We start from the raw sequence: 230,686 nt of genomic DNA on the forward strand, positions 1-230,686 counted from the left end.
CTGGCGGCCGATGTCAGCGGCGGTCGCCGGTGCCATCGACACATGCGCCGCAGCAAGCGCCGGCGCATCGTTTATGCCATCGCCCACCATCAGCACACGCTTTCCCTCGCCCGCAAGCATCACGCAGCGCGCCGCCTTGTCCCTGGGCGAAAGCTCCGCGCCCCACCTGTCGATGCCAAGCCGCTCTGCCAGCAGCCCCACCGCCGCCTTGCGGTCGCCGGACACGACTTCGCTGCTGATGTGCCATGCGCCGAGCCGGTTCAGCACATCAGCCCCACCGGGTCGCAGACTGTCCTCGAATGCGAAAGCGGCCAGCAATTTTCCATCCTGCGACAGCACCACCTCGGAGAGCGTGCCCGCATCGCCGCCCCCGATGTCGGAGGGGCATGCGAAACGGCGATTGCCGAGCCTGTAGATGCCGGATGCGGTGACAGCCTCCACCCCCGAACCCGGAATTTCGCTGACCGTATCATATGAGGAAATGGAGCCCTGACGTGCATCGTAAAGCGCCCTGGACAACGGATGGTTCGAATGGGCGGCAAGCCCCGCAGCAATCGCCATGGTCGTGTCAGGTATATCGGCGGAACCCACGAGACGTGGCCTTCCTGATGTCAACGTTCCGGTCTTGTCGAACAGCACCGTGTCGATGTCCGCCAGCCGTTCCATCGCAGACCCGTCCTTGACCATCACGCCGCGCCGGAAGAGCCGTCCTGCGGCCACCACCTGCACCACGGGTACGGCAAGGCCAAGCGCACATGGGCAGGTGATGATGAGCACGGCAATGGCAATCAGCATGGCCTGTTTCCAGTCACCACCGAAAATGCCCCAGCCAAGGAATGTCAGCAGGGCGAGCAGATGCACGACGGGCGAATAATAGCTGGCGGCGCGGTCGGCGATGCGGCGATAACGCGCCCTGCCTCCTTCGGCCGCTTCCATCAGTGCAATCACTTCCGAAAGGAACGATTCCCTCGCTGTGGCCGTGACGCACGCCGTAAGCGAACCGGTGAGGTTCAGCGTACCGGCCTGCAGATGGTCGCCGCTCTCCACGCGGCGCGGCGCGCTTTCGCCATTGACGATGGACATGTCGAGATCGCTGCTGCCGCTTGTAACCGTCGCATCGACAGGCACCCGCTCTCCCGCCACGATCGCAATCGTGTCGCCCGGTTTGATCTCATCGAGTGGCCGGTAATCGCGCGAGCCGCTGGCATTGACCAGCATTGCCCCACGCGGCAAAAGCCTTGCCAGACCGGCAATGGCCGAACGCGCCCTGTCGCGCATGATGTGATCCAGCGTGCGGCCGATCAGCAGGAAGAACAACAGTGACACGGTGGCATCAAACCAGGCATGTGCGCCGTGATGGATCGTTTCCCACAGCGAGACGGCATAGGAGAGCGTGATAGCAAGCGCAATCGGCACGTCCATGTTGGTCCGGCCGTGTTTCAGCGCATTCCAGGCCGAGATGTAGAAGAAGCGACCGCCATAGATCAGCGCCGGTGCGGCAATCATCGCCGAGATCCAGTGGAACATGTCGCGGGTCGCCGCATCCGCACCCGACCAGACCGATACGGACAAAAGCATGATGTTGGCAGAGGCAAAACCGCAGAGTGCCACAGCGCGGATGAGCTGCTTGCGCAGTTCATCCGAGGCATCCTGACTGGCCGAAAAAAGATGCGCCTGATAACCGGTTGACTGGATAGCGCCGACAAGCTCGGCCGGATCGGTCTTGATCCCCGCAACCGCGTCTCTCCAGACGATGGCCACGCGCCGCGAGGAGAGATTGACGCGTGCCCGCTCGACGGCTGGATGCCCCCGCAACGCGCCTTCAATGGTGGAGATGCAGGTGCCGCAATAAACACCCGGCACGCTCAGATCCGTCTGGCGAAGGCCCTGACCCAGATCGCGGCTTGCCAGCAACAGCTCTTCGGCAGATGGCGGATTGCCGCCATTTAACGCAAGCGAGCCCTCCGTTCCCGGTGCACAGCAGCTCATGGACGTCCCCTGATAATGGCGATGCGTGTGCCCTCATGCACGATCACCCGGCCATCCTTGACGGCGATCACCTCGACGATCCATTGGCCCGGCAGCACGTCATGAGAACCGGTAAACACGCCTGTCGAAACCGGAGTAAGTTCCATATCGAAGTTCTGATGCTCCCCCACCGGACGGCGGAAATGCGCCGTGACCGTGTCGGTCGCGACCGGTCCGGTCTGAGGATGAAATATCTCGTAGCGCATGCCGTTCCTGTCTACGGAAAGCCTGCCTTCGATACCGCTCGCCGCTCGCGCCTTGGCGGCTTCCGCCTTGCCGTTGAACTGCTGGCTGGCGACATAGGTGTTCTGAACCACCAGCCCGCTCCAGCTTGAGACAGCATTCCAGGCCATGATCATGTTGACGGTGATGATCGTACCGAAGAACAGCACCATCACACCCAGCATGTGCCAGCCGGTAAAGGTAAAACCCGGCGCTTGAGATTTCTGGACAGTCATTTTTTTACTCCCGGGCCATTGAAGACGGCGTCGTAACGCGCCGTTTCATGGCCCTGCACATCGCTGACAATGAATTCGAAATTTTCCGACGCAGAGGAGACGTCCTCTCCCGGCAAGGTGACGAACACCTTCAATGTCGTTGCCTCATCCGGCTCCACCAGCACATCGAAGCTGCGCGACGGATCGGCCTGCACGCCGTTGATCTTCATCACCGCATTCGCAATGCCGTCGATGGTCAGGCTGACGGTACGCGGCTCCGGCACCATGTTGAGAATACGCACCGTATAGCCGTTGCGGATCGAGCCATTCGATTCCAGCACATATTGCGGATTTCGGTCATGCAGCACGTTGACCGCCAGACGGTCGCGGGTTGCAAGCGCCACCAGCAGCCCGACACCGATTGCCGCCCATGCAACGGTGTAGATGATCGTCCGTGGACGGAAAATGATGAGCCAGTCGAACTGGCGGACGGCGGCTGCGAAATTGCCATCCGCATTGCGGACATTGCCGGGGCGTATCTCATGACGTCCGCCACCGGTCGCGAGCGCCATGTTCGACTGGTATTCGGCAAGCGTGGCATAGGCGATCAGCCCCTGCGGCTTTCCGGTCTTGGCCATCACGCCGTCGCAGGCATCAATGCACAGCGCGCAGGTGATGCATTCGAGCTGCTGCCCGTCGCGAATATCGATCCCCATGGGACAGACCGCGACGCAGGCGTTGCAATCGACGCAATCCCCCACCGGTTCACCGGCAGCAACCGCCCTTTTTGCATGGCGCGAACGCGGCTCGCCACGCCAGTCATTATAGGTCACGACCAGCGAGTTCTCATCCAGCATCGCCGCCTGGATGCGCGGCCAGGGACACATGTAGGTGCAGACCTGCTCGCGCATCAGCCCGCCGAACACATAGGTCGTCGCCGTCAGGATCGCGACGGTCATATAGGCGACCATCGCCGCCTGCCCCGTCATGAACTGCCAGGCGAGTGTCGGCGCATCGGCGAAATAGAAGATCCAGGCACCACCCGTCGCAACACCGATCAGCAGCCATATGCCGTGCTTGAGAACCCGCTTGCGCACCTTGTCGAAGGTCCAAGGCCCGGCATCGAGTTTCATCCGGGCGTTTCTGTCACCCTCGATGGCGCGCTCGACGACCAGAAACAGATCGACCCACACCGTCTGCGGACAGGCATAACCGCACCACGCGCGCCCGACCGCAGAGGTGATGAGGAAAAGTCCAAGCCCTGCCATCACCAGAAGCCCGGCAATGAAGAAGAATTCCTGCGGCCAGATCTCGATGAACAGGAAGTAGAATCGGCGATTGGCAATATCGATCAGCACCGCCTGATCCGGCGCAAAGGGCCCACGATCCCATCTGAGCCACGGTGTCAGATAATAGATGCCGAGCGTGACCAGCATGACCAGCCATTTGAAGCGACGGAAACGACCCTCGGCGCGTTTGGGAAAGATTTTCCGGCGTGCCTCATAGAGCGGCTTGCGCAATTTGGCGGAGTTCACCGCCTCCGCCTCAAGCCGTTCAGGGGATGGTCCGGCGCTTTGCTGATCGGCGCGGTAAATATTCATGATGCAAGGTCCGTTGCTACTGCTTGCGTTTTCCCATCTGGCCGGGGAAATATCCTTGACTTGCATCAAGTGAGGACAAAGTGGCGCAGGCAGACCACGCGCACCAAATGGGAGGTCCACATGCCCGTCATGCCATCGAAGATCGTCCACCTGTCGATCGACAGACCCTGGAAAGAGGTTTGTGACTTTGCATCCAAACCGGAAAACATGCCGCTCTGGGCGGCCGGACTTGCCAGCGGCCTGACCCGCAACGGTGATGAATGGATTGCCGATGGCGGCGCGGTCGGATCGGTGCATGTGCGCTTTGCCGCAACGAACGATCTCGGCGTCATCGACCATGTCGTGACCATGCCCGACGGCCTGAAGGTCTATAACGCCTTGCGGGTTACGCCGAATGGCGATGGTGCAGAAATTGCCTTTACCCTGCTGCAACTTCCCGGCATGACAGACGATGATTTTGCACGCGATGCGGGTCTGGTGAAAGCCGATCTCGAGACGCTGAAATCAATCGTCGAACGGAGCTGAAGGAGGAGCACATGAGTGAAACTGAAAACGACAGAAGGATCGACTATGTCGAATTCAATGTGTCAGACATTGAAGCGAGCAAAGCCTTTTATGGCGGCGCCTTCGGCTGGACCTTCAAGGACTACGGTCCGCAATATTGCGAATTCTCCGATGGACGGTTGACCGGCGGTTTTACGACGACAGCACCAGTCACCGCCAAGGGCGGAGCGCTGGTCATTCTCTACGCATCGGACATCGAGGCGGCACAAAACCGCGTCGAATCGGCCGGAGGAAAGATCAGCCTGCCGATTTTCGAGTTTCCCGGCGGTCGCCGTTTTCACTTCACCGATCCTGATGGCTATGAACTGGCCGTATGGTCGAAAGCCTGATCGGGAGATGCATTGAACATGACTGCGACAACACCGCCCTTTTCGCTCGTCGGCCTCGACCATGTCGTCTTCATCGTTGACGACATGGCGCGCGCCCTCGATTTTTACCGGAACGTTCTTGGATGCACGAACGGCTACACTTATCCGGCACTTGGCATGGAACAGGTCTGGTGCGGAAACTCCCTGATCGTTCTCTGGGATGTGACCCATCCCGGCGGCACGAAGGCGGCACCGCCCGTCGCCGGTGGCCGCAATGTCGATCACATCTGCATTGCGACCGGACCGCTGAACCATGAGACGCTTCGCGCTCATCTGGCGAAATTCGACGTAACCATAGAACAGGAAGCCTTCCACGGTGGCGCACGGGGAATGGGGCATTCCTTCTATTTCCGCGATCCCTTCGGCAACAAGATCGAACTGAAAGGTCCGGCCGAATATCCCGATGGCCGCGCCGCCTGACCGTATCGACCAGACGAAAAAGGGGCGCTTCGAGCGCCCCTTCTTTATTTGATGATCTGGATTCGACGATCTGGCGTCCCTTATTCGCCGCCCCCCAGCGAATGCACGAAGATGGCAAGCTGCTTGACCGTGGCGTCACCAAGACGTCCACCCCAGGCGGGCATGACGCCGTGCTTGGGCGAACGGATCTGTGAGACGATGCCCTGCTCGCCATGCGCTTTCAGCCAGATGGCATCGGCAAGATCGGGCGCGCCGAACTCGCGGTTGCCCTTGGCATCCTCTCCATGGCACGAGGCGCAATTGTCGGCGAAGACCTGCTTGCCGGGCTCCACCAGCGCCGGATCGGAAGGCGTTCCGGTCAGGCTGACGACGTAGGCCGCCACCTCGCGGATTTCCGATGTCTCGAGAATATCGCCGAACGCCGGCATTTCCGAAATACGGGTATCCGCGTCCTCGGCAAAGCGAATGCCGTGGTTGATGGTGGTATAGATATCCTCGACGCTACCGCCCCAAAGCCATTCGTCATCATTGAGGTTGGGGTAACCCTGGCTCCCCTCGGCACCGGAGCCATGACATTGAATGCAATTGACCTTGAAGGCGGCGGCACCGCCCGATAGCGCGAACTGCATCAATGTGCTGTCGGCCTGGATATCTTCGAGCGAGGCGCTGGCGATCCTGTCGAGTGAGACGCTCTGCGCATCCTTGGCGGTGGCGATTTCGGCGGTGATGTCAGCGCGGCTGCTCCAACCGAGCACGCCTTGTGTCGCGCCGTTGATCAGCGGCCATGCCGGAAAGGCAATGGTGTAACCGATGGCCCAGAGAATGGTGGCGTAGAAGGTCCACACCCACCATCTCGGCATCGGGTTGTTCAGTTCACGAATGCCGTCCCATTCATGGCCGGTTGTTTCGACGCCGCTCAGCTTGTCTATATGTTTGTCGGCCATATCCTAGTCCTCCTTCAGAGGGATGCTGGCGGCATCGTTGGCCGCCTTCTTGCCGCCGGGACGCAGGGTGAACACCACGACGCCGACGAAAAACAGCGCCATGGCAAGCAGGCCCCAGCTATCGGCGAAGTGACGCATGGCTGTGTAGGTTTCCATGGTCTCTCCTCACCGGTATCCGGCCGCATCGTCATAGGTCGAGAAATCGACCAGCGTGCCGAGCATCTGCAGATAAGCGACCAGCGCATCCATCTCGGTCAGCCTGGCCGGATCGCCGTCGAAATCGCCGATCTTGGCCTTGGGGTAGCGCTGCAATACACCGCTGGTATCGGCATTCGGGTCGGCCTGCGCCGCAAGGTCGGCGGCCGCACTGTCGATCATCTCGTCGCTATAGGGCACGCCAACAGCGCGATTTGCCTTCAGCTCCATCGAAACGTCGGTCACCTTGAGAGGTGTCGTCTTGAGGAAGGCGTAGGACGGCATGATCGATTCCGGCACCACCGAACGCGGGTCGGCCAGATGCTGTACGTGCCATTCGTTCGAATAACGGTCGCCGACACGGGCAAGATCGGGCCCGGTTCGCTTCGAACCCCACTGGAACGGGTGGTCGTACATGGATTCGGCCGCCAGGCTGTAATGGCCATAACGTTCCACCTCATCGCGGAACGGGCGGATCATCTGGCTGTGGCAGACGTAGCAGCCCTCGCGGATGTAGATGTTGCGCCCGGCCAGTTCGAGCGGTGAATAAGGCCGCATGCCCTCCACCTTCTCGATGGTGTTTTCAAGGTAGAACAGCGGCGCGATTTCCACGATACCGCCAATCGAAACGACGAGAAGCGAACCGACGAGAAGCAGGGTGGCGTTGCGTTCTATGAGCTGGTGTTTGTCAAGAAGCGACATGGTTGCTCCTCCTTATTCGGCCGGCTGGGCAACGACGGGATAGCTTCCGGCAATCGGAGCCTCCTCCCGCTCGTAACCGCGCGCGGTCATGTAGACGTTGTAGGCCATGACGAGACCGCCGCAGAGGTAGAGCCCCCCGCCGACCGCACGCAGGACGTAATACGGGAACAGCGCCGCGACCGATTCCGCGAAGGAATAGACGAGGAAGCCCTGCTGGTCGTATTCGCGCCACATCAGCGCCTGCTGGATACCGGCAACCCACAGCACGGCGGCGTAGATGACGATGCCGAGCGTTGCGAGCCAGAAGTGCCAGTTGACCATGCGCAGGCTGTAAAGCCGGTCGCGGTTCCACAGCTTCGGTGTCAGGTAATAGATGGCGCCGAAGGTAATCATGCCGACCCAGCCGAGCGCGCCCGAATGCACGTGGCCGATCGTCCAGTCCGTATAATGGCTGAGCGAATTGACGGCCTTGATCGACATCATCGGTCCCTCGAAGGTCGACATGCCGTAGAAGGCGATGGCAATCACCATCATGCGGATGATCGGATCGGTGCGGATCTTGTCCCATGCGCCCGAAAGCGTCATCAGGCCGTTGATCATGCCACCCCACGACGGCATCCACAGCATGATCGAAAACACCATGCCGAGCGTCTGCGCCCAGTCGGGCAGCGCCGTATAATGCAGGTGGTGCGGACCTGCCCAGATATACATGAAGATCAGCGCCCAGAAGTGGATGATTGACAGGCGATAGGAATAAACCGGGCGACCGGCCTGCTTCGGCACGAAGTAATACATCATGCCCAGGAAGCCTGCGGTCAGGAAGAAACCGACGGCGTTATGGCCGTACCACCATTGCGTCAGCGCATCCTGCACGCCCGCGAAGGCCGAATAGCTTTTGACACCGAGGAAGGAAACCGGGATCGCCAGATTGTTGACGATGTGCAGCATGGCAATCGTCACGATGAAGGCGAGATAGAACCAGTTCGCCACATAGATATGCGGCTCCTTGCGCATCAGGATCGTACCGAGAAACGCGATGAGATAGGCAACCCAGACAATCGTCAGCCAGATGTCGACATACCATTCCGGTTCGGCATATTCGCGTCCCTGGGTAATCCCGAGCAGATAGCCGGTGGCCGCCATGACGATGAAGAGATTGTAACCCCAGAACACGAACCAGCCGAGGTTGCCGCCAAAAAGGCGGGCGCGACAGGTTCTCTGAACCACGTAGAAGGACGTGGCAATCAGCGCATTTCCCCCGAAAGCGAAGATCACCGCCGACGTGTGCAGAGGCCGCGTGCGGCCGAAATTGAACCAGGGCGCGACATTGAGATCGGGATAGGCAAGCTGCAGCGCCACGACCACGCCGACCAGAAAGCCGACGACACCCCAGAACACGGTCGCGACCACGCCGTATTTTACCACCTCGTCAAAATACTCGGACTGGCGCTGCGTCTTCGCAGCCTGACCAACCGGCGCAAAGGACACACGGCGCAGCAACAGAACGGTGCCGACAAGCAGCGTGAAGAACAGAACCCACATATGGGCTTCAAAAAGACTGTCGTGAGCGAAGGCCGCTCCGAGCAGCGCGAAAAAGGCCCCGAGGGCCACCATCGCAATTTCCAAGGTATAGTTCATTGTTGGTTTCCCCCAACGTCAAGCGGATCGACGCCAGGCGCGAGCAGCTTTCGAAAGCGGAAACCGGCCTTTGCGTCAGGGGGAGCATTGCCACCGACCGCGGGAAACAGCCTTGATTCAGATCAACGGAAAAAGAGCTGCTGGAAGCGGCCTAGCCCTTCATTTTCAGAGGCAGGCCGGCGGCGATGAAATAGACCTCGCCTGCGATGGCGGCAACGCGCTGGTGCAGGCGGCCCGCATGATCGCGAAACTCCCGTGCCATGCGGTTTTCCGGCACGATGCCGAGGCCAACCTCGTTGGACACGAAGATCAACCTCGCCCTTGCCTTGCCGATATGCTGTTCAAGCAATGAGAAGGCAGCCTCGATATCGGCCTCTTCCATCATCAGGTTGGTGAGCCACAACGTCAGGCAGTCGATCAGGACGACATTATCGGGCGCGTCGATCTCACGCAGCACGGACACGATATCGACAGGCGCCTCATGGGTGATCCACTCTTCACCGCGTCGGTCCCGATGGTGGGTAATGCGTTCGCGCATCTCGTCATCCCACGCCCGGCCGGTGGCGATGTAATGCGCCTGGCCGCCTGCCGCCTTGACAAGATCTTCGGCGAAACGGGATTTTCCGGAGCGAGCGCCGCCGAGAACGAGAACAGAGCGTGAAGTATCAGTCATGCGAACCAGAAGAGAAATCTGAAGGAGAGCCGGTGTCATTGCGGCGATACCACAAGCCGCAAGCCGCCGCGTCATGAAAAGAGAACGATTCGTAGATCAAGAGGCGTTCTCCCGGTCGATCATGCCGGACTGCTGCGATACCGTTTCAAAGGGCCGAACCCGTCCGCACCATGCGGACATCAAAGCGCAGCTTTCGATAAAACGGAAACACCGGACTCTCTGGAAAAAGGCTAGGTCCGAACGCGCTTTCTGTCAATCGAGCGTGACGCGCGAAAACATCGGATCTGGGTCGGCAACCGGGACGCAAAACCTTTTCCGGTGCCGACAGGCAGCGTTCGTTGCCTGTGCGTCATTGATAGCCGCAACATGGTTACCGGAACGTTAGCGCCGGACGCGATCTCATGCCATCGATGCAAGACAGGGCCATTTTAAGCTGTTTACTCGCCCTGCCATTGCATCAAAAGCGATTCCGGTTCGCGCGCCTATGCGCTAACCTTCGCGCGACATCCGGTTCGCAAGATTCGCAAACAGCAAAGGTTCTCGCCCACGATGACCACCATGGACTATGTGGCATTCGCTCTCTTCATCCTGCTGTGGATGAGCTATACGCACCTCACCACGAAGTCGACCTGGTTTTCGAGAACGAGCCTGAACCGGGCGATGGCCGAACGTCGCCGTGAATGGATTTACAATTCCCTGAAACGCGACCTGAAAATGATCGATACGCAGATCATGGCGGGCCTGCAGAACGGCACGGCGTTTTTCGCCTCCACCTCGATCTTCGCCATCGGTGGCTGTTTTGCGCTGCTGGGTGCCACAGACCAGGTCGAATCGGTGTTTCGCGACATGCCCTTCGTACATTACGGCGGCCGGACCGCCTTCGAATTGAAGGTTATCGGCCTCACCTGTCTTTTCGGTTATTCCTTCTTCAAGTTCGGCTGGTCCTACCGCCTGTTCAACTATTGCACCATTCTGTTCGGCGCCATTCCGATGGTGCACGACGCCAATGCCGATCAGGCCGCCGCCGAACGCGCCGCCGAAAACGTCATTCGCATGAACATCATCGCCGCGAAGAATTTCAACGACGGCCTGAGAACCATCTTCCTGTCGATCGGTTATCTGGGATGGTTCATCAGCTCCTATGTTTTCATCGCCACCACCACCATCATCATCGTTGCCCTGCTGCGCCGCCAGTTCTTTTCGGAGGCACGACTGGCGATCATGGATGAATCGAAGCCTTGAAATCGCCTTACTTCGAAGGCCAAGCCCGAAGCAACGAAACCTCAGCGTGAAGCAGCTCCCGACATGGAAACAGATAGTGTGGCGCAACCGCCTCGTCCCAAAGGCCGCATAGGCGGGCTCGATACCCTGCGCGGCATTGCGCTGCTGGCCATGGCCTCCTACCATTTCACCTGGGATCTGGAGCTGTTCGGCTATCTGGAGCCCGGCACGGCAACCGAGGGCCTGTGGAAGCTTTATGCCCGTGGCATCGCCACGTCCTTCCTGTTTCTGGCGGGTTTCAGCCTGTATCTGGCGCATGGCAAGGGCATAAACTGGGCCTCGTTCAACAAGCGCTTTGCCATGGTCGCAGGTTCGGCCCTGCTGATCACCGTTGCGACCATCTTCGCCTTCCCCGACAGCTTCATCTTCTTCGGCATCCTGCACACCATTGCCGCGACAAGCGTGATCGGTCTCCTCTTCCTGCGTGTGCCGGCGTTGCTGACGCTCGTGGCTGCCGTCGTCGCGTTTGCCCTGCCGCATTATATTCAGTCGGACCTGTTCAACAGTCGCTGGCTGGCCTGGATCGGCTTTGCGACGCTGCCGCCACGCTCCAACGACTATGTGCCGCTTCTGCCCTGGCTTGCCCCTGTGCTGGTAGGTATCGCGGCCTCGAAATTCGTGGTGCCGCGCGGATGGCTGGACCGTTTCCGCACGCCAAGCGCGCCGCGCAACATCATTGCGCTCGCCGGTCGCCACAGCCTGATGTTTTATCTGGTGCATCAGCCGCTGCTGCTCGGCATCGTCTACGTTGCCTCGCAGATCGCCCCGCCGCCGCCGGTCGATCAGGTCGAACTCTACAAGTCGAGCTGTGAGAAAAGCTGCATGCAGCAGGAAAACAGCGTGGACCTATGCCAGCGCTTCTGCGGCTGCACGCTGGAGAAGCTGCATGCGGAAAATCTGTTCGATCAGATGATGGAAGGCAGCCTGTCGGTAGAACAGCAGTCAAAGATCACCGACGTTGCATCGCAGTGCACGGTGGAAGCGCAATAGCGCTTCCCGCCAACAGGTAAATCGTCAGAAAATCAGGTGCCGACGCCGATTTCGGCCAGGCGCGTAAGGCAGGCTTCCTCGACATTGTCGAGCTCCGCCAAGGTTTCCTCGATGTCCTTGCGCTTCTGGCGAAGGTCGGCACGCTTTTCGTCGACCTTCTTCATCAGAAGCTCAAGCTGACCCGATTCGCCCGGCGGCTCCTTGTAGACATGAATGATCTCACGGATTTCGGCGATCGTGAAACCGATACGGCGACCACGCAGGATTTCCTGAATGAGATGGCGATCTGCCGACCGGAACAGCCGGGTCCGACCACGGCGCTCAGGATGAATGAGCCCCTCGTCCTCGTAAAATCTCAAGGTGCGAGTGGAAACGCCGAATTCGCGTGTCAGTTCGGTTATGCTATAATACTTGTTCACGGGCCTATCCGATTCATAACCCGAGAATTATTATTTGACCTTAACGTAAAAGTCAATTTTTTGCTTGCCCGGCACCCTACCCCGAAATGCCATACCACCATGTCGCGATGCCAAGGAAGGCAAAGAAGCCGACGATATCGGTAATCGCCGTCACGAACACGGCAGATGATACCGCGGGATCGGCCCCGAACTTGTCGAGAACAAGCGGAATGAGAATGCCCGCCAGCGCCGCCGCCAGCATGTTGAGACACATGGCCGTGGCAATGATGCCGCCGATGTGGATATCCTGAAACCATATTCCCGCCACCACGCCAATCGCAGTACCGAACAACATGCCGTTCAGGATGCCGACGCCCGCCTCACGGCGGATGATGCGCGCCGCATTGTGGATGTCGAGGCTCTTGGTCGCCAGCGCCCGCACCGAAACCGTCATGGTCTGCGACCCGGCATTGCCGCCCATGCCGGCGACCGCAGGCATCAGGATGGCCAGCGCCACGATCTGCTGGATTGTCGCATCGAACAGGCTGATCACCGATGCCGACAGGAAAGCGGTCACCAGATTGACGGCAAGCCACGGCACGCGTGACCGCGATGTGCTGGCAACGGAGTCGGAAAGTTCTTCGTCACCCACGCCGCCGAGGCGCAAAAGATCCTCCTCCGCCTCTTCCTGAATAACGTCGACCACGTCATCGATGGTCAGGACACCGACCAGCCTGCCGTTGTTATCCACGACAGCGGCTGAGAGAAGGTCGTACTGCTCGAAAAGCTGCGCGGCCTCTTCCTGGTCCATCTCGGCCGGAATCGAATGGTTCGTCTCGTGCATGATCGTTTCGACCTTCACCTGACGCTTGGCGCGCAGCACCCGGTCGAGGTCGAGAGCGCCAACCAGCTTGAAGGTCGGATCGATGACGAAAATCTGCGAAAAGGAATCCGGCAATTCCTCCTCTTCCCGCAAATAATCGATGGTCTGGCCGACGGTCCAGAACGGTGGCACAGCCACGAATTCCGTCTGCATACGGCGACCGGCCGAGCTTTCCGGATAATCGAGCGCCCGCATGAGGCGAACACGCTCGGTAAAGGGAAGCTGCGAAAGAATATCCTCGCGGTCCTCGTCGTCGAGGTCCTCGAGAATGTAGACGGCGTCGTCCGAATCCAGTTCGCCGATACCGGCGGCAATCTGCTCGTTCGACATCTGGTCGACGATATCGAGACGGATGCCCTCATCCACCTCCGTCAGCGCCGTCATGTCGAAGTCGGAACCAAGCAGGCGTACGAGCGCGTGGCGCTGTTCCGGCTGAATGGATTCGATCAGGTCACCGAGTTCGGATTCATGCAGCTTGGCGACGTTGCGACGCAGGAAAAGCAGGTCGCGGTCGGCAATCGCCGCCCCCACCATGGCCAGAAAATCGGAACGGATAGACCCGTCTTCGGCATAGATATCGGAAGGCACGTCCACGGACTTGTCGTCTTCGGGCGCGAGAAGATCGTCGTCACGGTCTGTCATCTTGCGTCCCCTTGTTTCTGAAATGCCGCAGTGCACGAATTGGCTGGAGAATGGCGTTTAAAAACTTATTGTCAACAACCGGATAGCTGCAAACCGGCAAGCACCGCCGCCACGACGAGAATGTTGCAAATTGCCCTCATGCGTGAGGGGTTTTCACATCAGACCGAACGCCGAACCGTCGCTTGCCGTTCCATGCGAACCGGAAAGATAAGCGTTGACATATACGTTCCCAGGGCGATTCTGGAACACTTGATCTCAGGCATATCGCCAGGAATCGACGTGCCCGGCACAGCCGCACGCAATCACAAGCAGACGTCAGGAAAGACGGACAGAAATGAGCAAGACGGACTTTATCGGCAAGGCATCTTCGGCGGCAGGCGGCTGGGGCGCGCTCAAAAGCGTGGGCAAACGCCTGATGGAGTCAGGAGCCCCGATATCCGGTGCGCGAACGCTTCTTAAAGCCAACCAGCCCGATGGTTTCGACTGTCCCGGCTGCGCATGGGGCGACCCTGAACACGGTTCATCCTTCGAGTTTTGCGAAAACGGCGTCAAGGCCGTCGCCTGGGAAGCGACCGAAGCACGGGTACCGCCGGACTTCTTTGTGCAGCACACCGTCTCAACCCTTGCACAATGGTCGGATTATGAGCTGGAAAAACAGGGCAGGCTCACCCATCCGATGCGTTACGACCGCAAGGCCGACAAATATCTTCCCGTATCCTGGGACGATGCCTTTGCCGAAATCGGCCGTATTCTCAACAGCCTCGACAGCCCCGACCGCGCCGAGTTCTATACCTCCGGCCGCGCCTCGAACGAGGCAGCCTTCCTCTATCAGCTCATGGTTCGCCTTTATGGCACGAACAATTTCCCTGACTGCTCCAACATGTGCCACGAAGCAAGCGGTGTGGGCCTGAAAGCCTCCATCGGCGTTGGCAAGGGCACCGTGCTGCTGGAGGATTTCGAGCAGGCCGACGCCATCTTCGTGATCGGCCAGAACCCCGGCACCAACCATCCACGCATGCTGGGTGACCTGCGCCGCGCCGCACTCAGAGGCGCAAAGATCGTCGTGCTCAACCCGATCAGAGAAAAGGGACTGGAGCGTTTCGCCGATCCGCAGGACAAGGTCGAGATGATGACCGGCGGCAACACGAAAATTGCCACCAATTATTACCAGCCGAAGCAAGGTGGCGACATGGCCGCCATTCGCGGCATGAGCAAAGCGGTCTTTGCCGCCAACGATGCCGCAAAAGCGGCCGGTGAACCCGCCATCATCGACCATGACTTCCTCGCCGATCACGCGGTCGAATTCGAAGCCTACCGCGCTGCCGTCGATGCGACGAGCTGGGACGACATTCTCGACCAGTCCGGGCTGACGCGCACCGAGATCGACGAAGCCGCCAGCATCTATATGCAGGCCAATGCGGTGATCGCCACATGGGCCATGGGCATCACGCAGCACAAGCATTCGGTGATCACCGTTCGGGAAATCGCCAATTTCATGCTGTTGTGTGGCAATGTCGGTCGTCCCGGCGCCGGTCTATGCCCCGTGCGCGGCCATTCCAACGTCCAGGGCGACCGCACCGTCGGCATTGACGAGAAGGCGCCGCCTGCCCTCCTCGACGCGCTGGAAAAGGAACTGGGCGTGCCTATGCCGCGCAAGCGCGGCCACAACACCGTGGAAGCCATTGCCGCCATGCTGGACGGAACGGCCGAAACCTTCATCGCGCTCGGCGGCAACTTCCTGCGGGCCACCCCGGACAGCCCGTTGATCATCGATGCCTTCAGAAAACAGAAGCTGACGGTCAACATCGCCACCAAGCTCAACCACTCGCACCTGGTGCCGGGTGAAACATCCTACATTCTGCCCTGCCTTGGACGCACGGAAATCGACCGCAACTCGAAAGGCCGCGCACAGATCGTTACAGTCGAGGATTCCATGAGCATGGTGCACGGTTCGGGCGGCATCAATCCAGCCGCATCGGAAGACCTGCGTTCGGAAGTGGCAATCGTTGCCGGCATCGCCGCAGCCACGCTCGGTAATGCCCGCGTCGACTGGCAGGCGATGGCGGATGATTACGACCTCATTCGCGACATGATCGAGCGTGTCATTCCGGGCTTTGACAATTTCAACGAACGCGTTCGCGTGCCGCGTGGCTTCCATCTGCGCAATGCCGCCGCCGAGCGGGAATGGAACACTCCGGCCGGAAAAGCGACCTTCTATACGGGCGAACTTCCCGCAAAGACCGAGCACCAGCAGGCGCTAGGCGATGACAATCTGTTCGTGCTGCAGACATTCCGCAGCCACGACCAGTACAACACGACGATCTACGGCATGGATGACCGCTATCGCGGCGTCTATGGCGAGCGCCACGTCATTTTCATGAACCCGAAGGACATGGAGGCGCTGGGCGCCCATTCGCGCCAGCGCGTCGATGTCATCGGCCAGTATACCGATGGCCGTGAGCGCATCGCCGAAAACTTCCGTCTCGTGCCCTATAACATTCCACGCGGCAGCATCGGCGGTTATTACCCCGAACTCAACGTGCTCGTACCCCTGAGCAGCTATGGCGACGGCAGCTTCACCCCGACGTCTAAATCCGTCCTGGTGACCATCAAGCTGCGCGCCGGTTCCGAGGCGGCATGAGCGATGACGATCACGCCGCAGCCGCATTCCTGGCTGCGGTCGACAGGCTCGTGCATCTGGCCTCGCCTGATATCAGTGCCACAGCCGCCGCCACGCTGCTCGCCATCCATCTTGGCCTTGCCACGGACAGCCGCAGCATTTCCAAACGGCTGGGGCTTGCCCATGCGCTTGTTCTGAGAGAGATAGCAGCCGCGTCTCCCCGCTACATCAGAACGGTAAAACGCGACAGTCGAACGCAAAGAACCTGGTTGGAATTGACCGACGACGGCAGAGACCTTGCCCAATCGTCGGTTTCGACCTGACAACGAACGGAGACACGTCTTGGCGATCCGGCCGATTCTTTCCTACCCGCATCCGGGATTGTCCGAAATCTGCGCGCCCGTTGCGGTTTTCGACGACACCGTGACAACACTGGTCGATGACCTGACCGATACCATGCGGGCCGCCCCCGGCGTCGGCATCACCGCCGCCCATATCGGCGTCAGACAGCGAGTTTTCGTGCTGGAACTGACGCCGGGAACGGTGCTGACCTATATCAACCCTGAAATCACCGGGCTTTCGTCCGAGATCATGCGCCACGTCGAAGGCAGCGTGTCGATGCCTGGATTCACGGACGAGGTGGAGCGCCCCGCCACGGTGACGCTGCGCTATCAGGATGTGACGGGAAAGATGCATGAGGAAACCGCCACAGGTTTCCACGCGATCTGCATCCAGCACGAAATCGACCAGCTTGACGGCATGTTCTGGCTGAAGCGCCTGTCGAAGCTGAAGCGCGACCGCCTCATCAAGAAATGGGACAAGTCCCGCAAGTAATCCTAGCGGTCATTCGCGAGTACAATATCCACCTCACCCTTCAGCGTGTTGCTGACGGTGCAGATTTCCTCGGCCTTGTGAGCGATCGCATGACGCGTCTCGGCATCGTAATCACCCGCGATATCGATCGAGACGTCGAAGCGGATGATGCGGTACGGCTCCGTCTCAGATTTTTCGCCGGAGACGCTGACCGAGACGTTTTCGAACCGGTCGAGCACGCCCATCTGGCTTGCAGCAATTCTGGCGCTCAGCGCCAGGCAGGCGGCCAGCGATGCGTACATCAGATCCAGAGGATTGTAGCCGGGCTCCGAGGCGCCCGTAACCACGGTGAGGCCACCGCCTGTTGCCGATTCGAGAATTGGGTGGCCAAGGCGATTGAGATTCGCTGTAGCGCCCGTTGGCCTTTTCTTCACTTTGAACTGATTCACGCGACTACCTCGTTTTCAATAAATGCCGTGGAACCAAATTAATTGTGCGCAGTTATTCACGCAACGGTGAACGACCGTTTAAGTGGTTGAAAAAGGGAGCTGAACCATATGGTTACGTCAACGCTCATCAGTATTCTGATTACCTTTCTGGTAATCGTTCTTGTCCTGTGGCTGATCGCTCGCCTGCCCGTCGGCGGCGGCGCAAAGCAGATCGCACAGATTATCGTGATTATTATCGGCATCATTTCGCTTCTGAAATATCTCGCCGTCTTCTAATACGCCTATCGATTGCCCCAAAAGAACTAAGGCGGCCATGTGCCGCCTTTTTTCGGGTTCGGATCAGGCCAAAGCCCGTGGTCGCTTGACCGTAATGTCTCTCACGGCGCCAAGCCCGAGAAACGGCGCATTATCGGCATCGAAGATCGCCCTGCCCTTGGCCGTAATTAACCGGAACGATCCGTCAGGCAGCCAGACCTTGTAGCGTTGATTGAAAAATACACCGGTCGTGATGCTGTCCATGATTGCCTGCGCAACCCGATCCCGCATCTCGATATCGATCCGTTCGAGGATTTCCTCGATCGTTACCCCCTGCGCGCCCGTATCTGCGGAGAAGCCGTGACACTCCGCCGTGACCGCGTCCATGATGAGCCTGTTATCGGCAATACTCCACATGTAGTAGCCGAGCTCATCGTCCGAATTCGCGTTGTCCCCCAACAAGATCGCCCCCAGACGTATTTTTGACAAAAGCTAACATTCAACCCATTACATTCCACCCCTTGCTTTATGGGGGTTACTGCGAAGTAACTCGTCCTAAAACGAGTAATCCACCGAAATCTGTTGGGGTGACCTGCCGATAAGTGAATGTGCCAGCAAAGTTTTTGTTGCACGAACGTCGAAAATCTCTTCTACGGCTACTACATCTCCTGCGGGAAACCATCAAGGAGACGACAATGCTGAAAACCGCTCTTGTTATCGGACTGATGTCCGCGAGCGCGCTGCTGGCCGGATGCCAGACCTGGGAAAGCCCTTACCGCGGAACACAATGGCGCATGGACCAGGTGATGGACGGCGATCCTTACCGCGTTGGTGACGGAAACCACCAGCAAAACGGCACGGCTTCGAACGCCATCATTCGCCGCTGAGAAACGACAGATCGCGCGCCCTCTCGACCGGATATGAGGGCGCGATGATGCCCCCGAAAACAACGGGAAAAAACGGCAGCAATCTGGAGAATTGGTCGCGCACGACATGACGGCCAGCACCAAAATACGCCGTCAAACGTATTGAAGCAAAATCTGAGAGCACGCGGGGAACTGTCTGATAGAAAAAGAAAAACCCGCCGAAGCGGGTTTTCTTTTGGTGCGGTCGAGAAGACTCGAACTTCCACGGGTTGCCCCACAGCGACCTCAACGCTGCGCGTCTACCAATTCCGCCACGACCGCATCGTGGTAGGTGTCAACTTGCGCCGACGGGGGGTCATGTAGCAAAAGGATTTTGGGTGCACAAGAGCGTCGTGACAGTTTTTTGAAATTAAAAATCAACAACACCCTTCCTATATCCAAGAAGCCCGCAAATGCAGGGGTTGCCGCCTGATCGTCATTTTGCGAGAAGGCTGTGGAAAGGACATTTTTCATGCTCACACGTACCGATCTTCAAACAAATATGTTTCCAGCCCCCGGTTCGCGCCCTGTTCGATGTCGAATCTCGGACCGACTCGTGCCCTACGAGGAGGCCATGGAGACGATGGATCGTGAAGTTGCGGCAATTGCTGCAGGCGAAGCAGACGAACTCATCTGGTTTCTGGAGCATCCGCCACTTTATACGGCTGGAACCAGCGCCGACGCGGCAGACCTGATCGAGCCGGACCGTTTCCCGGTCTTCGCCACGGGCCGAGGCGGCGAATACACCTATCATGGCCCCGGACAGCGCGTCGTTTATGTCATGCTGGACCTGAAGCGCCGCCGTCAGGATGTCCGCGCTTATGTAGCAGCACTCGAAGAGGTCATCATCCGCACCCTGGACAAGATGAATGTGCGCGGTGAAAGACGCGAAGACCGCGTTGGCGTCTGGGTACAGCGTCCGGAAAAGCCGCTTCTGCTCAATGGCGGTGTGCGTGAAGACAAGATTGCCGCAATCGGTATCCGCCTGCGCAAGTGGGTGAGTTTCCATGGCCTGTCGATCAACGTCGATCCGGATCTCGGCCATTTCTCGGGAATCGTGCCCTGCGGCATCAGCGAATATGGCGTGACAAGCCTTGTCGATCTGGGATTGCCGGTTATGATCACCGACGTCGACGTTCTGCTGCGGGAAGCCTTCGAGGAGGTTTTTGGTCCCGCAGTTGCCGAAACCGGCGCCGGAGACTGATTCTCTTCGCACAATTGCCACCCACCGGTCTTTCAGCATCAATATATCAAGAGGAGGAACTTCCATGTTCACAACGTCCGCTTACGCCTGTGACGACGGCTCGTCGCCCATGAAGCTCGCGACGATCAAGCGTCGCGATCCCGGCCCGCGCGATGTCGAAATCGAAATCGAGTTCTGCGGCGTCTGCCACTCCGATATTCATACCGCCCGCGCCGAATGGGCCGGTTCGCTTTATCCTTGCGTTCCCGGCCATGAGATCGTTGGCCGCGTTGGCCGCATCGGCTCCGAAGTCACCAGGTTCAAGAAAGGCGACCGTGTCGGCGTCGGCTGCATCGTCGATAGCTGCCGCGAATGCGCAAGCTGCGCCGACGGGCTGGAACAATATTGCGAAAACGGCATGACCGGCACCTATAACTCGCCTGACAAGGCCATGGGCGGCGGCGCGCACACCCTTGGCGGTTATTCCGCCCATGTGGTCGTCGATGACCGCTACGTGCTGAATATTCCCGAAGGGCTCGATCCGGCCGCAGCAGCACCCCTGCTCTGCGCTGGTATCACCACCTACTCGCCGCTTCGCCACTGGAATGCCGGTCCCGGCAAGCGCGTCGGCGTCGTCGGTCTCGGCGGCCTCGGCCACATGGCCGTCAAGCTTGCCAATGCCATGGGCGCAACCGTGGTGATGATTACCACCTCGCCCGGCAAGGCAGAGGATGCCAAGAAGCTCGGCGCACATGAGGTCATCGTGTCCCGCGACCCGGACCAGATGAAGAAGGCCGCTTCAAGCCTCGATCTGATCATCGACGCCGTTGCCGCCGATCACGACATCAACGCCTATCTCGCCCTTCTGAAGCGTGACGGCGCACTGGTGCAGGTCGGCGCACCGGAAAAGCCCCTCTCCGTTCATGCCTTCAGCCTCATCCCCGGCCGCAAGACCTTCGCGGGTTCGATGATCGGCGGCATTCCCGAAACCCAGGAAATGCTGGATTTCTGCGCCGACAAGGGCATCACCGCCGAAATTGAAATGATCGACATCGATCAGATCAACGACGCTTATGAACGTATGATAAAAAGCGATGTGCGTTACCGCTTCGTCATTGATATGAAGAGCTTACCGCGCCAAAACGCTGCCTGAGCAAGACGCTTGTTCAAGGAGAAATGAGGCGCCGGTTGGCGCCTCTTTTTTTTGAACATATCGGCTGAAAGCCCAGGACAACAGATGACGATGAATTCCGGCTTCAGCGATACGGTCAGAGGCATGATGATTATGGCGGGCTGCATGATCGTGCTGCCGGTCATGGATGCGATCGCCAAATATATGGCCGTCAGCGGCGGCATGTCGCCGGCGCAGGTCACCTTCTACCGCTTCTTCTTCCAGCTGCTCTGCACCCTGCCCCTCATCCTCGTGGTGTCGCCGAGGGCGCTGTTCACGGCCAAACGTCCCTGGATGAATTTCCTGCGCGGCATCCTGCATGCCGCCGCCAGCCTGACCTTCTTTGCCGCCGTCAAATACATGCCATTGGCGGATGTGTTCGCGATCTATTTCGTCGAGCCTTTCATGCTGACCATGATGTCGGCCATTTTCCTCGGCGAAAAGGTCGGCTGGAAACGCTGGACGGCAATTGCCGTCGGCTTTGGCGGCGCGCTGATCGTCATTCAGCCGAGTTTTGCCATCTTCGGCTGGACATCGCTGCTGCCCGTCGTCTGCGCCTTCCTCTACACGCTCTATCTTTTCATGAACCGCGCCATTGGCGATGCCGACAGCCCGCTGACCATGCAGACCATGGCCGGTATTGCCGGCACCGTGTTCATGGGCGCGGCACTGCTGATCGGCGACAGCCTTGGCGACAAGGACTTTGCAATCTCGCTGCCGCAGAATGGATCGCATCTCATTCTGCTGATCCTGCTTGGATCGATATCGGGCTACATGCACCTGCTGATCGTGCGGGCATTCCGGCTGGCGCCGCTGTCTCTGCTGGCGCCGTTCCAGTATTTCGAAATCATCTCCGCGACCGTGCTCGGCTACGTATTCTTTGCCGATTTCCCGACCCCGTCGAAATGGCTCGGCATTCTCATCATCGTGGCTTCAGGGCTGTTCATCATCTGGCGGGAACGCAAACACGCCGGCGCAACCCAGCCGCTCGACACGCAGTAAACACGTTGAAGGCGTGGCCTCAGGCGTGCGAGGGTGGCAAGTCGTGCGCGTGGTGGTCCTGCGCTTCAACAAGGCTGCCAAGCAGCCACAGAGAAACCTCGGCGGCCTCTCCCGCCGATTTGAAGCGGTATGCACCGCTATATTTCGGCATGTCCTCAAAGCTCACGACAAAACCGTCGCCGCTCTCCAGACTTTCCACACGGATGCGCTCGGGATCGATCAGGATGCAGGCATAGTGTGAGCCCATGTTGCGCATGAAGCCCGCCTTGTTGTCGTGCAGGCGCACGAAGGCGGTCTTTCCATCCACCGTCATGTGCAGGCTGCGGATCGCCTCGTTCGGGAACGCCCGTGCAAAATCCATGATTGCCTGACCGACATCATGACTGTTGTCGTCGTCGGTCGCCCGCGACATGCGCAGGGCATAAAAAGCGAAGACTGCAAGCAACACGAAGACGATGATCCAGATCGCCAAATTCATCCGCGACGCTCCCTCGGGCAAGTGGCTGGTGTGATTCGCGACTCTGAACGCGCGAACCCGATCCCCGGTTCATACCAGCCGAGGCTTGCGTGGAGTTTGGGTGTGAAAATTCTTCCCTCAGAATCGCTTGAGGAAGGATGCCTTTGCCAGAAGCCATTGGCGGCGCAGCTGCGAAAGCTGCACACCACCGTCCAGAAGACCGGCGCCGGCCTTCCTGGCAGCAGAGATCACCGGGCCTGCCATGGCGACAGGCAGAAAGGCCGGAAAGACTTGCGGTGAAATTTTGTGTGCCCTTGCCTTGGCAAGGTGATCGAGCCCATGAACAGCAAACAGTTCAATGGCGATACCGATGCGCTGCCTGTCGTCGCCCTCAAGGAAGCTCTCGCGGTTGAGACCGGCAGCCGCCAGCATGTCGGCGGGAATATAGACCTGGCCGCGACGGCGATGCAGCGGCATGAGCAGCAGCAGCCCCGCCATGGCCTGCGCCACACCGGCATGGCCGGCAGCTTCCGCGCTGGCAGCAGCATCCTCGGGCGACAGGACGAGGCTGGAAAGCTGGATAAGCGCCGAGGCGGTTTCACCCGCATAACCCTCGAGCGCGTTTCTGTCTTCGAACACGTCGTCATAGAGATCGAAGATACGCGCTTCGATCATGTTCAGGAGAACCTGACGCGGCAGACGGTGTTTCTCGATGGTGTCGAGGAGTGCTGCCGCAACCGGATGCGACTGGCTGTCGCCATGCGGATTGCCTTCCAGCAGATCGCTCCACCACTGCATCCGCACCTCACCGGGCAAGGCGTCCCGCACCAGATCGCGAATGCGGGCGATTTCGGCGTTAAAGGCATAGAGCGCTGCCAGAGAGGACCGTTTGTCCTCAGGCGAAAGCAGGCAGGAAAGATAGCGGTCGCGATCGGTGTCGCGCAACGTCGCAAGGCAGATGTCGAGATTTTCTTGGCGCGCCATCGTTCCCCGCGAGGTCCGTCTTTTTAACCTTCGACCGCGATCAGTGCCGCAGCGACGGCACGCGATTCCGAAAGCAGAATATTGTAGGTCCGCACCGCAGCCCCCGTGCTCATCGGATCAACCGATATGCCCGCCTCTTTGAAGACAGCGCGCAGTTCCTTTGGAACCACCCGCATGCCGTCACCCATGCCGAGCAACAGCACTTCAATGTCCTGCGCTTCGGCAAGCACCTTTTCGAAATGCTCAAGCGCCAGATCGCTGTACGTCACCGGCGCCCAGCCATGGATGCCGGAAGGCAGGCACAGCAGCGAACCGCGATGCGACATGTCCGCAAAGCGAAATCCGCCGTTGCCATAAGCGTCGATGGGCGCCCGGCCGGGAAAATGGGCCGGGCGTATTTCGATACCGCCAGCCATCAGACGGCAGGCTTGCCGCCGATGGTGCCGTTCTTGGCAGCATCTTCCTTCTCGTCTTCCGCATCGGCGCTATCAGGGCGCAGCTTGAAGGCAATCAGCACCGGAGCCGCGATGTAGAGCGAGGAGAAGATACCGATACCGACGCCGAACAGCATGGCAAAGGTGAAGGAACGAATGACTTCGCCGCCGAACAGGTAGAGTGCCAACAGAGCCAGCAGAACCGTCAGACCCGTCAGGATCGTGCGCGACAGCGTCTGGTTGAGCGACACGTCGATAATCATCGACAGAGGCATCTTCTTGTAGCGTCTGAGGTTTTCGCGGATTCGGTCGTAGATGACGACCGTATCGTTCAGCGAGTAACCGATGATGGTCAGGATCGCCGCGATACTCGTCAGGTTGAATTCTATTCCAAGGAACACGAACAACCCGAGCGTGAACACCACGTCATGCACCATCGAGATAACCGCACCGAGGGCGAACTGCCATTCGAAACGGAACCAGATGTAGACCATGATCGCGCCCATCGCGAGCAGGATACCAATCGTGGACGTGAAGGTCAGGTCACCGGAAACGGCAGGGCCAACCACTTCAACGCGGCGGAAGTCGTAATTGTCTTCCAGTTCGCCACGCACCATGGTGATCGCAGACTGCTCGGCATTTTCGCCGCCTTCCTGCGCCTGAATACGGATCAGAACGTCCTGCGGCGTGCCGAAATTCTGCGCCTGGATTTCGCCGAGGTTGAGCTGGCTCAGGCGTTCGCGGATATCGGCCAGATCGGCTTCACCCTGCTTGGCACGGACTTCGATGACCGAACCGCCCTGGAAGTCGATACCGAGGTTCAGACCCTTGCTGACGAAACCGCCAACGCAGACCAGCATGATCGCACCGGTCAACATGAAGACCAGACGGCGATACCGCATGAACGGAATGTCGCGGCCATCGAACATGGCGGTGCGAACACCCTTGGGAAGATGCTTCGGGCGGCTGCGGCGAACCCAGAAGCCGAACATCCACGCCGTCAGCGTGTAGGCCGTGAAGACCGTGGTGATGATACCGACAGCCAGCGTCACGGCGAAGCCCTTGACCGGACCGGTACCCATGTAGAACAGCACGCTGGCAACGATCAGTGTCGTCAGGTTGGCGTCAATGATCGTCGCGAAGGCTCGGGTAAAGCCGTTTTCAAGCGATGATATCAGCGGTTTTCCGCTCTTCACTTCTTCGCGGATGCGCTCGTAGATCAGAACGTTGGAGTCAACCGCCATACCGATCGTCAGGACGATACCGGCAATACCCGGTAGTGTCAGTGTCGACCCGATAATACTGAGCACCGCCAGCAGCATGACGATGTTGACGATGAGCGCGATGTTCGCGAGCAGGCCGAAGAAGCCATAGAAAACGAACATGAAGATCAGAACGCCGACCGCACCGATGGCGCTGGCCGTCAGACCTGCGGTGATGGAGTCGTTACCGAGGCTTGGACCGACGGTGCGTTCTTCAACCACCGTCAGCGTTGCCGGAAGTGCGCCGGCGCGCAATAGCACGGCGAGATCGTTTGCACCCTGAACGGAGAAGTTGCCGGAAATCTGGCCCGAACCGCCGATGATCGGCTCACGGATAACCGGTGCGGAAATCACCTGATTGTCGAGCACGATGGCGAAGGGCTTGCCGACGTTCTGCTGCGTTGCCTGCGCAAAGCGCTGCGCACCGCGGCTGTCGAAGCGGAAGGTCACGACCGGTTCGTTGTTCTGCTGGTTGAAGCTTGCCTGCGCGTCGACGAGGTTGTCACCCGAAACGAGAGCGCGGCGTTCGACCAGGTAAGGAACCGGCGGATCGTCCTGCGAATAGAGAACTTCAGAGGTGGCCGGCGGACGGCCATTCATGGCTTCCTGTACCGGCATGGTGGTGTCGACCATGCGGAACGACAGCTTTGCCGTCTGGTTCAGAAGCGACTTCAGGCGCTGCGGGTCCTGAAGGCCCGGCACCTGCACGATGATGCGGTCGCCACCCTGACGCTGGATCAGCGGCTCGGTGGTGCCGACTTCGTCGACGCGGCGGCGAACGACTTCGATCGACTGCGACACAGCCGACGACAGACGGTAATCGATACCCTCGTCAGTCAGGTTGAGACGCAGAGAATTGTTGTCGCCATCGCTCATCGTCACTTCCGTGACGGTGCCGCCAACCAGCGTTCCGTGGGAGACAGGCAGGGTCAGATCGCGAAGCGCGGTTTTCGCGGCCTCGAGCTGAGCCGGATCGCTGATGCGAACCTGGACCTGCTGTCCGTTACCGGCAAGGCCGGAATAGCGGATATTGGCATCGCGGAGCTGCGTGCGCACGTCTCCGACGATGGTTTCGAGGCGTTCCTTGACGATGTCGGAACGCTCGATCTTGAGCATGATATGCGAACCGCCCTGAAGGTCGAGACCGAGCGTTACCTTGTTGTCCTTGTACCAGGCGGGCATGCTGGCCAACTGTTTGTCTGAGAACAGGTTGGCGGAGGCGATGACGACGCTTGCCAGAACAAGCAGCCATATAAAGACTGTTTTCCAACGGGAAAAATGAAGCATTTCGATCTCGGTCAGGGTTGGGGGTCGCGGAATCCGCAACCCGTCAAAGGTTCGTTATTCCGGCAGGATCAGGAAGCGGCTTCCGTCTTGACCACTTCGCCCTTGACGCGCACTTCAGCAATGTAAGCGCGTGCGGCACGGATCTTCACGCCTTCGGCGATTTCAACTTCGAGTTCATTGTCGTCGATAACTTTCGTCACCTTGCCGACGATGCCGCCACCCAGAACGACCTGATCACCACGGCGAACAGAAGACAGGGTTTCCTGACGCTTTTTCATCTGCGCGCGCTGCGGGCGGATCAGGAAAAAGTACCAGACCACCATAAGCGGTGCAAACAGGAAAAGCATCTCAAGGCCGGAGCCGAGTGCAGACGTACCGCCTGCTGCATCCTGCGCAAAAGCTTGACTAATGAACATATAAAACTCCTCAGATTACAGCACCATCCAAAGATGCCGCCCCAGCTTTCAAGTCGCCGGAATATAGTGGGGAACGCCGTGAATGCAACAGATGCAAGGGACACGCCGTACCGATTCCGGACCTCTTAACCTTTATGTGCCCGAAACGCCATGCTAGGCGGGGCCGAAAACATCGTTTTGAACATGCCAAAAGCGGGAGAAACATCATGATTCAGGAAGAAACCGCGTCCCTTCTTCTTGCAGAACTGCGCAGACTGGCCACCGCCGTAGAACGCCTTGCCGGCCCCGCCCCGGCCGTAAATGACTGGAATGCTGCCGACTGCTTCGTCTGGGTGCCTGCCAATTCCTGGCTGCAGCCGGTTGCACGCCCCAACCGCATCGCGCTGAAACTCATCCGCGGTGTAGACCATGTGCGCGACATCCTGCATGAAAACACGCTGCGTTTTGCCGAGGGTTTTGCCGCCAACAACGTGCTGCTCTGGGGCGCACGCGGCATGGGCAAGTCCTCGCTGGTCAAAGCCGTTCACGAAGATGTGCGTGCCGCAAGCGGCGTATCGCTGAAGCTGGTGGAAGTTCACCGCGAGGATATCCATACCCTGCCCGCCCTCCTCGACATCCTCAAATCGTCCTCGCAGCGCGTCATCGTCTTCTGTGACGACCTGTCCTTCGACCACGACGATACCGCCTACAAGTCGCTGAAGGCAGCGCTCGACGGCGGCATCGAGGGTCGGCCGGACAATGTACTGTTCTACGCAACCTCCAACCGCCGCCACCTCTTGCCGCGCCACATGATGGAAAACGAGCAGTCGACCGCTATCAACCCATCCGAGGCCGTCGAGGAAAAGGTGTCGCTGTCGGACCGTTTCGGCCTCTGGCTCGGCTTCCACAAATGCGGCCAGGACGATTACCTGACAATGATCGACAGCTACGCTGCGCATTTCGATCTGGGTCTCGACAAGCAGACGCTGCATCACGAAGCGCTGGAATGGGCAACGACGCGTGGCGGACGCTCCGGTCGCGTCGCCTGGCAATATATTCAGGATGCCGCCGGCCGCCTGCGCAAGCCGCTCGACAGATAATGTCACCGCGCGGCGATGCATCATCACAAACAAACAGAAACGCCCGCAACGAAGACCGTTGCGGGCGTTCTTTTTTAAGTCACATGACCTGACATCACCTTGCGGCGACGATCAGAGATCCACGTCGAGGATCGCCATGGAGAAGTTGTAGGAACGGTCGCCGTCTTCGTCGTCGATGTAGACAACGCCCAGGAACTCGTCGCCGAGATAGACTTCAGCGGAATCGTCCTTGCGCGGACGGGCCTTGACCACCATTTCGGGGTTGAAGGTGCGCTTGAAATAGGCGTCGAGCTTTTTGATTTCGTCGGCTTTCACCACTGTTCTCCTGTGCGGTTCCCACGGCGCCGCGCACCCATCCAGGGCGCGCCACAAGGACGCCGTGCTTCTGAAAATTCCACGCCACACCAAGACCGCTCCGATCCCGAATGTTCGCGTCAAGTGCGCCGCTTTTGGCATGGCTTAACGGCGAAAGTAAAGTGAAAGCGGGAAACTGTCCGCATGTTCCACACGGACGTTTGATCACATGTCAGATATCGGCACCGATGACCTGATCCATCAGGCGTGAGGGCTCCGAACACCCAGCCTCTCCTACCACGCGCGCTGGAACACCCGCCACGGTGGTCTTGGGCGGCACATGCTTCAGAACGACGGAGCCTGCGGCAATGCGCGAGCAGCTGCCGATCTCGATATTGCCGAGAATCTTGGCGCCTGCGCCGATCATCACGCCATTGCCGATCTTCGGATGGCGGTCGGCGCCTTCCTTGCCCGTACCGCCCAGCGTCACACCATGCAGAATGGAGACGTTGTCGCCGATGACGGCGGTTTCCCCTACGACAAGCCCGGTCGCATGATCGAGGAAGATCCCCTTGCCGATCCGCGCAGCCGGGTTGATGTCCGTCTGGAAAATCGAGGACGAACGACTTTGCAGATAGAACGCAAAGTCCCTGCGGCCCTTCTGCAGCAGCCAGTGCGCGAGGCGGTGCGTCTGGATGGCGTGGAAACCCTTGAAATACAGAAGCGGCTCCATGAACCGCGTGCAGGCCGGGTCACGGTCGTAGACGGCCTGGATATCGACGCGCAGCACACTGCCCCATTCCGGCCAGTCTTCCAGCATGTCCTGGAACGTCTGGCGCAGAAGAACGGCCTGCATGTCGGGATGGTCTAGGAGTTCGCAGATCCGGTAGATCACGCACTCTTCCAGCGAACGATGATTGAGGATGGTCGAATACAGGAATGCCGACAGCAGCGGATCTTGCGCAGCAGCGGTGCGCGCCTCGTGCAGCAGACTTCCCCAGATCGGGTCGACGATCGCCAGTTGATCCTGCTGACGGGCCTCGGTACGTGCGACCATGAATGGCCTCCTCATGAACGTGGTCGTTCTTTATACAAAAAAAGACGTCCGTTAGAAATGGGATTCGAACGACGACTTTAAAGGCGGGATAGCCTCAGTTTTTCTTCATCATTGATGAAAAAGCGTTTCTTGCCGGGCGCGGCTTTTAGAGACTGGCGTAAAACTCCAGAACCGCAGCCTTGAACACCCTGTCGCCGACGGCAAGCATATGATCGCGGCCGGGAATGTCGATGGCACGTGCATGCGGCATAAGGGCGGCAAGTTCTTCACCCGAACCGGCAATATCGTCCTTGGTGCCGACGCCGATCAAGGTCGGAACGTCGATTTTGCCCATGTCTTCGCGGCTGACGAGAACACGCGAGGTCTCGATACACGCAGCCAGCGCCAGCCGGTCGCTTTTCGTCTGATCGGCAAACGCCCGGAACATGCGGCCACGCTCATGCGTCACCACATCGAGCGACGGCGCAAGCAGCGCCTCGGCAATAGGGTCCCAGTCGCCGACGCCATCGACCATGCCGATGCCGAGCCCGCCGAATACCAGAGACCGCACCCGTTCCGGATGCGCGAGTGTCAGAAAGGCGGAGATACGGGCGCCCATGGAATATCCCATGATATGCGCTTCCGGAATTCCCAGATGATTGAGCAGCGCCACGGCATCGCCAGCCATGACGGATGGATAATAAGCCTCCGTGTCATGCGGTTTGTCGCTTGCGCCATGGCCGCGATTGTCGATGGCGATCACCCGGTATCCCGCCTCTCCCAGCGTCTTCAGCCATCCGGGATGAACCCAGTTGACGTTGGCGCTGGAGGCAAAGCCATGAATGAGCAAAACCGGCTCGCCAGCAGGATCACCCTCATCGAAATAGGCCAGACGCAGGCCATCGTGAGAAAAATCGGAAAACTGCGGCGTGTTGAGATTCATCAAAGACATCCTTTTTGCCGGACCATATGGCAGGAAATCGCATGGTTGAACATGTTTTCCTGACGATTTTTATGGAGATGCAACGCGTTTGAGGCTACATATCCGCAACAATGAGCCTGGCCGCGTTGACGGCGTGAGGCTCACCCACAATTTCGCATTTGGAGACAAGCATGGCCGGGCATTCCATTCCCCACTTCCAGAACGACGGCGGACACCGCATGATCGAGATCGGCGTCAAGGAATTCATGTGCACCGGCGCTTCGGTTCCTTACGATCACCCCCATATTTTCATCGACATGGGCGACGACAACGAAAAAGTCTGTTCGTACTGCTCCACGCTTTACCGCTACAACCCGTCGCTGAAGGCCGAGCAGACCAATCCTCCGGGCTGCGTCTTTCACGTGAAGGCGGCCTGATCCCTTCTTTTTCCTGATTGGGGCTTCCAATGCCCGTTAAATCCGTTGCTATTGTCGGTGCCGGCATCGCCGGTCTTACCGCTGCGCTTTCTTTTGCCCGCAAGGGCGTGAGCTGCGACATTCTCGAACAGGCGCCCGAACTTGCAGAAGTCGGCGCCGGTCTTCAGGTCTCGCCGAACGCCGCACGCATTCTGGCGGAACTCGAGGTGCTGCCGCAGCTCGAAGCGCGCTGGACCGAGCCGGTCAGCATCGACCTAGCATCCGGCAAGTCGCTTGCCACGCTTCTTTCCCTGCCGGTCGGCGCGGTTGCGCGCTCCCGCTGGGGCCAGCCTTACGGCGTTCTTCACCGCGCCACCCTGCAAAGGGCGCTCCATGAGGCGGTGATGCGCAATCCGCTCTGCCATCTGCATCTTGGCAAGCGTATTGAGAATGCAAAAGCCGAGACCATCGCCGCACTCACCTTTCGCGAACACGACCTGATTGTCGGTGCCGATGGCGTCTGGTCTGCCGCGCGTTTTTCCGTGCCGTCAGCACCCTTGTCGACCTTTTCGGGAAATGTCGCCTGGCGTTTCACCGTCAACGACCGCGACGTGCCGTCTTCCGTCAACAAGCGCGCCGTCACGGCCTATCTCGGCCCGCGCGGCCACATCGTTGCCTATCCTCTGAAAGAGGTCGGTGGCCTCAACATCGTGGCGATTGCGCTTGGCCCGGACCCCGGCGCCACATGGCGGGCAGAATCGAGCGGCCAGCACAAGACGATGCTGATGCAGCAGTTTCGCGACTGGAACCCGGAAATCGTCAAATTGCTTGCCTCTGCAGAGCAGCCGACCTTCTGGCCGCTGTACCAGGCCGGTGCCGGACACTGGCACAATGGCCGCGACACCGTGCTGATCGGCGACGCCGCCCACGCGATGATGCCTTTTGCCGCGCAGGGAGCCGCCATGGCCATCGAGGACGCCTTCGAACTGGCGGGCAAGGTCACGGGTGCCCTGTCCCTGCCGCAGGCGCTGGCCTCCTTCGAGGCCCTGCGTCTGCCTCGCATTGAAAAGGCCCGCAAGCGGGCCTCCGTCAATCGTTTCGCCTATCACGCCCGCGGTCCCTTCCGCCTGGGAAGGGACTTTGTTTTCGCCACGCGCCCGACGCAGGCCTTTCTCAAGGACTTCGACTGGCTCTACGGCTACCGCGCCGAAGGCTGATCGCTCTGCTCAGACCGCCGCAGCGGCTGCAAAACCGATCTCGAGATCCTTCTTGAGATCGGCAACATCTTCAAGGCCGATCTGCAGACGGATGACCGGACCTTCGCTCGGGCCCTTGGCAACTGTTCGGTCGGCCAGCGACACCATGACGGCCAGCGATTCGTAACCGCCCCAGGAATAACCGAGACCAAAGAACGTCAGCGCATCGAGGAAGGCCTGCGCCGCCTCCTTGAACTTTCCGTCTTCCGCCTTGAGCACGAAGGAGAACACGCCGCTTGCGCCCTTGAAATCGCGCTTCCAGAGATCGTGCCCCGGAAAACTCGGCAAGGCCGGATGCAGAACCCGCAGCACATCGTCGCGGCCTTCCAGCCAGGTGGCGATGTCGAGCGCGCTTTTCTGGTGGTGCTCCAGCCGCACGCCCATGGTGCGCAGGCCGCGCAGGATCTGGTAGGCGTCATCGGACGTCACGCAGATGCCGAGATTGGCATTGGCCTGGTAAAGCGCCTTCCAGTGCTTCTCGTTGGAGGAAACGAAGCCCATCAACACATCGGAATGACCGGAGGGATATTTCGTCGCCGCATGGATCGACACGTCGACACCAAAATCCAGCGGCTTGAAATAAAGCGGCGTCGCCCAGGTGTTATCCATGGTGACGACACAGTCATATTTATGCGCGACGGCAGTGATCGCCGCGATATCCTGAATTTCGAAGGTGTTCGAACCCGGCGCTTCGGTGTGGATGAGCCTGGTGTTCGGGCGAATGAGCTTTTCGATGCCTGCACCGATCGAAGGATCGTAATAGTCGATCTCCACACCGAGCTTGCGCAGCATCACATTGCAGAAACGCCGTGTCGGGAAATAGACCGAATCCACGATCAGGGCGTGATCGCCGGCCGAGAGGTAGGCAAGAAACGGAACCGTGACCGCAGCCAGACCCGATGGCACGAGAATCGTGCCGGCAGAACCCTCCAGCTCGTTGACCAGATTGCAGAGCGCATCCGTCGTGGGCGTGCCATGCGTGCCGTAGGTGTATTTCTGGTCTTCCGTCGCAAGCGTCTTCGCATCGGGAAAAAGGACCGTGGAACCACGAACGATGGGGGGATTGACGAAACCGAAGCAGTCATACGGGTCGTTGCCGCCATGGGCCAGGCGGGTATTCACACCTGCGCCTGCGCGCAGGTCATTTTTCTTGGTCATTGCGGATCAGCTTTCGAAGATGTTTGACGCGAGCGACAATGCTGAGCGCGCAACCCAAGGTCAAGCCCTCAACGATGACACCGAACCGTACCGTTTTGCCTCAAAAACAGCACGCAAAAAGTATACAAAAAATATGCACGCGTAAATTTTTGCCAAAACATGCTTATTTTTTCATCCTATGCACTGTTTAAAGTCAAATTTTGGAAAATTCCGTTTTGTAGGCACAATTATTGCTCGCAAGTCTTGACCCAAGCCGGAATGTCGACTGTGATGTACAAGGCGGATCAAAAAGATACGCCGAAGGGGGAACTGGGGGAACACAATCACGCAGACCCTCTTCCAATTAGATGAGAACAAACAAAGGTTGGGAAAAATGAAAAAGGCAATTCTGTCAGCCGCTGTTGGCGCTGCGGTTTTGGGGGGAGCGTCATTCGCTTCGGCTGCGACACTGGACGACGTTAAGGCAAAGGGTTTCGTTCAGTGCGGCGTCAACACAGGTCTTGCAGGTTTCGCATCGCCGGATTCGGCTGGTGAATGGACTGGCTTCGACGTCGATTACTGCCGCGCAGTCGCGTCTGCTATCTTCAACGATCCCAAAAAGGTAAAATTCACGCCCACGACCGCACAGAGCCGCTTCACCGCTCTGCAGTCTGGCGAAATCGATCTCCTGGCACGTAACACCACCTGGACGATCAGCCGCGACACCGCGCTCGGCTTCAACTTCCGTTACGTCAACTATTACGACGGCCAGGGCTTCATGGTCCCGAAGAGCCTCAACGTAAAGTCCGCTCTTGAACTGTCCGGCGCAGCCGTCTGCGTTCAGTCCGGTACGACCACCGAACTCAACCTCGCCGACTACTTCAAGGCCAACAACCTGCAGTACAACCCAGTCGTCTTCGAAAAGCTCGAAGAAGTGAACGCCGCCTACCAGGCTGGCCGTTGCGACGTTTACACCACCGACCAGTCGGGCCTGTATTCGATCCGCCTGTCGCTGAGCAACCCGGATGACCATATCGTTCTGCCGGAAATCATCTCCAAGGAGCCGCTTGGCCCGGCCGTCCGCCAGGGCGACGACAAGTGGTTCGACATCGTTTCCTGGGCTGGTTACGCGCTGGTACAGGCTGAAGAGTTCGGCATCACCAAGGCCAACGTCGACGAGATGAAGAACTCGACCAACCCGGACATCCGCCGCTTCCTCGGCGCTGAAGCCGACACCAAGATCGGTACCGACCTCGGCCTGACCAACGACTGGGCCTACAACATCATCAAGGGCGTCGGCAACTACGGCGAAGTCTTTGAGCGCAACATCGGTACGGGCACCCCGCTCAAGATCGAGCGCGGCCTGAACGCTCTGTGGTCGAAGGGCGGTCTGCAATACGCACCGCCGATCCGCTAAGCGGTCGCATAAAACACTGAACAAGGCGGCCGCTGGCCGCCTTGTCTGCCTATAAAAACAAAACAATGGGCCAAACAGGCCATATCTTTCGGGGACCGGGCAAGCATGACTGATCAGGCTACAATTGCGCCTTCCGGCGGGCGAACGACCCGCTCATTGATCTACGATCCCAAAATTCGTTCTATCGCCTTCCAGATTCTGACCATCGTTGTTCTGGTGATCTCCGTCTGGTGGATCGGGCACAACGTGGCGACGAACCTCGCACGTTCCAACACCGCGTCCGGTTACGGCTTCCTCGCAGGCCGTTCCGGTTTCGATATCGGCGATACGCTGATCGAATACAGCAGCAACTCCACCTATGGACGAGCACTCGTTGTCGGCTTCCTCAACACCTTGATGGTTGCGGCAATCGGCATCGTCACGGCAACGATCATCGGCTTCATCGTCGGTATCGGCCGCCTTTCCGGCAACTGGCTGATTGCCAAGCTGTGCACCGTCTATGTTGAAGTCTTCCGCAACATCCCACCGTTGCTGGTCATCTTCTTCTGGTATTCGGGCGTCCTCAGAGCGCTGCCGAACGTGCGCGAATCTCTCGCGCTGCCATTCAACGTTTTCCTCAACAACCGCGGCCTGGTGTTTCCCAAGCCCATCTGGGGCGAAAACGCCTGGATGATCGCGGTCGCGATCCTTGTCGGGATCATCGCGACGGTTGGGGTCTACAAATGGGCAACAAAGCGCCAGATGGCGACCGGCCAGCGGTTCCCGATCCTCTGGACCGCCATCGCGCTGATTATCGGACTGCCGCTCATCACCTTCCTGGCGCTCGGCGCACCCATCACGTTCGACATTCCTGTAGCCGGACGTTTCAACCTGACGGGTGGCGGCACGATCCTGCCGGAATTCTTCGCGCTTTACCTGGCACTGTCGTTCTATACGGCGGCCTTCATCGCGGAAATCATCCGTGCCGGTATTCGCGGCGTTTCCAAGGGCCAGACGGAAGCCTCGACGGCTCTCGGCGTCCAGCCGGGCCTGACCACGCGCCTCGTCGTGGTGCCGCAGGCAATGCGCATCATCATTCCGCCGCTGACAAGCCAGTATCTCAACCTCACGAAGAACTCGTCGCTTGGCGTCGCCATCGGTTATCCGGAACTCGTTTCCACCGGCGGCACGACCATGAACCAGACCGGTCAGGCTGTTGAAATAGTCTCGATCTGGATCGTCGTTTATCTCAGCATCAGTCTCGCAACGTCGCTGTTCATGAACTGGTTCAACGCCAAGATGGCTCTGGTGGAGAGATAAGCCATGGACACCAGAAACATTCACTTCGTTCGTTCCAGCATGCTTGCGCCGGAGCCTCCGCCGCACAGCGAAAAGAACATTGCCGGCTGGGTGCGCAGCAACCTCCTGGCAACGCCCAAGGACGTGATCCTGACGATCATCGGTCTGTTGATCGTGTTCGCCATTCTTCCGGGCGCAATCAACTGGCTTTTCCTGCAGGCAAGCTGGTTCGGTGCAGACCGCACCGCCTGCCTCAGCGTTGCACAGGGCGGCGTCCAGCCGGATGGCTGGAGCGGTGCCTGCTGGGCATTCGTACAGGATCGCTTTTCGCAGTTCATCTTCGGTCGTTATCCGCTCGATGAGCGCTGGCGTCCCATGCTGGTCGGCATCCTGTTCATCGCCCTCCTCGTCCCTCTGCTCATCCCCAAGCTGCCGCACAAGGGCCTGAACGCCCTTCTGCTGTTCGTCATCTTCCCGGTCGTTGCCTTCTTCATCCTGCATGGCGGCTTCGGACTGGAACGTGTCGAAACCCCGCTCTGGGGTGGCCTGATGGTGACGTTGATCCTGTCCTTCGTCGGTATCGCGGTATCGCTGCCGCTCGGTATTCTTCTGGCGCTCGGCCGTCGGTCGAACATGCCCGTCGTGAAGATGCTGTGTGTCACCTTTATCGAGGTGGTGCGCGGTGTGCCTCTGATCACGGTTCTGTTCATGGCCAACGTGATGTTGCCGCTCTTCCTGCCGACAGGCTGGACGATCGACAACTTCCTGCGTGCGCTGGTCGGTGTCGCCCTCTTCGCCTCTGCCTATATGGCCGAAGTGATCCGTGGCGGCCTGCAGGCGATCCCCAAGGGGCAGTCCGAAGGCGCCGATTCTCTCGGTCTCGGTTATTGGCAGAAGATGCGTCTGATCATTCTGCCGCAGGCGATCAAGCTGGTCATCCCAGGCATCGTCAACACCTTCATCGGCCTGTTCAAGGATACGTCCCTCGTCTCGATCATCGGTATGTTCGACCTGCTCGGCATCGTCCGCCTGAACTTTACCGACACGACATGGATCACGCCTGTCACGCCCATTACCGGCCTCATCTTCGCCGGTTTCATTTTCTGGATATTCTGCTTCGGCATGTCGCGTTATTCTGCCTTCATGGAACGGCACCTCGACACCGGGCACAAACGATAAGGGACGCTCAAATGGCAGAAACCCAAGCAAAAAAACTGGCCGTTTCGGCAACCGACGTTGCAATCGAAATCGTCGGCATGAACAAGTGGTACGGCGATTTCCACGTGCTGCGCGACATCAACCTCAAGGTCATGCGCGGCGAGCGCATCGTCATTGCCGGCCCTTCCGGTTCCGGCAAGTCGACCATGATCCGCTGCATCAACCGTCTGGAAGAACACCAGTCGGGCAACATCTTCGTTGACGGTATCGAACTCACCAACGACCTGAAGAAGATCGATGAAGTGCGTCGCGAAGTCGGCATGGTGTTCCAGCACTTCAACCTCTTCCCGCATCTGACGATCCTGGAAAACTGCACGCTGGCACCGATCTGGGTTCGCAAGATGCCGAAGAAGGAGGCCGAGGAAGTGGCGATGCACTACCTCAAGCGCGTCAAGATCCCCGAGCAGGCCAACAAATATCCCGGTCAGCTTTCCGGTGGTCAGCAGCAGCGTGTGGCAATCGCCCGCTCGCTGTGCATGAAGCCGAAGATCATGCTGTTCGACGAACCGACCTCGGCACTTGACCCGGAAATGGTCAAGGAAGTGCTGGATACGATGGTGAGCCTTGCCGAAGACGGCATGACCATGCTGTGCGTGACCCACGAAATGGGTTTTGCTCGTCAGGTGGCAAACCGGGTGATCTTCATGGATCAGGGCCAGATCGTCGAACAGAACTCCCCGCAGGAGTTCTTCGACAATCCGCAGCACGAGCGCACCAAGCTCTTCCTCAGCCAGATTCTGCACTAGGCCAGATTCTTCACCAGGATCGAAGAAACATCGAACCTTCATCAGACGGGGCCTCAATGGCCCCGTTTTTTATTGGCCGATCGCAGTTTTCGGCGATTTTTTTGGGCCGCAGCGATTCCGGAAATTCGAATCTCTTGTGACATTTCCGGCAATCAAAGGCTTCGAACAGGGTTGAATAGCACCTCAACGACACGAATTAACTATCTGTTACGAAACGAAAATCCTTGTTTTGCAGGGCTTCTGGAGTGCCTTGTCATTTTTTTGTCAAATCATGCAATTTTCCGCTTGCGGACATTCAAGAGCCTGACTATAAGGGCGCCACACCACAAGCGCACGCGCCCTTCGTCTATCGGTTAGGACGTCAGATTTTCATTCTGAAAAGAGGGGTTCGACTCCCCTAGGGCGTGCCACTTGTGGGGTTAATCTCCCCAAGACAATCTGATCTGGCTTCAAACATTGCTTTGATCTGTCGATCTGCGTCTCCAGTTTCACTGCCATTATCCATCGCCCAGAATAACGCTTCGAGGACACCTCCCCGGTCGTCACGCGTCCGCTGCGCATCATTTTGTCGGATCATAACCGCACCCGATGATGTCAGCGAAAATATAGGTGCCTTCGGCGCACCTCACCGTTTAGGCCCTTTAGAATATCCTCATATTTTCAATCGCTTGCCGATTTTGAAGCCAGTTTTCCACAGGCTTCGGCAGCCAATTAAAAAAAATGTCGTTCAGACGAAAAAAATGCATTTTGCCGCTTGCGGAGAATCCGGAGCCTGACTATAAGGGCGCCACACCACAAGCGCACGCGCCCTTCGTCTATCGGTTAGGACGTCAGATTTTCATTCTGAAAAGAGGGGTTCGACTCCCCTAGGGCGTGCCACTTGCTTCTCTCATAAAATCATAGAGTTACAGCAACGTCTTGAACGTCGCGACATACGTTTGCGATCAAACGTGACGTGAACCGTATCGCGATATTTCGGTCCTCCTCCCCTCGGCTTGAATACTTCTTCAGACGCAGACCAGCGCCGCAAAACCGCGCAACGGTTTGGCGTATCAGGCTCTCTGCAGGAAGAATGTAACCTGCTGGCCTTTCGGCCCGTCAGGACGCCGCCGGAGCGCTATCAGACAGACTTGTCAGGGAGACAGGGCAGCATCGAGAAGACGAAGCTGCACGCGCTTCTGTCCCTGCCACAGATCCGCACCAAGCGTGCCTGCGACGTGGAGAAGCTTACCGCGAGAATTGAGCAGCAATTGCCCCAGAGGCGCCTCTGCGGCGCGAAATGCGATACCATCGAGCCGTGAGCCATCCATCGCCTCCAGCGTCACCTTGACGTGCGAGGTGCCAACCAGGCGCACATCGCGCAGGCGGTGGGCTGGAATGGCAAAGACTGGCTGCGAATGACCGGAGCCATATGGCCCGGCCTGCTCCAGCTGGTCGATCAATTGCAGGGTCGCACCGGATGCACCGATGGCACCGTCAATCTTCAGCACGCTGTTTTCAACCAGCGTACTGACCGTCTTGGCAGCGCTCTCCTCGAAAAAGGCTCTGAGCTTGCCGAGATTGGCACGCTCGACGGTGAGACCGGCTGCCATGGCGTGACCACCACCCTTGACCAGCAGACCCATGTCCACGGCGGTACGCACCATCTTGCCAAGGTCGAAACCATTGATCGAGCGGCCCGAGCCCGTGCCCTTCCCCGAGGGATCGAAAGCAATGGCAAAGGCCGGACGGCGAAAGCGATCCTTGAGGCGCGAGGCCAGCAGGCCGACAATACCCGGATGCCAGTTCTCGCGCGCCGTGACGATCACGCCGGCACCCGTGCCGTCGCCATATTCGAACAGCGCCTCGGCCTCGGCTTCAGCCAGCATGGCGGCTTCCATCGCCTGACGCTCGCGATTGAGCTCATCCAGCTTTTCGGCAATGACTTCCGCCTCGACCGTATCATCAAGCGTCAGCAGCCGGCTGCCGAGTGCCGCGTCACCGATACGACCGCCGGCGTTGATACGTGGGCCGATCAGAAAGCCGAAATGATAAGGCGTCACAGGCCCGCCAAGGCCCGCCTTGCGAAACAGCGCAGCAAGCCCGGCATTATTCATGTGGCGGGCCGCAATCAGCCCCTTGACCACATAAGCGCGGTTCAGCCCCTTGAGCGGCACGACATCGCAAACCGTGGCGAGCGCGACGATATCCAGATAGGACAGGAGATCGAGCGTGAAGGCCTGCCGGTGCTTGCGGTCTTTCAGCAGACGCAGCGTTGCGACCAGAACAAGAAACACCACACCTGCCGCGCAGAGATGCCCCTGCCCCGACAGATCGTCCTCACGGTTCGGATTGACCAGCGCCACCGCATACGGCAGCTCCGTGCCGACCTGGTGGTGGTCGATGACGACGACATCGGTACCGGCCTCGCGCGCCGCCGCAAGCGATTCATGGCTGGTCGAACCGCAGTCGACGGTGACGATCAGTGTGGCGCCATTGGCGGCCAGTTGCTGCATGGCGGCCGGGTTTGGCCCGTAGCCCTCGAAAATGCGGTCTGGAATGTAGATTTCCGGCGTCAGGCCGAAATGATGCAGGAAACGATACATCAGCGCGGAAGACGAAGCGCCGTCCACATCATAGTCACCGAAGATCGCAACCTTTTCGCCGCGCTCTATGGCCTGCGCCAGACGTTCGGCCGCTTTTGCGCAATCGGTCAGCACATGCGGATCGGGCATCAGTGAGCGGATGGTCGGATCGAGAAACGCCATGGCATCATCCACGGCCACGCCACGTCCCGCCAGCACGCGTGCAATCAGTTCTGGAATGCCATGAACCTGTGACATGGCGAGCGCGCGGTTCTGGCCAGCCTGATCGAGCCGCGACACCCAACGCTGCTCAGTCGCCGACCGCTCCACGCCGAGAAAGGCGCGGGCCACGGCATCGACCGGCTCATTCATTGCGATTCTGTCCATTGTCCTGCCTTGCGCCTTTCCATCAAGGCGCATGTTGTCTCAACAATGGGCTAGAGGGCAGATCGGCGTTTTTCAAGCAAAAACGCCTGAAGGTGGGGTCATAAAGCCAGAATCGAGAAAAACGGGCTGGCGATGGAAAGCGTGCCGACCAGCAGCAACGACGAAAAAACCGCCAGGGAACACCAGTTGCGCTCCTGCATGACGACGTCGAATTCCATGCTGCGGATATTGTCATTGGCGCTATGACGCGCCCTGCAACGGGCAACAGCAACCTGCGACGGACTGGAATCCTTGAAGAGAATGATGGATGTCACGGCCGCGCCTCCCTCGCTTCGGTGAACTTCATTAACCGTATTCTGAAATACGAGTATTTTCCAGTGTCTTTGTCCCGTCACAACTCAAGAATTTGCTGGCAATTCAGCAGTCTGAAGTCACCACGACTGACAAACCGCAATAAAAAACGGCGACATCTTTGAAATGTCGCCGTTTCCTGAAGATCATCTGCCTGCGAGAGAAACTTACGTCCGCTCGATTCGGATCACCTGCGGTTCGCTGACGAGATACTTCTCGTTCTTGATCGCCTTTACCGCCTTGCGAATCGCATCTTCCATCGTCGCGTGCGTAACGAGAATGATGGTCTTCGCGCCGCCTTCAACGGGAACGCGCGAGTGCTGGACGATCGATTCCAGCGAGATGTTGTTGTCGGCCATGCGGGTGGCGATCGACGCAAACACGCCGGCCTTGTCCTTCACCGTCAGACGAATGAAGTATCCGCCCTCGTGGCTCTTCATCTTGGCACGACGATATTCGGTCAGCGCCTTGGCCGGACGGCCAAGCACCGGCACCTGCTGTGCGCCCGGACGGCTCTTGGCGATGTCGGCGATGTCGCCGAGCACGGCCGAGGCCGTGGCGTTGCCGCCGGCACCAGGACCGACCATCAACAGTTCACCGAGAATATCGGACTCGACGGCAACAGCGTTGGTCACGCCGTCCACCTGCGCAATGACGGAATCGAGCGGTACCATCGTCGGATGAACGCGCTGTTCGATGCCGGTTTCGGTCACCTGCGCCACGCCGAGCAGCTTGATGCGGTAACCGAGATCGGCAGCCGCCTGAATATCCTCGATGGAGATATTCGTGATGCCTTCGAGGTAGATATCGTCCGCCGAGATCTTGTTGCCGAAAGCAAGCGTTGTCAGGATCGCCAGCTTGTGCGCCGTATCGTTGCCTTCGATGTCGAAAGCCGGATCGGCTTCTGCGTAACCGAGACGCTGGGCTTCCTTGAGGCAGGCCTCGAACGACAGCCCTTCCTTCTCCATCTTCGTAAGAATGTAATTGCAGGTGCCGTTCATGATGCCGTAGATGCGCGACACATGGTTGCCGGTCAGCGACTCGCGCAGCGCCTTGATGATCGGGATGCCACCGGCCACAGCCGCTTCGAAGTTCAGGAGCGCGCCCTTCTCTTCCGCCAGCACAGCCAGCTCGACGCCATGCTTGGCAAGCAGAGCCTTGTTGGCTGTCACCACATGGAGACCACGTGCGAGCGCCGAACGGACGGCATTTTCCGCCTGTCCGGACGCACCGCCGACCAGTTCAACGAAAACATCGATATCGGCTTCGCTGGCAAGCTGCTCCGGCGTGTCAAACCAGGTAATACCGGTGAGATCAATGCCGCGGTCGCGCGAACGGTCGCGCGCGCTGACGGCAATAATCTCAATTGCGCGTCCGCAGGTAATCGCAAGTTCGTTGCTTCTCTGCTGGAGGATGCGCACGAGCGAAGCGCCGACAGTGCCGAGCCCCGCTATGCCGATTCTCAATGAATCTGCCATGGGTATGTTCCTGATTTGCTGGTGATGGTGGCGGCCGGGACCGGCCGCCTTCGGGTGCCCTTATCTGTGGGCGTTCAGAGAAACGACGTTGTGCATCGTTTCGTCTGCAGTCGACAGGAAGCGCTTCAGATTGCGCGCGGCCTGGCGAATTCGATGCTCGTTCTCAACGAGCGCGAGACGAACGTAATCATCGCCCATCTCGCCAAAGCCGATGCCGGGAGCAACGGCGATATCGGCCTTCTCGACCAGGAGCTTGGAGAACTCCAGAGAGCCGAGATGGCGGAACTTTTCCGGGATTTTCGCCCATGCGAACATCGTCGCAGCCGGCGGCGGAACTTCAAAACCGGCCTTGCCGAACGTGTCGACCATGACGTCGCGACGGCGGCGATAGACATTGCGCACTTCCGCGATGTCGGAACCGTCGCCATTGAGCGCGTGCGTCGCGGCAACCTGGATCGGCGTGAACGCGCCGTAATCCAGATAGGACTTCACGCGTGTCAGAGCTGCGATCAGGCGTTCGTTGCCCACCGCAAAGCCCATGCGCCAGCCGGGCATGGAGAAGGTCTTCGACATGGAGGTGAATTCCACCGTCACGTCGATAGCACCCGGCACTTCCAGAACGGACGGCGGCGGGTTGTTGTCGTCGAAATAGATTTCCGAATAGGCAAGGTCCGACAGCACGATCAGCTCATGCTTCTTCGCAAACGCGATGACGTCCTTGTAGAAATCCAGCGATGCAACATGCGCCGTCGGGTTGGACGGGTAGTTGATGATCAGCGCCAGAGGCTTCGGAATGGAGTGGCGCACAGCGCGCTCCAGCGGGCCGAAGAAATTTTCATCCGGCTCGACATTCATCGAACGGATAACACCGCCAGCCATCAGGAAGCCGAAAGCGTGGATCGGATATGTCGGGTTCGGACACAGGATGACATCGCCCGGTGCCGTGATGGCCTGCGCCATGTTGGCGAAGCCTTCCTTGGAACCGAGGGTCGCAACGACCTGCGTGTCCGGGTTCAGCTTTACGCCGAAGCGGCGGGCGTAATAGGCGGCCTGCGCGCGGCGAAGGCCGGGAATACCCTTGGACGAGGAATAGCGATGGGTGCGTGGGTCCTGAACCACTTCGCAGAGCTTGTCGACGATCGCCTTCGGCGTCGGCAGATCCGGGTTACCCATGCCAAGGTCGATGATATCCGCGCCACCCGCTCGCGCGCTCGCTTTCAAACGGTTGACCTGTTCGAAGACGTATTGCGGCAGACGCTTGACCTTGTGAAACTCTTCCATCTCTTTCCTCATGGAAATGGACCGGACTGCCGGCCCATAACGAAGGTTCGTTTTTGTTGGTGAACGCTGCCGATACGAACCCATCCGGCAAGCGTTGTTCATTGTAACGCAAAGCGCCGAAAAACATAAAAGGGTTTTCGTCCGCAAAGCGGTTGTGCGATCGCCTGCCCTGCCATCACCGGCACAAGCTTCAGCGGCTCATGCGAACCGCATGGATTTCAGCAGGAAATCGAAGACCTTGCATAACGCCAGATTCTGGGAAAATGCAAGGCAAGCTATGCTCAAGGTGGTCGTGACGATTCAACTTTTATTCCACGACACGCGAAATCGTCACGACGGACCTCAAACCGCCATTTACGGCATCAGCCGCGTTCACCGCGAACGATGACCGCCCTGATCAGATCCAGCACCCGCTCCGGCTCGATATCCGTGCAGATAAGCTGGCTTGGATGACCATCCCAATGGCCCGGCGGAAAACCACGGCCATCCGGCTTCTGAATCGTCTGACCATCGGCAATACCGCCGCAGACCACGCGGATCGGGCCGCTACGGGTCTGGAACAGCTCGGGCGCCACCAGATAGACGCAGGCGCAGCTATCATGCACCACCATGCCGTCGCCGGTGCGGGTCTTGTAGAAATCGATGTAGAACTGCGACAGATCCGACAGAAGCTGGACGGGCTTGCCGCCCTCCTTCGCCATCTCGTCGAGAAATGCGCTCGTCATGACCGTCTTGGTGGTCACGTCGAGACCAACGACGGTGACGCGCCAGGGCGCGGTGAAGACCAGATCGGCCGCTTCCGGGTCGCCGTGGATATTGGCTTCTGCGGCGGGCGAAACGTTGCCGTTCATGTCGAAGGCGCCGCCCATGATGATGACGTCTTTCACCAGTGCGGCGAAATCCGGCTCCTGACGCAGCGCAAGCGCAAGGTTCGTCATGCGGCCAACGGCAATCAGCGTCACTTCGCCCGGATTGGCCTTGACCGTGTCGATGATGAAATCATGCGCCGAACGCGGATCGAGCGGCAGGTCGATGGTCTCGGGAATATCGATGTCGCCAAGACCGTTCTCGCCGTGAATGAGGGTCGGCCAGTGACGCTCAGGACGGGCTGGATCGAAGGTGACGCCAGCACCCTTGGCGACAGGCGCTGTCATCTGCCATTCCTGCTTGAGGAACAGCGCATTGCGGGTGGTGATATCGATCGGAGCGTTGCCGAACACCGTCGTCACGCCGATAAGGTCGATATCGGGATGGCGGTGCAAAAACAGCAGCGCCATGGCATCGTCCACACCGGGGTCCGTATCGAAAATCACTTTATACATTGTCGTCCTGCTCCAAAATTCCGGCACTGCCGGAACTGACCGGCGGCACGCCACGCACCATAGCCATAAGCGCCGCCGCCGCAAGCCGGGGACGATCCGAATATCGAAGCGGATGACTTATAAAATCATTGCACCGGCATCGTTTAGGTGAAAGAAGAAGCCCACCTCCCCGCGTCCGTTTTCTCCCGGATTTTTTCAGTGCAAGACATCGCCCTCCACGTATTCCTGGTTCTCATTCTGGTTGCCGTTTTTGCCGGATTTATCGATTCCATCGCGGGTGGAGGCGGCCTCATCACCATTCCGGCCATGCTCATCATGGGCATTCCGCCGCTTGATGCACTGGGCACCAACAAGCTGCAATCGCAGTTCGGCTCGGCCTCTGCGACCATCGCTTACGCGCGCCGCGGCCACGTCAATCTGCGCAAGCAGTTGCCCATGGCATTCATGGCGATGCTGGGCGGCATGCTGGGGGCGCTGGCAGCGGCCTTCGTGCCCTCCGATATCCTGCGCGCCATCATGCCGTTTCTGCTGATCGCCATTGCCACCTATTTCGCCTTCAAGCCGCAACTGAGCGACATCGACAGCCACCAGCGCATGACGCCGTTCATCTTCGGCGCCGTTGTGGCCCCGCTGATCGGCTTTTATGACGGTGTTTTCGGGCCGGGCGCAGGCTCCTTCTACATGCTGGCCTTCGTGGCGCTCGCAGGCTTCGGCATGCTCAAGGCGACGGCGCACACCAAGCTTCTCAATCTCGGCTCTAATTTCGGCGGCTTCGTCGTGTTTGCGCTGGGTGGTGCAGTGCTGTGGAAACTCGGCCTCGCCATGGGCTTTGGTCAGTTCGTCGGCGCGCAGATCGGCTCACGTTTTGCCATGAAGAACGGCGCAAAGATCATCCGCCCGCTTCTGGTGATTTCGTGCGTCGCCATGGCGGCGAGGCTGATGATGGACAGCTCCAGCCCCTATTCGATCGGCGCTCTTCTGAACGCTCTGATTTCGGGATAAACGGCGTTTCCTTACGCCGTTACCATCACGCCATCGCGCGGCGTCTGCGATCGGCGATTTCGCGGATGACCACCATGGCGCCCACCAGCTTGTAGGCCGAGGAATAGCACGGCGACATCTCGAGCGACTTCACAACGGTATGGCCGTTGCTGTCTTCCGCGTAAGTGTATTTCGAAGCGTCGCCCTTGAAGCAGTTGTCGAGCTTCTCACGCAGATCGTTCTGGAAACGGTGAACCCCGACCAGCTCGGCAATATGGCAGCCGACCAGCCCCTCGGGCGCATTGCGCTGGAAGGTATCCAGACCATTGGCATAGGACACGCGATAACCGGGAGAGACGACGACAACGGGCTCTCCGAGATCGGACAGCATGTCCTCATCGAAAACGAGATGGCGGTGCTGCCATTCGAAACTGCCGATATCGGCGTCTTCGTCACCAACGGCCTTCGACTTGCGCGACAGGCCGACATAACGATCGACAAGCGTTCTCAGGATTTCGGAGTTGCGCTGGACGCAACCCAGGTCCTCGGCTTCATGGTTCAGAAGGTCGATGGCGAAACGGAACTGCTCGCGAATTTCTTCGGCGTTCTCCGTCTTGCTGCCGGCGATCTTGTCCAGAAGCTGTTCGAGCTCACGCTCCAGCACTGCGATCTTGTCGGCTTCGTTCTTGCCGACAGCAGATTGCAGTTCCGTGTAACGCAACCAGAACAGTTCAATCAAATCTTTCAACCCGACTCTCCCGGAACGAACAAATAGCCCGTTCTCAACCCGAACGCATATACCCTGTTCTCCCCGTTATATCGGCTGGTCGCTTAAAAATGCCGTAACGAGAAACGAGAACGCCATTCAGAATAGCAGCCAAAATATCACAGCCGCGAACGTTTTTTCAATTTCGATAATCTACGAGCAAAAAGTTAGGGCTGGAAGTCCGGTTGGCCGGACCAGAAATGCCTTTTGTCAAAAAAAACCGGCGCCTCGAAAGGCACCGGTCTTTTGTCTTATTCAGCTGGAATCTGGTGTTTGACGTTCCAGCGATCGTGGTACCAGAGCCATTGGCCGGGATGCTCCCGTACCCAGCTTTCAACCTTGTCGTTGAGCATCTGGGCCGTTGCCTGCACGTCGACATTGCCTTTGTCATCGCGCGGAATGTCGACCTTCGGTTCGATTTCCAGACGATAGCGGTTGTCGGGCAAGCGCACGCAGCGCGCCGGATAAACATCGCAGTTGAACTGGCGCACCAGCTTGGCAAGCAGCGGGTTGGTCCGCACCTCAAGATCGAAGAACCTGGTGGGCAGCCCCTTGCTGAACTTCTGGTCGACGAGAACGCCAACCCCGCCGCCTCTCTCGAGCTGGCGGGCCAGCGCAAAGGACGATCCGGCATGCGAAGGCACGAGATTGCCCATGCGTTCCTTGCGGAAGTTGAACACCTTGTCGGCCACGTAAGGATTGTTCGGCGGACGAAACAGCACCGTCACCTCAAGCCCGAATGCCGAACCGGCAACCGGCAGCAATTCGAAATTGCCGGTATGGGCGGTGAAAACGATGAACGGACGCGGATTGTCGCGCAGCTCGAGGAACGAGGGAATGCCGACGACCTCGATACGGCCGGGCTTGTCGTTCTGGGGATCGAAGTCGAAGAGACGGTCGAGGAACACATATTCGGCCGCAAGACGGCCCATATTGCCCCAGCTATCCATGGCAATTGCCAGGCGCTCTTCCTCGGTCTTCTCGGGGAAGGCCCGCGCCAGATTGTACAGTACAAGCCTGTGACGGCCGGTCTTCGGCCCCATCCAGCGGGCAAATCTGTCAGCGAAGCGAATTCCCGCATCGGCGGGAAAAAGCTTCAACATGTTCAAGAAACCAAACGCAAAGGTCGCGATCAACCATTGCCGGAAGTTATCCAGCTTCAGGACGATGCGCGTGAGAAACATTTTCACGGGCTTCAATCCATCCGCAGAACGATTTTCCCGAAGACCTGACGGGTTTCCATGCGCTCCAGCGCCCGATCGATATCATCGAAGGTCACTTCGGTGTCGATAACGGGGTGAACGATGCCGCGTGCCATCTTCTGCATGGCATTCGCCATGTTTTCCATGCGGCAACCGAAGGAGCCGAGCAGCTTCAACTGCTGCTGGAACAGCATCATCAGGTTGATATCGGTCGAAACACCCGAGGTCGAACCGCAAGTGACGAGACGTCCGCCGCGCTTCAGCGAGAACATGGAACCAGCCCAGGTGTCCTTGCCGACATGTTCGAAGACGACGTCGACGCCCTTCTTCTTCGTCAGCTTGCGCACGACGCCTTCAAAACGGTCCGTACGATAGTTTATGACGTGGTCGGCACCCAATGCCTTGGCGCGCTCGATCTTGTCGTCGGAACCAACGGTGGTGATAACGGTGCAGCCCATCTTCTTGGCAAGCTGGATGGCGGCCGTGCCGATGCCGGAACCGCCGGCGTGAACCAGGATCGTTTCACCCGGCTCGAGCTTGGCGTTGTCGAACAGCATGTGCTCGACCGTGCCGAAAGTCACAGGCGCCAGCGCAGCACCGATGGCGTCGACGCCGTGCGGTGCCGGAACGAGCTGGCGAGCCGGGATATTGATCTTTTCCTGCGCAAAGCCGTCCAGATGGAAGCCATGGACACCCTGAACGTGTTCGCACAGGTTGTCGCGGCCTTCGCGACAGGGCTTGCAGAGACCGCAGGTGCGCGCGCCGTAGATCGACACGAGCTGGCCGGGCAGAACATTCGACACGCCGGGGCCGATTGCCTCGACCACACCGGACGCCTCGGCGCCGATGGTGAGTGGCATCTTGCGCTTGGCGAACGCCATGCCGCGCCAGCCCCAGACGTCGATATGGTTCAGCGCGACAGCCTTGACGCGCAACGTCACTTCACCCGCAGCCGGTGCTTCCGGCTCGGGCAGTTCCACTTTTTCAAGCCTACGGTCATCGACGAGTTGCAGAGCGCGCATAATTTAAAGTCCTTCGCCTCGAGGCGTTATTTTTGTTTTTGATCCAGAGCGCCGCGCGTCCGGCAGGACGCGCAAGGGGCGCTCAATCTCTTTGAATGTCTGCATCGTCCTGGCCGAAAATCGTTTCCGATTTATGGCAACGATGCCTCGGGGAACCGATTAAGCCGGTTCCCGCGTCATGACAAGGCTCGCATTCTGCCCGCCAAACCCGAAGGAGTTGGACAGAACAGCACTAACCTCGGCGCCACGTTTTACGTTGGGCACCACATCCAGCACGATAGCCGGATCGGGATTGGTGTAGTTGATCGTCGGCGGCAAGGTGCCGGTCAACATGGTTTGCAGCGAAAACACCGCTTCAACCGCACCAGCCGCCGTCAGGGTGTGACCGATCATCGACTTGTTGGACGAGAGCGGAATATCCTTCAGTCCTTCGCCGAACACGGCAAGCATCGAACCATATTCCATCTTGTCGTTTTCAGGCGTCGATGTGCCATGGGCGTTGATGTAGCCGATATCGCTTTCGGCAACACCAGCGTCCGCAAGTGCGGCGCGGATTGTTGCGATAGCCGGGCCGCCATCCGGCGAGGACCGGGTGCGGTGGAAGCTGTCGGCCTTCTCGCCGGCGCCCTTGATGATGCCGAGAACCTTTGCGCCACGCGCAACGGCCGCTTCGAGCGACTCCAGCACCAGCGTTGCAGCGCCTTCGGCAATCACGAAACCATCGCGATCCTTGCTGAACGGCTTGGACGCCTTTTCCGGCGGATCGTTCTGCGTCGACAGCGCCGACAGCAGCGAAAAGCGGATCAGCGCTTCGGCACTGACCGAACCGTCGGTGGCAACCGTCAATGCACGGTCGGTGCGACCCTGACGGATCGCCTCGACGCCGAGCTGGATTGCCGTGGCGCCGGAAGCGCACGCAGTCGACAGCGTTACCGGGAGGCCACGCGTGCCGAAACGATCGGAAAGACGCTCGGAAATCGCGCCGAACAGCGCCGCTTCCTGAAATGCCGGGTCGGGACGCTGACGCAGCGCCGCCATGAAGCGATCATAGGCGTCGCCCGGCTTAGCAGCGGGTGGAGAACGGTCGCCCAGCTCAAAACGTGCGCTCCATTCCGGCTCGATCGGCGGTGCAGCAAGGAACAGCGGTCCCTCGAAGTCACCGGAGATACCGGCCTGCGCCAGCGCTTCGATGGTCGTTTCACGCGCGAACGCATAGGAGCGCTCGACGGAGTTGGGCACGGGAATGTCGATGAAATCGACGGTACCGCTGATGCGGGTCGAAAGCTTGTCGGTCGGGAAACGGGTAATCGCATGGATGCCCGATTTGCCCGAGGTCAAAGCCGCCCAGTTGTCCTGAAGGCCCTGCCCCAGCGACGTGATGATGCCCATGCCGGTAACGGCGACGAGCGGGCGACCGAGATGATCCTTGAAACTGGAAGTCATATCCTTCACTCCCTCAAACGTCGCGCGACAGCACGGCAACACCTTCGCCGCGCACATGACCAACCGTGGTGACAACCGCTTCATCAGCGGCCTGTGCCATCGGCTTTTCGGCATTGGCATCGAATGGCGGAACCTTGGCACCGCTTTCAAGCGTCAGCGCTGCGAGCGCCAGACCAAGCGGGAACTGTGCTTCGAGGCCATGACCGGTGACACCGCCAAAGCCGCGAATGGCAGCCTGCGGCAGAACTTTTTCCAGAACGTCCTTTTCCCGTAGGGTCACGGCGTCATAACCGCTGGCACCGGAGAACACGACCGTTGAGGCGCTGTCACTGGCAGGTGCCAGCATGCGCTCCAGACGTTTTTCCATACGCCCCTCGTCACGGCTGCCGCGATCGCCTTCAATCGCGTCGATGCGTGCATAGATGCGTGCGCCGCGCGCTTCGGCGCGCTTGCGTGATTCCAGCACCAGGAACGCGCCGAGCGAACCGATGACGATGCCGCCGCCTGCAGCCTCAGAACGAGACCAGAGCGGCTGCCAGTCGCCCTGCGCATGCGCGCCGATGGCTTCGAACAGCAGGATCATGTCAGGGCGTTCGGCCGAAAATGCGCCACCCACCAGGGCGTGCGTGGATTCGCCGGAGCGGATGCGATGGAACGCGGTCTCGACGGCGGAGATGCCGGCAGCCTCTTCACCCATGAAGGTACGCGACGAACCGGTGACCTTGTGAACGATGGAGATGTTACCGGCCATCAGGTTGGAAAGCTGCGCCAGGAACAGCGTCGGACGCAGTTCCGTCGTCAGCTTCTCGTTGAGCATGACTTCGCGGTCGTTGCGCTTCAGGCCTTCATCGACGATCTGCGTGTCGACATTGATGTCGCGCTCGCCGCCACCGGCCGCCACGATCATGTCCATCGTGCCGCAGGCTTCGGCGTCTTCCTTCAGGCCAGCATCATCAAGTGCCACGCCTGCGGCGTAAACGCCGAGACGCTGCCAGTTTTCCATCTGGCGCTGATCCTTGCGGCCGATCTGGGTAGACCAGTCGATTTCCGGCAGCGGATGGATCGGGTATGGCGAAAATTTTTCGGTTTCGACAATCGCTCCCGGCGCGGAACCGGCGGAGAGCAGTGCAATATGGGCGTCAACACCGACACCATGACAGGTCACGATACCGACCCCGGTAATCACCACATCATTGTCAGACTTCATAATCCGTCATCCTTTGTCGCTTTTCCGGAACATTGTGTCTCCGGGCCAGCCATAAAAAACGGCAGGAACGCCGCACTTGCCATGCGGAATAATGCCCACGATGCGGCTTTGCAATGGCGAAGGCTGCAAGACCTGCTCCAATGCATGACTTTTCATCGTTTAACGGCGGGCTTTTCGCAAAGATCAGGCAGAAGTATCGGCGGCAATCGCCGCCATCAGGCCAACTTCCTCGGCCCGCTTCTTGACGATCGGGCCAAGCGGAATTTCGCTGAACGGCATGGTGCGCAGCTTGAGTTGCGCATCGCAGACCTTCTTGCCGCCGGACGTGATCTTCGCCTTGGTCACGGCAAAGCCAGAACCGTCATGCTCCAGAACCGCCTCGATATCCAGCACGGCGCCCGGCTCCACGAAGGTGCGCATCTTGGCGCCATCGACCGTCATCAGGAACGGCATGGCGGCGAAATCGCTGAACGCCAGAACCAGCATGCCCGAAGCCTGCGCCATGGTCTCGATCAGAAGCACACCCGGCACCAATGGCATGCCTGGAAAGTGTCCTTCGAAAACTGGGCTTTGATCCGGGACAATGGACTGCGCCTTCAACGTGCGCGTCGCCATATCAACGGCTTCGACCTTGTCGATCATCTGGAAATATTCGAGCAGCATGTTTCGTCCATGAAGTTGGGTAGCAGCGGAAGGAAGGCTACACCGATGTATGCACGACGTCCCGACTTGCGTCATCCCGGAGTTGATCCGGGAGCCAGCCGCCGCGCGTCTGCGCGGCAGAAGAGCTCTTCGCGATCAAGGACCTGATCGCACTGGATTCCGGCTCAAGGCCGGAATGACGAATATTGAAAGCACGCCCGGCCCTAATTGCCGGGCACCCTCAAAATCAGCCCTTGGCTGCGCGCAGTTCGTCGATCTTGGCGCAGAGGTTCTTCAGCACGAAATACTCTTCCGTGGAAACCTTGCCCTCGTTGACTTCCTGCGTCCACTGCTCGAGCGGAATCTTGATGCCGAATTCCTTGTCGATCGCGAAAACGATGTCGAGGAAGTCGAGGCTGTCGATGCCCAGATCGTCGATCGTGTGGCTCTCCGGCGTAATGGTTTCGCGGTCGATTTCGCTGGTTTCAGCGATAATGTCGGCAACCTTGTCGAATGTAGCTGTCACGCCCATAATCCTTATTGTCGTTGTATAAAATAATCTTGTCTGACGCTCCACATAGGCAAGTCGCGTCAAAAAGCCAATGGTTTCGTGACCTGACATTCAAATTTGGCGGGAAACTGTTGCTTAAACAGCAACCGAATGGCGCCCGCGGCCATTGGAAAGATAGCTGTCGAAGGTTGCGGCAACTGTCCGGGCAAACGGCTTTCCGGCGTCGCTCAGGGCAAAAACGTCACCGTCGAGTGCCACAAGCCCATCCCTGTCGCCTGCGGCAAAAAGCTGCGCCTCGGCCATCACGGCATGGGCGGTCTTGCCGAAGGCACGCTTGAGCGCAGCCAGATCAAGACTGAAATCGCACATCAGGCGCTCGATGGCAAAAGCGCGCACGCGGTCGTCATCCGACAGCGCAATGCCCCTGATGGCACAAAGCCCACCCTCGCCCGCCATACGCTGATATTCCCCCGTTGCCACCATGTTCTGCACATAACCCTGCGGCAGCTTGCCGATCGATGACGCACCAAGCCCGATCAGCGCATCGGCCGTATCCGTCGTGTATCCCTGGAAATTCCGCCGTAACCCGCCATCGATCATGGCCTTCGCCAGTGTGTCGTCCGGCTTGGCAAAATGATCGATGCCGATTGCCTGATATCCCGCCGCGCCCAACATCCCGGCCGCAAGCGACATCTGCCGATAACGCTCCTCAATACCGGGCAGCGCATCCTCCGGGATCAGCGACTGGTGTTTCTTCATCCACGGCACATGCGCGTAACCGAAAAGCGCAATGCGATCAGGGTCGAGCGAGACGATCTGCTCGACCGTGCGTTTCAGCGTGTCGAGCGTCTGATAAGGCAGCCCATAAAGAATGTCGCAATTGACTGAATTGACACCGCGTGCCCGCACCGCCTGCACCACCGACCGCGTCTGATCGAAACTCTGGATGCGATTGATGGTCTTTTGCACCTTCTCATCAAAATCCTGCACACCCAGGCTGGCGCGTGTCATGCCGATCGCGGCCAGCGCGTCATACCGTGCATCGTCCAGATCATTGGGGTCCATCTCCACACTGATCTCCGGCTCGATACCGAAGGTAAAGTGCTCCTTCAGACACGCCATCAGACCTTTCATGTCTTGCGGCCTCAGCATGGTCGGCGAACCACCTCCAAAATGCACCGCGCTGACCACGGCATCGGGCGACACACGATCGCCGACAGCAGCAATCTCCCGTTTCAGTGCTTCGACATAGGCGGCAATCGGCTCGTATTTCAGCGTGTGCTTGGTGTGACAGGCGCAAAACCAGCACAGGCGATCGCAATAAGGAATGTGCAGATAGAGCGAAATCCGGTTCGTTCGATCCAGCGCGCCAAGCCACCCGGCGTAAACATCTGAATTGATTCCCTCATGGAAATGCGGGGCAGTCGGATAGCTCGTATAGCGCGGCACCGCGCCCGAATATTTCTTGAGGAGTTCGCCAGCCATGTCCAGTTTTGCCTTTTGTCAAGAAAATGTCGATTTCATTCCCCTGAGTAGCGGCTGCGACAGTTTGCAACTTTGACTTCAATCAAATAGCGACTTAAATTCCACGTGAATTCGTTGAGGGGCGGTGACGAGGATAAGCGGCCTGAAACGACGCGGTTTTGCCGGCATAGCTTGACGTTTGCGAAGCCCCCACTGGAATCATCGGCTCATGGATACGCTGCAGAAAACCATCCACAATTCGGACGTGCCCGTTGTCTGTCGGTCGTGTGAATCGCGCCACGGCGGCCTTTGCAGTGCGCTGACCCCGCAGCAGCTTTGCGAACTGAACCGACATTCCAGCCGCAAGAAACTGGACGCCGGAAACGAACTGCTTGGCCAGGGAGAACTGGTCACCTCTTACGGCAACATCCTGAACGGCGTCGTGAAGCTCTCGAAAATGCTGTCGGATGGGCGCCAGCAGATCGTCGGACTGCAATTCGCACCCGATTTCCTCGGCCGTCCCTTCATGGCGGAAAGCCGCATGACGGCGGAGGCCGCGACCGATGTGGAAATCTGCATGTTCCCGCGCCGCGTGCTGGACCGCATGGCAACGGAAGTGCCTGGCATGGAGCGCAAGCTGCACGATCAGGCGCTGAAAGAGCTGGATGAAGCGCGCGACTGGATGCTGACACTCGGCCGCAAGTCGGCCCAGGAAAAGGTTGCCAGCTTCCTTTACCTGATTGCCACGCACATAGACCCCGAAAACGACGACAAATCCTGTTTCGACCTGCCGTTGTCACGCGCCGATATTGCTGATTTCCTTGGGCTTACCATCGAAACCGTCAGCCGCCAGATGACCAAGCTGCGCAAGGATGGCATCATCCGCATCGAAAACAACCGCCACATTACGGTTCCCGATCTGCGCGCGCTGAACGAAGCCGCAGGCAACGACTGACGATACGGTTCAGGCAGCCCGGTCGACTGTCCTCACCGGCCATGCAGCGCATGCGTGCCGCCATAGATCAGCGGCGCACGTGCCTGTGCGGGATTGAGCGCAAAACCGGCAAGAACCAGCAGAGCGGCGATGCATTTCATGATACTTCACCCTGATTACCGCTTTTTCGGCGGCCTGTTTGTTATGGCCGCACCATAACCACCAAACCGCATCCATTCGCTTAAGAACTTGGGTAAGCGGATCGTTGAGCGACAGGGTAAAGAAGGTCTTGCGACGGCATAGCAATACGCCTGTCGACGTAGGACTTCAGCCACCGGACATCATACGTAACTCAGGCTGTCTCGAATAACAGGAGCGTCGATTTTACTGCGAGGCTGGTGTCGGAACCGGTTTTTGATTTTCGGCAATCGCACGCAGTTCGGCAACGCGGCGATTGTATTCGGCTTCCGAAATCTGGCCGTTGCGACGCGCCAGGCCGAGACGCGTCATGCTCGTCTCCATCTTGGCGGCTTCGTCATCGGTCATCTGGCTGCCTGCCGCCGTCATGGGCTGGCCAAAGGTCGGATAGGTGCCGGTATCGCGCTTCTGACTGACGGCATCGCTGTTGACAGGCTGCGGACCGACAATTTCAGCCGTCGGGCGGCGCATATGGGCGGGCGCAACAATCGGCTCAGGCGCCTTGCAGGCGGCAAGCATCACGCCGGAAAGGGACAGAAGCATGATTCTCCCCGTATATTTCCCGTACTTGCCCATCTGCTTGCCCATCCGTATGTTCCGCCTCTAGGGATATCTGCCGATACCGTATCCGACTGTGAGGGCGCTTGACCGCCTCACCCTTGCTGGTGGAACTTGTATTCGTTTTCATGCAGAATGTGCAAACACAAAGATAACAAAAATGTGCAGGAGGACGGGTGCATGGCAGGCGTTGATGGCATGGGCGGAGACAAGGACGAAAAAGCGTCCGGCTTCGATGCCAGATCCGCCGAAGCATATGTGATCCGCGACCCCCAGGAATTTGCGATGAATATCGCCCGGGCGCTGGAAAACCTGGGCAAGGCGGCGTCCGAATGGCTGGCTCCGCGCGAACGGGGTGACATTCCGCAAAACAGCGCAAGCCCGATGACCGATCTGGTCAAAACCCTCTCCGACGTTGCCGAATACTGGATGGCGGAGCCGAAGCGCTCTCTGGAAGCCCAGACCCACCTGCTCTCAAGCTATTACGATCTCTGGACGAAATCGGTCGCGCAGTTTTCCGGCGAGACACCGCCTGAGCCCGAAAAGGCCGAACCCGGCAAGACCGGCCGCCGCAACCGGCGCTTTGCCGACGAAGACTGGCACGCCAATCCGTTTTTCGATTTCCTGTTGAAGACCTATCAGACCACCGTCGCCTTTGCCGACAAGATGGTCAATGAAGCCGAAGGGCTTGACGATCACACCCGCGAAAAAGCCCTGTTTTACATGCGGCAGATGACCGATGCGATTTCACCCGCCAACTTCGTGTTCACCAACCCGCAGGTATTTCGCGAGACTGTGGCAACGAGCGGCGCCAATCTGGTCAAGGGCATGGCGCAACTGGCCGAAGATGTCGCCGCCGGCAATGGCCACCTGAAACTGCGCCAGACCGACTACAGCAAGTTCGTCATCGGCCAGAACATTGCCATAACCCCCGGCAAGGTCATTGCCCGCAGCGCTCTTTGCGAAATCATCCAGTACGTCCCCTCCACCGACAAAGCTCTCAAACGGCCACTCCTCATCATCCCGCCGTGGATCAACAAGTTCTATATCCTCGATCTCAACCCGCAGAAATCCTTCGTCAAATGGTGCCTTGAGCAAGGCCACAGCGTCTTCATGGTGTCGTGGATCAATCCGGATGCGCAACTCGCCGACAAGAGCTGGGAAGATTATATCCGCGAAGGAATAGGCTTTGCGCTGGATGCCGTCGAAACTGCGACCGGCGAAAGCGAGGTCAACACCGTCGGTTATTGTGTCGGCGGCACCCTGCTCTCCTCCGCACTGGCGCTCTACGCGCAGGAGGGTGACACCCGCATCCGTACCGCAACGCTTCTGGCGGCGCAGACGGATTTTACCCATGCCGGCGACCTCAAGGTGTTCATCGACGAAAACCAGCTTGCCGCACTCGACCAGCACATGAAGGCGGTCGGTTACCTCGACGGTTCGATCATGGCGACAGTCTTCAACATGCTGCGCGCCTCCGACCTGATCTGGCCCTATATGGTCGACAACTATCTGCGGGGCGCAGAGCCGCTGCCCTTCGACCTTCTGTACTGGAACTCCGATTCAACCCGGGTGACGGCAGCGAGCCATTCCTTCTACCTGCACAATTGCTATCTGAAGAACAATCTGGCCCGCGGCCTGATGAGCGTGGCTGGCAAGCGGATCAATCTCGGTGACGTGAAAATCCCGGTCTACGATCTGGCAACCCGCGAGGACCATATCGCGCCCGCCAAGTCGGTTTTCACCGGTGCATCCCTGTTCGGCGGCCCTGTGGATTTCGTGCTCGGTGCCTCCGGCCACATCGCCGGTGTCGTGAACCCGCCGGAGCTTGAGAAATATCAATACTGGACAGGGCCATCACCATCCGGAGACTTTGACGCCTGGCAGGCTGCGGCCACCGCGCACAAGGGCTCGTGGTGGGTGCACTGGCAAAGCTGGATCGAAGACCACGACAACACAAGGGTCAAGGCAAGACCGCCCGGCGCCGATGACAGGCCGGTGCTCGCCGATGCGCCCGGCACCTATGTTCTGGCATGAACAGGCAGCATGCCGGAGCGCTTGCCATCCCTCACGTCGCGGTCCAATAAGTCGTCATGCAATTTTCCCCGCCCCTTACACCCGCCACCCTCGTTGCCCGGTACAAACGGTTTCTCTTCGATGCCATTCTCGAAGACGGAACCGCGATTACCGGCTCCTGCCCCAATACCGGTTCGATGCGCGGCCTGACGACACCAGGATCGCGGATCTGGCTTTCCGAACACGACAGCCCGACCCGCAAGTACCGCCACATGCTGGAAATGGTGGAAGCCGACGGTACCGTGGTCGGCATCAACACCGGCATGCCGAACAAGCTGGCGGAAGAAGCAATCCTCAACGGTCGCATCGAACCGCTCACCGGTTATGCGACACTCAGACGCGAGCAGAAATACGGGCGCAATTCCCGCATCGATTTCCTGCTCTCGGGCCCCGGACGGCCCGACGCCTATGTCGAGGTCAAGAACGTGCACTTCATGCGCGAGCCGGGTCTGGCGGAATTTCCGGATACTGCGACCAAGCGCGGCGCAAAACATCTGGAAGAGCTGGGTGACGCGAAAGAAGCCGGTCACCGCGCGGTGATGCTCTATCTCATCCAGCGCGGCGATTGCGACCGGATGCGCATCTGCGAGGATCTGGACCCGGTCTATGCTCTGGCCTTCCGCCGCGCCATGCAGCGTGGTGTCGAGGCATATGCGGTCAAATGTGACGTTTCTCCGGCACAAATTGCAGTCAGCGCGGCGGTTAAGATGGACGAAGGCCACCTCGCTGTTTTATGAACGGAGATAAGAAAGAACAGAAAGCACTATCATGGTCACCTATATCGATGCAGCCTCTGCTCCCCTGAAGAATACCGGCGTCATCCGCCTCTATAACGCGGAAGACTTTGCCGGCATGCGCAAGGCGTGCCAGTTGACGGCGCGCTGCCTCGACGAGCTTGCGGCAATCGTCAAGCCCGGCGTGACGACCGATACCATAGACCGTTTCGTTTTCGAGTTCGGTGCCGATCACGGCGCCTTGCCGGCAACGCTGAACTATCGCGGTTATACCAAATCGGTCTGCACCTCGATCAACCATGTGGTCTGCCACGGCATACCGGATAACAAGCCGCTGCGTGAGGGCGATATCGTCAACATCGACGTGACCTATGTGGTGGATGGCTGGCACGGCGATTCGAGCCGCATGTATCCGGTCGGCCAGATCAAGCGCGCTGCAGAGCGCCTGCTGGAAGTGACCTATGAGTGCCTGATGCTCGGCATCGCCGCTGTGAAGCCCGGCGTCCGCACCGGCGCCATCGGCGCTGCCATTCAGGCCTATGCGGAAGCGGAACGTTGCTCCGTGGTCACGGATTTCTGCGGCCACGGCGTTGGCCGCCTGTTCCACGATACGCCGAACATTCTCCACTACGGCAAGGAAAGCGAAGGCCCGGAAATCCGCGAGGGCATGATCTTCACCATCGAGCCGATGATCAACCTCGGCAAACCGCATGTGAAGGTGCTGTCGGACGGCTGGACGGCGGTAACGCGCGACCGTTCGCTGTCGGCGCAGTACGAACATGCCGTTGGCGTCACCGCAACCGGCTGCGAAATCTTCACGCTGTCGCCCGGCGGCTTCGACCGTCCCGGCCTGCCGCCCCTTCCCAAAGCTTGAGGCAACGACCGCTCGATGGCCAAACGCCCCGCCCCGCCTTCTGCCGATCTATTGACGACATCAGGCTCCGGGGCGGGCCAAAGCGGCCTTTTCGGGCAGGATGACGAACGTCATTTTTTCGCCGATCCACAACTGGCAGCCAGGAAGACGGCATCAACTGCGCCGAAACGGGAACCGGATGCGGCCCATTATCACGGCCATCGCGACCGATTGCGCACCCGCTACCGCGACGGCGGCGACGCCGCCCTGGCCGATTACGAACTGCTGGAACTGCTGCTGTTCCGGTTGATCCCCCGCAAGGACACCAAACCCATTGCCAAGGCGTTGATTGCCCGGTTTGGAACGCTGGGCGGCGTTTTCGGCGCACCGCCAACCTTGTTGCAGGAGGTCGATGGTGTCGGCGAAGCCGTCGCACTCGATCTCAAGCTCATCGGCTCCGTTTCGCAGCGCATGCTGAAAAGCGAAATCCGCAACAAGCAGGTTCTGGGCTCCTGGTCGTCCGTCATCGACTATTGCCATGCGGCGATGGCCTATGAATCGCGCGAACAGTTCCGCATTCTGTTTCTGGACAAAAGAAACGTCCTGATTGCCGATGAGATTCAGGGCCACGGCACGGTGGATCACACGCCGGTTTATCCGCGCGAGGTGGTGCGACGGGCGCTTGAACTGTCATCTACAGCCTTGATTTTAGTGCATAATCACCCGAGTGGAGACCCCACCCCTTCCCGCGCCGACATCGAGATGACGAAGACCATCATTGACACGGCCAAGCCTCTCGGCATCGCCGTTCACGACCACATCATCATCGGCCGGGATGGCCATGTCAGTTTCAAAGGCCTGCGCCTGATCTGACGATCTTTACTTGCACCCAGCGGGAATTTTACTTGCGCTGCAACCTTTAAGCGTCGGCGCAAGGGAAAATTAACGTCTGCAAATTAGCATTTCCGAAAATAATAATATCCGGCATTCAAGAATAGCGCCAATAAAGCGGGAGTGTGCTATGCGTAAGGGGGTACGTTTATTCCGTGATCGGTCCGGCTCGTCGGCTGTCGAGTTCGCGATTGTCGCACCGATTTTCTTTCTCGTTCTGCTGACCATGATTGCCTACGGCATCTATCTGATGGCTGCCTATTCGGTTCAGCAGGTTGCAGCTGATGCCGCACGTACGGCCGTTGCCGGGCTGAACACCGCCGAGCGACAGAAGCTCGCCCGTGATTTCGTTGCCCAGAGCAACCTCAACTACGCCTTCATGAACAAGAACCATTTCACCATCAGCGTCGATGGCGACCCCAGCAATGCCAACCAGTTCACGGTGAAGGTCGAGTACGACGCCCGCGACCTGCCCATCTGGAGCCTCTACAGCTACACGCTGCCGGAACCGGTGATCCGGCGTTTCTCCACGATCCGGATCGGGGGAGTCTGACATGCAACATGCATCTTCGCTCCTCACCCGTCTGTTTCGGGACCGTTCCGGCAACATCGCCATCACTGCCGGCCTGACGGCGCCGCTGTTCATCGGCATTCTCGCGCTTGGCGTCGATTACGGTTACCTCACCCTGCAGAAACGGCAATTGCAGCAGACGGCTGACCTGGCCGCCATCTCCGCCGCCGGAACCACCAATCCCGAACAGGCCGTCCAGCAATACTTCCAGCTCAATGGCATGGACCTTGGCGTCAAGACCGCTCAGGGCCTGCTGACGGAAAATGGCGTCGTCCCCTTCGACCCGCTGAAAGCCTTTGCCACCCGCAACGGTTACGCCGAAGTGGTGAAGGGTCACTATGAACCGGATGCAAGCCTCGCCGTCGGCAAGCGCTTCGTCGAAAATGCCCTGCCGACCAACGCGGTGAAGGTCAATATCGTCGAAAAAGGCCAGATATTCTTCGCATCCGCCTTCACCACGCCACCGACAGTTTCGGCGGTTGGAACGGCATCGTCGCAAAGAATTGCCGCCTTTTCCGTTGGCTCGCGCCTGGCAAGCCTGAATGACGGTCTGTTGAACAGCCTGCTTGGCGGCCTGCTCGGCACCACCGTCTCGCTGAAACTGATGGACTACAAGGCGCTGGTCGATGCCGACGTCAACGCGCTTCACGTCATCGACGCACTGGCGCTCGACCTTGGCCTGACGGCAGGAACCTACAAGAATGTGCTGAAGACCGAAATCACCTACGGCAAGTTCCTGAACGTGCTGACCAAGACTACCGGCATTCAGCCAACTGTCGCCACCGTTTTGAAAACGCTCGAAAAAGCGGCGAACAAGACCAACGTCAAATTGCGCCTGGAGGAAATCCTCAATCTCGGGCCATTGAGCGAACAGCTCATCGGAACCGGCGAGAACCTGAAGGTAACGGCAGGCGTCTTCGATCTGATCAACGCCGCAGCCGTCGCCGGCAATGGCGGCAACCAGATTGCGCTCGATGCCGGTGCGGTCGTTCCGGGCCTGGCCTCGGTCAAGATCACGCTGGCGATCGGCGAACCGCCGGTTGAAACACCGCCCATGGCGGTTGGCGGTGTCGGCACGGTTGTTCGCACGGCCCAGACCCGCCTGTCGGTCAATGTCACCGTGGATGGACTTCAGGCAATTGCCGGCCTGAAGATCAATCTGCCGCTTTACGTGGAAGTCGCCAATGCCGAGGCGCGGCTGGCGGATCTGCGCTGCACCGGCGGCGGTCAGGGCACGGTCGATGTCGAGGTCGTTCCCGGTGTCGCCGAAATCGCTGTGGGCAACGTCGATACCAGCGCCTTCAACAACTTTGGCAAGGACCCACGCGTAACCAAGGCAGCCCTGATCGATTCCGCCCTGCTCAGCGTCAATGGCATGGCCCATATCAATGCCGGCAACATGACCAAGACCAAGCTGACCTTCCAGCAGACGGATATCACCCAGGCGAAGATCAAGAGCGTCTCTACCAAAAACACCGTGACCTCTCTGGTCAGTTCACTGCTGACGAACCTCGATCTCGACATCAAGATCCTGTTCCTCAGCCTTGGTACCCCGACGCTGATCCAGCAGGCGCTTGCCAACACGCTGTCGCTGGTAACAGCCCCGGTGGATGCCCTGCTCTACAACACGCTGCTGGTGCTGGGGGTCAAGATTGGCGAAGCCGATGTCCGTGTCACCGATGTTCGCTGCATGCAGCCCGCGCTGGTGCAATAACCCCTCCTCCGCCGCCGAACAAAAAAGCCGCCGGATCATCTCCGGCGGCTTTTTTTATTCGATCTTGTCGGCGATCAGAAGTTGGCGATAGCCAGACGCTTCTCGTCGCGGCCGCTCTTCATGCGCTCCGACAGCAGGAACGCCAGTTCCAGAGCCTGATCGGCGTTGAGGCGCGGGTCGCAATGGGTGTGGTAACGATCCGACAGCGAGTCGGCCGTAACCGCGCGTGCACCGCCGGTGCATTCGGTCACGTCCTTGCCGGTCATCTCGATGTGGATGCCGCCCGGATGGGTGCCTTCCGCACGATGGATCTGGAAGAAGCTCTCGACCTCCGACAGGATGCGCTCGAAAGGACGCGTCTTGTAGTGATTGAGCGTGATCGTGTTGCCGTGCATCGGGTCGCAGGACCAGACAACCTTCTTGCCTTCCTTCTCGACAGCGCGAATGAGCTTCGGCAGGTTTTCGGCAACCTTGTCGTGGCCGAAACGGCAGATCAACGTCAGGCGACCGGCTTCGTTCGTAGGGTTCAGCGCATCGATCAGCTCAATCAGGTTGTCGGGCTGCAGGGACGGGCCGCACTTCAGACCGATCGGGTTCTTGATGCCGCGGAAATATTCGACATGCGCGTGATCGAGCTGGCGCGTACGGTCGCCGATCCACAGCATGTGGCCTGACGTGGCGTACCAGTCGCCGGAGGTGGAATCGATACGCGTCAGCGCCTCTTCGTAACCGAGAAGCAGCGCTTCATGGCTAGTGAAGAAATCCGTCTCGCGCAGGCTCGGATTGTTTTCAGCCGAGATACCGATGGCCTTCATGAAGTCCATGGTTTCGGAGATACGGTCCGCCAGCTTGCGGTAACGGTCTGCCTGCGGGCTGTCCTTGATGAAACCGAGCATCCACTGATGCACGTTTTCGAGGTTGGCGTAGCCACCCATCGCGAAAGCGCGCAACAGGTTCAGCGTCGCTGCCGACTGGCGGTACGCGTCGAGCTGGCGCTCAGGGTTCGGAATGCGCGAACCTTCATTGAATTCGATGCCGTTGATGATGTCACCACGGTAGGACGGCAACTCGACGCCGTTCTGCGATTCAATGTTGGAAGAACGCGGCTTGGCGAACTGACCGGCAATACGGCCAACCTTGACGACAGGAAGCTGCGCGCCATAGGTCAGAACAACGGCCATCTGCAGGAACGCACGGAAGAAGTCGCGGATGTTGTCAGCGCCATGTTCCAGGAAGCTTTCAGCGCAGTCACCGCCCTGCAACAGGAACGCATTGCCTTCTGCAACGTTGGCGAGCTGCTTTTTCAGGCGACGTGCTTCACCGGCAAAAACCAGCGGAGGATAGCTTGCAAGCTGGGCTTCCGTAGCAGCCAGAGCTGCTGCGTCAGGATATTCAGGAACCTGCTGGATCGGCTTGTGTCTCCAGCTACCGGGGGTCCAATTCTGTGCCATTGTTCTTCACCTGGTTTTCACGTCCGCTCCATCCCGGGCGGCGATCTCGAAAGTTGCGCGGCTTATATCTCCAAGGATCGGCTTTGCATAGCCGATCCTTCCGTGCCCCCTGGGTTTCGGGGCGTTTTGGGCCTTCAAAGAGCAGAAAAACAAATCTAAACGATTTAAATTTCTGACCGGACTAGAAGGCGCGGGGCGCAAGGCCTGAACGCAGATGATATCACGCTTGCGCGCTGACTACACGCGCTCGCCGTTGAAGACGCGATAGCTCGGCGAATACATCGTGACAAGCTCTTCCGCAGCCGTCGGATGAACGGCCATCGTGCGGTCGAAATCGTCCTTCGTGCAGCCGGCCTTCAATGTAATGCCGAGAAGCTGCGCCATCTCGCCAGCCTCATGGCCAAGGATATGCGCGCCGACAACCTTACGGTCCGCCGCATTGACGATCAGCTTCATGATCGTCTTTTCCGTGCGGCCGGAAAGCGTCGCCTTCATCGGCCTGAACTGGGCGCGGTAGACTTCAAGTTCAGGATATTTCGCACCGGCCTCTTCTTCGGACAGACCAACCGTGCCGATTTCCGGCTGCGAGAACACCGCCGTCGCGATCAGTTCATGATCGGGCTTGGTCGGGTTGTTCTTGTATTCGGTCTCGATGAAGCACATGGCCTCGTGGATCGCCACCGGCGTCAGTTGCACCCGGTCGGTGACATCGCCCAGCGCGAAGATGCTCGGCACATTGGTACGCGAATAATCGTCGACGATGATCGCACCGCGCGCATCGAGCTTCACACCGGCATTCTCAAGGCCAAGGCCCTTGGTGTTCGGATCGCGGCCAAGCGCCAGCATGACCGTGTCGACCGCGAGCGTGCCGTTGTTCTTGGTGCGGGCGTTAAGACCGCCCTCGCCCTTCGTCACCTCTTCGATGACGTCGGTGAGCAGGATCTTGATGCCTTTGGCTTCCATGGCTTCGTGCAGACCACGGCGCATGTCGTGGTCGAAACGCGACAGGATTTCCTTGCCGCGATAGATCAGCGTCGTCTCGACACCGAGACCATGGAAAATATTCGCGAATTCGACGGCAATGTAGCCACCGCCGGCAATCAGGATCGATTTCGGCAGCTCTTCCAGATGGAACGCCTCATTGGACGAGATCGTCAGTTCATGACCCGGCAGCGCCTTGTGCTCGTTCGGCGTGCCGCCGACGGCAATGACGATACGCTCGGCCGTGAAGGTCTGACCGGTCTTCACCAGCTTGACGGTATTCGCGTCGACCAGTTCGGCACGGCTGTCAAAAATATCCGCCTTGGCGTTGTCCAGTCCCTTGCGGTACAGGCCCTCAAGGCGGGTGATTTCCTTGTCCTTCGCCTCGATCAGCTTCTTCCAGTCGAAGCTGCTCTTGCCGACAGTCCAGCCAAAGCCTTCCGCATCCTCGAAATGTTCCGGGAACTGCGAGGCATAGACAAACAGCTTCTTCGGCACGCAGCCGCGAATGACGCAGGTTCCGCCGTACCGGTATTCCTCGGCGATTGCGACGCGCTTGCCGAGAGAGGCAGCCACGCGGGCGCTGCGCACACCGCCGGAACCGCCACCGATGACGAAAAGGTCATAGTCATAAGCTGTCATAGTCAAAACCCCTGCTCAAAATCACTGGCCGACCACCTGAAGATGGCAGCGGCGCATTCGTGGCACATATAGGTGCTGCGACGCACAAATGAAAAGCCCGGTCTTGCGACCGGGCTTTGAAAATTTCTGAACGAAACGTCAGCCGATTATGGCTTCGGTGCAGCCGGTGCGCCGCCCGTTGCGTTCTGGTCTGCCGGAAGCGGAGCCAGATCGGCGCCGGCAACCTTCTGCAGTTCAGCCATGCTGGACGTGTTGAGGTCGCGGTTGATGCCTGCAGCCCAGATGTCGGCAGCCTTCATCAGTTCGCGTGTAGCGATCGGGCCATCCTTCAGGAGCTTCTTGCCGGCTTCGCTGCCGTAGAATGCAGAAATGGCCTTCAGTTCGTCGATGGTGAAGGCGCGCGCATAGGTCAGCGCAGCTTCACGCTCGAGGTCTGCACGGCGCGGTGCAAGCTCGAGAGCCTTCGCATCGACGGTCGCGCTGATGGCATCCTGCACGTTCGGCGAAGCCTGGATGAGCTCGCCCTTCAGGCGCTCTGCCAGGCCCGGAAGGATGGCGTCGAAACGATCGGTAACGCCGAGAGAGGCGATTGCCTGCCGTGCGGCAGCGACATGCTCTTCCGAAATTTCCTGAGCCCGTACGGCCGTGCCGAATACGATGCCGGAAATGAGGATCGAAGCAGCGGCAGCTTTGCCCAGTCCCGCTAGTTTGACCATGAAAATCTCGCTCCTGTTATACTGCCTGCATCACGCGGGCGCCGTCCGGGCCTGCAATGATGGCAAGCGATGCCAAATTTATGAAAAGTCCGTGCTCGACGACACCGGGAATCGTGTTCAGCTCGCGTGCAAGCGCTTCTGCATCAGGAATACGGCCAAAAGATGCGTCGAAAATAAGGTGTCCGCCGTCCGTGGTGAAAGCGCTGTCTCCCATGGTGCGGGTGGTCAATTCACCGGTCAGACCGAGACGCGATGCCAGTTTTTCAATGGCGATGCGTGTCGAAACCTGCCCGAAGGGATTGACCTCGATGGGCAGCGGAAAAGCGCCCAGCGTCTCCACGACCTTGGTCTGGTCGGCAATGACGATCACGCGCTCGGAAGCCGCAGCCACGATCTTTTCGCGCAAAAGTGCGCCGCCGCCGCCCTTGACCAGCCGCAGGGCATGGTCAACTTCGTCTGCGCCATCAATGGTCAGATCGAGTTCCGGCAACTCGTCGAGAGATTTGAGCGGCACGCCGAGTTCGACGCAGAGCCGCGCAGTTCTTTCAGAGGTCGGTACGCCCTGCACTTTCAGGCCGCCCGCAACCTTTTCAGCCAGAAGTCGCACGAATTCCTCAGCCGTCGAACCCGTACCGATACCGAGGCGCATGCCGTCTTCCACATAGGACAACGCGGCCTCGGCGGCCTTGATCTTCATCTGGCGGGCATCCATGTGCCTGAAACTCCGGTCTCTTGATCGTCGCCGTGCTGTTTACACGGGTCGCAGGCCAAACGAAAGCCTTTTTGCGCAGAAGAAACAGAACACTTGCCCGCGATTGCAAAGACGACGGGGATTGCCTACGGTTTGCAGCAACACCACACCAGCACGACACCGAAAGAGGCGATCTCTTGACTTCCCCGCTTGCCATCTTCGATCTCGACGGCACATTGGTTGACACTGCAACCGACCTCGTCTCGAGCCTGAACTACACCATTGCCGCCGCAGGCCTTGCCCCTGTGACCTATAACGACCTCACCCATCTTGTCGGCCAGGGTGCGCGCGTCATGATCAAGCGCGCCTTTGCGCTGCGTGAAACGCCGCTGTCGGAAGACGAGGTCGAGCCGCTCTACGAGCGTTTCATCGCCCATTACAAACATGAAATGCCTGGCGAAAGCCGCCCCTATCCCGGCATCGTCGAAACGCTGGAAAGCCTTGCCGCAGCGGGCATCACACTTGCCGTCTGCACCAACAAGACCGAAGTTCTGGCGCTTCCGCTGCTCGAAAAGCTCGACCTGACGAAATATTTCGCGGCGATTACCTGCGGCGATACCTTCGAATACCGCAAACCAGATCCACGCCATATTCTCGGAACCATCGCGAAGGCCGGCGGCGATCCGCTGCGCTCCGTCATGGTGGGTGACAGCATCAACGATATTCTGGCGGCCAGAAACGCCGAAGTGCCGTCGATTGGCGTCACCTTCGGATACACGGATGTGCCGATGTCGGAACTCGACCCGACCGTCATCATCGATGACTACAAGACGCTGACACCGGCCCTGTTTAACAAGCTTATTGCCGGCCGCGTCGCCGCAGCCTGACCATCGGCTGCACCACAAACGAAAAAAGCGCCGTCTCCGGCGCTTTTTTTATGTCTTGTCAGATCGATATCAGACCGAAGAGCCACGAGCCTTCGTGGTGATGGCAAACGCCTTCTGCACGTAGCTGTCGCGATCGTAGACGTCGTTGAAATATTCGATCTTGCCGTCCTTGTTCGGCCATGCCGTGAAATAGGACACGTAGACCGGGATCTTCTGCGGCACCTGAACGGCGCGGTTCTTGCCGGAAGCGATCTGCTCGCCGACCTTATCGACACTGGTGCCGAGAACGGCCGCAGCCATGCGGCGCGGATCGACCAGACGAATACAGCCGTGGCTGAGAGCGCGCATGTCACGGTTGAAGAAGCTCTTGGCCGGCGTGTCGTGCATGTAGATCGCATGCGCGTTCGGGAAGAGGATTTTCAGATCGCCCAGCGCGTTGTCACTGCTCGGTGGCTGACGCACGGAAATGGCGTTCGTGGAGCCGTACCAGTTGACACTGCTGGAAGACACGGCCCGGCCACCGACCTGGACCTCGTAACCCAGACGGTCGAGATAGGACGGGTCGCGGCGCAGTTTCGGCAGCATTTCATTGACGATGATCGACTGCGGAACGCCCCAGTAGGGGTTGAATTCCACCGTCTGGATTTCATCCTGGAAGAAATAGGTCTGGTTGGCCTTGGAGCCGACGACCACCTTCATGCCGAACTCTTCCTGGCCACCGTTATGGTAGTAGGCCATGAAGGCAGGCTGGTTGATGAAGACGTAACGCTGGCCGAGGTCAGCCGGAAGCCAGCGAACCTGCTCCATTGCCACTTCAACCTTGGCAATGCGCGCATCGTTGGTTTCGCCAACCATGGCACGAACCGTCGCCGGACCGATGACGCCATCGGCCTTGAGACCCTGCGCGCTCTGGAATGCCTTCACCAGATCGACCAGTTCCGGCGAATAGTCCGTCGTCTGCTGGTAACCGGAGATAACGGCCGCATGCTCGGTCTTGAACGACGCCGAAGCCCGGTGTTCAATGGCCTTGACCACATTCGCCAGTTCAGCGCTGCTGTTGCCTGGCTTGAGGACCAGATCGGCAGGAACGGAAACGACATGCGCCGGATCGGTCTCGGCGCGCAGCGTCGCAAGTTCGGCCTTCAGCGCCTGATATTCGGCACTCGACGGCTCGCGGCTGCGCAGATAGGCGCCAACATCGGGGCTGAGCGAAGCAAGCTTCAGCACCGGTGCAAGGTTGACAGTCTTGCGCTTGAAATCGTGATAGCCCGACAGCCGGTTCGGATCGACGCGGCCACGATTGGTATCCTGCACGTAAGCAAGAACCTTCGCGGACAATGTCAGCTCAAACTGCATCAGGGCGCGCTGATAGGCGTCCGACGCCGATGTGGAAGCGTCAGCCTGCTGTGCGGCGGCAGTGTCGCTAATGCTGGCAGTGACGTCCTTTGCCGGTGCGGAGACGGAATAGTCGGCCGGATCAAGGCCGCTGGCACCGACGGTCTCAAGGAATGCCATTGCCGCATTGGCGCGATCAGTCAACGCACCTTCTGAGACCCAGAGCTGCTTGCCGCCGGCGCCATAATAGGCTTCCAGCGCCTTGGCGATCTCGGGCGTGGCGCTGAACTTGACGCCTGCCAGACCATCCGCAAACTTGCTGGTATCGACAGCACGCGTCGCATCGGCCTTGTAGGTGTAATAACGCGGACCGGAAACGCGCGGCAGAGGCTCAGGATCGGAAGCATCGGCGCTGAGAGATCCGGACGAAGGAGACGTGACGATGCCCGCAGGTGGCATCTCGCCGCGATCACGCGCAACCTTGCCCGGACCACCGCGCAGCAGATCCATCAACGTGATTGCGTCCGCAGTGCCAGGCAGGGCCGTGGAGAAGGAAAGACCGAGAGCCAGCATTACTGCTGCTGATGTTTTTCCAGATGTGACTTGCAATTTGATCCTCGTAGCACCCGGCATGTCTATCCGAAGACATGCGTCAGTTTCATGCTTTGTCTAGCCGATCGGCGGCCTGTTGAAAAGAAAACGCGCGAAGCACAAACCTGCCGCGGAATGAACTTCATGTTACAGCCGAAACCATAAAAGCGTAATTTCCAGAATTGGTCAGAACGGTTAAATTTTCATTTATTTCATTAACTTTACGACAAGACTTTGAAGATGGGCAAAGCCTGTCGCGATGGCTTTTTTACGTCTGACGGCCGCGTAGTAAAAATGCCACGTTCCCTGCTTTTTCGCAAAGTCGGGAAATATCTGCCGCAGCTCCACGCCAACGCTTTCATTGGCGGCACGATGATTCTATATATCGGCGCGCGCGAAGCGGGCCGAGGCGCCGTTTTGGCGGAGGAAAACGAATATAAAGGCAAGATTGATGACAGCCACACGCACGGAAACCGATACATTTGGCCCTATTGAGGTTCAGGCCGACCGCTACTGGGGCGCGCAGGCGCAGCGCTCGCTCGGCAACTTCAAGATCGGCTGGGAAAAACAGCCTGCTTCCGTCGTGCGTGCACTCGGCATCGTCAAGCAGGCCGCCGCCCGCGCCAACATGGCGCTCGCCGGCCTCGACCCGAAAGTCGGCGATGCCATCATTCAGGCTGCACAGGAAGTCATCGACGGCAAGCTGACCGAGCACTTCCCGCTGGTCGTCTGGCAGACGGGTTCGGGCACACAGTCCAACATGAACGCCAACGAGGTTATCTCCAACCGTGCGATTGAAATCCTCGGCGGCGAAATGGGCACCAAGAAGCCCGTTCACCCGAACGACCACGTCAACATGAGCCAGTCGTCGAACGATACCTACCCGACCGCGATGCACATCGCCTGCGTCGAGCAGATCGTTCACCACCTGCTGCCGGGCCTCAAGCACCTGCACGCGGCGCTCGAAGCCAAGGTCAAGCAGTTCGAACACATCATCAAGATTGGCCGCACCCACACGCAGGATGCAACGCCGCTGACACTCGGCCAGGAATTCTCCGGCTACGCAGCCCAGGTTGCTTCTGCGATCGCCAACATCGAAACCACCCTGCCCGCGCTTTCCAAGCTGGCACAGGGCGGCACGGCTGTCGGCACGGGCCTCAACGCACCGATCGGCTTTGCCGAAAAGGTTGCCGACGAGATTTCCAAGATCACCGGCCTGCCGTTCGTGACCGCGCCGAACAAGTTCGAAGCACTTGCTTCGCACGATTCCATGGTCTTCTCGCACGGCGCCATCAATGCTGCCGCAGCCGCTCTCTTCAAGATCGCCAACGACATCCGCTTCCTCGGCTCCGGTCCGCGCGCCGGTCTTGGTGAACTGTCGCTGCCTGAGAACGAGCCTGGCTCGTCGATCATGCCTGGCAAGGTCAACCCGACCCAGTCCGAAGCGCTGACACAGGTTTGCGCCCACATCTTCGGCAACAACGCAGCTCTTTCCTTCGCTGGCTCGCAGGGCCACTTCGAGCTGAACGTCTACAACCCGATGATGGCGTACAACTTCCTCCAGTCGGTCCAGCTTCTCGGCGACGCCGCCGTCTCCTTCACCGACAATTGCGTTGTCGGCATCGAGGCCCGCGAAGACAACATCAAGAAGGGCGTTGAAAACTCCCTGATGCTCGTCACGGCGCTGAACAGCAAGCTCGGCTACGACATCTGCGCCAAGATCGCCAAGACCGCACACAAGAACGGCACAACGCTGCGCGACGAAGCCGTCGGCGGCGGTTACCTCACCAACGAGGAATTCGACCAGTACGTTCGCCCGGAAAACATGATCGGCCCGAAATAAGCCGATCGCGATTTTCACTGACAGTCAGGAACGGGCCTTCGGGCCCGTTTTTTTGTTGGGTGGATAGAAAGAGTTTGCTCCCCTCCCCAATGACCGATTTGATTCTGAGCCGGGTGCGATCAGGGGCTCGTCTCAAGGCGCAGGCGCGTCGTGGCCTGACTACGTCCGTAGCACCGCAAGGGTGATTTCATGGAGCGCGGTATGATGGCAGACCTCGGGCCATTTCGTTCAGCCCATCAAACCGGAGAAGCACCCTCAAACAAAAAGGGCCGCTTTCGCGGCCCTTTCGAATTCTTAAACCAGACGGCTCTGCTCGAGCGCCGCTTCAACGAAGCTGGCGAACAGAGGGTGTGGATCGAGCGGACGGCTCTTCAGTTCCGGGTGGTACTGAACGCCGATGAACCACGGATGGTCAGGGTATTCCACCGTCTCAGGCAGAACGCCGTCCGGTGACATGCCCGAGAACACCAGGCCGCAGTTTTCCAGGCGATCCTTGTAGTCCACGTTCACTTCGTAACGGTGGCGGTGACGCTCGGAAATATCGGTCGAACCGTAGATTTCGGCAATCTTGGTGTCTTTCTTGAGCGATGCCTTGTACGCGCCAAGACGCATCGTTCCGCCGAGATCACCCTTCGCGTTGCGCTTCTCCAGCTCATTGCCCTTCACCCATTCGGTCATCAGACCGACAACAGGCTCCTGCGTCGGACCGAATTCGGTCGACGAGGCTTTTTCGATACCGGCGAGATGACGGGCTGCTTCGACGACAGCCATCTGCATGCCGAAGCAGATGCCGAAGTAAGGCACCTTGCGCTCACGGGCGAACTGCGCCGCCATGATCTTGCCTTCGGAACCGCGCTCGCCGAAACCACCGGGAACGAGGATCGCATTGACCTTTTCCAGATAAGGCGCCGGATCTTCCTTTTCGAAGACTTCCGATTCGATCCACTCAAGCTTGACCTTGACGCGGTTGGCGATGCCACCGTGATGCAGCGCTTCGATCAGCGACTTATAGGCATCCTTAAGACCGGTATATTTGCCGACGATGGCAATGGTCACTTCGCCTTCCGGCGTATGGATGCGGTCGCAAACCTCTTCCCACTGCTCGAGACGCGGCTTCGGTGCAGGCTCGATGCCGAACGCTGCGAGAACCTCGTTGTCGAGACCTTCCTTGTGGTAGGCCATCGGCACGTCGTAGATGTTGGCAACGTCGAGCGCCTGGATAACGGCCGATTCGCGCACGTTGCAGAACAACGAAAGCTTGCGGCGTTCCGCTTCCGGGATTTCCCGGTCTGCGCGCACCAGAAGAATGTCAGGGTGAATACCCAGTGCCTGCAGTTCCTTGACGGAGTGCTGGGTCGGCTTGGTCTTCAGCTCGCCTGCAGCCGGAATGTACGGCATCAGGGTCAGGTGAAGATAGATCGCCGTGCCGCGTGGCAGGTCGTTACCGAGCTGACGGATCGCCTCCATGAACGGCATCGCTTCGATGTCACCCACGGTACCGCCGATTTCGCAGATGACGAAGTCGTAGTCGTCATTGCCCTCGATCACGAAATCCTTGATTTCGTTGGTCACGTGCGGGATCACCTGAACGGTCGCGCCGAGATAGTCGCCGCGGCGTTCCTTGTCGATGATGTTCTTGTAGATGCGGCCAGTGGTGATGTTGTCGGTCTTGGTCGCCGAACGCCCTGTAAAGCGTTCATAATGGCCAAGATCGAGGTCCGTCTCGGCACCGTCATCCGTCACAAACACTTCACCGTGCTGTGTCGGGCTCATTGTGCCGGGATCGACGTTCAAATAGGGGTCGAGTTTACGAAGTCGCACCCGATAACCACGGGACTGCAACAACGCTCCGAGTGCTGCGGCCGCAATGCCCTTTCCAAGAGAGGAGACCACGCCGCCTGTGATGAATACATATCGCGCCATGGGATTCACCGGATACCTTTTTACCTTTGATTCCGCCAGCCCAAAATTCATGCTTTTGCAAATTCGCTGTTGACGAACGTGCAGTTCCACTGGCCGGAATGCGAACAAAAGAAAACCGGCAGGCTTTTGGCCTGCCGGAGCGTTAAACTTGAACCGGGCTTACTGTCCGGTCGGAACTGCGTTCGGGTCCGCCTGCTGAGCGGGAGCCGCCGGGGCTGGTGCCGGAGCGGCTGCGCCACCAGCGGCCGGAGCCTGGCTGGTAGAAGGAACGCCGTTGTCGGCCGGAGCCGGTGTTGCTGGCGTCGTGGCCGCCGGGCCGAGCGTATCGAGAATGCCGTTACCCTGACCCTGCGTGGCCGGAATACGGTTCAGGATATCGGTCGGGCGTGCTTCGTAGCGGGTCAGAAGACCAAGACCGAGCGAGGTGATGAAGAACAGCGCGGCAAGAATGCCGGTCGTCCGCGTCAGCGCATTGGCCGTTCCCCGTGCGGACATGAAGCCCGAACCGCCGCCGATACCAAGGCCGCCGCCTTCAGAACGCTGGATCAGAACGACGCCAACCAGCGCCAACACGATCATGAGGTGAATAACAATCAAAACGGTCTGCATGACAATCCATTCCATGCCCCGAAAGGAGCACCATAAAGAAGGTTTTGCGGCTCTTTACATGAGGTAGCGGCTTATTCCAAGCCCCCGTGACAGGAAACCGTGTTTCAAGCCGTCAGTTGCTCGTATGCCGCATAGATGGAAAGGAAGTCCGACGCTTTCAAGCTCGCCCCACCGATCAATGCACCATCGACGTTTTCGACGCCCATCAATTCGAGCGCATTGGACGGCTTTACCGAGCCGCCATAAAGGATTCGCATCTTGGCGCCTTCGCCACCGAAGCGCTTGACGAGTTCGTCGCGCATGAAGGCGTGTGCCTCGCGCACATCCTGAACGGTCGGCGTCAGGCCGGTGCCGATGGCCCAGACCGGCTCATAGGCGATGACAGTATTTTGCGCCGTCGCGCCATCCGGAAGCGAACCGGCAAGCTGGCGCTTCAGGATATCGAGCGTCTGGCCCGCCTTGCGCTCATCTGCCGTCTCGCCGATGCAGACGATGGCAACCAGTTCGGCCGCATGTGCAGCCTCTGCCTTGACGCGCACCAGATGGTCGGTCTCCGCATGGTCGGTGCGACGCTCGGAATGGCCGACGATGACATGGGTACCAAAGCAATCGGCAATCATCTCGGCGGAAATATCACCGGTATGGGCACCCGAAGCATTCTGATGGCAATCCTGCGCGCCGATCAGCAGCGGGCTATCGTCGCAAAGCGCGGTCGCTACGTAAAGCAGCGTCGAAGGCGGGCAGATCAGTGCGTCCACTTTTCCGGACAGAGCCCCCTTGACGCCTTCGGCCATGGCCTTGATCTGATCGAGGGATGAACGGGTGCCGTTCATCTTCCAGTTTCCGGCAACGAGCGGTCGAACATTCGGCGTCATGCGTATCTATTCCTCTGCTGAAACGGGGTCAACGCCACCCTGGCAGCGTTACCCCTCTCCCCTTGCCCCGATCGCGGTTCGCCCTGCGACGGACAGCCTTAAAAACTCCGACACTCCCTTTAGCCGCAGCCAGTGGCAATTGGTATAAAAAAGCGCCGGTTTGGTTCAGAACCGTGGTTAATTTTGCCGAAATCACGCAAGTTTCATCGATAACGGCAATAAAACCCCCGTCAACGGCTCAAAATCCAATTCAGCACCGTCCGCCAGTCGGTCATGCGGACCGGCGTTCCATGCCCCCCGGTCTGGAAAACCGAAAACCGCGCCGGTTGCCCGGCCTTGAGCATGGTGCGGAAAATCGTTGCCTGCTGATCGGCTGAATAGACCTTGTCGACGCTGCCATGGGTAAACCACACCGGCTTCTTTGCCCTGGCAAAAGCGCTCTTCGGGAATTCGGGATCGACCGCACCGCCAAGAATGGCCATGCCCTTGAGATCGGCAACGGCAGTGGCGTCGCGGCTGATGCCGTAGCAGATGAAGCTGCCCATCGAGGCACAGGTGAGAATGACCGGCTTGCCCCCGGAACTGCGCTTTGCATCGGCAATCAGCGCGGCAACATCTGCGACACCCTGCGCATCGAAAGAGCGGACGCTCGGCACATAATAGGTGCCGCCATTGGCAGCGGCTAGGTTCTTCAGCCGGTTGAAATTGCCGCCGAAGGTATAATCGTTCATGCCAAGTCGCCGGTCGCCACCGCGCCCGTGGATGAAGATGACAGTGAAGGCCTGCCCGGAGGCCGGCCCGACACGTCCTACCTCGACTGCCCTGCCCCCGGCCGTGACGGTTTCGAGCGCCTGCACCCTCTTGATACCCATATCGACATATTGCCGTTTCACGCGTCGCTCGGGCACCTCGTCGCGGCCGTTGATATCGCGCATTTCGTCGTAGTCGAGAACTTCCGAAGCTCCGCCGTCGGCGGTGGAAAGCACCGTCTGCCCCGAGAACAGATCGTCCTTGAAAGGCTTGAGCGGCCCGCCCGATGTCTGCGCGGCGACCGGCATCACCGCAACAGTCAGGCAAAAAAGAGTACAAAACGTGAAATGAGCTGTGGACATGCCTTGCTGAACCGTTCCATTAGTTGGCCTGAGACTTGCCATCGCGACGGCGGCGGCGCAATCCTCCTGTTGCGAAACCCTGACATATTCAGTCGTGCAGGAGGCCTCGCCTTTGGCCGACCGGGCGGATTGTCGCGTTTCGCGCTATACTCGCGCCGATTCGCATGGCGAAATTCTGACGACACGATAAGACTTGAACCTTGGGCACGATGGACGACAGCAACGATCTTTTCTCCGGTCTACCGGCAGCACGGCGCGATGAAACGGAAACGCAGGGCGAACCGGCGCAGCCTGCAAACGCCAATACGCAGCCGAAGCCCGCAGCCGTGACACCTGTTGCCGCGCCGGCCGCGACATCCGTTGCGCCGCCCGTCTCATCATCCGGTGACGACTACGGCGCATCCTCGATCCGCGTGCTCGAAGGCCTGGAGCCGGTGCGTATGCGCCCCGGCATGTATATTGGCGGCACCGATGAAAAGGCGCTGCACCATCTGTTTGCTGAAGTCATCGACAACTCGATGGACGAAGCCGTTGCCGGTCACGCCAATTTCATCGAGGTTCATCTCGATGCCGAGGGTTTCCTGACGGTCAGCGACAACGGTCGCGGTATTCCGGTGGAAAACCACCCACAGGTTCCCGGCAAGTCGACGCTTGAAGTCATCATGACCAAGCTGCACGCCGGCGGCAAATTCGACGGCAAGGCCTATGAAACCTCCGGCGGTCTGCACGGCGTCGGCGTCTCCGTCGTCAACGCGCTGTCCGACCTGCTGGAAGTGGAAGTCGCCCGTAACCGCAAGCTCTATCGTCAGCGCTTTTCACGCGGCCTGCCGCTTGGACCGCTGGAAGAGCTCGGTGACGTGCACAACCGTCGTGGCACGCGCGTTCGCTTCCATCCCGATCCGGAAATTTTCGGACCGCACGCCAAGTTCGAAGCTGCCCGCATTTTCCGCATGGCGCGCTCGAAGGCCTATCTGTTTGGCGGTGTTGAAATCCGCTGGAGCTGCGATCCAGGCCTCGTCCAGCAGGGCGGTGAAATTCCGGAAAAGGCGGTTTTCCATTTCCCTGGCGGTCTGAAGGATTATCTGTCCGCCACGCTTGGCAAGGAATTCACCGTCACCCGCGAAATCTTTTCGGGCCGCACCGAAAAGACCGGCGGCCATGGCGCACTTGAATGGGCGGTCACCTGGTATGGCGGCGACACGCAGCTACATTCCTATTGTAACACCATCCCGACGCCCGAAGGCGGCACCCACGAAGCCGGCCTGCGCATTGCGCTGACCAAGGGCCTCAAGAACTATGCGGAGATGACGCAGAACAAGCGCGCCAAGGAGATCACCACCGATGACGTGATGATTTCCGCCGTCGGCATGCTGTCCGTCTTCATTCGCGAACCGGAATTCGTCGGGCAGACCAAGGACAAGCTTGCGACCGTCGAGGCGCAGCGTATCGTCGAAAACGCCCTGCGCGACCCCTTCGACCATTACCTCACCGGCAACCCGGCGGAAGCCGACAAGCTGCTGGAATGGGTGATCGAGCGCGCCGAAGAGCGTCTTCGCCGCCGCAAGGAAAAGGAAGTCAACCGCAAGACGGCCGTGCGCAAGCTGCGCCTGCCCGGCAAGCTGGCGGACTGCGCCCAGAACACCGCCGAAGGTGCTGAACTGTTCATCGTCGAGGGCGACTCGGCTGGCGGTTCGGCCAAGCAGGCGCGTAACCGCGCCAATCAGGCCATTCTGCCGCTGCGCGGCAAGATCCTCAACGTCGGTAGCGCCAGCCGTGAGAAGCTCTCTGCCAACCAGCAGATTGCCGATCTCATTCAGGCGCTCGGTTGCGGCACGCGCACAAAATATCGCGAAGAAGATCTGCGTTACGAACGCATCATCATCATGACCGATGCCGACGTCGATGGCGCACATATCGCATCGCTGCTGATCACCTTCTTCTATCAGGAAATGCCGGAACTGATCCGCGGCAACCATCTCTATCTCGCGGTACCGCCGCTCTACGTTATCCGTCAGGGCGCGAAGACAGCCTATGCCCGCGACGACGCCCACCGCGCCGAACTGATGGAAACGACCTTCAAGGGCCGCAAGGTCGAAATCGGTCGCTTCAAAGGCCTTGGCGAGATGATGGCCGCACAGTTGAAGGAAACCACCATGGACCCGGCAAAGCGCACGCTACTGCGCGTCGAGATCGATGATGTGGATTTCGAAGGCACCCGCGAAGCGGTTGATAACCTGATGGGAACCAAGGCCGACGCCCGTTTCCGCTTCATCCAGGAACGCGCCGCCTTCGCCGAAAACCTGGATATCTGACGCTTGAGCGCAGAGCCATTCGAGCGGCCCGTTCTGCGGGCCGCAATTTTACTTCCCCTTACGTGAACGCTTTATCCTCTCGCGCGTTTTCGCCCGGCCTGATACTGTCGGGGCGGGAGCAAAAAAAGACGTGACTGCAATCTGGGTCGTCATAGCCATTCTGTCGCTGGTCCTCGGGTCCAGCCTTTTTGTCGTTGTCAGCAAACAGCTCGAAAAAACCAGTCCGAAGCGCCCTTCCCGCGCCTTGCCGGTGCATGAAAACCGCACACCGCTCGACCGTCACTGGCAGGTGATACGCAACGGACGCAATGAGCGAAATGCGCTCTGCCTCCTGCAATCCAACCTCGATGCCTTTGCAGTGCGCGTTGCCACGGCACGCGCCGCCGGACGCAGCCTCGACCTGATGTATTATATGTGGAACGCCGATCTGGCCGGTCGGCTGATGATGCGGGAAATCGTCGCCGCCGCCGACCGTGGCGTTCGCGTGCGCCTTCTTCTCGACGATCTCGGGGTATCGATCTCCGACCGCGTTTTCCATGCCATCGACCGGCATCCGAATATCGATCTCAGGCTGTTCAATCCGACGAGGGCACGCGAAAACGCCCTGCATCGTGGCATCGAACTTCTGCTGCGCTTCGGCAGCGTCAATCGTCGCATGCACAACAAGGCATGGATTGCCGATGGACGCGTCGCAATCGTCGGTGGCCGCAACATTGGTGACGCCTATTTCGACGCGGCAGAGCAGGCCAATTTCCGCGATTTCGACATTCTGGGTTTCGGCAAGGTTGTCGAGGATGCCTCGCTGATCTTCGACGACTACTGGAACAGCGCCGCAGCCGTGCCGGTTCGTTCTCTTCTGGCGCGTCGGCCGAACAAGCTCGCCAGATTGCGCCGCGACCTTGCCGCCCTTCCGAAGAGCGATGCGGCCAAGCCCTATCTGGCCCGTGTCGAAAAACAATATGACAACGGCAACTTCCTGATGTCCGACCGGCTGCATTGGGTCGATGCCGCCGACGTGCTGGCAGATCCGCCTGAGAAGGCTACGGGAAAACGGCGCCAGGGTCACAATTTCCTGATGGAGACGCTTCTGCCACTGCTGGAAGCCGCACAGCAGAAGCTGCACATCACCTCCCCCTATTTCATTCCCGGCAAGCAGGGCGTCGCGACCTTCTCCGGACTGGCAAAGGACGGGGTCTGCGTCAACATCCTGACCAATTCGCTGGGAGCAACGGATGTCGCCGCCGTTCACGGCGGTTATGCCCGTTATCGCAAGCCGCTTCTGGCCGGTGGTGTCATCCTTCACGAGTTGCGCCCACGCGCCGACCACCAGCCGCTGTCGCTGCGTGGTTCGGGTCAGGCGAGCCTCCACACCAAGGCCTTCACCCGGGATGGAGAAACCGGTTTCGTCGGCTCGCTGAACTTCGATCCACGGTCCATGTCACTGAATACGGAAATGGGCGTGCTTTTCTCCTCGCCTGCCCTTGTCGAGATGATGGATGCCGTCTTCTGCGAGGAAACCAACAGCTCCATGAGCTTTCAGCTCGAAATGACCAGGGGCAACCGCATCGTCTGGTCATGCACGGAAAAAGGCGAACCGAGGCGTTACAGCAGCGAGCCGAACGCCCCGCCGGCACGCCGGCTGATTGCCTGGGTCATGGGCCTGCTGCCGCTGGAATCGCAGCTCTGACGATGAAAGGTGACGTCAGGCGGCTGCGGCCTTCGCACCCGCCTTGGCAAGCTGGATCTGCACCAGCGTGTCGAGGTTCTGGTTGACGCGGCAATAGAACTCCTCATCGATGAACGGCCGCAGCATGAAGTCGTTGCCGCCAGCCTTGAGGAAACGCGCCGATAGCAGCCGGTTGGTCGAAGACGACACACCGATGATGCGCAGCTCGTGCGATCCGCGCATGGTGCGTATGCGGCGCGTCAGCTCGAAACCGTCGATATCGGGCATGTTGTAGTCGGTGACAACAAGGCCGATATCCGGATTGGCCTTGAGGATTTCGAGTGCCTTTGCACCGCTGTCGGCAAGGCTGACGCGGAAATTGTAGCGCTTGAGGCGGCTGGACAACAAGGCACGCGCCGTCGGGCTGTCATCGACGATCAGCACGTGGTGACGATGATTGGTCAGGAACCGGCAGACGGATTCCGTCAGCATGTCGACGGCGAAAATATTGTCCTTGAGAATGTAGTCGACCACGTTCTTGGCGATCAGCGTTTCGCGGGTCGCCTCGTGGAAGGTGCTGGTAAAAACGATGGTCGGGATCGACAGGTCGATCAGATATTCGAGCGCCTCGCCGTTTTCCGCACCCGGCAGATTGATGTTGGAAATCGCCAGAGTCACCGGATCGGAGGAGCGCTCGTAGCACTCCTGCAACTCCTCGAACGAGCGGCAGATTTCGACGGTGACACCCAGCAGCTCTCTCAGCCGCATGCTCACCATCTGGGTAAAGACATTGGTGTCTTCCGCCAGCAGAATACGATTGTTCGTAAAAGGTACGCCGGAATATTGCATTCCGGTAATTCCGAGAAAGTTCATGTGCCCCAAGCCCCCGTCTTTTCACGGGAAAAATAGCCGGGACCATTTGCCGAATGATTAATCGCATTTTTGCCGCGCAACGAGTTTGCGGACATGCTTACTCAAAAGAAAATACGGCCCCGAAGGGCCGTATCCATCGTGTTCGAATGAGGTGCCGGTCAGCCACGCAAAGCCACGTTGTCGGTATCGAACGGGCTCTCCTGCACGACCTCGGCATCGTAGAGAACGCCGAGAATACGCACCTTGAGTTTGGTGCCGATGGCAGCATGTGCAGGTGCCAGCATGGCAAGCGCCACCGACTTGTTGATACGCCAGCCGAAACCGCCGCTTGTGACGCGTCCCACCAGTTCGCCGCTTTCGTCGTAGATCGCTTCCGACCCACGCGCATCGACATCGCTATTGCCTGAAACGATCAACGTCGAGAAGATCCATTTGACGCCTGCCTCCTTGTAGGCCACCAGCGCATCGCGGCCGATAAAGGATTTTTCGGGGCGCAGGAAACGGTCGAGACCGGACTCATAGGCGTTGTATTCCACCGAAAGCTCACGCCCCATGTTGCGGTAGGACTTTTCGACAGCCATCGACACCATCGCCCGGATGCCGAATGGCTTGATGCCGAATTCAGCCCCCGCCTCCATCAACCGGTCGAAGATGTAATTCTGCATTTCGATCGGGTGGTGCAGTTCCCAGCCGAGTTCACCGACAAAATTGACGCGCAAGGCATGAGCGGTGGCGACACCGACGGAAATCTGCTTTGCCGTCAGCCACGGGAAATCCTTGTTTTCAAGACTGGTACGCGTCAGCTTCTTCAGAAGATCACGCGACTTCGGCCCTGCCAGCACCAGCACCCCGTATTTCTGGGTAATGGGCTGCAGCACGACCGATCCGTCACCCGGCAGCAGCCGGAACAGCGTATCGTGGTCATGGGACTCCAGACCGCCCGCCGAAACCAGGTAGAAACGGCCCGGTGCCCATTCGTAGACGGTGAACTCCGCCTTTACGCCACCATTCGGCGTCAGAAGATGCGTCAGCGCGATACGGCCGCGCTTCTTCGGCACCGTATTGGCGAGAATGCTGTCCAGCCAGGCGCGAGCGCCCGGACCCGAAACTTCCATTTTGGCGAAAGCCGACATGTCGAGCACGCCGACATTCTGGTGAACGTTCTTCACCTCGTTGCCGACATGCTCGAAATAGTTTGAGCGGCGGAACGACCACTTTTCAACGAAACGGCCATCATCCAGCGCTGGCGCGTAGTTGTGGCTGGTGATGACATCGACGCCAACACCCTTTTCGCTCTCCGGCAACTCGTAGCCTTCGGGCGCATACCAGTTGGCGCGTTCCCAGCCATAGACGGAACCGAACACACCACCAAGTTTCTTCAGGCGGTCGTAAACCGGTGTCGTCTTCAGCGGCCGGGCCGCCGAACGCTCCTCATCCGGGTAGTGCATGGTGAAGACGTTGGCATAGGCCTCCTCATTTTTGGCAATGAGATAGCCTTCCGTTGCGTAAGGTCCGAAGCGTCGTGGATCGACACCCATCAGATCGAGCGTCGGCTCCCCATCGACAATCCATTCGGCAAGCTGCCAGCCGGCACCACCGGCAGCAGTGATGCCGAAGGAGTGGCCCTCGTTCAGCCAGAAGTTCTTGAGCCCCGGCGCCGGACCGACAATCGGGTTGCCATCCGGCGTATAGGCGATCGCGCCATTATAGACCTTCTTGATGCCAACCTCGCCAAAGGCCGGAACGCGCACCATCGCCGCCTCGATATGCGGCATCAGGCGGTCGAGTTCTTCCTGGAACAGTTCGTATTCGCTGTCGTCGGAGGGGCCGTCGACATAACAGACCGGCGCACCAACTTCGTATGGGCCAAGGATCAGGCCACCGGCCTCCTCGCGCATGTACCAGGCGGAATCGGATTCGCGCAGCACGCCCATTTCCGGCAGGCCCTGCTTGCGACGTTCCAGAATGGCCGGATGCGGTTCCGTGACGATATACTGATGCTCCACCGGAATGACGGGGATATTGATGCCGACCATCTCGCCTGTCTTGCGGGCAAAGGAGCCGGTACAGGAGATGATATGCTCGGCGATGATCTCGCCCTTATCCGTTGTCACCTTCCAGTGACCGTCTTCAAGCTGTTCGATGCCGGTGACTGAGGTGTTGCGGTAAATGGTGGCGCCGCGATCACGCGCCCCCTTGGCCAGCGCCTGCGTCAGATCGGCAGGCTGGATGTAACCGTCGTCGGGATGCTGGATGGCGCCGAGAAGCCCTTCCGTCTCGCAGAGCGGCCAGACTTCCTTGATCTGCTCGGGGGTGAGGATATTGACCTTGATGCCGATGGTTTCGGCAATGCCGGCATAATACATATATTCGTCCCAGCGATCTTTGGTCCGGGCGAGACGAATGTTGGAGACTTTCGCAAAACCGACATTCATGCCGGTTTCTTCCTGAAGCTCCTCATAGAACTTCACCGAGTATTTGTGGATCTGGCCGACCGAGTAGCTCATGTTGAACAGCGGCAAGAGGCCCGCCGCATGCCATGTCGAGCCGGATGTCAGTTCCTTGCGCTCGATCAGAACGCTGTCGCTCCAGCCCTTTCTGGCAAGATGATAGAGCGTCGACACGCCAACAACGCCGCCGCCGATCACCACTGCCCGTGCATGTGTCTTCATTTACAGAACCCCTCATGAGCGCCGGCCTCGTGCAAGTGTGCCGACAAATCGATGAGGAGAATATGAAGCGACTGATTTGCGTTCAGCCGCCTGATTGCGACATGGCCAATGGGTGCTGCGACAGGGCAGAAAATGCCGTCATCCGTCTGTCGGTGGGTCGCCGTCTCCAGACGCAGACACGACGCCCCACCGCAGAAGATATTACCGACGCGCCTCGGACACAGACTTGCTGGGCTGTTCGGCGCCCTTGTCATCCCTGTTGTCTTCCTTCGGCGTCTGCGCGACCTTCGCCGATGCGGCAGCGGTACGCGACACAACCGTCTTGTCGCCTTCCTCTTCGAGAATTGCTGCCAGCATTTGCGGATTGTTTTCACCATCCACGTGGATGTTCAGATTGCGCTGCGGGAACGGAATTTCGATGCCTTCCTCGCGGAAACGCTTGAGGATGGCGATACGCAATGCGTTCTTGACGGTCAGACCGCTGGAGAGGTCAGCGAGATGGAAACGCAGTTCGAAATCCAGGGCGAAATCGCCAAACCGCATGAATTCCACATGCGGTTCCGGATTGCGCAGCACCGGCGGCTGCGCCCGTACCAGCTCGAGGAGAATATCCATCACCTGCTGCGGATCGGCATTGTAGGACACCGAAACGGGAATTTCCGCACGCATGATGCGGTTGCGGTGGGTCCAGTTTCCGACAGAGGCGTTTATGAATTCCGAGTTCGGCACGATGATTGACTGCCCACGGAAGGTTTCGATTTCGGTCGCACGCACCGACAGGCGCTTGACGGTGCCCTCGGTCGTGCCTGTCACCACCCAGTCACCAACCTTGAATGGGCGCTCGACCAGCAGGATGAGGCCGGACACAAAGTTCGACACGATGTTCTGCAGGCCAAAACCGATACCGACCGACAGTGCCGAGGCGACCAGCGCCAGACTGGAGAGATTAAGCCCCGCCGACGAAACGCCGAAGATCGCCGCAACGGCAATACCGAGATAACCGATACCCGTCTTGACGGAGTTGCGCACGCCGGCATCCACCTGGCCGCGCGCCATAACGTTGTTATCAAGCCACTTCTGGAACCAGCGGGTGATGGTGTAGCCGATGGCGAAGACCATAACGCCACCGAACAGCCCAAGCAGCGAAATCGAGGCGTTGCCGACGGTAATGCCTGTCAGAAGACGGTACGCCCAGCTTTCGATGTCGCCCGGCTGGAAGCCCCAGGAGAACAGGATGAGCGGCACACCGAAGAACAGCGCGACGACATAGATGCCGAGACCGGCGGCAAGACCAGCCTGATCGAGCGGCACCGGGCCGAGATTATAGCGCCGCTGCAGGAAGCGGCCGGCCAGGGATTCGGCAAAAGCGCCCTGTCGTGAAATCGCCTTGCCCGAGAGGATGCCGATGTACATCGTTGCCAGCACCGCGCCGGTCGCGACGATCTGCGTGGCCAGGAACCGCGCAAGGCCGACATAACCGGTGAGGCACGCGCCGATGAGAATGAGGCCACCAACCCGCAGCAGAATGACGAGCCAGCGCGGCAGGCGCTGGTTGCCGGTATCGTGGTCCTGACCCTCGCCGATGACCGGTCGCAGGAACGACACGGCGAGAAGAATGACGCCGATAGTCACAGACGCAATGAAGCTCTTGGCCACGGTGACGATCAGAGGCGAATAGAGCGTCTCGCTGATGGTTCCGAACAGATAGTCGAGACCATTGACCAGCGCCATCAGAACGACGGCTGTCGAGAGCGTATGCGCGCCCTTGTTCGAGACCTGCAGCAAACGCCATTCTGGCTGCGTTGGCGCAAAGATCGCGTAGCTCAGCCGCGATACGAAATAGACGAAGCCGATGATCGCCATGGCGCCGAACAGGATCGGCGCGATATCGGACCGCAGGACGTTGAAATTGTCTAGGAAGAAGGCCGAGGTGATGAGGAACAGGAACAGCGAGAGCGACTGAACCATCGTCGACCAGAAGGCGAGCGACAGGCGTCGCAGATAAGACGGTTCACCCGAAAACGCCCGCCGGTCCATGCGGCTGCCGAAAAAGCGATAGCCGCCGACCAGGAACAGCATCGCCGCCATGACGGAAAGCGCCACCGCGCCGAACATCGGAAGGCGCTTGTAGTTCCAGACGAACGTTACCCAGCTGCTGACGGCGTTGTTGAGATTGGAGAGTTCGTCAACAAAAGCAGACGTGGCCTCTGTAAATGTGGCTGCGGACAGGTCCGTCCGCTTGAACAGTGTCGCAGCAAACAGTGCACGGCGGACAGCCGTGATATTGTTGGAAATCTGCGCCGCATTGGTGGCGATGCTGTCCACCTCGCCGGCAATGGCATTCACTTCGGCCCGTTCGGACGTCAGACGGGTGCGCTCTTCGGTAACGACGCTGGCTTCGGGCGCCTGCCCTTCGGCTGGCGGTTCGCCAAGCGCATCAAGCCGGGCCTTGATCTGGTCGAGGCGCGCACGCAGCTTGCTGTTGGTCGCACCCGCATCACCGGCGATCTGGTCGACCTGCCCCTTCATATCCACCAGTTTGGCATCGTCGTTGCCACCCGCCTCGATCTGGCTGGTCACTCTGGCGACATCGGCCTTCCAGCGTTCGAGATCGGTTTTGGCCTGCTCGGAAACCGATTGCTGGATTCCGACAGCGGTTGGCGGCGTTTCCTCCTGGGCGGAAGCCTGCATTGCGGAAAAGAACATTCCGCCAATGAGGGCCAGCACAATCGCCCCGATGAATTTATGCCGCTTATCAAACATCAACCGCACTCCGTTCCTTTCCGTCGTCTCGATCATCGCACCCGGCCCGTCAATGCCCGACACCTTGAAAACTACCCGCAAAAGGGGTGTTTCCCCAAGGATTGCCTTGCCTTCCAACGCGAGAATCACCACCTTTGATATTGCAGCAATCATGGGAGGAAATCATGGAATCTGCTGGCATTGGCTGGATTGCAGCCATCATCATCGGTGGCATCGCCGGGTGGCTCGCCGAACAATTCATGAAAAGCAATATGGGTGTTTTCATGAACATCCTACTTGGAATCGTCGGTGCGGTCGTCGCCAACGCCATTCTTGCCGTTTTCGGAATCGTTTTGACGGGTTGGCTCGGTTATCTCATCGCCGGATTCGTCGGCGCATGTATTTTGATCGCGATCGGGCGAATGTTCAGACGCGGATAGCGAAAAAAAAGAAAAGCCGGAAAACCCCGGTTTTCCGGCACTTTTCGCGATTGCCGAAATTTTTCTGTCATAAAAATCGAAGAAAATTCATTTCGACGCTAGACAACCAGAATGATCCTCTTTATACGGCCTCTCACACCGCCAGACGGCGGGCGGCGGGTGATTAGCTCAGTTGGTAGAGCAGCTGACTCTTAATCAGCGGGTCGTAGGTTCGAGCCCTACATCACCCACCAAATTCTCTCAAAAAGACAATACGTTGCTGATTTTCGTTAAAGCGCTTTCGAGGCGCTTGGCGTAGCGGTTTCAGCCTGAACGTCGTCAATCTTCTCGACACTTTGAATTCTCTGCCCGGCGCCAAGGGAATGATGGCGGCGACGTCCCATATTGACGTCTCTCTGCCGATTGCCGCATCGCAGCAATGCCCTCACCACACATAAACGGCATCAGACCAATAAATTTCATGTAGAACGCGAGTACCATGCGATTCTATAGTCAGGAATTGTATCGGTTAATCACCGAACCCCGCTGAAATCATGAAATTTAACCACGCCAAGTGATACAAATTGCAACGGCTATTCTTCCCTGTATTTCTCTCCCGGCACAACATGGGTTGGAGGGGAACAATGAAATTGAATTTGGTCGCAGTCGCGGTCTTTGGCGCGGCAATGACGGTTGCCAGTGCTTCCCACGCGGAAGATCTCGTCTTCACGCTGAAGAACGGCACCAATTCCGTCCTGAACGCATTTTACACCTCACCGGTCGGCGTCGACGATTGGGAAAATGACGTTTTCGGCAAACAGGCGCTCGGTCCGGGCGAAGCGATCGAGATCACCATCGCCGATGGCCGCACCGTATGCAAATACGACATGCGCTTCGAATTTCAGGGCGACGAGCTGGAAGATCTCGAAGACACGCAGGACCTCTGTGAACTCGGCGAATACACAATCACGGAATAGGTGACGGCGAGACGGCCTGCCCGACAGACGCTTCGCTGATGATTCAGCGAAGCCGCTAGGGCGGAATCTGCCTTTGATTTGCCCCACCCGTTAAAATTTCCGGATCGACCGCGTTTTTCCCCAAAGCTGTCTTAATCGTACTTATGATTGAGACCATGAGACTGATCACCAATATAGTGCTGTTCGTTCTCGGCATCGTCGGAAGCGGAACGCTTGCATTTTTATTGTCGTCGGCGCTTGCCGCAAATGGCCTTCTCGGCTCCTGTTTCGAGGGAAGCTGCGGTTACGCTGCCCTCTTCATGGTTGCCCCGCTCGCCTGGTTCGTCATGTTCGCCCTTTATGTCATGGCCCTGCTGATCTGGCGAAAAAAGCCATTTAGAAGTGAAAAATTATGAGATCACGAAGCTGACGACACGTAACCCGACGTCTCGGTTGCAAACACCACCAACCGTTCGTTGACAGTCGTTGCGACTTCCCGCTAACGTCCGGCTGCTGTGGGGAATCGCTGTCTGCGATGCGTGTGAGATATCAGGTCTTGCCGCATCACGGGCCTCTGAAGAGACATGTCGCCACTATGTATGGCGTGCGACATGCGGGAAAACAGGGAGACTAAACGATGCGGGCCGCCATTAACCCACCATCGCTTTCCATCGGCACGCTCGACTATCAATCGGAATGCCAGTTCGCACTTGAACCATCGATCCAGGGGTTGCTCGAGAAGGCAATCGATGCCGGATGGAACCGCCAGCAGGCCGCCATGGCCATCATTGCACTGGCAAGCGAACATGTCGGCGACTTTACCTCCGAGATCGTTCTGTCAGAACAGCGCCCGCTCTGCTGAGAGCGCGCCACACGACGGGAGGCGGGTATCTGCCCGCCATTCACCCCGAACAGTGAAAAGCCGCTCCTGAGCCGCCCTCCTCCCTTTTTAGCCCCATTTCCAGACAGGACTTGCCCACGCTGCCACAGTGTTGACATCAACCGCCATTAATGAGAACATAAAGTGAACATTATGGAGGTCAGCATGAACAGGCCAGACATCACCATAGAAAATGCACTGTCCGTTGTTGCCCGCTCGCAGGGCATGCGGGAGCGCGCACTGGAAAGACGGCGTGAATTGCAGCGGCGCACCGAGGTCATCACCACCCGCCCGCTCTATGTTCTGAAAAAGCGCCCCGTAGAGCGGCAGCTTTCGCTGAAGCTGGATAGCTGATTGCAGCGATAAAAATGAAAATCCCGCGCGAACCAGATGCCCACGCGGGATGATCTTATGAAGATGTCGCCAGGCTTATTGCATGCGTTGCAGTGCAGCTTCCGGCTCTCCCACCGTCGTCGATGACGGAAGGCGGTCTGTCTTCTTGAGAACAAGGATCGGTTTTTCCACCGGATCAGACGGCGGAACGATGCTGGCGGTCTTGAATTCGCGATCTACGGCTGGAACGGATGCGTTGATCTGTTGATGACCTGCGCATTCCGCAAACGCTGCGCTGGCGGAAAAACCAAGTACAGCGGCGATTATGAGAACTGATTTCATGTCATTCTCCCTTCGCTATTATGGCGATCCCCAGTCTATGTGGAGATCTTGCTGATTGAAAATCACACTTTAGTGGGCACTAAAAAACGGCAATACAGTCTGCGTGCCAATCTTCTCTTGCCTGAAACAAGAAAAACCGGATCAAACACCGCTACCCTTTTTGCACATCATGTGTTTTTGGGCCTCGGGAACGGCGGAATATCATCGCGGCGAAACTTCCCTTGAGGGGAATGATGATCGGATGATACGTCGATACCGTTTCCGTGTTTGCGGCCTTAATCGTTCTTCCGGCTGTGGAATTCTGCTGCATGGCACGCCTCCTTCCGAGGCGTTAACGACAGACATGCCGTCTTGTTCCCTCAGCTATCCCTGCAAATGCTTGAAAGCGGCACTGCAAAGGCTTATATCGCTCTCGCGAGGACGACCTCGGCCATCATGGCAATCGCATCGGGACGGCCCGGACATCAACCGGAGAACACCATGCGTTCCCTTGCAGATCGTATCCGCCACGCGCTCAGCTTTGAAATCATCGGTCTTTTGCTGGTCGTTCCGCTCGGTGCGCTGGTTTTCGGCATGCCGATGGAAGACATCGGTATCGTCGGTGTGGTCAGCGCCACGCTGGCAACCACCTGGAACTATCTCTACAACCTGATCTTCGATCACGCCATGCAGCGCCTGAAGGGCACCACGCTCAAGACGCCAGCAATCCGTGTCGCCCATGCCGTGCTGTTCGAGATCGGCCTGCTGATCGCGTTGATGCCATTCATCGCCTGGTATCTCGGTATCAGCCTCATGCATGCGCTGGTGATGGATATCTCGTTCGCGCTGTTCTACGTGGTCTATGCCTTCATATTCAATCTGGGCTACGACAAGCTTTTCCCGCTGCCTGAGTGGCAGACAGAAGCGGCGGCCGAATAGGCCGCCCTACCCCCTCTGAGCGCAGTCTCAGCGCAACGACGCCTTGAAGAAGGCCACCACGCCTTCGTTGAGCGTGCGGTGAAACGCCACCCGGTCAAACCCCTTTTCATCGCCGCAAACCTGCGGCGCCATCTCTGCCATTTCGGCCGGACACGGGGCGACAAATGAAAAATGCCCTGCCCCATCCACCGTATGAAACTCGGGCTTTGCCGGCAGGTTGTCGCGCAGTGCCGCAATATCCTCCGACGTAACACCGTCGCCACCGCGCTCCGACTGCCAGAGCTGGACGGGGATCGTAATCGCTCGCAGATCGTCGGCATCGGGAAAAGCATTCAGCGGATCGGCAACGGACACGGCCTTCACTCTGGCATCATGAAGCGCACCCCGCATTCCCACGCCTTCTTCCTTCATCCCGGCGCAGACTGTCGCCTGCCCCTCAGGACACGGCAGCGTGGCATTCTTCCAATCGGCAACAGCACCGGCAAGCAGAAGCGCCGTATAGCCGCCACGCGAAAAGCCGAAGACACCAATCTTATCGGCATCGATGAAACGACGGTCCTCCCAGTCGCCAAGCAGATGATCGAGCAGGCGGATCATATCGGACGGGCGCTCGGTCAGCGCCGAGACCTCGCCGGCCCGCGTCATGTCGAGAGCACTGTCGCCGGGATGATTGATCGCCACCACCAGAAAGCCGGCATCCGCCAGCGCCGTAGCCGTATCGCGGTGGCTGAGATAGGTGCCTTCAAAGCCATGCGAAATGACCACGAGCGGATATTTCCCCTCGGCGATGTCGCAATCGCGCACGGCGGGCAGCACAAAAGGTCCAATACGGGTGTCAATCGGCGCTGCCGCACAGGGCGACCAGAATGCCGCCCTTATCGACGGTTTTCCTTGAGACGAAGGCACTTCAACCAGCCGCAGGCCCGCCGCCCAGGCGACACCGGTCTGCGGAACAATGGAAAGAGCAGCAACGAAGAGCATCGTTGAAATTCGCATGAGGACCTCGCATGTCGACAACATCAGGTGCGGCCGGTCAAAACCGGCCACGACCGAGCGCACAGCGTTTCCATGTCAGGAATGACGACAGCCGGTTAAAGCGACTTCAGCGTCCAGCTTACGATATCGCGCGTTGCGGCCGCAAAGGCCTGATCGAGTGCCTTGACGAGATTGGCATTACCCGAGCCGCTGACGCGGGCACCGGCGCGGAATACCTCCTGCGCCTTGACCGTGCCGTTGCGATCGTTGAGCAGCTTCACCGAGATTTCGATGTTGGCGACATTGCGCGCCGTATCGATCTCGAAGGCGCGGATATCGGTCACGACCTGATAGTCGATGGCAAGGCCCTGCCCCGGCCGTCCGACGCCACCGAGTTTGCCGGTATCTTCAAACGCTTCAACCAGCTTCGACTGCACCATGCGCGGCAGGCGATCGCTCCACTGCGAATTGGCGAGATACTGCACTTCCGATCCCGAAAGCCGCACAACGATGTTCTCGCTGTCGAGCGCCTTCAGAGCGGTCGGATCGGCAATCAGCAACTGCCGGCTTTTCAACGATGGTCCCTGCGTCTCGCCAGCCGACGAAACCGACAGATCGAACGTGTCGTTCTTCGGGCTTCCGGCACATCCGGCCAGCAGCGCGGATACCAGCGGAACCAGCAAAAGGGTGCGGCGTATATTGCCGCTGATCAGTCGTCTTTTCACCCCAAAACCCCTCTTAACGCCTGGTCCTGCCATCGTATTGTTTCACGGTTTCGCCCCCGAAAATCAACCGTTGCGGATCGCGGTCGATATTGGTGATCGCATTGTTCAGATTGTCGACGGTCTGTCGCGTGCTGCCGATCAGCGCCTGGAAGTCCTTCAGACCGGAGCCGGAGAACCGGGTCAGATTGTCGGCAATCGGACCGATGCGCGCATTGAGATTGTCGGCCACCGCCTTGAAGGACACCAGCGTCTCGCGCGCCTTGGCAAACAGCGAGTTGGCATCCTCGGTTCCAAGCATGGTATCGATCTTGGCAAGAATGCCATCGACACGGCTGGATGCGAGGTTCAGCTTGCGTCCCATTTCGGTGAAGTCGGACACGGCCTGATCGATATCGGCGCGGCGTGCGCCCACATCATCGGCAATCTGCTTGAAGTTGGCGACCGCATCGCGTGCATCGGCGGTGGCGGTGGACACATCGTCCACGACATTGCCGACCTTGGCCGGATCGACGGAAGCCAGAAGCGCGTCGGCGCGCTTGACGACAGTCTGCACCTCGGTGCTGGCAGCCTCGAAGTTACGCGCAGTGCTCTGCACCGTTTCCATGATGCCCTGAATATCGCTCGATGCGGTGGCGACATCCTTTGTCACCTTGTCGACATTGGTCAGAATGGAATCGATCTTGCCGGCATCGACGGCCTTCACCAGATCCTCAACAGCCGTCAACGTGCTGTCGAGACGCACCGAAACGGACTGCACGGTGGTGGAGAGCGAGCTCAGGCTGGCGATGAAGGTCTTGATGCCATCGGAGTTGGCAGCCAGCGCATCCGAAAACTTCTCGGCGTTGCGCACCGTCTGCGTCAACGGGCCACGCGCATCCTGCACAAAGCCCTGCAGCTCGCCGATGGCGCCATCGGCGCGCTTCAAAATCTTGTCGGCAGTGGCAAGCAGGTTGGTCACGCTCGAAAGATCGGCTGTCAGTTCGGCAGGAACACCGGTATCGACGGCTTTCTGGAGAATGCGCTCGCCATCCTTGTTGCCGCCGGACAGTTCGATATAGGCGGCACCGGTCAGGCCCTGAATTTCAAGCACGGCGCGGGTCGACGGAAACACCGGCGCATCGGCCTGCACTTCGGTGAAGGCAATGGAATAGGCCGGATCATCGCGGTCGATGGCAAGCCCGCGCACCGTACCAACCGGAATACCGTTGAAGCGTACCGGCGAACCGACCGAAAGGCCGTTTGCCGAGCCGGGAATACGCACGGTGAGCTGCGCTGTCGGCCCACCACGGCCGAACTCAGCCATCCAGTAGACAAAGCCGAAAGCAGCGGCGATCACGATCAGCGTGAAAATTCCGACAATGGTGTAGTTCGCCTTGGTTTCCATACTGTTCGTTACTCCACCGGATTTTCGTGCTTGCCGTCCGGAAGAACGACAGAACGCGCCCGCTTGCCGCGAAAATAGGACTGCACCCAAGGGTCGTCGCAGGCAAACATGTCCTGCAGCGTTCCCTCGACAAGAACCTTCTTCTGCCCCAGCACCGCAATACGGTCGCAGACGGAAAACAGGCTGTCGAGATCGTGCGTCACCATATACACGGTCAGACCGAGCGAATCGCGCAAGCGCGCAATGAGCATATCAAATTCTGCGGCGCCGATGGGATCGAGGCCGGAAGTCGGTTCATCCAGGAACACCAGATCGGGATCGAGCGACAGCGCGCGGGCAAGGGCGGCACGTTTGATCATTCCACCGGAAAGCTCCGACGGATACTTGTCACCCGCATCGGGCTTCAGACCGACCATCTCGATCTTGAGATAGGCCAGTTCGTCCATCAGCTTCTGCGGCAGGTCGAGATATTCACGCATCGGAAGCTGGATGTTTTCCTTGACCGTCAGGCCGGAAAACAGCGCACCCTGCTGAAAAAGAACGCCAAGCCGCGTGTCGAGCTTCACGCGCTCGTCTTCGGTCGCCTTATCGTAATCCGTGCCGAGAATGCGGATCGTGCCCGCCTGACGGGGAAGAAGACGCAGCACCGCGCGCATCAGCACCGACTTGCCGGCACCGGACGGACCGATAAAGCCGAGGATTTCGCCGCGATAAACGTTGAGATTGAGGTTCTCCAGCACGTTCTTGCCGCTGAAACCAACCGTAACGCCTTCGACCGAAAGCACCACTTCGCGGTCTTTCTCGGGCTTCTGGGCCGGTTGTAACTGTGTGGTCGGCTGGTTCAACGCGCCCTCCTCAAAAATCGATGGCTGCGTAGAAGATGGCAAACAGGCCATCGACCAGAATGACGACGAAGATCGATTTCACCACGGAGGACGTCACATGCTGGCCGAGCGATTCTGCCGAACCGCCAACCTTCATGCCTTCCACCGCAGCAACGATACCGATGATGAGCGCCATGAACGGCGCCTTGATCATGCCGGCGGCAATGGTGGATTGCTCGACCGCGCCATGCAGGCGCGACAGGAACACCTCGAATGTGATGCCGGAATAAAGCAGCGCCACGACGGCAGCGCCAAAAAGCGCGGCGAAGTTGGCCAGAATGGTCAGAAGCGGCAACGCGATCGTCAACGCAACAAGCCGCGGAAACACCAGAACACCGACAGGATTGAGGCCGATGACCTTCAACGCGTCGATTTCCTCGCGCATCTTCATCGAGCCGATTTCGGCGGTAATGGCGCTGCCAGAACGACCGGCAATCATGATCGCGGTCAGGAGAACGCCGATTTCACGCAATTGAAGAATGCCGACGAGATCGACAACGAAGACTTCCGCGCCAAAATAGCGAAGCTGGAACGCGCCCTGCTGCGCAATGATCGCACCGATCAGGAACGACATCAGCACGATGATCGGCACGGCACGCACGCCCATGTGGTCGATCTGGTTGACGATGGCCGCAGGCGATACGCCGCGTCCGCGCCCGAGTTTCATCTGCGCACCACGCACCGCCGAGCCGAGAATATACATGCCGGCCAGAAAATCCGCACCGCTCTGGATCACCGCTTCGCCAACGGGTGCGAAGATGCGTTCTGCCCAGCCACGCTTTTCAACCGGTTCGCTCGGCTGTGGCGATTGATCGGGCAACTGGCCGATGAGGTCCTCGACACGGCTGTTGCCGTCGAGCTTGACGGTGGCGCCGCGCGCCTCAAGCTCCTGCCGCAAGCGGTGAATGATCCAGGCACCCGTCGTGTCGATGGCGTCGACGCCGGAGAGGTCGATATCGATTGCACCGCCCGGCGCACTCTTGCCGATCTTCTCCACAGCCTCGAAGACATGCGCCAGATCGCTGTTTCGCCAGGAGCCGGTCAGCGCGTAGCGAACACCCTCGCCGTGGACATTGTTGTCCTCGGAGATTGCGGCCGGGTTCGCCTGTTGCCGTCTGTCCTGTTCTTGCATAATGCTCCGAGCGAATGCAGCCTTCATGAGAATCTTAAAGGTTTCATAACGTTTTGACCTTTGACAGGCCACAGTGACGGCTGACAATTCGTAATAAATTTGGCGTCATCCCCTTCTTGTCGCTTATTCGGAAGTGAAAAATCATGCCCCGTTACCTCCAAGCCACAACCGAACGCTTTCCCGTTGCGGGAAGCTTCACCATCTCGCGCGGCAGCCGGACTCACGCCGACGTCGTAACGTGTACGATCCGCGACGGTTCCGTTGCCGGTCGCGGCGAATGTGTTCCCTACCCGCGTTACGGCGAGAGCATTGAAGGCGTGATCGCCGATATCGAAGCAATGGCCGACGCCGTTTCCAATGGCCTGACACGTGCCGAACTGCAAAAGGCGATGAAGCCGGGCGCCGCCCGCAATGCGGTGGATTGTGCCATGTGGGACCTCGAAGCCAAGACATCCGGAAAAAGCGTTGCCGATCTTGTGCTTGGCGCCGCCGCAAAACCGCTGGTCACCGCCTACACGATTTCCCTTGGCGAACCTGAGACGATGGCGGCCAAGGCGGCGGAAAATGCCGCCCGCCCATTGTTGAAGATCAAGACCGGCACGGAGAGCGATGAAGCGCGCCTGCGTGCCGTACGCGCCGCAGCCCCCGATGCCCGCATCATCATCGACGCCAATGAAGGCTGGAATGACGGCAATATCGAATATTACCTGCGGCTGGCGGCGGAGTTGAAGATTTCGCTGATCGAACAGCCGCTTCCCGCCGACAAGGATGATATTCTCGCACGCATCGAACACCCCGTCCTGATCTGCGCCGACGAAAGCGTGCATTCCACCAGGGATCTGGAAGGTCTGCGCAATCGCTACGACGCAATCAACATCAAGCTCGACAAGACGGGCGGTCTGACGGAAGCGCTGGCGATGAAGGCGGAGGCGGATCGGCTGGGCTATACCGTCATGGTCGGCTGCATGCTCGGCACCTCGCTTGGCATGGCGCCTGCGATCTTCGCCGCACAGGGCACGGCCTTTGCCGATGTCGACGGCCCCCTGCTTCTGGCCGAGGATCGCCAACCCGGCCTCATCTACGAGGGATCGCTGGTTTATCCGCCCAAACCCGACCTGTGGGGCTGACCATTCCCCCATAACAAAAGGGCGCGGATTTTACACCGCGCCCCTTTTTATATGAAGTGCCGTGAACTCAGGCGGCCCGTCTGCCGATCAGGCCCGGCAGGTTGACCGGTTCCATCTCGTCGGAGGCGCCCTCGGAGGCAACGTCGCTTGCCTGCATCCAGGTGATCAGTTCGAAGCTGCCATCCATGTTTTCGGCAATCGCCGTGCAGCTTTCCACCCAGTCACCGGTGTTGATGTAGCGGATGCCATCCATGTCTTCCATCACCGCATGGTGAATATGGCCGCAGATCACGCCATCCACATTGTTGCGGCGCGCTTCATCGGCGACAACGCGTTGAAACTCGCCGATGAAGTTGACGGCGTGTTTGACCTGCAGCTTTGCCCAGGCCGAGAACGACCAGTAAGGCAGGCCGATACGCCGACGCACGGCTGCAATGCCGATGTTGAGTGCGATGGCCGCGTCATAGGCCCAGTCGCCGAGATAGGCGAGAAGCCTTGCGTTACGCACCACCACATCGAATTCATCGCCGTGGATAACGAGGTATTTCTTGCCATCCGCCGCTTCGTGGATCATCCGCTCGGCCACTTCGATGCCGCCGAAATGCGTGCCGGGAAACTCCCGCAGGAATTCGTCATGGTTGCCTGGGATGTAAACGATGCGCGTACCCTTGCGCGCCTTGCGCAACAATTTCTGCACGACGTCGTTGCAGCCCTGCGGCCAGTACCAGCTGCGCCGCAAGCGCCAGCCGTCGATGATGTCACCGACGAGTATCAGCGTCTCGGCCTCGTGATGTTTCAGGAAGTCGAGCAGGAAATCCGTCTTGGCGGCTTTTGAGCCAAGATGGACGTCCGAAATGAAAAGCGTTCTGAACTGTCTGGGTTCACTGTGACCGGCCACGGAATTCATCCCCCTGTTCGGCTGCGTCTTCTGCGACTTTCATGCCTCTCAGAACCAGACTCGTGTTTCAGCAAAATGACAGACAGGCTTTTTTGTGACAATTCCGGCCGCGCACCTCACGAAAATGCGAATAACCCGTGCCCCGAATTTGCATGACGGAGCGGCAAATAACGGCTGTACGCACTGGCTGTTTGTTGTATGCAGGTGCCTACCAAGACAAAACAGATACGACGGTGAAAAGCATGACGTCTCAAGATAAGAACAAAACGCCCGCCACCACGGCAAAGGCCGACATTGAAGAACAGGCGCTCTTTTTTCACCGCTATCCGCGTCCAGGCAAGCTGGAAATCCAGGCGACCAAGCCGCTCGGCAACCAGCGCGATCTTGCGCTCGCTTATTCGCCGGGCGTTGCCGCACCCTGCCTCGCCATTCACGAGAACCCGGAAACCGCTGCCGATTACACGGCCCGCGCCAATCTGGTTGCGGTGATCTCGAACGGCACCGCCGTTCTCGGTCTCGGCAACATCGGCCCGCTGGCGTCGAAGCCGGTCATGGAAGGCAAGGCCGTTCTGTTCAAGAAATTCGCCGGAATCGACGTGTTCGACATCGAAATCGACGCGCCCGGCATCAACGACATGGTCTCGACCATTTCAGCACTGGAGCCGACCTTCGGCGGCATCAACCTTGAAGACATCAAGGCGCCGGAATGTTTCGAGGTCGAGCGTCAGCTTCGTGAAAAGATGAACATCCCGGTGTTCCACGACGACCAGCACGGTACGGCCATCATCGTTGCGGCAGCCGTCACCAACGCTCTGGAACTGACCGGAAAGTCGCTGTCGAGCGTCAAGATTGTCGCCTCCGGCGCCGGTGCGGCAGCCCTCGCCTGCCTTAACCTTCTCGTTTCCATGGGTGCAAAGAAGGAAAACATCTGGGTCCACGACATTGAGGGCCTTGTCTATGACGGCCGCAACACGTTGATGGACGAGTGGAAGGAAGTTTACGCCCAGAAGAGCGACAAGCGCGTGCTTGCCGAAACCATTGATGGCGCAGACGTGTTCCTCGGCCTTTCGGCTGCAGGCGTGCTGAAGCCGGAACTGCTGGAGCGCATGGCGGAAAACCCGCTGATCCTGGCGCTTGCCAACCCGAACCCGGAAATCATGCCCGAGGCTGCGCGCGCTGCCCGTCCGGACGCGATGATCTGCACTGGCCGTTCTGACTTCCCGAACCAGGTCAACAACGTTCTCTGCTTCCCGTACATCTTCCGCGGCGCGCTGGATTGCGGCGCCACGACCATCAACGAAGAGATGAAGATGGCCGCCGTCGAGGCCATCGCAGCGCTGGCGCGTGAGGAAGTCTCCGAAGTTGCCGCCAAGGCCTATAGCGGCGATACGCCGGTCTTTGGCCCGAACTACCTCATCCCGTCGCCATTCGATCCGCGCCTGATCCTGCGCATCGCGCCCGCTGTTGCCCGTGCTGCGGCCGCAAGCGGTGTCGCCGCGCGTCCGATCACCGATTTCGAAGCCTATCTCGACCAGTTGAACCGCTTCGTCTGGCGTTCGGGCTTCATCATGAAGCCGATCTTCAACACGGCCAAGGTCGCGGAAAAGAAGCGCATCATCTTCGCGGAAGGCGAAGACGAACGCGTCCTGCGTGCCGCACAGGTTCTTCTCGAAGAAGGCACCGGCGTTCCGATCCTGATCGGCCGTCCGCAGATCATCGAAACGCGCCTGAAGCGTTTTGGCCTGCGTATCCGTCCGCACACCGACTTTGCCGTCGTGAACCCGGAAGACGATCCGCGTTACCGCGAATATGTCGACGACTATTTTGCCCTCGTTGGCCGTGTCGGCATAAACCCGGAAGCGGCGCGTACCATCGTTCGTACCAACAGCACCGTCATCGGTGCGCTCTCGGTGAAGCGTGGTGAAGCAGACGCCCTGATCTGCGGCCTTGAAGGCCGTTACGACCGCCATCTGCGGGACGTCAACCAGATCATCGGCAAGCAGGAAGGCGTCCGCTCCTTCGCCGGTCTCAGCCTGCTCATCACCCAGCAGGGCGCACTGTTCCTGACGGATACCTTCGTCAATTACGAGCCGACCTCGGAAGAAGTGGCCGAAATGGCGGTACTTGCCGCCAAGGAAATCCGTCGTTTCGGCATTACGCCGAAGATCGCGCTCGCCAGCCATTCGAACTTCGGTTCGCGTGATTCAGAAAGCGCCCGCAAGATGCGTCGTGCGCTGCAGATCATCCAGAACGTGGCACCGGAACTGGAAGTGGACGGCGAAATGCAGGGTGGTTCCGCGCTTTCGGAAGCACTGCGCAAGCGCGCCATGCCGAACAGCGCACTGACGGGCGAAGCCAACCTTCTGGTCTTCCCGAACCTCGATGCCGCCAACATCACGCTCGGTGTGACCCGCACGCTGACAGAAGGTCTCCATGTCGGTCCGATCCTGCTCGGCACGGCTCTGCCGGCCCATATCCTGTCGCCGTCGGTCACCTCGCGCGGCGTCGTCAACATGGCGGCTCTGGCTGTCGTTCAGGCCTCGCACCCTTCGGTGTGATGGCCTCCTGACGGGATATTAACGCAATTTTGAACGCGCTGTTGCCGCCTTGCGGCAACGGCATATGCTAAAGTCCGAAAAGACACTTTGGACTGGCAATGCCGACAGCACGGCTGACAGCATTGCCCGCAAGACCTGACGGAACGGACAAATTGACCTGCCGCAGCCGCATGACCGGCTTCTTTTTTGTGATGTTCCTTGCCGCACCCGCTGCAGCATTTGCGAACGAGGTGTGCGACACGCTGTATGCCCAGTTGCGTGAGCCACCTCGCGTCATTGGCAACACGGCGGAAGTCCGCTTCTATGCCAACGCCCTTGCCCGCCAGAACATTGCCATCCGCAGGATCAGGAACGATCTGCGCGGCTACGGCTGTTCTTCCGGCAGCATCATCACCTACGGCAGTCCGAATGCCGGTGTCTGCGCGGAAATAGGCGATGCGCTTCTCGACGCCGAACACGAGCGCGATGCCATCATCCATGATCGCGATCAGGCGCTGGCAACCCAGCGCGGTGATGATCCCGGCATTCGCCGTCAGCGCATTCTGGCGGCTTTGGACGCAAATGGCTGCAGCCCGGTGGAGGCCGAACGGCCTGCCGTGACGGAACGTAACGTTACAGTATACGGGAACGCCCCGCGGTACGACCAGACGGGAATCCCGCCGCAACCCGGCCTATCCGGCGAAACTGGCCTCAGAACTCTTTGCGTGAAGACCTGCGACGGTTCATTCTTTCCGATTGCTTCCAACGCCTCGCCACTTGATTTTCGTGGACAGGCGGAACAGTGCCGCAACATGTGCCCTGGCACGGAAACGGAACTTTATTACCACTCCATGACGGATCAGGAGACATCCGACATGGTATCGGCCGAAACCGGCAAACCCTACAAGGAACTGCCGACGGCTTTCGCCTATCGCAATGCGTCCACCCGCGCACCGGGCTGTAGCTGCAACATGGCGGCCTATCAGGACGAGATGAAAAAGCAGGAAGCGGCTGCGACGCCTGAGGCCGAAAAGCCCTACTCCAGCATCACCGACATCACGTCACCACCGGGAGACAAAGTGGCGAAGCCTGTCGAACCCGAGGCTGCCAAGGCGCCGGAACTACAAGTTCCGGAGCGCGAGTATGATCCGCACAACAACAAGGTGCGCGTCGTCGGCCCAAAATTCCTGCCGGACGAAACAAGCCGCATAGACCTGAAGAACCCTGCCCTCAAGGGTATCCAGCCGCAACAGTAACAACGCTCAACGGTTGCCCCAGCCGTTCCTGAACACCAGCTCTTCCAGTGGCAGGCGCTGGCGCCAGCCTTTGACGGCAAGTTCCGGCTCGCTATAGAGCGTGTCGACGCGGCCGAGGCAGAGCCAGGCGACGATTTCGATATGCTCGGGAATATCGAGAATGACGCGAATATCGCTGTCATGAAAGATGCTGAGCCAGCCAACGCCGATCCCTTCAGCCCGCGCAGCAAGCCAGAGATTCTGGATGGCGCAGACGGTGGAATAGACGTCCGTGCGCAGATTATGGGTACGTCCCAGCACCACATCGCCGCCACGGGTCGGGTCGCAGGTCACACAAATGCTGAGCGGCGCCTTGCGAAGTCCCTCCAACTTCAGACTGCGGTAAAGCGCCTGCCGCTCGCCGGAAAACATCTCCGCCGCCTCTTCATTGGCGCGGCGAAACGCCACCCAGGCCGCCTGCTTGATGGCGCCATCGGTGACAAGAGTGAAATTCCACGGCTGCATGAAACCGACGGATGGCGCGGCATGTGCGGCGGCCAGCAGGCGCGTCACCAGATCATCCGGCAGCGGATCGGGCAGGAATTCGTCGCGCACATCCCGGCGCGTTTCAATGGCGCGGTAAAGCGCCGCCTTGTCTTGTTCGCAAAATTCACTGGCCGGACGCATGGCCTTGCGGAAGTCTTCAGGTTGCATCGTTAATCCCCAACAATGCCGGGGCAAGACACGAGAGCGCCTCACCCATCAACAACCTTCCGCCGTCCGCGCGGGTTGGTCTATCGTATCAGGCCGGTCTTCTGACTTGGCTTCATCCACCCGCTTCGCCTTCCCGAATGACTTCAGTGGCAATCAAAGCTGGTGTCCGCCTTACAGCGCTGGGCACGTTCCGGTCTCACACCGGATTCCCGATTCTCCTGCCCCATGGGCAGGCACCTGATGCCTGAGGTTATGGCCACGGCAGCGCGGGAATGCAAGCATCATGAATGCCGAACGCCGACATGGCTGTGGCAAATGCCCAGCCTGCCCGTCTTTTTGGGCCTTGAGCCGAAATCCGGCCAGCCCAAATCCTTGGGCTGGAAATATCTCTTTCATGCAGGCGTTGTGACGGAGACAAACACGCCCGCTAGCTTATCCGACAGGGAAATACCTGACATAGGCAAACTCATCCCCATCCGGAGACCAGTTAGGGGAGTTCATCGTGCCCTGCCCGCCGAAGAGATCAAACAGCGTTTCGACATTGCCGCCATCGGGGTCCATCAGCCGCACGCGCACATCGAGGTCGCGTGGATGGTCGAAGACATCGCCATCATAGGAGATGAAAACCACCTTGTCCCCCTTCGGTGACGGGTGCGGAAACCAGTCGCCATAGGCGCTGTCCGTCACGCGCTCGACCGCCGAACCATCGGTGCGCACGCGCCAGATCTGCATCTGGCCGGTGCGGCTGGAGTTGAAATAGATCCACTGCCCGTCGGCAGAATAATCCGGGCCATCATTGCGCCCCTCGCCATGCGTCAGGCGGGTCTCGATACCGGTCTCGATCTCCATGGAATAAATGTCGAACACCTGATCGCGAATGCCACAATAGGCGAACTGCTTTCCATCCGGCGACCAGCCATGCCAGTAGGACGGCAGGTTTTTCGTCATCAGCCTCAGCGCGCCACCGGAGGATGGCAAAAGATATATGGTGCTCTTACCGAACTCCACCTTGTCCGAGAGCGCATACATCGACCCATCGGGTGAAATGCCGTGATCGTTGTTGCAGATCGTCGCAAACCCCGTGTCGACCTTCTGAGGCGAAGGATCGCCGGAAAGCGGCAGGCGATAAAGAAATCCCTCGGAATTAAGCAGCAGATACGTGCCATCAGGCGACCAGTTCGGCGCCTCGAACAGTTCCGGTGTCTGCCAGACCACCCGCATCTGGCGTGTGCGGATATTATAGATTTCGATCGAACTGCGCATACTGCCTCCCGCTTCGTCATCGACCCGCACTATGGCCGAAACATTTGGCGCTTGCATACCCCGAAGCTGCCTTTATGGTCACAACGTCGCAGGCACCGTCCTGCATACGAAAATTTGGAGCATGGCAACGAACCGGCACCGTCCGCGTCTGTCGCCCTCTCTCCTTCGAGGTTTCTCGATGAATACCAATGCCGATCAAGCGATCCGGTTCGGCCGTATCGCCGCAATGCTTCCCGTCAAGAATATCCAGACGGCCCATGATTTCTATGTGGGTGTGCTGGGCTTCACCAAAACCTTCGAAAACGGCAATCCCGTTGGCTTCATGATCCTGAAGCAGGGCAATGCCGAACTGCACCTGACCCTGCAGCCATCGCACAAGGCAGCCCCCTTCAACGTGGCGCATATGATGGTGAGCGATGTCGACGCGCTGCACGCCCTTTGCAGGGCGCACGGCCTGCGCATCATCAAGGGCCTTCAGGACAAGGACTATGGTTTGCGGGCCTTCGTTTTCGAAGACCCGGATGGCAACCGCATCGATGTCGGGCAAGCCATATAAAGGCCAGATCCGGCGGCGCGGTTCACTCCGTGCCGTTTGCCGGCGGTGAAAATGACGCGCAGCTAAAGCTGCGCGTCATAAAAAACTACCGGTCACGGAAGCGATTGGTGATCGGGTAACGCCGGTCGCGGCCGAAGTTCTTTTTGGTGATCTTCACGCCCGGCGCCGACTGGCGGCGTTTGTATTCGGCGAGATAGAGCAGATGCTCGATGCGGTGCACGGTGGCAACGTCATGACCACGCGCCACGATATCCTCAACCGACATTTCCTGCTCGACCAGGCATTCCAGAATATCGTCGAGGACCGGATATGGCGGCAGCGAATCCTGGTCCGTCTGGTTGGGACGAAGCTCGGCGGATGGCGCCTTGGAGATGATGTTCTGCGGAATGACCTCGCCCGAAGGGCCGAGGGCGCCAGGCGGCACATGGTCGTTCCGCCATTTCGAAATTGCGTAGACCTGCATCTTGTACAGATCCTTGATCGGGTTGAAGCCGCCGTTCATGTCGCCATAGAGCGTGGCATAACCGACCGACATTTCCGACTTGTTACCCGTCGTCACCACCATCGAGCCGAACTTGTTGGAAACGGCCATCAGGATCGTTCCACGGGCACGACTCTGCAGGTTTTCTTCGGTAATGCCCTCTTCCGTGCCTTCGAACAGGTCCGACAGCGCCGACATGAAACCGTCCACCGGCTCGGCAATCGGCACGATATCGTAACGGCAGCCAAGTGCCCTGGCGCAGTCCGCAGCATCCTTCAGCGAATCTTCGGAAGTGTAGCGGTATGGCAGCATGATGCAGCGAACCCGCTCCTCGCCCAGCGCATCCACGGCGATTGCCGCGCAGATGGCCGAATCGATGCCACCGGAAAGGCCGAGCACCACGCTCTTGAAGCCGTTCTTGTTGACGTAGTCGCGGAAGCCAAGCAGGCAGGCCCGGTAGTCAGCCTCTTCGCCTTCAGGAATTTTCGAGAACGGCCCGTTTTCGCAGCGCCAGCCATCGCCGTTGCGCTTCCAGTCGGTAACGGCAAGTGTCGCCTCGAACTGGCTCATCTGGAAGGCCAGCGTCTTGTCGGCATTGAAGGCAAAGCTTGCGCCGTCGAACACCAGTTCGTCCTGGCCACCAAGCTGGTTGGCGAAAATCAGCGGCAAGCCGCTTTCGATCACCTGTTTCAGCGCGACCTGATGGCGAACATCGAGTTTTCCGCGATAATAGGGCGATCCGTTCGGCACCAGCAATAGCTCGGCGCCGCTTTCCGCCAGCGTCTCGCAGACACCCATGTCGTTCCAGATTTCCTCGCAGATCGGAATGCCGATCCGCACGCCCCGGAAATTATAGGGGCCGGAAATCGAACCTTCCGAAAAGACGCGTTTTTCGTCGAACTCGCCGTAGTTCGGCAGGTCGATCTTGTCGCGCAGCGCAATGATCTTGCCACCGTCGATAAGCGCCACAGAATTGTGCCGGCCGGTCTCGCCCTGGCGCGGGAACCCGATAATCACGCCCGGCCCGCCATCGGCCGTATCCGCTGCCAGTTCTTCCACGGCCTTGAGGCAAGCTTTCAGAAAAGCCGGTTTCAAAACCAGATCTTCAGGCGGATAGCCGGAAATGAACAGCTCCGTCAGAAGCAGGAGATCGGCCCCCTGCGTTGCTGCATCGGCTCTCGCCTCACGCGCCTTGGCGAGATTGCCCGCCACGTCGCCGACTGTGGGATTGAACTGCCCGACGGCAATCCGGAGATGGTTCGCAGTGGTCTGTCTGTCGCTCATGGCTCTTCATTACCGCGCTCGCGCCCGCTCCGCAACGCGGCAAATGCAGTGTGCGCATCATCACTTGCGTTCACGCAGAGGTTATCGCGCCATCTGTGTGTGAACACAAAGTTCATGTCGCATTCATCCCGCTTATGTGACAGTTACATGACACTTTCGCGACATACGATTCACTCCCGCTTCGTCACGTCGCACCGCATACCGGAGTTTAAGAGTTTGAGAAATTCGGCGCCTGAAACAGCGGCTTCCGAAAAGGCGAAGTCTGTCTTTTCGTTTGGCCTGGCTCGCGGCCTTTCCAACCGTGCCCTTTCCAAAGGTGCGGCCATTGCCTACACGACCGCCAATCTTGTGGTGATCTCCATTCTGCTGATTGTTGCACTGGAATGGATCGTGCGCGGCACGCTGACAGATGTTGGCCCGTTTCTCACCTCGTCCGTTCGCCCCGGCATGACCACCATCGCCTCGCTGGCATTGCTGATTATCGCGCTCGATGCCGTTTTCGGCCGGCGTTATCTGTCGCTGATCGTCATTGCTCCGACACTGCTGCTGGTGGCGCTGATTTCGGCACAGAAACAGACCTATCTTTCCGATCCGCTCTACCCCTCAGACCTCCTGTTCGGCCGTCAGATCGTTGAACTCCTGCCGACCATGCTGAAAGCGCAGCCGCTGGTGGCGGCACTCGTCGTCCTCGGCCTCTGCGCCGTTGTCGGAGTGCTTGTCTTTGCCTGGATCTCCGTTCGCAAACATGCGCCATCGCTGCGCTGGCGCGAGCGTGTCCTGAGCCTGGCGTTGGCCCTGCCCCTGCTGGCCGGTCTCGGTTCGCTGATGGAGTATTCACATTATTCCTGGATGCGTGACCGCCTCAACATCATCCCCATGATGTGGGACCAGAAGGAAAATTACCGTCACAACGGCTTCCTGATGGCCTTTGCCTTCAATATTCCGATGGCCAATGTCTCTGCACCCGACGGCTACAGCGAAAACACCATCGCCGAACTGATGCCTGATTCCTCCGCTTTTGCCGCCAACAAGAGCGATTACCCTGATGTCATCATGCTGATGAGTGAATCGCTGTGGGACCCGACACGACTGAAAAACGTCGAGCTTTCAGCCGATCCGATGCCGGCAATCCGTGCCAAGCAATCCGGCAACGTGTTTTCGCCGGAGTTCGGCGGCATGACGGCCAATGTGGAATTCGAGGCGCTGACCGGCTTCTCCAACGCCTTCCTGCCCTATGGCAGCATTCCCTATCAGCAGTATATCCGTCGCCCAGTCCCCTCGCTCGCCAGCTTCTTCCGTGGCGAAGGTTATTCGGCCATTGCCATGCACCCGTTCCAGGAATGGTTCTGGAACCGCAAGGAAGTCTACAAGAACTTCGGCTTCGAGGAATTCCGCTCGGAAGAAACCCTGCCTCCGATGGAAAAGCGCGGCAACTTTGCCTCTGACGACGCGCTGATGGAAGAGATCATGACGACCGCGGACCAGACCGCGAACCCGCTGTTCCTCTTTGCCGTCACCCTGCAGGGACATGGCCCTTACGAGGCCGATCGTTACGCTGCCAATACCATTGGCGTCAGCGGCGATCTCTCCGCACCGGCATCGCAGGCGCTCACCACCTACACGCAGGGCGTGGTCGAAGCCGATGAATCGCTCGTCAAGCTGATGAAGTGGGCCAAGAAGCGCGACCGCGAAACCATCATCGTTCTTTTCGGCGACCATCTGCCGCCGCTTGGCCGTACCTTCATGGAAAGCGGCTATATGCCGGGCATGGTGGCAAGCCGCCGCGCGCCGCTCGACGTCATGAAAAAGGAACACGAAACGCCACTCGTCGTCTGGTCATCGAAAAAGGGCGTGCAGAAGAACATCGGCACGATCAGCCCGTCCCTGTTGCCCTACCACATTCTCAAGACGGCAGGCTTCTCCGACCCGTTCTATACGGATACACTCGGTGAACTTCAGGACAAGTTCTCCGTCATCGACAGGCACATGCTGGTGACGAAGGAAGGCGACGCCCTGCCCGACTGGTCGATTTCACCGAAGGACGTTCCCCAGTCGGTGAGCAATTATCGCATGCTGCAATTCGATATGATGTTTGGCAAGCAATACGGCCGCGAGCGCTTCTTCCCAGGCTTCAACTGGCTGAACACGGAGCAGCAGCCGTCAGTCTGACCCCATCGGCGAGGGACGCCGGCCCGCATGGCACGGAAATCATTTGAATTCCGTCGCCATGCGGGCTTATGTCTCAGCACGTACAAAAGCCAAGCGGGGTTCCGCCGTGTCAGATATCTCCGACTATATCGTTTCGCATTTCAAACGCTCGTCCCGCGAGATTGGCGAGGTGGAGCGGCGCATTCTGGAACTGTCGCACCAGAAGAAGCTGATCTCGACGGACACGAATGCGGAGTTTTCCGCCGGCGCCAGCCTTGGTGACAAGCTGGCCGATGGCATTGCCAGGGTCGGTGGCTCCTGGGGCTTCATCATCGGCTTCTGCTGTTTCCTGATCTTCTGGGCGGTGATCAACACCATCATCCTTACCACCGGTGCCTTTGACCCCTACCCGTTCATCTTCCTCAACCTGCTGCTTTCCATGCTCGCAGCCATCCAGGCGCCGATCATCATGATGTCGCAGAACCGGCAGGCGGCGCGTGACCGCTTCGAGGCCGCCAAGGACTATGAAGTCAATCTCAAGGCCGAGCTTGAGGTTCTGTCCCTGCACGAAAAGATCGACGTGAAGGTTCTGGCCGAACTCGCCCTGCTGCGGCAGGAACTGGCGCAGCTTCATAGCAAGGTGACAGACCGGAAGCTTTGAACCGGCGGCAATTTGCCCGGCGATACCGGCAGGCATTCATTTTCCACGTCGCAAAACGGAGATTGGCTGTTCCGGTTACGAATCCGTCAGAATCTTCCGCTACAGATTGACGCAGGCGTTTGTTGCATTGCACTCTTGCGGGCAAGGCAAGGGAATCAGTTCCCTCCGTCGAAAGGGCATCATGCCCGTTTCGCAGCGACGCCAGGCCGGACACCAGTTCCGGTCATCGCAAATGCATTAATGTTCCGGGGTTTTTCATGCACCAGTACGATCTCATTGTTGTCGGTAGCGGTCCGGCGGGAAGACGCGCCGCCATCCAGGCTGCCAAGCTGGAAAAAAGAGTTCTGGTCGTGGAAAAAGGCACCCGCGTTGGCGGTGTCTCGGTTCACACCGGCACCATCCCCTCCAAGACGCTGCGCGAAACCGCGCTGAACCTGACGGGCTGGCGCGAGCGCGGCTTCTACGGCCGCTCCTACCGCGTCAAACAGGAAATCGATGCCGAAGACCTGCGCCGCCGCCTGCTGATAACGCTCGACCACGAAGTCGAGGTTCTCGAACACCAGTTCGCCCGCAACCGCGTACAGCACATTCGCGGCACGGCAAGCTTCATCGACGCCAACACGCTGAAGGTCGTGAAGAACGACGGCGAAATCCTGAGCGTCACCGGCACCTCCATCCTGCTGACGATCGGTACCCGGCCCTACCGGCCGCCGCACATTCCCTTCGATGGCGAGGCCGTGATCGATTCCGACGAAATTCTCGAAATCAAGGAACTGCCGCGCTCGATGATCGTGGTTGGCGCAGGCGTCATCGGCATCGAATATGCAACCATCTTCAGCGCACTCGACACCCAGGTAACGGTGATCGAACCGCGCGAAACCATGCTGGAATTCATCGACAAGGAGATCGTCGAGGACTTCACCTACCAGCTTCGTGATCGCAACATGAAGTTGATCTTCGGCCAGAAGGCGGAAAAGGTCGAGCGTGACGAGAGCGGCAAGTGCCTGGTATCGCTTGGCAATGGCCGCGTTCTCAAAGCCGAGACCGTGCTGTTTGCCGCCGGCCGCGTCGGCGCGACCGATACGCTGAACCTTGCCGCCTGCGGACTGGAAGCCGATAGCCGTGGCCGTCTGAAGGTTGATCCCGTGACGTTCCAGACCTCCGTTCCGAACATCTATGCCGCCGGCGATATCATCGGCTTCCCAAGCCTCGCATCGACCTCTATGGAACAGGGCCGTATCGCTGCCCGCCACGCGGTTGGTGCGCCCGCTGGCGAACCGCCGCAGTTCTTCCCCTATGGTATCTACGCCGTACCGGAAATTTCCACCTGCGGCCTGACGGAAGAAGAAGTTCTCGAGCGCGGCATTCCCTATGAATGCGGCATCGCGCATTTCCGCGAAACGTCACGCGGTCACATTATGGGTCTCGACAGCGGCTTGCTGAAGATGATCTTTTCGTTGAAGACCCGCCGCCTGCTCGGTGTCCACATCGTTGGCGAAGGCGCGACCGAACTGGTGCATATCGGCCAGGCCGTGCTGAACCTCAAAGGCACGGTGGAATATTTCGTCGAAAACACCTTCAACTATCCAACCCTTGCCGAAGCCTACAAGATTGCCGGCCTGGATGCCTGGAACCGCATGGGTGAAAAGAAGGAATAGGCCGCGCTATCGCCGGTCCTTATTTGCAGCCGTTACCCCGGACGTGATCCGGGGTGACAGACCCATCACGTCGTCCAAGCACTCACCACTTGATGCTGTAACGGGCGTTCACGCCGGGACGGAAACTGTCCTCGAAGCCCTGATTGAGCGTGCCGCTGACGGTCAGATGATCGCCAAGCTTCTGTTCGACGGCAACGCCGGTCGAGAACTCATCGAAACTGTTGCGGCTGGCACCTGTCAGCACGAAGGCCGTGCCGGTCTCCGAACGCGTCAGTCGCAGGGATTGTGAGACATCGAGACCGCTCCACTGCTGCGCGGAGCCATCATAGCGAACGGTGAAATTGCGATTGGCTTCGATATCCAGCTCTGGCGTGACGATACGCTTTTGCGACGATGTCATCGTCAGCGCACTGGAGCCGGTCAGGGCATTGAACATGACCGCCACGTCGCGGGCAAGTGACACCCCCGGCAGGTTTGTCGAAGCAATCGACATATTGCCCCAGAACCGCACAGGCGTATCCGTCACCTGCCCTTTCCTGGAGGCATTCATACCCATTTCAAGCCCGGCGCGAATGGGCGTATCGGTCGGCAGCTTTGCCCCAAGCCGCGCCGAATAGGACCGGCTGGAATTCTTGACCGGCTTCCAGATCAGGCCGGCATCGTCAGCGTAAACTGTGCTTGCGGCAAAAAGGCTTGCAGCGAAAGGCAGGCAAAAAACGAAAATTGGCGTCCGTGACGGCATATCTTGTTCCCAGGCCATTTAAGGGCGCACCGGTACGATCCGGTTTGCACGGTAAAAGTCGAGTCCAACGAGATTGTCGGCGATGAGGGCCACCCCCTTGGGATAGCCTTGCATTTCCCTTGATGGCAGCGCGAAGCAACCGGGAAATCATGCTTCGCATTCTGCCAGATGAACGGGAGATGAACAAGCGCACATGCAGCAAAAATTATATGCAGTGCAATCTTCATCACACTAGGTGAAGTCCTTAGCGCTCGCCTACCCAGCTAATAATAAGAATCCGATTGCTGATCTGAATTTTAAAAAACTTCGTGGGCATAAGTAGAAAACTCTTTTTTTACGAAAGTTTTCCAAACAACCAGTTTCAAAATCGAAATAATAGTGAAACCAATAAGAGCGTTTTAATATCGAGCACACAGACATGAACATTGATATATTTTTGAATAAGCTAAGTACAGCTCACCGAGCCTTCAATCAGGCACGTTCAATCTACGCACCTGAGGTTAGCCCAAATTTTCACTTACTGGGGCTTTTTCGACCAAATGAAATGACACTATCGCGCATCCTTGCGTGGATGATCACTCCATCAGAATCTCACAGCCAAGGCAGCATATTTCTATTCAAATTTCTCGATGAACTGAAAATCCCCCACAATAAAGGTAGTTCCGTACATGTTCGAGTAGAAGAGGCCGTGGCCGTCGGTCGGCTAGACATTTCATTACTACTAGAAGACGGTCGCAAGATCGTTATCGAGAACAAACCTTTTGCAAGTGACCAGCCCCGACAACTGGAGCGGTACCTCGCCCACACAGGAAAGCGGGGGCATGTCGTTTACCTGCCAGGAAACCGACGTGAGGCTTCACAAGGCAGTATCAAGGAAACTCATCGATTAGAGCGTCTGACTGATAGACGACTTATCGAAAGCAGTTGGATCGACCTGATCCCCTTTTTCAAGGCATGTCGCGACGCCTGCCACTCTCCTCGAGTAAGAGCCTTTATCGACGAGATACCCCGTTACATCCGCGCTGAATTTGAAGGAATCTCTGATTTGACCGAGACAGACAATATTATTGACCAAATGATGGCCTCAGCCGAAAGTATTGAAAGCTCGTTCCTTGTAGGCAATGCTCTAAGCACCATGAAGCGAAGGCTGATTACGAAACTTAATACTGAAATCCGCAGTAAACTTCCATCTGACTGGTCATCCGAAGGGGAGCTAAGCACAACATCCGGAAGTGCAATTTTTATTAACTATCCCAATCTACGGCTTCGGTTTTACTTGGGATTCGAGCGCCAAAACTGTGGTTCATTTAGCTATGGCCTTCAATGGTCACCCAATACAAAAAAACCAAGCGAATCTAGCGTAGCGAAAATCATGGAAAATATCAGTTTGGAAGTCAGAAACGAGGCTGACCCCTCACAAGATTACCCGCTTTGGAGTTGGGGAACCGAGGCTGACATGATTGGATTGCCAATGGATTGGAGTAGCACAGCTCAGCCGTGGCAGAAGATCGCAAACGGAACCGCAAGCGACAAAATTGTCAAGACCGCGAAGGCGTACTCAGATGTCGCCATTAGTTTTGATCATCTCGTTAAATAATGGAGCAAGGACTCTGAAATACGCCCAATAAAGAAATCAGACGTTTCTGATATCGGCAAACCCGCACGATCCCTCAACTACATTACCCAAAAACAAAAAGGCCGCAGCTTTCGCCACGGCCTTTCGTTTGTTCAGCGTGTGCTGAAGAAGATTATTCGGCGTCGCCTTCAGCGGCCTTCTTCTTGGCCGGAGCCTTCTTCTTCGGAGCGGCTTCTTCGCCTTCAGCAGCGTCGTCAGCCTTGGCAGCAGCCTTTTTCTTGGCCGGAGCCTTCTTCTTGGTTTCGGTCGCTTCTTCAGCGTCGTCAGCCAGCAGCTCTTCCTTGGAAACGGTCTTGTCCGTTACCGAGATTTCGCCGAGCAGCTTGTCGATGACCTTTTCTTCGAAGATCGGAGCGCGCAGCGAAGCGGAAGCGCCAGGCGTGTTGCGGAAGAAATCGAGGATTTCCTTCTGCTGGCCAGGGAACTGCTGAAGCTGCTGGAACAGGGCGCGCTGCATTTCTTCTTCGGTCACTTCGACGCCGGCCTTTTCGCCGATTTCGGAGAGAACGAGGCCGAGGCGAACGCGGCGTTCAGCCAGCTTGCGGTATTCTTCGCGAGCTTCTTCTTCGGTGGTGTCTTCGTCAGCAAAAGTCTTGCCGGACTGTGCGAGATCGGTGTTGATCTGGCGCCAGATGTTGTCGAACTCGGCGTCTACGAGACCAGCCGGCGTGTCGAACTTGTACATTTCGTCGAGCTGGTCGAGGATCTGACGCTTGACCTTCTGGCGGGTGACGTTGCCGTACTGGCTTTCGATCTGACCCTTTACGATTTCCTTGAGCTTTTCAGCAGACTCGAGGCCAAGCTTGGAAGCAAGTTCGTCGTTGATTTCAACGGCGCCAGCAGCAGCAACTTCCTTGACGGTGATGTCGAAGGCAGCTTCCTTGCCAGCAAGGTTTGCAGCCGGGTAATCAGCCGGGAACGTTACGGTGATGGTCTTTTCGTCGCCAGCCTTGACGCCAACGAGCTGGTCTTCGAAGCCAGGAATGAAACGGCCCGAACCGAGAACCAGTTCTGCGTCTTCAGCAGCGCCACCGTCAAAAGCAACGCCGTCGACCTTGCCGAGGTAGTTCATGGTGACGCGGTCGCCTTCAGCGGCCTTGCCCTTCTTGGTTTCGTAGGTACGTGCGCTTTCAGCGATCTTGAGGATCTGCTCGTTGATTTCTTCTTCGGAGACTTCAACAACTTCGCGGGTAACCTTGATGCCGTCGTTGGCCTTCAGTTCAATCGCAGGAATGATTTCGTAAGCCAGCGTGAATTCGAAATCGGCTTCGCCTGCAATGATCTTGTCGGCTTCTTTTTCGTCTTCGGTCATGGCGATTGCCGGCTGCGTTGCAGACTTTTCACCACGGCTGGAGAGAATTTCAGTCGGCTTCTCGCGAACCAGTTCGTTGACGAGCTCGACCATGATCGACTTGCCGTACATCTTCTTCAGGTGGCCAACCGGTACCTTGCCCGGACGGAAACCGTTGATGCGAACCTTGTCCTTGGCGTCAACCAGGCGCTCATCCAGACGAGCCTTCATGTCGGCAGCCGGGATAACGACCTTGAGTTCGCGCTTCAGCCCTTCAGAGAGCGTTTCGATAACCTGCATTTTCTCAAACCTTCACAATCATGGCGGCGGTGCTCAGACAGCCGTTGGTTTACTTTCGAGCACTGCGCCGGAAACATGGATACCGGCCGTGACTTCAATTCTCATTGCACAAACAGCGCCGGACACCTGATATGTGCTTGGGTTCGGGAAATAATGAGCGGCATCTCGCGAACCGTCAGACCTCCCGCGCAGCAAAATGCGCCGGACCGGACCTGACGCCCCGCCCTGCTCGACCGAAACCGGATGTCCTGAAAGACATCACGCCGTTCCAGCCTGCATCTCGCCGACCCATGCCTATACCGGCATACTCTGGCGCAAGCGTGGCACCGCCAAGCTTTGCTTGTGGTGCGGGTAGAGAGACTCGAACTCCCACGCCGAAGCGTTGGTACCTAAAACCAATGCGTCTACCAATTCCGCCATACCCGCACGTTGGGCGGCGGTATGTCACAATGTTCAGGAAGGGTCAAGCGCGGGTTTCCGGCCTCATCCGTTTCCAACGAATTTTCCCGCCCGGACGAGCCGACTTAACGTCCAAAAGCCCGCAAATGATGGCTATCACCCCAAAAGGCCAACTACGCGAAGTTCGCAACACTATATATAAGGAGCGCGCTTAAACCAGGGAAATGGTGCATGACGCTCGCAACACGTCAGTGGCATCGCGGGAATCATGTCGCCTCGGACCCGCCCCCTTCCGAAAAACATACCGATTTTTAACCCTCTCCCGCGACGGGACCGTCAGGTGATTGGCTAGCAGCCGGCCCAAACCACCACGATCGGCTGAAAGCCTCAATTTTGGTCACAAATTGAGCACGGAAATGCCTGAAACGGCCGAATACGCCCACTGCCTTGCAAATGGTGCATAGGTGGCATCTTGCTTTGTCTGTTTTTGTTTCGATTAAAACGATTATATCTACGGCCATACAAGAGATCGAAGTTCAGCGCAGGCCACATCCTCCCAAGACGGGCCGCGGACTGGACACCACGAAAAGGAAGATGACCATGAACATTGCACGCTCGCTCACCAACTGGCGCAAGTACCGTCAGACCGTAACCGAACTCGGCCGCATGACCGACCGCGAACTGAACGACCTCGGCATTGGCCGCCAGGACATCCGTCGCGTCGCTCGCACCGCAGTCGGCATGTAATATAAAGTGTCGCCATAACTGGCGACGCGCAGAATTGACCTCCCAAAAAGGCCAGAGGCTTCCCGCCTCCGGCCTTTTCTGTTTTTTGGCGCATCACCTGCACGCGCATGATGCAAACGGCACCCACACCTTGCGCAATCGGCAGAGCTCAAGCCGCCCTAAGTCTTCATCCAGACAGCTTCCGCACCTGGGATTCCCGTCGCTTTTCGCTCTGAAACGCAGCAAAAGCGGGTTCAAGAACCCTACCCCGTGCCTGACCGCCTATGAAGCGGGCATTTTCGCTCAAAAAACGCGCATATGGCCCCTGCAGCCGCAAAATTAGCCGACACATTGCACAAATGCATGGCAGTCGCTTAAAATCTGCACTCCAAAACATGGCTGATTGCCTCTATATAAGCCTCAACAGCCGAGAGCGCAGAACAACTCCTGAGCCGGCCGCGAAATTCAGACAACACACCAACACAACTTAGATTGAGGAAAAGAACGATGAACCCGATTCGCATTGCAAAAAACTGGATCAGCTACCGCCGCACGATGAACGAACTCGGCAGCCTCTCCAACCAGGCTCTGAACGACATTGGCCTGACCCGTTACGACATCCGTAACGTTGCTTCCCGTTCGTTCCGCTAATCAGCGTCAAGGGTCATCCCGCTGCCCGACCTCCAGGGCGCGATGACTGAGCGACAGGTAAAAGAAACGGCGCCTCTGGCGCCGTTTTTGATTCTGGGGACAGACGCGGTTCCGGGTCATTTCTTCCGTTATGCGCTTCTTCGATACCGAGGCGTATCCCGCAATCAAAGACTTGATCGCACCAGTGTCAGGCGCAACGCCCGAATGAAGATCGCGCATGGAGTCACGCGCACCCTCACCGTTTTTTCTTCCGCCTCTTCCTCCTATAAGCGCCAGCCGAGACGCGCCGCGAAAACATTTGGCGGCAACGCGCTTGCATGCTACTGCATCGGCACGAAGACGCATCCCTGAGGATTGCGCGAAACACTCACTTTAAAAAACTGCCGCGTCATGGAGGCTCATGCTTCCCGGCGGCATATGGGTTGACGATGCAAGACAAGACTTATTCCCCCATTCACGTCGTTGGTGGCGGACTGGCCGGCTCGGAAGCCGCATGGCAGATCGCACAGAGCGGCGTCCCCGTCATTCTGCACGAGATGCGCGGTGTGCGCGGCACGGACGCGCACAAGGGCGATACGCTGGCTGAACTCGTCTGCTCGAACTCTTTCCGCTCCGACGACGCGACTGCAAATGCCGTTGGCGTCATTCACGCCGAAATGCGTCTTGCCGGCTCGCTGATCATGGCCTGCGCCGACAAACACCAGGTTCCGGCCGGTGGCGCGCTGGCCGTCGATCGCGACGGTTTTTCGCAGGCCGTGACGGACATGTTGGAAAGTCACCCTCTGGTGACGATCGTGCGCGAAGAGGTCAACGGCCTGCCGCCGCAGGAATGGGGCAACACCATCATTGCGACCGGCCCGCTGACATCGCCCGATCTCGCCGCCGCCATTCAGTCGCAAACCGGTGAAGATGCGCTTGCATTTTTCGATGCCATTGCGCCGATCGTTCACCGCGACAGCATCAACATGGACATCTGCTGGTACCAATCGCGCTACGACAAGGTCGGCCCAGGCGGCACCGGCAAGGACTACATCAACTGCCCGATGAATGAAGAGCAATACAATGCCTTCATCGACGCGCTGGTCGAAGGCGATACGGTCGGCTTCAAGGAATGGGAAGGCACACCCTACTTCGATGGCTGCCTGCCAATCGAGATCATGGCCGAGCGCGGCCGCGAAACCCTGCGTCACGGCCCGATGAAGCCGATGGGGCTGACGAACTCCCACAACCCCACCGTCAAGGCTTACGCTGTCGTACAGCTTCGTCAGGACAATGCGCTTGGCACGCTCTACAATATGGTCGGCTTCCAGACGAAGCTGAAATACGGTGCGCAGGCGGATATTTTCCGCATGATCCCCGGCCTTGAAAACGCGGAATTTGCGCGTCTCGGTGGCCTGCACCGCAACACCTATATCGACTCCCCGATTTTGCTCGATCCGTATCTCAGACTGAAATCGCGTCCGGACATCCGTTTTGCCGGCCAGATTACCGGTTGCGAGGGTTATGTCGAAAGCGCCTCGGTCGGCCTCCTGGCCGGTCGTTTCGCCGCTGCCGAGCAAAAGGGCGAGGAACTGAGCCCGCCGCCTGCGACCAGCGCGCTTGGCGCGCTTCTCAACCACATCACCGGCGGACACCTGTCCTCCACCGATGAGCCGGGCAAGCGCTCCTTCCAGCCGATGAACATCAATTTTGGCCTGTTTCCGGAACTCGCACCGGGCTCCATCGTCAAACCGGAAGGCGTCAAGCGCTTCCGTGGCAAGGACAAGACCATCATGAAGCGCCAGCTTATTGCCGCACGCGCCCTCAAGGATTGCGCCGGATGGCTGGGCGTTGAAACTGCCGCCGACGAACAGGAAAACGTCGCAGCGTCGTAAGTTTCACGACGGCACAATCCTTTAAAAACAGGCGGGGTGCGTTTCCCACGCACCCCGTTTTGATTCCACAAACGGTATTTTTACACCTCTGGCCCTTGTCGCTCCCGGCAGGCTCAGGCAAAAAACGTTTCAAATCACATAGGCAATCCCAAGGAGATCACCGATGGATGTTCGCGCCGCTGTTGCCATTCAGGCAGGCAAACCACTGGAAGTCATGACCGTTCAGCTCGAAGGACCGCGTGCGGGCGAAGTGCTGATCGAGGTCAAGGCCACGGGCATCTGCCACACCGACGACTTCACGCTGTCGGGCGCTGACCCGGAAGGCCTGTTCCCGGCCATTCTCGGCCATGAGGGTGCCGGTATCGTCGTCGATGTTGGCCCAGGCGTCACCTCGGTCAAGAAGGGCGACCACGTTATCCCGCTCTACACGCCGGAATGCCGCGAGTGCTATTCCTGCACCTCGCGCAAGACCAACCTCTGCACCTCCATCCGTTCGACGCAGGGCCAGGGCGTGATGCCTGACGGCACCAGCCGCTTCTCGATCGGCAAGGACAAGATCCATCACTACATGGGTTGCTCGACCTTCTCGAACTTCACGGTTCTGCCGGAGATCGCCCTTGCCAAGATCAACCCCGACGCTCCGTTCGACAAGGTTTGCTACATCGGCTGCGGTGTCACCACGGGTATCGGCGCCGTCATCAACACCGCAAAGGTGGAAATCGGCTCGACGGCCATCGTCTTCGGTCTCGGCGGCATTGGCCTCAACGTGCTGCAGGGCCTGCGTCTTGCCGGTGCCGACATGATCATCGGCGTCGACATCAACCCCGAGCGCAAGGCCTGGGGCGAAAAGTTCGGCATGACGCACTTCGTCAACCCCAAGGAAGTCGGCGACGACATCGTGCCCTACCTGGTCAACATGACCAAGCGTAACGGCGACCTGATCGGCGGCGCGGATTACACCTTCGATTGCACGGGTAACACCAAGGTCATGCGTCAGGCGCTGGAAGCCTCGCACCGTGGCTGGGGCAAGTCTGTCATCATCGGCGTTGCAGGCGCTGGCCAGGAAATCTCCACCCGTCCGTTCCAGCTCGTGACCGGGCGTAACTGGATGGGCACGGCCTTCGGTGGCGCGCGTGGCCGTACCGACGTTCCGAAGATCGTCGACTGGTACATGGAAGGCAAGATCCAGATCGATCCGATGATTACCCACACCATGCCGCTCGAAGACATCAACAAGGGCTTCGAACTGATGCACAAGGGTGAATCGATCCGCGGCGTCGTCGTCTACTGATCGTCACAATCCGACCCGAACTGGCAGGCGGCGCATCTTTCGCGCCTCCTGTCCAACCGATCATAAAAATGTGATCGCACAACTCGCCGCTCAACCTCGGCATTTAACGGCCCGGTAAAATTATCGTCATAAAGCGTTGAATACGCGGCACGGTTGAAACTGCTTTCGGCCCGGCGAGACGAAACCCCGGAGAACAGACGCTGAAGACCGTTCCCATCGACAAGGATAACATCGACGCAGCCCACGCGCTGCTGGTCAAAGGTTTTCCGGAAAAAACGGCCTCCTTCTGGCGCGAAGGCCTGACCCGCGTCAGCGCCCATCACGAGCGCCGCAATCTCGGCAGTATCGGCCAGCTTCTGATGAAGAAGGAAGAGGCAGTCGGCGTTCTCCTGACACTCAAAAGCCGCCTGCCCGGCAGCGACCGGCCGGTCGTCAATCTCTCGAGCTGGTATCTCGATCCATCCTGCCGCTGGTTTGCTCCACGTATGCTGCAACTGGCATCCGCATCGCCGGATGAAACCTACACCGATCTGACACCCTCGCCCGAGGCCGCTACGCTAAACGAGAGGCTGGGGTTTACAACGGCCACGGAAGTCACGCTGTTTTATCCGCTCCCCCTCAAGGCCCTTCGCCCATCAGAGGCTGCGATCGTTGACATGAGGACGGTACCGCAGGATACCTTTTCCCGCGATATCACGCAGATGCTGGAAGATCACCGCCGCCTTGGCTGCATTCTGGCTGCCCTTCGCGTTGACACCAGCTACCACCCACTGGTCTTTTTGAAGACAGCCACCAAGCGATTGCCCTCCGCTCGACTGATCTATTGCGACGACCGACATCTGGCCCAGAAGAACCTTGGCACCATTGCCCGTTTCCTTCTGAAACATGGGCGGCTTGCCATGACCATGCCATGCCCGCAAGAGGACAAGAACAGTGGCGGCTTTGCTTTGCACAAGACTGCGAAGACACAAGTAAAAGGCGAGTGGAATGCTCGCCTTGTTAACGAAACATATTCAGAATTGGTGTTATTACCACTCTAGGACGTAGTCGCGACGTGGCTTTTATCTCGATAAGAGGCAAAGATCGTTGCGGTCTCGAAATTGAGACAGACCATTTAAATCGCCTGCCGGTGTTGCGCAGACAAGAGTGAATCCCGACTTACATGAGGTAACGACGGGAAATCGGAGACTTGATATGCTTGCAGCGAAATTGAACGAGCGCGATGTTGCGGACACGATTTACGACTATCTCGCACAACGTTTTCCCGCATCTGCGCCCTTCAGCGCCGATACCCCGCTTCTCGAAGGTGGTGTGATCGATTCCCTCGGTTTCCTGGAACTCATGGTGTTTCTGGGCGAGACGTTTGGCATCCTGCTTGAGGATGAACACTTCACCCCTGACAACCTCGGCACGCCCGCAGAACTCATCGCTTTTGTCGTGCGGGAAAAGAGATGAAACCATCCTACCTCCTGCATCATCTGCTGGACGCGCAAGCGGACAATGACCGCCAGGCGCTTGCCCACAATGGAAAATCGCTGACGTACCGCGAATTTGCCCTGGCAACAGCGCGCTGTGCGACAGCGCTGCGGGAGAAAGGTTTGCAACGCGGCGACCGTGTGGTCGTCTTCTTGCCACGCGGCCTTGAGGAATGCTGGTCGATCTTCGGTATCAGCGCCGCCTCCGGCGTGTTCGTCCCGGTCAATGCGTTACTGAAGGCTCCGCAAATCCGCCATATCGTGCAGGATTGCGGCGCAAAACTCGTTATTGGCAGCACCGAGATGCGTGCGGAACTGGACGCCGCCCTGACAGGGCTTTCGGATGTCACGGTTCTTCTGGCTGAAGAGATCGACGCCCGTCAAGATCTCGGCACAAAACCCTCTGCCGCAATTGGCGAGGACCTTGCCGCAATCCTCTATACATCGGGCTCAACCGGTTCGCCCAAGGGCGTCATGCTTTCGCACCGGAACCTTCTGGCTGGTGCGCGCATCGTACGCACCTATCTGGAAATCACCGAAATAGATCGTATCCTTTCGATCCTGCCTTTCAGTTTCGACTATGGCCTGAACCAGCTGCTTACCGCGGTGGAACAGGGCGCGGTCACGGTGATCTCGACGTTCAGACTGGGCGACGATATCGTCAAGGCATTGCGTGACAACGAGATTACTGCACTTGCAGGCGTGCCGACCGTGTGGGCGATCCTGACGCGTGCCGCACCGCTTCTTGCCAAAACGCCGCTGCCGCATCTGCGTTACGTCACCAATTCCGGCGGGCGTGTTCCCTCCGAAACCGTCAAGGCGCTGCGGGACAAGCTGCCCGACACGAAAATCTTCCTGATGTACGGCCTGACCGAAGCATTCCGGTCCACTTACCTGCCACCGGAAGAAATCGACATCCGCCCGACCTCCATCGGCAAGGCCATCCCCGAATGCGAAATCTTTATTGTCACCGCAGAAGGACAACGTGCAAAACCCGGTGAACCCGGCATCCTCGTCCATCGCGGCCCGACGGTATCCATGGGATACTGGAACCGGCCGGAAGACACCGCCAAGGTGCTGCGCCCTCACCCCTTCATTCCCGCCACCCAGGGTGGCGAAACGGTGTGTTACTCCGGCGATCTGGCCATTGAAGACGAAGATGGCTTTTTCAGTTTCGTTGCCCGCAATGACGCGATGATAAAATCATCCGGTTATCGCATCAGCCCGACCGAGGTGGAAGAAAGCCTGATGTCGACAGGTCTGTTTCATCAGGTCGCGGTGATTGGCCTGCCAGACCCCTTCGCGGGGGAAAAGGTGCATGCTGTGGCAACAGCAGCCAACCAGAACATCGATGTTTCCGCGGCACTCAGAAAAGCTGCGGAAATGCTCGCCCCCTTCATGATCCCGCGCGCCATTGAACTGGTCGATCAGCTTCCGGTGACAGCAAACGGCAAGGTCGATTATCGCGCCTTGGTGCGCGAACGGACAGACAAATAGACGGTACGATGGCGCCCACGGACAAGACTGCAAACCACGGCCCGGACCTTGCTGCCGCTTGGTTCGAGGTGAAGGGAAACGATCTCTTTGCCGGTGGCGTGCCGATTGGCGACATCGTTGCCAGGACCGGAACACCCGCCTTCATCTACGACGCCGCTGTCATGCGCAGGACCTATGCTGATCTGCAGGCGGCGCTGAACGGGTTTGCCGACATCTATTATTCGGTCAAAGCCAACCCTCTGCCAGCCGTCATCGCGCTATTTCATGGTCAGGGTGCTGGTGCCGAGATCGCGTCGATCGGCGAGTACCACGCTGCACTGAAGGCTGGCGTCCCGCCTCAACACATCATCTTTGCCGGTCCCGGCAAACGTGAAAGCGAGTTGCGTGCCGTGATCGATGGCGGCATCGGCGAGATACACGTCGAGAGCGCTGAAGAAATCGCCCGCCTCAAGGCCATCGGCAAGCCGATCAAGGTTTCGATCCGCATCAACCCGGTGCCGGATGCGCAGGCCGGTGCCATGCGTATGGGCGGCAAGGCGACCGCTTTCGGTTTCGATGAGGAAGAACTCGAAACCATTCTGCCGCTCTTCAACACAGCGCCGAATGTCGATCTCGTCGGCATCCACGTTTATGGCGGCACGCAGATTCTCGATGCGGACGCACTTGTCTCCCAATGGAGACATGCTGTCACGCTCGGCGGCCGCGTGGCGGCCATGCTCGGAAAACCGCTTGAAACAATTGATCTCGGCGGCGGACTGGGCATCCCCTATTTCACCGGTGAAACGCCGCTTGACCTCAGCGTCGTCGCGTCTGCGATTGCCGATCTCAAAGCCATGCTTGCCGGCGATCCGAACCTTGCGGCGACGCGGGTGATTGTCGAACCCGGCCGTTATCTGGTTGGACCGGCAGGCATTTATGTCTGCGAAGTCAATTCGGTGAAAGTCTCGCGCGGTACGACATTCCTTGTCACCGATGGTGGCATGCATCACCATTTGGCGGCATCGGGCAATCTCGGCCAGATCGTCAAGCGCAATTATCCGATCGTGGCTCCAGCCAGGATGCGCGAGACATGCGATAAAACCGCAACTGTCGTCGGCCCGCTCTGCACCCCGCTCGACACCCTCGCCCGCAACGCCGCCCTGCCAAAACTGAAGGCTGGCGACCTTGTCGCTTTCCTGCAATCGGGCGCCTATGGCGCCAGCGCAAGCCCTGCTGGCTTCCTCAGCCACCCCCATGCGACGGAAGTTCTGGTAGACAATGGCGCGTTTGACGTGATCGAGCGTTAGTCGACACAAGCTTATCGCCCCTGCAACAATCTGTCCCCGACGGCAAAACGGGATTTCAGCAGGCATTCCGCATACTCCGCCTCTGCCTCTGAATCGAAGACAATGCCACCGCCGACATTGAAGGTGGCGTTGCCGTCATCGAACAGCGTCATGGTGCGGATTGCCACGGAGAACCGCATCTCTCCACTTGGAGACATGACGCCAATCGCGCCGCAATAGACATCTCGGGGTGTCTGCTCCAGATCATGCAGGATCTTCATGGCCCACATTTTCGGTGCGCCGGTGACCGAGCCACAGGGAAACAGCGCCGAGAAAATATCTTCGACCGTCATGTCTGGCAGGAGTTTTGCCCGCACATGGCTGACCATCTGGTGCACGGTGGGATAGGTCTCGATTTCGAACAGCTTCGGAACATCCAGACTGCCGACTTCGGTAATCCGGGAAATGTCGTTGCGCAGCAGATCGACGATCATGCGGTTTTCGGCCAGCGTCTTTTCGTCCTCAAGCATCGCCGCGATGATCGCCCTGTCTTCCGCCTCAGATGCTCCGCGCGGGGTCGTGCCCTTCATCGGGTGCGTTTCGATCCATCCCTCTCCATCGACCGAGAAGAACAGTTCAGGCGAACGGGACAGGACGACGGGGCCGCCGAGATCGACTAGGGCACCGTATTTGACCGGTTGCCGTTCGATCAACGACCAGAAGGCGGTCAGGGGATCGCCGGACCAGCGTGCATGTACCGGCATTGTCAGATTGCCCTGATAACAATCGCCTTTGCGCAGATGCATGTGCAGACGGTCGAACCGCTCGCGATATTCGGAAAGCGTCCAGGCCGGGCGTGGATCGGAAAGCAAGGCGTCCGCCGCCGGTAGGTTCACCGGACGGTCGAATCGGCTATCGTTTTCGTGTGGCCCGGAAAACACCCCAAACAGCAGAAGCGGCACCTTGCGATCCGTCTGGGCAAAAGGCGCAAGTTTGGGCTCAAATAGGTAGCCGGCTTCATAAGATATGTAACCGGCAGTATATTTTCCGCTCTTTCTGAGCGTTTCCATGCGCTTCAGCGCCGCAAAAAACGCCTCTGGCTCGTCCGCAAAAATGATCTCTTCCGGTTCGGTGAACGCCGTCACCGTACCGGTGGAATCATCCCGAAAAAGAACATAAGGCGCGTTTGCCAAGCCAGGGCGTCCGAACTGCAGCGATGGAGCGAAGGGTCAGACCGGATCGATGTCGCCTCTCGCCCACATTTCTATGGTTTCTGCATAGAAATCGGCAAAGCGGCCTTCTTCGATCGACTTGCGAATACCCTGCATCAGCTCCTGATAATAGGCAAGATTGTGCCAGGAGAGCAGCATGCCGCCCAGCGCTTCGTTGGCGCGCACCAGATGGTGCAGGTAAGCGCGGGAATAGTCGCGCGAGGCCGGGCAATTGGACTGCTCGTCCAGCGGGCGCATGTCTTCGGCATGGCGGGCATTGCGGATGTTGACCTTGCCGCGACGGGTAAATGCCAGACCGTGACGACCCGACCGGGTCGGCATCACGCAGTCGAACATGTCGATGCCGCGTGCCACCGATTTCAGAATATCATCAGGTGTGCCGACCCCCATCAGGTAACGCGGCTTTTCGGTCGGCAGGACCGGCAGCGTGATATCGAGCATGCCAAGCATCACGTCCTGCGGCTCGCCAACGGCGAGACCGCCCACGGCATAACCCTTGAGGTGAAGCTGCTTCAGACCTTCAGCGGAGCGAATACGCAGATCCGGCTGGTCGCCACCCTGCACGATGCCGAACATCGCCTTGCCCGGCTGCTCACCGAAGGCAACGCGGCAGCGTTCGGCCCAGCGCAGCGACATTTCCATGGCGCGTTCGATTTCCTTGCGCTCGGCCGGCAGCGCAATGCATTCGTCGAGCTGCATCTGGATATCGGAATCCAGCAGGCCCTGAATTTCAATGGAACGTTCCGGCGACATGTGGTGCAGCGAACCATCGACGTGGCTCTTGAAGGTCACGCCCTTCTCGTCGAGCTTGCGCAGACCGGACAGCGACATGACCTGGAAACCGCCGGAATCGGTCAGGATCGGATGCGGCCAGCGGATCAGCTCATGCAGACCGCCAAGCCGCGCCACGCGCTCCGGGCCGGGACGCAACATCAGGTGATAGGTATTGCCGAGAATGATGTCGGCGCCAAGCTCGCGCACCTGATCCAGATACATGGCCTTGACGGTACCGACAGTACCGACCGGCATGAAGGCCGGCGTGCGGATGACGCCACGCGGCATCGCGACTTCGCCGAGGCGGGCGCCGCCACTGGTTGCTTTCAGGGTGAAGGTAAAGTTCTCGTGCATCAGTTTTTCCGGAACAGCAGGCTGGAATCGCCATAGGAATAGAAACGGTAGCCGGTTTCGATGGCATGGGCATAGGCCGCCCGCATCGTTTCCAACCCGCTAAAGGCCGAAACCAGCATGAACAGCGTGGATTTCGGCAGGTGAAAATTCGTCATCAGGATATCGACCGCCCTGAAGCGATAACCCGGCGTGATGAAGATGCCGGTTGCGGCAGACCACGGCTTGATCTGACCGTCTTCGCCCGCCGCACTTTCGATCAGGCGAAGCGAGGTCGTGCCGACACAGATGATGCGCCCGCCCCTCGCCTTCACGGCATTGAGCTTGTCGGCCGTCTCCTGCGAGACGTAACCGATCTCCAGATGCATCTTGTGATCGTCGGTGTCGTCAGCCTTGACCGGCAGGAACGTGCCCGCACCAACGTGCAGCGTCACGAAATGCCGTTCGATGCCGGCCTTGTCGAGCGCCTCGAACAATGCAGGCGTAAAATGAAGACCGGCGGTCGGCGCGGCAACCGCGCCTTTTTCACGGGCATAGATGGTCTGGTAATCGGTCTGGTCCTGCGCATCTTCGGGTCGTTTGGCGGCGATGTAAGGCGGCAGCGGAATATGGCCGACGGAGGCAATCGCTTCATCGAGTACCGGGCCCGATACATCGAACAACAGGGTGATTTCACCCTCGTCGCCCTTTTCCTCAACAGTCGCCTCAAGGAAGGCCAGACCGCAGGCATTGTCGCGCTCATAACCGAAGCGGATGCGATCACCCTGCTTGATGCGCTTGCCCGGGCGGGCAAACGCCTTCCAGCGGCTGGCATCGGCACGCATGTGCAGCGTTGCGGAAACCGGTGTTTCCTGCGCGCCCTCGCGCAGCCGCACACCTTCAAGCTGGGCGGGAATGACGCGTGTGTCATTGAACACCAGCGCATCGCCGGGCTTCAGAAATGACGGCAGATCGAACACATTGTGATCCGTCATGCGGTCCGTATTCGGATCAACCACGAGCAGGCGCGCACTGTCGCGCGGATTGGCCGGGCGAAGGGCAATGTTTTCCTCGGGAAGATCAAAATCGAAAAGGTCTACGCGCATGATGGTGCTCTTGAAGTTCAAAAACCTGTCCGGCGGTCGCCGCCGATGCATCTCGCCAACGTCGGAACCGATTGTCCGAAAGCGCGATGCCAGGATTTAACAAGTGAGAGCGCCGTGCATCCCAGCGGATGCACGGCGCTCTAAGCGGTCAAACGTCTATATCCTGAGCTCAGGCTGCGGATGCAAGACGGATGGAAACGATGGAGTCGGGATCTTTCACCGGCTCGCCGCGCTTTACCTTGTCGATGGATTCCATGCCTTCAATGACCTGGCCCCAGACGGTGTACTGCTTGTTCAGCCAGGGAGCGTCGGTGAAGCAGATGAAGAACTGCGAGTTTGCAGAGTTCGGGCTCTGCGAACGGGCCATCGAGCAGGTGCCGCGAACGTGCGGAACTGCGGAGAACTCAGCCTTCAGGTCCGGCTTGTCGGAGCCGCCCATGCCGGCACGCGCCGGGTTGAAGCTCTCGGAACCCTTCTTGCCGAACTTGACGTCGCCGGTCTGGGCCATGAAGTCTTCGATGACGCGGTGGAACACGACGCCGTCATAGGCACCTTCGGAAACCAGTTCCTTGATGCGGGCAACGTGACCCGGAGCAACGTCCGGAAGCAACTGGATGACGACCTTGCCAGCCGTCGTTTCCACGATGAGGGTGTTTTCCGGATCTTTGATCTCGGCCATGATATCTCTCCTTACTTATTTCCGACGGTGACTTTGATCATCCGGTCGGGGTTGGAAACTTCGCCATTGCCGCCTTGACCACGCTTGATCTTATCGACGGCTTCCATGCCGGATACGACCTTGCCGACGACGGTGTACTGACCGTTGAGGAAAGCGCCTTCGGCAAACATGATGAAGAATTGCGAATTGGCGGAATTCGGGTCCTGCGAACGGGCCATGCCGACGGTTCCGCGCTCAAACGGAACCTTGGAAAACTCGGCCTTGATATCCGGCAGATCGGAGCCGCCGGTGCCGGCGCGCTGGGCACTAAAGCCCTTTTCCATATTGCCGAACTGCACGTCGCCGGTCTGCGCCATGAAACCGTCGATGACGCGGTGGAAGGCAACGTTGTCGTAAGCGCCCTTCTTTGCCAGCGCCTCGATCTGCGCCACATGCTTCGGCGCAACATCAGGCATCAGCTCGATAACAACCGGGCCGTCCTTGAGCTGAATGGTCAGCGTTTCGGCAGCGGAGGCGAGCGTGCTGGCGGTGAGTGCGCCGACAAACATGGCGCCTGCAAAGGCAAACTTCAGCAGTTTCATTGAATTGGCTCCCAGATATGACACTGAAACTAACGTTTCAGCTTGCTGTTAAGGGCTTCGAGCACGGCTTTCGGAACGAAGGCTTCCACATTGCCGCCCATCGCGGCGATCTGGCGGACCAATGTGGCCGTAATGGGTCGCGACGACGAACCGGCAGGCAGGAATACGGTCTGAATGTCCGGCGCCATCTGGCGGTTCATGCCGGCCATCTGCATTTCGTAATCGAGGTCGGTGCCATCGCGCAGGCCGCGCAGCAAAAGCCGCGCACCATGCTGGCGGGCAGCATCGACGACAAGATTGTCAAAGGAGACGACGTCCATCCGGGCCGCCTCGTTGGGAAGGCTTTCGGCAAGCGCCTGCTTGATCAATGCGGCACGCTCGTCGAACGAGAACATCGGCGCCTTGCCAGGGTGAACACCGACGGCAACGATCACCTTCGATGCAACGTTCAACGCCTGGATCAATACATCCAGATGTCCGTTGGTCATCGGATCGAACGATCCGGGATAAAAGGCAATCGTCATATCGCTCTCGATACTTCGCCGGGACTGGCGCCGATACACGGCATTGTTGAGCCGCCTTTTGTCACGGCAAGCGGCGCGGCGCAAGACATTTGCCGTTTTCGCCCACCCCATCAGCGCCCTGAACGGCATATGAATGGCGTGTTCAGGAGCGTTTCAGAGCCATTCATTTAAATCAGCAGCATCGGGAAACCGAAAGGCACTTTCGCTCGTTGAGCACCTGGAGAAACAAACATGCTGGCTTTCATGATCGTTCTATCGATCGTCACGTCATTCGCAGCCGAGTACCTTTTTCTCGATTGACGTAAGGAGCCGGTTTTCTGAACGCCAGATGAACAAGCCATTCAAGGAAGTTTCAGAGGCGCGATGCTAATCGATTTTTATGATTGACGCGGAACATGCATGGACATGGCGCGTTCGGATCAAATGAACAAGGAATGGACAGATGTTTGTAAAAGAAAAACAGTCTACCTCGGCGAAAATCAGCGTCATCAGCACCGCCTGGACAATGCTGGTCATCGCGATGGTGGCAACAACGTTTAGCCTTTATGAACAGAAGGCCGAACATCAGGGCCCGGAATATCCGCAACTCACCGCCCGCTATCAGTACATGAACTACTACTGATAATTGAGGCTCAATCCCCCGTCTAAGAAAACGGAGACATGCCATGACCACAGTACTGACAGCGCTTCTTGCCCTCATCAGCCTTATGTTCGTGGCTTCCATGGTCTCTGCTGTCGCAGAAATGCGGCGTGAAGGCGAGGATTTGAAAGAAGCCATGAAGCGCAACCGGGTCTTCTGACGAGGACCTGAGCGCGACAGCAACGTGATTCTTATTCGACCGTCCGGATTTCCGGGCGGTTTTGTTTTGTCATCGCCAGCACGGCCGGCCAACCCTGCCTCCGAATGCGAATACCTCTTCCTGCCTCCTGATTTCGGCCCCAGGTCGATGCTTGCCTGCATACCGAAAAACCTATTCATGTCAATGGCTTGGTGAATTCGGGTTTATATTCGACAGCGAAATAACGACGCTGGAAGCGCTCACAAGCAGCAAGAAACGATGCGACGGCTGCGCCGGCAGCCGCCTTTTGCCGGGAGAACGACAGTGCTTGCCGGGTGAGATCACAGAACCGTTTTTGCCAAACCCCGTTTTTCCAAGGGAAATTCCCTTCAATTTCCGTTTGGATTGTTTTAAGGAACCCCGATACGGTGCAGCCGGCTATGAACGCCGCTGCGGCCATGCCCGGTGTTTTCGCGTCGCTTTGACCAGCACGCTTGGCGCCTGAGTGGCAAACGATGTTCTTTTGAGGTTTGCATAACGATGCTCGATTCCCTGAGAAATGCTTCTCGAACCATGGCAGCAAAGCTGCTGCTTCTCCTGCTTGTTGTTTCTTTCGGCATCTGGGGTGTCTCCGCATCGCTTGTCACGTCGAATTCCCACGCGGTGGTGACCGTTGGCGACCAGACGGTTGGCCCGGAGGAATTCCGTCTCGCTTACCAGCGGCAGATTTCCGACCTGAGCCGCCAGTTCGGCACACGCCTGACGACCGAACAGGCCAAGGCATTCGGCATTGACCGTCAGGTCTTCAGCCAGCTGGCCGCAGGCGCGGCGCTGGACGAACTGGCCTCGAAGATGAATCTCGGCCTTTCCGAAGACCGGCTTGCCAACCTCATCGCCGAAGACCCCGCATTCAAGTCGGTCAACGGCCAGTTTGACCGCAATCTGTTCAGCGAGCGTCTGCGCAACTCCGGTTTCCGCGAGGATGATTACATCAAGGAGCGCAGCAAGGTTGCCGTTCGCAGCCAGATCGTCGAAGCCGTGTCCGATGGCTTCAAGGCGCCGCAGGTCCTGGTCGACGCGCTCAAGCAATATCGCCACGAACAGCGTTCGGTGGATTATGTGATCCTCTCCAACGCCGTCATTCCTCCGGTCAAGGCACCGGGCGACGACGTGCTGACGCCGTGGTTCGAAACCAACAAGTCGAAATATCGCGCTCCGGAATTCCGCAAGTTCACCTATGTGAAGCTTGAGCCGTCGGATATTGCCGATCCGACCGCGATCACCGACGCCCAGATCACCGAATATTACGATAGCCACAAGGACAGCTTCCGCACCGCCGGTCGCCGTACCGTCGAGCAGCTCACCTTCCCGAACAAGGAAATGGCCGAAGCTGCCGCAGAGCAGATCCGCCTTGGCAACACCACCTATGACCAGGTCGTCAAGGATCAGGGCAAAACGGCGTCTGACGTGATGCTCGGCGAATTCACCCGCGACACCGTTCCTGATCCGGCGCTGGCCGATGCGGTCTTTGCCGTTCAGAAGGATGGCGGCGTAACGCGGGTCGTCGAAGGTGCATTCGGTCCGGTCGTTCTGCGCGTTACCGGCATCACGCCGGAAACGACCAAGACGCTGGATGAATCGAAAGAGGAAATCCGCAAGGATCTCGCAACCGCTGCTGCGGCTGAAGAAATCACCAACGTTCATGACCGTTACGAAGACCTGCGCGCAGGCGGCTCCTCGCTTGCCGACGCAGCCAAGGAACTGAACCTCAAGCCCGTCACCATCGCTGCCGCCGATGCCTCCGGTCTCGACGAAAAGGGCGACACTATTCAGGGTCTGCCCTCCCCACAGCTCGTTTCTGACGTGTTCAAGACCGAACCCGGCACGGAAGCGCTGCCGATCAACCTTGGTCGCGAAGGCTACATCTGGTTCGACGTCGATGAAATCATCGCAGCCCGCGACCGCACGCTGGCCGAAGTCCGTGACGATGTCGTCGCCGACTGGACGGCAGAACAGCAGCGCATGGCACTTGCCGCCAAGGCGGACGAGCTGAAGGCACGCGTCGAAAAGGGCGAAACGCTGGAAACCATTGCTGGCGAACTCGGCCTTGCCGTCGAGCAGAAGTCGGGCCTGCGCCGCAACGGCGAGGACGCGATCTTCGGTCAGCAGACGATCGCCGCTGTATTCTCCGGTGGCGACGGCATGGTCGGCGCAGCCGCGGATGCCGATGGCTCCAGCCGCATTCTCTTCAAGGTCACATCCGTCGACGCCAATGCACCCGCAGATGCGCTGACCAACGATGACCAGCAGTTGACAGCCATCGCCTCGGCAGCCGGCGACGACATGCTCGACCAGATGGTCAACCGTCTGCAGAACGATTATGGTGTCACCATCAATCAGCCCCTCGCCGATCAGGCGATGGTCGGCTTCTAAGCGGGAGGCTTGAACACATGGCCGAACTGAAGCCGCTGATTGCCAAGGTCGCCAACGGGGAAAGCCTCAACCGCGAAGAATCGCGAGCGGCTTTCGACATCCTGATGTCCGGTGAGGCCACCCCGTCGCAGATCGGCGCATTTCTGATGGCGCTGCGCGTTCGCGGTGAAACGGTCGACGAAATCGTCGGCGCCGTTTCATCGATGCGGGCGCGCATGTTGCCGGTCAAGGCGCCTGCGGACGCCATCGATATCGTCGGCACGGGCGGCGACGGCATCGGCACCTACAACATCTCGACTCTGGCTTCGATCATTGTTGCCGGTACGGGCGTACCGGTGGCAAAGCACGGCAACCGGGCGCTCAGCTCAAAATCCGGTACGGCCGATGCGCTTTCCGCGCTTGGCGTGAAGCTCGATATCGGCCCTGACATGATTGCACGCTGCATTGCCGAAGCCGGTCTCGGCTTCATGTTTGCGCAGCTGCACCACTCGGCCATGCGCCATGTCGGTCCGACCCGCGTCGAGCTTGGCACACGCACGGTGTTCAACCTGCTCGGCCCGCTGTCCAACCCGGCAGGCGCAAAACGCCAGCTGCTCGGCGTCTTCTCGCCCCGTTGGCTGGTGCCGCTGGCCGAAGTGCTGCGTGACCTCGGTTCGGAAAGCATCTGGGTTGTCCATGGCGATGGAATGGATGAAGTGACCACCACAGGTGTCACCCATGTTGCAGCACTGGAAAACGGCAAGATCCGCACCTTTGATCTGACGCCGAAGGACTTCGGTGTCGACGTAGCGAAAATGGACGACCTGAAGGGCGGCGACGGCATTGCCAACGCGGCTGCCCTGCGCGAAGTTCTCTCCGGCAAGCGCAACGCCTATCGCGACGTTTCGCTCTGCAACGCTGCCGCATCGCTGGTGATCGCCGGCAAGGCGGAAACGCTTGGCGATGCCATGAAGATCGCATCCGCTGCACTCGATGACGGCAAGGCTGCCGCCGCACTCGACCGCCTGGTCGCCGTTTCCAACGAGGAATGAGAGCCGCACCATGAGCGACATTCTGAAGAAGATCGAAGCTTACAAGCTGGAAGAAATCGCCGCTGCCAAGGCAAAGGTGCCGCTTGCGGAACTGAAGGCGATGGCCGCAGACCAGACCGCACCGCGCGGTTTTTACAAGGCGTTGCGGGCAAAGCAGGCGGAAGGCAAGTTCGGGCTGATTGCCGAGATCAAGAAGGCAAGCCCGTCCAAGGGCCTGATCCGTCCGGACTTCAATCCGCCGGCGCTCGCCGCAGCCTATGAAGCTGGTGGCGCTGCCTGTCTCTCCGTCCTGACCGATACGCCAAGCTTTCAGGGTGCACCGGAATTCCTGACCGCGGCACGCAATGCCTGCGCGTTGCCGGCACTGCGCAAGGACTTCATGTTCGACACCTACCAGGTGCATGAAGCCCGCGCCTGGGGCGCCGACTGCATTCTGCTGATCATGGCCTCACTGTCGGACGATGACGCGAAACGCCTTGAAGACGAAGCGCTCGCGCTCGGCATGGATGTGCTGGTGGAAGTGCACGACGCCGAGGAGACCGAACGGGCACTGAAGCTGTCCTCGCCGATGCTTGGCATCAACAACCGCAATCTGCGCACCTTCGAGGTCAGCCTCGAAACCAGCGAGAAGCTGGCCGGTCTCGTGCCCGCCGACAAGCTTTTGGTGGGTGAAAGCGGCATCTTCACCTTCGAGGATTGCAAGCGTCTCGAAAAGAGCGGCATCAGCACCTTCCTGGTTGGCGAAAGCCTGATGCGCAAGGACGACGTGACGGCGGCAACCGTGGCGTTGCTAACAGGCAAGACCGGCGTTCTGGCCGCAGAATGAGCGGCGACGGCAAGCTGACCCATATCGATGCGTCCGGCGAGGCGCATATGGTCGACGTTGGCGACAAGGCCGAAACGGTCCGTGTCGCCATCGCCGAAGGTTTCGTAAAAATGAAGCCGGAAACACTTGCCCTGATCCGCGAAGGCAACGCCAAGAAAGGTGATGTCATTGGTACGGCAAGGCTGGCCGGCATCATGGCTGCCAAACAGACCGCCAGTCTCATCCCGTTGTGCCACCCGCTGATGTTGACCAAGGTGGCGGTAGACATCACCGAAGACAGCGCCCTGCCCGGCCTGCGCGTCGAGGCGATGGCGAAGCTGACGGGAAAAACCGGCGTAGAGATGGAGGCGCTGACTGCCGTCTCCGTCGCCTGCCTGACGATCTACGACATGGCGAAAGCCGCCGACAAGGCGATGGAAATCATCAACATTCGCCTCGTTGAAAAAAGCGGCGGAAAATCCGGCGATTTCCGGCGCGAGGAACCCTGATGAAACCGCTGCTGCCCGTTGACGATGCCAAGGCCCGCCTTCTGGATGCGGCGTCTCCCGTTACGGAAAGCGAGTTGCTGCCGCTGTCGGCGTGCGACGGTCGGGTTCTGGCTGCCGATCTGCCTGCCCTTCTCACCCAGCCACCTTTCGATGCGTCGGCCATGGACGGTTATGCGCTCAGCGCCGCTGATGCCCCGGCCATCGGCTCCGTTCTGACCGTCATTGGCCAGGCTGCCGCCGGACATGCATTTGAGGGAACGCTCGGCCATGGCGAAGCCGTACGCATCTTCACCGGCGCGCCCGTGCCGAAAGGTGCAGACGCCATTCTCATTCAGGAAGACGCCGACCGTCTCGACGAGAACAGGATTCGAACGACGTTCGAAGTCAGGGTCGGACAACATATTCGCCAGCGCGGGCAGGATTTTGCCGAAGGTGAAACCGTTCTTGCAGCCGGGCGTCAGCTCGATTTCACCGCACTGACGGTTGCGGCGGCGATGAACCACGCGAAACTTGCCGTCTACCGCAAGCCGCTGATCGCCATCCTCGCCACCGGCGACGAACTGTTACCGCCCGGAAGCAGCCCGAACCCGGCTCAGATCATTGCCTCAAACACATTCGGTGTCTCGGCCCTTGCCAAAAATGCAGGCGCGGACGTTCTCGATCTCGGCATCATTCCTGACGACGATGCCTTGATCCGTGCGGCAATCAGCAAGGCAATCGCCGCAAAGGCGGATGTTCTCGTGACACTTGGCGGCGCATCTGTCGGCGACCATGATCTTGTGCAGGCCGCCTTGAAGGCCGAAGGCATGCAGCTCGATTTCTGGCGCATTGCCATGCGGCCCGGAAAGCCGTTGATGGTGGGGGCGATCGGCGACATGCAGGTTCTCGGCCTGCCGGGAAATCCCGTGGCAAGCCTTGTCTGCAGCCTGCTGTTCCTGGAGCCGCTGGTTCGCAAGATCGCCCGTCTTGCCCCCATGCCGCGAATGGGCGTCTCGACGACCGCAACCGCGCTCAAGGCAAACGATCACCGTCAGGACTATGTTCGCGCCCGGCTGATCGTCGATGATGGACAGGAAACAGTTGCCGAAGCCTATACCAAGCAGGATTCGTCGATGATGAAGATCCTCGCCCATTCCGACTGCCTGATCGTTCGTCCACCCAATGCGCCTGAGCTTGCGACAGGTTCGCAATGCCCGATCATTCGCTTCCGGGCCCAGAACGTCTGAAACATTCCGACGATGTCACCTGCCTGCGGCAGTAACGCCGGTGAAATTTCCCAATAATATCGTTTAAAATATCATCGGCGCAAAGAACACTCTGTTGTATGCGGCCGTTCCGGTGTAAGTGGGCGCTCCCACCGCAAAGCTTCGTCCACGGCAAGACTTGCATTGTTGAACAATTGCAACCGGACGACCTGTCGGAACGCATGATAAAGAAAAACGACCAAAGAACGAAAAGAAATTTGAAAACCTATACGTTGTCAAATAAGTACAAATTCCGAAAGATAAATTCAGTGAACAAAAATTACTTCGCTGTAAATTAGGCTTTTCAAAACAAGTTTCCTAACAATAATCTCTAAAGTAAGCAGACTCACTGGAGTTCCTTGATGAACACGGTATCCACGCCGAAGGCGACGGGGCCTGATATCGCCGCGCAGATCACCTATGCGATGCGCAGCATGGGCGTTTCGCCAATTCCGCGTAACTACCAGCTTTTTTACGAAGCCTATATCGGCTCCAACCCGGCCTTGACGAGAGATCTCACGGCACTCGGCAGCCGGGCAACGCAGGAAGAGCTGGACGATCTATGCGCGCACTACTTCGACACCAGCGCTGTCAGACTGATCGACGACGTGCAGGAGCGCGTGCGCCAGGAGCTGGAAGCCCTGTTGAACACGCTGCGTCGCGAACAATCCTCGATCGAGAACTACAACAGAATTCTTGGCGAGACGCGCCAGCGCATCGATGACAAGAACGCGACCAGCACCAACATCCTGAAAAACGCCATTGCCCTTCTGGCAGAGGCTACAGGAACAAAGCTTGTCGATGGCGAAAAGGCCGTCAACGACGTCAACCGCCATGCGGAGGAAATGCATCAGGTTCGTCTGGAGCTGGACGAATACAAGCGCATCGCCAACACCGACTCCCTGACACGGCTTTCCAACCGTCGTGCTTTCGACGATCGGCTTGCCAGCATCTATGACAGCTCTCTCGGACTGAACTACACGACGCTCGCCCTGCTGGATATCGACCACTTCAAGAAGATCAACGACACCTTTGGTCATCCGGTTGGTGACAAGATCCTGGCAACTGTCGCTTCCGTCATTCGCGCCAATGTGCGCAAGGATGGTTTTGTTGCCAGAAGCGGCGGCGAGGAATTCGCCATTATTCTGGATGGCAATACGCCTGAAGAAGTCATGGTGGCCTGCGAACGCATCCGCCTTGCGCTGGAAAGCACGCCATTCCGTCACTCAAAGTCAGGCATCGATTACGGCCCGGTGACGATTTCGATCGGCTTCGCGTCGGCTGCCCAGGCGGACAATCCAGGCGAGCTCTACGCCCATGCCGATACGGCCCTCTACCATGCCAAGGAAACGGGCCGTAATCGCACCGTCTTTTTTGAAGAGGGCATGCAGAAGAACTACGTCGGCAAGAACTGGCTGATCTACAAGAAATAAAGGCTGGAACGCCAAACGAGCTGATAAAAAAGGCCGCGAAAGCGGCCTTTCCTCTATTTTGGCGTCACCACGATGTCACCACATCGTTTTTGCGGCGCGCACCGGCCATTCCCGATCGTAGGTTTCCTGATCGAAGCTTGCCTTTGCGGCCTTCAGCAAGGTGCCGGGCGTTGGCAAGGAGGCCGGATCGACAAAATGTTCGGGGTTCCAAAGTTCGGAGCGCATGAGCGCACGTGCACACTGGAAATAAACCTCGCCGATGGTGATGACGATCACGGTGCGCGGATGCTTGCCATCCATCTCAAAACTCTGCAGCAGGTCTGGATCGACGGAAACCACAGCCGTACCATTGACCCGCATCGTCGTATTGGAACCGGGGATCAGGAACATCAGCGCCACACGCGGATCGCGCACGATGTTCATCAGCGAGTCGACGCGGTTGTTGCCGCGCCAGTCGGGAAGCAGCAGTGTCGTTTCATCCCCGATGCGCACGACACCGTCGCCAGCCTGCGGCCTGTCGCCGCGCGGTGAGCAGTCCATGCCTTCGGGTCCAACCGTCGCCAAAGCCACAAAGGGCGATGCCTCGATCATCTGACGATATTCGGCGGTCAGTGCGCTCGTTACCTTGGCAACCGATGCTTCGGTCACGCCGTCATAGATGGCCTTCAATTCCTCGACGCTACGAATAATCGTCATCTGCCCTCTTCCCTCATCGACATCAGACCATGCCCCCTTCAGGAGAACAACAGCCCGCTTACTCCTCGTCCTGCTCCACCTTTTCCCGTTCGGCACGCTCGCGCGCAGTGCGGGCGGCAACGAGATCGGCAGGCTGGGCATTGCCACGGATCAGCGAACGCCCGGCATAGATACCGCCAACGATTTCCATGGCAAAGCGCTCTGCGTCCCTATCGCGGAACTCCTCGACAAGACGCACCGCATCCTCCTGGTCCTCGCCCATGGCAGTCAACACCTCACCGCTGAAAATCAGCGCCGATTCCAGTGTTTCGCGGATCTGGTAGTCCACCCCGGCCTTCAGCAGATCGATGGCATGGCCACGGTCGAAGGCGCGGGCCAGAACAGGAATTAGCGGGAACTCGTGCTTGACGATTTCGGCGATACGGATCGCCGCTTCCTTGTCATCGACACAGATCAGCACGGCACGCGCCGTTCCGGCGCCGGCGGCATGCAGAATTTCCGCCCGCGAACCATCGCCATAATAGACCTTGAAACCGAACTCCGCCGCATCACGGACGAAATCGGCGTCCCTGTCGATCAACGACAATGTGTAACCGCGCGCCAGAAGCGGCTGACTGACGATCTGGCCGAAGCGGCCAAAGCCAATCAGCAGGATGCTGCCTTCGACATTTTCCGGCATATCGAGATCGTCGGTATTGGGAGCGGCCTTGGGAACGATACGGTCATGCAGGATGACCATTAGCGGCGTCAGCACCATGGAAATGATGATCGTTGCCGTCAGGATGGCGTTGGATTCGCGGTCGAGCACGCCGGCGTTGACCGCCGCCGAATAGAGCACGAATGCAAATTCGCCGCCCTGCGCCATCAGTACCGCCCGCTCCAGGCTTTCGCGGCGCGTCGTGCCAAGCGCACGCGCAACGCCGTAAATCAGGAACGCCTTCAGCAACATGTAACCGGCAACGCTGACCACAACGAGCTGCCAGTTCGCACCGATCACGCCGATATCGATCGCCATGCCGACGCCGAGAAAAAACAACCCGAGCAGAATGCCGCGGAATGGCTCGATGTCAGCCTCGAGCTGGTGGCGGAAAGAGGATTCCGAAAGAAGGACACCGGCGAGAAACGCACCCATCGCCATGGAGAGGCCGCTGACCTGCATCAGAAGCGCTGATCCCAGCACCACCAGAAGCGCTGCCGCGGTCATCACTTCACGCGCGCCGGAGGCGGCCAGAAGCCGGAAGAACGGATTGAGAAGGTAACGGCCCGCCAGAATGAGTGCTCCAACGGCGGAGAGCGCAATACCGACAGAAACCCAGCGCTCGGAGGCCGTAACCTCCTCCCCGCCTGAACCAAGGAAGGCAACCAGCGCCAGAAGCGGCACGATGGCCAGATCCTCGAACAGCAGGATCGCAATGATCCGCTGCCCCTTGAGACTGGACATGCTGTTGCGTTCCTGAAGCATCTGCATGACGATCGCGGTCGACGTCAGCACGAAACCCGTTCCGGCAACGAAGGATGGAATGATCGGAAAGCCAAGCGCGATGCCGATCAGCGTCAGGCCGGCCATGCATACGAGCACCTGAAGTGCGCCGAGCCCGAATATATCCTTGCGCATCGACCACAGCCGTGACGGCTGCATTTCAAGGCCTATGATGAACAGGAACATCACCACGCCAAGTTCGGCGATGTGGAGAATGGCCTGCGAATTGGAAAAGAAACCGAGACCATAGGGGCCCACGACAAGACCGGCAGCAAGATAGCCGAGAACCGAGCCAAGTCCGATCCGCTTGAAAATCGGCGCGGCCACAACGCCGGCAGCCAAAAGCACGACCACCTGAGCCAGATCATTTCCGTTCGCTTCGACCGCCACGCGCCACCCCGTATCAAATGCAGGACGAGGGTGTCGCCCCTCGTCGAATTGCCGTCAAAGTTCAAGAAAGTCCGAAGCAAAGGAGGCGAAGACCCCGGTTTTCCGAAGCATGCCTCTCTCAACACCCTTGATGTGTTCTAACGGGATTGCCGTTACCGGCTCAAGCCTTTTTCCGCCAGTTCCCGTTCATAGGACTGAAACAGTGCGTCACCCGTCTCTCCGAGTTCGCGCAGGTATCTCCATGTGAAGATGCCGCTGTCGTGGCCATCGTCAAAAACGATCCGGACGGCGTAGTTTCCGGTCGCCGAAAGGGCGCGAATTGTGACGTTGCGCTTGCCGGGAACCGTGACCTTCTGCCCCGGCCCGTGTCCCTGCACCTCCGCCGACGGAGAAAGGACGCGCAGCATTTCCGCGCTCAGCCGAAAGGCGGTTCCGTCATCGAACGAGACGGTCAGTTCCTTCCGGTCTTTCGACACACGCAGTTCTATCGGCCAGACATCACTCATTTTTCACTTCCGAAGCAGTGGCTTTTGCGCGAGAATTACGAGCTTGCCCAACGATAGGCAAGGCACTACATCCTAATGAACGCCAAGAGATTTTCTAAACATGTTTGGCGAACGGAGACGGACACGTGAACGGCTTCCTCGGATCGCTCGATAAAGCGCAGTCCCTGACGGAAACAACCGCACCGATGGTAGACCCATTCGGGCGCGCGATCACCTATCTGCGCGTCTCCGTGACCGACCGTTGCGACTTTCGCTGCACCTATTGCATGGCAGAGCACATGACCTTCCTGCCCAAGAAGGATCTTCTGACGCTGGAAGAGCTCGATCGTCTCTGTTCCGTCTTCGTGGCGCGCGGCGTGCGAAAGCTGCGCCTCACCGGTGGCGAACCGCTGGTGCGCAAGAACATCATGGAACTGGTGCGCAATCTCGGCCGTCACGTCCATGCAGGCACACTTGAAGAACTGACGCTGACCACCAACGGCTCGCAGCTTTCCAAATTCGCAGCCGAACTGGCCGATTGCGGCGTCAGGCGCATCAATGTCTCGCTCGACACGCTCGACGCCGACAAGTTTCGCCAGATCACCCGCTGGGGCGATCTCGGCCGGGTCATGGAGGGGCTCGACGCAGCGCTCTCCGCCGGCATCAAGGTGAAGCTCAACGCAGTGGCGTTGAAGGATTTCAACGAGGCCGAAATTCCAGAACTGATGCGCTTTGCGCATGCACGCGGCATGGACCTGACTGTGATCGAAACCATGCCGATGGGCGAGATCGAGGAAGATCGCACTGACCGATATCTGCCGCTGTCCGAACTCAGGGCGTCTCTCGAGCAACAGTTCACCCTGACCGACAACGATTACCAGACGGGCGGTCCGGCACGTTACGTCACGGTCAGCGAGACCGGCGGCAGGCTCGGTTTCATTACGCCGATGACGCATAATTTCTGCGAAAGCTGCAATCGCGTTCGCCTGACCTGCACCGGCACGCTCTATATGTGTCTCGGGCAGGACGATGCCGCAGACCTGCGCACCGCACTCCGGGCTTCCGACGATGATGGCTATCTTTCCAGAGCGATTGATGAAGCCATCCTGCGCAAGCCCAAGGGGCACGATTTCATCATCGATCGCACCCATAAACGCCCCGCTGTTGCGCGTCATATGAGCGTAACCGGCGGTTAGGCGCCAACAGGCGCTTCTTTCTCGCGACCCCCAGATATAAACGGTTGAAATGACATCCGGACCGTGTCACGTCTGAACGGTGGAGGAATGCGGAGTCGTGGCCTTTTTGCAGTGAGAAGTCGCTGCTGAGCCAGACCGACGAACGGCTGCGCATGGTCTAGGACAAGATGGAATGGCATTGACGGACAACACCCGCGGCGCCCTGCTTATGGCGGTTGCGATGGCGAGCTTTACAGCCAACGACGCGCTGACGAAATCCGTCACCCCTTACATCAACACCGGCCAGATCATGTTCGTTCGCGGCATCATGACCGCGATCCTCGTCTATTTTGCCGCACGTCATTTTGGCGCCTTGCGCCCGCTGAAGACACTGTTGCGGCCAATCATCATCCTCCGCTGTCTCTGCGAGGTGACAGCCGCCGTCCTCTATCTGACCGCACTCGGTCTCATCGAATTCTCCAATGCCTCGGCAATCCTGCAATCGCTGCCGCTGGTGGTGACGCTTGGGGCGGCCCTGTTCCTGCGCGAGCCGGTTGGCTGGCGGCGCTGGCTGGCAATCATTGTCGGTTTTCTCGGCGTCCTCGTCATCCTGCGCCCCGGCCCGGATGGCTTCACCTTCGGCGCATTGCTGGTCGTCGCATCGCTTGCCGTCACCGCCGCCCGCGATCTGCTGACGCGCAAGATGTATGCCGATGTCCCCTCGCTTGCCGTAACCGTCATCACAGCATTCGTGAACATGGCGATGGGCGGCCTGCTCATTCAGCCTTTCGGCGGCTGGCAACCGATGAATGGCTGGATCATTTCTCACCTTGCCGGTTCGGCGGTGCTGGTTCTGATCGGCTATCAGGCGATTATCGTCGCCATGCGCACCGGAGAAATCTCCTTTGTGGCGCCATTCCGTTACACCAGCCTCCTCTGGGGCTTCATGATCGGCATCTTCTTCTTCAACGAACGCATAGATTCCTGGACGATCGTTGGGGCGGCCATCGTCATCGGCTCAGGTCTTTATACATTCTACCGCGAAAGCAAGCGCAACCGGTCGCAACTTGCCAAGCGTTCGGCCGTCACACCGACCGAGCCGCCAACCGTCAGGCCGGCTTCCGTTACGGAACCTCACGTAACGAGATCCATGCGCGCGGAAGAAGCGGGAGAGTGACGTGAATACCGGCCGTTTCCTGGACAGGACGACACCGCCCCACATTCTCACGCTGGTCATCATCGCGGGCGTCGCAGCGCTGTGCATGAACGTCTTCCTGCCGTCGCTTGCGGCCATGGCCGTCTATTTTGAAACCGACTACGCGGTCATGCAGTTTGCCGTATCCGGTTATCTCGCTGCCACCGCCTGCCTGCAACTCGTTATAGGCCCCCTCTCCGACCGTTTTGGCCGACGCCCGGTCATGCTCGTCAGCATCGCCATCATGATCCTCGCCACGGTGGTCTGCGGGTTTGCCACCACCACAGGCGTATTCATGGCCGGTCGTGTTGCACAGGCGGCCATCGTCTCGGCTTTCGTGCTGGCCCGCGCCATAGTCAGGGACATGGTGCCGATGGAACAGGCCGCCTCGATGATCGGCTACATCACCATGGGCATGTCGGTCGTGCCGATGATCGGCCCGACGATTGGCGGCATCCTCAACGATGTCTCCGGCTGGCAGGCCAGTTTTGCGCTTCTCGCCATCCTCGGCGTCGTCATCCTGGCGCTGGCCTGGTTCGACCTTGGCGAGACCAACGACAGCAAATCCACCAGTTTTTCCGAGCAGTTCCATGCCTGGCCGGAGCTGTTGCGCTCCCCGCTTTTCTGGGGTTACGCACTGACATCGACCTTCTCGTCGGGCATGTTCTTTTCCTTTCTCGGCGGCGCCCCCTTCGTTGGCAGCGTGATTTACGGCCTCTCACCGGCCATGCTCGGTCTGCAATTCTTCTTCATGGCAACAGGCTATATGATCGGAAACTTCATTTCCGGCCGTTACGCCAGCCGCATCGGCATCACCATCATGATGCTGTCGGGCAATGTCATCGGTCTTGCCGGCATTCTGGCCGCAATAGCACTGACCGGCATCGGCATTCACAGCGCCTATGTCTTCTTCGTACCGCTGGCGCTGATCGGCGTCGGAAATGGCGTGACATTACCCAGCGCCAATGCCGGCATGGTCAGCGTCCAGCCGCATCTTGCCGGTTCAGCCTCCGGCCTCGGCGGCGCCATGACGATTGGTGGCGGCGCCGCACTTTCGGTCCTTGCATCGGCAGTCCTGTCAGAGGAAGCAGGCACATGGCCGCTGCTTCTGGTGATGCTGGTAACCGGCATCATCGCATTCATAACCACCTGGTTCATCCGCGTTGGGGAAAAGAAACACAATGTCCGTAGCTGAACGTTTTCCCGGTCTTGTTCTCGCTGGCGGACTTTCCAGACGCATGGGCGCCAACAAGGCGACAGTCATGCTTGGGAGTGAGCCGCTGCTGGCGCATGTGTTGCGACGCATGACACCGCAGGTCTCGGACGTCGCCGTCAACGCCGCAAATGGTTGGGCAGACCAGTTCGGAAAGCCGGTGCTCCCGGATACGATAACCGGCCACGCCGGCCCACTGGCGGGTGTTCTGGCCGGAATGCGCTATTTCAAGGCTGCTGCAACCGGCAAGAGCCATTTTCTCACCGCGCCCGCCGACAGCCCGTTCTTCCCGCAGGATCTGGCAAACCGCCTCGCAGAACATGTTGCCGGCGACAACGAGATCGTCATCGCCGCCTCCGGCGGTCAGGTTCACCCGGTCTTCGCCCTTTGGCCGGTTGCGCTGGCAGACGATCTGGAAGAATGGCTGCAGGATGAGAAGAACCGGCGCATCCGCGCCTATCTTGCCCGCCATGTGACGATCGGCGTATCCTTCCCACCGCTTGAAACGGTGAATGGCAGTATCGATCCCTTCTTCAACATCAACACGCCGGATGAACTTGCCCTCGCCCGGACCTATCTCGAGAGCATCGAACAGTGAGCGGACAAAAAGTCTTCGGTATCGCCGGCTGGAAGAACTCCGGAAAAACCGGACTTGCAGTGCGCATTGTCAGCGAACTCACCGCCCGAGGCTACAAGGTTTCGACCATCAAGCACGCCCATCATGATTTCGATATCGATAAGGTCGGTGCCGATAGCTGGCGACACCGACAGGCCGGCGCGCATGAGGTCACCATCGTCTCCGGCACGCGTTTTGCCATCATGCATGAGCTGCGCGGTGGGCCGGAACCCTCTTTCGAAGACATTCTAGGACGGATCGAACCATGCGACCTGGTGTTGATTGAAGGCTACAAATACGAGCCGGTGCCTAAGATCGAGGCCCGGCGTCTGGAAGCGGCCAAGTCTGAGCCTTTGGCACCGACCGATCCACACATCATCGCCATTGCCGCCGACCATCCGGTCACCGATAGCGCGCTTCCTGTCTTCGATCTCGACGACACGAACACGATCGCCGACTTCATCGAAAAGACGGTCGGCCTTGTCAGGCCATGAGCTTGGTTCGGACGATTTCCGACACGCGCCATTTGACAGAACACGATGCCACAAAATGAAAAAGCCGGGCTTTTGACCCGGCTTCTTCATTCCTTGAGACGCAATACCTATTCAAGGAAACCTGATGGGTTCACAGGCGTCGCATCCTTGCGAACCTCGAAGTGAACCTGCGGACGCTTTGCACTGCCGGTCATGCCGGAGGTGGCGATTGTCTGGCCACGCTGGACCTTCTGACCGCGCTGAACGTCCAGATTGGCGGCGTTGCCGTAAACGGTGACCTTACCGTCGTCATGGCGAACCAGAACGGTGTTGCCGAGCTGTTTCAGGCCGTTACCAGCGTAGATAACCACACCGTTTTCGGCTGCCTTGATCGGCGTACCCTCGGGAACCGAGATATTGATACCATCGTTGCGGCTGCCATCGACGTTGTCGCCGAAACTGTTGATGACGGCGCCACGGACGGGCCAGCGATACTTGCCAATGCCGGTGGATTCCGGAGCGATGGAGGCAACGTCGGTCTTCTTCTCGATGTCGGCGACACTTGCCGAAGCAGCCGGAGCCGAAGGTGCGGCAGCAGCAGCCGGTGCCTTGTAGGGCTCGGGCTTGGCAGATGCGGTTTCGACCGGTTTGGCAGGTGCGGCTTCCTTGGCAGGGACCGACGCCGTCTTGATCGAGTCAGTCGCGGCACCCGGCATAGTCAAGGTCTGACCGACGCGGATGTTTTCATTCGAAATGCCGTTCGCGGCCTTGAGCGCTGCAACCGAAACACCGTTTTCACGGGCGATCTTGGCGAGGCTGTCGCCCGGCTGAACCTTGTAACCGCCAGCTGGAGGCAGCGGCTTGCCACCCGGAGGTGTCAGCTTGCCGTTTTCAGCAGAAACCTTGTCACGGGCAGCGCCCTGCGACGGCAGAACGGCAACATTCTGATCCGGCGTACGAAGCGGCGTCGGCTGATCGCCATTGCCGTTCAGCGCGATGTTGTCAGCAGCGGCCTTGGCCGGATTGCGGGACTGACCGAACTTCGGAATGAGGATCGACTGACCAGGCTGTACTGCCGAAGCGCTCTTCAGACCGTTGACGCGCAGCAACTCCTTTTCCGGAACGCCGTAGCGGTTGGATAGCGTCTTAATGTTTTCACCGGCACGCAGGGTCACCGACGATGCACCATCCGTGTGCCAGCCGTTATTGTCCGCCTTGATGGTGGACGTGGTGATGTTATCGGGACGTACCGCAGCCTGCTGGGTTGGCGGCGCCAGAGTTTGGGCGGCCTTGGGAGCAGCCGACGGGAACGGCTGCGCCATCGCTTCGCTGCGGGTTGAAGGTTCGCGGCTCGCAGGAGCACCAGGCGCGGAGAGTTCCGAACGCTGGACCGGCGATGCGGAGGCCGAACGGGCCATCGACGGCTGAACGCCACCACCATAACCGCCGGATTGCGGATAGGCCTGACCACCCATGCCCGAATTGGAGGCCATGTTCTGGTTGGCATAACCACCCTGCGGAGCCGAAGCATAACCGCCATTCATGTCGCCCTGCGGCACGGGAACCTGCCCGTACGCACCTGCGCCTTGTCGGTTAGGGATAGATGCCGTCGTCATCTGGTCCGGTCCACTGGAGAAGAGGCCGCTGAACCGCGATGCATCCGAGCTACAGCCCGTTGCGACGCTTGCCAGCAATGCCGCTGCGAACATTTTTGCGACTGATTTTCCGATTTGAGACGAATTACTCATACGCATGACTCGATCTACACTGACGCCAACCCGCCGCATCACGATCGATCCGGCGCAACTTCATTCTTTGCAAGGCATCTTTCCCGAACAGGAAAGCCATGCGTCTATGGAGATGATTAAAGCGCGTTAGTGTTACCACGCCGTTAAAACGTTAAGCCGTTTGGCGCTTTTTTGACACTTCGATAACCATGTCGAACACGACATGTGCCACGAAGAAACAACAATATGATTGAAAATCAGAAGCTTGAGGTAAATCAGCACATTCGAAGACAGACATGAACCGTCTTCGAAAATTTCATTTTGTCACAAATGACGCGCAATGTGGGTTGCCAGAGGCAGATATGGCGTCTCGAACAGCTCTTCCCGCTCGAATCGGCTGCCGGTCTTGGAAAAGCGCGTCATGACACAGCGCTCGTCTTCGGTAATGACGGGCGCAATCATCATGCCGCCGGAGACGATCTGCTCCGCGAAAAACCGGGGCATGGTGGTGAACGCCGCCGTCGAAACGATTCGGTCGAACGTACCCTCACCCACGAGCCCATTGCTGCCATCCGCCTGGCGGATGACGACATTGCGAATCGAGAGGTCGTCGAGATTGTTCTGCGCCGCCTGAACCAGCGTCTTGAAACGCTCGAGCGAGAAAACCCGCTCGACACGCCGCGCCATGATCGCCGTCATGAAGCCGCTGCCCGTGCCGATTTCCAGAACGCGCTGTCCCGGCTTCAATTGCAGGCGGGCAAGTATCTTCACTGCCATGTCAGCCCCTTCCATGAAGGAACCGCAGTCAAGCGGGATCGTGCGGGTGGAATAGGCATCGGCGGCGAATTGTGCCGGCACGAATTTGGAACGCGGGGTCTGTTCCACAGCCGTCAGGAGATCGAGGTCGGAAATCCCCTCGCCCCTCAGCCGAAGCACGAGAGCAGCAAAACCTTCCTTTTCGACCATTGCAGATTTCAATCGGCGACTCCGAATCCCAGTGCCTGTGCAACACGATCCTTGACCGTGTAGTCCGTCAGGTCAAGCTTCAACGGTGTGACCGAAATCTTGCCGTGTTTCAAAGCGTGGATATCCGTGCCTTCGCGGAAGGTGCCGAGACGCTCGCCGAAGCGCAGCCAGTAATAAGGAAAACCGCGACCGTCCTTGCGCTCTTCCACGGTCAGACCGAAATCGAGCTTACCCTGCCCGGTTACGGAAACGCCCTGCACGTCTTTCGGTGCACAATTCGGGAAATTGAGGTTGAGGAATGTCCCGTCAGGCAGGTCGACATTCATCAGCTTGCGGATGAGATCCGGCGCATAGGTCTCGGCGACCTCCCAAGGCGTGACACTGCCTTCGGCATGGTTGAACGCCTGGCTGAGCGCGAAGGAGCGAACGCCCTGCAACGTGCCTTCGATGGCACCGGCGATCGTGCCTGAATAGGTCACGTCATCGGCCATGTTGGCACCGGCATTGACGCCGGACAGAACGAGGTCAGGCTTTTCCGGCAGGACTTCGCGAATGCCCATGATGACGCAATCGGTCGGTGTGCCGCGCAGCGCATAATGCTTCTCGGAAACCTTGCGCAGCCGCAGCGGCTCGGACAGTGTCAGCGAATGCGCCAGACCGCTCTGATCGGTTTCAGGCGCAACGATCCAGACATCGTCGGACAGCGTGCGGGCGATCCGCTCCAGCACCGCCAGACCCTCGGCATGAATGCCATCGTCATTCGTCAACAGAATCCGCATATCAATCCCCCGCAACCCGTTTCATTCGCGCTTCGAACCTCCCCGCCAGCCTTACCGCGGCGGGAATGCCCTTTGTCAGCCCAAATGCATGGGCTGACAGGTCCGGCTCGACGCCGGAATGACGAATCGGAAACTGACCGTGAAACTCAGGCCGCTTTTTCGATCCGCTTCAGGCCGCCCATATAGGGGAGCAGCACGTCAGGAATTGTGACAGAACCGTCTTCGTTCAGATAATTTTCGAGAACGGCGATCAGGCAGCGGCCGACAGCGGTGCCCGAACCGTTCAGCGTGTGAACGAACTTCGTGGCCTTGTCGTCCTTGCTGCGATAACGCGCATTCATGCGACGGCCCTGGAAATCGCCGCAGACCGAGCAGGACGAGATTTCGCGGTAGGTGTTCTGTCCCGGCAGCCAGACTTCGAGGTCATAGGTCTTGCGCGCGCCGAAGCCCATGTCGCCGGTGCACAGCGTCATGGTGCGGAAATGCAGGCCAAGACGCTTCAGAACTTCCTCGGCGCAGGCCGTCATGCGCTCGTGCTCGGCAATCGAGCTTTCCGCATCGGTGATCGAAACGAGTTCGCACTTCCAGAACTGGTGCTGGCGCAGCATGCCGCGCGTATCGCGCCCTGCAGAGCCCGCTTCCGAACGGAAGGACGGCGTCAGCGCGGTAAAGCGCAGCGGCAGCTTTTCACCGTCGAGAATTTCGGCGGCAACCAGGTTGGTCAGCGTCACCTCAGCCGTCGGGATCAACCAGCGACCGTCGGTTGTCCTGAACAGGTCTTCCGAGAACTTCGGAAGCTGGCCGGTACCGAACATCGCCTCGTCACGCACCAGAAGCGGCGACGACACCTCCGTATAACCGTGCTCACCGGTGTGCAGGTCGATCATGAACTGACCGAGCGCGCGCTCCAGACGAGCGAGCTGGCTGGTCAGAACGGTAAAGCGCGACCCCGAAAGCTTGGCGGCACGCTCGAAATCCATGTACCCAAGCGCTTCGCCGATGTCGAAGTGTTCCTTGGCTTCGTGGTTCCAGCCAGGCTTCTGGCCAACAACGCGGGCAACGACGTTGTCGTGCTCATCCTTGCCTTCGGGAACATCCTCAAGTGGAATGTTCGGCAGACGCGACAGGGCATCGTTAAGCTCGGCGGTGACCTGACGGTCCTCCTCCTCGGCGCGCGGCATGTTTTCCTTGATGGCGGCAACTTCCGCCTTCAGCTTCTCGGCCAGTTCGGCGTTCTTCTGCGCCATCGCAGCGCCGATTTCCTTCGACGCGGCGTTGCGGCGCGACTGCATGTCCTGCAGGGACTGGATGACGGAACGGCGTTTCTCATCGAGAGCGATCAGGCCTGCGGCTGCAGGCTCGGCGCCACGGCGAGCAAGGCCCGCATCGAAAGCTTCAGGGTTTTCACGTATCCATTTAATGTCGTGCATCGTCGTTCCAGACCGTTGTTTGCGTCGCCGGCAATATGTCAGCAAAACGCCGGGCGAAGACCCGGCGTGTAGAAGTCGTTGAAGCGGAAAGAGCCTTGAACCTCAGGTTTCTTCCAGCTCCGTGGTTGCGGATTCCGCAGCGCGCTTCTTCTCCACGAGTCGAGCCATGTAGATGGAAATCTCGTAGAGAATGATCGCAGGCAGCGCAAGACCGATCTGGGACATCGGATCGGGGGGCGTCAGCACCGCAGCAACCACGAAGGCAAGCACGATGGCGAATTTGCGCTTTTCCCGCAGCCAGTCGCTCGTCAGAATGCCGACACGGGCAAGCAGGGTCGTTACAACAGGCAACTGGAAAACCAGACCGAAAGACAGCACCAGCGTCATGATGAGGCTGAGATACTCCGAAACCTTCGGCATCAGCGAAATTGCGACTTCACCGTCCTCAGGCAATTGCTGCATGGCCAGGAAGAACCACATCACCATGGGTGTGAAGAAGAAGTAGACAAGCGCCGCACCGATCAGGAACAGGATCGGCGATGCGACCAGGAACGGCAGGAATGCTGCACGCTCGTTCTTGTAAAGGCCGGGCGCCACGAACTTGTAAAGCTGCGAAGCGATAACCGGAAACGCGATGACCATGGCGCCGAACATGGCGACCTTGATCTGCGTGAAGAAGAATTCCTGCGGCGCCGTGTAGATCAGCGACGATTTCGTCACGTCCAGGCCAGCCCACAGAACCGCCCACTTATAGGGAATGACAAGCAGGTTGAAGAGATGCTTGGCAACGGCAAAACAGGCGATGAAGGCAACGAAGAACGCACCGAGCGACCACATCAGTCGCGTGCGCAGTTCCATGAGGTGTTCGATAAGCGGCTGTGGCTTATCCTCGATTTCCTCACTCATGCTTCATCCTTCTTGGCCTTTGCAGCCTTTGGTTTTACCGCCTTTGCCGCGGCGGCCTTGACGCCGTCCTTTGGCGCAGCCGGCTTCTTGACTGCGGCTTTCTTCGGTGCGGCAGCAACGGTCTCTGCACTTGCAGGTGCCTTCTTTGCTGCAACGCGTTTCGGCTTTGCAGCAACCGGAGCCGCTGGTGCCGTGACATCTGCTGTCGCGACAGTGTCGGCAGCAGGTGTCTTCTTGGCGCGGCTGCGCTTCGGCTTGGTCTCGGCAGCTTCAGATGCCGTTGCGACGGCAGGAGCCGACGTGGCCGGGCCGACAGCCTCGACCGGAACGACCGGAGGCGTATCCGGCAGCTTCATCTCCGGTTCCGGCACGCTGACGAGCGGTGCAACAGGCTCGCTCGTCGCGGGTGCAGAGGTTGCGGCAGGCGTCGCCGCTTTCTGCAGGTCCGACTTGATGTCGTTGCCAAGCTGGCGCAGCGGGTTCATCGCGTCGCGCAACGAGTTGGTCGGATTGAGATTGCGGACGTCGGATATGGTCTGGCGCACGTCGTCCATGTCGGCCTCTTTCAAGGCTTCATCAAACTGGGTGCGGAAATCACCCGCCATCTTTCGAAGACCCGCCATCGTCTTGCCGAAGGCGCGGATCATGGGCGGCAAGTCTTTGGGTCCGACGACCACGATCAACACGACCGCAATCACCAGAAGCTCGCTCCAGCCGATATCTAACATCAAAACGCTCCCGAAACCGGTTCGGCAATCTCAAAGCAAACAGGGAAAACCCTGCTTACTTGATCTCGTCAGCCTTGTGCTCGACAGTCTTCGAATTTGCATCGGTAGACTGCGGCGGCGTCTGATCTTCGTCAGCGATACCCTTCTTGAAGCTCTTGATGCCCTTTGCAACATCGCCCATCAGTTCCGGGATCTTGCCACGTCCGAAGAGGACGAGAACGATCACCAGCACGATTAGCCAATGCCACACACTAAAAGAACCCATAACTGAAACTCCTGAATTTCGCTTTCAGACGATGTAAGATGTTTGACGTGGTTTTTCAAACAGCAAATCGCCTCTTCAACAATGAGTGTGCAGAATCTTTTTCCGCACAATTTCCGTGCAGAAGCACAAGTCGATCAATCGTCGCCGTCGCCACCGCTTGGTGCCAGCAATCCGAGCTCTTCCAGATCGAGCTGGGTGATCGGGTCCTCGTCTTCACGCAGGTCGTCGCTCATCATCGGCAACGGGACGCCGAAATTGGAGGGGATGCGGCCGGAGAGCAGCCCTGCCCCCTTCAGCTCTTCGAGACCTGGAAGATCGCGCAGCTCCTCAAGCCCGAAATGATCGAGGAATTCGACCGTCGTTCCGATCGTGACCGGGCGACCGGGGGTGCGCCTGCGCCCGCGAAACCGCACCCAGCCCGCCTCCATCAACACATCGAGCGTGCCGCGTGAGGTCTGCACACCGCGAATCTCCTCGATCTCGGCGCGGGTCACCGGCTGGTGGTAGGCGATGATGGCAAGAACCTCGAGCGCTGCGCGCGACAGCTTCTTCGGTTCCTTCTCGTCGGTGCGGATCACGAAGGACAAATCGCCCGCGGTGCGGAACGCCCAGTTGCCGCCAACCTGAATGAGACCGACCCCACGGCCATTGTAGAACACCTTGAGCTTCCACATCAGCGCCGCCACGTCCATGCCACGCGGCAGGCGCTCGGCAATGAAGGCTTCCGAAACCGGCTCGGCAGAGGCGAACACCAGCGCCTCGGCAATCCGTTCGGCCTCTTTTAGCTGGCGCTCGGAAAACACCGCCGGGTCGTCGCCAACCTCATCCGTCATCAGAACGGTTTCATCGCCGGTATTGTGCTCAGACGTCATTCCTGGTCCTTTCGGCTGCATCGGCCTCGCCGCCTCGCTCGCCCTTGCGCACGTAGATCGGCTGGAACGCCCCCTCCTGCCGGATCTGCAGCGAACCTTCACGCACCAGCTCCAGAGAGGCCGCAAAAGCGCTGGCAATCGCCGTTACGCGCATTGCCGGGTCCGGCACATAACGCAGCAGATAATGATCGAGTGCCGTCCATTCACCAACATCGCCCAGAAGGCTGGTCAGAAGCTCACGGGCCTCCACCAGGGACCAGACCTGGCGTTTTTCAATCGTGACCTGGGTGATGGCCTGACGTTGCCGGAGATTGGCGTAAGCACTGAGCAGGTCGTAGAGACTTGCATCATAAGAGGAGCGGCTGACATGCGGAATATGTTCGGGGGCGCCGCGGGCAAACACATCGCGGCCCAGCTGGTCGCGATTGACGAGCTTCTCCGCCGCATCGCGCATCGCCTCGAGACGTTTCAGCCGGAAAGCCAGCGTCGCGGCCATTTCTTCACCCGAGGGACCGTCGTCCTTGGCCTGCTGGGGAATGAGAAGCTTGGATTTGAGAAAGGCAAGCCACGCCGCCATCACCAGATAGTCGGCGGCAAGCTCGATGCGCACCCGACGCGCGCTTTCGACGAACTGCAGATATTGTTCGGCCAGCGCCAGCACCGAGATGCGCGACAGATCGACCTTCTGGGTCCGGGCAAGATGCAACAGCAGATCGAGTGGACCTTCGAAGCCGGCCACGTCGATGACAAACGCAGCTTCGCCGGTCAGCCGCTCTGGCGTCACATCCTGCCAGAGCTTCTCCATCGGTGTCGAATTGCGAGACTTGTCTGCCGCCATTGCTCCATCCGCCGGGTTTCCGGCCTGTCGTCCCTACCCAGATGGCGCCGACTGTTTTTCAGGAAACGGCCCACATGGCGTTGAATTCGGCTCTCAGTTCCGCCTCATCGGCTGCATCCGCCACCGTAAAGCCGATCTCGACGGCGCGTGCCCGCTCCAGGGCGCGGCCGGAAAGGACGGGAACTTCCTTCACGACCTGAAGCATTTCACCCATCACGCCGTTGCAATGCAAGACTATATCACAGCCGCCCTCAACAATATTCGCCGCCCGCTCGCCAAGCGTGCCCTTGAGCGCATTCATAGAGCTGTCGTCCGACATCAGCAGACCATCGAAGCCGATACGGCCACGGATGATCTCGTCGATGACCTTGGCAGAAGTGGTGGCCGGGCGTTCGCGATCGACGGCATTGAAAACGAGATGAGCGCTCATCGCCATCAATTCGTGTCGGAGGGCGCGGAACGGCACGAAGTCGTGACGATCCAGTTCATCGAGAGGAACATCGACAACTGGCAACTCATGATGCGAATCCACCATGCCGCGACCATGGCCAGGCATATGCTTCATCACCGGCAGCATGCCGCCAGCCTTCAGGCCGTTGGCGGCCGCCTGCCCCATCTCCGCAACCATCTCAGGCGCGTAACCGTAGGCGCGGTTGCCGATGACGTTGCTGGCGCCCTCCACCGGTACGTCCAGCACCGGCAGGCAGTCGACATTGATGCCGAACCTCATCAGATCGAAGGCATGCAGGCGTGACATCAGCCAGGCCGCACGCAATCCCGTCTCGCGATCGCGCTCATAGATCTCACCGAGAATGCGGGCGTTCGGATAGGCCTGAAGGATCGGCGGCTTGATGCGCTGCACACGTCCGCCTTCCTGATCGATCAGCACCGGCGCATTCGGGCGGCCGATAGCGTCACGCATCGATGCAACCAGATCGGTAATCTGCTGCGGCTCGCCGATATTGCGACCGAACAGAATAAAGCCCCAGGGGCGCTCATCGCGATAAAGGGAGATTTCATCCGCCGTCAGTTCAAGACCGCTGCACCCAAGGATCATAGCTTTGGAAACTGTCATGATGTCATGCCCGCAAAAGAAACAGAAAGGGAAGGAAGGCCACAAAAAAGCCGGGAGCGTGGTCGGTCCCGGCTTTTGTCTTGAAAGGGTCTGGTATCAGCGTGCGACGAGGCAGCTTCCGCCGGCAGCGCGGTAGCGTTCGCACAACGCTACGGCTTCGTTCTTGTCACCGGCCGGGATGCGGACGCGGTAGAACGTGCCCTTGCCGGCAATTTCGGCTGCCTTGATGTCCACGCCGCGGCCGCCGATGACGGAACCGAACTTGGCGGACAGGCTCTGGTAGGACTTCTGCGCTTCAGCCTGGCTCGGCAAGGAGGCAACCTGGACGTAATAACCACCGGAAGACGCCGTGTTCGTGACAGCCGGGGTCGCCGCAGCCGTCTGCTGCGTGGCCTGCGGCTGCGCAGGCGTTGCCGGCGTCGTCGGGCGAACATTGCCCTGATTGGTCACGGTCGCAACCACGTTGGCAGGCTGAGCGGACGGACGAGCCGCCGGAACAGGAGCGCCATTCTGGTTGGCAGCCGGAGCCGTCGTTGCAGCAGGCGTGTGCGGCTGCGCCGGTTCAGGCGTAACGGCAACACGCGATGCGGCGATCACGGCCGGAGCACCCTCACCCGCATTGTTGACCGGCGGCGCCGCCAGCTCAGCAACCTTGTCAGCCGCCGGCTGTGGTGCTGCCGGAGCATCGATTTCCTGCGCAACGAGCGTGCCGTCGGGCTTGACGATCATCGTGCGGACCTTGCGCGGCGAAACGCCTGGGGTTGCAGCCGTTTCCGTCTGTGCGGCCTTTTCCTGCGGAGACAGGAGGCGCGGATCTTCGGTTTCACCAACAGGCGTACCTGCAGCTTCCATTTCACCGTCGTTTTCGCCTTCCAGCGGAAGCTGCTCGGGGATCAGCGTACGCTGAACCACATCGACAGGCTCTTCGCTGCTGGAAATCAGCGACGGCTGCTTCGGATCTGCAGCACTGCCACCGGCAACGCGATCATAAACGGCCTTGTCCTGGTTCGGGACAACACGACCGCCCGGATTTTCCGGAACGACTTTGGTCGGATCGTTGTCGGCGGAAATGATGACCGGCGCACCGCCAGAGCCCGTGCTCGACGAACCGCCGAACATCAGAGCGTAGACACCACCACCGATCAGCACGAGGCCAACGGCTGCCGCAACCGGCATCAGCCAGCGGCGACCGGAACGTTCTTCTTCACCACGATAAGCTGCCTGATGGTCGGCATAACCATCGTCCTGCATCTGGTTACCGCGAGACACCGAGGCTTCCTGCATGGAGCGACGGAAGTCCTCTTCCAGTGCGCGCTCGAACTCGTCGACATCCTGCGGCGCCGGCGCGGCCGGACGTGCCTGCTGCGCGTTTCCGCGGGCTTCGGCATGTTTATGGCGATCAAGACCACCCGTCACTGCTGGCGCAAACAGGGCCGCGAGTTCAGTGTCGATGTCGAGGTCTTCTTCCTGACGGCGAACCGGCTTCGGTTCGAAAGCGGCAACCGGCAGTTCCGGAACATCCATCTCGGTGATGGTTTCCGGATGCTCCTCGGTTTCGCCGATCTGCGAAGGATCAAACGGCAGGCTTTCAAGCGAGGCGGGCTCAGCCACTTGCGGTGCCGGTGCTGCGGCAACAGGGGCTGCCGGACGCGGAGCCGGTGCTACGGCAACGGGCGCAGGCGCCGCAACAACAGGAGCCGGGGCAGCAACGCGGCTTGCAGCAGCAACAACAGGTGCGGCAGCAACCGTGACAGTGGCAGGACGCTGTGCCGGCGGCGTGGCGACCCGAACAGGGATCGGCGGCGCGACAGGCGCAGGCTTCGGCTGCGCAGCAACGACTGGTGCCGGTGCGACTGCGACAGGCTGCGGCTCAGAGACAACATCGATAGAAGCGATTTCCGACAGGTCGAGATCCAGATCGAGATCATCGAGGGCCAGTTCGAAATCGTCGTCGTTGAAACCGTCAAAATCGGCCATGACAGGCGCTTCGACAGGCTTCGGAGCAACCGCTTCAACAACCGGTTCCTTGCGAACGGGAGCGGCAGCAACAGGCTCCTGCGCGGCGGGAGCTTCCGGCGCGCGGGTCGGAATGGAATATTTGGCGACGTCGTAGATCAACTCGTCCATTGGCGAAAGCTGGTCTGAGGAAGGCGTGGCCGCAACCTCGGCGACAGGCGCGAAGGTAGCTGCAGCATCCTGTGCCTGAACTGCAACCGGTGTCGGCTCAACACGGCGCGGTTCGGCAGCCGGCACATCCCGACGGGCGCCGAAATTGGCAAGCGGCAGACGAAGGCCGGAGAACTCCAGCGACGAACGGCCAACCTGCGACGGGGCGCGGACGGAAGGAGCGACATGCGGCTGAACGGGCGCTGGCGTCACCGGCGCTTCTGCAGCAACCGCCTGCTCGACCTCGTCGGCGAGATCGAACGTCGGAGCCTGTGCGACCTCGGCATGCGCATAGGGCTGTGCGCTCGAGGAAATATCGGCAGGCAGCGCAGGCATTTCATGCCATTCGGCCTGCTGCGGCTCGAAGGATGGCTCCGGCTGCCACGCGGCCTGCTCGTAAACCGGCTCTTCGTAAGCTACCGGCTGTGGCTCGCGAGGCTGGACGTCGAACACTTCGGCGACAGCGCCTGCATCATCACGGAAATCATTGCGGATATCGAAGGCGTGTGCGCCCTCATCCTGCTGCGCATAGGCGAACTCCGCGCCGGGAAGCGGCTCTTCCCTGACCTGCGGCTCTTCGACCGGCGCAAATTCCGGCTCGCGCCGTGCGAAAACGGATTCGACGCGCTGCATGAAATCACCGGCATGAATGCCGCCGCGCACGTCGTTTGCCGGATCGAGAACGACCGGATCGGCGCTTGGCGCGTCATAGACCTCGAACTCGCGCAGAAGTTCGTCTTCAAGATTGAATTCGGGTTCGCGCCGGACATCGGGCGACGCAGCGGACTGCGTAGCCTGGGACGTCACATGCGCAGGACGATCCTCGAAGCCGACGATACGCGCCAGCTCTGCCAAAGGATCATTGTCAGCGAATTCCTCGGACCGGTTGCCCCGGTTATACGCGACATTTTTTTCGACCATTACGTGTTCCACCATCTACGCATTGCAGCTCTTGCCAGCGTATTGTGAGCAAATAATGGTGATATGTTATCGCATTTCGTCAGGTGCGTCCGCTCCCAAAAGAGCAAGTCCGGACTTCAAAACATTCGCGACAGCATTCACCAGCCCGAGTCTGGCAATGCTCAATTCTCGGTTTTTATCGTTAACAAAACGTAATTCCGGCTGGTCTTTACCTTTATTCCAGTGTCCGTGGAAGAAACTTGCCAGGTCATAAAGGTAAAATGCGAGGCGATGAGGCTCATGCGTCAGCGCTGCAGACTCGATCAGGCGCGGATATTCCGCAAGCTTAGCAACAAGCTGCAACTCGTTGATATCACTAATCAATGATGCAGAGGCAGCCAGCTCTTCCTGCGTCGGAGCAAGCCCCGGAAACGCTTCTTTCGCCTGCCGGAACACGGACATGCAACGCGCATGCGCGTACTGCACGTAAAAGACCGGATTATCCTTCGATTGTTCCGTTACTTTCGCAAAATCGAAGTCGAGCGGCTCGGAATTCTTCCGATAGAGCATCATGAATCGCACCGGATCACGGCCGACTTCATCCACAACATCGCGCAAGGTGACGAAATCGCCGGAGCGCTTCGACATCTTCACCGGCTCACCGTCGCGGAACAGCTTCACGAGCTGGCACAACAGAACAGTCAGTTTCGACTTGCCTTCGGAGACAGCTCTCGCCACCGCCTCGAGACGCTTGACGTAGCCGCCATGATCGGCGCCGAGCACGTAGATCATCTCGTTGAAGCCACGATCGTACTTGTTCTTGAAGTAGGCCACGTCAGCCGCGAAGTAGGTATAGGAGCCGTCAGACTTCATCAGCGCGCGGTCCATGTCGTCGCCGACCTCGGTAGAACGAAACAGCGTCTGTTCACGGTCTTCCCAATCGTCCGGCAACTCGCCCTTCGGCGGCGGCAGCGTGCCCTTGTAGACATGGCCCTTGAAAGTAAGATCGTTGATGGCCGACAGAATGGGGCCGCCGTTGCCCGCATGCAGCGTGCGCTCCGAGAAGAACACGTCATGCTTGACGTTGAGGGCCGCCAGATCCTCACGGATCATCACCATCATCGCATCGATCGCCTTGTCCTTGACGATCGGCATCCACTTTTCTTCCGGCATGGTGCGCAGCTTGATGCCGTACTCATCCGCCAGCGCCTGGCCGACCGGAACGAGATAATCGCCGGGATAAAGACCGGGCGGAATGACGCCGACATCCTCACCCAGCGCTTCGCGGTAACGCAGGAACACAGAACGCGCCAGAACATCGATCTGCGAGCCGGCGTCGTTGATGTAATATTCCTTGGTAACGTCATAACCGGCGAAGGACAGCAGGTTCGCCAGCGTGTCGCCAACAACGGCGCCACGGCAATGGCCGACATGCATCGGTCCAGTCGGGTTTGCCGACACGTATTCAACGTTGATCTTCTGACCGACACCAACCTTCGAGCGACCGAAATCGGTGCCCTCGGAGATCATGCCCGACAGCAGGCGCTGCCAGTAGCCAACGGACACCTTGAGGTTTATGAAGCCGGGACCAGCAACATTGACGCTGTCGACATCCGGGTCCTGCTGCAGCGCAGGCACGATCAGTTCCGCCAGCGCGCGTGGATTGGTGCCAAGCGGCTTTGCCAGCACCATGGCGGCATTGGTCGCCACATCACCGTGGCTCGCATCACGCGGCGCTTCGACCGTGACTCGTCCAAAATCGATATTTTCGCGGTTCTGTTTCACGAGATCGACTGTCTCGAGCGCGTTTTTGATCCTGGTATCGAAATCGGCAAAAATATTCATCGTTCCAACCTGCGCGAAGCGTTTTCTGTTCTGATATCCGGCAATATGTCACCGGTCGGGGGTTCGCGATCGCCCGCTGCCCTATCGTAAATCCGGTGTATGGTCAAACAGCCGCTGGTGGGTGCGCAGTGCATAACTGTCGGTCATCCCTGCCAAATAGTCGCCGACGTGGCGGGCCTTGGCCGCAACACTCATGCCGGAAATGCTGTCCACCCAGTAGTGGCTCTGCATTTCGGCAGGTGTTTCCATATAACGGTGGAAAAGATCGGTGACGATCTGTGTTGCGCCTGCGCGGATGCGCATGATTTCCGGATGCCGGTAGATATGACCGAACAGCAGCTTCTTGATCTGCTTGTCGGTTTCAGCCATCGCTGGCGAGAAGGTTGCGACCGTCAGATCGGCAGCGCGAATATCGGCGGCGCTCTTCGGCTTCAGCCTGGCAAGATTATGCTGCGCAACGCCGATGACATCTTCCACCATGCGGGTGATTTGCCGGCGCATGATTTCATGGGCAAAACGGTCGTCATCCAGCTTCGGGTATTTCTCCCGAACCTCGGCCATCAGGCCGCTGAGGAAAGGCACCTCCTCCAGCATTTCGAAGGTCAGATAACCGGCCCGCAGACCATCATCGATGTCGTGCGTGTTGTAGGCGATGTCATCGGCAATGGCCGCGACCTGCGCTTCAAGGCTTGCATAGGTGCCGATCTCGAGATCCTGTAGCTGGCAATATTCGAGGATCGGCAGAGGCACCGGCCCATGCGTGCCCTCGCCCCTGGCGTCGAGCAGCGGTCCATTATGCTTGACCAGACCTTCCAGCGTTTCCCAGGTGAGATTGATCCCGTCATATTCGGCGTAGCGGCGCTCGAGCTTGGTGACGATGCGCAGCGACTGGGCGTTATGATCGAACCCGCCATAGGGCTTCAGCACTTCATCCAGAGCATCCTCACCGGTATGACCGAAAGGCGTGTGGCCAAAATCGTGAACGAGTGCCACGCCCTCGGCCAGATCCTCATCCAGTTTCAGTGCACGCGCCAGCGCACGCGCAATCTGCGCCACCTCGATGGTGTGGGTCAGACGTGTGCGGTAATGGTCGCCATCCGGACTGATGAACACCTGCGTCTTGTGCTTGAGCCGGCGAAACGCCGTGGTATGAACGATACGATCGCGGTCGCGCTGGAATTCGGATCGCGTCAGACTGGATGGTTCTGGGAACAGACGCCCACGCGTCGTCCATGGATCGGCGGCGAAAACCGCACGCTCTCCGCTTCCAAACCCCAGTGCACGCTGATCGATTATCATGCCTTGTCCTGCCATATGGCCATTGACCTTTTCATCTACCCTTCATACCTATCGCGAAGGTTGCCGCAAAGCACGTTCGCTGCGTGGTAACGCTATAGACGGCCAATTTGACTGGTTTATAATCGGTCTTGCACAGAACTTTACTCGCCGGTTCTTGACCCCGGTTGGAGAAAACACATGACGACTGACATCACACTATCGGAATCCGCCGCAAAACGAATCGCCCAGATCGTCTCTGCCGAGGCTGGAAAACAGGCTCTTCGCGTCTCTGTCGAAGGTGGCGGCTGTTCCGGCTTTTCCTACAAGTTCGACCTCGACGGCGAACCGACCGACGACGATATCGTCATCGCCCGCGGCGACGCCAAGGTGCTGATCGACAGCATGTCCGTGGTCTATATGGCGGGCTCGGAAATCGACTTCGTCGACAATCTGCTTGGCCAGTCGTTCCAGATCAAGAACCCGAACGCCGTCGCAAGCTGCGGCTGCGGCACCAGCTTCTCGATCTGACCCTTCTTTCCACCGCTACCACGCCCTCGCCGGGGGGAAAACGGTGGCAATCACTGCCGCATCGGGTAAAAGGATTCCTGTAAAAAGGAATTACCGATGAAGATTGCCACCTGGAACATCAATGGCGTTAAGGCGCGTATCGAAAACCTTTGCCAGTGGCTGAAGGATTCCGCGCCCGATATCGTTTGCCTCCAGGAAATCAAATCGGTCGACGAAGGTTTCCCGCGCCTTGAGATTGAGGCGCTGGGTTATCATGTCGAGACCCACGGCCAGAAAGGCTTCAACGGCGTCGCTCTGCTCTCCAAGGTGAAACCCGACGAGGTCAATCGCGGCCTGCCGGGAGACGACGCCGACGAACAGGCCCGCTTCATCGAGGGTGTATTCTCGGTCGAAGGCGGCGTGATCCGTGTCTGCTCGCTTTATCTGCCGAACGGCAACCCGCCGGACGATCCGGTCAAATACCCCTACAAGCTGGCATGGATGGAGCGTCTTCGTCGTTTCGCCGAAGATCGTCTTGCACTGGAAGAGCCGCTCATTCTGGCCGGCGACTACAACGTCATCCCCGAACCGTTCGACTGCCATGACCCGCGCGTTTGGGAAGGCGATGCACTGTTTCTGCCGCAGACCCGCACCGCGTTCCGCAAGCTGGAGCATCTGGGCCTCACCGACGCAGCACGCGCGACCACCGATGCAGCGGGTCTTTATACCTTCTGGGATTATCAGGCTGGCGCCTGGCCGAAGAACAACGGCATTCGCATCGATCATCTGATGCTTTCGGCGGAAGCGTCCGACCGGCTGCAATCGGTCATGATCGAAAAACACGTTCGCGCCTGGGAAAAACCTTCAGACCACGTGCCCGTCTGCGGTTACTTCGATTTTTCGCCGGTCAACTGACGCATAAGCGCTCGGACAGACATGTTCGAGCGCAACGAACCGGCATGTTCAGGACGTCATGAAGTCCGAACGGATCAGTCCAGATCCTCGCCACGCATGCTCTGTGCAAGCGAAATGGCGGCGCGGCGATCGTTCTCGGTGGCAAGCGAGAAGGCCTGCTCCTGAATGTTCTGAATCCAGGTGCAATCGGCTGCCGCGCACTTGTCCAGTGCCGCCGTCATGAACGCCAGTCCACGCGTCGTCTGGCCTTCCTGGAACAGGAGATTGCCGAAGATCGACATCGCGCCCGCATGGCCGTGTCGACGCGCCTGGTTGAGCCACTTCTTCGCCTGTTGCACATCAGCGCGACCGCCCTCGCCGGCTAGGATCATCTCCGCCAGCTTGAACTGTGCTTCCGCAACACCAAAGGTGGAGGCCACCTGGAAATAAAGTTGACGCGCCTGCGACATGTCCATCTTCACCGGGCTGCCGGGAATGCCGTGGCGGTAATAATTGGCGAGAGACAGGAGAGCGTTGACGAAAAAGCCGGTATCTTCCGAGCCAGGTTCGACACCCTGGTTGGCAATTTCGCTGTAGATCTTGAAAGCTTCGAAGTCGTTCTGGGCGACGCCATCGCCATAGGCATACATGTTGGCCAGCGCCCAACGGGAACCGGTGTGACCTTTTTCCGCAGCGTAACGGTAGGCCTCGACAGCCTCATCCTTGTTGCCGTTCTTGTAGGCCTTGAAGCCAAACTTGAACAGATCAAAGGGGCCGGATTCCTTGGTTACGCCTGCATTGATATCAAAAGCCGCAGCAGGCATTGCGAGCGACGCAAGCAACATGCCCAGGAAGAGCGGCTTTATAACGTTGGCTTCACATTTCAGCATTTCAGCGAACTTCTCTCACTCTACCCGGCGTATAGCCAATACTTGCGGAATACTGCAAAGCCAAACTCCGCCGGGTCGCGATTTTTCGAATACACTGCGTCTTTCCGGCAGCACTTTCCAGCGCACCACCGATGGTCTGTTGCGGTAATTGCTCAAGTTTTTCAGTGAGACAGATATAGACATAATTTCCGGCAATATCGCGGCGCCCCACCGCTCTTTTGCCAGGTCCAAACAAGTGCGGGGAGCACAATTCCCTCGTTACTTGCTTAAACCCTGAATCCAAATCCGTTTTCACTTTCCGCAATTCCACAGGACCATAAAAAACGCCTGCATATTCTTCCATTCCCGCGTCCGTAAACAAAGCCAAGCACCTTGTTTGTGGCGGGAAATGGACAAATCTGCCCACATTCCAACGCGACTAGAAGCTTGCAGAAAAGTGTTGCGAAATCGTCACAAAACAGACAGGCCCAAAAATTTTGTCTGTCAGGAATCACAGTCACATAAGAAAAAAGGCCCGGTTGGTAAACCGGACCTTTTCAAAACGTCACCCTAGGCAGATCGCCTCAGAACTTGACCTTCACACCGGTCGAGATCGCAGCGACAACATCGTTGCCGAAGTCATAGCCAGCTTCATTGCCGCAAACGGAACCAATCCCGCAAGGCGCTCCACTGATAGATGAGCTTCCCGAAGTCAGGAGGCCAACTGCACCCGCAATTTTGAACTCTATATTCTTATTTGGCGAGTAGACCACTTGCGTACCAATCATCCAAGTGTCGGTCTGCGTGCCGATAACCGTCGACGTCCCACGGTCCCAGGTCAGGCTAACGGCACCGCTCCACTGATCATTGAACTTGTGACCGATACCACCAGAGATTGTCCAGCCGTCTTGATAGAACAAATCGAGGGTATTGAGGGCGTTTCTGCCAGGCACACACGGAGAAGAACCCACAGGGCAGAATGGCACAACCTGGATCTGACTCCAGTCAGTCCATTTCACCGAACCGAAAGCCAGCCAATCGGGAGCGATACCTGACTGAACCTTGAGTTCAAGACTGTCCGGCATTGAGACCGACCCGTAAACCGGAACTACACGACCGCCCAACGCTCTAATTTCAGCAGGCAGCACCGCTCCCGGTACGTTAACCAAGTCCACCGTTCCAGACAGGTCATGATCAACAGCGCTGTTATAAACAAGGCTGGTCCGGAAAGCGATTTCAGGAATTTCATAAGCAACGCCTGCGCGCCAGCCCCAGCCGTCACCCTCCATTTCCAGCTTGCCGACACCTGTTCCCGGCAGTCCGAAACCACGCAACACATCGGGCGAAACAACCTGACGGTACTTGTAGCCGCTAAGCTCCTGATAGAAACCGCCACCGATGATCGAGAAGTCACCCTTGCCGAGATCGAACTTCACGCGGCAGGTCGTGGCATAGTTATGCGACTTGACCTTGGTTTCGATGTTGTAGCTCGAGCCCTGCCAGATGCCAGGCTTCAGATGTGCACCCCAAGGCTGCGAATAATCGAACATGCAGTCGCCGAAATCGCCAATGGCTGCCTTGGCGCCAACGCGGGTTGACCAGTAATTCTCGGAATCGTCCGCACTCGTGGACCAGGAAGATGGCAGTGGGCCACTTCGTGCAGGATTGTCCCGTGCGTTCTTCACTTCGCGCTGAGGCGCAACGAAGGTTGCAGAGCTATCCAGAACATAGTCGGACGGATCGAACAGCAGGTCGATATTGTAGCCGCCGCGCTCAAGGCCGCCAGCCAGCGAAGGCGTTACCGCTGCGATGCTGACCGCAAAACATACCGCGCCGCGAAAAATTGCAGTTTTTGCCATCTCTCTCCCCAATCAAGGCAATGTGATCGTCAACAGACTGAAGTGGTTCGCGGGAAATGACAATCTGCCGCGAGTTGGCGCAGTTCTGCGACAATGTCCCATTTTTTTACGTAAGATTTTCATGTTCGCCCTCTCGCCTAATCATTTTAGGCTATTTTTCTAACCCCACAGCAAAAACCAGACATAAAACGAAACAAATTCCCACTCCGGATGGGAAATGTCGCCGAATGACAACACTGAAAACTTTCCAAAAGAAAGTCCGTTATCAGGCCGTTTTCATTGGATATTTCGCTGTTTTCGTCCCCTTCGCCCCGTGTCGACGGCAACGAAACATTTCACTTTGCGATCATGGACGATTCGTCGCTGCAACGCAGCAAAGGCCGGAAAAGAAACTTTGCAAAACACAAAAAAGCGCCCCTTTTTCAAGGAGCGCTTTTTTATTGCCACAGTAGTCGGAGGCCGGTTTATCCGGCTTCGCTGACCCGCTGCAACGCGGTCTTGAGGCTGACAAGCTGAACATCCAGCTCCGCCTTGCGCTCGCGGTCTGCCGCCACGACTTCCGGGTCGGCATTGGCAACGAACTTCTCGTTGCCGAGCTTCTTGTCGATGCGTTCCATTTCGGCTTCGACCTTGCCAATCGCCTTTTCAAGACGTGCCTTCTCAGCTGAGAGATCGATCAGGTTGCCAAGCGGCAGGCAGATGGTCGCTTCGCCGATGATGATCTGCGCTGACCCCTTCGGCGCAACATCCGCACCGCGGATTTCGTCCGCACGCGCAAGACGACGGATCGCGGCCGCATGGCGGTCAAGCCGTGCTTCCGTCGACGTGTTGGCACCGACGACGACAAGAGCTGCCGTTGCACCCGGCGGCACATTCATTTCAGCGCGAGCCGAACGGATGCCGGAAACGAGATCGATCAGCCAGTTGATTTCTGCAGCCGCCGCATCGTCGCGGAACTCCGGCGTCGGCCAGTCGGTGTGGCAAAGAAGATCGGTACGCTCTTCACCCTCGCCTGCCGTATGCGCCCACAGCTCTTCCGTCATGAACGGCATGAAGGGATGCAGAAGCTTGTAGATTTCTTCCAGAACGTAGGCAGCGCATGCCTGCGATTCCTTCTTTGCGGCTTCGTCTTCGCCGCTGAACACCGGCTTCAGCAGTTCCAGATACCAGTCGCAGAACTGGTTCCAGACGAAGCGGTAGATCGTTCCTGCCGCATCGTTGAAGCGGAAGTTCTCGATCGCACCTGTCAGATCCCTGGTGGTGTTGGCGAGCTCGGTCAGAATCCAGCGGTTGATCGTCAGCGAAGCGGTTTCCGGCAGGAAATGCGGATCGCGCTTCACGCCGTTCATTTCGGCAAAGCGGGTCGCGTTCCACAGCTTCGTACCGAAGTTGCGATAACCGGCGATACGCGCCGGGTCGAGCTTCACGTCGCGTCCCTGCGCCGCCATGATGGCAAGCGTGAAGCGCAACGCATCCGCACCGTATTCGTCGATCAGGTCGAGCGGATCGATGACATTGCCCTTGGATTTCGACATCTTCTGGCCGTTCTTGTCGCGGACCAGAGCGTGAATATAGACCGTGCTGAACGGCTCCACCGGATTGCCGGCATCATCCTTCATGAAGTGCAGACCCATCTGCATCATGCGAACGACCCAGAACGGAATGATATCGAAACCGGTCACAAGCACGTTGGTCGGATAATAGCGCGCCAGTTCCGGCGTCTTTTCCGGCCAGCCGAGCGTCGAAAACGGCCAGAGTGCCGACGAGAACCAGGTGTCGAGAACGTCCTCGTCACGCGTCAGGATTTCGCCCGGCTTGAAGTTCTCGAGCTTTTCCTCGACCCATGCCTTCCACGGACCTTCGTGGGCGATGTAGTGCTGGATAGCCGCTTCCAAAGCCTCTTCTTCGGTCTTTTCAACGAAGACCTGACCATCCGGGCCGTACCAGGCCGGAATCTGGTGACCCCACCAGAGCTGACGCGAAATGCACCAGGGCTGAATGTTTTCCATCCACTGGAAGTAGGTGTTTTCCCAGTTCTTCGGAACGAAATTGGTGCGGCCTTCGCGAACCGAAGCAATCGCCGGCTTGGCCAGCGTCTTGTTGTCGACCCACCACTGGTCGGTCAAACGCGGCTCGATCGGCACACCACCACGGTCGCCATGCGGAACCACATGCTTGTGCGGCTCGATCTTGTCGAGAAGACCGGCTTCTTCGAAGATTTCAACGATGATCTTGCGGGCCGTGAAGCGGTCCTGCCCTTCCAGACGATCCCACGCGCCATGCAGGGCAGCCGGGTTGCTCAGTCCTTCGAGGAAGTCCTCATTGTCCTTGATCGAGATCGTCGCATCGATGTTCATGACGTTGATGGCGCGCAGACCGGCACGCTTGCCGACTTCGAAGTCGTTGAAATCATGCGCTGGCGTGATCTTGACGGCACCGGTTCCGGCAGCCGGATCGGCATAGCTGTCGGCGACGATCGGGATCTTGCGACCGACGATCGGCAGAATGACGTGCTTGCCGACGATGCTCTTGTAACGCTCGTCATCGGGGTTGACCGCAATACCGGTGTCACCGAGCATGGTTTCAGGGCGCGTCGTCGCAACAACGATGTAATCGCGGGTTTCGAACTCGGTGGGGTTGCCCTCTTCGTCGAAAGCAATCGGATACTGGTAGGTAACGCCCTTTTCCAGCGGGTAGCGGAAATGCCAGAGGTTCCCCTTCACGTCCAGCTGCTCCACTTCCATGTCGGAAATGGCGGTCAGAAGCTTCGGGTCCCAGTTCACAAGGCGCTTGTCCTTGTAGATCAGGCCATCCTTGTAAAGCGATACGAAAACTTCGAGAACGGCTTCGGAAAGCCCCTCGTCCATGGTGAAGCGTTCACGCGACCAGTCGCAGGACGCGCCAAGGCGCTTCAACTGGTTGAAGATCAACCCGCCGGACTCGGCCTTCCATTCCCAGACCTTTTCGACGAAAGCCTCGCGGCCCATGTCGCGACGGCCCGGCAACTGCTGTTCCATCAGCTTGCGCTCGACAACCATCTGCGTGGCAATACCGGCATGGTCCATGCCTGGCTGCCACAACACGTCCTTGCCGCGCATGCGCTCGAAACGGATCATGATGTCCTGCAGCGTGTTGTTGAGCGCGTGGCCCATGTGCAGGGAGCCCGTCACGTTCGGCGGCGGGATCACGATGGTGAAGGTTTCCGCGCCCGGCTTGGCGTTGGCGCCGGCACGGAAGGCATTAGCCTCGTCCCAGGCTGCGGCGATCTTCGGTTCGACGGATGCGGAATCGTAGGTCTTTTCGAGCATTTCCTGACCTGAATTTTAGAGTTCTATGTTGATTTTTTAAATAAGGATGGCCGGTTGAGAGTCAACAGAAACCGGACATTTCGACGGCAAAGGTTATCAAACAAAAAAGCCGCCCCCGGAACGGAGCGGCCTTTGTACCTAACCTTATCCGTTGATCAGCGGCGCGAACCGCGCGCCACGCGCTCGATTTCCTCGCGCACGAGACGTTCCACCAGCGTCGGAAGATTGTCTTCCAGCCAGTCCTGCAGCATCGGCCGCAGCATTTCCTGCGCCATATCTTCAAGCGAACGGCGCTCCACGCCGTCAAAAACCTCGGCAAGTTCACCAAAGGAACGGGCAATCTGCTCGCCAGCGGCGGCGGAAATCAGGCTGTTGAGCGAGGACATGCCCTCGGCCTGCGGCTCCTCCGGCTGCTGGATGGGCTCGATCTGAGCTTCAAACTGCGGTGCTTCCTCGATTTCCGGCAAAACCAGAGACGGCGCTTCGAAACGTTCTTCCACAACAGGCGTCTCGATAGCACCACGCAGGGCGACATTTTCGAAACGCGGTTCGGCGACTGCAATATTTTCGATAGCGGCAGCGGCAGCGCGATCCTCGACCGCGCCGAAGGTCGGCTGCTCGCGGCTTTCCTGCTGTGCGGCAACCATCAAAGGACGGACATCGGTCGGACGCTGCGCGACCGGACGCTCGATCGGAGCGGGTGCGACCGGGCTTGCTGCCTGCGCCAGTTCTTCTGCACGACGCTGCTGCGCCTGCGCGGCGAATGCCTGCGGTCCCATGGCCGCATTGCGATCGGCAGCAGCTCTGACGCGTGCGGCCACATCGGCAAGCGACATGGTCTTTTCGCCGGCACTCTCCTGCTGTTCGGACATTGAGGCAAAATCCTGTGCGGGGCGCTGGCCGTAGGCCTGGTTGGCCGCAGGTGGAACACGTGTCGGAAGGCTGGACGTATCGGCCGCGAAGGATGTTTCCGCAACAATATCGTCTTCATCGTCATAGACCGGCGGCAACTGCCCCGAGAACGCACCGGCAGGACCAGGCTCGTTACTTTCGATGATCCGGCGGATCGACGCCAGGATTTCTTCCATGGACGGTTCACGCGCTACGCTTGGCTGAGCCATTTCTATCCCCGAGTTCCACTTAAAGGCCATGCGGGGCGGCAAAACACACACACGCCCCGAATCACCCCTAGTTTAGGCCAGCCGACTCAGGAACTAAATCGCCGATTGAGCGACTTTCGCAGCGGTACACAGCTTTGTTACGCCAACAAAAAAGCCGGAATGGAAGAACCATTCCGGCTTTCATAAAAAAACATGTGGTTTTCGTCAGAAAACGAAATCCTTGGCCTTGGCAAAGCCCGGAACCGGCTTGATCGACGCGTTGAACAGCGTGACCGAGGACGTGCCGTTGCCGTCACGGCGGTAAACGGTTGCCTTGGCAGCATTGCCGTAGCCAACGACGACGACCAGTCGTCCTCCGTCGCGAAGCTGACCGAGCAGTCCAGCCGGCACGTCTTCAACAGAGCCGTTGATGAAGATCAGATCGTAAGGCGCTTCGCCCGCATAACCCTTTTCAAGATCGCCGGTCACAACGGCAACATTGTCGTAGCCAAGCGAAGCGAGGGTTTCGGTTGCTTCAGCAGCAAGCTGCTCGTCGCTTTCCAGCGAAACGACCGAACCTGCAAGCTGCGACAGGATGGCGGCCGCATAACCGGAACCGCCGCCGATTTCCAGAACCACGTCGTCCTTCGTCACGGCAGCAAGCTGAAGAAGCTTTGCAAGCGGCGAGGCCTTCATGACGTAACGCGCAGGACGACCGTCCTTTGCGGGACAGACCTGCAGATCCTCGTCCACATAGGCAATCTGCTTGACGCCAGCCGGCACGAAAGCTTCGCGCGGAACGTTCGCAAACGCCGTGAGCACGGAATGCGACGTCACGTCGGTCGTACGCAACTGGCTGTCGACCATCTTCGCGCGCGCGGTTTCGAAATCCATCATATCGTTATCGCCTCAATTTCACGGATGCTGGGCAAAAACGCCACGGCTCCAAAGCTCTCAAGCGGCACAGGGCTCCCCCTCGCCTTTCGATAATCTCATAATTGCCCGCGCCCGCGCTTTCAAGCACGCGATGAGGGCTTATCGCCAAAAAGCGGCATTTATCTTTTGCTGCTGCAAAGGCTTTGGTTTGCAGAGCTTCACCACGAACGCGACGAACAAAAACCCGCACATTCGAAATTAAGCCTCTTGCACCCAAAATGGATTCGTTCTAAATGCCCGCCATCGCTTGAAACGACGAGCGGTTGAGGCCTCGTGGCGGAGTGGTGACGCAGAGGACTGCAAATCCTTGTACCCCGGTTCAATTCCGGGCGAGGCCTCCAAACAACTTTAAATCCACTCCATAAATATAATTTCAAAAAAGTTGCCCTCTATGAGGCATCGTGGATTTTCCGCGCTCTAAGCGCTTTCGTCTTCTCCAAAAACAAAACTATCGCCGGCCCCGGCAAGGACCAGCGATAGAAGCGCGTCAGCGACCCGTTATTTGTTCAGCGGATCAAACTCGGCCCAGGAGCACGAGGATCAGCACGATCACCAGAACCAGACCAAGGCCGCCCGAGGGGCCGTAGCCGTAATTGTGGTATCCCCAGCTCGGCAGCGCGCCGATGAGGAAAAGAATAAGAAGAATGACGAGGATTGTGCCGAGCATTTGGACCCTCCTGGAGTTGCATTTGTCCTGCGGATTCAAATGGTCGAGCGCGATAAAGGTTCCGCAGGGCAATGCTGATTCTGCAAGGTAATTTCTCGGCCTATATGTGGGATGCCTGCATGGTACATACTCAAATCAAGTCGCCCGTCCCCTGAAACTGGCGGGAGGCGAAGAGACCCGGTAACACTGGCAGTGCGCCGGGTCTCTTTTAATCCACCGGCCCTTTTTCGGGCCTCGCATCTGTCACACCGGCGTTTTGTATCACTGTAAACGGCACCGGCCAGAGCGCGTCTTGACCACCCCTTCTCCCGCGGATTGGAAAATCCGGACGGAGAAAAAACGAGAATTCCATGTCCGGTTTCGCGAACCTCATTCCGCTCTTCATCTGCGCGCTGTTCATCTATGTTTTCTTCCGCTGGGTCGCAAAAGACATCCAGACTCCGAAAAAGAAATAGCCGTCCTGCGGCGTTATCCTCGTTGACAAACCAGTGCCTGCGCTGGACACCGGGCATCGGGAACCTGTTTGCCCGCACGGCGTTCTCCACGACGCACTTCGGAGGATATGATGAACAAGATCGCGCCTTATGCCGCAATCGTACTGAGCCTTGGGCTGACAGGCTGCACCGTCGCAGCGCCGGCCTATGAAGTGGAGCCGATTCCCGGCAGCATCATCTATAATGGGCAACCGCGCACCAAGTTGACGAAGTCGCCAATCGGTAGCACGTTCAGCCATGAGTTCCGGATCGACAGCAGCACGAAGGCGATCGAGACCTATCGCATAGCGCCGGATCGCTCGCTGCAACTCATCAATCGCCGCATCGTGCGCGACTGGCCGATGTTTGGACGCGACGACTAAAGGCTGCAGGTTGCGTGCGACATCGTGAGGCGCGGAACGGGATTGCGCATCCCGGCCGCTTGGGTTAGAGCCCGACACAAGATTTTGACATGGATGAGCGATGAACACGCGCTGGCAAAAACCCGTCCTGATCGCGTTTGAAACGCCGGGCGAGTACACGACCATTGACACCACACAGGCAGCCTCCTGGGCGCTGATCGAGGACTGGCCTGTAGAAGACGGCGACGCGCTGGACAAAGCGCTGCTGGTCTGCGCCGCCGTCGATGCGGGTAAAAAGAAACCCGAAGATGCAAGAAAAGCCTTTGTCGCCGCAGCGATCGAAGCTGGACTGGACTTCAAGGCGTAATAAGCAGCCACTTTACGGCTGTATTGCACAGCGAAAACAGGATTTCCCACATATGAAAAAAGCCCTGTTCATTACCCTTCTCTCCTGCCTCGTCATCGGTATCGTCGGCCACCTCGTCGTCGCTTTCGTGATCTCCGGTTGACGACCTGAATAACGCTGTCTGTTCCTGACGGAAATTTTGCATTCCCGAACGGAACCACAACACGCATTTCTCGTTCATTCTCCACGCGATGCAAGGAGGAAGAGAAATGCGAGACGGATTGAATGGTGTTCTGGAAATCTCATTGATTGGCGTGGTTATTGCCAGCTGCCTGATGATGGTCAGCCTGCCGATCTGACGGCCCCTCACCTCATCCGTTATCCAGTCTCGGACCGGTAAACCCGGTAGAAAAAATGCGGCCTTTCGGGCCGCATTTTCTTTTCTGGAAGGAGGCTTGGATCAGGCCGAAACCTTGGCGGCGATTTTCGCCACATGTGCACCCTGAAAACGGGCGCCTTCCAGTTCGATCTCGGAAGGCTGGCGCGAACCGTCACCATCGGTAATGGTCGACGCGCCGTAAGGCGAACCACCCTTGATTTCGTCAACACCCATCTGTCCCTGGAACGCATAGGGAAGACCGGCAACGACCATGCCATGGTGCAGGAAGGTGGGCAGGAAACCGAGAATGGTGGATTCCTGACCGCCATGCTGGGTGGCAGACGACGTGAAAGCCGAGCCGACCTTGCCGACCAACTTGCCGGTGAACCACAGGCCACCGGTCTGATCCCAGAAATTGCGCATCTGCGACGCGACCGTGCCAAAGCGCGTGCCGGCACCAACGATGATTGCGTCATATTCCGCCAGTTCGTCCACGGTTGCCACAGGAGCAGCCTGGTCCAGCTTGAAATGCGAAGACTTGGCAACGGCTTCCGGAACCAGTTCCGGAACCCGCTTGACGACGGCTTCCGCACCGGTTGATTTCACGCCTTCCGCCACGGCATAAGCCATTTTTTCGATATGGCCGTAGGACGAATAATAGAGCACCAGAACCTTGGTCATTCTCTTTGTTTCCTTTGCTGTGAGGGTTTCCGGCGTGCCGGCCAGGAACCGTTTCAAAAACTCGATAATCATAAGCGAATATCCCTGAAAGCAAGCTACGATCTCTCAAGGGAGCGCACCGCACTTCCAATCCTTGTTCGCCGCCTGCCGTTATCGCAAAACCGTGCAACAGTTTTGCACGTCTTGCCTGGAAAGCATGGAACGGAAGGTAGCCAAGAGCCCGGCCCTCGACCAGCCAGACTTCGACAAACGCACTGTTCACGATGATTGAACGAGAAACGCCAGCGTCAATCAATCCTATCCATAAGTTCAGCCAAAAGCGCTTTGCATTCCGACGGCAGAGCGCTAACGTCGGGCGAAACAGATGACGAGTACAACCATGTCCAGCCCCTCCTCCACCCAATCCGTCGTAACCGCAGCCATGCTCGCAATCGGCGACGAACTTCTCTCGGGACGCACCAAGGACAAAAACATCGGTCATCTCGCCGATGTGCTGACCATGTCCGGTATCGACCTCAAGGAAGTTCGTATCGTCGCCGATGAAGAGGCCTCGATCGTCGAGGCGCTCAATGCGCTGCGCGCACGTTACGACTATGTTTTTACCTCGGGTGGCATTGGGCCGACCCATGACGACATCACTGCCGATGCCGTCTCCGCAGCCTTTGGCCTGCCATGCGAACACGATGCGGAAGCGCTGCGCATCCTGGGCGACATGTACCGCGTTCGCGAAATGGAATTTACCGAGGCGCGCAAGCGCATGGCCCGCATGCCCAAAGGTGCGGCCCATATCGCCAATCCGGTCTCCGTTGCGCCCGGTTTCGTCATCGGCAACGTCTATGTAATGGCGGGTGTGCCGCAGGTATTTCAGGCCATGCTCGACAACGTGATGCCGACATTGCGCACGGGATCGAAGGTCATGTCGCAGGCGGTGCGCTCCCCCTATGGCGAGGGAGATATCGGCACGCCGCTGACAGCGATTCAGAAAGCACACCCCGAAACCAGCATCGGTTCCTACCCGAAATATGACGGCCAGCGTTTCTCGACGGAGATCGTTGTACGTGCCCGCGACCCCCAGGTTCTGAAGGCAGCGGCGGATGCCGTTTCGGAAATGATCGAAGCCATCGGTCGCGAGAAAAGGCTCGCTGCCAGCAAGGGCGATGCAACCGCCTGAACAGCAAAACGGTTTGACCAATATCAAGGTGATGTCCGCAAAACCGGACCACGCTTCACCATCGAAAATGCCGATATCATGTCGGCCAACGAGGAGAATAGCATGGGTTACAAGACAATACTTGCCGTTGTCGACAATGTTGCGAACACGCAAAAGCTCGACGATTTCGTCGTCAGCCTTGCCAACCAGTTTTCTGCCCATGTGATCGGCTTGCACATGGAAACCCTTGCTGCGGTTCCACTCGTGGCGCCAATGGAAATTCCAGATCCTGCAACCGTGCAGGCCATTCAGGATGTGGCGCACAAGGAAACGACGGAGATCGGTTCGATTTTCGAACGCACGCTTTCGGCGAATGGCATTTCGCATGAGTGGCGCAGCTTCGTGACCTCGGTGGGTTACGCCTCCGCCGCAGCAATCGACAGCGCGCGATGCGCCGACCTGGTCGTTGCACGCCAGAGCAGCACCTCGGCACTGTCCGACAGCCGCTCGGATATCGACAGTTTTCTTTATGAAAGCGGTCGCCCCGTTCTTCTCGTTCCGCATGTCCTGACCGAACCGAAGCCGATCCGCAAAGTGCTGATTGCCTGGAACGGATCGCGCGAAGCGACGCGCGCGACCTTCGACGCCCTGCCGTTCCTTAAAGAAGCGGAAAGTGTCGAAATCTTCTCCGTCGATCCGGTTGAAAGCGAAACGCAATCTTCCACCATGGCCGGGGCGGGACTTGCCGCGACCCTTGCACGCCATGGCGTCAACGTCACAGTCACTTCGCAGGAAAAGATCGCCGGCATCTCGCCGCAGGCGGCAATCGAGAACCGCCTGTCAGACAACAGCATCGATCTGCTCGTGATGGGCGCTTACGGCCACTCGCGCTGGTGGGAAATGCTGTTTGGCGGCGTCACGCGCACGCTGCTCGATTCCATGACGGCGATGACGCTGCTGTCGCGCTGATCGTCGCCGCGTATCTCGTCAGGCAACAGTCAGACGCCCCGTCACTCTCAGCCGGGGCGTCCTTTCTTTCCGGTTTTGGATCGTCCACAGCCCCAAACATTGCAGAACTGCCGTGAAATGGTGGCCGCAGCAGTGCAAAGCTTGCCTTTTTGCTGGACTTGCGGCTATTAGCCCAACCCATCACCAATTTGACCGGACGGTAAATGATGTCCCTGCCCGATAAAGCCTTTCCCGTTTCCTGGGATCAGTTCCACCGCGACGCCCGTGCACTCGCCTGGCGTCTTGCCGGCCTCGACCGCGAGTTCAAGGCCATTGTCTGTATTACCCGCGGCGGCCTCGTACCGGCTGCCATCATTTCCCGCGAGCTGAACATTCGTCTGATCGACACCGTCTGCATCGCCACACGTCACGATTATGTGAACCAGGGCGAGACGGTATTGCTGAAGGGCATTGCTCCGGAACTTGCAGCCGATGGCGGCGAAGGAGTTCTGGTTGTGGACGACCTGACGGACACCGGAAAAACTGCCATTGAAGTGCGCGAAATGCTGCCGAAGGCACACTTTGCCTGCGTCTACGCAAAGCCGAAGGGCGTGCCGACCATCGACACCTTCGTGACCGAAGTGAGCCAGGACACCTGGATCTACTTCCCCTGGGATATGGGCTTCACCTACCAGGAGCCGATCGCCAAGAGTTCGCGCGGCTGATAGCGAAAGCACATGCAAGCAAAAACCGCCTGTTACGGGCGGTTTTTTTATGGGGAAAAGGTTCTTTTCCAATCCGGCAAAAAAGGCCGAAAAAATGATTGCGTCACGAATATGTCGCACCCCAAAACCCGCAAAATCAGCATTCCGCTAGGAAAGCCAGCCTCGCGCAAGCTTCAAATTTATGCGCCAAGTCACTGATTTTTCTAAGAGCTTTTCCTTTCCCCGTTTTCCACAGGCCCTGCACACAATATCTTGTGGTTAAAAAACCCTTTCAATCTATGGCTTGACGAATCTGTGCTGTGTGGGGAAAGTGGCAGTCATGTTGCGGCGGCAACGGAATCGGGTGTCCTGATCATCGGTTCTTTCCAGTTTCAGTTGATGCGTTTGCCTGCGTTTCGGCCATGAGGGGGTGGAACGTCGAGCTGTTTTCGCGCGCTGATTTTGTCGCCAAAAACATGATACGGGGACTGGCGCTGACAAGCTGTGGATACTATATTTAGTAGCTGAATTCGCTTGCAGCCAAATTCGCCACGAGATACAGGGATGACATCTACGGATGAACATCCCATTCATATCGGCAACAACCGGCTGCACGCAGACTGCGCGTCGCTGGAACGAACTTTTGCGCCCTTTTGCGGGCGCCCAATGGACGAGGACAGGAACCAATGCGCATTGAACGTCGCTTCACGAAGCCCGGCCAGTCGCCTTACGCGGAGATCGATTTCCGCAAGGCCGTCAGTGAAATCAAGAACCCGGATGGTTCCATCGTGTTCCGTCTGGCGGATATCGACGTTCCCGCGCAGTTCAGCCAGGTTGCGACCGACGTTCTCGCGCAGAAATACTTCCGCAAGGCCGGCGTTCCGAAGATCCTGAAAAAGGTTGAAGAGAACGACGTTCCATCCTTCCTGTGGCGTTCGGTTGCCGACGAAAAGGCCATGAAGGATCTTCCGGAAGGTGAGCGTTACGGCTCTGAAACCGACGCTCGTCAGGTTTTTGACCGTCTTGCCGGCACCTGGACCTATTGGGGCTGGAAGGGCAAATATTTCTCGTCCGAAGAAGATGCCCTCGCCTTCCGTGATGAGCTTGCCTACATGCTGGCCACCCAGCGCGTTGCGCCGAACTCTCCGCAATGGTTCAACACCGGCCTGCACTGGGCCTATGGCATCGACGGTCCTGGCCAGGGCCATTTCTATGTCGACCCCTTCACCGGCAAGCTGACCAAGTCCAAGTCCGCTTACGAACATCCCCAGCCGCATGCCTGCTTCATCCAGTCCGTCGAGGACGATCTGGTCAACGAAGGCGGCATCATGGACCTGTGGGTGCGTGAAGCGCGCCTGTTCAAGTACGGTTCCGGCACCGGCTCCAACTTCTCTTACCTGCGTGGCGAAGGCGAAAAGCTTTCGGGCGGCGGCAAGTCCTCCGGCCTGATGAGCTTCCTCAAGATCGGCGACCGCGCCGCTGGCGCCATCAAGTCTGGCGGCACGACCCGCCGCGCCGCAAAGATGGTTGTTGTCGACGCCGACCACCCGGATATCGAAGCCTACATCGACTGGAAGGTGAACGAAGAGCAGAAGGTTGCGGCTCTCGTGACCGGCTCCAAGATCGTCGCCCGTCACCTGAAAGCGATCATGAAGGCCTGCGTCAATTGCGAAGCCGACAATGGCGATTGCTTTGACCCGACCAAGAACCCTGCCCTGAAGCGCGAAATCCGCGCCGCCAAGAAGGATCAGGTTCCGGAAAACTACATCAAGCGCGTCATCCAGTTCGCCGAACAGGGTTACAAGGACATCCAGTTCAAGACCTACGACACCGACTGGGATTCCGAAGCCTACCTCACGGTATCCGGCCAGAACTCCAACAACTCCGTGTCACTGAAGGATGACTTCCTGCGCGCGGTCGAAAACGACGGCGACTGGAACCTGACGGCACGCCGCGACGGCAAGGTCATGAAGACCCTGAAGGCGCGCGACCTGTGGGAAAAGATTTCGCATGCCGCATGGGCATCGGCAGATCCCGGCCTGCACTTCAACACGACCATGAACGACTGGCACACCAGCCCGGCTGCCGGCCCGATCCGCGCATCCAACCCGTGCTCGGAATACATGTTCCTCGACGATACGGCCTGCAACCTTGCTTCGCTGAACCTCATTCAGTTCAAGGATGCCGCCACCAAGAACATCAACATTGCCGATTACGAACATGCGGTTCGTCTGTGGACGATCGTTCTCGAAGTTTCGGTCATGATGGCGCAGTTCCCGTCCCGCCAGATTGCCGAACTCTCCTACGAGTACCGCACACTCGGCCTCGGCTACGCCAACATCGGCGGCCTGCTGATGTCGTCGGGCATTCCTTATGACAGCAACGAGGGCCGCGCGATTGCCGGTGCTCTGACAGCGATCATGACCGGCGTGTCCTATGCGACCTCGGCTGAAATGGCGGGTGAGCTTGGTCCGTTCCCGGGCTTTGCACCGAACCGCGACAACATGCTGCGCGTCATCCGCAACCACCGCCGTGCAGCGCAGGGCCTGGCTTACGGTTATGAAGGCCTGTCGGTGAACCCGGTTGCGCTGATCCACGCTGATTGCCCGGACCAGGACCTCATCACCCATGCAACCGCTGCCTGGGACAAGGCACTCGAGCTTGGCGAACAGCACGGCTACCGCAACGCCCAGACCACCGTTATCGCGCCGACCGGCACGATCGGCCTCGTCATGGATTGCGACACGACCGGCATCGAGCCTGACTTCGCGCTGGTAAAGTTCAAGAAGCTTGCCGGTGGCGGTTATTTCAAGATCATCAACCGCGCTGTTCCCGATGCACTGCGTTCGCTCGGTTACTCCGAAAGCCAGATCGCCGAGATCGAGGCTTACGCAGTTGGCCACGGCAACCTGAACCAGGCTCCGGGCGTCAACCCCGGTACGCTGAAGGCAAAGGGCTTCACCGACGAGAAGATCGAAGCTGTCAACGCTGCTCTCAAGAGCGCCTTCGACATCAAGTTCGTCTTCAACCAGTGGACGCTTGGCGCAGACTTCCTCAAGGACACGCTGAAGGTTTCCGACGAGCAGCTGTCCGACATGACCTTCAACCTGCTGGACCATCTCGGTTTCGGCAAGAAGGACATTGAAGCGGCCAACGTGCACGTTTGCGGCGCGATGACGCTGGAAGGCGCACCGTTCCTCAAGAACGAACATCTGCCTGTTTTCGATTGCGCCAACCCCTGCGGCAAGATCGGCAAGCGTTATCTCTCGGTGGAATCCCACATCCGCATGATGGCTGCTGCCCAGCCGTTCATCTCGGGTGCGATCTCCAAGACGATCAACATGCCGAACGACGCAACCGTTGAAGATTGCGGCGCAGCCTACATGCTGTCCTGGAAACTGGCGCTGAAGGCCAACGCACTTTACCGCGATGGTTCCAAGCTCTCGCAGCCGCTCAATGCCTCGCTGGTCGAGGATGAAGAGGACGAGGATGCACTGGAAGAGCTGATCGCTCAGCCACAGGCAGCCCAGGCCGTGACCATCACGGAAAAGATCATCGAGCGCGTTGTCGAGCGTGTGACCCGTGAGCGTGAAAAGCTGCCGAACCGCCGCCAGGGTTACACCCAGAAGGCTGCTGTCGGTGGACACAAGGTCTACCTGCGCACCGGCGAATTCGGTGATGGCCGTATTGGTGAGATTTTCATCGACATGCACAAGGAAGGCGCTGCTTTCCGTGCGATGATGAACAACTTCGCCATCGCCATCTCGCTTGGCCTGCAATACGGCGTGCCGCTGGAAGAGTATGTGGAGGCCTTCACCTTCACCAAGTTCGAACCGGCTGGGATGGTCATCGGCAACGACGCAATCAAGAACGCCACGTCGATCCTCGACTACGTGTTCCGTGAACTCGCCGTTTCCTACCTCGGCCGTCACGACCTCGCACATGTCGATACGTCGGACTTCTCGAACACGGCACTCGGCAAGGGCATCCAGGAAGGCAAGACCAACCTCGTTTCCACCGGCTGGACCCGTGGTTACAAGCCGACGCTGGTTTCCAGCAACGGCAGCGAGCGTTCGTCTTCCGAGCCTAAAGGTTCCGCAACCGCAGCACCTGCCCGCGCTTCGGCCAGCGTGACCTCGATTTCCGGCAATGCAGCCCGCAAGCTGGAACCGGTCATCGCAGCCTCGGCTTCCGAAATCGTCGCCTTCAAGCGCGACTACGAGGAACGCGCCAAGGAACTGGCGGAAGAGATTGCCGAAGAAGCTTTGGCAACCGAAACCGAACAGGCAGCAACAGCCCTCTTCTCCGACAAGGCAGCAGCCGACGCCGCATCTGCCAAGACGGAAGCCAAGAAGGTCGAAAACGAACGCCGGATGCGCTCCATCGCACAGGGCTACACGGGCAACATGTGCTCCGAGTGCCAGAACTTCACCATGGTGCGCAACGGCACCTGCGAGAAGTGCGACACATGCGGCGCGACGAGCGGTTGCTCTTGAGAAATACAGGGATAAGTGGTGAAGCCACTTCCCAACAACTTACGTTGACGTGAATATGTCCCCGCAGCGATTTGCCTCGCTGCGGGGATTTTTCGTAGGCGATCGCTGTGGACTGCATGTGTCCTCGTGGTTGCTCAAAAATGCTGCGTCAAACGCACCATTGTCGGCAGGACAGCGGCCCTTGGCACACCATTTCAAATCTACTGGAAACCCGTAGTTCGGCATGTTATATTTCGAGTGGGATGAGCAGAAGGCAGTCGCCAATCTTGCCAAGCATGGCGTCAGCTTTGAAACTGCGGCGCATGTCTTCAACGATCCGTTTGCAGTCGATATTGAAGAACGTTCAATGGAGTACCACGAAATCAGAAGGCGTATCGTGGGACTTGGCAATGGATTGCTGCTGACCGTCATTTACACGGAGCGCAGTGAAAAAGTCCGCATCATCTCAGCACGAAAGTCAACACGGGCAGAGCGTAGGGAATATGAAGACGATGGGTGGTAAAACAGATCAAACCGACTGGGCTCGTCTTCACGCAATGACCGATGAAGAAGCGGAAATTAATGCTCTGGCCGACCCCGACAATCGTCCTCTCTCCGCAGAACAGTTTACCACTGCAAAAAGAATGCCTCGCATAAAAATCATTCGACGCGCATTGAAGCTGACACAAGAAGAGTTTTCGGCCCGATACCATATTCCGCTTGGAACGCTTCGCGACTGGGAACAGGGCCGTAGCGAACCGGATCAGCCGACCAGAGCTTATCTTAGAGTTATTGCTGTCGATCCAGAAGGAACGGCCGCAGCGCTAAGAAAAGGTGCGGCTTGAGCCTGTCATGTCTCTGGCAACATTTAAGACGATGACTCCATACATTTCAATTTGCGTAGTCGGGGCTTCATTGTTCTGGGCACCCTTTGCGCATGCAGCCTGCTTCGACGTCTCAAAGAATGAGCCTTCTGCGTTGAGCGGCCATCTTACCCATCGTATCTTCGCGGGTCCGCCAAATTTCGAGGATGTTCAGAAAGGTGACTCGCCGGAACCGGGCTATATCCTGAAGCTTGATGAGCCGATCTGCCTTACCGGCGACGACTTTGCCGATCCGGAGAGCACATTTGATGAGGTTCAACTCGTTCCCGACGAAACGACCGGGAAGGACATGGCACGGTTGAGAGATACCGATGTCTTCGTTGACGTCATCAAGCCAATGCCGGCAATGACGGGACACCATCATCGGCCTCTTGTCGCCTGGGTAAAGGCAATCGCCCCCGCCCGCGACATCACCGAAAGTTACGGGACGGCAGCAACCACGATTGAGGCTTTCTATGCGGCTCTGCATTCCGGCGACGGCAAGCTTGCATCAACATTCGTCGTGCCAGAGAAAACAAGGAAAGGCGCCTTCAGCCCGCAGGCTCTGTCCAGCTTCTACGGGTCGTTGTCCGAGCCAATCTCGTTGATCGATATCCACAAGGTAGACGAGAGCCACTTTTCCGTTCGCTATCGTTTCACAAGTGGAAAGCGGCCATGCGACGGCTCAGCAGCGATCACCACAGTCAAACGTGACGGAAGAGATTTCATTCAGTCAATTCGCGCGGAGAATGGCTGCTAGAGCGCTTATCAAGCCTTTGTCATCAAAGGAACATCCCCGCGCATCGCTGCGTTGATCTTGACGATAACCGATCGAGGTCTGGGGTAGATGATGTTGCCGTTTGATAGACTGAAGCTGATGCAGGAGCCGGGGCGATGGCCACCGTTTTCGGTAAGTGAGCGAAAACCGCGCGAGTGGCTGCTGACAATCAGCGGTCTTGTTCTGCTATTCGTGCTCTCGACAGCCATTGCGATGGGCTATCTCGTGACCCGCCACCCCGGCAAGGCGGAACCGAACCCCGGCATTGCCGAAGAGCAGCGCATCGAGCAGGGAAGCTAGGCAAGACGCGCCTCTCTGATCACCACACCATGTCCCATCAGAAAGCTTTTCGCAGCGTCGTCAGATAGCGCCATTGGCGATGAGAATGGGAGATAGCTTTTCTTCAGTCCTCGCGCAGTCCCTGCCGGCGGCCTTGGCGGCATAAAGTGCTGCGTCGGCGCACTTTAGTAGTTCGGCTGGTTTTTCCGATGAGCCGCGATCCGTCGCAATGCCGATGCTGATGGTAACGACGCCCTTCTCGCTGAAATGGTGTTCGATTGCCTGAGCCCGAACGGCGGCCACGGCCATTGCGCCCATCGCTATCGCTTCCTGCGGGAGAGCACGTGGCAATATAACGGCAAACTCCTCACCGCCGTATCTGGCAGTCACCGCACCTTCGAACGGCAAGAAAACACGGGACAACGCCGCAGCGACTTGTTGGAGGCACTCATCACCGGCAACGTGTCCGTAGCCATCGTTGTAAGCTTTGAAATGATCAACGTCGATCATCAGCACGGAAAGAGGCACAACCTTGGCCACCGCGTGCGACACTGCCGAGCGCATGGCGTCATCGAAGGCGCGGCGGTTGACCAGCCCTGTCAAACTGTCGGTGCTCGCCAGTGCGGTCAGTCTTTCATTCAGATCCCTCAGGCGGTTCTCACGGTCGCGGTTTACCGTAACGTCCGAATACACGATCATCACGCCACCGCCCTCGGTAGTGCGTGAATTCGCCTCTATCCATCGACCGTCAGCGAGTTTCACGATGCGGTCGCCATTGCGCATCAGTACGTCGGCAGTACGTTCGACAAGATCAGAAATGTTTCCGACAGCCTCAGGCTCTTCGCCGCGCTCAAGTGATGCCCGAATGATTTCCCTGAGACACTTGCCAGGCACCCGAACATCCGCAGTCAAAGGAAAAAGCTCGTGATATCGACGATTGTGGAGGACAAGAATTCCGCTCCCGTCAAACATCGCCAAACCGTCTGCCATGCTTTCAATAGCGTCGATTAGGGTCGTTTGCGTGCGTGCGAGCCTCTGTTCGAGCCGTTTCCGATCCGTGATCTCACGATTGTGCGTAACGATGCCAATGATATTGCCGCTCACGTCGAGAAGTGGCGCCTTGAGTGTCGAAAGCCACGTCTCCGACCCGTTCAGCCCTATGAACTGTTGTTCCACGGTGACCGGACGACCGGACCTGAGCACAAGTTCTTCCGGTTCGCGAAACATATTCGCAGTTTCGGATGGATAGTAGTCGGCATCGGTTTTGCCGATCAGTTCATTGACCCCGGTCCCCATCATCTTCGCCGTTGCGGGGTTTGCCAGAAGGAACTGCCCGTGTTCATCCTTTGCGTTCAAGCAATCCGGAAGCGCCTCGATCACTTGCCGATAGCGACGGTTTTCGACCGTGGCCGCGTGCCTGCGATGTTCCTGCACAATGGCGAGCCCCGACAGAAGGGTCGCGCCTGCGACGATGATCGCCAGCGGCCCGGTTGCGTCGAGTGTAAGCGAAGGCCAGTTGGCGACCGGGTAGACAACGTAAAAACCCGCCGTCGCACTTATACCGGCCCAAACAGCAAGGATGGCTGTCGCGCGCGTGGACGCAAGGTGATTTCTGAACATGTAATGCAGGACGACACCACCTGCGGAGGCAGCGACGATCTGCGGAATAGCGGTGTAAACGCCTGTGCCACCTATCGACAGTCGCCGGATAACCGCCGTTGCGAATGGCAACACGGCTGCAAAGGGACCCCCGAAATACGCGGATATCGCCAACAGAGTGTACCGCGCATCGAGCAACACCCCAGGCAGCCATTCAAACGGGAGTGCCATGGTAGCAAGAACGCCACCCGCCATCACGACGCTGAAGATGGTGGTCCGTGCTGCCCATCTGAGCTGTTCGACGTGCCGATGGCCAAGTGTCCAGATTGACGTGGTGATTGCGACGACAGCGAGATTCGGAAGGAGTTGATGCCAGAGGCTCATCGATAGTCCATCATTTTCGCTCCGTAATGCCAAGATGGCATGACGACATGGTTTGCAAGCTCATGGCCAGCTTGATCACAATAACTGATGATCCAGAGGATGCGCCTATAGGTAACTGTAAACACTGGAAGTTTCGTAATCGCTTACCCAGGTCGTCCGAGGCTAACCAAACGTAAGGAACTCACAATTTCTTAGAACAGACTTTCTAGCGGGTATCACGGCCGATGGCAGCTATGAGTTATCGTGGATAACGTATGCTACTGAGTTATGAAAGCAGTGACTTGAGGCGAAGCCAAATTGACGTCGCAAAGACGCACCTCACTTAATAGCAGTTTGGAATCATTAGGCATTCTATTGCCATGGCAATTCTGAGCGCAGTCAAAAGACTTGCCTCTTGGGGCCCAGTTGCGCTGTCATGGAAGCGGACCGTCCATCGCCAAGAATGCTGTAGATTTCATAGGCGAACTCCACAAACGGCCCGCCATAACATCATTGCTGGAACTTGAAGTTTTTACGGTCGTACGCGTGCTCAAACCCCATTTTCCTGAGGTTCTCGTAGGAAATATTGGGTTTGCCAGCTGTGGGCACTTCTGTTTCGACGACAAATGTCGAAATGCCTTCTGCTATGCCGTAATCAGTGCGAGCCTGGATAAGCGCCTTTTGAACGCCGCGGTTCCGGAACTCCGGATGTGTGGTACCGCCACCCAACCACGCATAGTTCCCAAACGTGAAAATGGCGCCGGTGCCGATTGGCGTTTCGCCATCGAGAGCAAAAAAACACCCCCACCCCTCTTTGCCGACAATGGCTGACCAAAGAGGGATCAAGGATGGCGGGAAATTGAAGCCACTACACATCATCGATCCGAACTGCGACGCCTCGCGAACGTGCACCCTTCGGGTACGGACAGGACTTGGTGCGCGAAAGCGCTGGGCAGCGGTGAAGGTAAGCTTTGCCCAGCCGGGACCGTGTTCATGCAGATCCCTGCCCTGAATCCAGTTTTTCACCTTATCCGAGGCAGTATACATATTCAGTTGGAGGAACCGGTTGCCTGCCCTTCGTCGCATCCAGCCATATGCTTGATCGAGATCCTCGACAGCGCCTAGTCCCAGCACCCGATTTAGGCCGATCGCCGGCGCGCGTGGCAGGGAGATCGCGCACCCTCCGCTGATGGCAATGCAGTCGAAATGCTCTTCGGGCCGCAGATCCCTAGCCGAGATCCTGTGCAGACTGAGGAAAGCCTCAGCCTCAATGGCGTCTTCTTTCGTTGGGAATGAGCGTTCTGAAAACTGAGGATTCAAGATTGGCTCCTGAGCCACCGCCCCCTTGAAACCCTAATGAAGAAAGGTGGACGATTGTCGACTAAAAACCGAATTCGCTGAGACCGGGATGGTCATCCGGCCTGCGGCCGAGCGGCCACTGGAAACGCCGGTCTTCTGCCTTGATGGGCAGGTCGTTGATGCAGGCATGCCGTTTTCGCATCAGGCCACTATCGTCGAATTCCCAGTTCTCGTTTCCGAACGACCGGAACCAGTTCCCACTGTCGTCATGCCATTCGTAAGCAAATCTGACAGCTATTCGGTTGCCGCCAAACGCCCAGAGTTCCTTGATCAACCGGTAATCGAGCTCACGTCGCCATTTTTCTGAAAGAAATGCGACGATTGCGTCCCTCCCTGTGACAAACTCGGCACGGTTCCGCCACTGGCTGTCCCTGGTGTAAGCCAAGGCAACCCTCGCAGGATCGCGACTGTTCCAGCCATCCTCAGCCAGCCTGACCTTTTCAACTGCGCTTTCAAACGTGAAAGGGGGAAAAGGCGGTCGTTCAGCGTCGATCATCTCTCTGGGTTCTCCAACCGTGCACGTAAGTTCGCGTTCTCGATTTCCAATCGCTGCAGCCGCTCACGAAGTGGAGCGACTGCCTGCTCAACCTGCTGTTCCGTGTAGCGCGGCGTTATATGCTGCGGGCAATTCCAGTCAAAAGCCTCGAGCCGCAGCTTGAATACCCGTTCCGGCCTCCCCTTGTAGGTTTGGTCGGACACCAATTCCGTGAGTTCCGGATCGGCATCAAGCGCCAGCCGCTCTACATGCACATAGATTTTGAGCCGGGCTCGCCGCACATAATCCATCAGGAACAGGCAGGCACGATCGTTGGCGGCAAGGTTGCCGGCACTGATGTATTGACGATTACCCCGATAGTCAGCGAAGGCCATTGTCTGCCGGTCGATCACCTTGAGGAAGCCGATTTTTCCTCCACGATGCTGAACATATGGCCAACCCGTTTCGGAGACCGACGCCATGTAAAAGCTGTCAAGTGAGGCAATGAAGGCGATCTCGTCGTCTGTGAACGCGTCCGACGGGCGGTTGTGCGTGCCCAGCCAGATCTGGTCCACGCCCATGTCCGCCTGAGCCGCTCTGACGCTCGGCGTCACGGCAACCTCAAGGAAATGATATGGCATATCTGATCTCCCTGCTCGGTCGAGCCTGTATTGTCGTCTGACGTCGCAAGCCCGGGCCTGCCTCTATCTGCCGAAACCAGTTGCCGACAAATTTCACCCCGCAAACCGCGCGCTTACCTTAATCCTGCAAGGCCCAGTCTGCCACTTCCCAACGGGTCTGCCCACGGTCGGAAACGATGCGACCGAGCCCCGGGAAAGGCATGTGCGTGGCAGCAATCAGTGCACCTTCGGCGGCAGCACGCGGGAAAAACCGGTCGCGCATCGCCTTCGCGGCGTCACGATCCTGCTCGAACAGGAAGAACACGTCCGTGGCAGCGGGATGCACCACCGGGAAAATCATGTCCGACACCATGATCATGCTCTTGCCGCCGTCTTCCACCCGTACGCCGATATGGCCGGGCGTATGGCCTGTCAGGTCAACGATCGACACGCCGGGGACGATTTCACGTTCGCCGTCAATCGCCTGCAGCCTGGGGTAAAGGCGCACCACCTCATCCGCCATCTGGAAGCTGGTCTGCAGGTAATCCGGTGCACCGGCGCGCTTGGCCGGGTCGGTCCAGTGCTTGACGTCGCGGCGATCGATATAAAGCTCGGCCTTCGGATAATTGTTCTTGCCGCCGGCAATCAGACCGCCCATGTGGTCCTGGTGCATATGCGTGACGATCACGGCGTCGATCTGGTCGAGCTTCAGGCCAAGCGTGGCAAGCGCCTGCGGCAACTTGCCGGTCTCGCCGATCGAACCTGCCGCCCCGGCATCGATCAGGATGCGGCGTTGGCCATCATCGATCAGATACTGGTTGAACAGGAACCGCACGCCGCTTGGCCGGGCGGTAGACTGGGCGACGGCTGCCTGCTCCACATCGGCCGGGCTGCGGCCGGGAAAGAAGTTGTATGGCATGTCGGCATAACCGTCGGTCAGTGCTGTCACCGTAAAGCGACCGATGCGGATCTGCGCCAGCGGCGTGACGCTGGCCAGCGCCTTTGCGGGTTCCTGCGCTGCAACGAGGCCTGGCAATGCGCTGCCGATCAGCCCACCGCCTAGAAGGCCAAGAGGAAGAGCGCTGGCGAAGGCACGGCGTGAAAGTTGAGGCATGGCGTCTTGCTCCGTTTCAGACGATGATGTTCTAAGTTGCTTGGTTTTCAGCCGCGGTTGTTATTAGGGCTGCGACCTTTTCAGGCTGCGACAGCATCACCGCATGACTGCTGCGCACTTCCACTATTTTCGCACCTGCCCGCACGGCCATCTTCCCCTGCGCTTCAGGGGGGATCATTCGATCGTCGGTGGCGAGCAGGTAATAGGAAGGCTTGTTTTTCCAAGCCGTTGCACTGATTTTTCCCTGCACCGCCTCCAGCCCCCAAGGTCGCTGGGCGACGGCCATAAAATGCGTCAGAGCGGGTTCAACATCCGCGGCAAAGGCGGCAGGAAACTTCGCGCTGTCCACCCGGATAAATCCATCAGTCGGCGGCAAGAGGGGAGCTTTCTCCGCCCCATGAGCCGCCTGCGAGGCCAGATCGAATACCGACTCCCCGATCTCCGGCACGAAGGCAGCCAGATAAACCAGGCACACTACCTTTTCATCGGTTCCGGCTTCAGTGATCACGGCTCCACCATAGGAATGACCGACGAGAACAACCGGATTGGACGCATCAGCGATCACCTGCCGCGTGCGCTCGACATCAGCGCTCAAACTGACAGCAGAGTTCTGAACGACAAGAACTTCGTAGCCCTCACGCGAAAGGATCTCAAAAACCTGGCGCCATCCGGACGCATCGACAAATGCTCCGTGCACGAGAACGACTGTGATGGATTTGTCGCTGGTATCTCCAACGGTAAGGGTCATGAGCTTAACCTACCCGGTTGTGTCAAAAGGGCTCGTCATTCCGAAAATTGCTTGATCAGTGTCGAAGGCGGCGTCGGCGCGCATATTTCATGCGTCGACGCTCAGACGTTATTTCCGGTCAATGTGTAGGTTGGTTCAGGTCGCCTCACAATTGCGATCTAGGTCGCATGCAACTAGACGAAGGCACTGCGAAAATAGACCATCGTCTATCAATCTTGCCTAACGCGGAGGCGCGAAAGGGCGTAGATTTGAGTTCCATGCTGGAACGCCATGCGCTGAAGGGAATAGACTTGGAGAATCAGGACTTCGACGCGATCATTGACTTCATTCCGGCAATGGCATGGGCGACAACGTCCGATGGAATGCTCGACTTCGCCAATCAGCATTTTCTGGAATACATCGGCATGCCACTTGCCGAAATTGCAGGCGAAAATTTCTACCGGATTTTTCATCCAGATGACGTCGATCATTTAGGATCGGAATGGCGAAGCATCATGGCCTCCAAGGCGGGACGAGAAGTCGAAGGCCGAATTCGGCGCGCCGATGGCGTTTATCGCTGGTGCAGCCTTCGGCAAAAGCCCCGGCTCGATCCTGAAGGCAATGTCGTCAAATGGTACGGCGTTGTTCTTGATATCGAAGATCGCAAAAGCGCCGAAGACGCGCTCAAAGAGGCAAAATCGGCACTTGCGGCAAGTGAAGAGAACCTCAGGCTCATCATCAATTCGCTCCCTGTGCTGGTATGGTCAGCACGCCCGGATGGAAGCGCCGATTTCGTGAACCAGAGCTGGCTCGATTACGCCGGATTGCCAGCCGACCAGATTCTCGAATGGGGCTTTCTCGACCTCTACCATCCGGACGATATCCCTGAAATGGTCGAGATATGGAAGAGAGACCTCGAGCATTCAGATTACACTCGGCTGAGAGGCCGCATTCGTGGTGCGGATGGGCAGTATCGCTGGTTCTATTTTTCCGGGCGGAAGCTCACGGATGCAAATGGCGTCGTACGCTGGTTTGGCGTCAATATCGACATCGAAAACCTCCAGCGAGCCGAGTTCGCTCTCAGAGAGAGTGAAGCGGCGCTGAGGGAGAGCGAACACAAGCTGAAACTCATCATCAACACGATCCCTGCCATGGCCTGGTCATGCACGCCCGACGGGCAGCTCGAATACTGGAACCAGCATCTCACCAACTATGTGGGCCTCCCGATCGAAGAGATTGTCGGATTCGGCTTCTATCGCATGTTCCATCCCGAGGACGTTGAACGGATGCGTGAGAGTTGGGAGGAAATCGTTGCGACCAAACAGCCAAATCCGGTCGATGCACGGATAAGACGGTTCGATGGCGAATACAGGTGGTTCAATCTTCAGCAGAGCCCACTCCTCGACCCGGAGGGAAATGTCGTGCGGTGGTACGGAATTGTGGTCGATATCGAAGACCGCAAGCGCGCCGAAGAATCACTGCGCCAAAGCCAGGCCCAACTCGCCCAAGTCACCCGAATGACGACGATCGGCGAACTTGCAGTCTCCATTGCCCATGAGATCAATCAACCCCTTATGGCGATCGTGACCAATGCTGGGACCTGTCTGCGGTGGTTGCAGGAGGGACATACGGACGTCGAGCAGGCGCGTTTGGCCGCCGGGCGGATCGTTCATGATGGCCATCGCGCCGGCGAAATCGTCACGAGCATTCGCTCCATGGCGCAGAAAACGCCTACTCGCATGCAACGGACGGATTTCAGTCATTCGCTTAAAGATGTTCTGGATCTGCTTCATGGAGAACTACGCTCGCGCGGTCTGGAGGTCATAGCAGAATTGCCCCCTGAGCCCGTCGAAGTTCTCGGTGACCGTACACAGCTTCAGCAGGTCCTGCTCAATCTGATAATGAACAGCGCTGAAGCAACGCCTCGTGACCATGAAGCAGTGATGACGATCAGATGCACCGAGTATCCAGAGGGCAAAGTCGAGGTCAGCGTTTCGGATTCCGGACGAGGAATACCACCTGAACAGCTCGACCAAGTATTCGAGCCCTTCTATACCACGAAGTCTGACGGGATAGGGATGGGCCTGCCCATCTGCCGCTCCATTGTCGAGGCTCATGGAGGACGCATTTGGGCGACGAGTCATGCCGGTGGAAGCTCATTCACCTTCACGCTGTCTAGCTTTAAGGAAATAGCCGTTGATCGATGAAAGGAAGAATAGGCAGCCCACCATCGTCGTCATCGACGACGATCATGGTGTCCGTGAAGCGCTAAAGGGACTTTTTGAGTCCGTTGGGCTTAGCGCCGAGACCCACGGTTCCGTCAAGGAGTTCCTGGCTGCAGACGATCCCGAAAAGGCCGGATGTATCGTCCTCGACATCCGCCTTCCCGGCCAAGGCGGACTGGAGTTTCAGGAGGCGTTGGCGAAAAGCGATTTTCCTCGTTCCGTCGTCTTGATTAGCGCTCATGTCGATGTGCCCATGGCGGTTCGCGCAATGAAGGCGGGGGCAATCGACGTTCTCAGCAAGCCGGTCCGTGAGCAGGATCTGTTGGAAGCCGTCAACCGTGCGATCGCCAATGATGCCGCCCGCCGAGAGGAAAGAACCGCGAGAGCCAGCAGTCAAGCGAGATACCTCACCCTGACCGACCGTGAACGACAGATCATGAAACTGGTTATCACAGGTAAACTGAACAAGCAGATTGCGGCAGAGCTACAGCTTGCAGAGCCGACGGTAAAGCTTCACAGGGGCCACATGATGCGGAAGATGAAGGCAACGTCGGTCGCTCATCTGGTCAAGATTTCCGACGTCCTTCTGTAATTCAGATCCGATGACCTCGGCGAAAAACGCCGAAGTCTTGTCAGGTCAAAAAAGTCCTGTCAGGCCGGAAGATGTGCGCCGAACTGGGCGTCGTGCAGACGGCTGTAGTGGCCTTTCGCGGCAAGGAGTTCGGCGTGATCGCCGGTCTCGGCAATGCCGGTCTGATCCACCACCACAATGCGCGAGGCATCGCGGATCGTTGCCAGACGGTGAGCGATGACGAGCGTCGTGCGGCCCTTGGCCAGTTCCGTCAGCGATTGCTGGATTGCCCGTTCCGTTTCGGTATCGAGCGCCGAGGTCGCCTCGTCGAGGATGAGGATCGGCGGATTTTTCAGGAACATGCGGGCAATGGCAAGACGCTGCTTCTGACCACCTGACAACTTGACGCCACGTTCGCCGATGATGGTGTCGAGACCGTTCGGCATCGCCTCGATCACGCCATCAAGCCGCGCACGACGCGCCGCATCCATGATATCGGCATCAGACGCACCGAGGCGGCCATATTCGATGTTCTCGCGGATCGAGCCACCAAACAGGAAAACATCCTGCTGCACGATACCAATCTGGGCGCGCAGCGAAGCAAGCTTCATCTCGCGAATGTCGATGCCATCGATGGTGATCGCACCACCGGTAACATCGTAAAAGCGCGGCAGCAGCGAGCAGAGCGTGGTCTTGCCGGCGCCGGACGGACCAACAAAGGCAACCGTTTCGCCGGCCCTGATCTTCAGGTCGATATTGCGCAGAACCTGCTTGCCTTCAGCATAGGCGAAATCGACGCCGCGATATTCGATCGCGCCGCGGAATGCCGGAGCTTCGACTGCACCGGGCGCATCGACGATATCGGGGGCCGTATCCATCAGCTCGGTAAAGCGGCGGAAACCGGCAATGCCCTTGGGATAGGTTTCGATGACCGAGTTGATCTTTTCGACCGGGCGGAAGAACACGCCGACCAGAAGCAGGAATCCGACAAAACCGCCTTCTGTCAGGCTGCCGTTCAGCACGAAATAGGCGCCGCAGATCATCACGATCATCTGCGTCAGACGCATGCTCATGTAGCTGAGCGAGGTGCTGGCCGCCATGATCTTGTAAGCATTGAGCTTCGTCTGGCGGTATTTCTGGTTGTCCTTCTCGAACAGCGCGCGCTCGTGATCTTCGTTGGCAAAAGCCTGAACCACACGCATGCCGCCGACATTTTCCTCGATACGGGCGTTGAAGGCACCGATCCGGCCGTAAAGCTGACGGAAGTTGTTGGTCATGCGACCACCGTAACGACTGGTCACCCAGGCCGTTACAGGCACCACGGCAGCCGTGATCAGCGCCAGCGGCACATTGACCGACAGCATCAGCAGGAACGCGCCGATAAAGGTCATGATGGCGATGAACAGGTCTTCCGGACCGTGATGCGCCACCTCGCCGATTTCTTCCAGATCTTTCGTCAGGCGCCCGACGAGATGGCCGGTCTTCTGGTTATCGAAGTAACGGAAGGACAGTTTTTGCAGATGATCGAAGGCAAGCCGGCGCATATCGGTTTCGATATTGATGCCGAGCATGTGTCCCCAGTAGGTGACCGTCGCCATCAGGCCGGTGTTCAGCACGTAGATCATCAGCAGGCCGATCGATGCCGCAATGATGATCCCCCATTCGCCGCCCGGCAAAAGCACGTCGACGAACGCTTTCACGGCCATCGGAAAGCCGAGTTCGAGTACGCCGGACAGAACCGCGCACGAGAAATCGAGGATGAACAGACCCCTGTAAGGGCGATAATAAGCAAAGAAACGGCGTAGCATGGGACAACCTGGGGATACATGGCGGCAGGCGAACCGCGATAAAAACGGAGTTCAATTGTCATATTTCTGCGCGCCCGCCAAGGCCGATGTTCTATTTTTACCAAAATCGTTCAATAGACTAGGCGATAAACACACAACGGTAATGTGAACGGGTCATATTGCACTTATATGTATCCGTGTGACAGAGTGAACGCGCCCCACGGGAGCCTGGTGGGGGAGAATGCGAGAAAGAAGCCTGCCGTGAGTAACATTGAAAGTCGTAAGCCGAGTGGCGAACCGAGATGGCTTGGCCCTGCCAGCCCAACGCGGATTGCGATGATACCGCCGATTTCGGCGGCACGCTGGCTGCTTGTCCTGATCGTCCTGGCCGGAATCTATTTCTTTCACGGTTTTCTCGTTCCGGTTTTAGCCGCCCTCGTCATCGGCTTTGCGAGCTGGCCGGTCTACACACGGCTTCTGAGGCATGTGGGGGGCAACACCACTCTTGGCGCCACCGTCGCCATCGTTCTCATCATCGCCTTCCTCGTCGTTCCGATTTTTATCGCCGCCTCCTATACGGCAAGTGAAATCCGCGAATGGTTCGGCTGGGCCGTCGAGGTCAACAAGACAGGCGCACCGGTTCCGGACTGGATTGCCGCCCTGCCTGCCGTCGGCCCCTGGTTCGGCGAACAATGGGTCAGATATGTCGGCACCCCTGGTGCCATCGGTGAAGTCATTCAGCTCGTCAGCGGCGCCAATATCGGCAACATCTATCGCGCCATTCTCGCAGCCGGCAACGGCGCGTTCCATCTGATGCTGACCCTGCTGTTCATGCTGATTGCGCTGTTTTTCGTCTACCGCAATGGCGCGGGCTTTTCCCGCCAGGTCGATCTCGTCGGCGAGCGCATCCTGCCAACGCGCTGGGAGCGCATTTCCCGCGTCGTGCCTGCCACCATCAGCTCAACCGTCACGGGCATGACGCTGATCGCCATCGGTGAAGGCATCATTCTCGGTATCGCCTACTGGATTGCAGGCGTACCTTCGCCGGTGACACTCGGTGTTCTCACTGGCGTCATGGCGCTCATTCCGGGCGGCGCACCGCTCTCCTTCACGCTCGTTTCGATTTATCTCGTCGCCAGCGGCTCGCCCGCTCACGGTCTTGCCCTGTTCGTCTGGGGTTCGGTCGAGCTCTTCATCGTCGACAAGACGATCCGTCCGAAACTCGTCGGCGGTCCAATCAAGCTGCCTTTCCTGCCGACCTTCTTCGGCCTCGTCGGCGGCGTGAAGACGATGGGCTTCCTCGGCCTGTTCATCGGCCCGGTGCTGATGGCCCTCCTTGTCGCCATCTGGCGCGAATGGGTGCGTGAAGTCGAACTCTCCGCAGCCCCGGCAGGCGATGCCCTTTCTGTCCCGGTCGAAACGGAGGACGACACACGCCCCGCCGCGACAGAAAAGGAATCCTCGCCGCTGCGAAAGGCCGCATCCTGACAATCGACGACCGGCGGATGCGAAAACAGCGTCCGCCGCCGCTTTTCGAGCAGCATTGCAACGTCTGTTTACGTTCGTTTTCATTCAGGCCGTAATCTCACTACAATCAGCATGGATGATTCTGACAACGGAATCATCGGTGAGACATCGGATAGACCATGAAAACAGCCCTCGTTCTCATGACCATTCTCGGCTGCGACGACAGCGCGACGCAGTGCAACTACATCGCCACGTCGCAGCAGCGCTGGACCAGCATCGAATTGTGCGATGCCGTTTCTGAAAAGGAACTGGAAAGCTACGCCAACGCCCCCTACCCGGTGGTGGTCGCCGTGTGCCAGACACCGGATGAAACCGCTCCGCAGACTGCTGGTAACCAGGCGCCGGCGCAGCCGGATGCGGGCCAAGCCCCTCCACCGGCCGCCGAAGTTAGCGAACAGCAGCAGGAAGAAAGCCTGACACGCAAGGCCATCACCCGCGTCAGCAAGATCCTTCCCTCGACGGAAGGCGTCAAACATATTCTGGGAACGCCGGTGCGCATGGTGGAAAACAGCTATTCCTGGATCGCCAAGCGCTTCGAGAAATAAATCTCAGGCCGCTTCCACGGTCACGGTGCGCGCATAGTGTCTGGCCTTCTGGCGCTGCTCGGCAACGGCCAGCCTGCGAATGGCGTGCAGCAGATCGAGGAACGTCTCGGACCCGTCCGCGTCACAGAAATGCGCCAGCAACTCCCCGGAAACCGAGATCACGGCATCGGGCAGATGCGACTGCGCAGCACTGCGCCACAACAGTGTCGCCTTGATGAAGACGGCGGCGACATCGCCGAACAGACCGACCGACTGGAACAGTGCCTTCAGCGCATGGGGACGCGCCGTTGCCAGCATCGAGCGGACCTTGCGCTCATCGAGCCCCGAGAGATTGACCATGGCCGCGGTAAAGAATTCAAGCTTGCCGGAGGAGATCGCGTGCACAAGCAGCGCCGGCGTCAGCTCTTCTTTCAAACGCAGATGTTCGACCAGATCGGGCAATTCGCGTGGCGAAACGGCGGCCGCAATGAGGATCGTGCCGGAATCTGCCGCTTCGCGGAGAATGTTTTCCACGCGGCTGCGGGGAATGAAGTTGTGGACCAGCGCAGAGCCCGCCAGAGCCTCGCTGACGCGCTCCATCAACAGGTGACGGGCATCAGCAGACAGATTGTCCCGTTGCAGCAGCAGGTCGCGTATGTCGGCGTTATCGCCATGGCGCTCGGCGATGCGGCGCAGTGAAAACGGCGTGATCGGCGACGCGGCATTTTCCAGAAGGATGATCGTCTCAGGCAGATCGCCGATTTCGGCAAGAGCCGCACAGACACCGCGCGACAGTTCCGGGCGCGCCGCGATGAACGAGCGCGTCACGCTGTCGCCTCGCCCGGCGAGATCCACCAGATCACCGTCTCCCAGAACCGGAGAGCGGGCAATCACCGTGCAGGCAATTTCCGGCTGGTCTTCTGCCAGCGAAACGAGAATGGCGCGCGGCGCGTCGGCATCATCGGCCAAAGCTTCAGCCAGTGCCAGCCTGACACGCGGCGACGGATCATCAAGGAGATAGGTCATCGCCATATAGGCGGCGTCGCGCTGTTCGCGTGCCATCTCCGACTGCAGATAAGCCCGGCCAAGCATCTTGGCAGCTTTCGCCCGCTCGCTCGAACCGGCTCTTTCAGACCAGCGAAGAAATGCCTGTACGATCACCCGAGCCTCGACGTAACTGTGCGCCACCATAATGGGCAGCGCAAACGCCGCCCCTGTCGATAAACTCTAGGCAGAAAAGGTTTACGTTTGGTTCACCATAAAATTTAACCATGACCGATAACACACGCATCGGTCATGATTGATATCTCAGGCCTTCGCCTTGGGACGCTCCAACTGGAAAACGTCGCTGCCGCCGTCGGAATAATCCATGTATCCCATGCGGGCGACAGGCCGCGCCAGACCCATGTCGATCCGGCCATCGCGAATGATAGCCTCATCGATGTGGATCGCCATGACCTGACCGATCACCATCCAGGAATCGGAAGGTTCGCCCTCCACATCCTTGAGCTGCATGATCTCCGTCACCCGGCACTCGAGCACGGCAAAGGCCTCCCCGACATAGGGCGCATCCACCACGCGGCCGTCCACGGCCGTCAGGCCCGCAAGCTGAAACTCGTCCACCTCGTAGGCAACGGGCGCGGACGACGCGTTCATCTTGTCGACCAGGTGGCGACTGACGAGATTGGCGGTGAAAACGCCCGTTTCTTCAACGTTCCGCAAGCTGTCCTTGCGGCCGCTTGAGGAAAACATCACCAGCTTCGGTCGGTCGGATATGGCGTTGAAGAAGGAGTAAGGCGAAAGGTTGAGATGGCCGTCACGGCCTTTCGAACCTATCCAGCCAATCGGCCGTGGCGCCACAATCGCCTTGAACGGATCATGTGGCAGGCCGTGCTGATTGGTATCGGTGGTGTAGAACATCACGCGTTCCCGTCTTCAGGACCACCAACCCAGGTAACGACATCGGCAAGTTCCGGGCGGGGACGTTCGACCGGCGGGAATGTCGTGGAGCCGATATACATGAAGCCGGCGACCTTCTCGCCGCTCTTGATGCCGAGTTCCGGCCAAAGCGCTTCGTCGAACGCCAGCCATTCCGTCAACCAGTTCGCGGCATAACCATGCGCGTTGGCGGACATGAGAAGGTTAAGGCACACGGCACCGGCGGACATGACCTGTTCCCATTCCGGAATCTTGAAATGCGGCTGCGCCGTGCTGACGATGGCAATCACGACGGGCGCACGCAAAAAGCGGCTGCGCTCCACATTCTGCTGCTCTTCGCCAAGCTCGGGGTTCTTTTCAAGCGCAATCCTCAGCGCCGCTTCACCGAGACGCTCACGCTCGGCGCCGCGATAGACGATAAAGCGCCAGGGGGCCAGTTTGCCATGATCGGGCACGCGAACGGCAAGGCGCAGAATATCTTCGATCTCGGCCTTTTCGGGGCCGGGCTCCGACAGTTGCAGAGCGGGTGTAGAGCGGCGGACCTTGAGGTAGTCGAGAAGCTTGATGTCGGTCGTCATAGTCAAAAATCTTCCATTCTAGGGCCGTGGGAAAAGATGGGCCTTGAAATAGCCACGGCATTGGTTTTGAAGTGGTCCCGGAAACTCAGGAAGTCAATCGGCCAAGTGCCAATCGGAACGAGAAATGACGGCAATCAAGTTCGCGACCTGCTTCACAATCGCGTTGGTCGCGTTTGGTATTCACACTGAAGCCGCCTTCTCGCAAGACGCATTCAAGGAATTCAAGCAGCTTGGCGGCACCCCGAAAATGCCGAAGCTCAATGCGTTTTCCGCCCCCTCCGTCATTGCCGCACCTGAAAACACCACCCGCGATATCGTCATGGAAGCCAAGCTGACCAACGATGGCGACACGGTCAAGGAAGGCCTGTCCTGGCGCGTTTTCAGCCCTATTCCCGGTGCTGACGGAAAGCTGCCGATGCTGGCGAGCTCCGAAGGCGGTTCGGCTGCCTTCCATCTGGTGCCCGGCGAATATTTCGTCAACGTGTCGTTCGGACGTGCCGGCGTGACCAAGAAACTGCAGGTGCCGAATTCCGGCAATGTCGACAAACAGGTGCTGATCCTCGACGCCGGTGGATTTCTGCTGAACGCCGTTGCCGGTACCGACAAGCAGATCACCGGTACACAGCTCAAATTCGCGGTCTATTCTTCCGAGGTCAAACCGGATGGTGAACGCGGCCTCGTGATGTCCGATATCAAGCCGAACACGATTGTTCGTCTCAACGCCGGCACCTACCATGTCGTTTCCGAATACGGCAACGTCAACGCCGTCGTCCGCGCCGACATCCAGGTTGACGCCGGGAAACTGACCGAAGCAACATTGCAGCACCACGCCGCCCAGATCACGCTCAAACTGGTCTCTGAAGAAGGCGGCGAAGCCATTGCCGATACGGCATGGTCGGTTCTGAGCGGCGGCGGCGACGTCGTCAACGAAAGCGTCAGCGCCTTCTCCACCATGGTTCTGGCCGAAGGCGAATATACCGCTATTGCCCGCAACAAGGACAAGGTCTACCAGCGCAACTTCAAGGTCACCTCCGGCCGCGATGTTGATGTCGAGGTTCTGATGAAGGACCAGGCACCGGAAGACGTCAGCGGCGACTTCGAATAAGCCCTCATATTTCCGTCAGTTCGGCTTTGAACCTGAGCGTGACTGCTTTTGGGCAGCGCATTGTCTTAAGACGAAATACAAAAGAAAACGGCCCCCGAAGGGGCCGTTCCTGATTATGCTACCTGTTTCCTGGCAGCGCGCTTGCGCTTTACATCCGGCGGTGTCGCCTCTTCGACCAGGCTTGAGATCGCTTCGTCCAGCGTCATCGAAGTCTGGTTCTGCGAACCGAGACGACGAATGTTGACCGTACGCTCTTCCGCTTCCTTGCGACCGCATACGATGATGACGGGAACCTTCGTAACCGAGTGTTCGCGGATCTTGTAGTTGATCTTCTCATTGCGGAAGTCGGTTTCGACCGCCATGCCTGCCTCACGCAGAGCTTCGGCGACTTCACGGCCGTAATCGTCCGCATCCGAGGTGATCGTTGCGACGACGACCTGAAGCGGCGCGAACCACAGCGGCATGTGGCCAGCGAAGTTCTCGATCAGGATGCCGAGGAAACGCTCCATCGAGCCGCAAATGGCGCGGTGGATCATTACCGGCTGCGTCTTTTCGGAGTTATGGTCGATATAGAAGGCGCCGAAACGTTCCGGCAGGTTGAAGTCAACCTGCGTCGTGCCGCACTGCCATTCACGGCCGATGGCATCCTTCAGGGTGTATTCGAACTTCGGACCGTAGAAAGCGCCCTCGCCCGGCAGGATGCCGGTCTTGATGCGGCCTTCAGACTGCTCCTCGATGGTCTTGAGCACATCCGTCATCACGCTTTCGGCGCGATCCCACAGGTCATCGGAGCCGACGCGCTTTTCAGGACGCGTGGAGAGCTTCACGACAACCTCGCTGAAGCCGAAGTCCTCATAGACCGACAGGATCAGGTCGTTGATGCGCAGGCATTCCGCCGCCATCTGCTCTTCCGTGCAGAAGACGTGCGCGTCGTCCTGCGTGAAACCACGCACGCGCATCAGACCGTGCAGAGCGCCCGATGCTTCGTAACGATGCACATTGCCAAACTCCGCCAGACGGACCGGCATTTCACGATAGGATTTCAAGCCGTGCTTGAAGATCTGCACGTGGCCGGGGCAGTTCATCGGCTTCAGGGCGAAGACGCGCTGATCGGCTTCCTCGTCATCGGGATGGGTAAAGGCATGGGCGGATTTTACCGCGAACATGTTTTCCTGATACCAGCCCCAGTGACCGGAGGTTTCCCACAGCGACTTGTCGAGCACCTGCGGCGCGTTGACTTCCTGATAGGTGTTGGCCAGACGACGACGCATGTAGGCCGTCAGGGTCTGGAACATACGCCAGCCCTTGCCGTGCCAGAACACCACGCCCGGACCTTCTTCCTGGAAATGGAACAGGTCCATTTCGCGGCCGAGGCGACGGTGGTCGCGCTTTTCGGCCTCGGCAAGAATGTGCAGGTAGTTGTCCAGTTCTTCCTGTGTTGCCCAGGCAGTACCGTAGATGCGCGTCAGCATCGGGTTGTTGCTGTCGCCACGCCAGTAAGCGCCTGCAACCTTCATCAGCTTGAACGCCGTGCCGATCTGGCCAGTCGAGGCCATATGCGGACCGCGGCAAAGATCGAACCAGTCGCCCTGATAATAGATCTTCAGGTCCTGCCCTTCCGGGATCGCATCGACGAGTTCGACCTTGTAGTTTTCGCCTTTGGCGGCAAAAACTTCCTTGGCCTTGTCACGCGACCAGATCTCGCGGGTAAACGGCTTGTTGCGCTGAATGATCTCCTTCATCCGCTTTTCGATCTTCGGCAGATCGTCGGGCGTGAAGGGTTCGTTCTTGGCGAAGTCGTAATAGAAGCCGTTTTCGATCACCGGGCCAATCGTCACCTGCGTGCCGGGCCACAGTTCCTGCACGGCCTCGGCCATGACGTGAGCGGCATCGTGACGGATGAGTTCGAGCGCACGGCCGTCTTCACGTGTGACGATCTCGATCTTGCCATCCGTTACGGTGTCGGAAAGGTCGCGCACGGTGCCGTCCAGCGCAATGGCGACGGCCTTCTTTGCAAGCGACTTGGAAATGGATTCGGCCACATCACGGCCGGTCGCGCCAGCTGGGTAGCTGCGCACGGAACCATCGGGAAATGTAAGGGAAACGGATTCAGACATTGTAGACTTCTCCTGTCCAGTCCCGCCAACGAATGCGGGTGGTGTTGGAATGATAATCGCCCTGCGTGACGCAGGCACGCTGGCTGATAAAGGCTTTTGCCATTCCAGTCAAAGGCGAAGGGCGATTCAACAGGTTCTGCCACGGAGCATGGCGGAAATTCCATTGACCGTATTGGCATTACGAGTCGTTCCGATCCCGAGCTTTTTCGTGGTCAAGACCGACAGAAGTCTGCTCTCGTTTGCCTTGCCGCAGAAATCGATCCACAGGTCGCCACCAACGACAGCGAGCTTTTCCCGCCCGCGATATTTTTCCAGCAATCCGAGAACATCGTTGCCCAGCGGTTCCCGCATCACCCGCACGGAGACATCCGGCGGATTGCCATACGGAAACGGATTGTCCGCCACAAGCCTCAGCCAGTCGTGGGCAGAACGCACCAGAATATCGACATGTTTTCCGAAACGCGTTTCGAAGGCCTGCTCAAGCATATCCTCGATATTGCGAACAGTAGCTTCAGGCGCGCGGAAGACCAGATTGCCGGTTGCGACCAGCGTTCTGCACTCGGCAAATCCCAGCGCCTCAGCCATCACCCGCAGATCAGCCATTGTGAGCCGCTTGCCAGCACCCAGCACGATGCTGTGCAGCAGAGCGACATAAGTGCAATCGCTCATCGGTGACGGCTCCAATAGCGCCACGGCATAGCCCAATGGTGGCGAGATGACAGTTGCTCCGGCACCGGATCAAGACCGCTGGTGCCGCCCGGACCACAACGCCCGACCCGAAACAGCGTCATCCAGCCACCAGCCCAGAGCCCGTGGCGGGCAATGGCCTCGTAGCCGAATTCTGAACAGGTCGGGATATGGCGGCACGAGTTGCCGATGAAACCGGAAAACGTGAGCTGGTAAAGCCGGATGAAACCCATGCCGAAAAGCCGTCCGGGCGTCTTGGCAAACAACCCTTGCCAGTTGCGCGATTGCCGATGTCTCCCTTTGGGGATATCGTGGCGACAACCCGGTTCACCGCACATTGTCAGCCCGCGACGTTCATGGCCGGAGCGGCAGCTGCGCGGGCCTCGATCTGATCGAGTGCATCGACCACGGCCTCGAATGTCAGCATCGTCGATGCGTGGCGCGCTTTGAAGTCCCTGACAGGCGAAAGCACCCGCATATCCGCGAAACGACCTGTCGGGCCCTCACCGCCCAGCTTCAGCATGGCAAGCATATCCTCGCGCGCCTGCCGTATCTCGGCGCTGGTCGCACCGATGACGTGATGGGCCATGATGGATGCCGATGCCTGACCGAGTGCACAGGCACGCACCTCATGCGAAAAGCCGGTGACGATGTCGTTGTCGACCTTGATATAGACCTTGAGCTTTGATCCGCAGAGCTTGGAGTGTTTTTCGGCACTGGCATCCGCATCGTCGAGAACGCCGATCAGCGGAATGTTTCCGGCGAATTCAAGAATGCGGTTATTATATATGTCGTCCATCGTCAGCCATCCGGTGCATTCAAGGTAAGACAGGTCGATTTTTTCAAACACTGCGTCTACAGCAGTGAAGCTTTTCTGCCCACGCATATCATTATATGCTAACCACTGATCTGGATATCAAGTTGGCGTAATTTCGCCGCAGCAGAGCCGAAAAAACGCTGCCGGTCTTGCCAAAATGCCGGAAAACAACCAGATAGCAACGAAGGCGGGCAAGACGTGCTCCGCCGAGAGATTTAATTTCAGGTGCGGCCTTTACCCGCATCGGGAGATACGGAATGGATGCGATCGTGAAGAACTTCCCAGCCGCTGGCGCAAAACTTGACGCGGCCGGTGCACGCCCAACCCAGGCGGAAGCGGAAGAAGCCGTACGCGTGCTCCTTCGCTGGGCCGGTGACAACCCGGAGCGCGAGGGACTGCTGGACACGCCGAAGCGTGTTGCCAAGGCTTATAAAGAGCTGTTTTCGGGATATGAACAGAGCGTCGAAGACGTGCTCGGCACGACCTTCGAGGAAGTCGGCGGTTATGACGACATCGTTCTCGTCCGCGACATCCCCTTCTACTCGCACTGTGAACACCATGTCGTGCCGATCGTCGGCAAGGCGCATGTCGCCTATCTGCCGTCCGGTCGCGTGCTCGGTCTTTCCAAGATAGCCCGTCTGGTCGAGATCTTCGGTCGTCGCCTGCAGACGCAGGAAAACATGACCGCACAGATCGCCAATGCGCTGGAAGAAACGCTGAAGCCACGCGGTGTTGCGGTTATGATCGACGCGGAGCATATGTGCATGTCGATGCGCGGTGTGCAGAAGCAGGGTTCTTCGACCCTGACGACGAGCTTTACCGGCGCTTTCAAGACCGACCCTGCAGAGCAGGTACGTTTCATGACCATGGCGCGGAACCGCTGAACGCGACTTCCCGCCCCTTCCCCTGGGGTTCATCAGCATGTCCTTGACCTTTGCCTCCGCATCCGCGGACAAGGAAGTCCTTGAAAATTCCGGCGCCTTCTCGCCAAAATTCGACGCCAACGGCCTTGTCACCGCAGTGGTGACAGACGCACGCGACGGCGAATTGCTGATGGTCGCGCATATGAATGCCGAGGCTCTGGCACTGACGCTCGAAACAGGCATTGCGCATTATTACAGCCGCTCGCGCGACAAGATCTGGAAGAAGGGTGAGACCTCCGGCAATCTTCAGACCGTGAAGGAATTCCGCACCGATTGCGACCAGGACGCAGTGTGGCTGAAAGTGTCCGTCGCCGGCCATGACGCAACATGTCACACCGGCAGACGCTCCTGTTTCTACCGCACCGTCGAAATCGAAAACGGCCAGGCCGTCACGAAGATCACCGACGACACCCGTCACTTCGATCCGGCGGAAACCTATTCGAAGGCGTAAAGACGCGACCTTCCCCACGCCGCACCAATTTGCTACCAATAAGCTGGGAGACCGGGAGGATATCGGTTTCCCGGCGTCGCGTCTGACAGACCAACAGCTTTGGACGTAGCGCGTCGATTGAAGCAGTGGTGCGCGTTTTCTTACCCGCTTGAAGCAGGCAGTGCGTGCGCCCCGTAAACTGACAGGGAGTGCGGTTATGCTGGGATGGGGAAACAATCGCAACAATCCTGTCTTGCCTTCCGAAGACATCACCGGTGAGACATCCATCGTCAACGAGAACGTGGACACGCGACGCATTGCACTGGCGCTCGGTGGCGGCGCCGCACGCGGCTGGGCTCATATCGGCGTGCTGCGCGCCCTTGATGAAGCGGGCGTCAAGATCGGCATGATTGCCGGCACCTCCATAGGCGCCCTCGTCGGCGGTTGTTATCTGGCCGGAAAACTTGATGAACTGGAAGAATTCGCCCGCTCTCTGACGATGCGCCGCATTGCCGGACTGCTCGACCTGACGATTGGTGGCGGCGGCCTGTTTGGCGGCATGCGATTGACCAAGCGTATGCAGGAGCATCTGGAAGGCCATAGCATCGAAAGCCTCGCCCACCCTTTCATTGCCGTCGCAACGGAGCTTCGTACCGGTCATGAAGTCTGGATTCACCAGGGCGATCTCATCACCGCCTTGCGTGCATCCTACGCCCTGCCCGGCATTTTCGAGCCCGTCCAGTGCAATGGACGCACCCTGATCGATGGCGCGCTGGTCAATCCCGTTCCGGTATCTGTGTGCCGTGCCTACGAACAGGCGCTCGTGGTGGCCGTGAACCTCAATTACGACCTTTTCGGCCGTTCCGCCGTCGTCAAGCATACAGCCGGGCTGCCGGGGTCGCCGCCTTCAACCTCGGGACAATCGCGGCTTGGCCTGCCGGGCGTCATGGTGCAGGCGTTCAACATCATTCAGGACAGGATTTCGCGCTCGCGCCTGGCAGGCGATCCGCCCGACCTGATGCTTCATCCACGTATCAACGAAATTGGTCTTTCGGAATTCCATCGCGCCAGTGAAGCGATCGATCGCGGTTATGAAGAAACACGATCACGCATTCCAGAGCTTGAGCGCATGCAACAGGCGCTCAAGCGCTAACGATCAGACAGTTTGAGGCGCTGTTACAAGCGCCTCCTCCATGCCAGCGGACTAGCCGGCAATATAGGCCTTGATCTGTTCAGCCTCGGCTTCGATTTCGCCGATTCTGGCCTTCACCACGTCACCGATCGAAATGATCCCGGCAAGACGTCCATTTTCTTCAACCGGGATATGGCGGAACCGTCCGCCGGTCATGATTTCCATCAGCTCGTCCGTTGTGGACGTGTGACGACAGCGAATGACGTTGCGCGTCATCGCCAGCGATACGGATTGTTGAAGGGACGTTGCGCCCCGTCCTGCCACAGCCTTCACCAGATCACGTTCCGTGAAAATACCCAGAACGACACCTTCGGCGTCCGTGACGACGACAGCGCCGATACGGTTTGAATGCAGCGTTCCCGCCGCTTCGCCGATCGTCACGTCCGGTCCCACGGTTACGACATCCCGCCCTTTACGGTCGAGAAGATCCTTCACGAATGTTGGCATGCCTTCCTCCTTTCGCCTGTGACCGGCAACGCTCCGTATCCTCCACGAGCGTTATCCGATCATGCGAACATGGTGCGCTGAGGCACCGACGAAAGCAATATCCCGATGAAAAAGCGCGCCGATATTCCCGAAAAGGCGCGGGAAAAGGCCTAGAGCCGCACCGGTTGCCGATCGAAAAGCGCAAAAAACACAAAACCGAGGACAAAACCGAAAATATGGGCATCCCAGGCAACTTCACCAGCCATGTCACCGAACAGCGGCACGCCCACGGCAATGAGAATATTGCCGAGCAACCACATCAGGGTGAAGATCAGCACAGTCTTGTTCGTCAATGCGCCGAAGATGGTCTGCCGTGGCATCAGGTGACCGAAAGAGGCGCTGTAACCGCCACGCGGCGGGAACGCAAAGCGGCAAGCCGCCCCCATCAAAGCCGAAACCACACCGGACGCACCGATCAGTACCGTGACATCGCCCCAATGCAGGAAGGCATGACCGAAGGCCGCCACAGCCGCCGAAACGGCCCAGAGCAAAATGAAACGCCATGTCCCGATGCGACGCAGCACAGGCGCACCAAACGCCATCAGCCACAATCCGTTGAACAGAATATGCTCCACGCTGCCATGCAGGAATGAATAGGTAACCGGCGTCCAGAACCATTCCAGAGCCTGCTGCGAAAATGGCACGGCGTAACGCAGGGGAATGAAACCGAAGGTGAAGATGAACCAGCCGTACCCATCTTCAGACAGCAGATAGGTCGGCACGACGTAGGCGACCAGCAGCACCGCCAGAATCCCCACCAGCAAGGGCGGAAGATTGAAGACAGGAGGATTGCGATCATCGTCTTTCGGCCTTGGCGATACGGACTCCGGCGGCACCTCGCCGTCCTCATAAGACATGATCCCATCCTTGGCGTTGGGTAAGTTTCTGCTCTCCGACCAATATAGGAAGCAAAAGTGAAAAAAAAGCCGTTCCCCCGAGGCGGAACGGCTGCGGACACATCCTTCAGGGACGGTCATTCATCAATTGTGCTGATCGAGAGAGCTCTCCCGTCATCAGGTCAGTGGTTGCCATGCAAGCGCTGGCAAGGCAACGTCAACCATTTGTTAACCCTAACAAAATGCGTTGGCATGAAAATCGCATCACTCTCTTCAGGAGGCATCCTGAGGGACATGAATGTCCCAAAAGAGAACAAAAGGACGAATGCGATGAAGCACACGGCTGGCCTGGACATATACGCCTACTGGAACGAATTGCGCGGCGGACGATCCGCCCCGAAGCGCGAAGATATCGATCCGGTAAAGCTGAAACACCATCTGGGAGATCTCTTCATCCTCTCAGACGCCGGACAGGCGTGTCCACGCTTTCGCCTGGCGGGAACCCGTGTCTGCGCCCTGTTCGGCCGCGAACTTCGCGACAGCAGTTTCTCGGATCTCTGGCTTGCGGAAAACGCCGCCTTTGCCTGCCGGATCGCCCAGGGGGTCATGCAACACACGTTGCCCGTGCTGTTCACCGCCGAGGCCGAGGATGAGTATGCGCCATCGCCGCTGAATTTCGAAATGCTGCTGCTGCCGCTGCGATCGGATCACAGCGAAGCGCCAAGGCTTCTGGGAGCCCTCCTCCCAGAAAAGCCCCGCCCTGAATTTGCGTCGCCGATCGACAGCATGGCGTTGATCAGCAGCAATCTCCTGCGCATCGAAACCTTCGGCAGCGAGCCGCTGGATCGTTATCGCCACCCCTGAAGCGTGCTGGTGGCCGATGTGTCACCAAAAGAGACAAGACCCGCAAAACTGGTGAGAATTCTATGCTTTAACAAACATGGTCTGTTAACTCGGATGCGGTAAAGACAATCAATCATCGTCTTTTATCGTTATATTGCGGCCAATGTTCTCATCCCGTTCGATCAATACAGCCCCTATCGTCCGCCCGGTCGAGGAGACCGGTATCGAGAATGCCGTTCGCATCGGTTTCTCGGGCCGGCTGATGCTGCCCGATCATCAGGAATATGATTGCACCGCAACGGAAATGACCGCTGAAAAAGCGCAATTCACCTGCTCGGCCATGGCGCGCAACGGTGATCGAGTGATTGCCTATCTGCAGCACATCGGCAGAATTGAAGGTACAATCGTCACCGTAACGACGGCAGGGTTTATCATCGCCATCAATGCGCCCGAGCGCAAACGTGAAAAGCTCGCAGCCCAGCTCGCCTGGATCGCCAAGCGCCAGATGCTTGGCCTGCCGGAAGACCGTCGCCACGACCGTCTGACGCCACGCAACGCCAAGGCTCAGTTGATGCTGGAAGACGGCGCGCTCGTGCCATGCCGTCTTATCGACCTGTCGCTATCGGGTGCAGCCGTCGAGATCGACGACCGTCCTGATCTCGGCAGCAGGGTCCAGCTTGGCAAGCACATGACCGGCAAGATCGTCCGACACTTCATGGAGGGCGTCGCCATCGAGTTCGACCGGGTTCAGTCGGCCGACGCACTGATCGAGTTTCTCTGAACCGCAAACCGTCGCGACCGCGTTCAGCATCAGATTATAAAAGCCTGCCGTTCCCCACGGCAGGCTTTTTCGTTTGCGGCACGTGAACGCCAGATCCGCACGTCAAGGGCAGAGCCAGAGACGGCACGAGAACTGCCACAACGTTTCGAGCACGTTCCTGAACAGAACCGCAAATGCGCCATCGGCCTGTACCATTTCTGACCGGATTCCACGCTTAGCCCAGGACCAGAAACCCGCTCCAAGTATTTTTCCCGAAAAAAATCATTTTTTCGAAGATTTTTTTCGATGCCTTTTCTGGCTGTACCAAGCTGAAACGGTCATCCCAAAATGGGAAGCATCCTCAAAAACCACAGCTTTTCTCATGCATTCCCTGAGGCTCCCACCTCTGACGGAACCAAAAAAAATCATTTTATACAGAGAGATAGATACCTACCAGAAGGCTAACGGAGAGATCGATAAAATTGTAATAAAATTCGATTCAAATAAACCTCAAAACAATCGAAAATACATCTCAAAACAACGGCAAATTTGCTTAAAACGAAGCTCAAATTGACCCGCCTATATTTCCGCACGGTCAAAATATACCTGCGAATGTCTCCCCAACACAGGGAGACAAGCAATGAACAAGAACAAGCGTTTCGGTTTCTTTCTGATTGCATTCATCGCCAGCGCCTTCGCACAGCAGGCTTTCGCGTCACCGGCAGCCGTCATGCGCGTCATCGGCAAAGCCAACCCGCCGATCGGCCATTACGAGTTCTGCCAGACCTATCAGAGCGAATGCCGTCCGACCTCGCTCGACAACGGTCCGATGAAGCTGACGGAAGATAGCTGGAAGACCATTCTTGACGTCAACTACACCGTGAACACCACGATCACGCCGATGACCGACATGGAAATCTACGGCGTTGAAGAGCGCTGGGCTTACCCGACCACGGCTGGCGATTGCGAAGACTTTGTTTTGCTGAAGCGCAAGATGCTGATGAACAAGGGCATCTCCCCTTCCAACCTGCTCATCACCGTCGTTCTTCAGCCAAATGGCCAGGGCCATGCCGTTCTGACGGTTCGCACCGACCGCGGCGACTTCATTCTCGATAACATGCGCAACAAGGTCATGAACTGGTCTGAGACGGAGTACACCTACCTGAAGCGTCAGGACAGCGCCAATCCGGGCCGCTGGGTGAAGATTCAGGACGGCCGCGCCACCACGGCGGTCGGCGGCATCAACTGACCTGAAAAGACCATCGCCGGCTTTGAACCGTCGGCGGACAAGAACTCCCTGTAAAAGAAAAGCCGGCCCCTCAACGGGACCGGCTTTTCTGATTCAGCAAGACTTGAAAGACGGCTCAGAGAAGGCCGAGTTCAGCCAGTTCCCGTCTCAGCTCCAGCGGCATATCTTCGCCGCCGCTACTTGTTCCGCCGAGATCACGTGGCGCTTCGGGATCGTTCAGGTAACGCCAGCCCTGAAACGGGCGTTTTGGCGCGGGTGACGTCTCGATCACCTCAGGGCCGAGCACCAGATCGCAGCGGGAAATACCGTCTTCACCCTTGAAGGAGCGAATATCGAGAAGCTTCTGGCGCGCCTGCACCTGCCCTTTGATGACCCAGTAGAGCGAGCCGCCATCGAGCAGCTCTTCGACGCGCTTGGGGATCATCCGGGTCGTATGGACGCTGTGCGGCTCAAGGCCTGCCGCAATATTGATAAGCGAGCGCTGCGATACCCAGTCCCGAAGGTCCTCGATCGAATCCGCGCCGACGCAGAGTTTTATGAGATGGAGAGGCATGGCTCTATCAATGCCTTTTTGGTCTGGGCGTCAAGCATGGGAATGTGGGCGGGACCTGAAGTCCCGCCGTTCAACATTCGACGACATTGACGGCCAGACCGCCGGTCGAAGTTTCCTTGTACTTCTCGCTCATGTCGTTGCCAGTCTGCCGCATCGTCTCGATGCAGGCGTCGAGCGGCACGAAATGCTGGCCATCGCCCTTGAGCGCCAGAGATGCCGCCGTCACCGCCTTGACGGCGCCGAGTGCGTTTCGCTCGATGCAGGGCACCTGCACCAGACCGGCAATCGGATCGCAAGTCATGCCGAGATGATGCTCGAGAGCAATTTCAGCAGCATTTTCGATCTGCTCTGGCGAACCGCCCATGACGGCGGCAAGTCCCGCGGCAGCCATGGCGGCGGCAGAGCCCACTTCGCCCTGACAGCCGACTTCCGCGCCGGAAATCGAGGCATTGTGCTTGATGATGCCGCCGATGGCCGCAGCCGTCAGCAGAAAGTCCCTGACATCGTCGACCGTTGCATCTTCGTGGAAATGGCGGAAATAGCGTACCGTTGCCGGCACAACGCCGGCTGCACCGTTGGTCGGGGCAGTAACGACACGTCCGCCCGCGGCGTTCTCCTCGTTCACCGCCATTGCATAAACGCTCAGCCAGTCATTCGCCATGACCGGATTGAGCCGGTTGCTGCGCCATTCAGCATTGAGCTTTTCATAGATGGAATGGGCGCGGCGCCGAACCTTCAAACCGCCGGGCATGATGCCTTCGACCTTCAGCCCCCGCTCGATACAGCCGTTCATCGCCTCCCAGATCTGGTCGAGACGAGCATTCAACTCGTCACGGGACACGACGGTTTCTTCGTTTGCGCGCTTCATCTGCGCAATGGTGCGGCCGGAGCGCTGCGCCATGTCGAGCATTTCGCGTGCTGTGGCAAACGGATACGGCACGCGCGGACCGTTATCGATGGTCTTGCCGCGCTGACGAATGGCGTCCAGTTCCGTGTCGGTGACGACGAAGCCGCCGCCAACCGAATAATAGATGCGCTTCACAAGCAGCCGGTCCTGATTGTCGTACGCCGAGAAGGTCATGCCGTTGGCGTGACCGGGCAAAGGGTTCTTCTTGTCATAGACAAGATCTTCCGCCGGACGGAAGGTGTAGGACGGATGGCCGGGCGGCGAAACAATGCCGCTTTTCTCGACCTCGGCAATGATGCCGTCCATCGCATCCGGATCGACGAGATCAGGACGCTGACCCGTCAGGCCCAGGATCACCGCGCGGCCGGTTCCATGTCCGATACCGGTAAAGGCAAGCGATCCATGCAGCGTGACGCGGAAACGGGCAACGGTGGCGCCGGCAGGGCGTGGCCATTCATCGCTGAGGATGAGATCGAGAAAACGGTTTGCTGCGGTCATCGGCCCCATCGTATGGGAGCTCGAAGGACCGATACCGATCTTGAAGACGTCGAAGACCGAAAGAAACATGACATTGCCCTGAAGAATAGATTCACATGGCCATCATATCCAATGCCCTGACGGATCGCCACCGGTGCATTGGCCCGAAAGGCAGAACGCAATTTTCGGAAAAATCCGACGTGTCGGCAAGAACGAAGAGCGTCATGGGCTGAAACGGCTGCGACATATTCGAAGCCAAAACGAAAACAGCACGGTCTCCAGAGGAGAACCGTGCCGTTTCAAAACCTGTCATTCAGGAGAATGCTTATGGGCTGCCAAAAATGTACGTCAATGCGAGAAATGCGGCAAAGCCTGCAAGTGCGCGTAGTGTAACGCCCCAGCAAGATTTCTGAGCGGTTTCTTCCATGATTACTCCAGCTGTTCACTCTCCGGGCGGCCTTCAGCTCAGCCCGTTGGTGAAGCATTTATTAAAATCTCGCGGCGAACGCAAATGCAAAAAACGGCGAAATGTAGGCATTTGCGATAAGCTGCCATTCGCGAGGCGCATAGCTACATGAAAAAACAAGGCCTTAGCAGCGGGCATTTTTCCCACCCGATTTTCTGACCGCCGCAATTTAGACCAAAGTGTAACTGTTCGATGAATGCAGCGCAAAACGGGCTGTTGATAACCTCTGTTCGGCGACGGCTGCCAAGGGCTTGAAAGCCCCGTCCCGCTGCTTTATCCCGTCGAAAAATTGAACTGGAAACGAGGCAACACAGTCGATGCAAGCAGCGTCATCTTTTCCCGATCGCGAAACCGTAGCGTCGAAACTGGCGTCCTTGTCTCCAGAGGACAAATCCTGGCTCGCACTGTTGATGGAAAATGCCGTGCAGGACGAAAACCTGCTGGAAGGCGTCCATCTTTATCTCGACCAGCAGGCGGGAGCGCCTTTCCTGAACAGCCTGAAACTGGAAGCCTGCGGTGAGTGGATCGGCGCCAACGCCCCTGCCCGCCTGCAGATCAGGCTGGCAGAGATAGCAAAAGCCGGCCAGCATCCGGCCTATCTGGCATTCCGCAAAGGCCTGACAAAATCGGCCGGCCTTGAGAAAGCCTACCCCAAGGCGCCGATCTGAGGCGTCGGGTTACCCGATTTCAATCCGGCACCTTCTCGACCACGGCGATGATCGGTCCCATCTGAAACAGCGAATCCCGGCGCTTCATCGCCGGTATCTCGACGCTCGAAATCGTGCCGTCGAGATAAAGCGCGTTGGGGGAATCGAGCACATCTCGAAACAGGGTGGCAAAATCGTAGAAGCGAACCGTGCTTTCCGAGATCACGAAATGCACGACGCCGTCGCGCGAAACGCCAACACCGTTGCGACGCTTGAAACTGTCGCTATCCGGCAGGAAACGTGAGTGAAGCTGGTCGTCGATCACCAGCATCGGCCCGGACTGCGTCGCGAAATCCGGCTTCATCCCCGCCGCAACATAGGCCTCTGTCGCCAACACGCCGGCCGTTTGCCCGTTGAGGTAAAACACCCCGTTCGGCAGCAGATGGAAATTGCCCCAACCATCATTGGTGACAATCGGTGAGCGCTCGACACCGTTTTCGATGAAGAGCCCAACCGGCGAATAGTCTTGATGGTACATGCCGCCATTCATGGCAAAGACGCTGAACATGTGTTGTCGCCACAGGCCGGACGAGAGACTGGCAAAAGAGCCATATCCCTCACCGGAGACATGGTCGCGATCATAGATCCGGATGTCGTTTTGGGTCGGATCGAAACTGCAAACAAGATAGCGGCCGCCGGCGTGGTCAATGGCCTTGCAAAAATCCGGCTGCGCGCCAGCATCAGCCGAGAACGGCAACAGCAGCGGCACCAGCCACGTCATCAGTCTTTTCATCTATTGTCCGTTCACGCCTTCGCGCCAAAGCAACGGCGCGATTCTTTCAGCGCGGACTTTGCGGGCAGAATGCGGGCAAAGAAAAGGCGCCGCCCTGCATGCAGGGTGACGCCCTATCCGGAAAAGGGAAGAATTCTTAGCGACGGGCGGCGCGATCTACGCTGCGGCCGGCGTCCTGCGTCGCATCAACAGCATTTGCCGTATCCCGGCCCACGCCGCGGATGGTGTTGCCGCAAGAGCTGAGTGTCACGACTGTTACGATGGCGACGGCAAAAACAGAAACGATGCGTGTGATCATGTAAATAACTCCCCTAAGGCTTGCCGCTCCAGGGCAAGCACCAATGTGATAAGCCTCACAGTAACGTGAGCCGTAAAAAACGGTTCCATCGGCAATTCAAAAAATACAACCGCGAAATTAACCGGGTTTTGAAGCTCTGCAGGCATGGTCTTTCAAACTGGAAAAAGCGCGTGAACGAAATGAGCGAACCGAACAAGCGATTGCTGGTGATGACGGCGGGTGGTGCCAACCCGAACGTGATGATCAACGCTCTCGCGGCCCATTTTCCGGATATCCATGTTTTTCTGGAAAACCCTGAAGGCAAAGGCGAGATCTTCAAGCGTCGTGCACGCCTCCTCGGCTGGCTGACTGCCGCAGGCCAGATGGGCACGATGGTTGCCTCGAGGCTCGGCAAACGTTTCACCGCCAGACGAACGGCTGAGATCATTGCCGAACACGGCCTCAACGCAGAAATCGGCAGCGCGATCCCGGTGGCGCGCTTTTCCTCCCTGAACGATGAAGACTGCCACAGGGCAGCCGAAAAACTGCAACCTGCCGTGATCTTCACCATCTCGTGCCGGATCTTGAAGCCCAGGACATTGGCAAGTTTTGAATGCCCCGTCATCAACTTTCATGCCGGTATAAACCCGGCCTATCGTGGCCAGATGGGTGGTTACTGGGCACTGGTGGAAAATGACAAAGGCAATTTCGGTGCGACGGTGCATCTCGTCGACAAGGGCGTCGACACAGGCGCAACGCTTTATGAAATGCGCCTGAAACCGGCACGCAACGACACGATTTCCACCTACCCCCTGCTCCTCACAGCCGGATCGATCGATATCGCCGTCAGCGCCATCGAGGATGCACTGTCAGGAAGCCTGTCGCCGCAGCCGCCTTTGCCGGGAAAATCCGTACTGCGATATCCGCCACCCCTGTGGACCTGGCTGTGGAACGGCGTGACGCGACGCATCTGGTGATCCGTCGCCGGACAAACGCCCAAGCCGCGTCGCAGATGCAAGGCTGTCTTGCCGCAACGGGTAAAGACGCAACCGCAAAAACGTGCATGATAATCAAAAGGAACATGCACAAATTGTCCAGAATTTCAGCCTCCATAGAAGCCTCACCGGCGCAGGTGCTGGGCTCCGAGAGCCTCGCAAACCTCTTTCCGCCAGCAACCGCCGTCTACCTGACCGACCTCGGACCGACGTCACAGGACAGGCTTGTCGAAGCCGCGAAGCATCTGCGCGATCTGGGTTACAACCCGGTTCCGCATTTTGCCGCCCGCAGGCTCCCATCGCGTGACAGGTTCGAGACGCTGGTCAAACGTCTCGCCGACGAAGCGGAGCTGACAGATGTGCTTGTCATTGGCGGCGGCGTGGGCAAGGCCGCAGGCCCGTTCTCGTCCAGCATGGAGCTTCTGGAAACGGGAATCTTCGACAGTCTCGGCATCAGGCGCATCGGCGTTGCCGGTCACCCGGAGGGCAGCCCCGATTTCAGTGAGGAGACCGCACTCGCAGCCCTGAAGTTCAAGCAGGATTTTGCCGAACGCAGCGACGCCTCGATGCATATCGTCACGCAGTTCGGCTTTGACGCTGCCCGCTTCATAGGCTGGGCAGAAGGCCTTGCCGCCTCCGGCATCGATCTGCCTGTGCATATCGGCGTTTCCGGCCCGGCCAAGATCACCACTCTGGTGAAATACGCAGCATTATGCGGGGTCGGGAACTCGATCGCCTATCTCAAGAAGAACGCGCTCTCCCTGACCGCGCTGGCCAAGGGCCACTCGCCGGAAGGTGTTGTCAGCCCGATCGAGAGACACTGGCTGGAAAACCCGGCAGGCCCCATCCGCCAGATTCATGTCTTCCCATTCGGCGGGCTGCAAAAATCGGCAGAATGGCTGAGGGAGCGCGGAAGCTGGCAATCGAACGCCGACGACCGCAATAACCTACCCGGCTCTCTCGCCGGGTAAGGGTCCTTCGTACCATCAGGCGGCTTTGGCAGCATCGAGAAACGCGTTGCGAATGCTCTCGGCAACGGCCTGGATAGGGCGTGACGGCTTTTCTCCGACGATCAGGCGAATATCGAAACAGCCGAGTTCGGGAAGCCCTTCCTTGTCCCCGAGAATGACCATGTCGTTCTGCACATAGGATCGCGGCAACGGCGCAATGGCGAGATCGGCGATGATCGCCGCACGCTGCGCCATGGTGTGACCGCTGAGATAGGCGACGCGGAAATTGCGCCCGCGCTTTTCAAGCGAGTTGATTGCCTCGGAACGCCAGATGCAACCTTCTTCCCATATGGAAATCGGCAGCGGATCGCGAAGATGGGCCGTTCCGCATTTTGCCCCCGTCCAGACAAGACGTTCGCGCATCAGCACCTCGCCGGTATCGCGCAGCGGATGGGAGGCACAGTTCACAAGCGCCAGATCGAGGCGCTGCTCATCCATGCGCTTATAGAGATTGGAACTGGAATCGATCGTGACATCGATCATGATGCCCGGAAACGCCTCGGCAAAACGCTTGAGAATGCCAGGCAGAAGCCCGCGCTCACCAATGTCTTCAGGCGCACCGAGGCGCACGACGCCAGAAAGCTCCGGCATGACAAAGCGCGACACGGCCTCGTTCGACAAGGCAATCATGCGTCGCGCATAAGTCAAAAGCGTCTCGCCATGCGCCGTCAGCGTCACGGAGCGGGCATCGCGCAGGAACAGCGTCGTCTTCAACTGTTCCTCGAGTTTCTTGATCTGCATGGAAACGGCGGATGGCGTTCTGAACACCACTTCGGCGGCCGTGGAAAAATTTCCGGTTTCGGCAATCGCCACGAAGGTTCTCAAAATGTCGTTGTCCAACAACGGCAGGGGTTGGCGGAACGTAACGGTCATAGCGCTCACCTTCAAATATTTTGATTTATAGATGGATATCATTTCGTTTGATTGAATGTCAACAATCCTGCACGATCCCAGTCAACAAGGAGGCGCCAGCAAAGAATGCACGACATTCATGGCGTCCACCTCGCCAAGTTCTCCGCTTCCCCTGGTGGGCGGAAAAGCAAGCCTGTCTTGCAGCACAGACGTTCTCAGGAACGATGCATAACATTGATGAATGATATAAAATTCATTCGTTTGATTGATGAAAAATCCAGGCGCATACCGGAATGGTAATCGAGATCGTGGTTACGGAAAGGACCAAGAGATGACCATGGTACACACGCATCCAACCGCAAGCCGTTCAAGTGCACGGCTAATATCAACCGTCTGGCTGCACCGTCTGGCCGGCTATGTTTCGGAGTTTGCTGCCGCACGGCGCCGCGCCAGAATGATGCGCGCACTGGAAGCACTGCCCCCTGAGACATTGAAGGATATTGGATGGCCAACGACGGACAACAACCGCGCCCGTATCGTGCGCAAATAGAACAATGACGGCTCGCAATCGAAAAATGATTGCGAGCCGCATTTTTATTTTCGGAAAGAAGCCCTTCCAGCACCGGGCGATGCCTATTTTAAAAGCGGCCTGACGCCTCTTTTCAAAGCGATCAGCAAAATTTGCATATTTCAAAAGCGCTTTTTTGACAGCCCCATATCCGCGACGTATTTTGCGTCTAATATGTCGCATACAGGATATCCAGAACACCAATTCCAAGCGAGGAATTGCGTATTCGCAAAGGAGCCGGGCAAATGAGCAAATCGTCCCAAAAGAAACGCTCGATCGTCTTTTTTCTTGTTCCGCAATTTACCCTGCTGCCGTTCACGGCCGCCGTCGAAACGTTACGCATCGCCAATCGTATGCTGGGCTACAAGGCCTATGAATGGCGCCTTGCGTCTGCCGATGGCCAGAAGGTCATGTCATCGAGCGGCATCTGTCTTGAGGCCGACACCTGTCTTGCCGACGAGCGGCGCTATGTCAGCGGTGAAAACCGGCCTGAAATGGCGATCATCTGTTCCGGCATCGATGTCGATCAATACCACAACAAATCCGTCAACGCCTGGCTTCGCGAAGGCTACAACCGTGGCATTTCGATCGGAAGCCTCTGTACGGGCGCCCATATCCTTGCTCAGGCGGGCCTGTTGAACGGCAAGAGATGTGCGATCCACTGGGAAAACCTGCCCGGCTTTTCCGAAGCCTTCCCGCAGGTGGAAGTCTACGCCGATCTCTACGAAGTCGATTCCAACATCTACACCTGTGCCGGCGGCACCGCGTCGCTGGACATGATGCTGAACCTTCTCAGACAGGATTTCGGCGACAACCTCGTCAATCGTGTCTGCGAACAGCAATTGACCGACCGTGTCCGCAACCCGCACGACCGCCAGCGTCTGCCGTTGCGCGCGCGCCTCGGCGTGCAGAACAACAAGGTCCTGTCGATTATCGAACTGATGGAAAGCAATCTTGCCGAACCGCTGTCGCTGCTCGACATCGCCGATGGCGCCGATCTTTCCCGCCGCCAGGTCGAACGCCTGTTCCGTCAGGAAATGGGTCGCTCCCCTGCCCGTTATTATCTCGAAATCCGCCTTGACCGGGCCCGCCACCTTCTCGTTCAGTCGGCCATGCCCGTGGTCGAGGTCGCGGTTGCCTGTGGTTTCGTCTCCGCCTCGCATTTTTCCAAATGCTACCGGGAAATCTACAACCGCACCCCGCAGCAGGAACGGGCAGAACGCAAGCTGGTGCTCAGCGCATCCCGCATGGCCGCAGCAAGCCAGGGTAAAGCCGCGCACTGAAAGCGCGGCTTCAGCATTGCCTCCTGCCAATCGGTTTCAATGATCGCCCTGCCGCCGGATCATAATCCGAGTTACGAGGTTCAGGACCGCCCCACATTCATGAGAACGGCCTGACGGCATGGACCAGATCCTCAGCCGTGAGACCAGGTCCTGCCCTTTGCCCCGCCTCGCCGTGCAGCCAGACACCGGCTGCCGCAGCCTCGAAAACGGGCACGCCCTGCGCAAGCAAGGCACCAATGATCCCGGCCAGCACGTCGCCAGATCCGGCCGTTGCCAGAGACGGCGGCGCATTCGTATTGACGAGTGCTCTGCCATCCGGCGCGGCGATGACGGTATCCGCTCCCTTGTAGACGACGACAGCCCCGCTGCGCGCCGAAGCTGCCTGTGCCCGTTCGACCTTGCCAAGTGTGACATCGCCCGCAATGTCAGGAAACAGCCGCGCGAATTCGCCCTCATGCGGCGTCATGACGAAGTGCCCCTTACCTGACGCCATCAGCGCAAACAGGCTTTCCGGCTTTTCCTTGAACGCCGTTATGCCATCCGCATCGAGAACAAGTGAGGCGTCACCGAGAAGAGACATGAAAGCACGCGCCTTCTCAAGATCGCCAAAGCCGGGACCGAGAACGAAGGTGGCGTGTCGTTTATCCCGCAGCCAAAGACCAAGTTCCTCGACGGTGTCGAGTGGCGACGTCATCACCGCAGTCAGCGTGATTGACAGAATATCCAGTGCGGTTTGCGGGGCAGCCACCGTGACGATGCCGGCTCCAGCCTTCAGCGCGGCAAGCGACGTCATGCGCGCCGCACCCGTGGCGTGCGGCGGCCCGGAAAAGACAGTCAGATGACCCCGTTTGAACTTGTGCGTTTCCGCATCAGGTCGCGGCAAGGCGTGTTGCCACAACTGCGGATGATTTTCTGCCACCTTTCCGGCCTGCGCGGCAAGAATACGTTGGGGGATGCCGATGTCGAACACCTCAAGCACGCCGCACAATTCCCGCCCCGGCAACAAGACATGACCGGGCTTGCGCATCATGAACGTCACGGTTCGCGCCGCAGCGAACGCCGCCCCGAGCGCAACACCCCGTCTGCCGCAAAGCCCTGAAGGCAAATCCACAGCAATGACCGGAAGCTTCGCTGCCGCAATAGCCTCGATCAGCCGCTTCACCTCCAAGGGTACATCACGGGAAAGCCCGGCCCCGAAGATGGCATCGACCACCACATCACCGACACGCGGTTCGTAATTAGCCAGGGGCAAAGGCCTCGTTCCGCTCCGCTCATAGGCAAGACGGGCGTCGCCCTTGAGATTTGAAGCGTCTCCCAGCTGATAGACAGCGACGTCGGCGCCGGCGGCCGCTAGCTCGCGCGCAGCCACGTAACCGTCGCCACCATTATTGCCGCCCCCGCACAGGACCACGAAACGGTGAGCGTCGGGATAATGCCTGAGCGCTGCCGCGGCCACAGCCTGCCCGGCCTGTTCCATCAGGCCAAACAGGGCAATTCCGGACTGTCCCGCCGCCGCATCGACGCGGGACATGGCTTCAGGATCGATGAGGCAGAGAGAGGATTGGAAGATCATGCCCGAATATTCACCTCAAAACACACCGAAAGGCAATCGACACAAAAATGGGCAAAACAGAAAGATATAAATTAATGCACATGCACAAAATATAACCACAACATGATTTCCAAACCGCACTTCAACGCGAATATGGCACAGCTCTAAAATACGGAAAATACGTCACATTTAACTCGGTTTTTTCCGATTTTTGCGAGAAAATCTCTCAAAACCACCCGGAAGCGCATGCATTTTGCCTGCAACTGTCCCTGAAACGAACTTTTTTCTTCACGCCCGCTTCCGATCTGGCACAATACGTGCATTCTTGTCGCAGAGCGGGAATAACCTGCTTTAACGGGAGAAGCGGAGAGATATTTTCTCATGAAAAAGATCGAAGCGATCATTAAGCCTTTCAAGCTCGATGAAGTGAAGGAAGCCCTTCAGGAAGTCGGACTGCAGGGAATCACGGTCACGGAAGCAAAAGGCTTTGGTCGTCAGAAGGGCCACACTGAACTCTACCGCGGTGCAGAGTACGTTGTGGACTTTTTGCCGAAAGTGAAAGTCGAAGTTGTATTGGCGGATGAAAATGCGGAAGCCGTTATCGAGGCAATCCGCAACGCGGCTCAGACCGGGCGCATCGGCGACGGAAAGATTTTCGTTTCCAATGTGGAAGAAGTCATCAGAATTCGAACCGGTGAAACAGGCGTGGACGCCATATAATCAAAACCAAATCCTGAGCCGGGGAGGCTCAGGTTTTTCACCTCGTCATCATCACACTCAAGGAAATCCTATATGACGACCGCAAACGATATCCTGAAGCAGATCAAGGACAACGACATCAAGTTCGTAGACCTGCGCTTTACCGATCCCAAGGGCAAGCTGCAGCACGTCACGATGGATATTTCGTGCGTCGACGAAGACATGTTCGCTGACGGCGTCATGTTCGACGGCTCCTCGATCGCAGGCTGGAAGGCCATCAACGAGTCCGACATGGTGCTGATGCCCGATCCGGCAACTGTCCACATCGACCCGTTCTTCGCGCAGTCCACCCTCGTTATCCTTTGCGATATCCTCGACCCGATCTCCGGCGAAGCCTATAACCGCGACCCGCGCGGCACTGCCAAGAAGGCAGAAGCCTACCTCAAGGCTTCCGGTATCGGCGATACCGTCTATGTCGGCCCCGAGCCTGAATTCTTCGTCTTCGACGACGTGAAGTACAAGGCTGACCCTTACAACACCGGCTTCAAGCTCGATTCTTCCGAACTGCCGTCCAACGACGACACCGACTACGAGACCGGCAACCTCGGCCACCGTCCGCGCGTCAAGGGCGGCTACTTCCCCGTACCGCCGGTCGACAGCCTTCAGGACATGCGTTCTGAAATGCTGACGGTTCTGGCCGAAATGGGCGTCGTTGTTGAAAAGCATCACCACGAAGTGGCCTCCGCCCAGCACGAACTGGGTGTGAAGTTCGACACGTTGGTTTCCAGCGCCGACAAGATGCAGATCTACAAGTACGTTGTGCACCAGGTCGCCAACGCCTACGGCAAGACGGCAACCTTCATGCCGAAGCCGATTTTCGGCGACAACGGCTCGGGCATGCACGTTCACCAGTCGATCTGGAAGGGTGGCAAGCCAACCTTCGCAGGCGACGAATATGCTGGCCTGTCGGAAAATTGCCTTTACTACATCGGCGGCATCATCAAGCATGCCAAGGCAATCAACGCCTTCACCAACCCGACCACCAACTCCTACAAGCGTCTGGTGCCGGGTTACGAAGCGCCGGTTCTGCTCGCCTACTCCGCGCGCAACCGTTCCGCATCGTGCCGTATTCCGTTCGGCTCCAACCCGAAGGCAAAGCGCGTCGAAGTTCGCTTCCCTGACCCGACCCAGAACCCCTACCTCGGTTTTGCGGCGATGCTCATGGCTGGCCTCGACGGCATCAAGAACAAGATCCACCCCGGCAAGCCGATGGACAAGGATCTCTACGACCTGCCGGCCAAGGAACTGAAGAAGATCCCGACCGTCTGCGGTTCGCTGCGCGAAGCACTTGAAAGCCTGGACAAGGATCGCAAGTTCCTGACCGCCGGTGGCGTGTTCGATGACGACCAGATCGACAGCTTCATCGAGCTGAAGATGCAGGAAGTCATGCGCTTCGAAATGACGCCGCATCCTGTCGAATTCGACATGTACTACTCGGCCTGATTACTCTTCGGACGCCGTATCAAGGCGCCCGGACCGGTTTCGGCGGCTTTCCCAGGAAAGCCGCCGTTTTCATTTGAAACAAAGCCTGCTGATAAAAACCATGTCCACATCCCCCGCCTCCCAGCCCGCTGCCCGCACGACCGACTGGTTGATCTTTCTGGCCGTTCCGATCTTCTTTTCAAGCAACGTCATTTTCGGGCGCGGCGTCATCGGAGAAGTCTCGCCGTTCACGACGGCTTTCATTCGCTGGATCGGCTCCAGCCTGATCATTGCACCCTTCATGATTGCCGACTGGCGCAACTGCGTTCAGTTCATCACGAAGAAGACCGTGCTGTGGCTCTGCCTCGGCATTCTCGGCATGGGTATCTGCGGCGGCGTGGTCTATTGGGGGCTGACGGAAACAACCGCCTCAAACGGTACGCTGATCTACACGACTTCGTCGTTGTTCATCATCCTCTTCCAGCGGATCTTTCAGGGACGGAAGATCAAGCCGCTGGAAATGATCGGCATGATGATCGCCTTTGTCGGCGTCGGCGTGATCGTTCTCAAAGGCGACGTCAATGCGCTGTGGCATCTGAATTTCAACATCGGCGATTTCGCCATCCTGACCGGGGCGATTTCGTTTGCGATCTACTCCATGCTGTTGCGGGAGCCCGCAGCCCGCAGCATGGCTTCCCTCAGCCTTTTTGGCCTGATCGCCTTTTCCGGCGCGCTGGTTCTCTTGCCGCCTGCGGCAATCGAGGTCGCGCACGGCGGCATGCTGCCAACCACCCTCACCGCCTGGGCCAAAATCGGCGGCATCATCCTCTTCGCGTCGCTGCTGGCATTTTATTGTTTCACCCATACGGTGCGGGTTTTCGGCCCTGCAACGGCAGGCATCACGCTCTACATGATGCCGCCGATCTCGATCGTCATGGCAACCATGTTCCTCGGCGAGACCTTTGAAACCTACCATGCCATCGGCATCGTGCTGGTCACTGGCGGTGTCGTCCTTTCCACGGCGCCAATCGGGCGCCGATAGGCCGCGATCCGCCGGCCCGGCACCTCAAGCACTTGATATTTCCTTACGCGCCCCCACATCATGTAGGGAAAGGAAGGTCATGCCATGAAACAACGAGACGCAAAATTCACGCTTGGTGAGATCGTTCGCCATAAGGTGTTTCCGTTCCGAGGTGTGATTGTCGATGTCGACCCGGAATATGCCAACACCGAGGAATGGTGGAACGCCATCCCTGCGGAAATAAGACCGGATCGCGACCAGCCGTTTTATCATCTTCTAGCTGAGAACGAGGAAACGGAATATGTCGCCTATGTCTCTGAACAGAACCTTGTTCATGATGACAACGAGACACCGTTGAGAAACCCGAACATCGGACGCCTCTTCGACAAGGCGCCAAACGGTGAATGGCGACCGAAGATGTCGACTGCGCATTAAGCGCCTGACGACAAGCGGTCATCGCGCACCTCATCGCACCAGGGCATAAAAAAACCGGTCTGTTTCCAGACCGGTTTTTTCTTTCGCCATAAGCGAGAAATCAGGGCTTCGGAGCAGCCTTGGCAGCGTCCTGAGCGGCTTCGAGCTTCTTGCGAGCCTCTTCAGCCTTCTTCTGCATGCCTTCCTGCAGGGTACGCTGGCTTTCAGCGAGCTGCGACTGGGTGATCGGCGCGCCGTCATAGGCACCGGTGAAGCCAGTGAGGGCAATCTTGATCGGGTTCGGCGCACGGCGGAAGTTGATCGAGGTAAAGACAACCTCGCTACCCTTCTTCAGCGAAGCGATCATTGCATCTGTGAGCGGGATTTCGGCGGTGCACTTGTCGGGAAGGCAGACAGCGTAATCAAGCTTCTGGCCCTTGCCGCCATCGATCTGCATCTGCACGCCCGGAGGAATGAGACGCGCGGTCGGTACGGAAACCTGAAGCAGCTTGCGGTTGACCTTGCCTTCGACAGTGATGAGGCCGACAGCGGTGATCATCTGGCCGTTCTGGGCAAGAACCACGTTCTGCACGACGCAGACGTCGTTGTCTTCCTGCTTGGAGCAGGTCTTGAACCAGCCGAGCGGCGGAGCGCCAGCCGGTGCGGCAGCTTCCTGCGCCTGCGAAACAGCCGGAGCAGCAACCGCGCCCAGAGAAAGAACGAGAGCGGACAGAGCCGTCCGGGTGAAAATGTTTGCCTTTTGCATCATAAGAGTTCCGTCTCCTGAATGTCTGCCGGAACAGAACGCAAGGTCCTGCTTGTCGATGGCGGTATCCTTCTGCCCGTTCAACTGTCGTTTAAATGAGGCAAATGCGTGACCCGTCTCTTCCGGCCACCCTGTTACATGCCGTTCGGCGCGATATCCAGCGTTTCTTTAACTTTTTCTTGAGCGGAGGCAAGATTTCGGGCCCTTGCCTGCCTTCCCGGCGGGCTTGTGTTACAGTCCGGCCAGAATCAGACCGGCAGTTGAGACAGGATAGTGAAATGCGCAACCTTGCGGCCCTTATTCCCGCATTGTTTTTTTCGAGCGTCGCCTTTGCGCAGCCGCTTCACGGGATTTCCATGCACGGTACTCCCGCCCTTTCGCCGGACTATAAACACTTCTCCTACGTCAACCCGGACGTGAAGAAGGGTGGACGCGTCTCCTATGGCGTCGTCGGCACCTTCGACGCGCTCAATCCCTTTGTACTCAAAGGAATGCGCACGACCGCACGCGGCGTATGGGACCCTGAATTCGGAAATCTGCTTTACGAACCCCTGATGCAGCGTTCGAATGACGAGCCGTTCTCGCTCTATGGCCTGCTGGCGGAAACCGCCGAATGGGATGAGGAGCGCACCTTCATCCAGTTCAACCTCAATCCCAAGGCAAAATGGTCTGACGGGCAGCCGGTGACGCCTGACGACGTGATCTTCACCTTCAATCTTCTGAAGGAAAAAGGCCGCCCACCCTTCGACAGCCGGCTGAATGGCGTCGAAAAAATGGAAAAGATCGGCGATCACAGCGTTCGTTTCACCTTCAACGACAAGGCGAACCGCGAAACGCCGCTGATTCTTGCCTCTTCCACCCCGATCCTGCCGAAACACGCGATCGATCCGGAAAAATTCGAACAGGCAGGCCTTGGTCCAGTCATCGGCTCCGGCCCTTATCGAATCAAGACATTGCGACCAGGCGAACGAATCGTCTGGGAGCGGAACCCGGATTACTGGGGCAAGGACATTCCGGCCAAGGTCGGTTTCGACAATTATGATGAAATCAGCGTGATGTATTTCCTGCAGGTGCCGACAATGTTCGAAGCCTTCAAGAAGGGCGACATCGACATCTACCCGGAAGGCGATGCAATCAACGGCACCTCCGACACCTCGCACTGGGGTCAGGCCTATAACTTTCCCGCCGTGCATCGTGGCGACATCGCCAAGGACGTCTTCCAGCCGAAGTTGCCGTCCGGCATGTTCGGTTTCATCTTCAACACGCGCCGCTCCGTCTTCGCCGATGAAAAGGTGCGCGAAGGTCTGTCCTATGTGCTCGATTTCGAATGGCTGAACAGGAACATTCTGGGCGGTGCCTTCAAGCGCACCCAGAGCTACTGGCAGAATTCGCCGCTTGGCGCTTACGGTAATGCGGCCGATGAGCGGGAACTCACCCTGCTTGGCGACGCGGCAAAACGACTGTCGCCAGAGTTGCTGGCCGGCACCTACGCCTTACCGGAAACCGATGGTTCCGGCGTCGACCGCAAGGTTCTCAAGATGGCGGTGGATACGCTGAAAGAAGCGGGCTACACCATCAAGAACGGCCGGATGACCAATGCGGACGGACGCCCGCTGACGTTCGAGGTGATGACCCAGAATCCGGCACAGGAGCGCATCGCACTTGCCTATCAGCGATCACTGAAGCTGATCGGGGTCGACATGGCGATCCGCTCGGTTGACGATGGCCAATATCAGGCGCGGTCGAACAGTTTCGACTACGACATGATTATCCGTTCTTACCCCTCGTCCCTGTCGCCGGGTGCAGAGCAGTTGAACCGCTGGAGTTCTCTGTCGAGAGACGCCCAGGGCAGCTTCAACTATGCGGGTGCGGCTGATCCCGATATAGACCGGATGATCGATGCCCTGTTACAGGCCCGCTCGACAGAAGATTTTCAGGCGGCTGTCCGCGCTTATGACCGCCTGCTCGTCGCCGAACACTTCGTCATCCCGCTCTATTACATCGGAGCGCAGTGGGTGGCACGCTGGAAGTATATCGAACGACCGGACATGACACCGGTGTTCGGCAATCAGAAACAGACCTGGTGGGATGCGCGCGCACAATAGCCGCGCCGCCGGTCGGAAATTCGGAGAAAAACCATGGAACGCATCGTTATCGACGTCGTATCGGATATGGTCTGCCCCTGGTGTTACCTCGGCAAGGCACGACTCGATCTTGCCATCGCCGAAGTGCAGGATGAAGTCAGTGTGGACGTGAACTGGCGTCCCTACCGCCTCAACCCGGATTATCCGCCGGAAGGCGTCGACCAGAAAGCCGCTCTCGAGGAAAAGCTCGGCAAGGAGCGTCTCGAGCAGGCGCATACCACGCTGACGCAGCTCGGCAAGGAAATCGGCATTCACTACGATTTCGATGCCATCAAGATCGGCCCGAACACGCTCGATGCGCACCGCCTTTCACTCTGGGCGCACGCCGAAGGTCGCGACATCCAGGAAAAGGTCGTCAACGGCCTGTTCAAGGCGAATTTCGAAGAAGGCCGCAATATCGGCGACCATACGGTTTTGACCGACGTTGCTGAAAAGGCGGGCATGGACCGTGCCGTAGTTTCGCGACTGCTGGCATCGGATGCCGACAAGGACACCGTACTGGCAGAAATCGATGCCGCCCAGCAGATGGGCGTTTCCGGCGTGCCGTTTTTCATTCTCGATCAGAAATACGCGATAAGCGGCGCGCAAACGCCCGATGTCCTGATTGCTGCACTGCGGGATATTGCAAAAATGAAGGCTGAAGAGCATAGAGCGATGAACTGACGGCAAACGCCGGCAGTTCTATCCTGAACGATATGCTGTTGGTGTTTTCCCATGTCAGACCAGTCCCTGAAGGGCATCCTGCTCGCCTTTGCTGCTTTCGCCGCATATGCCTGGAGTGATGCCAGCGTAAAACTCATCGAAGGGCAGCTTTCGCCGATCCAGTCCGCGTTTTTTGGCGCCTTTTTCGGTCTGTTTGCCCTGCCCTTCATTCGCAAACGCAACGACCGCTGGGTTGACATCGTCAGGACGACCAATCGTCCGCTCTGGCTGATCCGCTTTTTTGCCTCGGGTATCGGCGCGGTCGGCAGCGTCACCGCCTTTACCCATCTGTCGATGGCCGAGGCCTTCGCGTTGATCTTCCTGCTTCCCTCCTTCGTTACCATCATGTCGGTGGTATTCCTGAAGGAGCAGGTCGGCATCAAGCGCTGGTCTGCGGTCCTCATCGGTTTTGCCGGTGTTCTGATCATCCTGCGCCCCGGTTTTCGTGAGCTGTCGATCGGCCATCTCGGCGCCATTCTCGGCGGTTTCGGCGGCGCGCTGACCATCGTGATTTTCCGTGCCATGGGACCGTCGGAAAAGAACATTTCGCTTTATGGCGCAGGCGTTCTGGGCTGTCTCGTCATCTGCGGCATCGCCATGGTGCCGACATTCGCCCCGCCAACCGGTCATCAATGGCTGCTTCTCGCCGGTTACGGCCTGCTTGGCGCGCTCGCCAACGTGCTGATCATGTATGCAGCACAATACGCGCCGGCCGCGATGATTGGCCCAACACAATATAGCCAGATGCTCTGGGCGATCTTTTTCGGTTACCTGATTTTCGGTGACCACGTCGATGGCTGGATGCTGGTCGGCATCGTTCTCATCGTCGGTTCCGGTCTCCTGACGCTGGTTCGCGAAAAGCAGCGCAAGGTTCCCCTGCCCACATCCATTGCCGCCACCGACCAGAACGTCGCGGTGGCAATGACACCGCAAGACGGCGACGACAGCAAGGCGAGCTGAGAAACCTCAGCTCTTTGCCAATTCCGCAAGCTGGGTCATGACCATGGCTGCACCCGTAAGACGCTTTTCCGGCGTCGGCAGATCGCGGGTCAGGAACAGGCTGTGGTCCGGCCTGATCTTCGCCATGGAACCCTGCTTGCCGATATAACCGACCAGAGCCGCCGGGTTCGGGAATTCCTTGTTGCGGAACTGCACGACAACGCCCTTCGGGCCGGCATCCAGCTTCTCGACATTGGCGATGCGGCACAGCGACTTGATGTAGACGATCTTCAGAAGATGCTGGACTTCCTTCGGCAACGGGCCGAAGCGGTCGATCATTTCCGCGCCGAAACCATCGATCTCCGAAATATCGGCCAGTTCGCCGAGGCGGCGATAGAGACCCATACGCAGATGCAGATCCGGTACGTAATCTTCCGGGATCATCACCGAGGTGCCGACGGAGATCTGCGGCGACCAGCCGGTGTCCTGCACCTCTTCATCGCCCTTCACTTCCGCAACAGCTTCTTCCAGCATCTGCTGATAAAGCTCGAAACCGACTTCCTTGATGTGGCCGGACTGCTCCTCGCCAAGCAGGTTGCCCGCACCGCGAATATCGAGGTCGTGGCTGGCGAGCTGGAAACCGGCGCCCAGCGTATCGAGCGATTGCAGAACCTTCAGGCGGCGTTCCGCCATCGTGGTCAGAACCTTGTTGACAGGCAACGTGAACAGCGCGAAAGCGCGCACCTTCGAACGACCGACGCGACCGCGAAGCTGGTAAAGCTGCGCCAGGCCGAACATGTCGGCACGGTGCACGATCAGCGTGTTCGCGGTCGGCACATCAAGACCGGATTCGACGATGGTGGTCGACAGAAGCACATCATATTTGCCGTCATAGAAGGCATTCATGATGTCTTCGAGTTCACCAGCCGCCATCTGTCCGTGCGCCACGGCCACCTTCAGCTCCGGCACATCCGATTGCAGGAAGGCGTGGATATCGGCGAGATCGGCAAGACGCGGGCAGACGTAGAAGCTCTGGCCACCACGATAATGCTCGCGCATCAGGGTTTCGCGGATCACCAGCGGATCGAACGGTGAAATGAAGGTACGCACCGCCATACGGTCGACCGGCGGCGTAGTGATGAGCGAGAGTTCGCGCACACCAGTCATGGCAAGCTGCAGCGTACGCGGAATGGGCGTGGCCGAAAGCGTCAGCACATGCACGTCGCTTTTCAGTTCCTTCAGCCGTTCCTTGTGCTTCACGCCGAAATGCTGCTCTTCATCGATGATGAGCAGGCCGAGATTGGCGAAGCTGATGCCCGCGCCGAGAAGCGCATGCGTACCGACGACGATATCGGTCTTGCCCTCTGCAACTTCCTTTTTGGTCAGCGTCAGTTCCTTGGAGCCGACAAGCCGCGATGCCTGCTGCACACGGATCGGCAAACCACGGAAACGTTCCGAGAAGGTGCGGAAGTGCTGGCGCGCCAGAAGAGTGGTCGGCACGACCACCGCCACCTGCACGCCGTTCATGGCGGCAAGGAAGGCGGCGCGCAGCGCCACTTCCGTCTTGCCGAAACCGACGTCGCCGCAAATCAGGCGGTCCATCGGGCGTCCGGCGCCCAGATCTTCGCGAATGGCGTCGATGGCGTTGAGCTGGTCTTCCGTCTCGTCATAGGGGAACCGGGCCGCAAACTCATCGTAGAGCCCGTCCGGCGCCGTCAGCGCCGGTGCATGACGCACCATGCGCGCAGCAGCGATGCGAATAAGATCGCCCGCCATATCCAGAAGCTTCTTCTTGAGCTTGGCCTTGCGCATCTGCCATGCGCCACCGCCGAGCTTGTCGAGCTGCGCTTCGGCTGCATCCGAACCATAACGCGACAGAAGATCGATGTTTTCGACCGGCAGGAACAGCTTGGCCTCATCGGCATAATGCAGTTCCAGGCAGGCGCGTGGTGCACCCGCTGCTTCGATGGTGCGCAGTCCGACAAAGCGGCCGATACCGTGCTCGGCATGGACGACGAGCGATCCCTCATCGAGACCTGCGACTTCGGAGATGAAGTCGGCACCGCGCTTGCGGCGCTTGGACCGGCGCACCATGCGGTCGCCAAGAATATCCTGCTCACCGATGACGGCGAGAGTGCCTGTTTCGAAACCGGCTTCAAGGCTGAGTACGGCGGACGCCGCCTCCCCCTTACCGAGCTTTTCGATCTCTTTCAGCGATGCCACCGGCTTGATCTTCTCAAGCCCGTGCTCGTTCAGCACCTGAAGCAGACGGTCGAGCGAACCCTCCGACCAGCCGGTGATCAGGACTTTCCAGCCTTTGGCTCGCCGTTCGGCAATGTGCTTGACGGCGAGATCGAAGACATTGATCCGCTCTTCATCGCCTGTCTCGGTCGGCGGACGTGCCCACCGCGGCCCGACATGCGCATCGAGCGTGGCGACCGGCCGGCCCTGCGTGTCGTGTTCGTTGAACGGCGTCAGGCGAACGGCATTGACCTCGGCGAGAGCCGCATCGAAGTTCTTGCCATCGAGGTAAAGCTGACCGGGCGAAACGGGCTTGTAAGGTGCGCCCTGCGTAGCACCCTTCGTTTCACCGGAATTGCGGCGCGCTTCGTAATAATCGAGAACGAGCTTGGAGCGTTCCTTGGCCGCTTCGCGCGCCGTATGATCGGTGACGATGCGGAAACCCTTGAGATAATCGAAGGCCGTTTCCAGCGTTTCATAAAACAGCGGCAGCCAATGTTCCATGCCGGCATAACGGCGGCCTTCGGACACAGCCTGATAGAGCGCGTCGTCGCGGGTCGCCGCACCAAACAGCGACAGATAATTCTTGCGGAACCGACTGATCGTATCCGGCGTCAGCGTTACCTCGCTCATCGGATTGAGATCGAGAGAGCGGGCCTGACCGATGGTACGCTGGCTGGCGGGATCGAAGGTACGGATGCTTTCCAGCGTATCGCCGAAGAAATCGAGGCGCACGGGTTCTTCCGTACCCGGCACGAACACATCGAGAATACCGCCGCGCACGGCAAATTCGCCGACCTCGCGCACCGTCGCCACCCGGTCGAAACCGTTGCGCTCAAGCCGTGCGGCAATCTCTTCCATACGAATCTGATTGCCGGGCTTTGCCGAGAAGCCGAGGCTTTCGATGATGTCGCGGGGCGCCATCTTCTGCAGCATGGCATTGACGGTGACGAGCACGATCGCCGGATGCGGCTTTTTCGC

216 protein-coding genes, 6 tRNA genes, 1 pseudogene and 1 riboswitch (2 of these 224 running past the window's edge) are annotated in these 230,686 nt (G+C 58.5%); of the genes and pseudogenes, 105 read left to right on the top strand and 118 right to left on the bottom strand.

Going from position 1 to position 230,686, the window contains the following annotated elements:
* The 3 genes in view from cadA to ccoG are tightly spaced (each overlapping or abutting the next) and all read right to left on the bottom strand, a layout consistent with a single transcriptional unit that may run on beyond the window.
* Positions 1 to 1,989: the 5' portion of a cadmium-translocating P-type ATPase gene (gene cadA / locus FY156_07810; protein UXS01391.1), read on the bottom strand. 297 nt of this gene lie to the left of the window's left edge; the window shows 1,989 of its 2,286 coding nt (coding positions 1–1,989); it begins with the start codon at positions 1,987 to 1,989; the stop codon falls past the left edge of the window.
* Positions 1,986 to 2,486: a FixH family protein gene (locus FY156_07815; protein UXS01392.1), complete on the bottom strand. Its 501-nt coding sequence runs from the start codon at positions 2,484 to 2,486 to the stop codon at positions 1,986 to 1,988. Before FY156_07815 ends, cadA begins: the two co-directional genes overlap by 4 nt.
* Positions 2,483 to 4,066, bottom strand: a complete 1,584-nt coding sequence (gene ccoG / locus FY156_07820; protein UXS01393.1) for a cytochrome c oxidase accessory protein CcoG — start codon at positions 4,064 to 4,066, stop codon at positions 2,483 to 2,485. Before ccoG ends, FY156_07815 begins: the two co-directional genes overlap by 4 nt.
* 120 nt (positions 4,067 to 4,186) lie before the next feature.
* On the opposite strand from ccoG, the gene FY156_07825 reads away from it, so the two are divergent.
* The 3 genes from FY156_07825 to FY156_07835 are packed head-to-tail and all read left to right on the top strand — an operon-like array spanning position 4,187 to position 5,418.
* On the top strand, positions 4,187 to 4,591 hold the full coding sequence (locus tag FY156_07825; GenBank protein ID UXS01394.1) for an SRPBCC family protein: 405 nt from the start codon (positions 4,187 to 4,189) through the stop codon (positions 4,589 to 4,591).
* A gap of 11 nt (positions 4,592 to 4,602) precedes the next feature.
* The gene (locus FY156_07830; GenBank protein ID UXS01395.1) at positions 4,603 to 4,959 is read left to right on the top strand and encodes a VOC family protein; all 357 of its coding nucleotides are present in this window, start codon (positions 4,603 to 4,605) and stop codon (positions 4,957 to 4,959) included.
* 18 nt (positions 4,960 to 4,977) lie between these two features.
* Entirely contained in the window at positions 4,978 to 5,418 is a 441-nt protein-coding gene (locus tag FY156_07835; protein UXS01396.1) for a VOC family protein, read from the top strand.
* A gap of 80 nt (positions 5,419 to 5,498) precedes the next feature.
* Here FY156_07835 and ccoP read toward each other — a convergent pair whose 3' ends face one another.
* The 5 genes from ccoP to cobU all read right to left on the bottom strand — a co-directional run bounded on the left by ccoP (position 5,499) and on the right by cobU (position 9,570).
* Entirely contained in the window at positions 5,499 to 6,362 is an 864-nt protein-coding gene (gene ccoP, locus FY156_07840) for a cytochrome-c oxidase, cbb3-type subunit III (protein ID UXS01397.1), read from the bottom strand.
* 3 nt (positions 6,363 to 6,365) lie between these two features.
* Positions 6,366 to 6,518 (bottom strand): cbb3-type cytochrome c oxidase subunit 3, encoded by a 153-nt coding sequence (locus FY156_07845; protein ID UXS01398.1) that lies wholly within the window; start codon positions 6,516 to 6,518, stop codon positions 6,366 to 6,368.
* A gap of 9 nt (positions 6,519 to 6,527) precedes the next feature.
* A complete protein-coding gene (gene ccoO, locus FY156_07850) occupies positions 6,528 to 7,259 on the bottom strand; it encodes a cytochrome-c oxidase, cbb3-type subunit II (protein UXS01399.1) in 732 nt (243 codons plus the stop codon).
* Between the two features lie 12 nt (positions 7,260 to 7,271).
* Positions 7,272 to 8,897, bottom strand: coding sequence for a cytochrome-c oxidase, cbb3-type subunit I (ccoN, locus tag FY156_07855; protein ID UXS01400.1), 1,626 nt, complete (start codon positions 8,895 to 8,897; stop codon positions 7,272 to 7,274).
* Between the two features lie 151 nt (positions 8,898 to 9,048).
* The gene (cobU, locus tag FY156_07860) at positions 9,049 to 9,570 is read right to left on the bottom strand and encodes a bifunctional adenosylcobinamide kinase/adenosylcobinamide-phosphate guanylyltransferase (GenBank protein ID UXS03075.1); all 522 of its coding nucleotides are present in this window, start codon (positions 9,568 to 9,570) and stop codon (positions 9,049 to 9,051) included.
* A gap of 549 nt (positions 9,571 to 10,119) precedes the next feature.
* Between cobU and FY156_07865 the strand changes: the two genes are divergently transcribed.
* Together FY156_07865 and FY156_07870 are read left to right on the top strand one after the other, a co-directional pair.
* On the top strand, positions 10,120 to 10,812 hold the full coding sequence (locus FY156_07865; protein UXS01401.1) for a DUF599 family protein: 693 nt from the start codon (positions 10,120 to 10,122) through the stop codon (positions 10,810 to 10,812).
* A 63-nt stretch (positions 10,813 to 10,875) separates the two neighbouring features.
* Positions 10,876 to 11,841, top strand: a complete 966-nt coding sequence (locus tag FY156_07870) for a DUF1624 domain-containing protein (GenBank protein UXS01402.1) — start codon at positions 10,876 to 10,878, stop codon at positions 11,839 to 11,841.
* Positions 11,842 to 11,873: 32 nt separating this feature from the next.
* On the opposite strand, the gene FY156_07875 is transcribed toward FY156_07870, so the two are convergent.
* Together FY156_07875 and mgtE are read right to left on the bottom strand one after the other, a co-directional pair.
* A complete protein-coding gene (locus FY156_07875; protein ID UXS01403.1) occupies positions 11,874 to 12,260 on the bottom strand; it encodes a MerR family DNA-binding transcriptional regulator in 387 nt (128 codons plus the stop codon).
* Positions 12,261 to 12,336: 76 nt separating this feature from the next.
* Positions 12,337 to 13,764: a magnesium transporter gene (gene mgtE / locus FY156_07880; GenBank protein UXS01404.1), complete on the bottom strand. Its 1,428-nt coding sequence runs from the start codon at positions 13,762 to 13,764 to the stop codon at positions 12,337 to 12,339.
* Between the two features lie 334 nt (positions 13,765 to 14,098).
* On the opposite strand from mgtE, the gene FY156_07885 reads away from it, so the two are divergent.
* The 3 genes from FY156_07885 to FY156_07895 are packed head-to-tail and all read left to right on the top strand — an operon-like array spanning position 14,099 to position 17,218.
* Positions 14,099 to 16,405 (top strand): FdhF/YdeP family oxidoreductase, encoded by a 2,307-nt coding sequence (locus FY156_07885; GenBank protein UXS01405.1) that lies wholly within the window; start codon positions 14,099 to 14,101, stop codon positions 16,403 to 16,405.
* Positions 16,402 to 16,707, top strand: coding sequence for a hypothetical protein (locus FY156_07890; protein ID UXS01406.1), 306 nt, complete (start codon positions 16,402 to 16,404; stop codon positions 16,705 to 16,707). The genes FY156_07885 and FY156_07890 overlap by 4 nt, the downstream gene beginning before the upstream one ends.
* A gap of 19 nt (positions 16,708 to 16,726) precedes the next feature.
* Complete coding sequence (locus tag FY156_07895; protein ID UXS01407.1) at positions 16,727 to 17,218, top strand: peptide deformylase; 492 nt, start codon at positions 16,727 to 16,729, stop codon at positions 17,216 to 17,218.
* A 2-nt stretch (positions 17,219 to 17,220) separates the two neighbouring features.
* Here the strand turns inward: FY156_07895 and FY156_07900 are convergent, their stop codons facing one another.
* Positions 17,221 to 17,646: an OsmC family protein gene (locus tag FY156_07900; GenBank protein UXS01408.1), complete on the bottom strand. Its 426-nt coding sequence runs from the start codon at positions 17,644 to 17,646 to the stop codon at positions 17,221 to 17,223.
* Positions 17,647 to 17,985: 339 nt separating this feature from the next.
* Positions 17,986 to 18,318 (bottom strand): PAS domain-containing protein, encoded by a 333-nt coding sequence (locus FY156_07905; GenBank protein UXS03076.1) that lies wholly within the window; start codon positions 18,316 to 18,318, stop codon positions 17,986 to 17,988.
* Between the two features lie 278 nt (positions 18,319 to 18,596).
* Between FY156_07905 and FY156_07910 the strand changes: the two genes are divergently transcribed.
* Positions 18,597 to 18,788 (top strand): hypothetical protein, encoded by a 192-nt coding sequence (locus tag FY156_07910; protein UXS01409.1) that lies wholly within the window; start codon positions 18,597 to 18,599, stop codon positions 18,786 to 18,788.
* Between the two features lie 215 nt (positions 18,789 to 19,003).
* On the opposite strand, the gene FY156_07915 is transcribed toward FY156_07910, so the two are convergent.
* Positions 19,004 to 19,088, bottom strand: a tRNA-Leu gene (locus FY156_07915).
* A complete protein-coding gene (locus FY156_07920; GenBank protein UXR99978.1) occupies positions 19,053 to 19,280 on the bottom strand; it encodes a hypothetical protein in 228 nt (75 codons plus the stop codon). Before FY156_07920 ends, FY156_07915 begins: the two co-directional genes overlap by 36 nt.
* Here FY156_07920 and lipB point away from each other — a divergent pair.
* The 3 genes from lipB (at position 19,279) to FY156_07935 (ending at position 22,162) form a co-directional block, all read left to right on the top strand.
* Positions 19,279 to 20,010 (top strand): lipoyl(octanoyl) transferase LipB, encoded by a 732-nt coding sequence (lipB, locus tag FY156_07925; GenBank protein ID UXS01410.1) that lies wholly within the window; start codon positions 19,279 to 19,281, stop codon positions 20,008 to 20,010. The genes FY156_07920 and lipB overlap by 2 nt on opposite strands.
* A 64-nt stretch (positions 20,011 to 20,074) precedes the next feature.
* Complete coding sequence (locus FY156_07930; GenBank protein UXS01411.1) at positions 20,075 to 21,142, top strand: NAD(P)-dependent alcohol dehydrogenase; 1,068 nt, start codon at positions 20,075 to 20,077, stop codon at positions 21,140 to 21,142.
* 84 nt (positions 21,143 to 21,226) lie between these two features.
* The gene (locus FY156_07935) at positions 21,227 to 22,162 is read left to right on the top strand and encodes a DMT family transporter (protein ID UXS01412.1); all 936 of its coding nucleotides are present in this window, start codon (positions 21,227 to 21,229) and stop codon (positions 22,160 to 22,162) included.
* Between the two features lie 19 nt (positions 22,163 to 22,181).
* Here the strand turns inward: FY156_07935 and FY156_07940 are convergent, their stop codons facing one another.
* From FY156_07940 to yajC, 5 genes are all read right to left on the bottom strand, one after another.
* A complete protein-coding gene (locus tag FY156_07940) occupies positions 22,182 to 22,640 on the bottom strand; it encodes a hypothetical protein (GenBank protein ID UXS01413.1) in 459 nt (152 codons plus the stop codon).
* Positions 22,641 to 22,757: 117 nt separating this feature from the next.
* Complete coding sequence (locus tag FY156_07945; protein ID UXS01414.1) at positions 22,758 to 23,603, bottom strand: phytoene/squalene synthase family protein; 846 nt, start codon at positions 23,601 to 23,603, stop codon at positions 22,758 to 22,760.
* Between the two features lie 23 nt (positions 23,604 to 23,626).
* Positions 23,627 to 24,019: a hypothetical protein gene (locus tag FY156_07950; protein UXS01415.1), complete on the bottom strand. Its 393-nt coding sequence runs from the start codon at positions 24,017 to 24,019 to the stop codon at positions 23,627 to 23,629.
* Complete coding sequence (locus FY156_07955; protein ID UXS01416.1) at positions 24,019 to 26,586, bottom strand: protein translocase subunit SecDF; 2,568 nt, start codon at positions 26,584 to 26,586, stop codon at positions 24,019 to 24,021. Before FY156_07955 ends, FY156_07950 begins: the two co-directional genes overlap by 1 nt.
* A 68-nt stretch (positions 26,587 to 26,654) precedes the next feature.
* Entirely contained in the window at positions 26,655 to 27,002 is a 348-nt protein-coding gene (yajC, locus tag FY156_07960; GenBank protein UXS01417.1) for a preprotein translocase subunit YajC, read from the bottom strand.
* Between the two features lie 206 nt (positions 27,003 to 27,208).
* On the opposite strand from yajC, the gene FY156_07965 reads away from it, so the two are divergent.
* Positions 27,209 to 28,081 carry an ATP-binding protein gene (locus FY156_07965; GenBank protein ID UXS01418.1) on the top strand — a complete coding sequence of 291 codons (873 nt, stop codon included), beginning with the start codon at positions 27,209 to 27,211 and terminating at the stop codon, positions 28,079 to 28,081.
* A gap of 111 nt (positions 28,082 to 28,192) precedes the next feature.
* Here FY156_07965 and FY156_07970 read toward each other — a convergent pair whose 3' ends face one another.
* From FY156_07970 to FY156_07980, 3 genes are all read right to left on the bottom strand, one after another.
* The gene (locus FY156_07970; protein UXS01419.1) at positions 28,193 to 28,396 is read right to left on the bottom strand and encodes a DUF3126 family protein; all 204 of its coding nucleotides are present in this window, start codon (positions 28,394 to 28,396) and stop codon (positions 28,193 to 28,195) included.
* Positions 28,397 to 28,607: 211 nt separating this feature from the next.
* Entirely contained in the window at positions 28,608 to 29,432 is an 825-nt protein-coding gene (gene cysE, locus FY156_07975) for a serine O-acetyltransferase (protein ID UXS01420.1), read from the bottom strand.
* A 145-nt stretch (positions 29,433 to 29,577) separates the two neighbouring features.
* Positions 29,578 to 30,354: an alpha/beta hydrolase gene (locus tag FY156_07980; protein UXS01421.1), complete on the bottom strand. Its 777-nt coding sequence runs from the start codon at positions 30,352 to 30,354 to the stop codon at positions 29,578 to 29,580.
* Between the two features lie 170 nt (positions 30,355 to 30,524).
* Here FY156_07980 and FY156_07985 point away from each other — a divergent pair, with 170 nt between their 5' ends.
* The gene (locus tag FY156_07985) at positions 30,525 to 30,770 is read left to right on the top strand and encodes a zinc-finger domain-containing protein (GenBank protein ID UXS01422.1); all 246 of its coding nucleotides are present in this window, start codon (positions 30,525 to 30,527) and stop codon (positions 30,768 to 30,770) included.
* A gap of 29 nt (positions 30,771 to 30,799) precedes the next feature.
* Positions 30,800 to 31,966 carry an NAD(P)-binding protein gene (locus tag FY156_07990; protein UXS01423.1) on the top strand — a complete coding sequence of 389 codons (1,167 nt, stop codon included), beginning with the start codon at positions 30,800 to 30,802 and terminating at the stop codon, positions 31,964 to 31,966.
* A 9-nt stretch (positions 31,967 to 31,975) separates the two neighbouring features.
* Here FY156_07990 and FY156_07995 read toward each other — a convergent pair whose 3' ends face one another.
* Positions 31,976 to 33,163, bottom strand: coding sequence for a cystathionine beta-lyase (locus tag FY156_07995; protein ID UXS01424.1), 1,188 nt, complete (start codon positions 33,161 to 33,163; stop codon positions 31,976 to 31,978).
* A 373-nt stretch (positions 33,164 to 33,536) separates the two neighbouring features.
* On the opposite strand from FY156_07995, the gene FY156_08000 reads away from it, so the two are divergent.
* From FY156_08000 to FY156_08025, 6 genes are all read left to right on the top strand, one after another.
* Entirely contained in the window at positions 33,537 to 34,559 is a 1,023-nt protein-coding gene (locus FY156_08000) for an amino acid ABC transporter substrate-binding protein (GenBank protein ID UXS01425.1), read from the top strand.
* Positions 34,560 to 34,664: 105 nt separating this feature from the next.
* Positions 34,665 to 35,858 carry an amino acid ABC transporter permease gene (locus tag FY156_08005; GenBank protein UXS01426.1) on the top strand — a complete coding sequence of 398 codons (1,194 nt, stop codon included), beginning with the start codon at positions 34,665 to 34,667 and terminating at the stop codon, positions 35,856 to 35,858.
* 3 nt (positions 35,859 to 35,861) lie between these two features.
* Positions 35,862 to 37,016 (top strand): amino acid ABC transporter permease, encoded by a 1,155-nt coding sequence (locus tag FY156_08010; GenBank protein UXS01427.1) that lies wholly within the window; start codon positions 35,862 to 35,864, stop codon positions 37,014 to 37,016.
* A gap of 11 nt (positions 37,017 to 37,027) precedes the next feature.
* On the top strand, positions 37,028 to 37,801 hold the full coding sequence (locus FY156_08015; GenBank protein ID UXS01428.1) for an amino acid ABC transporter ATP-binding protein: 774 nt from the start codon (positions 37,028 to 37,030) through the stop codon (positions 37,799 to 37,801).
* A 335-nt stretch (positions 37,802 to 38,136) separates the two neighbouring features.
* Positions 38,137 to 38,211, top strand: a tRNA-Glu gene (locus FY156_08020).
* Between the two features lie 394 nt (positions 38,212 to 38,605).
* Positions 38,606 to 38,680: transfer RNA gene (locus FY156_08025), tRNA-Glu, on the top strand.
* A gap of 254 nt (positions 38,681 to 38,934) precedes the next feature.
* Here the strand turns inward: FY156_08025 and recJ are convergent.
* The 5 genes from recJ to FY156_08050 form a co-directional block, all read right to left on the bottom strand.
* A complete protein-coding gene (recJ, locus tag FY156_08030; protein ID UXS03077.1) occupies positions 38,935 to 40,737 on the bottom strand; it encodes a single-stranded-DNA-specific exonuclease RecJ in 1,803 nt (600 codons plus the stop codon).
* Positions 40,738 to 40,850: 113 nt separating this feature from the next.
* Complete coding sequence (locus FY156_08035; protein UXS01429.1) at positions 40,851 to 41,066, bottom strand: hypothetical protein; 216 nt, start codon at positions 41,064 to 41,066, stop codon at positions 40,851 to 40,853.
* A gap of 204 nt (positions 41,067 to 41,270) precedes the next feature.
* Positions 41,271 to 42,581, bottom strand: a complete 1,311-nt coding sequence (locus tag FY156_08040; GenBank protein UXS01430.1) for a homoserine dehydrogenase — start codon at positions 42,579 to 42,581, stop codon at positions 41,271 to 41,273.
* A gap of 60 nt (positions 42,582 to 42,641) precedes the next feature.
* A complete protein-coding gene (locus FY156_08045) occupies positions 42,642 to 43,862 on the bottom strand; it encodes an LL-diaminopimelate aminotransferase (GenBank protein ID UXS01431.1) in 1,221 nt (406 codons plus the stop codon).
* A 362-nt stretch (positions 43,863 to 44,224) separates the two neighbouring features.
* A complete protein-coding gene (locus tag FY156_08050) occupies positions 44,225 to 45,184 on the bottom strand; it encodes a nucleoside hydrolase (GenBank protein ID UXS01432.1) in 960 nt (319 codons plus the stop codon).
* 198 nt (positions 45,185 to 45,382) lie between these two features.
* Between FY156_08050 and FY156_08055 the strand changes: the two genes are divergently transcribed.
* Positions 45,383 to 46,186, top strand: a complete 804-nt coding sequence (locus FY156_08055) for a TSUP family transporter (GenBank protein ID UXS01433.1) — start codon at positions 45,383 to 45,385, stop codon at positions 46,184 to 46,186.
* Positions 46,187 to 46,211: 25 nt separating this feature from the next.
* Here the strand turns inward: FY156_08055 and FY156_08060 are convergent, their stop codons facing one another.
* The 8 genes from FY156_08060 to hemN form a co-directional block, all read right to left on the bottom strand.
* A complete protein-coding gene (locus FY156_08060; protein UXS01434.1) occupies positions 46,212 to 46,913 on the bottom strand; it encodes a hypothetical protein in 702 nt (233 codons plus the stop codon).
* Between the two features lie 269 nt (positions 46,914 to 47,182).
* Positions 47,183 to 48,115 (bottom strand): lipid A biosynthesis lauroyl acyltransferase, encoded by a 933-nt coding sequence (locus tag FY156_08065; protein ID UXS03078.1) that lies wholly within the window; start codon positions 48,113 to 48,115, stop codon positions 47,183 to 47,185.
* 11 nt (positions 48,116 to 48,126) lie between these two features.
* Complete coding sequence (locus FY156_08070; GenBank protein ID UXS01435.1) at positions 48,127 to 49,155, bottom strand: zinc-binding dehydrogenase; 1,029 nt, start codon at positions 49,153 to 49,155, stop codon at positions 48,127 to 48,129.
* A gap of 159 nt (positions 49,156 to 49,314) precedes the next feature.
* Complete coding sequence (locus FY156_08075) at positions 49,315 to 50,598, bottom strand: beta-ketoacyl-ACP synthase (GenBank protein UXS01436.1); 1,284 nt, start codon at positions 50,596 to 50,598, stop codon at positions 49,315 to 49,317.
* A gap of 13 nt (positions 50,599 to 50,611) precedes the next feature.
* Positions 50,612 to 51,808 carry a beta-ketoacyl-ACP synthase gene (locus tag FY156_08080; GenBank protein UXS03079.1) on the bottom strand — a complete coding sequence of 399 codons (1,197 nt, stop codon included), beginning with the start codon at positions 51,806 to 51,808 and terminating at the stop codon, positions 50,612 to 50,614.
* 180 nt (positions 51,809 to 51,988) lie between these two features.
* On the bottom strand, positions 51,989 to 52,468 hold the full coding sequence (locus tag FY156_08085) for a beta-hydroxyacyl-ACP dehydratase (GenBank protein UXS01437.1): 480 nt from the start codon (positions 52,466 to 52,468) through the stop codon (positions 51,989 to 51,991).
* Between the two features lie 226 nt (positions 52,469 to 52,694).
* On the bottom strand, positions 52,695 to 52,973 hold the full coding sequence (locus FY156_08090; protein UXS01438.1) for an acyl carrier protein: 279 nt from the start codon (positions 52,971 to 52,973) through the stop codon (positions 52,695 to 52,697).
* 120 nt (positions 52,974 to 53,093) lie between these two features.
* The gene (gene hemN, locus FY156_08095) at positions 53,094 to 54,443 is read right to left on the bottom strand and encodes an oxygen-independent coproporphyrinogen III oxidase (GenBank protein UXS01439.1); all 1,350 of its coding nucleotides are present in this window, start codon (positions 54,441 to 54,443) and stop codon (positions 53,094 to 53,096) included.
* A gap of 208 nt (positions 54,444 to 54,651) precedes the next feature.
* On the opposite strand from hemN, the gene FY156_08100 reads away from it, so the two are divergent.
* Positions 54,652 to 55,377: a Crp/Fnr family transcriptional regulator gene (locus tag FY156_08100; protein UXS01440.1), complete on the top strand. Its 726-nt coding sequence runs from the start codon at positions 54,652 to 54,654 to the stop codon at positions 55,375 to 55,377.
* A 363-nt stretch (positions 55,378 to 55,740) separates the two neighbouring features.
* On the opposite strand, the gene FY156_08105 is transcribed toward FY156_08100, so the two are convergent.
* Complete coding sequence (locus FY156_08105; GenBank protein UXS03080.1) at positions 55,741 to 56,148, bottom strand: hypothetical protein; 408 nt, start codon at positions 56,146 to 56,148, stop codon at positions 55,741 to 55,743.
* Positions 56,149 to 56,292: 144 nt separating this feature from the next.
* On the opposite strand from FY156_08105, the gene phaC reads away from it, so the two are divergent.
* The 6 genes from phaC to FY156_08135 all read left to right on the top strand — a co-directional run bounded on the left by phaC (position 56,293) and on the right by FY156_08135 (position 62,951).
* Positions 56,293 to 58,149 carry a class I poly(R)-hydroxyalkanoic acid synthase gene (gene phaC / locus FY156_08110; GenBank protein ID UXS01441.1) on the top strand — a complete coding sequence of 619 codons (1,857 nt, stop codon included), beginning with the start codon at positions 56,293 to 56,295 and terminating at the stop codon, positions 58,147 to 58,149.
* A gap of 56 nt (positions 58,150 to 58,205) precedes the next feature.
* Positions 58,206 to 58,925, top strand: a complete 720-nt coding sequence (gene sfsA / locus FY156_08115; protein ID UXS01442.1) for a DNA/RNA nuclease SfsA — start codon at positions 58,206 to 58,208, stop codon at positions 58,923 to 58,925.
* Between the two features lie 31 nt (positions 58,926 to 58,956).
* Positions 58,957 to 59,796 carry a type I methionyl aminopeptidase gene (gene map / locus FY156_08120; GenBank protein UXS01443.1) on the top strand — a complete coding sequence of 280 codons (840 nt, stop codon included), beginning with the start codon at positions 58,957 to 58,959 and terminating at the stop codon, positions 59,794 to 59,796.
* A 15-nt stretch (positions 59,797 to 59,811) separates the two neighbouring features.
* Complete coding sequence (locus FY156_08125; protein ID UXS01444.1) at positions 59,812 to 60,648, top strand: JAB domain-containing protein; 837 nt, start codon at positions 59,812 to 59,814, stop codon at positions 60,646 to 60,648.
* 148 nt (positions 60,649 to 60,796) lie between these two features.
* Positions 60,797 to 61,219, top strand: a complete 423-nt coding sequence (locus FY156_08130) for a pilus assembly protein (GenBank protein UXS01445.1) — start codon at positions 60,797 to 60,799, stop codon at positions 61,217 to 61,219.
* 1 nt (position 61,220) lies between these two features.
* Positions 61,221 to 62,951, top strand: coding sequence for a hypothetical protein (locus FY156_08135; GenBank protein ID UXS01446.1), 1,731 nt, complete (start codon positions 61,221 to 61,223; stop codon positions 62,949 to 62,951).
* Between the two features lie 74 nt (positions 62,952 to 63,025).
* On the opposite strand, the gene FY156_08140 is transcribed toward FY156_08135, so the two are convergent.
* From FY156_08140 to rpiA, 4 genes are all read right to left on the bottom strand, one after another.
* Complete coding sequence (locus FY156_08140) at positions 63,026 to 64,402, bottom strand: 3-deoxy-7-phosphoheptulonate synthase class II (protein ID UXS01447.1); 1,377 nt, start codon at positions 64,400 to 64,402, stop codon at positions 63,026 to 63,028.
* A gap of 237 nt (positions 64,403 to 64,639) precedes the next feature.
* Positions 64,640 to 66,025 (bottom strand): glutathione-disulfide reductase, encoded by a 1,386-nt coding sequence (gene gor, locus FY156_08145; GenBank protein UXS01448.1) that lies wholly within the window; start codon positions 66,023 to 66,025, stop codon positions 64,640 to 64,642.
* A 146-nt stretch (positions 66,026 to 66,171) separates the two neighbouring features.
* Complete coding sequence (locus FY156_08150) at positions 66,172 to 66,741, bottom strand: DUF2059 domain-containing protein (GenBank protein UXS01449.1); 570 nt, start codon at positions 66,739 to 66,741, stop codon at positions 66,172 to 66,174.
* A gap of 16 nt (positions 66,742 to 66,757) precedes the next feature.
* A complete protein-coding gene (gene rpiA, locus FY156_08155) occupies positions 66,758 to 67,453 on the bottom strand; it encodes a ribose-5-phosphate isomerase RpiA (protein UXS01450.1) in 696 nt (231 codons plus the stop codon).
* A gap of 176 nt (positions 67,454 to 67,629) precedes the next feature.
* Here rpiA and FY156_08160 point away from each other — a divergent pair, with 176 nt between their 5' ends.
* Entirely contained in the window at positions 67,630 to 68,319 is a 690-nt protein-coding gene (locus FY156_08160) for a phosphoglycolate phosphatase (protein ID UXS01451.1), read from the top strand.
* 69 nt (positions 68,320 to 68,388) lie between these two features.
* Here the strand turns inward: FY156_08160 and FY156_08165 are convergent, their stop codons facing one another.
* On the bottom strand, positions 68,389 to 70,227 hold the full coding sequence (locus FY156_08165; GenBank protein ID UXS01452.1) for a murein L,D-transpeptidase: 1,839 nt from the start codon (positions 70,225 to 70,227) through the stop codon (positions 68,389 to 68,391).
* A gap of 258 nt (positions 70,228 to 70,485) precedes the next feature.
* Here FY156_08165 and FY156_08170 point away from each other — a divergent pair, with 258 nt between their 5' ends.
* Positions 70,486 to 70,740 carry a hypothetical protein gene (locus tag FY156_08170; GenBank protein ID UXS01453.1) on the top strand — a complete coding sequence of 85 codons (255 nt, stop codon included), beginning with the start codon at positions 70,486 to 70,488 and terminating at the stop codon, positions 70,738 to 70,740.
* Positions 70,697 to 72,088: a class II fumarate hydratase gene (gene fumC, locus FY156_08175; protein ID UXS01454.1), complete on the top strand. Its 1,392-nt coding sequence runs from the start codon at positions 70,697 to 70,699 to the stop codon at positions 72,086 to 72,088. The genes FY156_08170 and fumC overlap by 44 nt, the downstream gene beginning before the upstream one ends.
* A gap of 294 nt (positions 72,089 to 72,382) precedes the next feature.
* Here the strand turns inward: fumC and FY156_08180 are convergent, their stop codons facing one another.
* The 4 genes from FY156_08180 to FY156_08195 form a co-directional block, all read right to left on the bottom strand.
* A complete protein-coding gene (locus FY156_08180) occupies positions 72,383 to 74,020 on the bottom strand; it encodes a CTP synthase (GenBank protein UXS01455.1) in 1,638 nt (545 codons plus the stop codon).
* Between the two features lie 150 nt (positions 74,021 to 74,170).
* Positions 74,171 to 74,620, bottom strand: coding sequence for a preprotein translocase subunit SecG (secG, locus tag FY156_08185; protein ID UXS01456.1), 450 nt, complete (start codon positions 74,618 to 74,620; stop codon positions 74,171 to 74,173).
* A 104-nt stretch (positions 74,621 to 74,724) separates the two neighbouring features.
* Entirely contained in the window at positions 74,725 to 75,495 is a 771-nt protein-coding gene (locus FY156_08190; protein ID UXS01457.1) for a triose-phosphate isomerase, read from the bottom strand.
* Between the two features lie 230 nt (positions 75,496 to 75,725).
* A complete protein-coding gene (locus tag FY156_08195) occupies positions 75,726 to 76,607 on the bottom strand; it encodes an alpha/beta hydrolase (protein UXS01458.1) in 882 nt (293 codons plus the stop codon).
* Positions 76,608 to 76,816: 209 nt separating this feature from the next.
* Between FY156_08195 and parE the strand changes: the two genes are divergently transcribed.
* Positions 76,817 to 78,919 (top strand): DNA topoisomerase IV subunit B, encoded by a 2,103-nt coding sequence (gene parE, locus FY156_08200; protein UXS01459.1) that lies wholly within the window; start codon positions 76,817 to 76,819, stop codon positions 78,917 to 78,919.
* A gap of 130 nt (positions 78,920 to 79,049) precedes the next feature.
* A complete protein-coding gene (locus FY156_08205; GenBank protein UXS01460.1) occupies positions 79,050 to 80,606 on the top strand; it encodes a phospholipase D family protein in 1,557 nt (518 codons plus the stop codon).
* Between the two features lie 15 nt (positions 80,607 to 80,621).
* On the opposite strand, the gene FY156_08210 is transcribed toward FY156_08205, so the two are convergent.
* From FY156_08210 to FY156_08220, 3 genes are all read right to left on the bottom strand, one after another.
* Positions 80,622 to 81,458, bottom strand: coding sequence for a response regulator (locus tag FY156_08210; GenBank protein ID UXS01461.1), 837 nt, complete (start codon positions 81,456 to 81,458; stop codon positions 80,622 to 80,624).
* A gap of 158 nt (positions 81,459 to 81,616) precedes the next feature.
* Positions 81,617 to 84,130 (bottom strand): FAD-dependent oxidoreductase, encoded by a 2,514-nt coding sequence (locus tag FY156_08215; protein UXS01462.1) that lies wholly within the window; start codon positions 84,128 to 84,130, stop codon positions 81,617 to 81,619.
* A gap of 201 nt (positions 84,131 to 84,331) precedes the next feature.
* Positions 84,332 to 86,929, bottom strand: coding sequence for a mechanosensitive ion channel family protein (locus tag FY156_08220; GenBank protein ID UXS03081.1), 2,598 nt, complete (start codon positions 86,927 to 86,929; stop codon positions 84,332 to 84,334).
* Positions 86,930 to 87,057: 128 nt separating this feature from the next.
* Between FY156_08220 and FY156_08225 the strand changes: the two genes are divergently transcribed.
* From FY156_08225 to FY156_08250, 6 genes are all read left to right on the top strand, one after another.
* Positions 87,058 to 87,312, top strand: a complete 255-nt coding sequence (locus FY156_08225) for a GlsB/YeaQ/YmgE family stress response membrane protein (GenBank protein UXS01463.1) — start codon at positions 87,058 to 87,060, stop codon at positions 87,310 to 87,312.
* Between the two features lie 157 nt (positions 87,313 to 87,469).
* A tRNA-Lys gene (locus FY156_08230) sits at positions 87,470 to 87,545 on the top strand.
* A gap of 390 nt (positions 87,546 to 87,935) precedes the next feature.
* Complete coding sequence (locus FY156_08235) at positions 87,936 to 88,268, top strand: DUF3108 domain-containing protein (protein UXS01464.1); 333 nt, start codon at positions 87,936 to 87,938, stop codon at positions 88,266 to 88,268.
* A gap of 143 nt (positions 88,269 to 88,411) precedes the next feature.
* A complete protein-coding gene (locus tag FY156_08240) occupies positions 88,412 to 88,663 on the top strand; it encodes a hypothetical protein (GenBank protein ID UXS01465.1) in 252 nt (83 codons plus the stop codon).
* 221 nt (positions 88,664 to 88,884) lie between these two features.
* Entirely contained in the window at positions 88,885 to 89,109 is a 225-nt protein-coding gene (locus tag FY156_08245) for a hypothetical protein (protein ID UXS01466.1), read from the top strand.
* A 183-nt stretch (positions 89,110 to 89,292) separates the two neighbouring features.
* On the top strand, positions 89,293 to 89,481 hold the full coding sequence (locus FY156_08250; GenBank protein UXS01467.1) for a hypothetical protein: 189 nt from the start codon (positions 89,293 to 89,295) through the stop codon (positions 89,479 to 89,481).
* A gap of 75 nt (positions 89,482 to 89,556) precedes the next feature.
* Here the strand turns inward: FY156_08250 and FY156_08255 are convergent, their stop codons facing one another.
* Positions 89,557 to 89,802: a hypothetical protein gene (locus FY156_08255; protein ID UXS01468.1), complete on the bottom strand. Its 246-nt coding sequence runs from the start codon at positions 89,800 to 89,802 to the stop codon at positions 89,557 to 89,559.
* Between the two features lie 480 nt (positions 89,803 to 90,282).
* On the opposite strand from FY156_08255, the gene FY156_08260 reads away from it, so the two are divergent.
* A complete protein-coding gene (locus FY156_08260) occupies positions 90,283 to 90,720 on the top strand; it encodes a PACE efflux transporter (protein UXS01469.1) in 438 nt (145 codons plus the stop codon).
* 27 nt (positions 90,721 to 90,747) lie between these two features.
* On the opposite strand, the gene FY156_08265 is transcribed toward FY156_08260, so the two are convergent.
* The 5 genes from FY156_08265 to FY156_08285 all read right to left on the bottom strand — a co-directional run bounded on the left by FY156_08265 (position 90,748) and on the right by FY156_08285 (position 95,820).
* Positions 90,748 to 91,716, bottom strand: a complete 969-nt coding sequence (locus FY156_08265; GenBank protein UXS01470.1) for a prolyl oligopeptidase family serine peptidase — start codon at positions 91,714 to 91,716, stop codon at positions 90,748 to 90,750.
* Between the two features lie 95 nt (positions 91,717 to 91,811).
* Positions 91,812 to 92,453 (bottom strand): ABC transporter, encoded by a 642-nt coding sequence (locus FY156_08270; GenBank protein ID UXS01471.1) that lies wholly within the window; start codon positions 92,451 to 92,453, stop codon positions 91,812 to 91,814.
* Positions 92,434 to 93,804: an MCE family protein gene (locus FY156_08275; GenBank protein UXS01472.1), complete on the bottom strand. Its 1,371-nt coding sequence runs from the start codon at positions 93,802 to 93,804 to the stop codon at positions 92,434 to 92,436. The genes FY156_08270 and FY156_08275 overlap by 20 nt, the downstream gene beginning before the upstream one ends.
* 8 nt (positions 93,805 to 93,812) lie before the next feature.
* Entirely contained in the window at positions 93,813 to 94,649 is an 837-nt protein-coding gene (locus FY156_08280; protein ID UXS01473.1) for an ABC transporter ATP-binding protein, read from the bottom strand.
* Positions 94,650 to 94,659: 10 nt separating this feature from the next.
* A complete protein-coding gene (locus FY156_08285; GenBank protein UXS01474.1) occupies positions 94,660 to 95,820 on the bottom strand; it encodes an ABC transporter permease in 1,161 nt (386 codons plus the stop codon).
* 143 nt (positions 95,821 to 95,963) lie between these two features.
* Between FY156_08285 and FY156_08290 the strand changes: the two genes are divergently transcribed.
* Positions 95,964 to 96,947: a dipeptide epimerase gene (locus tag FY156_08290; GenBank protein ID UXS01475.1), complete on the top strand. Its 984-nt coding sequence runs from the start codon at positions 95,964 to 95,966 to the stop codon at positions 96,945 to 96,947.
* Positions 96,948 to 97,014: 67 nt separating this feature from the next.
* Here FY156_08290 and FY156_08295 read toward each other — a convergent pair whose 3' ends face one another.
* Positions 97,015 to 97,854, bottom strand: a complete 840-nt coding sequence (locus tag FY156_08295) for a UDP-2,3-diacylglucosamine diphosphatase (GenBank protein UXS01476.1) — start codon at positions 97,852 to 97,854, stop codon at positions 97,015 to 97,017.
* A 233-nt stretch (positions 97,855 to 98,087) separates the two neighbouring features.
* On the opposite strand from FY156_08295, the gene FY156_08300 reads away from it, so the two are divergent.
* Both FY156_08300 and FY156_08305 read left to right on the top strand, forming a co-directional pair.
* Positions 98,088 to 100,403 (top strand): NADP-dependent malic enzyme, encoded by a 2,316-nt coding sequence (locus FY156_08300; protein ID UXS01477.1) that lies wholly within the window; start codon positions 98,088 to 98,090, stop codon positions 100,401 to 100,403.
* A 98-nt stretch (positions 100,404 to 100,501) separates the two neighbouring features.
* On the top strand, positions 100,502 to 101,638 hold the full coding sequence (locus FY156_08305; GenBank protein UXS01478.1) for a DUF2865 domain-containing protein: 1,137 nt from the start codon (positions 100,502 to 100,504) through the stop codon (positions 101,636 to 101,638).
* 6 nt (positions 101,639 to 101,644) lie between these two features.
* Here the strand turns inward: FY156_08305 and bluB are convergent, their stop codons facing one another.
* Both bluB and FY156_08315 read right to left on the bottom strand, forming a co-directional pair.
* Positions 101,645 to 102,331 carry a 5,6-dimethylbenzimidazole synthase gene (bluB, locus tag FY156_08310; protein UXS01479.1) on the bottom strand — a complete coding sequence of 229 codons (687 nt, stop codon included), beginning with the start codon at positions 102,329 to 102,331 and terminating at the stop codon, positions 101,645 to 101,647.
* Between the two features lie 73 nt (positions 102,332 to 102,404).
* Positions 102,405 to 102,587: riboswitch (cobalamin riboswitch) on the bottom strand.
* A gap of 176 nt (positions 102,588 to 102,763) precedes the next feature.
* Positions 102,764 to 103,594, bottom strand: a complete 831-nt coding sequence (locus FY156_08315; GenBank protein ID UXS01480.1) for a TolB family protein — start codon at positions 103,592 to 103,594, stop codon at positions 102,764 to 102,766.
* Positions 103,595 to 103,772: 178 nt separating this feature from the next.
* Here FY156_08315 and FY156_08320 point away from each other — a divergent pair, with 178 nt between their 5' ends.
* Complete coding sequence (locus FY156_08320; protein UXS03082.1) at positions 103,773 to 104,150, top strand: VOC family protein; 378 nt, start codon at positions 103,773 to 103,775, stop codon at positions 104,148 to 104,150.
* An 85-nt stretch (positions 104,151 to 104,235) separates the two neighbouring features.
* Here the strand turns inward: FY156_08320 and FY156_08325 are convergent, their stop codons facing one another.
* The gene (locus tag FY156_08325; protein ID UXS01481.1) at positions 104,236 to 105,915 is read right to left on the bottom strand and encodes an NAD+ synthase; all 1,680 of its coding nucleotides are present in this window, start codon (positions 105,913 to 105,915) and stop codon (positions 104,236 to 104,238) included.
* 147 nt (positions 105,916 to 106,062) lie between these two features.
* Between FY156_08325 and FY156_08330 the strand changes: the two genes are divergently transcribed.
* The 3 genes from FY156_08330 (at position 106,063) to sthA (ending at position 110,382) form a co-directional block, all read left to right on the top strand.
* Positions 106,063 to 108,084 (top strand): LTA synthase family protein, encoded by a 2,022-nt coding sequence (locus FY156_08330; GenBank protein ID UXS01482.1) that lies wholly within the window; start codon positions 106,063 to 106,065, stop codon positions 108,082 to 108,084.
* 106 nt (positions 108,085 to 108,190) lie between these two features.
* Positions 108,191 to 108,724, top strand: a complete 534-nt coding sequence (locus FY156_08335; protein ID UXS01483.1) for a DUF1003 domain-containing protein — start codon at positions 108,191 to 108,193, stop codon at positions 108,722 to 108,724.
* A 257-nt stretch (positions 108,725 to 108,981) separates the two neighbouring features.
* A complete protein-coding gene (gene sthA / locus FY156_08340) occupies positions 108,982 to 110,382 on the top strand; it encodes a Si-specific NAD(P)(+) transhydrogenase (GenBank protein ID UXS01484.1) in 1,401 nt (466 codons plus the stop codon).
* Between the two features lie 82 nt (positions 110,383 to 110,464).
* Here sthA and FY156_08345 read toward each other — a convergent pair whose 3' ends face one another.
* Complete coding sequence (locus tag FY156_08345) at positions 110,465 to 111,124, bottom strand: hypothetical protein (protein ID UXS01485.1); 660 nt, start codon at positions 111,122 to 111,124, stop codon at positions 110,465 to 110,467.
* A 418-nt stretch (positions 111,125 to 111,542) separates the two neighbouring features.
* Between FY156_08345 and FY156_08350 the strand changes: the two genes are divergently transcribed.
* On the top strand, positions 111,543 to 112,721 hold the full coding sequence (locus FY156_08350; protein UXS01486.1) for a PD-(D/E)XK nuclease family protein: 1,179 nt from the start codon (positions 111,543 to 111,545) through the stop codon (positions 112,719 to 112,721).
* A gap of 151 nt (positions 112,722 to 112,872) precedes the next feature.
* Here FY156_08350 and FY156_08355 read toward each other — a convergent pair whose 3' ends face one another.
* A complete protein-coding gene (locus FY156_08355; GenBank protein ID UXS01487.1) occupies positions 112,873 to 114,351 on the bottom strand; it encodes a trigger factor in 1,479 nt (492 codons plus the stop codon).
* 343 nt (positions 114,352 to 114,694) lie between these two features.
* A tRNA-Leu gene (locus FY156_08360) sits at positions 114,695 to 114,777 on the bottom strand.
* 573 nt (positions 114,778 to 115,350) lie between these two features.
* Between FY156_08360 and FY156_08365 the strand changes: the two genes are divergently transcribed.
* The 8 genes from FY156_08365 (at position 115,351) to FY156_08400 (ending at position 123,550) form a co-directional block, all read left to right on the top strand.
* Positions 115,351 to 115,497 carry a DUF1127 domain-containing protein gene (locus FY156_08365; GenBank protein UXS01488.1) on the top strand — a complete coding sequence of 49 codons (147 nt, stop codon included), beginning with the start codon at positions 115,351 to 115,353 and terminating at the stop codon, positions 115,495 to 115,497.
* A 486-nt stretch (positions 115,498 to 115,983) separates the two neighbouring features.
* On the top strand, positions 115,984 to 116,127 hold the full coding sequence (locus FY156_08370; protein ID UXS01489.1) for a DUF1127 domain-containing protein: 144 nt from the start codon (positions 115,984 to 115,986) through the stop codon (positions 116,125 to 116,127).
* Positions 116,128 to 116,555: 428 nt separating this feature from the next.
* Positions 116,556 to 118,001 (top strand): methylenetetrahydrofolate--tRNA-(uracil(54)-C(5))-methyltransferase (FADH(2)-oxidizing) TrmFO, encoded by a 1,446-nt coding sequence (locus tag FY156_08375; protein UXS01490.1) that lies wholly within the window; start codon positions 116,556 to 116,558, stop codon positions 117,999 to 118,001.
* 163 nt (positions 118,002 to 118,164) lie between these two features.
* The gene (locus FY156_08380; GenBank protein UXS01491.1) at positions 118,165 to 119,292 is read left to right on the top strand and encodes an S-(hydroxymethyl)glutathione dehydrogenase/class III alcohol dehydrogenase; all 1,128 of its coding nucleotides are present in this window, start codon (positions 118,165 to 118,167) and stop codon (positions 119,290 to 119,292) included.
* Between the two features lie 299 nt (positions 119,293 to 119,591).
* Entirely contained in the window at positions 119,592 to 120,332 is a 741-nt protein-coding gene (locus FY156_08385; protein ID UXS03083.1) for a hypothetical protein, read from the top strand.
* A 154-nt stretch (positions 120,333 to 120,486) separates the two neighbouring features.
* Positions 120,487 to 120,747, top strand: coding sequence for an acyl carrier protein (locus FY156_08390; GenBank protein ID UXS01492.1), 261 nt, complete (start codon positions 120,487 to 120,489; stop codon positions 120,745 to 120,747).
* Positions 120,744 to 122,264 carry an AMP-binding protein gene (locus tag FY156_08395; GenBank protein ID UXS01493.1) on the top strand — a complete coding sequence of 507 codons (1,521 nt, stop codon included), beginning with the start codon at positions 120,744 to 120,746 and terminating at the stop codon, positions 122,262 to 122,264. The genes FY156_08390 and FY156_08395 overlap by 4 nt, the downstream gene beginning before the upstream one ends.
* 8 nt (positions 122,265 to 122,272) lie before the next feature.
* Positions 122,273 to 123,550, top strand: coding sequence for a type III PLP-dependent enzyme (locus FY156_08400; GenBank protein ID UXS01494.1), 1,278 nt, complete (start codon positions 122,273 to 122,275; stop codon positions 123,548 to 123,550).
* An 11-nt stretch (positions 123,551 to 123,561) separates the two neighbouring features.
* Here the strand turns inward: FY156_08400 and FY156_08405 are convergent, their stop codons facing one another.
* The 6 genes from FY156_08405 to coaD form a co-directional block, all read right to left on the bottom strand.
* Positions 123,562 to 124,722, bottom strand: coding sequence for an aminodeoxychorismate synthase component I (locus tag FY156_08405; GenBank protein UXS01495.1), 1,161 nt, complete (start codon positions 124,720 to 124,722; stop codon positions 123,562 to 123,564).
* Between the two features lie 36 nt (positions 124,723 to 124,758).
* Complete coding sequence (gene tgt, locus FY156_08410) at positions 124,759 to 125,889, bottom strand: tRNA guanosine(34) transglycosylase Tgt (GenBank protein UXS01496.1); 1,131 nt, start codon at positions 125,887 to 125,889, stop codon at positions 124,759 to 124,761.
* Entirely contained in the window at positions 125,889 to 126,971 is a 1,083-nt protein-coding gene (gene queA, locus FY156_08415) for a tRNA preQ1(34) S-adenosylmethionine ribosyltransferase-isomerase QueA (GenBank protein ID UXS01497.1), read from the bottom strand. Before queA ends, tgt begins: the two co-directional genes overlap by 1 nt.
* A gap of 169 nt (positions 126,972 to 127,140) precedes the next feature.
* Positions 127,141 to 127,650, bottom strand: a complete 510-nt coding sequence (locus FY156_08420; protein UXS01498.1) for a peptidylprolyl isomerase — start codon at positions 127,648 to 127,650, stop codon at positions 127,141 to 127,143.
* Positions 127,651 to 127,661: 11 nt separating this feature from the next.
* Positions 127,662 to 128,231: a peptidylprolyl isomerase gene (locus FY156_08425; protein ID UXS01499.1), complete on the bottom strand. Its 570-nt coding sequence runs from the start codon at positions 128,229 to 128,231 to the stop codon at positions 127,662 to 127,664.
* 29 nt (positions 128,232 to 128,260) lie between these two features.
* Entirely contained in the window at positions 128,261 to 128,755 is a 495-nt protein-coding gene (gene coaD / locus FY156_08430) for a pantetheine-phosphate adenylyltransferase (protein ID UXS01500.1), read from the bottom strand.
* 442 nt (positions 128,756 to 129,197) lie between these two features.
* Here coaD and FY156_08435 point away from each other — a divergent pair, with 442 nt between their 5' ends.
* The gene (locus tag FY156_08435) at positions 129,198 to 129,377 is read left to right on the top strand and encodes a hypothetical protein (GenBank protein ID UXS01501.1); all 180 of its coding nucleotides are present in this window, start codon (positions 129,198 to 129,200) and stop codon (positions 129,375 to 129,377) included.
* Between the two features lie 353 nt (positions 129,378 to 129,730).
* Here FY156_08435 and FY156_08440 read toward each other — a convergent pair whose 3' ends face one another.
* Entirely contained in the window at positions 129,731 to 130,117 is a 387-nt protein-coding gene (locus FY156_08440) for a hypothetical protein (protein UXR99979.1), read from the bottom strand.
* On the opposite strand from FY156_08440, the gene FY156_08445 reads away from it, so the two are divergent.
* The 6 genes from FY156_08445 to FY156_08470 all read left to right on the top strand — a co-directional run bounded on the left by FY156_08445 (position 130,075) and on the right by FY156_08470 (position 136,989).
* Positions 130,075 to 131,967 (top strand): peptidylprolyl isomerase, encoded by a 1,893-nt coding sequence (locus FY156_08445; protein ID UXS01502.1) that lies wholly within the window; start codon positions 130,075 to 130,077, stop codon positions 131,965 to 131,967. The two genes, FY156_08440 and FY156_08445, sit on opposite strands and share 43 nt — an antisense overlap.
* A gap of 17 nt (positions 131,968 to 131,984) precedes the next feature.
* A complete protein-coding gene (gene trpD / locus FY156_08450) occupies positions 131,985 to 132,998 on the top strand; it encodes an anthranilate phosphoribosyltransferase (GenBank protein ID UXS01503.1) in 1,014 nt (337 codons plus the stop codon).
* A gap of 10 nt (positions 132,999 to 133,008) precedes the next feature.
* Positions 133,009 to 133,824: an indole-3-glycerol phosphate synthase TrpC gene (gene trpC / locus FY156_08455; protein UXS01504.1), complete on the top strand. Its 816-nt coding sequence runs from the start codon at positions 133,009 to 133,011 to the stop codon at positions 133,822 to 133,824.
* Entirely contained in the window at positions 133,821 to 134,312 is a 492-nt protein-coding gene (moaC, locus tag FY156_08460) for a cyclic pyranopterin monophosphate synthase MoaC (GenBank protein UXS01505.1), read from the top strand. The genes trpC and moaC overlap by 4 nt, the downstream gene beginning before the upstream one ends.
* A complete protein-coding gene (locus tag FY156_08465; protein ID UXS01506.1) occupies positions 134,312 to 135,538 on the top strand; it encodes a molybdopterin molybdotransferase MoeA in 1,227 nt (408 codons plus the stop codon). The genes moaC and FY156_08465 overlap by 1 nt, the downstream gene beginning before the upstream one ends.
* A gap of 380 nt (positions 135,539 to 135,918) precedes the next feature.
* A complete protein-coding gene (locus FY156_08470) occupies positions 135,919 to 136,989 on the top strand; it encodes a diguanylate cyclase (protein ID UXS01507.1) in 1,071 nt (356 codons plus the stop codon).
* Positions 136,990 to 137,064: 75 nt separating this feature from the next.
* Here the strand turns inward: FY156_08470 and FY156_08475 are convergent, their stop codons facing one another.
* The 3 genes from FY156_08475 to FY156_08485 all read right to left on the bottom strand — a co-directional run bounded on the left by FY156_08475 (position 137,065) and on the right by FY156_08485 (position 140,061).
* Positions 137,065 to 137,685 carry a pyridoxamine 5'-phosphate oxidase family protein gene (locus FY156_08475; protein UXS01508.1) on the bottom strand — a complete coding sequence of 207 codons (621 nt, stop codon included), beginning with the start codon at positions 137,683 to 137,685 and terminating at the stop codon, positions 137,065 to 137,067.
* A 58-nt stretch (positions 137,686 to 137,743) separates the two neighbouring features.
* Complete coding sequence (locus FY156_08480; GenBank protein UXS01509.1) at positions 137,744 to 139,555, bottom strand: potassium transporter; 1,812 nt, start codon at positions 139,553 to 139,555, stop codon at positions 137,744 to 137,746.
* A 152-nt stretch (positions 139,556 to 139,707) separates the two neighbouring features.
* Positions 139,708 to 140,061 carry a DUF971 domain-containing protein gene (locus tag FY156_08485; GenBank protein ID UXS01510.1) on the bottom strand — a complete coding sequence of 118 codons (354 nt, stop codon included), beginning with the start codon at positions 140,059 to 140,061 and terminating at the stop codon, positions 139,708 to 139,710.
* 125 nt (positions 140,062 to 140,186) lie between these two features.
* Here FY156_08485 and moaA point away from each other — a divergent pair, with 125 nt between their 5' ends.
* The 5 genes from moaA (at position 140,187) to mobB (ending at position 144,733) form a co-directional block, all read left to right on the top strand.
* Positions 140,187 to 141,236 carry a GTP 3',8-cyclase MoaA gene (gene moaA, locus FY156_08490; GenBank protein UXS01511.1) on the top strand — a complete coding sequence of 350 codons (1,050 nt, stop codon included), beginning with the start codon at positions 140,187 to 140,189 and terminating at the stop codon, positions 141,234 to 141,236.
* Between the two features lie 172 nt (positions 141,237 to 141,408).
* The gene (locus tag FY156_08495; protein ID UXS01512.1) at positions 141,409 to 142,392 is read left to right on the top strand and encodes a DMT family transporter; all 984 of its coding nucleotides are present in this window, start codon (positions 141,409 to 141,411) and stop codon (positions 142,390 to 142,392) included.
* 1 nt (position 142,393) lies between these two features.
* Positions 142,394 to 143,605, top strand: a complete 1,212-nt coding sequence (locus FY156_08500; GenBank protein ID UXS01513.1) for a multidrug effflux MFS transporter — start codon at positions 142,394 to 142,396, stop codon at positions 143,603 to 143,605.
* Positions 143,592 to 144,221: a molybdenum cofactor guanylyltransferase MobA gene (gene mobA / locus FY156_08505; protein ID UXS01514.1), complete on the top strand. Its 630-nt coding sequence runs from the start codon at positions 143,592 to 143,594 to the stop codon at positions 144,219 to 144,221. The genes FY156_08500 and mobA overlap by 14 nt, the downstream gene beginning before the upstream one ends.
* On the top strand, positions 144,218 to 144,733 hold the full coding sequence (gene mobB, locus FY156_08510; protein ID UXS01515.1) for a molybdopterin-guanine dinucleotide biosynthesis protein B: 516 nt from the start codon (positions 144,218 to 144,220) through the stop codon (positions 144,731 to 144,733). The genes mobA and mobB overlap by 4 nt, the downstream gene beginning before the upstream one ends.
* 107 nt (positions 144,734 to 144,840) lie before the next feature.
* Here mobB and FY156_08515 read toward each other — a convergent pair whose 3' ends face one another.
* The 13 genes from FY156_08515 to FY156_08575 form a co-directional block, all read right to left on the bottom strand.
* A complete protein-coding gene (locus FY156_08515; GenBank protein UXS03084.1) occupies positions 144,841 to 146,421 on the bottom strand; it encodes a peptidoglycan DD-metalloendopeptidase family protein in 1,581 nt (526 codons plus the stop codon).
* A 342-nt stretch (positions 146,422 to 146,763) separates the two neighbouring features.
* A complete protein-coding gene (locus tag FY156_08520) occupies positions 146,764 to 147,405 on the bottom strand; it encodes a protein-L-isoaspartate(D-aspartate) O-methyltransferase (protein UXS03085.1) in 642 nt (213 codons plus the stop codon).
* 8 nt (positions 147,406 to 147,413) lie between these two features.
* Positions 147,414 to 148,184, bottom strand: coding sequence for a 5'/3'-nucleotidase SurE (gene surE / locus FY156_08525; GenBank protein ID UXS01516.1), 771 nt, complete (start codon positions 148,182 to 148,184; stop codon positions 147,414 to 147,416).
* A gap of 146 nt (positions 148,185 to 148,330) precedes the next feature.
* A complete protein-coding gene (gene serS / locus FY156_08530; protein UXS01517.1) occupies positions 148,331 to 149,614 on the bottom strand; it encodes a serine--tRNA ligase in 1,284 nt (427 codons plus the stop codon).
* A gap of 102 nt (positions 149,615 to 149,716) precedes the next feature.
* Positions 149,717 to 150,520, bottom strand: coding sequence for a twin-arginine translocase subunit TatC (gene tatC, locus FY156_08535; GenBank protein UXS01518.1), 804 nt, complete (start codon positions 150,518 to 150,520; stop codon positions 149,717 to 149,719).
* Complete coding sequence (gene tatB / locus FY156_08540) at positions 150,517 to 151,248, bottom strand: twin-arginine translocase subunit TatB (GenBank protein UXS01519.1); 732 nt, start codon at positions 151,246 to 151,248, stop codon at positions 150,517 to 150,519. Before tatB ends, tatC begins: the two co-directional genes overlap by 4 nt.
* A 55-nt stretch (positions 151,249 to 151,303) precedes the next feature.
* Complete coding sequence (locus FY156_08545) at positions 151,304 to 151,513, bottom strand: twin-arginine translocase TatA/TatE family subunit (protein UXS01520.1); 210 nt, start codon at positions 151,511 to 151,513, stop codon at positions 151,304 to 151,306.
* 134 nt (positions 151,514 to 151,647) lie between these two features.
* Complete coding sequence (gene scpB / locus FY156_08550) at positions 151,648 to 152,385, bottom strand: SMC-Scp complex subunit ScpB (protein UXS01521.1); 738 nt, start codon at positions 152,383 to 152,385, stop codon at positions 151,648 to 151,650.
* Positions 152,375 to 153,223 carry a segregation/condensation protein A gene (locus FY156_08555; GenBank protein ID UXS01522.1) on the bottom strand — a complete coding sequence of 283 codons (849 nt, stop codon included), beginning with the start codon at positions 153,221 to 153,223 and terminating at the stop codon, positions 152,375 to 152,377. The genes scpB and FY156_08555 overlap by 11 nt, the downstream gene beginning before the upstream one ends.
* A gap of 58 nt (positions 153,224 to 153,281) precedes the next feature.
* The gene (gene nagZ, locus FY156_08560) at positions 153,282 to 154,298 is read right to left on the bottom strand and encodes a beta-N-acetylhexosaminidase (protein ID UXS01523.1); all 1,017 of its coding nucleotides are present in this window, start codon (positions 154,296 to 154,298) and stop codon (positions 153,282 to 153,284) included.
* 96 nt (positions 154,299 to 154,394) lie between these two features.
* Complete coding sequence (locus FY156_08565) at positions 154,395 to 157,385, bottom strand: SPOR domain-containing protein (protein ID UXS01524.1); 2,991 nt, start codon at positions 157,383 to 157,385, stop codon at positions 154,395 to 154,397.
* Positions 157,386 to 157,451: 66 nt separating this feature from the next.
* Positions 157,452 to 159,209: an arginine--tRNA ligase gene (locus tag FY156_08570; protein UXS01525.1), complete on the bottom strand. Its 1,758-nt coding sequence runs from the start codon at positions 159,207 to 159,209 to the stop codon at positions 157,452 to 157,454.
* Between the two features lie 81 nt (positions 159,210 to 159,290).
* Positions 159,291 to 160,508, bottom strand: coding sequence for a deoxyguanosinetriphosphate triphosphohydrolase (locus FY156_08575; GenBank protein ID UXS01526.1), 1,218 nt, complete (start codon positions 160,506 to 160,508; stop codon positions 159,291 to 159,293).
* A gap of 177 nt (positions 160,509 to 160,685) precedes the next feature.
* On the opposite strand from FY156_08575, the gene erpA reads away from it, so the two are divergent.
* Both erpA and xth read left to right on the top strand, forming a co-directional pair.
* Positions 160,686 to 161,015, top strand: a complete 330-nt coding sequence (erpA, locus tag FY156_08580) for an iron-sulfur cluster insertion protein ErpA (GenBank protein ID UXS01527.1) — start codon at positions 160,686 to 160,688, stop codon at positions 161,013 to 161,015.
* 96 nt (positions 161,016 to 161,111) lie between these two features.
* Positions 161,112 to 161,909, top strand: a complete 798-nt coding sequence (gene xth, locus FY156_08585; protein ID UXS01528.1) for an exodeoxyribonuclease III — start codon at positions 161,112 to 161,114, stop codon at positions 161,907 to 161,909.
* Positions 161,910 to 161,983: 74 nt separating this feature from the next.
* On the opposite strand, the gene FY156_08590 is transcribed toward xth, so the two are convergent.
* From FY156_08590 to FY156_08615, 6 genes are all read right to left on the bottom strand, one after another.
* Positions 161,984 to 162,778 (bottom strand): sel1 repeat family protein, encoded by a 795-nt coding sequence (locus tag FY156_08590; protein UXS01529.1) that lies wholly within the window; start codon positions 162,776 to 162,778, stop codon positions 161,984 to 161,986.
* A 1-nt stretch (position 162,779) separates the two neighbouring features.
* Positions 162,780 to 162,989: an ABC transporter permease gene (locus FY156_08595; protein UXS03086.1), complete on the bottom strand. Its 210-nt coding sequence runs from the start codon at positions 162,987 to 162,989 to the stop codon at positions 162,780 to 162,782.
* A 352-nt stretch (positions 162,990 to 163,341) separates the two neighbouring features.
* On the bottom strand, positions 163,342 to 164,616 hold the full coding sequence (locus tag FY156_08600) for a transporter (GenBank protein UXS01530.1): 1,275 nt from the start codon (positions 164,614 to 164,616) through the stop codon (positions 163,342 to 163,344).
* A gap of 464 nt (positions 164,617 to 165,080) precedes the next feature.
* Positions 165,081 to 167,924 (bottom strand): valine--tRNA ligase, encoded by a 2,844-nt coding sequence (locus FY156_08605; GenBank protein ID UXS01531.1) that lies wholly within the window; start codon positions 167,922 to 167,924, stop codon positions 165,081 to 165,083.
* Positions 167,925 to 168,079: 155 nt separating this feature from the next.
* Positions 168,080 to 169,045: a DUF2497 domain-containing protein gene (locus tag FY156_08610; protein UXS01532.1), complete on the bottom strand. Its 966-nt coding sequence runs from the start codon at positions 169,043 to 169,045 to the stop codon at positions 168,080 to 168,082.
* Positions 169,046 to 169,249: 204 nt separating this feature from the next.
* Entirely contained in the window at positions 169,250 to 169,921 is a 672-nt protein-coding gene (locus tag FY156_08615) for a protein-L-isoaspartate O-methyltransferase (GenBank protein UXS01533.1), read from the bottom strand.
* Between the two features lie 306 nt (positions 169,922 to 170,227).
* Between FY156_08615 and FY156_08620 the strand changes: the two genes are divergently transcribed.
* Positions 170,228 to 170,301: transfer RNA gene (locus tag FY156_08620), tRNA-Cys, on the top strand.
* A 173-nt stretch (positions 170,302 to 170,474) separates the two neighbouring features.
* On the opposite strand, the gene FY156_08625 is transcribed toward FY156_08620, so the two are convergent.
* Positions 170,475 to 170,627: a DUF3309 family protein gene (locus tag FY156_08625; GenBank protein ID UXS01534.1), complete on the bottom strand. Its 153-nt coding sequence runs from the start codon at positions 170,625 to 170,627 to the stop codon at positions 170,475 to 170,477.
* 565 nt (positions 170,628 to 171,192) lie between these two features.
* Here FY156_08625 and FY156_08630 point away from each other — a divergent pair.
* The gene (locus FY156_08630) at positions 171,193 to 171,483 is read left to right on the top strand and encodes a hypothetical protein (GenBank protein UXS01535.1); all 291 of its coding nucleotides are present in this window, start codon (positions 171,193 to 171,195) and stop codon (positions 171,481 to 171,483) included.
* A gap of 100 nt (positions 171,484 to 171,583) precedes the next feature.
* A complete protein-coding gene (locus FY156_08635; protein ID UXS01536.1) occupies positions 171,584 to 171,829 on the top strand; it encodes a DUF982 domain-containing protein in 246 nt (81 codons plus the stop codon).
* Between the two features lie 439 nt (positions 171,830 to 172,268).
* Here FY156_08635 and wrbA read toward each other — a convergent pair whose 3' ends face one another.
* On the bottom strand, positions 172,269 to 172,868 hold the full coding sequence (gene wrbA, locus FY156_08640) for an NAD(P)H:quinone oxidoreductase type IV (protein UXS03087.1): 600 nt from the start codon (positions 172,866 to 172,868) through the stop codon (positions 172,269 to 172,271).
* A 379-nt stretch (positions 172,869 to 173,247) separates the two neighbouring features.
* On the opposite strand from wrbA, the gene FY156_08645 reads away from it, so the two are divergent.
* From FY156_08645 to FY156_08680, 8 genes are all read left to right on the top strand, one after another.
* Positions 173,248 to 174,039, top strand: coding sequence for a competence/damage-inducible protein A (locus FY156_08645; protein ID UXS03088.1), 792 nt, complete (start codon positions 173,248 to 173,250; stop codon positions 174,037 to 174,039).
* 102 nt (positions 174,040 to 174,141) lie between these two features.
* Positions 174,142 to 174,987, top strand: a complete 846-nt coding sequence (locus FY156_08650; GenBank protein ID UXS01537.1) for a universal stress protein — start codon at positions 174,142 to 174,144, stop codon at positions 174,985 to 174,987.
* 206 nt (positions 174,988 to 175,193) lie between these two features.
* Positions 175,194 to 175,691: a xanthine phosphoribosyltransferase gene (gene gpt, locus FY156_08655; GenBank protein UXS01538.1), complete on the top strand. Its 498-nt coding sequence runs from the start codon at positions 175,194 to 175,196 to the stop codon at positions 175,689 to 175,691.
* Positions 175,692 to 176,356: 665 nt separating this feature from the next.
* Positions 176,357 to 180,166, top strand: a complete 3,810-nt coding sequence (locus FY156_08660; GenBank protein UXS01539.1) for a vitamin B12-dependent ribonucleotide reductase — start codon at positions 176,357 to 176,359, stop codon at positions 180,164 to 180,166.
* A 223-nt stretch (positions 180,167 to 180,389) separates the two neighbouring features.
* A complete protein-coding gene (locus tag FY156_08665; protein ID UXS01540.1) occupies positions 180,390 to 180,668 on the top strand; it encodes a BrnT family toxin in 279 nt (92 codons plus the stop codon).
* Complete coding sequence (locus FY156_08670) at positions 180,658 to 180,990, top strand: helix-turn-helix domain-containing protein (GenBank protein UXS03089.1); 333 nt, start codon at positions 180,658 to 180,660, stop codon at positions 180,988 to 180,990. Before FY156_08665 ends, FY156_08670 begins: the two co-directional genes overlap by 11 nt.
* 31 nt (positions 180,991 to 181,021) lie before the next feature.
* Entirely contained in the window at positions 181,022 to 181,768 is a 747-nt protein-coding gene (locus FY156_08675; protein ID UXS03090.1) for a hypothetical protein, read from the top strand.
* A gap of 90 nt (positions 181,769 to 181,858) precedes the next feature.
* Complete coding sequence (locus FY156_08680; protein UXS01541.1) at positions 181,859 to 182,086, top strand: hypothetical protein; 228 nt, start codon at positions 181,859 to 181,861, stop codon at positions 182,084 to 182,086.
* Positions 182,087 to 182,146: 60 nt separating this feature from the next.
* On the opposite strand, the gene FY156_08685 is transcribed toward FY156_08680, so the two are convergent.
* The 6 genes from FY156_08685 to FY156_08710 all read right to left on the bottom strand — a co-directional run bounded on the left by FY156_08685 (position 182,147) and on the right by FY156_08710 (position 188,343).
* Positions 182,147 to 184,048, bottom strand: coding sequence for a diguanylate cyclase (locus FY156_08685; protein UXS01542.1), 1,902 nt, complete (start codon positions 184,046 to 184,048; stop codon positions 182,147 to 182,149).
* Between the two features lie 489 nt (positions 184,049 to 184,537).
* The gene (locus tag FY156_08690) at positions 184,538 to 185,347 is read right to left on the bottom strand and encodes a GNAT family N-acetyltransferase (GenBank protein ID UXS01543.1); all 810 of its coding nucleotides are present in this window, start codon (positions 185,345 to 185,347) and stop codon (positions 184,538 to 184,540) included.
* 61 nt (positions 185,348 to 185,408) lie between these two features.
* Positions 185,409 to 185,882 carry a nuclear transport factor 2 family protein gene (locus FY156_08695; protein ID UXS01544.1) on the bottom strand — a complete coding sequence of 158 codons (474 nt, stop codon included), beginning with the start codon at positions 185,880 to 185,882 and terminating at the stop codon, positions 185,409 to 185,411.
* Positions 185,879 to 186,502, bottom strand: a complete 624-nt coding sequence (locus tag FY156_08700; GenBank protein ID UXS01545.1) for a pyridoxamine 5-phosphate oxidase — start codon at positions 186,500 to 186,502, stop codon at positions 185,879 to 185,881. The genes FY156_08695 and FY156_08700 overlap by 4 nt, the downstream gene beginning before the upstream one ends.
* A 118-nt stretch (positions 186,503 to 186,620) precedes the next feature.
* Positions 186,621 to 187,595 (bottom strand): MBL fold metallo-hydrolase, encoded by a 975-nt coding sequence (locus tag FY156_08705; protein UXS01546.1) that lies wholly within the window; start codon positions 187,593 to 187,595, stop codon positions 186,621 to 186,623.
* 31 nt (positions 187,596 to 187,626) lie between these two features.
* Positions 187,627 to 188,343, bottom strand: a complete 717-nt coding sequence (locus tag FY156_08710) for an alpha/beta hydrolase (GenBank protein ID UXS01547.1) — start codon at positions 188,341 to 188,343, stop codon at positions 187,627 to 187,629.
* 284 nt (positions 188,344 to 188,627) lie between these two features.
* Here FY156_08710 and FY156_08715 point away from each other — a divergent pair, with 284 nt between their 5' ends.
* The gene (locus FY156_08715) at positions 188,628 to 190,529 is read left to right on the top strand and encodes a PAS domain S-box protein (GenBank protein UXS03091.1); all 1,902 of its coding nucleotides are present in this window, start codon (positions 188,628 to 188,630) and stop codon (positions 190,527 to 190,529) included.
* Entirely contained in the window at positions 190,519 to 191,139 is a 621-nt protein-coding gene (locus FY156_08720; GenBank protein UXS01548.1) for a response regulator transcription factor, read from the top strand. Before FY156_08715 ends, FY156_08720 begins: the two co-directional genes overlap by 11 nt.
* 59 nt (positions 191,140 to 191,198) lie before the next feature.
* Here the strand turns inward: FY156_08720 and FY156_08725 are convergent, their stop codons facing one another.
* A complete protein-coding gene (locus FY156_08725) occupies positions 191,199 to 192,926 on the bottom strand; it encodes an ABC transporter ATP-binding protein (protein ID UXS01549.1) in 1,728 nt (575 codons plus the stop codon).
* Between the two features lie 240 nt (positions 192,927 to 193,166).
* On the opposite strand from FY156_08725, the pseudogene FY156_08730 reads away from it, so the two are divergent.
* Both FY156_08730 and FY156_08735 read left to right on the top strand, forming a co-directional pair.
* Positions 193,167 to 194,285: pseudogene (locus FY156_08730) on the top strand (AI-2E family transporter).
* 266 nt (positions 194,286 to 194,551) lie between these two features.
* On the top strand, positions 194,552 to 194,977 hold the full coding sequence (locus FY156_08735) for a hypothetical protein (protein UXS01550.1): 426 nt from the start codon (positions 194,552 to 194,554) through the stop codon (positions 194,975 to 194,977).
* A gap of 3 nt (positions 194,978 to 194,980) precedes the next feature.
* Here FY156_08735 and FY156_08740 read toward each other — a convergent pair whose 3' ends face one another.
* The 3 genes from FY156_08740 to FY156_08750 form a co-directional block, all read right to left on the bottom strand.
* Complete coding sequence (locus FY156_08740) at positions 194,981 to 196,147, bottom strand: DUF2336 domain-containing protein (protein ID UXS01551.1); 1,167 nt, start codon at positions 196,145 to 196,147, stop codon at positions 194,981 to 194,983.
* Between the two features lie 117 nt (positions 196,148 to 196,264).
* A complete protein-coding gene (locus tag FY156_08745) occupies positions 196,265 to 196,876 on the bottom strand; it encodes a flavin reductase family protein (GenBank protein ID UXS01552.1) in 612 nt (203 codons plus the stop codon).
* Positions 196,876 to 197,472, bottom strand: coding sequence for a nitroreductase (locus FY156_08750; protein UXS01553.1), 597 nt, complete (start codon positions 197,470 to 197,472; stop codon positions 196,876 to 196,878). Before FY156_08750 ends, FY156_08745 begins: the two co-directional genes overlap by 1 nt.
* A gap of 124 nt (positions 197,473 to 197,596) precedes the next feature.
* Here FY156_08750 and FY156_08755 point away from each other — a divergent pair, with 124 nt between their 5' ends.
* A complete protein-coding gene (locus FY156_08755; protein ID UXS01554.1) occupies positions 197,597 to 198,577 on the top strand; it encodes a hypothetical protein in 981 nt (326 codons plus the stop codon).
* A gap of 113 nt (positions 198,578 to 198,690) precedes the next feature.
* On the opposite strand, the gene thrS is transcribed toward FY156_08755, so the two are convergent.
* From thrS to FY156_08780, 5 genes are read right to left on the bottom strand one after another with little or no spacing between them, the layout of a single operon-like run.
* Positions 198,691 to 200,694: a threonine--tRNA ligase gene (gene thrS, locus FY156_08760; protein ID UXS01555.1), complete on the bottom strand. Its 2,004-nt coding sequence runs from the start codon at positions 200,692 to 200,694 to the stop codon at positions 198,691 to 198,693.
* Positions 200,687 to 200,824 (bottom strand): hypothetical protein, encoded by a 138-nt coding sequence (locus FY156_08765; protein UXS01556.1) that lies wholly within the window; start codon positions 200,822 to 200,824, stop codon positions 200,687 to 200,689. Before FY156_08765 ends, thrS begins: the two co-directional genes overlap by 8 nt.
* Positions 200,821 to 201,363 carry a DUF1697 domain-containing protein gene (locus FY156_08770; GenBank protein ID UXS01557.1) on the bottom strand — a complete coding sequence of 181 codons (543 nt, stop codon included), beginning with the start codon at positions 201,361 to 201,363 and terminating at the stop codon, positions 200,821 to 200,823. The genes FY156_08765 and FY156_08770 overlap by 4 nt, the downstream gene beginning before the upstream one ends.
* Positions 201,360 to 201,719, bottom strand: coding sequence for a membrane protein insertion efficiency factor YidD (gene yidD / locus FY156_08775; protein ID UXS01558.1), 360 nt, complete (start codon positions 201,717 to 201,719; stop codon positions 201,360 to 201,362). The genes FY156_08770 and yidD overlap by 4 nt, the downstream gene beginning before the upstream one ends.
* Positions 201,720 to 201,721: 2 nt before the next feature.
* Positions 201,722 to 202,180, bottom strand: a complete 459-nt coding sequence (locus tag FY156_08780) for an iron-sulfur cluster assembly scaffold protein (protein ID UXS01559.1) — start codon at positions 202,178 to 202,180, stop codon at positions 201,722 to 201,724.
* 275 nt (positions 202,181 to 202,455) lie between these two features.
* Between FY156_08780 and folE the strand changes: the two genes are divergently transcribed.
* The 3 genes from folE (at position 202,456) to FY156_08795 (ending at position 204,704) form a co-directional block, all read left to right on the top strand.
* A complete protein-coding gene (gene folE, locus FY156_08785; GenBank protein ID UXS01560.1) occupies positions 202,456 to 203,082 on the top strand; it encodes a GTP cyclohydrolase I FolE in 627 nt (208 codons plus the stop codon).
* A gap of 37 nt (positions 203,083 to 203,119) precedes the next feature.
* Entirely contained in the window at positions 203,120 to 203,572 is a 453-nt protein-coding gene (hisI, locus tag FY156_08790; GenBank protein ID UXS01561.1) for a phosphoribosyl-AMP cyclohydrolase, read from the top strand.
* A 196-nt stretch (positions 203,573 to 203,768) separates the two neighbouring features.
* Positions 203,769 to 204,704, top strand: coding sequence for a patatin-like phospholipase family protein (locus FY156_08795; protein UXS01562.1), 936 nt, complete (start codon positions 203,769 to 203,771; stop codon positions 204,702 to 204,704).
* A gap of 51 nt (positions 204,705 to 204,755) precedes the next feature.
* Here the strand turns inward: FY156_08795 and FY156_08800 are convergent, their stop codons facing one another.
* Entirely contained in the window at positions 204,756 to 205,190 is a 435-nt protein-coding gene (locus FY156_08800) for a CBS domain-containing protein (protein ID UXS01563.1), read from the bottom strand.
* A 149-nt stretch (positions 205,191 to 205,339) separates the two neighbouring features.
* Positions 205,340 to 206,086 carry a rhomboid family intramembrane serine protease gene (locus FY156_08805; GenBank protein ID UXS01564.1) on the bottom strand — a complete coding sequence of 249 codons (747 nt, stop codon included), beginning with the start codon at positions 206,084 to 206,086 and terminating at the stop codon, positions 205,340 to 205,342.
* 309 nt (positions 206,087 to 206,395) lie between these two features.
* On the opposite strand from FY156_08805, the gene FY156_08810 reads away from it, so the two are divergent.
* The 3 genes from FY156_08810 (at position 206,396) to FY156_08820 (ending at position 208,917) form a co-directional block, all read left to right on the top strand.
* The gene (locus tag FY156_08810) at positions 206,396 to 206,929 is read left to right on the top strand and encodes a PAS domain-containing protein (GenBank protein UXS03092.1); all 534 of its coding nucleotides are present in this window, start codon (positions 206,396 to 206,398) and stop codon (positions 206,927 to 206,929) included.
* 142 nt (positions 206,930 to 207,071) lie between these two features.
* Positions 207,072 to 207,689, top strand: coding sequence for a PilZ domain-containing protein (locus tag FY156_08815; GenBank protein UXS01565.1), 618 nt, complete (start codon positions 207,072 to 207,074; stop codon positions 207,687 to 207,689).
* A 619-nt stretch (positions 207,690 to 208,308) separates the two neighbouring features.
* Positions 208,309 to 208,917, top strand: a complete 609-nt coding sequence (locus FY156_08820; GenBank protein ID UXS01566.1) for a transglutaminase-like cysteine peptidase — start codon at positions 208,309 to 208,311, stop codon at positions 208,915 to 208,917.
* 115 nt (positions 208,918 to 209,032) lie between these two features.
* On the opposite strand, the gene FY156_08825 is transcribed toward FY156_08820, so the two are convergent.
* Positions 209,033 to 209,470: a DUF1489 family protein gene (locus FY156_08825; protein ID UXS01567.1), complete on the bottom strand. Its 438-nt coding sequence runs from the start codon at positions 209,468 to 209,470 to the stop codon at positions 209,033 to 209,035.
* Between the two features lie 70 nt (positions 209,471 to 209,540).
* Positions 209,541 to 210,944: an L-serine ammonia-lyase gene (locus FY156_08830; GenBank protein ID UXS01568.1), complete on the bottom strand. Its 1,404-nt coding sequence runs from the start codon at positions 210,942 to 210,944 to the stop codon at positions 209,541 to 209,543.
* Between the two features lie 693 nt (positions 210,945 to 211,637).
* On the opposite strand from FY156_08830, the gene FY156_08835 reads away from it, so the two are divergent.
* A complete protein-coding gene (locus FY156_08835) occupies positions 211,638 to 211,988 on the top strand; it encodes a hypothetical protein (protein ID UXS01569.1) in 351 nt (116 codons plus the stop codon).
* 19 nt (positions 211,989 to 212,007) lie between these two features.
* On the opposite strand, the gene FY156_08840 is transcribed toward FY156_08835, so the two are convergent.
* Entirely contained in the window at positions 212,008 to 212,760 is a 753-nt protein-coding gene (locus FY156_08840; GenBank protein ID UXS01570.1) for a phosphodiester glycosidase family protein, read from the bottom strand.
* 136 nt (positions 212,761 to 212,896) lie between these two features.
* Complete coding sequence (locus FY156_08845; protein UXS01571.1) at positions 212,897 to 213,058, bottom strand: entericidin A/B family lipoprotein; 162 nt, start codon at positions 213,056 to 213,058, stop codon at positions 212,897 to 212,899.
* A 179-nt stretch (positions 213,059 to 213,237) separates the two neighbouring features.
* Here FY156_08845 and FY156_08850 point away from each other — a divergent pair, with 179 nt between their 5' ends.
* Both FY156_08850 and FY156_08855 read left to right on the top strand, forming a co-directional pair.
* Positions 213,238 to 214,014: a formyl transferase gene (locus tag FY156_08850; protein UXS03093.1), complete on the top strand. Its 777-nt coding sequence runs from the start codon at positions 213,238 to 213,240 to the stop codon at positions 214,012 to 214,014.
* 86 nt (positions 214,015 to 214,100) lie between these two features.
* Positions 214,101 to 215,003, top strand: a complete 903-nt coding sequence (locus tag FY156_08855) for a methylenetetrahydrofolate reductase (protein ID UXS01572.1) — start codon at positions 214,101 to 214,103, stop codon at positions 215,001 to 215,003.
* Between the two features lie 15 nt (positions 215,004 to 215,018).
* Here the strand turns inward: FY156_08855 and FY156_08860 are convergent, their stop codons facing one another.
* On the bottom strand, positions 215,019 to 215,915 hold the full coding sequence (locus tag FY156_08860; GenBank protein UXS01573.1) for a LysR family transcriptional regulator: 897 nt from the start codon (positions 215,913 to 215,915) through the stop codon (positions 215,019 to 215,021).
* A gap of 310 nt (positions 215,916 to 216,225) precedes the next feature.
* On the opposite strand from FY156_08860, the gene FY156_08865 reads away from it, so the two are divergent.
* Both FY156_08865 and FY156_08870 read left to right on the top strand, forming a co-directional pair.
* The gene (locus tag FY156_08865; GenBank protein ID UXS01574.1) at positions 216,226 to 216,444 is read left to right on the top strand and encodes a DUF1127 domain-containing protein; all 219 of its coding nucleotides are present in this window, start codon (positions 216,226 to 216,228) and stop codon (positions 216,442 to 216,444) included.
* 263 nt (positions 216,445 to 216,707) lie between these two features.
* A complete protein-coding gene (locus FY156_08870; GenBank protein ID UXS01575.1) occupies positions 216,708 to 217,745 on the top strand; it encodes a GlxA family transcriptional regulator in 1,038 nt (345 codons plus the stop codon).
* A 97-nt stretch (positions 217,746 to 217,842) separates the two neighbouring features.
* Here the strand turns inward: FY156_08870 and FY156_08875 are convergent, their stop codons facing one another.
* On the bottom strand, positions 217,843 to 219,318 hold the full coding sequence (locus FY156_08875) for an NAD(P)H-hydrate dehydratase (GenBank protein UXS01576.1): 1,476 nt from the start codon (positions 219,316 to 219,318) through the stop codon (positions 217,843 to 217,845).
* A gap of 360 nt (positions 219,319 to 219,678) precedes the next feature.
* Here FY156_08875 and FY156_08880 point away from each other — a divergent pair, with 360 nt between their 5' ends.
* From FY156_08880 to hspQ, 4 genes are all read left to right on the top strand, one after another.
* Complete coding sequence (locus tag FY156_08880; GenBank protein ID UXS01577.1) at positions 219,679 to 220,017, top strand: P-II family nitrogen regulator; 339 nt, start codon at positions 219,679 to 219,681, stop codon at positions 220,015 to 220,017.
* Positions 220,018 to 220,089: 72 nt separating this feature from the next.
* A complete protein-coding gene (glnA, locus tag FY156_08885; protein ID UXS01578.1) occupies positions 220,090 to 221,499 on the top strand; it encodes a type I glutamate--ammonia ligase in 1,410 nt (469 codons plus the stop codon).
* Positions 221,500 to 221,587: 88 nt separating this feature from the next.
* On the top strand, positions 221,588 to 222,520 hold the full coding sequence (locus FY156_08890) for a DMT family transporter (GenBank protein ID UXS03094.1): 933 nt from the start codon (positions 221,588 to 221,590) through the stop codon (positions 222,518 to 222,520).
* Positions 222,521 to 222,604: 84 nt separating this feature from the next.
* Complete coding sequence (gene hspQ / locus FY156_08895; GenBank protein UXS01579.1) at positions 222,605 to 222,934, top strand: heat shock protein HspQ; 330 nt, start codon at positions 222,605 to 222,607, stop codon at positions 222,932 to 222,934.
* Between the two features lie 100 nt (positions 222,935 to 223,034).
* Here the strand turns inward: hspQ and FY156_08900 are convergent, their stop codons facing one another.
* Entirely contained in the window at positions 223,035 to 223,682 is a 648-nt protein-coding gene (locus FY156_08900; GenBank protein UXS01580.1) for an invasion associated locus B family protein, read from the bottom strand.
* A 275-nt stretch (positions 223,683 to 223,957) separates the two neighbouring features.
* On the opposite strand from FY156_08900, the gene FY156_08905 reads away from it, so the two are divergent.
* The 3 genes from FY156_08905 to FY156_08915 are packed head-to-tail and all read left to right on the top strand — an operon-like array spanning position 223,958 to position 227,485.
* Positions 223,958 to 225,784 carry an ABC transporter substrate-binding protein gene (locus FY156_08905; protein UXS01581.1) on the top strand — a complete coding sequence of 609 codons (1,827 nt, stop codon included), beginning with the start codon at positions 223,958 to 223,960 and terminating at the stop codon, positions 225,782 to 225,784.
* A gap of 33 nt (positions 225,785 to 225,817) precedes the next feature.
* Entirely contained in the window at positions 225,818 to 226,486 is a 669-nt protein-coding gene (locus FY156_08910) for a DsbA family protein (protein ID UXS01582.1), read from the top strand.
* 51 nt (positions 226,487 to 226,537) lie between these two features.
* Positions 226,538 to 227,485 carry a DMT family transporter gene (locus tag FY156_08915; protein ID UXS01583.1) on the top strand — a complete coding sequence of 316 codons (948 nt, stop codon included), beginning with the start codon at positions 226,538 to 226,540 and terminating at the stop codon, positions 227,483 to 227,485.
* 6 nt (positions 227,486 to 227,491) lie between these two features.
* Here the strand turns inward: FY156_08915 and mfd are convergent, their stop codons facing one another.
* Positions 227,492 to 230,686: the 3' portion of a transcription-repair coupling factor gene (mfd, locus tag FY156_08920; protein UXS01584.1), read on the bottom strand. 303 nt of this gene lie beyond the right edge of the window; only the last 3,195 of its 3,498 coding nucleotides appear in the window; its start codon lies beyond the right edge, outside the window; its stop codon occupies positions 227,492 to 227,494.

This window comes from Agrobacterium tumefaciens, assembly GCA_025559845.1.
Taxonomy (GTDB): Bacteria; Pseudomonadota; Alphaproteobacteria; order Rhizobiales; family Rhizobiaceae; genus Agrobacterium.

Excerpts from the sequence above, each read along its gene's own strand:
- FY156_07815 (UXS01392.1), bottom strand. The coding sequence starts at position 2,486 with ATGACTGTCCAGAAATCTCAAGCGCCGGGTTTTACCTTTACCGGCTGG.
- ccoG (UXS01393.1), bottom strand. The coding sequence starts at position 4,066 with ATGAATATTTACCGCGCCGATCAGCAAAGCGCCGGACCATCCCCTGAA.
- FY156_07825 (UXS01394.1), top strand. The coding sequence starts at position 4,187 with ATGCCCGTCATGCCATCGAAGATCGTCCACCTGTCGATCGACAGACCC.
- FY156_07830 (UXS01395.1), top strand. The coding sequence starts at position 4,603 with ATGAGTGAAACTGAAAACGACAGAAGGATCGACTATGTCGAATTCAAT.
- FY156_07835 (UXS01396.1), top strand. The coding sequence starts at position 4,978 with ATGACTGCGACAACACCGCCCTTTTCGCTCGTCGGCCTCGACCATGTC.
- ccoP (UXS01397.1), bottom strand. The coding sequence starts at position 6,362 with ATGGCCGACAAACATATAGACAAGCTGAGCGGCGTCGAAACAACCGGC.
- FY156_07845 (UXS01398.1), bottom strand. The coding sequence starts at position 6,518 with ATGGAAACCTACACAGCCATGCGTCACTTCGCCGATAGCTGGGGCCTG.
- ccoO (UXS01399.1), bottom strand. The coding sequence starts at position 7,259 with ATGTCGCTTCTTGACAAACACCAGCTCATAGAACGCAACGCCACCCTG.
- ccoN (UXS01400.1), bottom strand. The coding sequence starts at position 8,897 with ATGAACTATACCTTGGAAATTGCGATGGTGGCCCTCGGGGCCTTTTTC.
- cobU (UXS03075.1), bottom strand. The coding sequence starts at position 9,570 with ATGACTGATACTTCACGCTCTGTTCTCGTTCTCGGCGGCGCTCGCTCC.
- FY156_07865 (UXS01401.1), top strand. The coding sequence starts at position 10,120 with ATGACCACCATGGACTATGTGGCATTCGCTCTCTTCATCCTGCTGTGG.
- FY156_07870 (UXS01402.1), top strand. The coding sequence starts at position 10,876 with ATGGAAACAGATAGTGTGGCGCAACCGCCTCGTCCCAAAGGCCGCATA.
- mgtE (UXS01404.1), bottom strand. The coding sequence starts at position 13,764 with ATGACAGACCGTGACGACGATCTTCTCGCGCCCGAAGACGACAAGTCC.
- FY156_07885 (UXS01405.1), top strand. The coding sequence starts at position 14,099 with ATGAGCAAGACGGACTTTATCGGCAAGGCATCTTCGGCGGCAGGCGGC.
- FY156_07890 (UXS01406.1), top strand. The coding sequence starts at position 16,402 with ATGAGCGATGACGATCACGCCGCAGCCGCATTCCTGGCTGCGGTCGAC.
- FY156_07905 (UXS03076.1), bottom strand. The coding sequence starts at position 18,318 with ATGTGGAGTATTGCCGATAACAGGCTCATCATGGACGCGGTCACGGCG.
- FY156_07910 (UXS01409.1), top strand. The coding sequence starts at position 18,597 with ATGCTGAAAACCGCTCTTGTTATCGGACTGATGTCCGCGAGCGCGCTG.
- lipB (UXS01410.1), top strand. The coding sequence starts at position 19,279 with ATGCTCACACGTACCGATCTTCAAACAAATATGTTTCCAGCCCCCGGT.
- FY156_07920 (UXR99978.1), bottom strand. The coding sequence starts at position 19,280 with ATGAAAAATGTCCTTTCCACAGCCTTCTCGCAAAATGACGATCAGGCG.
- FY156_07930 (UXS01411.1), top strand. The coding sequence starts at position 20,075 with ATGTTCACAACGTCCGCTTACGCCTGTGACGACGGCTCGTCGCCCATG.
- FY156_07935 (UXS01412.1), top strand. The coding sequence starts at position 21,227 with ATGACGATGAATTCCGGCTTCAGCGATACGGTCAGAGGCATGATGATT.
- FY156_07940 (UXS01413.1), bottom strand. The coding sequence starts at position 22,640 with ATGAATTTGGCGATCTGGATCATCGTCTTCGTGTTGCTTGCAGTCTTC.
- FY156_07945 (UXS01414.1), bottom strand. The coding sequence starts at position 23,603 with ATGGCGCGCCAAGAAAATCTCGACATCTGCCTTGCGACGTTGCGCGAC.
- FY156_07950 (UXS01415.1), bottom strand. The coding sequence starts at position 24,019 with ATGGCTGGCGGTATCGAAATACGCCCGGCCCATTTTCCCGGCCGGGCG.
- FY156_07955 (UXS01416.1), bottom strand. The coding sequence starts at position 26,586 with ATGCTTCATTTTTCCCGTTGGAAAACAGTCTTTATATGGCTGCTTGTT.
- yajC (UXS01417.1), bottom strand. The coding sequence starts at position 27,002 with ATGTTCATTAGTCAAGCTTTTGCGCAGGATGCAGCAGGCGGTACGTCT.
- FY156_07965 (UXS01418.1), top strand. The coding sequence starts at position 27,209 with ATGATTCAGGAAGAAACCGCGTCCCTTCTTCTTGCAGAACTGCGCAGA.
- cysE (UXS01420.1), bottom strand. The coding sequence starts at position 29,432 with ATGGTCGCACGTACCGAGGCCCGTCAGCAGGATCAACTGGCGATCGTC.
- FY156_07980 (UXS01421.1), bottom strand. The coding sequence starts at position 30,354 with ATGAATCTCAACACGCCGCAGTTTTCCGATTTTTCTCACGATGGCCTG.
- FY156_07985 (UXS01422.1), top strand. The coding sequence starts at position 30,525 with ATGGCCGGGCATTCCATTCCCCACTTCCAGAACGACGGCGGACACCGC.
- FY156_07990 (UXS01423.1), top strand. The coding sequence starts at position 30,800 with ATGCCCGTTAAATCCGTTGCTATTGTCGGTGCCGGCATCGCCGGTCTT.
- FY156_07995 (UXS01424.1), bottom strand. The coding sequence starts at position 33,163 with ATGACCAAGAAAAATGACCTGCGCGCAGGCGCAGGTGTGAATACCCGC.
- FY156_08000 (UXS01425.1), top strand. The coding sequence starts at position 33,537 with ATGAAAAAGGCAATTCTGTCAGCCGCTGTTGGCGCTGCGGTTTTGGGG.
- FY156_08005 (UXS01426.1), top strand. The coding sequence starts at position 34,665 with ATGACTGATCAGGCTACAATTGCGCCTTCCGGCGGGCGAACGACCCGC.
- FY156_08010 (UXS01427.1), top strand. The coding sequence starts at position 35,862 with ATGGACACCAGAAACATTCACTTCGTTCGTTCCAGCATGCTTGCGCCG.
- FY156_08015 (UXS01428.1), top strand. The coding sequence starts at position 37,028 with ATGGCAGAAACCCAAGCAAAAAAACTGGCCGTTTCGGCAACCGACGTT.
- recJ (UXS03077.1), bottom strand. The coding sequence starts at position 40,737 with ATGAATGAGCCGGTCGATGCCGTGGCCCGCGCCTTTCTCGGCGTGGAG.
- FY156_08040 (UXS01430.1), bottom strand. The coding sequence starts at position 42,581 with ATGGCAGATTCATTGAGAATCGGCATAGCGGGGCTCGGCACTGTCGGC.
- FY156_08045 (UXS01431.1), bottom strand. The coding sequence starts at position 43,862 with ATGGAAGAGTTTCACAAGGTCAAGCGTCTGCCGCAATACGTCTTCGAA.
- FY156_08050 (UXS01432.1), bottom strand. The coding sequence starts at position 45,184 with ATGTATAAAGTGATTTTCGATACGGACCCCGGTGTGGACGATGCCATG.
- FY156_08065 (UXS03078.1), bottom strand. The coding sequence starts at position 48,115 with ATGTTTCTCACGCGCATCGTCCTGAAGCTGGATAACTTCCGGCAATGG.
- FY156_08070 (UXS01435.1), bottom strand. The coding sequence starts at position 49,155 with ATGCGCGCTCTGCAACTCGTCGATGACCGTAGGCTTGAAAAAGTGGAA.
- FY156_08075 (UXS01436.1), bottom strand. The coding sequence starts at position 50,598 with ATGACTTCCAGTTTCAAGGATCATCTCGGTCGCCCGCTCGTCGCCGTT.
- FY156_08085 (UXS01437.1), bottom strand. The coding sequence starts at position 52,468 with ATGCTGCTCGAATATTTCCAGATGATCGACAAGGTCGAAGCCGTTGAT.
- hemN (UXS01439.1), bottom strand. The coding sequence starts at position 54,443 with ATGGCTGGCGAACTCCTCAAGAAATATTCGGGCGCGGTGCCGCGCTAT.
- FY156_08100 (UXS01440.1), top strand. The coding sequence starts at position 54,652 with ATGGATACGCTGCAGAAAACCATCCACAATTCGGACGTGCCCGTTGTC.
- phaC (UXS01441.1), top strand. The coding sequence starts at position 56,293 with ATGGCAGGCGTTGATGGCATGGGCGGAGACAAGGACGAAAAAGCGTCC.
- sfsA (UXS01442.1), top strand. The coding sequence starts at position 58,206 with ATGCAATTTTCCCCGCCCCTTACACCCGCCACCCTCGTTGCCCGGTAC.
- map (UXS01443.1), top strand. The coding sequence starts at position 58,957 with ATGGTCACCTATATCGATGCAGCCTCTGCTCCCCTGAAGAATACCGGC.
- FY156_08125 (UXS01444.1), top strand. The coding sequence starts at position 59,812 with ATGGCCAAACGCCCCGCCCCGCCTTCTGCCGATCTATTGACGACATCA.
- FY156_08130 (UXS01445.1), top strand. The coding sequence starts at position 60,797 with ATGCGTAAGGGGGTACGTTTATTCCGTGATCGGTCCGGCTCGTCGGCT.
- FY156_08135 (UXS01446.1), top strand. The coding sequence starts at position 61,221 with ATGCAACATGCATCTTCGCTCCTCACCCGTCTGTTTCGGGACCGTTCC.
- FY156_08140 (UXS01447.1), bottom strand. The coding sequence starts at position 64,402 with ATGGCACAGAATTGGACCCCCGGTAGCTGGAGACACAAGCCGATCCAG.
- gor (UXS01448.1), bottom strand. The coding sequence starts at position 66,025 with ATGACAGCTTATGACTATGACCTTTTCGTCATCGGTGGCGGTTCCGGC.
- FY156_08150 (UXS01449.1), bottom strand. The coding sequence starts at position 66,741 with ATGGTCAAACTAGCGGGACTGGGCAAAGCTGCCGCTGCTTCGATCCTC.
- rpiA (UXS01450.1), bottom strand. The coding sequence starts at position 67,453 with ATGGATGCCCGCCAGATGAAGATCAAGGCCGCCGAGGCCGCGTTGTCC.
- FY156_08165 (UXS01452.1), bottom strand. The coding sequence starts at position 70,227 with ATGCTGGCTCTCGGTCTTTCCTTCTCCACGGCCCTGCCTGGCACTGCG.
- FY156_08170 (UXS01453.1), top strand. The coding sequence starts at position 70,486 with ATGGGCAAAGCCTGTCGCGATGGCTTTTTTACGTCTGACGGCCGCGTA.
- fumC (UXS01454.1), top strand. The coding sequence starts at position 70,697 with ATGACAGCCACACGCACGGAAACCGATACATTTGGCCCTATTGAGGTT.
- secG (UXS01456.1), bottom strand. The coding sequence starts at position 74,620 with ATGCAGACCGTTTTGATTGTTATTCACCTCATGATCGTGTTGGCGCTG.
- FY156_08190 (UXS01457.1), bottom strand. The coding sequence starts at position 75,495 with ATGACGCCGAATGTTCGACCGCTCGTTGCCGGAAACTGGAAGATGAAC.
- FY156_08195 (UXS01458.1), bottom strand. The coding sequence starts at position 76,607 with ATGTCCACAGCTCATTTCACGTTTTGTACTCTTTTTTGCCTGACTGTT.
- parE (UXS01459.1), top strand. The coding sequence starts at position 76,817 with ATGGACGACAGCAACGATCTTTTCTCCGGTCTACCGGCAGCACGGCGC.
- FY156_08210 (UXS01461.1), bottom strand. The coding sequence starts at position 81,458 with ATGAACTTTCTCGGAATTACCGGAATGCAATATTCCGGCGTACCTTTT.
- FY156_08215 (UXS01462.1), bottom strand. The coding sequence starts at position 84,130 with ATGAAGACACATGCACGGGCAGTGGTGATCGGCGGCGGCGTTGTTGGC.
- FY156_08220 (UXS03081.1), bottom strand. The coding sequence starts at position 86,929 with ATGATCGAGACGACGGAAAGGAACGGAGTGCGGTTGATGTTTGATAAG.
- FY156_08225 (UXS01463.1), top strand. The coding sequence starts at position 87,058 with ATGGAATCTGCTGGCATTGGCTGGATTGCAGCCATCATCATCGGTGGC.
- FY156_08235 (UXS01464.1), top strand. The coding sequence starts at position 87,936 with ATGAAATTGAATTTGGTCGCAGTCGCGGTCTTTGGCGCGGCAATGACG.
- FY156_08240 (UXS01465.1), top strand. The coding sequence starts at position 88,412 with ATGATTGAGACCATGAGACTGATCACCAATATAGTGCTGTTCGTTCTC.
- FY156_08245 (UXS01466.1), top strand. The coding sequence starts at position 88,885 with ATGCGGGCCGCCATTAACCCACCATCGCTTTCCATCGGCACGCTCGAC.
- FY156_08250 (UXS01467.1), top strand. The coding sequence starts at position 89,293 with ATGAACAGGCCAGACATCACCATAGAAAATGCACTGTCCGTTGTTGCC.
- FY156_08255 (UXS01468.1), bottom strand. The coding sequence starts at position 89,802 with ATGAAATCAGTTCTCATAATCGCCGCTGTACTTGGTTTTTCCGCCAGC.
- FY156_08260 (UXS01469.1), top strand. The coding sequence starts at position 90,283 with ATGCGTTCCCTTGCAGATCGTATCCGCCACGCGCTCAGCTTTGAAATC.
- FY156_08265 (UXS01470.1), bottom strand. The coding sequence starts at position 91,716 with ATGCGAATTTCAACGATGCTCTTCGTTGCTGCTCTTTCCATTGTTCCG.
- FY156_08270 (UXS01471.1), bottom strand. The coding sequence starts at position 92,453 with ATGGCAGGACCAGGCGTTAAGAGGGGTTTTGGGGTGAAAAGACGACTG.
- FY156_08275 (UXS01472.1), bottom strand. The coding sequence starts at position 93,804 with ATGGAAACCAAGGCGAACTACACCATTGTCGGAATTTTCACGCTGATC.
- FY156_08285 (UXS01474.1), bottom strand. The coding sequence starts at position 95,820 with ATGCAAGAACAGGACAGACGGCAACAGGCGAACCCGGCCGCAATCTCC.
- FY156_08290 (UXS01475.1), top strand. The coding sequence starts at position 95,964 with ATGCCCCGTTACCTCCAAGCCACAACCGAACGCTTTCCCGTTGCGGGA.
- FY156_08295 (UXS01476.1), bottom strand. The coding sequence starts at position 97,854 with ATGAATTCCGTGGCCGGTCACAGTGAACCCAGACAGTTCAGAACGCTT.
- FY156_08300 (UXS01477.1), top strand. The coding sequence starts at position 98,088 with ATGACGTCTCAAGATAAGAACAAAACGCCCGCCACCACGGCAAAGGCC.
- FY156_08305 (UXS01478.1), top strand. The coding sequence starts at position 100,502 with ATGCCGACAGCACGGCTGACAGCATTGCCCGCAAGACCTGACGGAACG.
- bluB (UXS01479.1), bottom strand. The coding sequence starts at position 102,331 with ATGCAACCTGAAGACTTCCGCAAGGCCATGCGTCCGGCCAGTGAATTT.
- FY156_08315 (UXS01480.1), bottom strand. The coding sequence starts at position 103,594 with ATGCGCAGTTCGATCGAAATCTATAATATCCGCACACGCCAGATGCGG.
- FY156_08320 (UXS03082.1), top strand. The coding sequence starts at position 103,773 with ATGAATACCAATGCCGATCAAGCGATCCGGTTCGGCCGTATCGCCGCA.
- FY156_08325 (UXS01481.1), bottom strand. The coding sequence starts at position 105,915 with ATGAGCGACAGACAGACCACTGCGAACCATCTCCGGATTGCCGTCGGG.
- FY156_08330 (UXS01482.1), top strand. The coding sequence starts at position 106,063 with ATGACACTTTCGCGACATACGATTCACTCCCGCTTCGTCACGTCGCAC.
- sthA (UXS01484.1), top strand. The coding sequence starts at position 108,982 with ATGCACCAGTACGATCTCATTGTTGTCGGTAGCGGTCCGGCGGGAAGA.
- FY156_08345 (UXS01485.1), bottom strand. The coding sequence starts at position 111,124 with ATGCCGTCACGGACGCCAATTTTCGTTTTTTGCCTGCCTTTCGCTGCA.
- FY156_08350 (UXS01486.1), top strand. The coding sequence starts at position 111,543 with ATGAACATTGATATATTTTTGAATAAGCTAAGTACAGCTCACCGAGCC.
- FY156_08355 (UXS01487.1), bottom strand. The coding sequence starts at position 114,351 with ATGCAGGTTATCGAAACGCTCTCTGAAGGGCTGAAGCGCGAACTCAAG.
- FY156_08365 (UXS01488.1), top strand. The coding sequence starts at position 115,351 with ATGAACATTGCACGCTCGCTCACCAACTGGCGCAAGTACCGTCAGACC.
- FY156_08370 (UXS01489.1), top strand. The coding sequence starts at position 115,984 with ATGAACCCGATTCGCATTGCAAAAAACTGGATCAGCTACCGCCGCACG.
- FY156_08375 (UXS01490.1), top strand. The coding sequence starts at position 116,556 with ATGCAAGACAAGACTTATTCCCCCATTCACGTCGTTGGTGGCGGACTG.
- FY156_08380 (UXS01491.1), top strand. The coding sequence starts at position 118,165 with ATGGATGTTCGCGCCGCTGTTGCCATTCAGGCAGGCAAACCACTGGAA.
- FY156_08390 (UXS01492.1), top strand. The coding sequence starts at position 120,487 with ATGCTTGCAGCGAAATTGAACGAGCGCGATGTTGCGGACACGATTTAC.
- FY156_08395 (UXS01493.1), top strand. The coding sequence starts at position 120,744 with ATGAAACCATCCTACCTCCTGCATCATCTGCTGGACGCGCAAGCGGAC.
- FY156_08400 (UXS01494.1), top strand. The coding sequence starts at position 122,273 with ATGGCGCCCACGGACAAGACTGCAAACCACGGCCCGGACCTTGCTGCC.
- tgt (UXS01496.1), bottom strand. The coding sequence starts at position 125,889 with ATGCACGAGAACTTTACCTTCACCCTGAAAGCAACCAGTGGCGGCGCC.
- queA (UXS01497.1), bottom strand. The coding sequence starts at position 126,971 with ATGCGCGTAGACCTTTTCGATTTTGATCTTCCCGAGGAAAACATTGCC.
- FY156_08420 (UXS01498.1), bottom strand. The coding sequence starts at position 127,650 with ATGGCCGAGATCAAAGATCCGGAAAACACCCTCATCGTGGAAACGACG.
- FY156_08425 (UXS01499.1), bottom strand. The coding sequence starts at position 128,231 with ATGAAACTGCTGAAGTTTGCCTTTGCAGGCGCCATGTTTGTCGGCGCA.
- coaD (UXS01500.1), bottom strand. The coding sequence starts at position 128,755 with ATGACGATTGCCTTTTATCCCGGATCGTTCGATCCGATGACCAACGGA.
- FY156_08435 (UXS01501.1), top strand. The coding sequence starts at position 129,198 with ATGTTTGTAAAAGAAAAACAGTCTACCTCGGCGAAAATCAGCGTCATC.
- FY156_08445 (UXS01502.1), top strand. The coding sequence starts at position 130,075 with ATGCTCGATTCCCTGAGAAATGCTTCTCGAACCATGGCAGCAAAGCTG.
- trpD (UXS01503.1), top strand. The coding sequence starts at position 131,985 with ATGGCCGAACTGAAGCCGCTGATTGCCAAGGTCGCCAACGGGGAAAGC.
- trpC (UXS01504.1), top strand. The coding sequence starts at position 133,009 with ATGAGCGACATTCTGAAGAAGATCGAAGCTTACAAGCTGGAAGAAATC.
- moaC (UXS01505.1), top strand. The coding sequence starts at position 133,821 with ATGAGCGGCGACGGCAAGCTGACCCATATCGATGCGTCCGGCGAGGCG.
- FY156_08465 (UXS01506.1), top strand. The coding sequence starts at position 134,312 with ATGAAACCGCTGCTGCCCGTTGACGATGCCAAGGCCCGCCTTCTGGAT.
- FY156_08470 (UXS01507.1), top strand. The coding sequence starts at position 135,919 with ATGAACACGGTATCCACGCCGAAGGCGACGGGGCCTGATATCGCCGCG.
- FY156_08475 (UXS01508.1), bottom strand. The coding sequence starts at position 137,685 with ATGACGATTATTCGTAGCGTCGAGGAATTGAAGGCCATCTATGACGGC.
- FY156_08485 (UXS01510.1), bottom strand. The coding sequence starts at position 140,061 with ATGAGTGATGTCTGGCCGATAGAACTGCGTGTGTCGAAAGACCGGAAG.
- FY156_08495 (UXS01512.1), top strand. The coding sequence starts at position 141,409 with ATGGCATTGACGGACAACACCCGCGGCGCCCTGCTTATGGCGGTTGCG.
- mobA (UXS01514.1), top strand. The coding sequence starts at position 143,592 with ATGTCCGTAGCTGAACGTTTTCCCGGTCTTGTTCTCGCTGGCGGACTT.
- FY156_08515 (UXS03084.1), bottom strand. The coding sequence starts at position 146,421 with ATGTTCGCAGCGGCATTGCTGGCAAGCGTCGCAACGGGCTGTAGCTCG.
- FY156_08520 (UXS03085.1), bottom strand. The coding sequence starts at position 147,405 with ATGGTCGAAAAGGAAGGTTTTGCTGCTCTCGTGCTTCGGCTGAGGGGC.
- surE (UXS01516.1), bottom strand. The coding sequence starts at position 148,184 with ATGCGGATTCTGTTGACGAATGACGATGGCATTCATGCCGAGGGTCTG.
- serS (UXS01517.1), bottom strand. The coding sequence starts at position 149,614 with ATGCACGACATTAAATGGATACGTGAAAACCCTGAAGCTTTCGATGCG.
- tatC (UXS01518.1), bottom strand. The coding sequence starts at position 150,520 with ATGAGTGAGGAAATCGAGGATAAGCCACAGCCGCTTATCGAACACCTC.
- tatB (UXS01519.1), bottom strand. The coding sequence starts at position 151,248 with ATGTTAGATATCGGCTGGAGCGAGCTTCTGGTGATTGCGGTCGTGTTG.
- FY156_08545 (UXS01520.1), bottom strand. The coding sequence starts at position 151,513 with ATGGGTTCTTTTAGTGTGTGGCATTGGCTAATCGTGCTGGTGATCGTT.
- scpB (UXS01521.1), bottom strand. The coding sequence starts at position 152,385 with ATGACGTCTGAGCACAATACCGGCGATGAAACCGTTCTGATGACGGAT.
- FY156_08555 (UXS01522.1), bottom strand. The coding sequence starts at position 153,223 with ATGGCGGCAGACAAGTCTCGCAATTCGACACCGATGGAGAAGCTCTGG.
- nagZ (UXS01523.1), bottom strand. The coding sequence starts at position 154,298 with ATGACAGTTTCCAAAGCTATGATCCTTGGGTGCAGCGGTCTTGAACTG.
- FY156_08565 (UXS01524.1), bottom strand. The coding sequence starts at position 157,385 with ATGGTCGAAAAAAATGTCGCGTATAACCGGGGCAACCGGTCCGAGGAA.
- FY156_08570 (UXS01525.1), bottom strand. The coding sequence starts at position 159,209 with ATGAATATTTTTGCCGATTTCGATACCAGGATCAAAAACGCGCTCGAG.
- FY156_08575 (UXS01526.1), bottom strand. The coding sequence starts at position 160,508 with ATGATAATCGATCAGCGTGCACTGGGGTTTGGAAGCGGAGAGCGTGCG.
- erpA (UXS01527.1), top strand. The coding sequence starts at position 160,686 with ATGACGACTGACATCACACTATCGGAATCCGCCGCAAAACGAATCGCC.
- xth (UXS01528.1), top strand. The coding sequence starts at position 161,112 with ATGAAGATTGCCACCTGGAACATCAATGGCGTTAAGGCGCGTATCGAA.
- FY156_08590 (UXS01529.1), bottom strand. The coding sequence starts at position 162,778 with ATGCTGAAATGTGAAGCCAACGTTATAAAGCCGCTCTTCCTGGGCATG.
- FY156_08600 (UXS01530.1), bottom strand. The coding sequence starts at position 164,616 with ATGGCAAAAACTGCAATTTTTCGCGGCGCGGTATGTTTTGCGGTCAGC.
- FY156_08605 (UXS01531.1), bottom strand. The coding sequence starts at position 167,924 with ATGCTCGAAAAGACCTACGATTCCGCATCCGTCGAACCGAAGATCGCC.
- FY156_08610 (UXS01532.1), bottom strand. The coding sequence starts at position 169,045 with ATGGCTCAGCCAAGCGTAGCGCGTGAACCGTCCATGGAAGAAATCCTG.
- FY156_08615 (UXS01533.1), bottom strand. The coding sequence starts at position 169,921 with ATGATGGATTTCGAAACCGCGCGCGCGAAGATGGTCGACAGCCAGTTG.
- FY156_08625 (UXS01534.1), bottom strand. The coding sequence starts at position 170,627 with ATGCTCGGCACAATCCTCGTCATTCTTCTTATTCTTTTCCTCATCGGC.
- FY156_08630 (UXS01535.1), top strand. The coding sequence starts at position 171,193 with ATGAACAAGATCGCGCCTTATGCCGCAATCGTACTGAGCCTTGGGCTG.
- FY156_08635 (UXS01536.1), top strand. The coding sequence starts at position 171,584 with ATGAACACGCGCTGGCAAAAACCCGTCCTGATCGCGTTTGAAACGCCG.
- wrbA (UXS03087.1), bottom strand. The coding sequence starts at position 172,868 with ATGACCAAGGTTCTGGTGCTCTATTATTCGTCCTACGGCCATATCGAA.
- FY156_08645 (UXS03088.1), top strand. The coding sequence starts at position 173,248 with ATGTCCAGCCCCTCCTCCACCCAATCCGTCGTAACCGCAGCCATGCTC.
- FY156_08650 (UXS01537.1), top strand. The coding sequence starts at position 174,142 with ATGGGTTACAAGACAATACTTGCCGTTGTCGACAATGTTGCGAACACG.
- gpt (UXS01538.1), top strand. The coding sequence starts at position 175,194 with ATGTCCCTGCCCGATAAAGCCTTTCCCGTTTCCTGGGATCAGTTCCAC.
- FY156_08660 (UXS01539.1), top strand. The coding sequence starts at position 176,357 with ATGCGCATTGAACGTCGCTTCACGAAGCCCGGCCAGTCGCCTTACGCG.
- FY156_08665 (UXS01540.1), top strand. The coding sequence starts at position 180,390 with ATGTTATATTTCGAGTGGGATGAGCAGAAGGCAGTCGCCAATCTTGCC.
- FY156_08670 (UXS03089.1), top strand. The coding sequence starts at position 180,658 with ATGGGTGGTAAAACAGATCAAACCGACTGGGCTCGTCTTCACGCAATG.
- FY156_08675 (UXS03090.1), top strand. The coding sequence starts at position 181,022 with ATGACTCCATACATTTCAATTTGCGTAGTCGGGGCTTCATTGTTCTGG.
- FY156_08680 (UXS01541.1), top strand. The coding sequence starts at position 181,859 with ATGTTGCCGTTTGATAGACTGAAGCTGATGCAGGAGCCGGGGCGATGG.
- FY156_08685 (UXS01542.1), bottom strand. The coding sequence starts at position 184,048 with ATGAGCCTCTGGCATCAACTCCTTCCGAATCTCGCTGTCGTCGCAATC.
- FY156_08695 (UXS01544.1), bottom strand. The coding sequence starts at position 185,882 with ATGATCGACGCTGAACGACCGCCTTTTCCCCCTTTCACGTTTGAAAGC.
- FY156_08700 (UXS01545.1), bottom strand. The coding sequence starts at position 186,502 with ATGCCATATCATTTCCTTGAGGTTGCCGTGACGCCGAGCGTCAGAGCG.
- FY156_08705 (UXS01546.1), bottom strand. The coding sequence starts at position 187,595 with ATGCCTCAACTTTCACGCCGTGCCTTCGCCAGCGCTCTTCCTCTTGGC.
- FY156_08710 (UXS01547.1), bottom strand. The coding sequence starts at position 188,343 with ATGACCCTTACCGTTGGAGATACCAGCGACAAATCCATCACAGTCGTT.
- FY156_08725 (UXS01549.1), bottom strand. The coding sequence starts at position 192,926 with ATGCTACGCCGTTTCTTTGCTTATTATCGCCCTTACAGGGGTCTGTTC.
- FY156_08735 (UXS01550.1), top strand. The coding sequence starts at position 194,552 with ATGAAAACAGCCCTCGTTCTCATGACCATTCTCGGCTGCGACGACAGC.
- FY156_08740 (UXS01551.1), bottom strand. The coding sequence starts at position 196,147 with ATGGTGGCGCACAGTTACGTCGAGGCTCGGGTGATCGTACAGGCATTT.
- FY156_08745 (UXS01552.1), bottom strand. The coding sequence starts at position 196,876 with ATGTTCTACACCACCGATACCAATCAGCACGGCCTGCCACATGATCCG.
- FY156_08750 (UXS01553.1), bottom strand. The coding sequence starts at position 197,472 with ATGACGACCGACATCAAGCTTCTCGACTACCTCAAGGTCCGCCGCTCT.
- FY156_08755 (UXS01554.1), top strand. The coding sequence starts at position 197,597 with ATGACGGCAATCAAGTTCGCGACCTGCTTCACAATCGCGTTGGTCGCG.
- thrS (UXS01555.1), bottom strand. The coding sequence starts at position 200,694 with ATGTCTGAATCCGTTTCCCTTACATTTCCCGATGGTTCCGTGCGCAGC.
- FY156_08770 (UXS01557.1), bottom strand. The coding sequence starts at position 201,363 with ATGAGCGATTGCACTTATGTCGCTCTGCTGCACAGCATCGTGCTGGGT.
- yidD (UXS01558.1), bottom strand. The coding sequence starts at position 201,719 with ATGTGCGGTGAACCGGGTTGTCGCCACGATATCCCCAAAGGGAGACAT.
- FY156_08780 (UXS01559.1), bottom strand. The coding sequence starts at position 202,180 with ATGGACGACATATATAATAACCGCATTCTTGAATTCGCCGGAAACATT.
- folE (UXS01560.1), top strand. The coding sequence starts at position 202,456 with ATGGATGCGATCGTGAAGAACTTCCCAGCCGCTGGCGCAAAACTTGAC.
- hisI (UXS01561.1), top strand. The coding sequence starts at position 203,120 with ATGTCCTTGACCTTTGCCTCCGCATCCGCGGACAAGGAAGTCCTTGAA.
- FY156_08795 (UXS01562.1), top strand. The coding sequence starts at position 203,769 with ATGCTGGGATGGGGAAACAATCGCAACAATCCTGTCTTGCCTTCCGAA.
- FY156_08800 (UXS01563.1), bottom strand. The coding sequence starts at position 205,190 with ATGCCAACATTCGTGAAGGATCTTCTCGACCGTAAAGGGCGGGATGTC.
- FY156_08805 (UXS01564.1), bottom strand. The coding sequence starts at position 206,086 with ATGTCTTATGAGGACGGCGAGGTGCCGCCGGAGTCCGTATCGCCAAGG.
- FY156_08810 (UXS03092.1), top strand. The coding sequence starts at position 206,396 with ATGAAGCACACGGCTGGCCTGGACATATACGCCTACTGGAACGAATTG.
- FY156_08815 (UXS01565.1), top strand. The coding sequence starts at position 207,072 with ATGTTCTCATCCCGTTCGATCAATACAGCCCCTATCGTCCGCCCGGTC.
- FY156_08820 (UXS01566.1), top strand. The coding sequence starts at position 208,309 with ATGAACAAGAACAAGCGTTTCGGTTTCTTTCTGATTGCATTCATCGCC.
- FY156_08825 (UXS01567.1), bottom strand. The coding sequence starts at position 209,470 with ATGCCTCTCCATCTCATAAAACTCTGCGTCGGCGCGGATTCGATCGAG.
- FY156_08830 (UXS01568.1), bottom strand. The coding sequence starts at position 210,944 with ATGTTTCTTTCGGTCTTCGACGTCTTCAAGATCGGTATCGGTCCTTCG.
- FY156_08835 (UXS01569.1), top strand. The coding sequence starts at position 211,638 with ATGCAAGCAGCGTCATCTTTTCCCGATCGCGAAACCGTAGCGTCGAAA.
- FY156_08840 (UXS01570.1), bottom strand. The coding sequence starts at position 212,760 with ATGAAAAGACTGATGACGTGGCTGGTGCCGCTGCTGTTGCCGTTCTCG.
- FY156_08845 (UXS01571.1), bottom strand. The coding sequence starts at position 213,058 with ATGATCACACGCATCGTTTCTGTTTTTGCCGTCGCCATCGTAACAGTC.
- FY156_08850 (UXS03093.1), top strand. The coding sequence starts at position 213,238 with ATGAGCGAACCGAACAAGCGATTGCTGGTGATGACGGCGGGTGGTGCC.
- FY156_08855 (UXS01572.1), top strand. The coding sequence starts at position 214,101 with ATGATAATCAAAAGGAACATGCACAAATTGTCCAGAATTTCAGCCTCC.
- FY156_08860 (UXS01573.1), bottom strand. The coding sequence starts at position 215,915 with ATGACCGTTACGTTCCGCCAACCCCTGCCGTTGTTGGACAACGACATT.
- FY156_08865 (UXS01574.1), top strand. The coding sequence starts at position 216,226 with ATGACCATGGTACACACGCATCCAACCGCAAGCCGTTCAAGTGCACGG.
- FY156_08870 (UXS01575.1), top strand. The coding sequence starts at position 216,708 with ATGAGCAAATCGTCCCAAAAGAAACGCTCGATCGTCTTTTTTCTTGTT.
- FY156_08875 (UXS01576.1), bottom strand. The coding sequence starts at position 219,318 with ATGATCTTCCAATCCTCTCTCTGCCTCATCGATCCTGAAGCCATGTCC.
- FY156_08880 (UXS01577.1), top strand. The coding sequence starts at position 219,679 with ATGAAAAAGATCGAAGCGATCATTAAGCCTTTCAAGCTCGATGAAGTG.
- glnA (UXS01578.1), top strand. The coding sequence starts at position 220,090 with ATGACGACCGCAAACGATATCCTGAAGCAGATCAAGGACAACGACATC.
- hspQ (UXS01579.1), top strand. The coding sequence starts at position 222,605 with ATGAAACAACGAGACGCAAAATTCACGCTTGGTGAGATCGTTCGCCAT.
- FY156_08900 (UXS01580.1), bottom strand. The coding sequence starts at position 223,682 with ATGATGCAAAAGGCAAACATTTTCACCCGGACGGCTCTGTCCGCTCTC.
- FY156_08905 (UXS01581.1), top strand. The coding sequence starts at position 223,958 with ATGCGCAACCTTGCGGCCCTTATTCCCGCATTGTTTTTTTCGAGCGTC.
- FY156_08910 (UXS01582.1), top strand. The coding sequence starts at position 225,818 with ATGGAACGCATCGTTATCGACGTCGTATCGGATATGGTCTGCCCCTGG.
- FY156_08915 (UXS01583.1), top strand. The coding sequence starts at position 226,538 with ATGTCAGACCAGTCCCTGAAGGGCATCCTGCTCGCCTTTGCTGCTTTC.